The following is a 163,294-nucleotide window of genomic DNA, read 5'->3' as shown; positions in this document are numbered from 1 at the left end:
CCGCGTTGACACCCCCCTGAGGTGGCGCCCCGGGGCCGCCCCGGGCCGCCGAGAGCTCACCGCCCGCGCGCCGCCCCCGCGGCACGACTGCCCGCGGCTGAGATCACCCCCTCGCGCGCCTGCCCGCGGCCGAGATCGCCCCCTCGTGCCGCCCCGGTGGCGCGTCTGTCCGCGGATTGGTGGCTGACGTGACTGTGGCGCCCCGTAAGGGGCGCGGGGAACTGCGCGAGCGGCCCCCACCGGTCCGCAGCCGACCCGCGGCCGCTGTGAACCACCCCACAGCGCCTGTGAGTTGAGCGAACCACCTGTGGATCGTCGTACCACTCCCCGACAGGCCGGTGCCGGATGCAAGGATGATGCGCCATGACGGCAGGATGGTGCGCGCGCACGATACGGTCCGCGGTGTTCGCGGCCGTCTGCGTGCTGCTCGCCGCCCTCGGTCACGTCCTGATGTCCGGCAGCAGCATCCCCGCCTGGACCCTGTCCGCCGCCCTCGCACTCACCGGCGCCCTCGGCTGGGCCCTGTCCGCCCGCGAGCGCGGCCTGCCGCTGGTGGTGTCCGCCGCGGTCGGCGCCCAGACGGCCCTGCACTCCGGCTTCTCCGCGGCCCAGGTGTGGACCACCCCCACCACGCCCATGGGGTCCATGCCCATGGACATCCCCATGGACATGGCCGGGGACATGGCCGCCATGAACATGGGGCCGATGCCCATGGCCCCCGCCCACACCGACCCCGTCGCATACCTCGGCTTCGGCACCGGCGGCACCGCCTCCACCGGCATGTTCGCCGCCCACCTCCTCGCCGCGCTGCTGTGCGGCCTCTGGCTCGGCCACGGCGAACGCGCGGCGTTCCGGATCGTCCGGGCCGTCGCCGGCCGGCTCGTCGCGCCGCTCCGGCTGCTGCTGGCGGTGCCGGCCACCCCCGAGCGCCCGCGGCCCCGGCCGCGCCGCCGCCGTTCGGACCGCGCGCCGCGGCTGCTTCTCCTCGTCCACGCGATCACCACCCGGGGTCCACCCGTGCGGACGGCTGTCGCCTGACGACAGCTGGTGTTCCGGGGCCGCCCAGGCGCGCCCCGGGCGAACACGGCGGCCGCCCGCCCGCACCGACGGGCACCCCAGGGCCGCCTCCCCCCGCTCACCTTTCGCACAAGGACATCCCAGTGATCACTTCCGTCCTGCCCGCACGCCCTGCGCCGGACGAGAAACGCGACGCGTCGATCACGGCCTGGGCGCTGGCCGCCCGGTCCGGGGACCCGGCCGCCGTGGACGCGTTCGTACGGGCTCTGCACCGCGACGTCCTCCGGTACGTCGCCCATCTCTGCGCCGACCCGCAGGCGGTCGACGATCTCGCGCAGGACACGTTCCTGCGCGCGCTGGGCAGCCTGCACCGCTTCGAGGGCCGTTCGTCGGCCCGGTCGTGGCTGCTGTCGATCGCCCGCCGGGCCGTCGTGGACAGCCACCGGCACGCCGCCGCCCGGCCCCGCCCGGCGAACGTCCCCGACTGGCAGCTCGCCGTCGAGCGGGCCCAGCCGTACGGGCTGCCCGGCTTCGACGACGGGGTCGCGCTGCTCGACCTGCTGGCCGCGCTGCCCGACGAGCGGCGCGAGGCGTTCGTCCTCACGCAGCTCGTCGGACTGCCGTACGCACAGGCCGCCGAGGTCAGCGACTGCCCCGTCGGCACGGTCCGCTCCCGGGTGGCCCGCGCCCGCGAGGCGCTGAAGGATCAGCTGGCCTGAGGGCCCTCGGCCGGCTCCCCGAACGCCCGCAGAATGCGCTCGGCGGCCAGTGTCGCCGTCAACGTGCCGTCCCTGACCTGCTGTTCGAGGCCGGGGGCGGTCGCGCGCACCGCCGGGTGGGCGGCGAGCCGGCCGAGCAGTTCGTCCTTGACCATCGACCAGGTCCAGCCCACCTGCTGCTCGCGGCGTTTGCCGGCGAGCCGCCCCGTCGAGTCGAGCAGCGCCCGGTGCTGCTCCAGGCGTTCCCAGACGGCGTCCAGCCCCGTGGACTCCCGGGCGCTGCAACTGAGCACCGGGGGAGTCCAGAAGGCGTCCCTGCCGTGCATCAGGCGCAGCGCGCCCGCCAGTTCCCGGGCCGCCGCGCGGGCGTCGCGTTCGTGCGGGCCGTCCGCCTTGTTGACGGCGATCACGTCGGCCAGCTCCAGGACGCCCTTCTTGATGCCCTGGAGCTGGTCGCCGGTGCGGGCCAGGCTGAGCAGCAGGAAGGAGTCGACCATGTCGGCGACCGCGATCTCGGACTGGCCGACGCCGACCGTCTCGACCAGGATCACGTCGTACCCGGCCGCCTCCATGACCACCATCGACTCGCGGGTCGCCTTGGCCACCCCGCCGAGCGTGCCCGCGCTGGGGGAGGGGCGGACGAAGGCGTTCGGGTCGACCGCCAGCCGCTCCATGCGCGTCTTGTCGCCGAGGATGGAGCCGCCGGTGCGGGTGGACGACGGGTCCACGGCCAGCACGGCCACCCGGTGCCCCAGCCCGGTCAGCAGGGTGCCGAACGCGTCGATGAACGTCGACTTGCCCACGCCCGGCACCCCGCTGACGCCGATCCGCCGGGCCCGGCCGCTGTGCGGAAGCAGCTCGGTGAGCAACTCCTGCGCCAGCGCCCGGTGCTGTGGTCGGGTGGACTCGACGAGCGTGATCGCGCGGGCGATGACCGCGCGCTTCTGGTCGAGCACACCCTTCACATAGGCGTCGACATCGATCACAGGTCGTGCCCGAGTTCCGCCGACAGCCGCTTCACCAGGTCGTAGGCCGCGTCCGGGATCACCGTCCCGGGCGGGAACACGGCCGTGGCGCCCATCTCCAGGAGGGTCGGCACGTCCTGCGGCGGGATGACACCGCCGACCACGATCATGATGTCCGCGCGGCCCTCCGCGGCGAGCTGCTCGCGCAGCGCCGGTACGAGGGTGAGGTGGCCGGCCGCCAGCGAGGAGACGCCGACCACGTGGACGTCCGCCTCCACCGCCTGGCGGGCGACCTCCTCGGGGGTCTGGAACAGCGGGCCGACGTCGACGTCGAAACCGAGGTCGGCGAAGGCGGTCGCGATCACCTTCTGGCCGCGGTCGTGACCGTCCTGGCCCATCTTGGCGACCAGGATGCGCGGGCGGCGCCCCTCGGCCTCGTCGAACGCGTCGACCAGGGCCCGGGTGCGGTCCACGTCCGGGGACTCGCCTGCTTCGTTGCGGTACACACCGGAGATCGTACGGATCTGGCTCGCGTGCCGGCCGTACACCTTCTCCAGGGCGTCGGAGATCTCGCCGACGGTGGCCTTGGCGCGGGCCGCGTGCACGGCCAGCTCCAGCAGGTTGCCGTCACCGTCCGCGGCCCGGGTCAGCGCGTCGAGGGCGTCCCGGCACGCCGTCTCGTCCCGCTCCGCGCGCAGCCGCCGCAGCTTCTCGATCTGCTGGGCGCGCACCGAGGAGTTGTCGACCTTGAGGACCTCGATCTGCTCGTCGCTGTCCACCCGGTACTTGTTGACGCCGATCACCGGCTGCCGGCCGGAGTCGATGCGGGCCTGGGTGCGGGCCGCCGCCTCCTCGATGCGCAGCTTCGGGATGCCGGCGTCGATCGCCTTGGCCATGCCGCCCGCGGCCTCGACCTCCTGGATGTGCGCCCAGGCCTTGCGGGCGAGGTCGTAGGTCAGCCGCTCCACGTAGGCGCTGCCGCCCCACGGGTCGATGACCCTGGTGGTGCCCGACTCCTGCTGGATGAGCAGCTGGGTGTTGCGGGCGATGCGCGCCGAGAAGTCCGTCGGGAGCGCGAGGGCCTCGTCCAGGGCGTTGGTGTGCAGCGACTGGGTGTGTCCCTGGGTCGCCGCCATCGCCTCCACGGCCGTGCGTGTGACGTTGTTGAAGACGTCCTGCGCGGTCAGCGACCAGCCCGAGGTCTGCGAATGGGTGCGCAGAGAGAGGGACTTGGTGTTCTGCGGCTCGAACTGCGCGACCAGCTTGGCCCACAGCAGCCGGGCCGCGCGCAACTTGGCGATCTCCATGAAGAAGTTCATGCCGATCGCCCAGAAGAAGGAGAGCCGGGGCGCGAACGCGTCCACGTCCAGGCCCGCCTCCCGGCCCGCCCGGATGTACTCGACGCCGTCCGCGAGCGTGTACGCCAGCTCCAGGTCGGCCGTCGCACCGGCCTCCTGGATGTGGTAGCCGGAGATGGAGATCGAGTTGTAGCGGGGCATCCGCCGCGAGGTGTAGGCGAAGATGTCGGAGATGATCCGCATCGACGGCTTCGGCGGATAGATGTAGGTGTTGCGGACCATGAACTCCTTGAGGATGTCGTTCTGGATGGTCCCGGCCAGCTTCTCGGGCGGTACGCCCTGCTCCTCCGCCGCCACGATGTAGAGCGCGAGGACGGGGAGCACCGCGCCGTTCATCGTCATCGACACGGTCATCCTGTCGAGGGGGATCCCGTCGAACAGCTGGCGCATGTCGAGGATCGAGTCGATGGCCACGCCCGCCATGCCGACGTCACCGGTCACCCGCGGGTGGTCGCTGTCGTACCCCCGGTGCGTGGGCAGGTCGAAGGCGACCGACAGGCCCTTCTGACCGGCCGCCAGGTTGCGCCGGTAGAACGCGTTGGACTCCTCGGCGGTGGAGAAGCCCGCGTACTGGCGGATGGTCCAGGGCTGGTTGACGTACATCGTCGGGTACGGGCCGCGCAGGTACGGCGCGATGCCCGGGTAGGTGCCGAGGAAGTCGAGGCCCTCCAGGTCACGGCCGGTGTAGAGCGGCTTGACCCCGATGCCCTCGGGGGTCTCCCACACCGGCAGGTCACCGCCGGCCGCGCGCCACTGATCGGCGCTGCCCTCGGTGACGGGGGTGCCCAGCTCGATGCCGGAGAAGTCGGGGATTCCCATCAGGACACTCCCATGCGGTCGAGGGTCTCGGACAGCACGGCCACGGCGTCGCAGCCCGCGAAGACGTAGGCGTCGACGCCGGCGAACTCGCCCCGGCCCGCGAGGAACACGTGCCGGGCGCCGGCCGCCTTCAGCGACGCGGCGGCCTGTTCGGCCTGTTCGGCGTAGAGCGCGTCGCTGGAGCAGAGCACCGCCTCGGCGGCGCCGCTCTCCTCGAAGCCGCCCTCGGTGACCGGTTCGATGCCGCCGGCCTGGAAGAGGTTGGCGGCGAAGCCGGCGCGGGCGGTGTACGCGGCGGCCGGGCCGAGCGTCGCCAGGTAGATCCGGGGGCGGCTGCCCGTCGCCGCGAGGTGGGCGTCCGAGCGGGCCCGCAGCTCCTCGTACGCCTCGTCCCGGCGGACCCGGGGCAGGCCCCCCGACGGCGGTTCGGGCGCGGGCTCGCGCACGACCGGCTTCTCGGCGAGCAGCGGGAACTCGCTGACGCCGGTGATGGGTTCGCGGCGCCTGGCGAGCTTCTTGGACCGCTCGGCCCAGGTGGTCGCGAGGTCGGTGCGCAGCCGGCCGGAGCGGAGCACGGCCGCCTGGCCGCCGTCCCGCTCGACGGTCCGGAAGAACTCCCAGGCGGCGTGGGCGAGTTCGTCGGTCAGCCGCTCCACGTACCAGGAGCCGCCGGCCGGGTCGATGACCCGGGCCAGGTGGGACTCCTCGATCAGGATCGTCGAGGTGTTGCGGGCGATCCGGCGGGCGAAGGCGTCCGGCAGACCGATCGCGTGGTCGAACGGCAGCACGGTGACCGAGTCGGCGCCGCCCACCCCGGCGGCCAGCGTCGCGACCGTCGTGCGCAGCATGTTCACCCATGGGTCGCGGCGGCTCATCATCACCGGCGAGGTGACGGCGTGCTGCAGCTGGGCGCCCGCGCCGGCCGCCCCGCTCACCTCCGCGACCCGCGCCCACAGCCGGCGGGCCGCGCGCAGCTTGGCGATGGTCAGGAACTGGTCGGCCGTGGCCGCGTACCGGAACTCCAGCTGGCCGAGGGCCTGTTCGACACCCAGGCCCGCCTCGGTCAGCTCGCGCAGGTAGGCCACTCCGGTGGCCAGCGAGGCGCCCAGCTCCTGAGCGGCCGAGCCGCCCGCCTCGTGGTACGGCAGCGCGTCCACGGTCAGCGTGCGCAACCCCGGGAACTCTGCGGCCACGCGCCGGGTGAGCGCGGCGACGGGGGCGAAGTCCACGGACTCGCCCGTGCGCGCCTGGTACCCGAGCGGATCGGCGCCCAGGTTGCCGCGTACGGCCGCGGGGCCGACGCCCTTCGCGTCGTACAGCCGGAACAGTTCGGCCGCCGCCGCCTCGGTGTCCCGGCCCGCGTCCAGGACCACCGGGGCCAGGTCGAGGTAGACGCCGTCGAGGGCGCGGGCGAGCTCGGTGACCGGGATGCCGCCGCGGCCCACGAGCAGCCAGAGCGAGGTGACGCCGTTCTCCAGGTCGGTCAGGACCGCGCCGTCGGGTGCCGCCGCGTGCCGCTGCCGTACGTCCCAGCCGCCGGTGACGGCGCCCTCCGGACGGCCGCCGCGCACATACGGCGCGAAGCCCGGCAGGCCGGGGTCGGGCGCGGCGTCGCGCGCGGTGTACAGGGGACGGGTGCGCAGCCCGTCCTCCAGCGTCGTGGACAGAGCGTCCTCGGCGGCCGCGCCCGAAACTTCCTTGCCCGACTTGCGCAGCACGCCCTCGACCAGGCGTTGCCACTGCTCGTGCGTCGCGTCAGGGAACTCGGCGGCCAGTGAGAGCCCGTCGTCAGGCAGGACCGTCATGCTCGGATGCTAGGGCAGAGCGCTCGAACCGCACCGTCGGCAGGGCTGTGACCTTGCCCTCCCCGTGGCTGTGACCTGGGCCTCCCGGGGGACGGAGTGGCCGGATTCGTACGGTCAGGGCGTGTCGTCGGCGAGCTGGGGGATCAGCGCGCACAGCGCCTCGCGCTGCTCCGGTCCGATGACATGGCCGACCGCCTGCGCGACCGTCCCGGCGAGGGCGGCGGAGGCCTCCTGGAGCTGCCGGCGCGCCTTCTCGGTGAGGGCGACCTCGATGCCCCGCTTGTCGCCGCAGGCGGCCTTGCGGGTGACCAGACCGGCGTGCTGGAGGCAGGCGATCTGGTAGGTGAGCCGGGTCTTGGGGCGGCCCAGGAGCTCGGCGATCCTGGTCATGCGCAGGCCCTCGCGCGGCTGTTCGGCCAGCAGGCACAGGGTCAGGAACTCGTCGTGCGAGACGTCCAGCGTCTCCTTGACCACCGACCGCAGCCGCTGCTCCACCGCACCGGTCGCGGCAAGCAGCAGCATCCAGGCGCGCAGTTCGGGCGGAAGCAGGCCGCCGCCTTTGATGGAGGGGCATTCGGGCAGCTCGGCGGGGTGTTCCTGGGAGGCGGCCATGATGTCGAGTCTACCTGTTGTCCAAATTTGGATAGTGGGCTAGCGTGCTCCCGTACCGCAGTCATCCAAATTTGAAGCATTGATTGATCGGAGCACGGCCATGACCGTCACCGTGGAAACCGGCCTCTGGCAGCTGGACCCGACCGCCTCCACCGTCGCCGTCCGGCACAAGACCTTCTGGGGCCTGGTCACCGTCAAGGGCACCTTCGCGGGCGTGACCGGCCGGGGCGAGGTGTCCGCCGACGGCACCGCCACCGGCACCCTGGTGATCGACGCGGCCTCGCTGGACACCGGGAACAAGAAGCGCGACGACCACCTGCGCTCGGCCGACTTCTTCGACGCCGCGAACCACCCGGAGATCACCTTCGCGGTGCGCAGGGCCACGCGGGGCGCGGGCGACGCCGTGCAGGTCGACGGCCAGCTGACCGTCCGGGGCATCAGCAGGCCGCAGCAGGTGGCCGCGAAGCTGGTCTCCGCGGACGCCGACGGGCTGACGCTGGAGGCGGAGTTCACGGTGGTGCGCGAGGAGTTCGGTGTCACGTTCAACCAGATGCGGATGATGGGCGGCCCGACCACCGTGACCGGCACCCTGCGCTTCACCCGCGCGACGTCCTGACGGAACGACCGCGCGGCCGTGGCGGCGGCCTGCGCGGCGGCCCGTGTGGGCGGTGGTCGCACGGCCTGTCCGGTGGTCTGCACGGCCTGCCCGGTCTGTGTGGCGGCCGCACGGTCTGCGTCCGGCGGCCGAATGGCCGGCACAGCCGGCTGACTGGTGACGGCTGACGGCTAACGGGCCGTTCGGCTGATCTTGACGTCCTGGCTGGACAACGTCTGCGGGTCGGCGGTGAAGGCGCGCAGCCGGATCCGAGTGCTCGGCTTGGCGGGGACGCCGAACCGGCCGTTCGCCGGCCGAAGTTCCACACTCGCGGTGCCGTGCCCGGGAATCGTCGCCGGACCCCGCACCAGCAGCCAGTACATGCTCATGCCCTGGCCGGTGGTCAGCGTGTAGTGCGGAGTGAGCGGCACGCTGCCGGTGTTGACCACCTTCAGCGTCATCTCCCGGACCACCGAGGCCTGGTGCCTGGCGCGCCGCAGCGCGGTGATCTGCATCCGCAGCGGGGGCTTGCCGGACACCGCGAGCCCCGCGCTCACCAGCGCCGGAGTGAGCAGCAGGACGACCGCCGCGATCAGGGCGGGACGGCGGCGGGGCCCGCTCAGCAGGGCCGGACGCGGCTGCCAGGCGTGCTCGAACTCCGACAGCGGCACGGTGACGGCCGCCGCCAGCCACAGCGGGGTCATCATCAGGTAGTAGCCGTCCTGGGAGCGGGTCGCCAGGAAGAAGGCGAGCCACGGCAGCACGGTCGCGGCCGGACCGAGCCGCCGCACGAACAGCACGAACAGGGCGAGCAGGGCCGCCGCGAGGAGCATGCTCGCGTGCGAGTACCAGTCGATGCGGTCGCTGCCGTTCGTGTAGTACAGCGTGACGTCCACCAGGCCCTGACCGTGCACCACGGCGCCCTGGATCAGCGGCAGCGCGATCCCGCGGAGCCAGCGGCCGGGCTCGGACACGATGAAGTACGTGTTGATCAGCAGCCAGACCGTGACGGCCACGCCGGTCACCCGCAGCACCACCAGGGCGGCGGCCCGGCCGCCGAGCTCCCCGCGCCGCACCGCGTAGATCCCGGCCAGCAGGAACGGCGCGACGAACCACGGCAGCTGCTGCGCCGCGCAGGCCGCCCCGAGACACGCGGCGCGCGCGATCCCGGCCGCGCCCAGCCGGCCGCCCTGCCCGGTCCGCGGCCAGCGCACCGCCACCGGGATCAGCAGCGCCATGGCGATGACCGCGGGGTAGCCGACCCGGGCGTACGTCGACAGGAAGCCGAAGCCCAGACAGGCCAGCGTCGCCGTCGACCGCCACGGCACCGGGAGCATCCGCCACAGCGCGACCGTGCCGATGATCAGGGCGCCCGTGCAGACCGCCGTCGCGGGGGCGCCGTGGTGGCCGAGCCACAGGAACGGGATGGTCAGCAGCGGGGCCAGCGGGGGATAGCCGTACGTGTAGTCGTACCCGCCGCTTATCGTCGGTGTGAGGGCGATGCCGGTGTTGTGGAACAGCCAGGGCCAGGCCTGGCCGTAGACGGGGTGGCCGGCGAGCAGTTCCCTGGCGGCCTGGGTGGTGAGCGCGCCCTCGTCGCCGCCGCTGTGGTTCAGGGCCCAGCCGCACAGGGCGAGCGTCACCGCCGTGACCAGGACCAGCAGGTCGAGCCGGGCCAGTGAGCGGGTGCGGCGGACCGTCAGCGTCAGCACGCCGGTCACCAGGATCGACACGTAGCAGAGGGAGATCACGGCCGCCAGCACCAGGTGGTGCGTCGCCGCCTGCGCCCACACCGACCGGGTCCCGATGAACAGGCCGACGTCGGCGAGGAGGGTCAGGACGCGGTGCCAGGGGGCGGGGGCTCCGGCGTCGCCGGGACCGGCGGACACCGCCGACTGCGTCCGCCGGCCCGGTGTCACCTGTTGTGTTTCTGCCAAGTGCACGGACCGGACGGTAATCGCGGGCGGTGAGCGAGGTGTCACGGGAGGAGAAGAGTCCGGTGTGAGGGCGGTAAGAAGCCACCAATGCGCGCCAATCGCCTGAATGGTGACAAGATCACCTCTTTCCCGCGGCGACGTCCGGAAACGCTCGCGCATCGTGTCGCTGTTGGGCCGAACGGGTGACTTGGCGTAAGAATTGGCTGGTGCAGGCATCGAGTGCGAGTCAGGTCAGGGGGAGCCGGTGAGCCGTTACGACGTCACCGATGAACAGTGGGAGGGGCTCGCCCAGGTCGTGCCGCTGCGGGGGCGCGACGCGTGGCCGTCGGCGGTGGACCACCGTGCGCTGCCGGACGCGGAGACCGAGACGCGCCGCCGTTTCGTCGTCCTGCGGGTCAACGTCTTCGCCGACGCCCGTGACGTCGCGGAGACGCTGATGGCCGGGATACCGGTCCTGCTCGATCTGACCGGCGCCGAGACGGAGGTCGCCAAGCGCGTCCTCGACTTCAGTACGGGCGTGGTCTTCGGCCTGGCCAGCGGAATGCACCGGGTCGACCGCAACGTCTTCCTCCTCACCCCGCCGGGCACGGAGGTCAGCGGGCTGATGGAGGGCGCGGGGGTGTCGGGGGGCTGAGGGGACGTGCGGCCCGGCCGTGAGTGCGGGTGCCTCCGCCGGGGCCGCGGGGTGGTGCGGCGCGCTGCCGGCCGACGGCCCGGTGGGGGCTGGTCGCGCAGTTCCCCGCGCCCCTGAAGGACCAGGGGCGGACGTCCGCGACGGCGTCGCGGCCCTGGTGCCGATCGCGGGGGATGCGGATCGTCCCCCGATCGTAGGAAGGTCGCCGCGACGGAACGGTTCGCCGGACGTCCGGAGGCCTACGGTCCGCATATGGCCGCCCCCTTCGCCTCGTCCCACCCGTCACCTGCCGCCCGTTCCGCGGCGGACGGCACGCCGTCGCCGTCGCGTCGAGACGCGGCACCGTCACCGGATGCACGAACCGGCTCCGATGCCCCGCCGCCCGCAGACCCGGTGCCGCGTGCTCGGTCGGGGAGGGGGAGGGGGAGGGGGCCGGAGCCTGACGCCGTGGTGCGTCGGGATCCTCGGCCCCGGGTCACCGAGCTTCGGCTCTCCGCGTTCGCGCGGCACCGGGGCGCGGCCTTTCCGGTCGGGCGGGTCACGTTGCTCGCCGGGCCCAGCGGCAGCGGCAAGTCCGCCGTGCTCACGGCCTACGAGGCGCTCGCGCGGCTCGGGGGCGGGGCCGCGCTCGCCGAGGTGTTCCCGGACCCGGGCGCGCTGGTGCCGGAGCGGGCCCGGCCCGACGCGCAGCGGCGGCGCGGCTTCCGCATCGGCTGTACCGCCGACGGCGCCGAGGGCCCGGTGCGGCTCGACGTCGCCGTGCAGGCCGAGCCCGACCTGCGCATCGTCGGCGAGCGGCTGACCGCGGGCGGGCTCGTGCTCCTGGAGACCGCGCTGCGCGACCCGAGCCGCCCCGCCGTACAGGCCGCCTGGCACACCGCGGGTTCCGCGCCGGTGACCCGGGCCCCGCTTCCCGACGACCGCCTCGGCACCGCCCTGCTGCCGCTGCGCGTGGCCGGGAAGACGGACGGCCAGCGGCAGGTCCTCGCCGCTGCCGAGCAGATGGTCGTCGCCCTGCGGTCGGTCTTCGCGTGCGACCCGCGGCCCGAGGGCATGCGCACCCCCGTCCTCACCGGTTCCGGAAGGCTGCTGCGCGGCTGCGACAACCTCGCTGACGTGCTGTGGCGGACCCGCTCCGAGTGCGGCCGCCGGCACGCCCAGCTCGTCGAGGCGGTGCGCAGCGGTTGTGCCGGCCCCGTGACCGACCTGCTGGCCGAACCGCTCGGCGACGGCACGGTGCGGGCGGTGCTCGACCGCGGCGACGGCCACCGCACCGGGCTGGAGCGGCTCGGCGACGGCGAACTGCGCTATCTCGCCCTCGCCCTGGTCCTGTTCACCGGGCCCGGCGTCCTGGCGGTGGACACGCCCGGCGAGGTTCCCGACGCCATGCGCGGCCTCACCGTCCTCGCCGACGGCTTCGACCGCTGCCTCGACCCGCGCCAGCGCACCGAAGTCCTGCGCACCGCCGTCCAGATGGGCGAGCGCGGTCACATCCGCTTCGTCGGCGCGGTGAGCGACGCCTCGTGGGCGGCCGGAGCGGAGGAGATCACGGTGGTACACCTGGACGCGTGACCGACGAACCCCTCGACGTGGCCGGACTCCAGCGCAGACTGGCCGACTTCGCCGCCGCGCGTGACTGGCGGCAGTACCACACCCCCAAGAACCTGGTGGCCGCCCTCAGTGTGGAGGCCTCCGAACTGGTCGAGATCTTCCAGTGGTTGACCCCGGAGGAGTCGTCCCGGGTGATGGCCGACCCCGGCACCGCTCACCGGGTCACGGACGAGGTCGCCGACGTCCTCTCCTATCTCCTCCAGCTCTGTGACGTCCTGGACATCGACCCGCTGGCCGCGCTCGACGCCAAGATCGAGCGCAACGAGAAGCGGTTCCCGCCCGCGTGACCGCCCGCCGGGTCGGCCCGAGCGGGGAGCGCCGTACTTCGAATTGACACTGCGTAGTCAAAACCCCGCCCGAATCCGAATTGTTGTCCAGAGATTTCCGTCTTCCCCTGGTCCGACGTCTCGGGAACCCTCACTCTGGGTAGTGAACTACTGAGTGCGGCAAGGCAGTTCGGACCGACGGGGACGGGGCGACGGATGGACGCGATGCGGCTCATCGTGGTGAGCAGACGGGCGCTGGCGCGTGGCGCGGGCGTCGCGGAGATGATGACCGAGGTATGGCAGGCCCAGGCCCTGGCCCAGGCGATCGGCAGCAGGCTGGCCGTCTCCGGGCCGCCCGAGCTGCGGGGCGAGGCGCTCGGCCTGACCGAGCTGGCGGGCCGGGGCTGCGGCGTGCTCGGCACCCCCGACCTGGATCCCGGCACCCTGCGCGCCGCCCAGCTCACCGAGCTGGACGACGCGCGCCGGACCCTGCTGAGCCTCGGCGGCCTCCTGGGCGAGGTGGGCATCGCCCTGGTCGGCATGGCCAGCGCCGCGGCCGACGAGGCGACGTACTGGCAGTGCATGGAGGCCATCGACGCGGCCGACGAGTCCCGGGACAGGGTCCTCGAGATGCTCCGCAAGCTGGCGGCCCGGGAGGAGGTCCACGACGGCTAGTGCCCCGGCAGGCAACGTTCGCCGGGCAGACGTTGCCTGCTGGGGCACTGGCGGATGACTCTCGGTCGAGGTCGGCCTCCTCCTTCGGCGGCCGTCGCGCGTCCGCGTCGAGCGCGGAGAGGTCCGCGTCCGACGCCGCGCATCGACGGTCACCGCGGAGGCCGGTCACCGGACCGCGCCGCTCCGCGGTCGCGCCGTCGACGACCTGCACCCGAGTGCGTGCGCCCGGGGCGGGTGGTGGCGATGCGGTCGACGGGGCGGCGGCCGTGCAGGATGGGTGTATGGACCTCCGTATCTTCACCGAGCCCCAGCAGGGCGCGAGCTACGACACCCTCCTCGCCGTCGCCAAGGCCACCGAAGACCTCGGCTTCGACGCCTTCTTCCGTTCCGACCACTATCTGAAGATGGGCGACGTGGACGGCCTGCCCGGCCCCACCGACGCCTGGATCACCCTCGCCGGACTCGCCCGCGAGACCAAGCGGATCCGCCTCGGCACCCTCATGACCGCGGGAACCTTCCGGCTGCCCGGCGTGCTCGCCATCCAGGTCGCCCAGGTCGACCAGATGTCCGGCGGCCGGGTCGAACTCGGCCTCGGCGCGGGCTGGTTCGAGGAGGAGCACAAGGCGTACGGCATCCCCTTCCCGAAGGAGAAGTTCGGCCGCCTGGAGGAGCAGCTGGCGATCGTCACCGGACTCTGGGAGACCAAGCTCGGCGACACCTTCGACTTCCACGGCACCTACTACGACCTCACCGGCTCGCCCGCCCTGCCCAAGCCCGCCCAGGCGCGGATCCCGGTGCTGATCGGCGGCCACGGCGCCACCCGCACCCCAAGGCTGACCGCCCGCTACGCCGACGAGTTCAACATGCCGTTCGCCTCGGTCGAGGACAGCGAGCGGCAGTTCGGCCGGGTCCGGGCCGCGGTCGAGGCGGCCGGCCGCGGCGCTGACGAGCTGACGTACTCCAACGCCCTCGTGGTCTGCGTCGGCAAGGACGACCAGGAGGTCGCCCGCCGTGCCGCCGCGATCGGCCGCGAGGTCGACGAGCTGAAGGCCAACGGCCTGGCCGGCACCCCCGCCGAGGTGGTCGAGAAGATCGGCCGCTACGCCGAGATCGGCGCCCGGCGCCTCTACCTCCAGATCCTGGACCTCTCCGACCTGGACCACCTGGAGCTCATCTCCGCCCAGGTCCAGTCCCAGCTGTCCTGACCGGCGCCCCGCAGGACGACCGCCCCCGAGCCGAAAAGGCCGGGGGCGGTTGTTCGCTCGGCCGTCGCGGATTCTGACGCCCGGTGTAAGAAAAAATTGCCCCCTCCCCATTCCGGGCCTTCCGGGCCGTAATGCCGAGGGGTGGCGGTTGAATTGCGGGAGGGATTCGCAGGTACCGCACTTTTCTGCTTCAACCGGTTTTTACTCGCCGCATTCCTGGGCCCTTTGACAAGCCGGTGCGCCGGTTTCTATTCTCGGCGGGTATTCGGAGCTCCGGCGCTGTGGCTCCCGGTAGTGACCTGGTCGGTGGGGGACGATGTACAGGTGCTTGCCCGATGTCCCGGAACGCTCGATTTCTGTTTCCGAGGTTCCGTCGTGATCTGTTGCAGAAGCCTCTGAGCCTGGGCGAACGTGCCTCCGGTGTGCTTTCCCGGGGCTTTTCCCTGCCCGGTTTCCCCAGCTGAACGGCATGCCGTAACCCCTGCCCGCCATGCCGTACGCCATTCGATCCGCCGTACCGCCGCGGCGCGAAGGCCGCCACCCGTGGCCCGAGCCTCCCGGCTGCCACCCGTCCCCGGCCACCACAGCTCGGCCACCGACGTGACAGGAAGAGAAGGCACCGCAATGACCACAGCCGTATCCACCACCCGCACCATCGTGGACCTGCTGCGCGACGCCGCCCGGAACCACCCCGCATCCGGGCTGCGCTACCCCCGGACCGCCACCGACCCCGACGCGCCCTTCCAGAGCTACCCCGAACTCCTCGACGCGGCCCGCTCGGTGCTCGGCGGCCTGCGCGAGCGCGGGCTCGCCGCCGGGGACAAGGCCGTCCTGCTGCTGGAGCGGCCGCGGGAGTTCCTCGCCGCGTTCTGGGCCTGCCAACTGGGCGGCATCGTGCCCTGCCCGATGGCCGCGCTCGGCGGCGACCCGGAGCGGTGGGCCGCCCAGCTCTCCCATGTCGACACCCTCCTCGACCACCCGCTGATCGTCACCAGCGAGACCCTCGCCGCCGAACTCCCGCGCGCCGAGGGCCTGTCGGTCGTCGCGCTGGAGGAGCTGTACGCCGACCGGCCCGCCGACGCCTGCCACGAGGCGGACCCGAAGGACACCGCCGTCCTGGTGCTGACCTCCGGCTCCACCGGCAACTCCAAGGCGGTCATGCTCTCGCACGCCAACCTGATCGCCTCCATGGCCGGCAAGAACGGCTACCACTGGCTGACGGCCGCCGACACCACCCTCAACTGGGTCTCCTTCGACCATGTCGCCGCCCTGCTGGAGTGCCACATGCTGCCGCTGTCCACGGGCAGCACCCAGCTGCACGTCGAGGCATCCGTCGTCCTGCAGGAGCCGCTGAACTTCCTGCGCCTCATATCCGGCTTCGGTGTCACGATGACCTTCACCCCCAACTTCCTGCTGGGGCTGATCAACACGCAGGCCGACCGCCTCGCCGGGGCGGACGGCCAGGACCTCGACCTGTCCCGGCTGCGCCACATCATCAGCGGCGGCGAGGCCGTCGTGCGCACCACCGGCGAGACCTTCCTCGACCGCTTCGCCCCGTACGGCCTGCGCCCCGACGCCCTCTGGCCGGCCTTCGGCATGTCCGAGACCTGCGCCGGCAGCATCTACTCCGTCGAGTTCCCGGCCGCCGACCGGGGCCAGGAGTTCGCCAACCTGGGCCGTCCCGTCGAGGGGCTGCGGATCCGGATCGCCGACGAGGAGGACCACCGCGAGCTGCCCGCGGGCGAGGTGGGCGAGCTCCAGCTCAACGGCCCGATGATCACCGCCGGTTACTACAACAACGAGCAGGCCACCCGGGACGCCTTCACCCCTGACGGCTGGTTCCGCAGCGGTGACCTCGGCCGCCTCGACGAGGGGCGGCTCACCCTCGTCGGGCGCAGCAAGGACAGCATCATCGTCAATGGCGTCAACTACTTCAGCCACGACATCGAGTCGGTCCTCGAAGGCCTCGACGACGTGGCCCGCTCCTACGTCGCCGCCTTCCCCACCCGCGCCCCCGGCAGCGACACCGAGCAACTGGTGATCGCCTTCCACCCGGAGTGCGCCGACGGCGACGAACTCGCCCTCTACCGGGTGCTGACCGCCGTCCGCAGCAGCGTCGTCATGCACTGGGGGTTCCGGCCCGCCCTGATCCTGCCGCTGCCCGCGGACGCCTTCCCCAAGACCAGCCTCGGCAAGATCCAGCGCTCGCTCATGCGCAAGCGCCTGGAGGCGGGCGGGTACGACGCGATCCGGGCCGCCGTGGACGACCTGGTGCTGCGCCGGCTCGGCGGCTACAACGCGCCCGAAGGCGACACCGAGACGGTCCTCGCGGGCATCTACGCCGAGATGTTCGACACCGACCCCGAGAAGCTGAGCGCCACCGCCAACTTCTTCGACCTCGGCGGCACCTCGCTGGACATCCTCCGGCTGCGCTCCCTGGTCGCCCAGCGCCTCGGCGCCGCGGACCTGCAGATCATCACCGTGCTGCGGGCCCCGACCGTCCGCGCCCTCGCCGCCCACCTCGACGGCACCGCGGGCGGCGAGCAGGAGTACGACCCGATCGTGCCCATGCAGGTGAGCGGCGACAGGACACCGCTGTTCTGCGTCCACCCCGGCGTCGGCGAGGTCCTCGTCTTCGTCAACCTCGCCAAGTACTTCGTCGGCGACCGGCCCTTCTACGCCCTGCGTGCCCGCGGCTTCAATCCCGGCGAGACCCCCTTCGAGAGCTTCGCCGAGATGGTCGACACCTATGTGAAGGCGATCCGGGCGCGGCAGCCGCACGGCCCCTACGCCGTGGCCGGTTACTCCTACGGCGGTGCCGTTGCCTTCGAGATCGCCAAGGTCCTCCAGGACCAGGGCGAACGCGTCGACTTCGTCGGCAGCTTCAACCTGCCCCCGCACATCAAGTACCGCATGGACGAGCTGGACTTCGTGGAGACCGCCGCCAACCTGGCGTTCTTCCTGGAGCTGATCGACAAGAAGCAGTCCCTCGAACTCCCGGCGCGCCTGCGCCACCTGCCGAAGGACGAGCAGCTGGCGTACTTCGTGGACCACGCGCCCGAGGGCCGGCTCGCCGAACTCGACCTGACCTTCGAGAAGTTCAAGGCCTGGGCGGAACTCGCCGACGGCCTCACCGACCTCGGCCGCAGCTACACCCCCAGTGGCAAGGTCCGCTCGATGAGCGTCTTCTACGCCGTCCCGCTGCGCGGCACCAAGCAGGACTGGCTCGACAACGAGCTGCGCCGCTGGGACGAGCACACCACCGAGCCGAACCGCTACATCGACGTACCCGGCGAGCACTACACCCTGATGGGCCCGCAGCACGTGGCCACCTTCCAGTCCATCCTCCGCAAGGAGCTCGACCGCGCCCTCGGCGACGCCTGATCACCCGGGAGAGACAACAGTGAACGGCAAGAAGATCCTGGTCACCGGCGCCACCGGTCAGGTCGCCGGGCCGGTGGCCAAGGCCCTGGCCGCGGACAACGAGGTCTGGGCGCTGGGCCGCTTCGGCACCCCCGGCGCCGAGGACGACCTCACCCGGCACGGCATCCGCACCTTCCGCTGGGACATGGACGACACCGGCGACGACTCCCTCAAGGGGCTGCCCGAGGACTTCACCCACGTCTTCCACTCGGCCGTGCGGCGCGGCGAGGACGGCGACTTCACCGCGGCCGTCGAGGTCAACTCGGTCGCCGCGGGCCGCCTGATGACCCACTGCCGCACGGCCGAGGCGTTCCTGTACGTGTCCACGGGCGCTCTCTACGCCCGGCAGACCCTGGACCACGCGTACACCGAGACCGACCCGCTGGACGGCAGGGCCGACTGGCTGCCCGCCTACCCCGTCGGCAAGATCGCCGCCGAGGGCACGGTCCGCGCCTTCGCCCACACCCTCGGCCTGCCCACCGTCATCGCCCGCCTCAACATCGCCTACGGCCCGGGTGGCTACGGCGGTGTGCCGATGCTCTACCTCAAGCGGATGCTCGCCGGCGAACCCATCCCGGTCCCCGTCCAGGGCCAGAACTGGTGCTCCCTGCTGTACACCGACGACCTCGTCGAGCAGGTCCCGCACCTGTGGCGCGCGGCCGGCGTCCCGGCGACCCTGACCAACTGGGGCGGCGACGAGCCGGTCGGCATCACCGACTGCGTCCGCCACCTGGAGGAGCTGACCGGCATCGAGGCGAACCTGGTGCCGAGCGAGGTCACCCGGGAGACCTACCAGTTCGACCCGGCCCTGCGCCGCTCCCTCACCGGACCCTGCAAGGTGCCCTGGCGCGAGGGCATCCGACGGACCGTGGCCGCGCTGTACCCCGAGCACCTCAAGGACTGAGACGGACATGACCGAGCACACCACCGATCCACTCGCCCCGATCCACGCCGCCTACGCCGCCTTCGCCGCCCGGGACGTGGGCGCGCTGCTCGACGCCTTCCACCCGGACATCGAGTGGGTGCACCCGGAGGGCATGGCGAAGTACGGCCTCGGCGGCACCAAGCACGGGCACGCCGGGGTCAAGGAGTTCCTGGCCCACGTGCCGACCGTGCTGGGCGGCATGCGGCTGCGCCCGGAGGAGTTCGTCCGGGAGGGGAACCGGGTGGTCGTCTTCGGCCACCGGGACGTCGTCTCGCTCTCCGGCCACACCGAGACCCTGCCGTTCGTGCACTCCTGGGTGCTGCGCGACGGGCGTGCGGTCCGGATGGAGGACATCTTCGACACCGTCGCCTTCCACCGCGTCATCGACAGCTGAGCGGGCCGCCGGCGTCCCGGTCCCGGGCCAGTTCGGCGGCCGCCTCCCGCACGGCCGGCAGCAGGGCCGCCACCTGCGGGCTGTGTACGGCTCCCTCGCGCACCACGAGGGTGACACGGCGGGTCAGTTCGGGACCGGCCGGGGTGATCCGGGCGACCGGCAGCCCCGGCCGGCTCGGCACCAGGTCGGGCACCAGGGCCACGCCCCAGCCCAGCGAGACCAGCCCGAACACGGCCTGCATGTCCCCGATGTCGGAGACGATGTCGGGCACGAACCCGGCGCCGGCGCAGGCGTGCAGGGCGAGCCGGCCGAGTCGCGAGGTCCGGTCGAGCAGCCAGGGCTCCTCGGCGAACTCCTCCAGTCCGCAGGGGCGCTCGGCCCGAGCCAGCGGGTGCCCGGGAGCGGTGATCAGCCGGACCCGGTCGCTGAGCACCTCCTCCTCGTACAGGCCGGGCACCCGCGGTTCGGGCACCCGCGGGTAGCCGGTGGCCAGGACGGCGTCGAGGCGGCCGAGCCGCACCGTCTGCCGCCCCTGGTCCGGGGCCACCCCGTGCAGGGTGATGCGCAGCCGCGGATGTTCCTCGCGCAGCCGGTTCAGCGCCGGCACCAGCAGCGCGGGCCCCTCGTGCAGCGGGACGCCCACCCGCAGCTCGCCGCCGATCTCCCCGTCCCCGCCGGCCAGCAACTCGGCTTCGGCCGCCTCCAGTTGGCTGACGATCCGGTCCGTGTGCGCCACCAGCAGCCGCCCGGCCGGGGTGAGCTCGGCGCGCTTGCTGCCGCGGTCCAGCAGCGCGGTACCGGTCTCCGACTCAAGGGCGGAGAGCTGCTGGGAGACCGCGGAGCGGGTGTAGTTCAGGGCCTGCGCCGCCGCGGCGATGGAACCCCGGGCGCCGACCTCACGCAGCAGAACCAGCTTCCGTACGTCCAGCACCGTCATCCTCGCTAACGCTTCCAGTCACGAACTGCCACGCCAGATTACGGGACAACGCGGCCGCGCGGACTTTCAATGGACCACGAACCGACATGAACGACCTGATCAGACAGGGGTTTTCCGCCATGCCCACACTGCTCCACCTCGACTCCAGCCCGCGCGTGGGCTCCGTCTCCCGCCAGATCTCGGGCGAGTTCGCCGAGGCCTGGCGCAAGGCCAACCCCGAAGGCAGCTACATCTACCGGGACCTGGCCGCCGCCCCGGTGCCGCACGTCGACAACGCCCAGATCGAGGTGATGCACCGCCTGGAGAAGGAGGGTGTCCGCGACCTCACCGCCGCCCGCGACGCGGCCACCACGCCCGAGGAACAGGCCAGTTGGGCGATCACCTGGCCGCTGATCGAGGAACTTCTGCGCGCCGACACCATTCTGCTCGGGGTGCCGATGTACAACTTCTCGGTGCCGTCGACCTTCAAGGCGTGGTTCGACCGGGTGCTGATCGCCCCGCTCATCGTCGACCCGGCCACCGGCGAGGGCCCGCTGTCCGGCAAGCGGGTCGTGGTGGCCTCGGCGCGCGGCGGTGCCTACGGCCCCGGCACGCCGCGGCACGACTCCGACCACCAGGAGCCGTATCTGAGGGCCGCTCTCGCGATGGTCGGTCTCGCGGCCGACCTCACCTTCCTGCACGCCGAGATGACCAAGTCGGCGCACGTGCCCCGGCTCGCCCAGTTCCAGGAGCTGGCCGGCGCGTCCTACCAGAAGGCACTGGAGGACGCCCGTACCCACGGCGCCTCCTGACGTCGGTCACTTCAGCGGGAAGTTGCGGTCGAAGACGTTCTCCGGGTCGTAGCGCTCCTTGAGGGCGCGGAGCCGGGACAGGGCCGGCTCGGGGAACGCCTGGGCCAGCACCTGCGGGGTACGGCGGGTGTCGAAGCTGAGGTACATGCCGTTCAGGTGCGGGGCGAGCCGTGCCCAGTGCGCGTCCAGGCCGCTCTCCAGCTCCGGCACGGTCGCGGACATCAGCGCGAAGTTCTGGGTGCGGTGGGCGTAGGCGGTGGCCGAGGGATCCACGTCGTTGACCGCCCCGCCCACCGAACGGAACTGCACCATCAGCACCTGCCCCGATGCCAGCCCCGCCGCGACCGCCCGTGCCGCGCCCGGGGTGAGGTGGTCCAGCAGTCCGGAGCGGGTGACGCTCAGCTGCTGCTGTCCGTGGTGCGCGACGCCGCTCACCGGGACCAGCGCCGGGTAGGGCGCCAGTACCGCCCGCTGCTGGACCGGCGGGCCGATGCCGAGCAGCGGTGTCAACGCCCTCTCGGCGGCGCCGTGTTCGGCGCTCCCCGCGTACACCGCGGCGACGTGGGCCAGCTGCGGGCGGCCCGGCCCCCCGCCCGGCATGAAGGTCAGAAAGCTGGTCAGCTCGCGCGGCGCCGCCTCCAGCGCCGCGCCCCACGCCTCGATCAGCGCCGCCGCGTCCCCCGCGTCGAAGACCAGGTTGGCGAAGACCACGTCACCGGTCTCGTACGCCTCCACTTCCACGGCGGTGACGACGCCGAAATTCCCGCCGGCCCCGCGCACCGCCCAGAACAGGTCGGGCTCCCGCTCGGCGTCCGTCCGCACGAACCTGCCGTCGGCCAGGACGAGTTCGACCGCGGTCACATGGTCGACGGTCAGGCCGCGCAGCCGCGCCAGCCAGCCCATGCCGCCCGCCGTGACCAGCCCGCCGACCCCGACGTCACCGGTGTCCCCGGAGCTGACGGCCAGCCCGTGCACGCCGAGGACCTGGGCCACCCGCCCCCAGCGGGCGCCCGCTCCGACCCGTATCCGCCGCCGGGCCCGGTCGAGCACCCGCACCTCGTCGAGCCGCGACACGTCGACGACGGCACCGCCGTCGTTGGTGGAACGGCCGCTGATGCCGTGCCCGCCGCTGCGCACGGAGACCACCGAGCCCAGCGAGCGCGCGTACCGCAGTGCCTCGGCGGTCTGCCCCGCGTCCTCGGGCAGCAGCACGGCCGCGGGCGCGCCGCGGTGCACGTAGCCGTGGCGCAGCCGCTCGTAGCGCGCGTCGTCCGGTGCGACGACCCGTCCGGCCAGCGACGCCGGGACCGGCGGCAGCGTGGACGTCATGACGGTGACTCCCCTTCCTCGGGTCCGGCCCCGGCCGGATCCCCGGTGTCCAGCGGCTCCAGGGCACAGCGCAGCGTCCGGGCCAGGTGGCGCACCAGCCGGTCCGGCGCCATCTCCGCCACCGGCCCGCTGCGCAGCACGTACCGGCTGAACGCGATCCCGATGAGATGCGCACCGAGCAGATCGATGCGCTCGTCGGCGTCGGGCCCGGTCAGCACCGTGCGGTAGGCCTCCGTGCTGCTCTGCCGCATCGCCGCGTACAGGGCGGTCGCCGCGCTCTCGTCGGAGGCGGCGCTGCGGATCACCGCGAGGAACGGATCGCCGTTGTCGGCGCGCTCCATGCGCTCGACAAAGGCCCGCGCGATCCTGTCCGGCAGCGTCCCGGGCGGTCCCGGCACCAGCTCCGGCAGGTCGCGGGTGCCGGGCACGGCGGCCAGGAACAGCCGCTCCTTCGAGCCGAAGTGCCGCATCACCAGACCGTGGGTGACTCCGGCCCGGCCGGCGATGTCCCGGATGGTGGCCCGCGCGTATCCCCGCTCGGCGAAGGCGGCGCGGGCCGCGTCGAGGATCGCCTCGCGATGCGCCTCGGGCGCCCGCACCCGCTTCCGGGCGGGCGGCTCGCTGCTGGACGTCGTGGTCACGAGCCCTAATGTACATGTGGTCATTAGTGGTCCGGTCGCCGCCCGAGCGGTCCAGGCCGCTTCTGGTCACCTCGCCGCGCCCGCAAAAACCGGTGGTCCCGAAGGGGGCAGACCGAGGAGACTCGGACAGGTGTTCCTGACGATCTCCACGAGCGGCACCGCCGCCTCCCCGGCCACCGACCTCGGGTTCCTGCTGCACAAGCACCCCGACAGCGCGCAGACCTTCACCACCTCGCACGGCATCGCGCACGTCTTCTACCCGGAGGCGGATGCCGAGCGCTGCACGGCGGCGCTGCTCCTGGAGGTTGACGCGGTCGCGCTGGTCCGGCGCGGCAAGGGCAGGGGACGCGGCGGCGCACCCGACGCGGCGCTCGCGCAGTACGTCAACGACCGCCCGTACGCGGCCTCCTCGCTGCTGGCCGTGGCGATCGGCAACGTCTTCTCCAGCGCCGTGCGCGGCGTCTGCCGGGCCCGCCCCGAAGCCCCCGCCCGGCCGATGCCGTTGCGCATCGAGGTGCCCGCGCTGCCCGCCCGCGGCGGCCCCGGCCTGGTACGGGACCTCTTCGAGCCGCTCGGCTGGAGGGTGACCGCCGAACCGGTGGCGCTGGACACCGAGTTCCCGGAGTGGGGTGACTCGCGGTACGTCGCCCTGGTCCTGGAGTCCGAGGCCCTGACCCTGTCCGAGGCGCTGCGCCACCTCTACGTCCTGCTCCCCGTCCTCGACGACGCCAAGCACTACTGGGTCTCCGCCGAGGAGGTCGACAAACTGCTGCGCGCGGGCGAGGGCTGGCTCTCCGGCCACCCCGAGCAGAAGCTCATCACCAGCCGCTACCTCTCCCGCCGCTGGTCGCTGACCCGGCAGGCGATGGAACGGCTGGAACTGGTCCGGCTCGCCGAGACCGACGACAGCGAGGTGGAGGAGATCGACAACGCGGTCGAGGAGGAGACGGAGACGGAGCAGAAGCCGACCCCGCTCGCGGTGCTGCGCCGGGAGACGATCATCGACGCGCTCAAGCGCTCCGGAGCCGCCCGCGTCCTCGACCTCGGCTGCGGTCAGGGCCAGTTGGTGCAGGAGCTGCTGAAGGACCCGTCCTTCACCGAGATCGTCGGCGTGGACGTGTCGATGCGGGCGCTCACCATCGCCTCCCGGCGGCTCAAGCTGGACCGCATGGGGGAGCGGCAGGCCGCCCGCGTCCGGCTCCTCCAGGGCTCGCTCGCCTACACCGACCAGCGGCTCAAGGGGTACGACGCGGCGGTGCTCAGCGAGGTGATCGAGCACCTGGACCTGCCGAGGCTGCCCGCGCTGGAGTACGCCGTGTTCGGCGCCGCCCGTCCGCGCAGGGTCCTCGTCACCACCCCGAACGTCGAGTACAACGTCCGCTGGGATTCTCTCCCCGCCGGTCACACCCGGCACGGCGACCACCGCTTCGAGTGGACCCGCGCGGAGTTCCGCTCCTGGGCCCGCAGAGTCGCCGAACTCCACGGCTACCAGGTCGCGTTCACCCCCGTCGGGCCGGACGACCCCGAGGTCGGGCCGCCCACCCAGATGGCGGTTTTCGAGAAGAGCACAGCCACCGCAGGCGTCGAGAAGGAGGCGAAGGCGGCATGACCGGGACACAGCGCACCGGACGGGTCCTGCCCGTCACCGACCTCTCCCTGGTGGTCCTCGTCGGCGCCTCCGGCTCCGGCAAGTCCACCTTCGCCCGGCGCCACTTCAAGCCGACCGAGGTCATCTCCTCCGACTTCTGCCGCGGTCTGGTCTCCGACGACGAGAACGACCAGAGCGCGACCAAGGACGCCTTCGACGTCCTGCACTACATCGCCGGCAAGCGGCTCGCCGCCGGACGCCGCACGGTCGTCGACGCGACCAGCGTGCAGCAGGAGTCCCGGCGGCAGCTGATCGACCTGGCCAAGCAGTACGACGTGCTGCCCATCGCCATCGTCCTGGACGTCCCCGAGGAGGTGTGCGCCGAACGCAACGCGGCCCGCACCGACCGCGCCGACATGCCCCGCCGGGTCATCCAGCGCCACATCCGCGAACTCCGCCGCTCCCTGCGCCACCTGGAGCGCGAGGGCTTCCGCAAGGTGCACGTCCTGCGCGGTACCGAGGAGATCGAGTCGGCGACCGTCGTCACCGAGAAGCGGTTCAACGACCTGACCCACCTCACCGGCCCCTTCGACATCATCGGCGACATCCACGGCTGCGCGAGCGAACTGGAGTCGCTGCTCGCCAAGTTGGGCTACCAGGACGGCGTGCACCCCGAGGGCCGTACGGCCGTCTTCGTCGGCGACCTCGTCGACCGCGGCCCGGACAGCCCGGGTGTACTGCGCCGGGTGATGTCGATGGTCGGCTCGGGCAACGCCCTGTGCGTGCCCGGCAACCACGAGAACAAGTACGGCCGGTACCTCAAGGGCCGCAAGGTCCAGCACACCCACGGCCTCGCCGAGACCATCGAGCAGATGGCCGGTGAGAACGAGGAGTTCCGGGCACAGGTACGGGAGTTCATCGACGGACTGGTCAGCCACTACGTCCTCGACGGCGGGAAGCTGGTCGTCTGCCACGCCGGGCTGCCCGAGAAGTACCACGGCCGCACCTCCGGCCGGGTCCGCTCGCACGCGCTGTACGGCGAGACCACCGGCGAGACCGACGAGTTCGGCCTGCCGGTGCGCTACCCGTGGGCCGAGGACTACCGGGGCCGCGCGGCCGTCGTCTACGGCCACACCCCCGTCCCGGAGGCCACCTGGCTGAACAACACCATCTGCCTGGACACCGGCGCCGTCTTCGGCGGCAAGCTGACCGCACTGCGCTGGCCGGAGCGGGAGCTGGTCGACGTACCGGCCGAGCGGGTCTGGTACGAACCGGCCCGGCCGCTGCGCGTCGAGGCACCCGGCGGACAGGACGGCCGGCCGCTGGACCTGGCCGACGTCCACGGACGCCGCGTCGTCGAGACGCGTCACCACGGCCGGATCGCGGTCCGCGAGGAGAACGCGGCCGCCGCCCTGGAGGTGATGAGCCGCTTCGCGGTGGATCCGCGCCTGCTGCCCTACCTCCCGCCGACCATGGCGCCGACGGCGACCTCGCACGTGGACGGCTACCTGGAGCATCCGGCCGAGGCCTTCGCCCAGTACGCCGCGGACGGGGTCGCGCGGGTGGTGTGCGAGGAGAAGCACATGGGCTCGCGGGCGGTGGCACTGGTGTGCCGGGACGCTGAGGTCGCGCACAAGCGCTTCGGCGTCGACCCCGGCCCGACCGGCTCCCTCTGCACCCGCACCGGGCGGCCGTTCTTCGACGACCCGTCGGTGACCGAGGAGGTCCTCGGCCGGATCCGCGCCTCGGTCGACGCGGCCGGCCTCTGGGAGGAACTCGCCACCGACTGGGTGCTGTTGGACGCCGAACTGCTGCCCTGGTCGCTGAAGGCCTCCGGGCTGCTGCGCACCCAGTACGCGGCCGTGGGCGCCGCCTCCGGCGCCGTCCTCCCCGGCGCGCTGGCCGCCCTGGAGCGGGCCGCGGCGCGCGGTGTGGACGTCGCCGAGCTGCTCGACCGGCAGCGCGAACGCGCCGCCGACGCGGCCGCGTTCACCGACGCCTACCGCCGCTACTGCTGGACCACCGACGGCCTGGACGGGGTGCGCCTGGCCCCCTTCCAGATCCTCGCGGTCCAGGGCCGCAGCCTCGCCGCACTCCCGCACGACGAGCAACTCGGTCTCCTGGACCGGCTGGTGGAGCACGACCCCACCGGCCTGCTGCAGACCACGCGCCGCCTGCACGTCGACACCGGCGACCCCGAGTCGGTGCGGGCCGGTGTCGACTGGTGGCTGGAGATGACGGGCCGGGGCGGCGAGGGCATGGTCGTCAAGCCGCTGGGCGCGCTGGTGCGCGGCACCGACGGCCGACTGGTCCAGCCCGGCATCAAGTGCCGGGGCCGCGAGTACCTCCGGATCATCTACGGCCCGGAGTACACGCGCCCCGACAACCTGGCCCGCCTGCGCACCCGCTTCCTCAACCACAAGCGGTCCCTGGCGATCCGCGAGTACGCCCTCGGCCTGGAGGCCCTGGACCGCCTCGCGGACGGCGAGCCGCTGTGGCGGGTGCACGAGGCGGTCTTCGGGATCCTGGCCCTGGAGTCGGAGCCGGTCGACCCGCGGCTGTGAACCGCGGCGGGCCGCGGCAGGTCAGCAGACCAGCCGCAGCCGCCGCGCGCACGCCCCCACCCGGACCGTCTGACCCCAGGTCAGTTCCAGGGCGTCGGTCTCGATGCCGTCGCCGAAGGCGATCAGACGGTCCGACTCGACCATGAGGGTCAGCGCCGCCGAGGCGGTCAGCTCGCCGGCGACCAGGGCGGTCCCGGTCGCCGGCGACGGCCACGCCTCCCGGACGAACCAGAGGAGGCGGTCCTCCGTGGGGGCGGGCAGCGGCAGCCGGGCGCCGCGCTCCTGCCACACCGAGCGCAGCCAGCCGGTGGCCCCGGTGCCGGTGCCCACCAGCACCCCGGAGGAGGCCTGGGCCTCGACGACACCCCCGTCGCCCTCCAGGCCCAGGCGGTATCGGGCGGTCTGATGACCGGCGGTACCCAGGTAGATCTCGTTGAGCGCCACGAGCCGCTGCGTGTCGTCGGCGACCGCCTCGACCATCGTCAGCTCGTCGGCCCGCGTGGCCGTGGCGGCGACCGAGGCCAGCAGGACGGCCGCCTGTGCCGGGCGGTGCCGCACCAGCACCCCCGGGTTGCGGCCGGGGTCGGTGTCGATGCCGATCACCGGCTGGCCGTCCAGGTACTTGGCCACGTTCGCCACCAGGCCGTCCTGGCCGACCACCACGACCACGTCCTCCGGTGCGAACAGGAAGCGGTCCAGGTCGGCCCGCTCGACCCGGGCCTGGCGCCAGGCCTGCGGCACCGCCGAGGAAACCTCGGCGAGCGCCCGCCGGGTGCGCCCGTGCCGTTCGGCGACCTCGGCCACGTCCCGGCCCCGGGAGGCCAGGAAGAACGCGGCCTGGCCGTGCGTGCCGTGCCGGGCCAGCAACTCCTCGTACTCCGTGGTCCGGTGGACGAGCACGGCGCGTGGCGCGAGGCTCATGGCGCCGCCCCCGCGCACCGGGCGGAGCGGTCCCCGGCGCCGGCCGGCCGCGCGGTGCGGACCTCGGCCGGGGTGGTGCGCGCCGCCTTCACGCCTGCTCCGCCGAGCCCAGCTTCGCCAGCAGCCCCGTCAGCACGTCCGGCGACACGGTCACGCTGTCGATGCGCGGCAGGTTCTCGGCGAGCCGTGTGCCGGTGAGGGCGTGCAGCGTGGCCACGTCCACGTCGGCGTGCGCGGCCAGCCAGGCGGCCTGCGCCTCCGCTCGCGCCGCACCGACCTCGCGCGCCCCCTCGGCCTCGGCCCGCGCCAGCCGTACCGTCCGCGCCGCCTCCGCCTCGCCCAGCTTCAGCGACCGAGCGGCCTCCGCCTCCGCGAGCTTCACGGACCTGGCCGCCTCCGCCTCCGCGAGCTTCACCGTCCGGGTCGCCTCCGCGGCCGCCCTGACCGAGTCCGCCGCCGCGTGCTCCTCGGCCTCGCGCCGCGCGTTGGTGCCCCGCTGCTCGACCAGCCGCTCCTCGCGGCGGGCCAGCTCGATCTGGCTCGCCAGCTCGTTCTCGGCGATCGCCCGCTCCCGCTCGACGGCCACCGCACGCCGCTCGTAGGTGGCCCGGTCGGCCTCCTGCTGGATCTGCTCGCGGGCCGGGGTGCGCAGCGCCCGCTCCACCTCGGGTTCCGGCCGCAGCGCCATCACCCGGACGGCCACCACCTCGATGCCGGTGGCGGGCAGCCGGGGTTCCGCCGCCAGGCCGGCGGCGATCCGTTCCCGGACCACCACCACCCCGTCCACCAGCGCCTGCGCCAGCGGGGTGCGGGCCAGCGCGTCCAGCGCGTGCTGCTGGGCCGTCTCGGTCAGCAGGGTGCCGAGCTGTTCGAGGGGTGTGCCGCGCCAGACACCGGTGTCCGGGTCGATGGAGAAGTCCAGGCGGGCGGCGGCGACGGCCGGGTCGCCGACGCGGTAGGTGACGGTCGCCTGGACCGCGACGTCCTGGAAGTCGGCCGTGCGGGCGTGGAAGGTCATCGCCAGCTCGCGGTCGTCCACCGGGACCTCGGAGACGGCCGCGGTGAGCGCGCGGAACCAGAAGCTGAGCCCCGGTCCGTCGTGCACCAGCTTCCCGCCCCGGTGGTGTCTGACGTGCGCCGTCGGCGCGCCGCGCAGATGCCGCCAGCCCAGGCGCCGGGTGATGTCGGCCATGGAACCCCCTCGCGATTTAGAGTCAACATGACAATAATCGCGCCCTCGTCGTTTGTCGTCAAGGGGACGAGAAGAGGAAACGGCCGGGCGGCCGGGACACGAAACGGTTCTGCGGGGGATGAAGGCGGTCCGTGGTGGTCAGGATGGAGGCATGGGATTCCATGTCGACTCCGAGGCCGGGCGGTTGCGCCGCGTCATCCTGCACCGGCCGGATCTGGAGCTCAAACGGCTCACCCCGAGCAACAAGGACGCCCTCCTCTTCGACGACGTCCTCTGGGTGCGCCGGGCCCGTGCCGAGCACGACGGGTTCGCCGACGTGCTGCGCGACCGCGGGGTCGCCGTCCACCTCTTCGGCGACCTGCTCGACGAGGTGCTGGCGATCCCGGCCGCCCGCGCCCTCGTCCTGGACCGGGTCTTCGACGAGAAGGAGTACGGCCCGCTCGCCACCGACCACCTGAGGGCCGCCTTCGCGGGACTGCCGGCCCGCGAGCTGGCCGAGGCGCTGGTCGGCGGCATGACCAAGCGCGAGTTCCTGGAAGCCCACGAGGAGCCCACCTCGGTCCGCTTCCATGTCATGGACCTCGACGACTTCCTCCTCCAGCCGCTCCCCAACCACCTCTTCACCCGCGACACCTCCGCCTGGGTCTACGACGGCGTCTCCATCAACGCCATGCGCTGGCCCGCCCGGCAGCGCGAGACCGTGCACTTCGAGGCGATCTACCGGCACCACCCGCTCTTCCGTGGCGAGACGTTCCACGTCTGGTCGGAGGGGCAGGCCGCCTATCCCTCCACCATCGAGGGCGGCGACGTCCTGGTCATCGGCAACGGCGCGGTGCTGATCGGCATGAGCGAGCGCACCACCCCGCAGGCGGTCGAGATGCTCGCGCACAAGCTGTTCGCGGCCGGCTCGGCGCGCACCATCGTCGCCCTGGACATGCCGAAGCGGCGCGCCTTCATGCACCTCGACACCGTGATGACGATGGTCGACGGCGACACCTTCACCCAGTACGCCGGGCTCGGCATGCTCCGCTCGTACACCATCGAACCGGGTACCGACGACACGGAGCTCAAGGTCACCGACCATCCGCCGGAGCACATGCACCGGGCGATCGCCGCCGCCCTCGGGCTCAGCGAGATCCGGGTCCTGACCGCCACCCAGGACGTGCACGCGGCCGAGCGGGAGCAGTGGGACGACGGCTGCAACGTGCTCGCCGTCGAACCCGGGGTTGTCGTCGCCTACGAACGCAACTCCACCACCAACACCCATCTGCGCAAACAGGGAATCGAGGTGATCGAGATCCCGGGGAGCGAACTGGGGCGGGGGAGGGGAGGGCCGCGGTGCATGAGCTGCCCGGTGCAGCGGGACGCCGTGTGACGCGTTGCATGTGACATACCACAGCACCGACACCAGGCCTCTGTATAGAAATGTGTAACATCGTATAGACTTCCAAAGTCCCTGAAGCTGACCCCGACCGCTGGAGCGCCCCCATGGCGACTGTCCCGACCGCCCTCGCCGGCCGCCACTTCCTCAAGGAGCTGGACTTCACCCAGGAGGAGTTCCGCGGGCTGGTCGAGCTGGCCGCCGAGCTGAAGGCGGCCAAGAAGGCCGGGACCGAGACGCAGTACCTGCGCGGGAAGAACATCGCGCTGGTCTTCGCGAAGACCTCCACCCGCACCCGCTGCGCCTTCGAGGTGGCCGCCGCCGACCAGGGGGCGTCCACCACCTACCTCGACCCGGCCGGCTCGCAGCTCGGGCACAAGGAGTCGGTGAAGGACACCGCCCGGGTCCTGGGCCGGATGTACGACGCGATCGAGTACCGCGGGCACGGCCAGGGGGTCGTCGAGGAGCTGGCCGCGTTCGCCGGGGTGCCCGTCTACAACGGCCTCACCGACGAGTGGCACCCCACCCAGATGCTCGCCGACGTGCTCACCATGACCGAGCACTGCGACAAGCCGCTCGCCGAGATCGCCTTCGCCTACCTCGGCGACGCCCGCTACAACATGGGCAACTCCTACCTGGTCACCGGCGCCCTGCTCGGCATGGACGTCCGGATCGTCGCGCCCCGGCTGCTGTGGCCGGACGGGACCATCGTCGAGCTGGCCCAGCAGCTGGCCGGCGTGTCCGGCGCCCGGATCACCCTCACCGAGGACGTGAAGGACGGCGTGCGCGACACCGACTTCGTCGCCACCGACGTCTGGGTGTCGATGGGCGAGCCCAAGGAGGTCTGGGACGAGCGGATCGCGCTGCTCGGGCCGTACGCCGTCACCATGGACGTGCTGCGCGCCACCGGCAACCCGGACGTCAAGTTCCTGCACTGCCTGCCGGCCTTCCACGACCTCGGCACCACCGTCGGCCGCGAGATCCACGAGCGGCACGGACTGACCGAGCTGGAGGTCACCGACGAGGTGTTCGAGTCCGAGCACTCGGTCGTCTTCGACGAGGCCGAGAACCGGATGCACACCATCAAGGCGGTCCTGGTGGCCACGCTCGCCTGACCAGCCACCTTCTCAGCCCCTATGCTGTGCGGCGGCCCGGCACCACCCCTCGCCGGAGCCGCCACCGCGACCGACCCGGGATCGCACCCGCACCACCAGAAACGAGCACCACCCGCATGCCCCGCATCAAGTCCCCGCACCTCCTGGTGGCCGAATCCGGCGCCGACCGGGAGGGCCACGGCCTCCGCCGCACGATGGGCCTCTTCCAGCTGATCTGCTTCGGCATCGGCGCGATCGTCGGCACCGGCATCTTCGTCGGCCTCTCCGACTCGGTCGCCCAGGCCGGCCCGGCCGTCGTCGTCTCCTTCGTCCTCGCCGCGGTCACCTGCGTCTTCACCGCCCTCTCCTTCGCCGAGCTGGGCGGCGCGATCCCGGTCTCCGGATCGTCGTACTCCTTCGCCTACGCCGGCCTCGGCGAGTCCACCGCGTTCCTGGTCGGCTGGTGCCTGCTCCTGGAGTACGGCGTCTCGATCTCGGCCGTCGCGGTCGGCTGGAGCCAGTACGTCGACGAGCTGCTGCACAGCCTCACCGGGCTCCAGCTCCCGCACGCCCTGTCCGCCGGCCCCGGCGACGGCGGGATCGTCAACCTCCCCGCGGTCGTCGTCATCGCCATGGCCGCCGTACTGCTGGTGCGCGGGGTGCGGGAGAGCGCCCGTGCCACCGCCGCGATGGCCGCCGTGAAGCTCGTCATCCTGCTCGCGTTCTGCGTGATCGGCTTCAGCGCCTTCAGGCACGGCAACCTCGTGCCGTTCTCGCCGGCCGGCCTCGGCGGCATCGGCGCCGGCACCACCGCCGCGTTCTTCTCCTACATCGGCTTCGACGCGATCACCACGGCCGGCGAGGAGGCCAAGAACCCGCGCCGGGACGTCCCGGTCGCCATCCTCGTCTGCATGGGCGTGGTCACGCTGCTGTACTGCGCGGTCGCGCTGGCCGCCATCGGCGCCATCGGCGGCGGCCAGGTCGCGGGGCGTCCCGCCGCCCTCTCCTACGTGGTCAACCAGGTCACCGGATCCACCATCGGCGGCGGGGTGATCGCCTTCGGCGCGGTCGTCGCCATCGCCTCGGTCGTCCTCGCGGTGATGTACGGCCAGACCCGCATCCTGATGTCCATGTCCCGGGACGGGCTGATCCCGCGGGTCTTCGAGAAGGTCTCCCCGAGGACCGCCACCCCGGTCGCGGGCACCCTCGTCGTCGCGGCCGTCTTCGCGCTCCCGGCGGCCTTCGCCTCGCTGGACGCGGTGATGAACCTGTGCACCATCGGCACCCTCGCGATCATGGCCGTGGTGAACATCGCGGTGATCGCCCTGCGCCGCCGCGAACCGGCCCTCGCCCGCACCTTCCGGGTGCCGCTCCACCCGGTCGCCCCGCTGCTGGGCGTCGGCTTCTGCCTCTATCTGATGTACGAGACCGGGTGGACGACCTGGCTCCAGTTCGCCGTCTTCCTGGCCGTGGGCCTGCTGGTCTATCTCGGCTACGGGCGCCGGAACTCCACGCTGGCCGCCGGGGACGGCGCGGTCACGCCGGACGCCACTGACGCGGCACTACAGGAAGCCTGAACCACACCGCCTTGCCGGACTCGGTGGGGCGGTGCCCGCAGGACGCGCTCAGGGCGCGGATCAGCAGCAGGCCGCGGCCGCCCTCCTGCATGAGGTCGGGCTCCTCGATCACCGGACGGGTGAGATGGCCGGGCGGCGCCGGGTCCGGGTCGTGCACCTCGACCTTGCAGCCGCCCGGCAGCAGCTCGACGACCAGCTCTATCGGTCCCTGGCCGGCGGTGTGCTCCACGGCGTTGGCGACCAGTTCCGCGGTGAGCAGTTCGGCGGTGTCGGCGTCGGCCGCGTGGTCCGTCTCCTCCATCGCCGAACGCACCAGGGCACGGGCGACCGGCACGGCCGCGACGGTGTGCGGCAGCGCGATACGCCAGGAGGCGGCTGCGGAAGGCGGTTCGTACACGGCGGTTCCGTTCATGGCGCAGGCGATCACTGATTGTCCTGCTTTCAACTGTAGGAATGGTACGGGCCCCGTCTCGGAGGCTGTCGGCGCCCCCCTGACGGGACCTTCGTCCCGGTAACGGGTGGCTTACCCCGCCAGTGGGCCCGTCCCGCACATCAGGCTCCGCTGTTACCGCCTTATTGACGCGCCGTGACCTTGTGACGCGGCACCGACGCAAGAGCCCCCGACGACCGGGGGCTCTTCCGTGCGGAGGTGACCGGCAAAATCCAGCCGAGCGCCACCCCAGCCCGGACTGTGGGCCAGGGCCCGCGACGAACACGTCACAGGCCGACGAAGGTTCCCCCGGCGTTCCGGAGCCGTTCGTGCAGCGCGTGGAAGACGGCCGCCGAGCGGGCACCCGGCCAGTCGGCGGGCAGCAGGCTCGCCGGCAGCCCGGGGTCGGTGTACGGCAGGTGGCGCCAGGAGTCGAGGGCGCGCAGATAGTCGCGGTAGGCGTCCTCGGGCGGCGTGTCGGCCCGGCGCTCCCAGCCGCGCAGCACGGGCTCGTGGGCGTCGAGGAACTGCTCGTGCGCCTTGGCGATCGCCGTCAGGTCCCACCAGCGGGCGACCGCCTCGGCGGTGGCGGCGAAGCCGAGGTGGTCGCCCCGGAAGAAGTCCACGTACGAGGCGAGGCCGAGCCGGCTCAGGGTGTGCCGGGTCTCCTCGAACAGCCGGGCCGGGGCGATCCACACGCCCGGCGCGGCGGTGCCGAAGCCGAGTCCGGCCAGCCGGGAGCGCAGCACGTGCCGTTTCTGCCGCTCCGACTCGGGCACCGAGAACACCGCGACCACCCAGCTCTCGTCCTCCGGCGGCGCCGAGGCGTACACCCGGCGGTCGCTCTCTTCGAGCGACTGCCGTGCCTCGGCGGAGAGTTCGTACCCGGCGGCGCCCTGCGCGGTACGGGCCGGGACCAGCAGCCCCCGCCGTTTCAGCCGGGACACCGACGAGCGGACGGAGGGCGCGTCCACGCCCACGGCGGCCAGCAGCCGGATCAGCTCGGCGACGGGCACCGGGCCGGGCAGGAAGCGGCCGTACGCGCCGTAGAGCGTGACGATGAGGGACCGCGGGGCGTGTTGCTCGGGCACGTTGATCATTTTAGGTCCCCGGCATCACTGCTGGTCACCTCGGGTGCCCGGCTGAATGAGAGTCAGGATTCCGGGGCCGTGCCCGGCCCCGGGTGCCGGGTCAGGCGGCGACGGCGAGGCGGTCGGCCGGGCCGCGGTGCGGCGGGACCACGCTGCCGTCGGGGTGCAGCTCGCCGGTGTCGTCGAAGACGATCGCGCCGTCGCACAGCAGGGTCCAGCCCTGCTCGGGGTGGGCGGCGACGATGTGCGCCAGGCCGCGGTCGGCCGTCGCGCTCGGAGACTGGTGGGAACACATGGCGCACCTCCACGGGGTCTGCCTCCGGCACGGACGCCGACCGGCATGACCAGACCATGCTCTCGCCGTGAACGCCGGGGAACCCCCTGCCGCGAGCTGTGACAACACGTGGACAACTTCCGGACGCCGCCACGACGGACGCCGCGGATCCGGGACGCCGCGGGCGGCCCCGGCACGGTGGGACGCGCCACCGAGAGAGTGACGATCACACTCCCGTGCCCGGTCGCCCGGTATCCAGGGCATCCCCCCACCTCGTGATCCGGGAAGGACATCATGCCCCTGCGCCCCCTGCTCGCCGCGGCCGCCGCTTCCGCCGCCCTGCTGTGCGCCGTCGTCGTCCCCGCGGCCGCCGCTCCCGGCGAGTCCGTCACCGTCGACACCACCGGCCGTCTCGCCCCCGACGGCACCGTCACCCTCTCCGGCACCTACACCTGCGCCGACGCCGGCGGACCGGTGTTCATCAGCTCCTCGGTCGGCCAGGAGTCCCCGAACCAGCGGCACGGCATCGGTGGCACCCGGGCCGTGTGCGACGGCGCCGCACACCGCTGGGAGAACACCGGCAGGGTCACCTCGGAGAAGCTGGTGACCGGCGTGGCCCACGTCGAGGCCACGATCATGGAGCTGCGCAGCTCGGGCGGTCTGCCGCTGCCGACCTTCCACGCCGTCGGCCGGCAGGACATCACCCTCGTCAGGGCCTGACAAGCGGTTCCCGGCGGTCCGGCACCGCGGGGTGCCGGACCGCGGCCCGCCGGTGACCTGTCGAGGCGGGGAGCCCGCCTTCTCTGAAGAGCCCGAACCGGTCAGTGCACGGTGTTGGTGGCCCAGACCGCGGTCGACCCGGAGTAGATCACCATGTTGCCGTCTCCCTGGAGCCGCAGCGTGGCACCGTTGTGACCGGCCGTGTTGCTGGCCCAGACGGGACGGTTGTCGGAGGTGTAGACGACGAGGTTGCCGTCCGCCTGGAACACCGCGTGGTAGTTCGAGCCGAAGGTCATGGTCGCCCAACGGGGCTTGCCGTTCTCGTCGTACAACACGAAGTTGCCGTCGGACTGCATGCGCAGCCGGGCCTTCTTCGCGTTGAGGGACTGGCCGGCGTTCAGCACCCGGGTGGCTGTGACAAGGATGTCGTGGTCTTCTTCGGTTTCGGCGGGGCGGCAGGCCTCTTCGCCTTCGTCTTCGCCGGTGTCGGCTCGCTCACCGGCTGCACCGCGGACGTCTTGGCCCGAGGGCTGCGGTGGGGAGAGGTTTCGGGGGCGGACCGGGCGGGAGCGGAGGGGCTGGACGACGCGTAGGCCCCGGCGTCCTGGGGCGCGCCGCCGCCGAGGACGGTGCCTGCCTGGTCGGCGACGACCCGGTCGTGGTTCTCCGGCGTCCGGTCCCGGCTCATCAGCAGCCCCGGTACGGCGATCAGCAGCGCGCCGAGCACCGCCGCACCGGCCAGCAACGGGCGGCCGGGACGGCCGACGGCTGCGGTGTCACCCGGGGCGGGTCCGTCCCCCTCGGGCATGCTCACGGCCAGCGCGGCGGCGGGGTCTTCGGCCCGTGCGGCAGCGGGCTCCTCCTGGGTCGGGGCACTGGTCGGTGTCCCGGCCCCGGCCTGTGCCGGCGAGGTCGCGGACGGGCTCGACTCCGCCATGACGGCTGCCTCGGAGGGCTCCTCCGCGACGGACGCGGCCGACAGGGCGCCGGGAGGACCGGCTGCCCCCCCGGCGGGCCTCGGGCGCCTCGCCCGCTGCGGGCTCCGCCGTCGTCCTCCTGCCGAGCCCGTACCTGCCCAAGTAGAGGTGGGCGAGAGCCCTGCCGTTCGTGATCGGGCGGCAGGGCTCACGCTTGGCGTGCGACCGTCAGGCCTCCCCGACGAACCCCGCCCACGCCTCACGTGACACACGGATGACGGGTCCGGTTACGGCCTTGGAGTCACGGACGTGCACAACTCCCGTACCGGCAGCGACCTCCACGCACTGACCGCCCTCGGCCCCGCTGTAGCTGCTCTTGAACCAAGCGAGACCGGGTTCGACGGCCGAGGACTCAGAGCTGTTCATAGCGATCTCAGCAACCTTTCCACGAAGTCGCGCGACTCTCGCGAGGGGAGAGCCTGCGAACGGATGATCCCATAGCGGGCGGCGGCGAGAGTCGTCTGCTCCGGCTCGGTCTGGAGGGCGCTGGTTCCCTGGGCTTCGGTATAGACGAACCGCATTCCGTCCTTGCGTGTGATTACCGTGAACGCGCCATCTACGCCAGCGTTGTACTCGCGGTCTGTCGGCATGACTTGCATCTCGACGTTCTGCTTCTCTCCAATCAGAAGCAGCTGTTCCAACTGGCCGCGGTGCACCGTCTTGCCTCCCCAGGGGTGTCGCAATGCCGCCTCTTCGAGCACGAAGCTCAGTAGCGGCGCGGGCCAGCGGCTGAAGATGTCCTGCCGGGCCAACCGGGCCGCCACACGCTGCTCGACGGTCTCCTGGTCCAGGACCGGGCGCCGCATGTCGAGTACCGCCCTCATGTACTCCTCGGTCTGCAGCAGGCCGTTGAGAACGTGGGTGTCGTACGCGAGCAGCTCCAGAGCCTCCTTCTCCAGCTTCGCCATCCCCTGGAAGAACACCGGATACTGAGCCCGCTCCACCTGCTCCTTCCACACCGTCAGCAACCCGCCCGCGTCCAGAACCTCGTCCGCCCGGTCGATGGTCCTGGGCGACGGAATCCGCCGCCCCTGCTCGTACGACGCGACCGTGGAGCCGAGTATCCGATCCGCCGGCCGAACTCCTCGCGTTCCAGGCCCGCCCGCACCCGCAGCGTCTTCATCGTCTGCCCGAACGCGATGACGACGGCCTGGCCGGACGTGTCCGCCGTCGCCTGTCCCGCGTCGTCCGCCACCACGGTCTCGGCCCTCTCGTCCACACCCTCGGTCATCGCCACCGCCTCCCTGGCTCAACGCCGTCCCGGCGGCCTCGTCACGCCGCGCACCTCGTACCCGTACCGCCTCCACGCGTACAACGGCCCGCGTCGGTGCGTCACCACTGGTCACGCTACGCGACCGGGGACACCGTTGTCCGCATGACGAACCAACTCCCCAGCCCCGTCAGCGCCTCCCAACCCACGTGTCACAGGGACGACTTGAGCCGCACCTTCGAGATGCGTTTCACCTCCACGCCACGGGGCGCCCGCCTCGCCCGCCGACTGGCCGCGCATCGGCTGGACACCTGGGGCATTCCGTACGGCACCGGCCCGCACGAAGACGTCGTGCTGGTCCTCGGCGAGCTGACCGCCAACGCCGTACGGCACGGCCACGTCCCCAGCCGGGACTTCCATCTGCTCCTGCAGGTGAGTGCACCCGCCCACACGGTCAGGATCGAGGTCACCGACACCCGTAGCGAATGCACGCCGCCCGAGCAGGAAGCGCTGCCCGCCCCCGGCTCGGAGGACACCGGCGGCCGAGGGCTGCTGCTGGTCGCGGCGCTCGCCGCCCGCTGGGGCTGGCACCTGCGACCCGAGGGCCCGGGCAAGACCGTCTGGGCGGAGTGCGTGTCCGCAACTCCCGCGTGAGCTCGCGGCCGCGGTGGAAGAATGTGCCGAGATGACCACCAGTGACTACTCCCCGTTCGCCCACCTCACCACCCCCAACGCCACCCTCTACCGACAGGTGATGCGAGCGTTCCTCGCCGCCAAGGAGCGGTTCGCGGTGCATCTGCGGCCGGAGGACGTGTACGCCGCCCTGGACGCGGGGAGCCGGCCCGTCGACCTCGAAGCGGTGACGCAGGCGCTGGACAAGCTCGTGGAGTGGGGCAACCTGCGGGCCGACCCGGACCACGCGCGGGTGACAGCGGTCGAGGACTTCTATCGCAGGCGGTTCATCTACCAGCTCACCCGGGCCGGCGAGGCGGCAGAGGCGGCGCTGGGGACGTACGACGAGGTGCTGGGGCGGCGCGGGGAACTCCAGGCGGTCGCGCTGCACGACATCGTCACGCAGCTGCGGGCGCTCCTGGTGATCTCCATGGAGGACGAGCCGGACCCGGCCAAGACGTACGTGGCCCTGTCCGTGCTGACGGCGCGGTTCACCGACCTCGCGGACAACGCCCGTGCCTTCATGGGCTCGCTGCAGCGCACCATCGACCTGCACGACATCGAGGTCGAGGCGTTCCTCGCCTACAAGGACCGGCTGATCCAGTACCTGGAGCGCTTCATCCAGGACCTCATCACCCTCGGCGGGCGGATCGCCCTGCTGATCGGGGAACTGGAGGAGCAGGAGCGGGTCGGTCCGATGCTGCGGCTCGCCGCCGCCCGCGAGGCCGCCGACGCCGCTCCCGAGGAGGCCGAGCGGGCTGAGGGGGTGGCGTACGAGCGGTGGGCCGCGCGGTGGTCCGGGCTCGCCGAGTGGTTCGTGTCGGGGGAGGGCCGGGAGTCGCAGGCCAGGTTGCTGCGCGGGCGGGCGCTGGGCTCGATCCCGCAGCTCCTGGCCGTCGTACGGCAGCTCAACGAGCGGCGGGCCGGACGCTCGGACCGTTCGGCAGACTTCCGTACTCTCGCGCGCTGGTTCGCCCAGGCGCCGGACGACGCGGCACGGCACCGGCTGTGGCGCGTGGCGTTCGGGCTGCACTCCTCCCGGCACCTCACCGTCGACGCCGACACCCTCGCCGAACGGACGGCCACCCCGGAGCCGGCCGCCACCCCGTGGAGCGAGGCGCGACCGCTGCGGATCAGCCCCCAACTGCGCCGTACGGGCAGCTATGAACGGCGCGGCAAGCCGCGCAAGGTGGCCGACCGGGGCGAGGCGAAGCGCCGGCTCGCCGAGATCGCCGCCCGGCAGACGGAGGAGACCAGACGGGCCCGGGACCGTCTCGTGACGGGCGGACCGGTGCGGCTGTCCCGGCTCGGCGAACTCGACCCGCTCGCCTTCCAGTTGTTCCTGCGGCTGCTCGGCGACGCGCTCGCCACCTGGCGGCCGGGCACGACCACCACCGCGGCCACCAGCGGGGACGGTTCGATGGAGATCCGGCTGACCGCCCTCGACGACGGATCGACAGCCGAAGTGCACACGCCCGACGGTGTGTTCAGCGGCCCCGACCACCTCATCGACATCGTCGACCTCACGGTCGGGCACGGTCACGCTGCCGTGTCGGCATCGGCCTCCGTCCCCTTCCCCGCCCCTCGACGGGACACCGCTCCCCAGCTCGCGGAGGACCGATGAGCGGTCCGCTCGCCGAGGTCCTCGACGGCCAGCGGCAGGCCGACCTCCAGAAGGCCGCACGCGCCCTGCTGAAGGAGCCGCTGCTCACCGCCGACGGGCCGTACGCCGACGAGTTCCGGCTGGTGCGCCGGCACACCGCCGAACTGCGGGAGTGGTTCGAACGCAACGTCGGCTGGGCACTGCGCACGGACGCCGACGCCGCACGGCTGCGCAAGACGCCGGGCACCCTCACCGACGCCACGCATCCCGCGCGCGAGGCCGCCCGCAGCGCTCTGCCCTTCACCCGCCGCCGCTACGTCCTGCTCTGCCTGGCCCTGGCCGCGCTGGAACGTGGCGAGTCGCAGGTGGCGCTCGGACGCCTCGCCGAGCAGGTCGTCCTGGCCGCCGCCGATCCCGAACTCGTCGCCGCCGGGATCGCGTTCACTCTGGAGCGGCGTGACGAGCGCCTCGACCTCGCGGCCGTCGTCCGCCTGCTGCTGCGGCTCGGCGTGCTGCGGCGGGTGGCCGGCGACGAGGACGCCTATGTCAGTGGATCGGGCGATGTGCTGTACGACGTGCGGCGGCGCGTGCTGGCCGGGATGCCGGCCTCCCTGCGGGGCCCCTCCATGGTCGAGGCCGAGGGCTTCGAGGAGCGCCTGGCGGAGATGACCGCGTGGACCGCGCTCGACAGCGACGAGCTCAGGTTCCGGGCGGTCCGCTGGAAGCTGACCCGCATCCTGCTGGACGACCCGGTGCTGTACTTCGACGACCTGACCGACGGCGAACTGGCTTACCTCACCCGGCAGCGCGGCTTCATCACCGCCCGCATCAACGAACTGACGGGACTCGTCCCGGAGATCCGGGCCGAGGGCATCGCCATGGTCGACCCGATGGACGACCTCACCGACGTACGCATGCCGGAGCAGGGCACCCACGGCCACATCACCCTGTTGCTGGCGGGGCACCTGGCCAGGGCGGCGGGGCCCGTGGAGCCGGCGGAGCTGGCGGCCCGCGTACGGGAACTGGCCGTGGAGCACGGCGGGTTCTGGTCCAAGACGGCGAGGGAACCGGGAGCGGAGCCCGACCTCGTCGAGCAGGCGCTGACCAAGCTGGTGGCGCTGGGACTCGCCGAGCGCACCGAACGGGGCGTCGTACCGCGGCCTGCCCTGGCCCGGTACGCGGTCGGCGAGCCCGTCGTCAGGGAACCCGGAGGGGCTCGACGGCCCCCCGACACGACCGTGCAGCCCACGCGGCCCACGCAGCCCGTGCAGGACGAAAGGTGAACCACCCAGTGACCGCGCTCCCCGCTCCCGTTCCCGGCCGGTGGCGACCCCTGCGCATCGGACTCGTCGACCTCTTCCACTACGACATCGAGGAGTTCTGGTTCCGCGACGGCCGGCTGCTGCTGCGCGGCAACAACGGCACCGGCAAATCGAAGGTGCTCGCCCTCACCCTGCCGTTCCTCCTGGACGGCGATCTGTCCGCCCGCCGCGTCGAACCCGACGGCGACCCGGGCAAACGCATGGAGTGGAACCTGCTCCTGGGCGGCGCGCACCCGCATCCCGAGCGGCTCGGCTACACCTGGATCGAGTTCGGACGGCTCGACGGCCCCACGGGCGAGGCGCACTTCCGCACGCTGGTGTGCGGACTGAAGGCGGTCGCCGGACGCGGCATCGCCCGCCACTGGTTCGCGGTCACCGACCAGCGGATCGGCGCAGACCTCGACCTGCTGGACGCGACCGGGACGGCACTGTCCCGGGACCGGCTCGCCGAGGCCGTGGGCAGCCACGGCATGGTGTACGACACGGCGAAGGCCTACCGCAGGGCCGTCGACGAAGCCCTCTTCGGGCTGGGGGAACGGCGCTACGGCGCCCTCGTCGACCTCCTGATCCAGCTGCGTCAGCCCCAGCTGTCCAAGCGCCCCAGCGAGGCCGCCCTCTCCCGGGCACTGACCGAGGCGCTGCCGCCGATGGACCAGGCGGTCGTCGCCGACGCGGCGGAGGCCTTCCGGTCGCTGGACGAGGAGAAGGAGGAACTGCGGGCGGCCCGCGAGGCCGAACAGGCGTCCTCGGCGTTCCTCGACCACTACCGCCGCTACGCCCGCCTCGCCTCCCGGCGCCGCGCCCGCCTGCCCCGCCGCGAACACGCCCGGTACGAGAACCTGCAACGGGAGCTCGCCAGGGCGCAGGCGGACCGAGACCGCGCGGTGGCGGACCGCGAGGAGGCCAGGGCGAGGGGCGCCGCCCTCGACGAGCGGGCCGCGCGGCTGGCCGCCCAGGACGCCACGCTGCGGTCCCGGCCCGAGATGCGCGACGCCCGCGCGCTCGACCGGGCGTCGGACGACGCCTCCCGCACGGCCGCGGAGCTGAAGCGGGCCGAGGCGGATCGGCGTACGGCGTCCGAGGCACACACGCGGGCACTGGGCCGGCTCGCCACCGCGGACAACCGGCTCACGGCCGCCCGGGAGACGCTGGACGGCATCCGGGACCGGGTGGCCGAGAGCGCCGCGGCAGCCAGGCTCGACCTCCCCAGGACGCAGGGAGCCCCCGACACGGTTCTGCGCCGGGAGGCGGACGAGGCGACCGCGAGCAGGCGGCGCGCCGTCGAGCACGTGGCGGAACTCGCCACACGGGCCGAGCAGGCCGAGGAGTGGCACCGGGCCGCCCGGCTGCGCGTCGACGAGGCCGACGAGGAGGCCGTGCACGCCGAGGAGCGGCTGGCCGAGGCGGAGGAGGGCGTCGCCCGGGAGGGGCGGGCGCTGGTCACGGCAGTACGGGAGCACCTCTCCGGGTGTGTGGAGCTGCGGGTGCTCGGGTTGCCCGGCGTCCTGGACGCCGTACAGGACTGGGCGAGCTCACTGCACGGTCCGCCGCCGGCCCGTACAGCGGCGGGCGAGGCGCATCGCGCCGCCGCCTCCCGCCTGGCCGACCGGGCGGCAGGACTGGCCCACCGCGAAGCGGCTACGGCGGAGGGGCAGAGGCTGGCAGCGGAAGAACTGACTGCCCTGGAAACGGGTGGGGAGCGCGGCCCTGAGGCTCCCTCGACGCGCACACCCGGCGTGCGGGACCGCGGACCCGGTGCTCCGCTGTGGCGGCTCGTCGACTTCCGCCCACACGTCACCCAAGCTGACCGCGCGGGGCTGGAAGCCGCGCTGGAGGCGTCGGGACTCCTGGACGCCTGGGTGCGGCCGGACGGTTCCGCGGTCGCGGTGGACGGCCATGACGTGCTGCTCGACCCGGTCGGGCTGTTCGGCGGAACCGGCCTCGACCGCGTGCTGTACCCGGCGGTCGACCCCGGGGACGCCGGGGCCGCCGCCGTGGGGGAGGAGACGGTCGCGCGCCTGCTCGCCTCGATCGGGCTGGCCGCAGGCGGGCACGAGCCCGGCGAGGCCCCCTGGGAGGTCGGCGGCCACGACACCTGGGTCTGCGCGGACGGACGCTTCCGCGTCGGGGCGCTCACCGGAAGCTGGGCCAAGGCCAGCGCCCAGTACGTGGGGGAAGGAGCGCGGGAGCAGGCACGTCGCGTCCGGATCGGAGAACTGCGCGCCCAGATCGACGGCTTGACGGCGGAGCGGGAACGACTGGCCGAGGAGTCCCGCGCCGTGGCCGGGCGCCGTGCCGTGCTGGACGCCGAACTCGCTGCACTGCCCGGCGACGACGGCCTGCGGCACGCCCACGCCCGCGTCACCGCCGCGGCCGAGGCGGTCCGCCGCGCCCGCGCCCGGCGGGGCGAACGGGCCGCGGAACTGGCTCCGGCGGCGCGACAGGCCGAGCGCGCGGCAGCCGAACTCGCCGACACCGCGGCAGCCTTGAACCTCCCCACCGACCACACGGCACTGGGCGCCGTGCGCCAGGCGCTCGCCGACCACACCGCCCTCCTGGCGGCCCTGTGGCCCGCACTGCGCGAACGCGCGGAGGCCGAGCGTGCGGTGACCGGCGAACAGGAGGAGACCCACCGGGCCGAACTCCTCGTGTCCGAACTCGCGGAGCGCGCCACGGAGGCGGCCCGGGTGGCCGCGGCGGCGGACGAACACCTCACGACGCTCCGCTCGACCGTCGGAGCGGCCGTCGCCGAGCTCCAGAGCCAACTGGAGGAGACGGCCGAGGCGGCCCGGGTCTGCGACCAGGAACAGCGGCAGGTCCGGGAGGAGTACGGGGACGCGGACCGGCGGGCCAGCCGCGCCGAGGGACGCATCGAGCGGCTCGCCGAGGACGTCACCGAGGCGACCGCCGCGCGTGAGGAAGCCGTCGCTGCGCTCCAGCGGTTCGCCGCGACGGGGCTGCTCGCCGTCGCGCTCCCCGACGTCGATGTACCGGACGACGGCGGAGGGACGTGGGCGGCGACCCCGGCCATCGCCCTCGCGCGGGCCGTCGAGTCCCGGCTGTCCTCGGTCGACGACACCGACGCGGCCTGGGAGCGCGTGCAGAAGCGGCTGAGCGAGGAGTTCGGCAGGCTCCAGGACGCGCTGTCGCGGCACGGCCACACCGCCACCGCCCGCCCGAGCGAGGACGGTATGCGAGTCGACATCGTCTACCAGGGCCGGGAACGGGCCGTGCCCGAACTCGCCGAGGCACTGGCCGTGGAGGTCACGGAACTGACCCGCATCCTGTCCGCACACGAGCGCGAGATCCTCCAGACCCATCTGATCACCGAGGTCGCCGGGACGCTGCAGGAACTGATCGGGGCGGCCGAACGGCGGGTGGCCGCCATGAACAGGGAGCTGGAGGAGCGCCCGACCTCCACGGGCATGAAGCTGCGGCTGGTGTGGCGAGCATCCCGCCGGGCCCCGCAGGGACTGGCCCAGGCCCGCGAACGGCTGCGTCAGTCCGCCGACGCGTGGTCGCCCGAGGACCGGGCCGCGGTCGGCGCGTTCCTCCAGGAGCAGATCGCCCGCCGGCAGGCCGACGACAGCGCCGGCAGCTGGCTGGAGGACCTCACCGCCGCCCTCGACTACCGGTCCTGGCACGAGTTCGGCGTCGAACGCCATCAGCACGGCAAGTGGGTGCCGGCCACCGGACCCGCCTCGGGCGGGGAGCGGGTACTGGCCGCGTCCGTCCCCCTGTTCGCCGCCGCGTCCTCCCACTACGCGAGCGCGGGCGGCGCGCATGCCCCGCGCCTGGTCACCCTGGACGAGGCGTTCGCCGGCGTCGACGACGACTCACGCGCCAAGTGCCTCGGTCTGCTGCGCGCCTTCGACCTCGACGTCGTCATGACCAGCGAACGCGAATGGGCCTGCTACCCGCAGGTGCCGGGCATCGCCATCGCCCAGCTCTCCCGCGTCGACGACATCGACGCCGTACTGGTGACGCGGTGGGAATGGGACGGCAGCGAACGGCGGCGCGGCACGGAGCCGGGCGCGCGGACAGGCGCAGCCCGGGCGGCTGCGGGCGCCGACGGCTCCGGCGAGGGGACCGACGGCGGGCCGGTGAGTCCTTTCGGTGAGCCAGGGCGGACAGCCGCCGTCGACAGCGCCGGTGGACAGGGGGCGTTGTGGACGTAGACGGTTCGGCGACCCCGCCTGACCGCGACGCAGGCCGGGCGGCGGCCGGACGCACGACACCGGCGGACCCCACCGCGGACGCGGTGCTGGCTGGGCCGCAGGCGGGAGAAGCCCGGACCGACGTGGACACCGAGCGCCTCGGACGTCTGCTCGGCGATCCCGGCCTTGCCTGGCTCATAGAACGCGTGCGGCAGCGCATGGCCCGCGGCCGACCGCTCACCGGCTCCATCACCTTGTCCGACCCCGACGCATCCCAGCGGCGCGCCGCCGATCGCCTGCTGGGACGGGCACCGCGATCCAGTGGCTCCCTCAGCATTCGCCTCGCCACCGTTGACGAGATCCTGCGCCGCTCCGGCGTCAGCCCCGAGGGACTGGCGGCGGCCGTCGTCGCGCTCACCGGCCCGGTCATACTCCACGCCGAGACACGGAACAGGGAGGAACGGGCCTGGGAGGAGGCGTACGCCCCGCTCGCCGTTCTCGACGCGGAGCTGGCCCGCTGGGCCGAGCGGATCCGCAGTGACGGTCTCGTACGGCGCCTCGCCCGCACACCGGAAGCAGCGGGTCCACTGGTGGAGGCCGCCGTGCGCGCGTTGCGTGTGCTGCCCGCGTCACCCCCGACATCGCGGGCGACGTTCGCGGCACAGAACCTTTCGGGCGCCCACGCCCTGGACGAGGGGACGCCGCTCGCCACTCTCGTCCTGTCCGGCATCCGTTGCCTCACCGGCTTCCCCGCCGGCTCCGGTGCGCAGTGGCGGCGGGAAGCGTGGGCCTCGGTCGGCCTGCTCAAGGACGACCTGTCGTCGACCGTCCTCACCCTCAACCTGCGCGGTACGCCACCCCTCGACTGGATGGCCGACGCGGGGGAGCCGACGGTGCTGACCCTTCGCTCCCTCACCGGTCGTGCACCGGTAGCCTCCGTCCCGACGACGGGAGCCGTTCACATCTGTGAGAACCCGGCCGTGCTGTCCGCCGCCGCCGACGCTCTCGGCCCGGACTGCCCGCCCATGGTGTGCCTCCAGGGGCAACCGTCGGCCGCCGCGCTCACCTTGCTGCGCGACCTGTCCAAGCGTGGAGCCCGCCTTCTCTACCACGGCGATTTCGACTGGGGCGGTGTGCGCATCGCCGCAGCGCTGGCGCGAAGCGTCCCGTGGCGGCCCTGGCGCTACACGGCCGCCGATTACCGAGCAGCAGTGACCGCGGCGGCCGAGACCCCGAACCTGTCGGGCTCGCCCGCCGCAACTCCCTGGGACCCTGCTCTGGCCGTCGCTCTCGCCGAGTGCGGTGTCCGGGTCGAGGAGGAAACGGTGCTGGACGACTTGCTCGCGGACCTTGGGCCGGGGTCCCGCTGAGAGGTCGTTTTCTCCCGTTGTTTTATCCCGGTATGCGTATTTGATCCGGTGATGTCACGTCGCGCCAGGAAGATGGTGTTCTCTCCGGTGAGGCGGCGGCCCATGAGGTCGGTCATGGATCCGTCGCCTCGATCGACAACCTCGCCAAGCGCATAACAGTCGAGCCGGCGCCAACCTGGCGAGGGACTTACTAGAACAGAATGGGCAATTCACCTAGATCGGATGCCCTCTGAGGGAAGGTTCAGAACCTTTCCGACCCGTTGGGTGGGCGGCGCCGGTGACGGGGTACTATGCGACGATCGGCAGGGTCCACGGAGTGCGTATCAGCGCATACCCAAGGAAGTTGCGCGGGGACGTGCGTCCTCGACCGATTCAAGATGAGTACTGGTCAGGCCGTAACCCAGGAGGCTGTTTCCCTCCCGTCCATGAGCGTCGCGATCCGGTGTGAAAGCTGCTTGCCGGCCGCTATGTCCCCTCGGCCCGCGCGTCGTATGAAGGCGCCGAGTGTGTGCAGGTCCCGCATCGCTCGCAGGACGGGCAGCCCGTCCCACTGCCGGAGGTCGTATCCATACCCGAGGCTGAATTCGTCGAGGTCCGCGACGGTGCGCCCGAACCGAACCCCTTGGAAGGTGTTGGCCAGGTCGATCTCGCGGGGGCCAAACGCAGCCTCGTCCTAGTCACCCAGCCGCACGCCGCCACCACTCCAGAGCGCGTTTCCCGGATAGGCGCCGCCGTGGATGTGGCCCTGGCCCAGAGGAAAGTCGAGCTTGCCGTGCCTGTCCAGAAGCTCCTCCCGCCGCGCGGCCAACCACTCACGCTGGGCCGAGGTCAGGTAGCAGCTCGACTCCACGGAGCTCTTGAACGAGTTGAGGGGCTGAAACCGGGGGAGCGGGATCGGTGGCGCCGGCAAGGAGTGGAGTTCACGTAGCAGGGCGCCCAGAGAGCCGGCCGGTGGCCCGCTGCCTCCTGGCTGCGGGTAGTGGCGCCAGAACGTCACCGCATGTCGGAGCGTAGACGAGCGGCTGTGGAATATCCGCGGGCTCCGTCGCCGGGAAGCCGTTCGCGACGAGCCAGCGGGTCAGCGAGCCGTATCGAGAAGTGGCCGCTGGGAGACGGGGCTGACGCGTACGACGATGCCTTCGTCGGCGAGGAGGAACACAGACGTGGCGTGCTCGTGGAGTCGGGTGAGTGACTGGTCTGCCAGGCCTGACGCCGCGAGTCGTTGGCACGGTTCAATTCGTCTCCCCGCTCGGACGAGTTCTGCTTGCGCTGCACTGACGAACTCCGCGGCGAAGCCGAACCGGTCGGCGAGCGCGTGCGCCTCGTCATCGAGGTCGGGGTCCAGGTCGACGCTGTACCGGGCGGCGCGGAGCATCTCGGCTGCGTGGGAGGCGATGGCGACGCGCTCAGCCTGCGGGGTGGTGGTCGCCAGGCGGTGGCGGCGGCCGTACCAGTCCTCGATCTGCCGGAAACCCGCGTGCTTGAGGAGAGTGGCGGACAGGTCGTCGCTGGCGCCCTTCGCCAAGACGCTGCCGCTGGGCTCTGTGCTGATGGTGATGGAGGGGCAGGCATGTGGGTCTCCTGGGCGCGGGGTGCTGGGCGTGGGGCCGTGGGCAGGTGGCCGAGTTCGGTGGCGATGCGGTGGCACTGGTCTGGAGGTGGAAGGCGTCGCGGAAGGCGTGGTGGACGCCGCCGTCCTCGCGGGCGAGGGTGGCCACGACGTGCACCAGGCGGGCCTGGTTGCGCACGGCGATCCACCGGCAGGCGTCCGGATCGCCCTCCGGGGCGATGCCGGTGGCCGCCACCAACCGGCGGGCCACCTCGGCCCACTGCGAGTCGGTCAGGTCGGGGTGTCGGGGATCGGAGCGGACCGAGCAGACCCACACCGGCCGCTCGGGCGCTCGGGCCCCGAGGCGCTCGACGGGTGCGTCGAGGGTGTGGGCCAGGTACGCCGGCGCGTCGGGCTGGGCGAGCATCTCGATCGGGGCGCCGTGGCCGTCAGCCGCGATCAGGTGGGGGGTGCCGCGCTCGCCCGGCCCGTACATATATGCGAGCAGGCTGGCGGTGTGGCTGGCGCGCTGCAGGTGGGCGATCACGGCGGCTACCTCGAAGGGGGGTGGTGAACGGGAGCCCGGGTGGCCGGGCCGTCAGGGAGAGAGGATCCGCGGAATCCGTGATTTGGCCCGGCCGGAGATGGGTGGTAGATGCCTGAGGTCACTGCGGCTCGTCGAGCCCGTGGAGAGGGTGGTGTGGTCCAGGCGGTGGGATCGTTGAGGTAGAGACCGCGGGCACAGTCGAGCGCTTGGGGCGGCGAGGATCGCGGGTATCGCGGCGGAGGCCGGCCGCGATGTTCTTCACTCCGGCCGCGCGGAGGCGCCGATGGCGAGGGTGCGCCAGCTGGCCATCACGCGGGGCGTGTTGCCGGTCGTACCTGGGAGGTGTCCCCGGCAAAGGTGGTGCCGCGGACATGATGCCAGGCCTCGATCTTCCGGCGGTCGCGGACGAGTTCAGTGAGGTGGGCCGCGGTGACTTGCTCAGCGGTCAGACTGGTGACGGCGTAGACCGTCTTGACGGTGGTCTTGGCTGTCTTGCGGTCGGTGCCCCAGCGCTTGATCTGGGCGGCCTTGCGGGCTCCGGGGAAGAGGAGGCTGTTCGGTGGCAACCTTGATCTGGAGGGTCTCCGCGGGGCCGAGGCCGATGCCCCGGGTGCGTCCCTGGAGCCGGGATGTCCTCCTGCCTCTGTCTGCCGCGCTTCGAGAGCACCGCTGAGCTGGCAGTTCGCCACACGAACCGCATCACGCACTACACCGGAGCCCTGGGCCCGGTCCTTGTGCGCCAGAACGTCGTTCGTATCGTTGGACTCCCACCACGCGACGAGGCGTCTGCTGTGCGGGGAGGGGCAGAGAATGCAGGCCGGTCACCCGGAAAGAGGACCTGGTATGGCAAGTGGGGCGGACGAAGTGCGTCGGGCATGGGGCCGCGTGACGCAATGGCTGGAGCGGAATGCTCCGAAGAACACCGCGGCATTGCAACCACCCGCGACGTCGAAGCAGATCAGCGACGCAGAGAGCAAACTGGGCCTGTCGCTCCCCGAAGAGTTGCGGGTATGGCTCCTCATCAACAACGGCGTGGGAATGAAGGAGACCCGGCAGGGATGGCTGTCTCCGGCGCCCGGCAGCAGTTTCGTACCGTACGGGTGGCACCTTCTGTCCACTGCCGAGCTGGTCAAGGTGTATGAGCGGCGGATGGATTTCCAGAGGACGGGTGACGTACCTGATGACGAGGACGACGAGGTCCTGGTATGGCGTCGCGAGTGGTTCCCGTTCATCGCCGACAGTGACGAACTGTACGGACGGTTCATTGACGGCAGGACAGGGGCGGTGGGGAAATGGAACGACGGGGACATGAACCGCCTCGGGACCCACAACTCGCTGACGGAGTTCTTCGATGAACTTGCCGATCTCATGAGCACGAACGCCCGCGTGGTGGACGGCGGTATCGAGTGGCGTTGACCGGGATCAGGCAGCGTCCCCGCGGTTGACGACGAACCACCCGAAAAGGAAAATGGCCCCTGGGTGACCAGGGGCCATTTTCCTGTGACGACGTCGATCAGCTCGGTTTGTCCGCCTGCAGCCAGTATCCGTCGCCGTCTACGACGCGGTTGTTTCTGCGGAAGGTCGGGAACAGGCTCATCGATTGCGAGTTCTGGTTCAGTGACATCGCCGCCCGGCCGCAGGATTCCGTCCAGGTGGGAAGCGGATAGTTCGGGTTCATCACCATACGCCACTTGCCGTCCGAGCCCTTGACGGCGCGGGTGTTCACGCACTGGTCGCCCGAGGTGACCGGGGAGGAGTTCTTCCCGCCCCACGTTTTGGGCATGGCCGCGCTCTCATAGCTCGCGGCGAAGGGGAACTCGTCGCAGCTGGGTTTGTCGTCGTTGCTGCTGCTCAGTTCCGGCGAGAGCGTGACCGGTTCGTTCTGTGCCCAGCCATCGGGGCAGATGACATCCCGGTTGTAGTCGCTGATCGCCTGGTTGCCGCCGGGCACGAGCACGTCGCCGCCGAGGTAGGTGAGCGGTTCTCCGACGCCCCGCAGTCCGTAGTGCCCTGGAAGCTGGTGCTGCACGAGCCATATGTGTGCCGCGGCTGCCGGGAACTTCTTCTCGTTGATTTCGTACGTCGGCTTGTACCAACTGAACACACATCCGGGGGTGGCCTTCACCTCGACGTCGCACCGGACGTTGAGGTCATCCTTCTCGACGGTGGCCGGATTTTCGATGGGGGTGTCGTTCGCAACGCCGTCGAAGGTCCAGTAGGGGAGGATGGAGTTCTTTGTCTCGCTCGATGGGGTCCATTTAATTTTTGTGGTGATGATCGCGGAGTGGGTGTCCCCGAGTGTCCATGTGTCGGATCCGGTCCATGCGGAGCTGACGACGGAGCAGTATCCTCGGCACTGGAAACCGAGGTCCAGCTTCACCTCGGCCATCACGCCACTCATGGAATCCAGTCGGATGCTCGTGCTCTGCGTGAATGTGTCGCTGTTCACGTCGGTTTCGATCGCGTTCCTGTAGTCGAAGACCGCTGTACCGTCCGGATCGCCGTCGGTAAGGTGAACGACGGTCATTTCATCGTGAATACACGCGTTCGTGCGGGTGTATGTCATCGATTTCTCTGTGACCGAACATGCCGCGGTCTCGCCAGCGGACACGGATGGCGACGCCAGTGCCTTGCTGCTCTTCGAGGTGATCACGGAAGCGGTTGACGACGCCTGTGCCTTGCTCCTCAGCGAGGTGCTCCCGGCGAAGAACGATCCCTCGATGGTGTTCGGCGTCTCGGTCGGCACGGGATCCGCGGCGTTGACGTCCGGGTCGCTGAAGGTCAGGTCGGAGGGGATACCGGAGTAATCCCCTGGTATGAACGCGACGGCGTCGTAGGCCACGTCCTTGTCGGCGGCGCCGTCCGATGTGGAGTTGGTCAGCTGCACCTCGGGGGCCTGGTCCTTGAAGTTGTAGGCGCCGAGGGAGACCCAGTTGTTGTTCTGGGAGTTCTGGTTGATGGTCTTGGTCACCGCCCCGAAGGGTGTGATGATCTTGTACGCGGCGTTGGAGACCTGGGCGCCGGTGTCGGGGATGTGTACGTAGACCTTGGCCTGGCTGCCGGAGATGGCGGAGTTCAGCTTCCAGTCGCCGAGGATGGTCATGCGTCCGCCGTCGCCGCCGAGGTGGTCGGTGTCGCGTGCGTGGGTGAACCAGAAGTGGCCGTTGTAGCCGCCGCCGATCTGGTGCAGGTCGGCTTTCGCGTCGTACTGGCCGAGGCCCGGTCCGGTCGCGGCAGGGTCAGGGTAGAAGGTGAACTGGAACGTGCCGTCGGTCGTGGTGGTGCCGCAGTCGCTCCAGGTGGCGGTTCCCGCCGGTACGGACTCGACGACCTTCGCGCCAGAGGGCGCGCCGGAGCAGACGGGTGTGCCGTACTGCAGGCGGTAACCGCGCCCGGGCTCGCTGACCAGGGTCGCGTACTTGATGTGCTCGATCCCGCAACTGGTGGCGCAGTCGGACTTCCAGGTGACGTTGGACTCATGCCACCAGTACTGGGTGTAGCAGCCGGCGGTGGGGCAGTCGGGCGGGTTGGCGGTGTCGCAGTTGTTCTTGGTGTTGCAGAACGCGTCGAGTGGCGGCGAGACGTGCGCCCGGCGGTATTTTCCGCTGGCTGGATCGATGACGGTCCCGAGGGTGCCGTTCCAGGAGGCAGGGTAGAAGCCGGCGGAGGAGAAGCCGGACTCGCCCGGCCAGTCCTGGCGGCCGGAGGTGGCGTAGGAGTGGCCGGTGTCCTGGGACCAGGCGGCCCAGCCCATCACCTTCTCCTCGTAGGGCCACTTCTGCGGCTGAGCGGCGTCCTTCGCAGCCTGAGGGTCCAGGTCGGTGTTCATGAAGGCCAGCCGGGACGCGGGATAGACCGGGTTGGCGGGGTTGTTGTACCAGCCCAGGCCCCAGTTGCCGTTGGTTCCCGCGTCGGCCTGCTTGTTGAAGCCGAGGTTGTAGTTCCACACGGCGGTGAACCAGTTCTCGGGCTTGGCCGGGTCGTCGTTGTTGACGGTGATCGTCTGGCCGCTCTGATGAACCTCGTTCCACTTGTCGGCGAGGATGTAGAGGGACGCGGCGATGTTGGTGGTGTAGTCGATGGCGATGGCGCGCTGTGTGCTGACCGGGAGGGAGGTTTCGCCCGCCTTCTCGTGTCCGGCCTTGCGCATGCCGTCGGTGACCTGGCCGACGCCGTAGCCGCAGTCGGACTTGTCCCAGTGGATGGTCCAGAAGGCGGCGAGGGAGCCTCCAGACTGGTGGCCGTAGTAGCCGTCGACGGCCGCGAGTGGGCTGCCCATCTGGCCGGGAATGGACCCGGATTCGGCCTGCCACAGGTTGGATTCCTGGGCGAGGATGCCCAGTTGGACCTGCGCGGGGATGCGTCCGCCACCGGTCAAGGAGGGCCTCGGGAACAGGCCCTGCGGGTCGATGGTGGAGAGCCCGGTCTGCGATCGCCAGCCGCCCTGGGTGATGTAGCCGGAGGTCAGTTGGCCGCGTACGGCCATGTCCACGGCCCATTCCACCTGGTTCGGGGTGGGCTGGAGGGCCTGCGTGTTGACGTCGTTGCGGGGCACGGAGCACCAGGCGTCGGTGTCGACCGGGTCGTGTGCCCTGGCGTCGTCGTCTGCCGTGGTCATCGTGCTCATCGTCGACATCTGCGGCGTGGAGGCGCCGGTCAGTGCCGGCGACGGCCTGCCGCCCGCGGTGCTGCCGGGCGCGGCGACCTTCTGGTCCGTGTGCCTGCCGGTGCCCGGAACCGAGCCGGTGATGGTCAGGGCATGGCTGGTGTTGCCCGTCTTCGCCTCGGCCGCCGGTTCCTTGGTCGCGGTGCCGGTGAAGCCCCGGCCGGCGTTCTCGATGTTGGCGACGCCCGCCTGGACGGCAGGGGAGACGACCGGGTCGACGGCCAGGCGTCCACGGGTGGAGAGATCGGCGTCGGGTGAGACGTTCACCTGCTTGATGCCGCTGGCCCTGAAGCTCTTGCCGCGGCTTGCCTTCCCTGTGAGGTAGACGGTGCCGTCCGTGCCCTGGCGCAGGTTCATCGCGGTGAGCTTGCCGCTCGCGATGGTCGTCTTCTTGCCGTGCGCGTACGTTTGTACCTTGGCGTCGGTGTCGCCCGTGCGGTCGATGTAACTGACGGTGCCGTCACTGGTCACGCGTATGCCGTATGGGGCGTGTTTCGTGGCGGCGAGCTCGGCCGTCCTGCCCTTGCGGTCGACGTGGACGAGCCGGTTTCCGGCGGCGGCGATCACCCCGTCCTTGACGGGGACGGCAGAGGTTATCTCACCCGCCGCGGTGGTGTCCGCGACCGTGGTGCCCTTGGTGTTCACCGTGACCAGACGGGTCTTGGTGTCGTGCAGCGCGGTGAAGACGGCGGTGTGCGTGGCCGGGTTGCACGTCGGGTCGAAGTAGGCCAGCGACGCGGTGAAGGGCAGCTTAGTGACGCTGCCGTTGTCCAGGTTGACGATCGCGGTGAACGCGCCGCCCATCATCAGGTCGGGCTTGTTGGTGAAGGTGCGGGGAGCGTAGACGACGGCCGCGTGGTGGTCGTCCATGACGCACTGGTTGCCGATCCAGGTGTCGGCCGGAAGCTGGGGCTCGCTGAGAACGGCAGCCGTCTTCCAGGCGTAGGCGCTCTTGCTGTCGGCGACGAGGAGGTGCAGGCCGTCGCTGTCGGCGGCGGCGGTCACGGCCCGGTCGGCGGAGGTCTTCCATCCCTTACCCAGCGTGGCGTCCGGGGACTTGACGGCGCCCTTCGAGGCTGTGGGCGCCGGTTTGGAAGCTGCAGCCGTGGGCTTGGGGCTGGGCTTCGCGGTGGCGGGCTGGGCTTGTATGAGCCCAGCCAGGGCGGCCGTGACGGCGAAGACCGTCACCGCGTTTCGTCTATGACGGGTTATCACTTATCCCCTTTTTCTCTACATCAGTGATGCGGACATCGATGTCCTGGGCCGATATGTCATAAGGGTTCAGAGTTGATCTTCGTTCTGATCGTGTTGTTGGGCAGCGGCATTCCCGTCACTGGAGACATGCGGGCATTCCGGTATCGCTCATCCCGCTGACGGGCCCCTGACAGTGGCCGGATTGCTTTCCTACTTCCGGTCGACGAGGGGCGTGAACTCATCGATGTAGATCTTCGGCACCTGCGGAGCCGGCCCCATGTCTTTGGAGCCGATGACCGCGGAATCCCGCCCGGTTTGGCCTGGAGGGACGTCCTGAAGCCAGAACCGGTTGTAAGCGGTCCAGCCCTTGCCGTCAGCGATGCTGATCTGGACCGAGTACGTCGCATTACGCGCGTAGGTATTGGCTACCTCGATCTCGGTACGCACACCGCTGCTTGCCGGTGTGGCACGCACGGTGAGGTCTCCGTACTCCAGGACACGCGTACGGCCTTCGGAGTGCACCGAAGGCACAGGCGACGGACGCACTTGCGGACTGCTCTGCACCGCGCTCGGAGTCGCCGGCCGCTTCGACGCTGGGGCCCGGTCAGCAGATCCGTCCGTACACCCGGCGGCCAGCACGCACGCCGCCATCAGACACAGTGCCCGGACCATCCACGGTCCGGGCACTACCACACTAGGCTTCACTGGGTGTAAGCCGCCATTTCCTTGCGCGCCGCGGCGATTTCCTTGCCGCGCTGCTCCTTGATGCCGGTCAACTGGGTCTTGTTGTCGGCGATCTGCTTGTCCTGGATGGCAGACTCCGCACTGAACCAGATCTTCACCAGGTCTGTCTGCTTCTTGCAGTCGATGTCGTCGACCGCCAGAGCGATGGACTCCCGCGATGGCTGCTCGTCGTTGGTGACACCCTGGTCCATTGCCTTGTACGGATCGGCAAGTCCCGAGTGCCCCTTGCCGGCCATGCATGAAGACCATGCGGCGATGGCCTTGATGACCTTGTCGTCCTTCATCGACTGCACCAGGCTGTCCCCGGCGAGCTGTGCCACGAAGGTGGGGTCGGCTTCCTGCGCGCCGAGTTGCTCCTTGGACCAGCCGATGCAGCCGCCCGTCTTCAGCTTCTTGCCGTTGTACTCGGCCCGAGCGGGCTTGGTGCCCTGGCCGGGGGCGGCGAGCGGCTCTCCTGCCTTGACTTCCTTTGGGTTTCTGGGCGGTTCGGGCTTGGTGTGGCCGGTCAGGACCTCAACTTCGACGTCGGACAGGTCAGGCATGGTCTGCTTGGTGTGCTCTTGCAATGCCGGGGGGAGTTCGTAGCCGTACTTCTCGGCCTCGACCCGGTCGGTGATGCCATAACGACGTTCGATGTTGGCGTCGTTGTCACTGGGAGGCGGGTTGGCGCCTGCTCGCGGCAGCGTCAGGTCGATGCCGTAGTCCTTCATGCAGGACTGCTGTAAATCGCTGGCGGCCTGCTCGACGGTGACCTGCTCTTCGTAGGAGGCCATGTATGCCTCCAGCGGAAGGGTCAGATCCTTGGTCAGACCGCTGGTGGGGATCTTCTTGGGCCAGTTTTCCTTGTTCACGATCGGCTTGCCGTCAGCGGCGTTCTGTGTGGTGTGTGCGCTCGTGCCGGAGGAGCAGGCGCTGACCAGGAGGGCTGAAGCGGTCAAGGCTACGGCGGTGGCGGTCCGCTTGATGTGCTTCACGGAGGTTCCTTCTTACGCGAAGTGGGAGGAGGCGTTGTTGTTCTTCAGGGCGGAGATCAGGTTGGTGATGTTGCAGTCTCCGTAGGGGCCGTTCTTCGCGAAGTACTGAGAGGTGCCGCCGTAGCCGGAGTTGAAGTACACGCGGTAGTTGTCGTCGCGGGCGCAGTTCTGCACCGACGCCGCGTTGTTCTTCATGTATTGGCCGTTGCCGTTGCCTCCGTTGCCGAAGACGTACCTGTAAGTAGACAGTGTCGATCCCTGGTACTGGCTTGTGCCCCAGTGGTCGTCCACGTTGCCGTAGAACGTTGTGAACGCCGACTTGTAGGTGCCATCCTGGATGGCGATGTCCTTCGAGTTGTAAAACAGCCACAGGTCGCCCTCCGAGCAGTTGATCCACGGAACGTCACAGTTGTCACTGACGTTGAAGGTGGCTGCATGGGCGGGTGTGGCGGTGGCGAGCAGAGCCGCCGCGGTGACGGTGAATGCTCCTGCGGCGGTCTTCGCGCGTAGCGATATGAGCTTCAAAGTGTCCCTCCCCTGTTCGGCGCACCAGAGGTCCGCCGGAGACCTGATCAGGCGGCTGGGCAGCCCAGTTGCCCGGACCATCGCCCCCCGCTGGCCGGATCCTGGGAATCCCGGTGTGGGGGGCGCGGATCACTCGGACGGTAACACGGCATGTTCATGACGTTCGATAGATTTTTTCGATTTCTGAATCGGCGTCCGTCCACGACGCCTCGTGCCGCCTGGCACGGCGTTACGGGATGGGCGACCGGCATGATGAGGCCATGATCAGCATGCCCTGCGGGTCCTCAAGTACGGATAGCCGGGCTTGCCAACTACGGCCAAGGGAACCGCTCTCGACGGGAGTTGGGTCAGCGGTTGCGGGAGAAGGGCCTTGACCCCGAGTTCTGGACACGGGTTATGCGGCTGGCGTCAGCGTAGTTGATGTTGTTCGGGACGCTGTCTCGTAGGCGATCGGGCTGCGGTGTCCGAGGCTGGAGTGGCGACGTCGGGTGTTGTAGCGGTGCAGCCAGCGAAACGCGTCGAGGCGGGCCTCTCGCGCGCTGGACCAGTGCTTGCGGCCCTGGAGCGTCTCGCGTTTGAACGTCGCGTTGAAGGACTCGGCGAGCGCGTTGTCCGCCGAGCTGCCGACGACGCTCATGCTCTGGATCACGCTGGCCCGGCGGCAGGCGTCGGCGAAGGCCCGGCTCGTGTACTGACCAGGTTCAACCAGTCGATGCAACACCGGCCTTGTCCGGCCCGCCTCAGCAGGACGCCTGGCGGACTGCCGCGCCGGGACGGCTGCACCGACGTCCGGCCGAGCCGCACGGATCGCCGCGACCAACGAGTACAGGTGCGGATTGAACATGGGCCGATACTTCGTGGGCGGCGACTGCATCAACACGAACCGCACTTGCCGGTCGCCGACGGGGACGTGGGGCACCACCGTCACCGCCGCTCCTCGGACGTTGCCAGGCCACTTCGACGACAACTCTCCGTAAAGGCTGCCGGGTACTCAGACACCTCTGACGCACCGTCAACCATTCAAGATCATCTTGCGCGTGCGTTGCACAATGAGCTGAAAAACAACAGTGATCAATGAAGGGTCGTGAAGGTGAGTACCCGCAGGTCAGCTGGCCTGTTGAGGTGTCGTGCCCCTTGCCTTCAAGGGGCACGACATTGCGCCGGTCAGATGTCCCGGAAGATCTCGATCTGTGCCCCGACCGAGTTGAGGCGTTCGGCGAGGTCCTCGTAACCGCGGTTGATGACGTACACGTTGCGCAGCACGGACGTGCCCTCGGCCGCCATCATGGCCAGCAGCACGACCACGGCGGGACGCAGCGCCGGCGGGCACATCATCTCGGCGGCGCGCCAGCGGGTCGGGCCCTCCACCAGGACCCGGTGCGGGTCGAGGAGCTGGAGGCGGCCGCCGAGGCGGTTGAGGTCGGTCAGGTAGATCGCGCGGTTGTCGTACACCCAGTCGTGGATCAGCGTCTTGCCCTGGGCGACCGCGGCGATGGCGGCGAAGAACGGGACGTTGTCGATGTTCAGGCCGGGGAACGGCATGGGGTGGATCTTGTCGATCGGCGCCTCCAGCTTGGAGGGGCGGACGGTGAGGTCGATCAGGCGGGTACGGCCGTTGTCCGCGCAGTACTCGGGGCTGCGGTCGTGGTCGAGGCCCATCTCCTCCAGGACGGCGAGCTCGATCTCCAGGAACTCGATCGGAACGCGACGGACCGTCAGCTCCGACTCGGTGACGACCGCCGCCGCCAGCAGGCTCATCGCCTCCACCGGGTCCTCGGAGGGGGAGTAGTCCACGTCGACGTCGATGTTCGGGACGCCGTGCACGGTCAGGGTCGTGGTGCCGATGCCCTCGACCCGGACGCCGAGCGCCTCCAGGAAGAAGCACAGGTCCTGGACCATGTAGTTGGAGGACGCGTTGCGGATGACCGTGACGCCGTCGTGGCGGGCCGCGGCCAGCAGCGCGTTCTCGGTCACCGTGTCGCCGCGCTCGGTCAGCACGATCGGGCGGTCGGGGCGGATCGCGCGGTCGACCCGGGCGTGGTACTGCCCCTCGGTCGCGGCGATGTCCAGGCCGAACCGGCGCAGCGCGATCATGTGCGGCTCGATGGTCCGGGTGCCCAGGTCGCAGCCGCCGGCGTAGGGCAGCTTGAACTGGTCCATGCGGTGCAGCAGCGGGCCGAAGAACATGATGATCGAGCGGGTGCGGACGGCGGCCTCGGCGTCGATGGAGTCCATGTCGAGGTCGGCCGGCGGCACCAGCTCCAGATCGACGCCGTCGTTGATCCAGCGGGTGCGCACGCCGATCGAGGTGAGCACCTCCAGCAGGCGGTACACCTCCTCGATCCGGGCCACCCGCCTCAGCACCGTGCGCCCCTTGTTGAGCAGTGAGGCGCACAGCAGGGCCACGCACGCGTTCTTGCTGGTCTTCACGTCGATCGCGCCGGACAGCCGGCGGCCGCCCACCACCCGCAGATGCATCGGGCCCGCGTAGCCCAGTGAGACGATCTCGCTGTCCAGGGCTTCACCGATTCGAGCGATCATCTCAAGGCTGATGTTTTGGTTGCCCCGCTCGATGCGGTTGACGGCGCTCTGACTGGTGCCGAGCGCCTCCGCGAGCTGACTCTGTGTCCAGCCGCGATGTTGCCGGGCGTCACGGATGAGCTTGCCGATGCGTACGAGGTAGTCGTCTGCCATGAGGCAGAGGTTATCTCAGATATGAGATGGTGCCCGGCAGGGGGTCCATTCGGGTGATGCCGTGTCAAGCGGCCCCGGCCGGACGGCCCGTCGCGCGGCGGACGTACCCGGATGCCCTCCGCGGCCGGGTCGGCCCCGTCTCGGGAAAGATCCGGCATGCCATGAGCCGGCGTATTTTCCGACACGCCGATGATTCCGCCGTACGGGTGTCCCGGTCACCGGCGCCGGGTCCTGGTGCGGCGCCAGCCGAAGGGGCCCGGCAGATCCATCGACGTCGTACGCCTTCCCGTACTGCTGCGCGTGTACCGCGGCCCGTGGTCGCCGCCGGTGGTGATGGACCACGAGTGCCGGTTGATGTTCAGGCGCACGCCCGGCAGGATCCGGAAACTCTTGCGGAACGTGAGGGCCATGGGGCTCCTTCCACATCGCTGTGAGGCTTTGCCGACTCCACCGTCGGCTACCCCGAGGTGGCGCCCTCAGTCGGCCGGAGCCCTGTGGCCGGGTCCGCCGGTGGACGCCTCGGCGGGATGACGGCGAACACAGCGGGTCCGGGCATGACCATTCGGCGCCCGTGTACTAGAGTTATCTCGACATCGAGATATCTGCCTAGGCGCACCGTCGCCGCCAGCCCGGTAAGGCATGCCTAACTTAGTCTGACCTGACTGGCTCGGCCAAGTCGGCGTGGCGGCACGATTGACGGTGGTACGCGCACATCAATGAAGGAGACTGTCGTGTCGGCGAACAGCTTCGACGCCCGCAGCACGCTGCAGGTGGGCGACGAGTCGTACGAGATCTTCCGGCTGGACAAGGTGGAAGGCTCGGCTCGCCTTCCGTACAGCCTGAAGGTGCTGCTGGAGAACCTGCTCCGCACGGAGGACGGCGCGAACATCACCGCCGACCACATCCGCGCCCTCGGCGGCTGGGACTCGCAGGCCCAGCCCAGCCAGGAGATCCAGTTCACGCCGGCCCGCGTGATCATGCAGGACTTCACCGGCGTCCCCTGTGTCGTGGACCTCGCCACCATGCGTGAGGCCGTGAAGGAGCTGGGCGGCGACCCGGCGAAGATCAACCCGCTGGCCCCGGCCGAGCTGGTCATCGACCACTCCGTCATCGCCGACAAGTTCGGCACCAACGACGCCTTCAAGCAGAACGTCGAGCTGGAGTACGGCCGCAACAAGGAGCGCTACCAGTTCCTGCGCTGGGGGCAGACCGCGTTCGACGAGTTCAAGGTCGTCCCGCCGGGCACCGGCATCGTCCACCAGGTGAACATCGAGCACCTGGCCCGCACCGTCATGGTCCGTAACGGCCAGGCCTACCCGGACACCCTGGTCGGCACCGACTCGCACACCACCATGGTCAACGGCCTCGGCGTGCTCGGCTGGGGCGTCGGCGGCATCGAGGCCGAGGCGGCCATGCTCGGCCAGCCGGTCTCCATGCTCATCCCGCGCGTCGTCGGCTTCAAGCTGACCGGTGAGCTCAAGCCCGGCACCACCGCGACCGACCTCGTCCTCACCATCACCGAGATGCTGCGCAAGCACGGCGTCGTCGGCAAGTTCGTCGAGTTCTACGGCGAGGGCGTGGCGGCCACGAGCCTCGCCAACCGCGCCACCATCGGCAACATGTCGCCGGAGTTCGGCTCCACCGCCGCGATCTTCCCGATCGACGACGAGACCCTGAACTACCTGCGCCTGACCGGCCGCAGCGACCAGCAGGTCGCGCTCGTCGAGGCGTACGCCAAGGAGCAGGGTCTCTGGCTGGACCCGAAGGCCGAGCCTGACTTCTCCGAGAAGCTGGAGCTGGACCTCTCCACGGTCGTCCCCTCCATCGCCGGCCCCAAGCGCCCGCAGGACCGCATCGTCCTCGCTAACGCCGCCCAGCAGTTCAAGTCGGACGTCCTCAACTACGTCGACTCCGTGGACGAGTCCGGCAAGGAGTCCTTCCCGGCCTCCGACGCCCCGGCCGTCGCGCCCAACGGCGTCCCGTCCAACCCGGTTCAGGTGACCGCCCCCGACGGCACCACCTACGAGCTGGACCACGGCGCCGTCACCGTCGCCGCGATCACCTCCTGCACCAACACCTCGAACCCGTACGTCATGGTCGCCGCCGCGCTGGTCGCGAAGAAGGCCGTGGAGAAGGGTCTGACCCGCAAGCCCTGGGTCAAGACCACCCTCGCCCCGGGTTCCAAGGTCGTCACCGACTACTTCGAGAAGGCGGGCCTGACCCCCTACCTCGACAAGGTCGGCTTCAACCTGGTCGGCTACGGCTGCACCACCTGCATCGGCAACTCCGGCCCGCTGCCGGAGGAGGTCTCCAAGGCCGTCAACGACCACGACCTCGCGGTCACGTCGGTCCTCTCCGGCAACCGGAACTTCGAGGGCCGGATCAACCCCGACGTCAAGATGAACTACCTGGCCTCCCCGCCGCTGGTCGTCGCGTACGCCCTCGCGGGCTCCATGAAGGTGGACATCACCAAGGACGCCCTCGGCACCGACCAGGACGGCAAGCCGGTCTACCTGTCCGACATCTGGCCCACCGAGGCCGAGGTCAACGACGTCGTCGCCAACGCGATCGGCGAGGACATGTTCAACAAGTCCTACGCCGACGTCTTCGCCGGCGACGCCCAGTGGCAGTCGCTCCCGGTCCCGACCGGCGACACCTTCGAGTGGGACCCCGAGTCGACCTACGTCCGCAAGCCCCCGTACTTCGAGGGCATGCAGCCCGAGCCGGCCCCGGTCACCGACATCACCGGCGCCCGCGTCCTCGCCAAGCTCGGCGACTCGGTCACCACCGACCACATCTCGCCCGCCGGTGCCATCAAGGCCGACACCCCGGCCGGCAAGTACCTCACCGAGCACGGTGTGGAGCGCCGTGACTTCAACAGCTACGGCTCCCGCCGCGGCAACCACGAGGTCATGATCCGCGGAACCTTCGCCAACATCCGCCTGCGCAACCAGATCGCGCCGGGCACCGAGGGCGGCTACACCCGCGACTTCACCCAGCCCGACGGTCCGGTGTCGTTCATCTACGACGCCTCCCGCAACTACATCGAGCAGGGCATCCCGCTCGTCGTCCTCGCGGGCAAGGAGTACGGCTCCGGCTCGTCCCGCGACTGGGCCGCCAAGGGCACCGCGCTGCTCGGCGTCAAGGCCGTCATCGCCGAGTCGTACGAGCGCATCCACCGCTCGAACCTCATCGGCATGGGCGTCCTGCCGCTGCAGTTCCCGGAGGGCGCCAACGCCGAGTCCCTCGGTCTGACCGGCGAGGAGACCTTCTCCTTCACCGGCGTCGAGGAGCTCAACAACGGCACCACCCCGCGCACGGTCAAGGTCACCACCGACACGGGCGTCGAGTTCGACGCGGTCGTCCGCATCGACACCCCCGGTGAGGCCGACTACTACCGCAACGGCGGCATCATGCAGTACGTGCTTCGCCAGCTCGTCGGTTCCTGAGCTGATCGGCTCGGCTACCCGAGGATCTGGTCGCTGACTCGCTGCCACCGGGCGGCACACCAGACTCTCGCACCACCGCCCCGTCAGGCTTCGGCCTGGCGGGGCGCTTGCTGTTCGGAGGGGACTGACATCAGGGGGCAGGGTGGGCGTCGGCGGCACCGAGGTCGACGGCGGCCGCCCGCGCGTCCGCGACGGCCACGGTTCCCTCCACTGGAGGGAACGGTCCGTCGCCCGCGGACAGGGACTGCTCACACCAGATCGTCTTGCCCGCCGCCGTCTGCCGGGTGCCCCAGCGCTCCGTGAGCTGCGCGACCAGCAACAGCCCTCGACCGCCCTCGTCGAACACCCGGGCCCGCCGCAGATGCGGTGCGGTGCTGCTGGAGTCGGAGACCTCGCAGATCAGCACGCGGTCGTTGATGAGCCGCAACTGGATCGGTGGGTCCCCGTACCGGATGGCATTCGTGACCAGCTCGCTGACCAGCAGTTCGGTGACGAACGCAGCCTCTTCAAGTCCCCACTGGTCAAGGGCACGGACGGCGTCCGACCGTATCCGCGCCACAGCGGAGGCGTCGGCCTCCACGTCCCACACGGCGACCCTGCGCTCGTCCAGGGTCCGGGGGCGCACCAGAAGCAGGGCCGCATCGTCGGCGGGGCCCGCGGGCAGCAGCTCGCGCACGACGTGGTCGCACAGGGAGTCCAGCGAATCCATCGGCATGGCCAGTGCCTCCCGCAGGGCCTCAAGTCCCTCCCCGAGGTCGCGATGACCGGAGTGGATCAAGCCGTCGGTGTAAAGGGCGAGCAGGCTTCCCTCCGGAAGGGCGACGTCCACCGATTCGAACGGTAGCCCGCCCAGCCCGAGCGGCGGTCCCACGGGGACGTCCAGGAACTCGGCACTGCCGTCCGAACCGAGGACGGCGGGCGGCGGGTGGCCTGCAAGCGCCATGGAGCAGCGCCTGGAGACGGGGTCGTACACCGCGTACAGGCAGGTGGCCCCGATGTCCCCAGCGGCTTGCGCCCACGCCGGCTCCGCGTCGGCCCCGGACTCCGCCGACAGCCGGAGGACCAGGTCGTCGAGGCGGGTGAGCAGCTCGTCGGGAGCGAGATCGACATCGGCGAGGGTCTGCACGGCGGCGCGCAGCCGGCCCATCGCGGCGGCCGCGTACATGCCGTGCCCGACCACGTCGCCCACCACCAGCGCCACCCTGGCTCCGGAGAGCGCGATGACGTCGAACCAGTCACCGCCCACGCCGGAGGACTGTTCGGCGGGGAGGTAGCGGAAGGCGGCTTCCACCGCCGACTGCTCCGGCATCCGCTGCGGCAGCAGGCTGCGCTGAAGAGTGAGCGCCGCGGCGCGTTCGCGGGTGAAGCGCCGGGCGTTGTCCAGGCAGACCGCCGCCCGTGCCACCAGGTCCTCGGCGAGGGAGAGGTCGTCCGCCTCGAAGCTCTCGGGAGTCTCCCGGGTGCGAGTGAACCACACCACGCCGAGGGTCGTGCCCCTGGCCTTCACCGGGACGAGGATCCACGAGTGCGTGCCGAGCCGTCGGACCTTCGCCTGCCGCTCGGGGGTCTGGTCGATGTAGCTGCGGATCGGCGGGGCCTCATTGGTCCGGTACAGCGCGGACCGGCCGGTGGCCAGGCACAGAGCGGCCGGCGAGTGGGCGAGGTACACGTCCGCCTCGCCGGCGGTCTGCTGGGCCGTGGTGACCCCCTCGGACAGCGTCAGTTCCGCGATGCGTCGCAGTTGCGCGGGGCCGGCCAGCGGTCCCGGAGCGGGTTCCTCGCCCCGCAGGATCAGTTCCAGCAGATCCACCCGGGCGACGTCGGTGAACCTGGGTACGGACACCTCGGTGAGCTCACGTGCGGTCTGTGCCATGTCGAGGGTGCTGCCGATGTGGAGGCTCGCGTCGTTCAGCAGAGAGAGCCGCTCGCGGGCACGGCGCCTCTCGGTCACATCACCCACGAGAGCACAGACCCCGAGTGTCCGGCCCTCCGCGTCTCGCAGCGGCGTCGCCGAGACGCTGAACACCCGGGATCCGAGCCCGGTCAGGACGGTGCCCTTGAGCTCGCCGACCTGCTCCTCCCCGGTGGCCATGGCGAGCCGCATCCGCTCCTCCCACTCCACCGCGTCGGGGCCGGCGAGTACCTCTGTCAGCCCGCGCCCGCGTCCCGCCTCGTCCGGCATGCCGCTGAGGCGTTGCATCGCGGCACTGTGCCACACGCTGCGCAGATCGGTGTCGTACACGGTGAGCGCCAGGGGCGAGTCCTGCAGGACCCAGCCGGACAGCGACTGCCGCAGGCGCTCCGCTTCCGGCCCTGACGGCGGACCGATGAGCAGGACGGTGCCTGACCCCCCGCCGGTGCCGTCCGCCCCCGGGGCGAGGGGGCAGCGGGTGACGGCCACGGACAGCCGGCGCCCGTCCTTGTGGCGTACGCCGTGGTCCGGGTGCAGCTCACCGTGCCCGGAAACCGCCCCACCCCGGACAGACTCCCCGCCCGCGAGCGCGGGGGCGTCCAGCAGCTCCGCCACGGACCGGCCGCGGGCCTCGGCGCTCGTGTGACCGAGCAGGCGTTCCGCTCCGGGCGTCCACCCGATGACCAGGCCCCGCCGGTCGATCACGACCACTCCGATCGGCGGATAGACGTCCATGCAGTCAAGACTCCCGCCGGACGTGTCCATAATCAACCGCAATGATCATCCGTGGCGTGACGAGCGCCCGCCGCTTCGCTCCACGCCAGATCGGCGCGGGCCAGCGCGGTGAGGGCTGCACCGACGGCACGGGCCTGTTCGGTGAGCAGCCGATCGTAGGTACGTCCCGTCACGAACCGCAGTGTCTGGTCCGGGTCCAGGGCGAACCACGCACCGACGGTGCGCAGGCCGTGCGGGGTCAGCCGCCACAGTTTGTCGGCGTCCTTCACCACCGCGTCGTCCAGGTCGAGGGCATCCCTGCGGGTGTCGTGCCCGTCGATGATGGCGACGATCCGCTCGGTGTCCCGCGCGGGGTAGCCGACATCGGCGAGGATGCGGGCGGCGATGGCGGCGCCCTCGGTCTCGTGCCTGCGGATCGTCTCGTGCCCGGCAGGTCCGGACCGTCCCGAGATGGCGGGCAGGATGTCCGCGGGGTCGACCGTCTTCCAGCCGGTGTCGTGCAGGAGGACGGCGGGCAGCACCACCTCCTCCCGTGTGCCCGGCAGGGCGTCCACCAGCGCGGCCGCCAGCGCGCAGGCGTACAGCGAATGGGCGTCGTTGTCGCGCACGTCCAGGTAGGGAAGGGCGCGGCCCCAGATCTCCCGCCGGACGCCGGTCAACGGCACGCGCGGGGGAGGCGTGTCGCTCGGGGGTATCTCCGAGGATGCGAGCGGAAGCGTCGGCAGCGGCTCGCGGTCCGCCCTGTCGGAAGTCATGACGTCTCCTGTCGTACGTGGGCGGTCGGTCAGTCGAGAAGGGTGACCGTGCCGGCCGTGCCGTCCACACGGATCCGCTGACCGGACGTGATGCGGGTGGACGCCGAGCCGGTCCCGGTGACGGCGGGCAGCGAGTACTCACGGCAGACGATGGCGGCGTGGGACATGACTCCCCCGATGTCGGTGACGGTCGCGCGGACCTTCGTGAAGGCCGGCGCCCAGCTCGGAGCCGTGACCGGCGCGACCAGGATGTCCCCCTCCTGGAGGAGGCTCAGCTCGTCGGGGCTGCGGATCACCCGGGCCGTGCCGTCGGCGACGCCCGGCGAGGCGGCCATACCGGTCAGGTCGCCCAGGTCGCCGGGGGCTGCCAGCCACGACCGGACCCGCTCGCTGGTGACGCCCCACAGCATGACGCTGAACGGCTCGCTGATGGCTCGCGGCGGCTCGTTCAGCGCCGGTTCGGGGGTTTGCCGGGCGAGCGCGGCCACGATCCGGCGTCGCCGTTCCACCTCCGGTGGCCAGAGGCCGGGGCCGGCCGGCCCGACGCCGATCGCCCAGCTGGACGCGTGGTCGAACAGCGCGGTTCGGACTTCGTCACGCGTGAGGTAGAACATGTCGTCGGCGCCGGGCCAGAACCCCGCCCGGTGCAGCAGCGCGGACAGCTCCCTGGCCTTGCGCCAGAAGACGCCCATCGTCCAGTGCTCGATGTAGAAGTTGTGGTTCTCGACGTACGGGTAGACCTGGCGGGCGAGGCGCAGTTTCGCCTCGAAGTCGGCACGTGCCGGGGAGTCGAGCAGCGCCCCGTACTCGCCGGTGACCCGCTCGCGCTCGGCGGCGAGTTCGGCCAGGCGCCGGTCGATGGCCTCGCCCCGCCGCAGGCGCAGGATGTAGTCGCGGACGTACCCCAGGGGAAGCGAGGGAGTGTCCCTCCAGTACCGGTCGTCGCTGTAGAGACCGTTGCCCGAGGTGAAGTTGAACCAGGGATCGCGGGCGGCCTGCCAGGCGTCGAGCCAGTCACGGCCGCCCGGCTCGCGGCTGAGGAGGGTCAGGGTGTGCTCCCCGGGATCGGGAACCGTCAGTGCCCTGTCGACGCCCAGCCGGACAGCGAGCTTCGCCAGTTTCCTGAGCTCGTCGTCCGGGCGGAACAGCTCCATCTCCACGCCCGTGACCATCGCCGCGATGCCCTGGTCCGGGATGTCCGGGAACTGTTGCTTGCAGAACTGGAAGAAGTCCAGGTAGGCCGCGTAGCCGAGGTTCAGGAACTCGAAGTGGTACTGCCAGGCGTGGTGGCACAGGGCGAGGAGCCGGTCGTACCCGCCGAGCAGGGCATCGCCGGCCCCCAGGCCACTGCCCGCTTCGACGTCCTCGTACGGCTGGACCTCCGGCAGTTCGCTGAAGCTGATCGACTCCAGTTCACGGATGGTGCCGAGGACCTTGCCCTTCCAGTTCTCCAGCAGCCTGTCCCAGTGCGCGTAGTAGTAGCCGGCGCGTTCCATGAACTGCGGCACGCGGGCAGGGATCCGGCTGTCCGGCGCGGCCACCGGGCTCAGGTAGACGTAGCCCTGGTGGATGCGGAACATGACGCCGTACGCGGGCGGTACGGCGAAGTACCGGGTGTTGAACTGGCCCAGGCCCTTGAGCGCGAGCTCGGTGACGACCGTCTCGAACGGCTTGACCACGGTGGGCCAGTGCTGGCTGTCGCGGAACCAGAACCGTCCCTCCTCGGCCGAGCGCCGCCAGGGCTGGAAGACCATGTAGTACGGGTACAGCTCCTCCCAGCCCTCCGCTCCTGCGGGGGTGGTCATCTCGTAGGGGCTCGGGAACGCCGTGCGCGACGCCGTCGTCATGACGCGGTCCCTCCGTCGTCGGCGGGTATTCTGCCCGGACCGAGCATGGTGCCGAGGATGCTGGAGACGCCCGCGCCCTGGCTGGTCGGGGCAAGCGTCCGCGGCCGGCTCCACACCGTCTCGGGCCGCGTCTGGAGCAGCACCGCGGTGGCGCCCGCCGAGGCGTGCCGGTGGCGGTCGATCGCCCACTCGACGTCCTGGGGGAAGCCGTAGTACCGCTCGACGGTCTTGGCCAGGCGGGCGACCTCGACGACCTCCGGCGGCTCCAGGCAGGGCACCCGCCGGCGGCCCTCCTCGACGTCTCGCCGTACGAGCCCGTGCCCGTCGGAGGCGGGGACCAGTTCCTGGTGTTTCGGCGACACGGTCGCCCGTACCGTCGTGAGCAGTACCTTGTCCACCAGGTAGGCGTCCGGGGTCACCTGGCCGGACACCATGAGCTGCCCCAGTCCCCAGACCGCCTCCACGACGATTTTCGAAGGGTCGCCGTCGGCCGGGTTGACGGTCACAGCGGCGCCGGAGGTACGGGCGTCGACCATCTGCTGCACCCCGACCGCCATGCGCTGCCTTTCTTTCCACAGCCCGTGGGTCGCGCGGTAGAAGATCGCGCGGTCCGTCCACAGGCTCGCCCAGCAGCGCCGAACGGCTTCGAGGAGGGCATCGGCGCCCCGGATCCACAAGAACGTGTCGTGCTGCCCGGCCCAGCTCGCCCTCGGCGAGTCCTCCTGCTCGGCGCTCGACCGGACGGCCACCGCGGCATCCGGGCAGTCGACGGACCGGCAGAACTCCTCGTACGCCGCCGTCACCGCCGACGCGACCTCGGAGGGCACAGGCGCCTCTGCCACGATGCGGCGGATCTCAGCGCCGCGCGCCGCCACGGCGCCCGGTTCGGCAGCGAGCCTGGCGACGGCCGCGTCGAGGGCCCGGCGCAGCCCGCCATGGTCGAGCAGTGCCTCGAAGGCGTCCGTGGTCACCACGAAACCGGGCGGCACAGGAGCACCGGCCCGGGTCATCACGGCCAACGCCTCACACTTGCCGCCCAGCCGGCCCGTCCCGGACCCGGCAGAGCTGTCGAACGCGACGGTGTACAGGTGACTCACACCTTTTCACCCCGCTGCCACGGACCGCGTACCGTCGGCATCGGTCACTCTCCCGCCATGAAGGCGCAGCTACTAGACCACCCTAGGGCGCCCGCCACCCTCCCGCACCAGGCGCCCGCGCGGGTCACGTCGAGTCTGTGATCGCCGCCGTCCTCGATGGAGGCAAGCGGGATGAATCCGGTGTGTTCCCGCACCTGGCGCGTGCGCTCTCTCCGGCGCGAACTCGACCCAGGAGACATCCCATCCCTTAGCATCTGGGTGCAGGTGCTACCACCCGACGAGGCGATGGTGCCAGGGGATGCCTCTTGAGACATGGGATGTATGGCTGTCTGCCGAGGGCAAGGGCGCAGGCGCACGGTTCGTTGTCGGTGCGTCCCGACGGCTTGTCGGCTCGACTCAGGTGGGTCGTGTCCGTGAGCGCGTCAGGGCCGTAGGCGGGATCCTCCGGCGGCCGGCCCTTGTTCAGGTGTCGTAGACGTGGAAGCCTCGGCCGCTCTTGCGACCGAGGTGGCCTGCGGCCACCATGCGGCGAAGAAGGGCGGGCGGTGCGTACAACGGCTCCTTGAACTCCTCGTACAGGGACTCGGCCACGGCCTGGGCGGTGTCGAGGCCGATGAGGTCGAGCAGGCGCAACGGCCCCATGGGATGGGCGCATCCGAGTTCCATGCCCCGGTCGATGTCCTCCGGCCGTGCCGAGCCGGACTCCACCATCCGTATCGCGCCGAGCAGGTAGGGCACGAGAAGGGCGTTGACGACGAAGCCGGAACGGTCGGGCGCCTGGATGGCCTGCTTGCCCAGTTGCTCGGCGAAACTGCGCGCGCGGCGCAGGGTGTCGGCGTCGGTGGTGAGGGAGGGAATGAGCTCGACCAGCCGCTGTACGGGTACGGGGTTGAAGAAATGCATGCCGATGACCCGGGCCGGCCGCTCGGTGACGACGGCGAGGTCGACGATGGGGATCGAGGAGGTGTTGGTGGCCAGGACCGCTGCCGGGTCTTCGACTGCCTTGTCCAGGGCGCGCAGGACATCGGTCTTGATGTCGCGGTTCTCGGCGACTGCTTCGACGACGAACTGGCGGTCGGCCATGTCCGTGAGGTCAAGGGTGAAGGAGACCCTGTTCAGGGCCTGGTCTCGCTGCTCCTCGCTGAGTCTGTGACTTCTCAGGGCTCGGTCGAGGGAAGCGGTGAGTCGCCGGCGGCCTGCCTCGACCGCGTCGGGCGTGGCCTCGGCGACACGGACGTTCAAACCGCTGCGGGCGGCGACTTCGGCGATGCCCGAGCCCATGAGGCCGCAGCCGACGACGCCGAGACGGCTGATGAGGTCCATCTGAGGTCCTGTCTGGTGAGTCGCTGTCCAACTGGAGGTGTTCGCCGTCATAGATCGAGGACGAGGCGAGGCCCGCACGAGCGGGAGACGCAGATGAGCATGGTGTCGCCGGCGGCCCGTTCGTCCTCGGACAGCAGCGTGTCGCGGTGGTCGGGCTTGCCGTCCAGCACATCGGTCTCGCAGGTGCCGCAGGTGCCTTCCCGGCAGGAGAAGTCGACCGCGACGCCGGCTTCCTCCAGCGTTTCGAGCACCGAACGGTCCGGTGCCACGGTGAGGGTGAGCCCGGATCGGGCCAGCTCCAGCTCGAAGGCATCGGCCGGGCCGGTTTCGGCCGTCCGGAACGGGGCGAAGCGTTCGACGCCCAGCGTGCCGGGCGGCCAGCTGGCGCACCGCTCCTGCACCGCGCGCAGCAGCGGTTCGGGACCACAGGCGTGGACCAGGGTGCCGTCCTCGGGCACGGCGAGGAACGTGGCGAGGTCCAGCAGGCCGTACTCGTCCTGCGGACGGACGAGCACCCGGTCCCCGTACGGGGTGAGGCGGTCCAGGAACGCCATGGATGTCCGGGTGCGGCCGCCGTACAGCAGACGCCAGTCGGCCCCCGCGGCCTCGGCTGCCTCGACCATGGGCAGGACGGGTGTGATGCCGACACCGCCGGCGATGAAGAGGTGGCGTTCGGCCGGCCGCAGCGGGAAGTTGTTCCGCGGCCCGCGCACCCGTACCTCGGTGCCTTCGTGAAGGTGGTCGTGGACGTACGCCGAACCCCCACGGCCGTCGGGCTCGCGCAGGACGGCGATCCGCCAGGCATCGCGCTCGGCCGGATGCCCGCACAGGGAGTACTGACGGACCAGTTCGCCGCCCTCGCCGTCGTGCAGGAACAGGTCGATGTGGGCGCCCGGGGTCCAGGCGGGCAGCGGGCCGCCGTCCGGGCGGCGCAGGGTGAGGGAGACGACGTCGTCCGCGGCCCGGGTGCGGGTCTCCACGGTGAGCATCGCGTCGACCGTGGTCAGTGGATCGTTCATATCGGTTCAGCTCCGGGGTCAGGCCGGTGTCGGCACGTGCAGCAGTAGTGCGTCGCCCTGGCCGCCGCCTCCGCACAAGGCAGCCGCTCCGCTGCCGCCTCCGCGCCGTCGCAGCTCGGTGGCGAGGGTCAGGACCAGTCGGGCGCCGGTCATGCCGACCGGGTGCCCGAGCGCGATCGCCCCGCCGTTGACGTTCACCTTGTCCAGGGGGATGTCCAGCTCCCGTACGGAGGCCAGGGCCACCGAGGCGAACGCCTCGTTGATCTCGAAGAGGTCCAGGTCGGCGACCTTGAGCCGGCCGTCCCGGGACAACGCGTCACGGATCGCGCCGGCCGGCTGGACGAGCAGCGAGGGGTCGGGGCCCGCGACCGTGCCGTAGGCACCGATCTCGGCGAGCGGAGCCAGGCCGTCCCGCCGGGCTCGCTCGGCGCTCATCACGACAAGGGCCGCGGCGCCGTCGGAGAGCTGCGAGGCGTTGCCCGCCGTGATGGTGCCCGTGCCGGAGAAGGCCGGGTTCAGGCGCCCCAGGCTCTCGCCGGTGGTTCCAGGCCGTACACCCTCGTCGGCGGCGACCACCGTCTCGCCCCGGCGCCCGGCCACGGTGACGGGGGTGATCTCCTCGGACAACGCCCCCGACTCCCGTGCGTGGGCGGCCCTTTGATGGGAGAGCGCGCTGTATTCGTCCTGCTCCTCGCGGGTCAGGTCGTACGGCTGCTGGTAGCGCTCGGTCGCCGCCCCCATGGAGACACCGTCGAAGGCGCAGACCAGAGCATCGCGGTCGAGCGCGTCCTCCGCCGCCCCCGAACCGTACTTCCAGCCGGTCCGGGCTCCGCGCAGCAGGTGGGGGGCGTTCGACATGGACTCCATGCCGCCCGCCACGACCACTTCGTGACGTCCCGAGGCGACCATGAGGTCGGCCAGGGCGATGGCGTGCAGTCCGGAGAGGCAGAGCTTGTTGACGGTGCTCGCGGGCACGGCGAAGGGGATGCCGGCCCGGACCGCGGCCTGCCGTGCCGGGTTGGGGCCCGCTCCGGCCTGGACGACATGGCCCATGACGACGGCTTCCACGGCTGCCGGGTCCAGGTCCACGGCGGCCAGGGCGGCGCGGATGGCGTGGGCGCCGAGGTCGACCGCGGACAGGGAGCCGAGGGCGCCCAGCAGTCTGCCGACGGGCGTCCTGGTGCCGGCGACGATGACGGATCCGGGCATGGCCGGGACCTCCTGGGGTGGGGGGACGGGGTCAGGCGGCCGTGCCGGCGTCCACGGCACGGTCGGCGATCAGATGGGCCGTCTCGTTGACCGAGTGCAGGACGATACGGCCGCCGGGCATGCGCCGCACCCGGCTGACGGACGTGTAGGCGGGGTGGAACCAGAACATGGTGGGCAGGCCCAGCACCGTGGCCAGGTAGGTGTTGGTGATGCCGCCGTGGCACACGGCCGCGACCCGCGCGCCGGGATGGGCGTCGAGAATGGTGTCCATGGCCCGGACGGCTCGCGCCCGGAAGGCATCCCGGTCCAGGTCGGGCACGAAGTCCTCGAAGCGTCCCTCGGCGAGGGCCGCCGCCCGGGGATCGTCGGCGCCGATCTGCTCGGGCGGCGTGTAGGGCTGGGACACGTCCGTGTCCCACTCGCGCAGGTCGTCGAGGACGGTGGCGGTCAGGCCGGTGAGCCGTTCCAGGGGCGCGGCGGTTTCCCGGGCCCGCCGGTACGGGCTGACATACAGGGCGTCGAGCTCCTCGTGCCCGAGCCAGGCGGCAAGATGTTCGGCCTGGGTGGTGCCCTCCGGCGCCAGCCCCGGGTCGAACACACCGGCCAGCGGGAGGCCGTGCCGGATGAGGAGGAGTTCGGTCATGGTGATCCTTCACAGGGGGGCGGGCACAGTGGTGAGCGGGCACAGTGGTGAGCGGGCTCAGCCGGCGATGGTCCGTTCGGAGGCCCAGTAGGGTCGGCGCATCGCGCGTTTGTCGAGCTTGCCCATCGCGTTGCGCAGGAGTTCGGGGACGAACTCGTACGACTTCGGGCACTTGTAGGCGGCGAGGCGCTCGCGGCAGAACCGGTCGAGTTCGTCGGCCGGGGGTCCGTCCGCCGCCACGACTAGCGCCCGCAGGGACTCGCCGAAGTCGGGGTCGGGCACGCCGATGACGGCGACCTCGGAGACCGCCGGGTGCTGTCGCAGTACGGCCTCGCTCTCGGCCGGGTAGAGGTTGACCCCGCCGGAGACCACGACGTCCGCGGCCCGGTCAGTGATGAAGATGTAGCCGTCCGCGTCGACGTAGCCGATGTCGCCGAGGGTGAAGACGCCGGGGGAGAGGTAGGCGGCCTTGGTCTTCTCCGGGTCCGCGTGGTAGCGGACGCCCTGGTCCTCGGGGGCCCGGAAGGCCAGCAGTCCTGGTTCGCCGGGCGGTAGTTGCCGGCCGTCGTCATCGGTGACCAGGACCTCGAAGGGGGGCCTCGCACGCCCGACCGAGCCCGGGTGGGCCAGCCACTCGGCGCTGCCGATGCGTGCCACGGTGCCCGCTTCGCTGGCGCCGTACGACTCGGTCAGCACGGGACCGAACCAGTCGATCATGGCGCGCTTCACGTCCGGCGGACACGCGGAGCCGGTGTGGGAGACCTGCCGCAGGCTGGAGACGTCGTAGCGGGCGCGGACCTCGTCCGGGAGGGCGAGCAGCCGTTGGAAGTGGGTGGGCACCATCACCGTCGAGGACACCCGCCACTTCTGCACCCGGCTCAGGAACGTCTCGGCGTCGTATCTGCCGAGGACGACCACCGGCCGGCCGGCCGCCAGGTGCCGCAGTGAGGTCAGCGGGGCGTTGTGCTGCAGGGGACCGCACACCAGGTGCGGTCCCGGCGGGAACCCGGGCCGGGCGGACATGGCGGCCAGGTAGGCGGAGCTGTCGGCGACCGGTTTGCCGACCCAGCGCACTTCGGTGCCGCGGGCCCGTCCGGTGGTTCCCGAGGTGTAGACGAGCGGAGGCCGGGCGGGCCGGCCCACGGGAAGGGGGTGTTCGGCGGGTGCGGCGGCCAGCCACCGGTCCCAGTCGAAGGCGTGTCCGAGCGCCGGGGTCCCGTGCACCACCACCGGCAGGCCCAGTTCCCGGGCCGCGTCGAGGGCGGCCCCCGCGCCGACGGGTCCGGCGATGATCGCGGTCGCGCCCGAGTCGATGATCTGGTCCACGAGTTCGCCCGAGGTGAGGTTCCGGGACGTGGCGACGGTCCCCACTCCGGCGCGCAGACCGGCCAGATGGGCCACCAGTGTCGGGATCGCGTTGTCACCGAGGACGGCGATCCGGTCCTCCGGGCCGGGCGCCAGCTCCAGCAGCCGGGCCGCCGTCCGCGTCACCTGGTCGGCGAGGCGGGACCAGGACAGGACGTCCAGGTCGTCCGCCAGGGCGGGCTCGTCGGGTGACTCCTGGGCGCGACGGTCGAGTGGCAGCAGCGACATGGCTCCTCCGGCGGCTCCTCGGGCCTCTCCCGATGTCAGGGGAGAGGAGATGCTGAGACTGTAGCGTTTATCAAGAAAGTGCGGAACACTCTGATCCTGGACGGAGTCATTCCCGCCTGTTTCGGCGGGTGACGGGCGTGCTGCCCGTGTTCGGTTACTGAATCCAACGTCTGGTAAGTGTCCTAGGAGGAGCCATGTCCGAGCTGGATCCGGACGCATGGCGCAGGCAGGTCAGGCAGTGGCTGGCCACCGTGCTGGAACCGGTGCGGGCGCCGGACTCCGCCACGGAGGCCGCCGACCTCGCCGTGTTCCACAACCTTCCCCAGGACGAGGAACGCCTGCTGCTGGAGCGCTGCCGCGCCTACCAGCGAGCCCGCTTCGACGCCGGCTACCAGGCGCTCACCCTCCCCGCGGACAAGGGCGGCGCGGGCCTGACCGCCGCCCATGTGGCGGTCTTCGCCGAGGAGGAGTCGGCCTTCGAGGTACCGCCGTCCACCGAGCTGATCAGCGTCACCGTGCGCCTGGTCGCGATGGCCGTCTCCCTGTTCGGGACCGCCGAGCAGCGCCGCGACCACGCGCGCGCCTTCCTGCGCACCGACCTGCTGGCCTGCCAGCTCTTCAGCGAGCCCGGCGCCGGATCCGACCTCGCGGCCCTGCGCACCCGCGCCCGGCAGGACGGCGAGGACTGGGTGATCGACGGTCAGAAGGTGTGGACCTCGGGCGCCCGGTTCGCCGACTACGGTCTGCTGCTCGCCCGCACCGACCCGGACGTCGTCAAACAGGCCGGCATCACCGCATTCCTGGTGCCGATGGACGCGCCCGGAGTGGAGGTGCGTCCCATCCGTCAGATGAGCGGCGGTGCCTCCTTCAACGAGGTCTTCCTCAGCGGTGTACGCGTCCCCGACCGACTCCGGATCGGCCGGCCGGGCCAGGGCTGGGAGGTCGCCACCGCCACCCTGGCCTTCGAGCGCACCGCCTCCGGCAGCGGCAACCGCCGCAAGGGCGGCACCTTCACGGACGTCCTCGCACTCGCCCGCTCCCTCGGGCGCACCGAGGACCCGCTGGTCCGCCAGCGTCTCGCCGACCTGTACATCCGTGCCGCCCTGCGCGCGGCGACCGTCGAACGCGTCGCCAGGACGAGCGCGGCAGGCGGCCGCCCGGGCCCGGAGGCGTCGTTGACCAAACTCATGGCATCCGAACTGCTCACCCGCACAGGGCAGATCGCCGCCGAGGTGATGGGGGCGCGGATCAGCGCCGACACCGGGGAACCGGGCACCTTCGCCTGGACCGGGCATCTCCTCGGCGCGCCCGGCTACCGGCTGGCCGGAGGCACCGATCAGATCCAGCGCAACCTGATCGGCGAACGGGTGCTCGGGCTGCCGCCCGAGCCCCGGGTGGACCGGGTGCCGTTCTCGCAGCTCCCCGGCAACTGAGGCATCACGCCTCGTCTCGCCACACACAAAGGAGTGACATCGATGGATCTGGGACTGACGGGCGCCAAGGCGCTGGTGACCGGTGCGAGCCGGGGCATAGGCCGGGCGATCGCCGCGACACTGGCGGCCGAGGGCTGCGCCCTGGCACTGTGCGCCCGGGGCGAGGAAGGACTGGCCAAGACCGCCGCCGAACTGCGCGCCGAGGGCGCCATCGTGTTCGAGGCGGCGGTCGACGTCACCGACCCGGCCGCCCTCGCCGGCTTCGTGCGGCGGGCGGTCGGCGCACTCGGCGGTCTGGACCTGCTGGTGTCCAACGTGTCGGCGGGCAATGTGAAGGGCCCCGAGTCCTGGGAAGCCAGCCTGCGCGGAGACCTGATCCCGTTCGCGGGACTCGTCGAGGCCGCCCTGCCCCATCTGGAGGCCTCCGACCGGGCCGCCGTCGTGGCCATCGGCACCACCAACGCCTCCGACACCGCGCGCCCGGCCGGGGCGAACTCCTACTCCGCGCTCAAGGCGGCCGTCCTCCAGCACGCCTCCGCCCTCGCCCACGCCCTCGCACCGAAGGGCATCCGCGTCAACACCGTCTCGCCCGGCCCGATCGACTTCCCCGGCGGCGCCTGGGAGACCATCCGCGCCAGCCGTCCGGAGGTCTACGAGGAGGTGCTCGCCAAGCTTCCGATCGGCCGCTACGGCACGGCGGAGGACGTGGCCGCGGCGGTGGCGTTCCTGCTCGGGCGGACCGGCTCCTTCTGCGTCGGGGTCAACCTCGTGGTGGACGGCGGGCTGCTCTCCCGCGTCCAGTACTGAGCCGTGGCCGGCCCGGCAGGCCGCCTGGACGCCGTACTCGTGTGCGGCGGCCGCTGGCACGACTTCGACCACGCGCGGCTGCGGCTGCTGGAACTGCTCGCCGAGCATCCGAGGGTGCGCACGACCGTCCACCAGGACTACGACTGTGTGGACGCCCTCGACCGGGCGGACCTGCTGGTCACCTACACCTGCGACGTCCGGCCCCGCCCGGCGCAGCGGGCCGCGCTCGCCCGGTTGGTCCAGCGGGGTGGCCGCTGGCTCGCCCTGCACGGCACCAACGCGGTGATCGAGGCGTCGGCGCACGGCGGGACACGGGAGTTCACCACCCCGCGGCTCTTCGGGGAACTCGCTCAGGTGCTCGGCAGCCGGTTCCTGGCCCACCCGCCGATCGAGCCGTACGAGGTGCGTGTCACCGATCCCGGCCATCCGCTGGTCGCCGGGATCGGCCCGTTCACGGTCACCGACGAGCTGTACGTCTGCGAACTGCACGGAGAGCTGGAGGTGTTGCTGCACGCCGAGTACACCGGGCCCTGCCGTGGCTTCGCCGAGGGCGACACGGCGGCCCTCGACAGCGCGCCCCGACCGGTGCTGTACCTCAAGCGGCACGGTCTCGGTGAGGTCTGCTACTTCACCCTCGGCCACTGCCGGGGCCGTTACGACATCCAGGACCTGGGCGTGGACGACACCGGGCGGGTGGACCGCGGGCCCTGGGAGACGCCGGAGTTCCTGACGGTCCTGGGGCGTTGCGTGGAGCGGGCGGTGGCCGGCCGCGACCCCGGACAGGAGCGGGCCGGAGCCTGAGTCGGACTCGGGCGCCGGCCCGGCGCGGGGGCGGCTCACGCCTGCGGCAGCACCACCGCCCGGCCGTTGACGTCACCGGCGTGCAGACGCTCGTAGGCCGCGGGCGCCTCGTCGAGTGTGAAGGTCTCGACGTGCGAGGTGACCAGACCCTGTCGGGCCAGCTCGACCACCTCCATGAGCTCCCGGCGGCTGCCCCAGTAGGGAAACGAGGCGGAGACCTCGAACGGCAGCCCGCCGCCGAAGCCGACCGCCAGGGTGCCTCCGCCGAGGCCGACGATCGTCACGTCGCCCTCCACGGCCACCGCGGCCGCGGCCACGGCCAGCGTCGCCTCGGCGCCCACGAAGTCCAGGACCACCTCGGCTCCGATCCCGCCGGTGAGCTCCCGTACCCGTGCAGCCGCAGCGCCGTCGGAGAGGAGCGCCTCGTGGGCGCCGACGGCACGGGCCAGCTCCAGCTTCTCCTTGCTCACGTCGAGGGCCACCACCGTGGCCGGTGTCAGGGCGCGGAGCAGCTGCACGGCCAGGTGCCCCAGGCCGCCGACTCCGATGACCACCGCCGTACTGCCCGGGACCAGCTTGGGCAGCGACTTCCTGATGGCGTGACAGGGCGTCAGCCCCGCATCGGTGAGCGGGGCGGCCTGCACCGGGTCCAGTCCGTTCAGGGGCACGAGATGGCGGGGCGAGTCCACCAGCATGTACTCGGCGAGCGCACCCGGAGAGCCGAGCCCAGGCGGCAGGATGCCGAGTCCGGCGGCATGTGGGCAGCAGTTCTCCTTGCCCACCGCGCACTTGGGGCACCGCCCGCAGCCCCAGGGGCCGTACACCGCCACCTCGTCGCCTTCCGCGACCGCGGTGACACCGCTGCCCACCGCCGCGACGGTGCCGACGCCCTCGTGGCCGAGCGTCATCGGCAGAGCGTAGGGGAACTGTTCCTCGGGCCACCCCATGACCGCCAGGTCGGAGTGGCACAGCCCTGCCGCCGTCACCTGCAACAGCACCTGCCCCGGCCCCGGTCGGGGCTCGGGAACCTCGACGACCTCGGGGGCCTGCCCGACTCTCCGGTACTGGACAGCCTTCATTCTTCGGTCTCCTTGTCGACAGCGGGCAGGGCGTCGCCCTTCGGGGGAGCCTCGAAGCCGACACGCGAGTGGCTTCCCCTCCGGCGGCGCAGAACGGCGGGGAGGGTGAGCCGCCCACCCGTCAGGACCAGGGCCACGATGAGGACGGAGCCGGTGAACAGGCTGGCGGCCCACTGGGCGCTGGTGGCGAGCCCCAGTCCCGTGATACCTGTCCCGAGCAGGAGGACCGCGAGGACGGTGCCCCAGGCGTTGAAGCGGCCCGCGCGCAACTGGGTCGCCCCGACGAAGGCGGCGGCATAGGCCGACAGCAGATACGGAGTGCCCGCGGTGGGTGATCCGGAACCGACCGAGGACGCGAAGACCACGCCGGCGAAACCGGAGAGCAGCGCGGAGGCCACCAGGGTCAGAAAACGCAGCCGGTCGGTACGCACGCCCTGCAGCCGCGCCGCGTCGGCGTTGAAGCCGGTCGCGTACAACCGCCGTCCCGTGGCGGTGTGTTCCAGCAGGAACCAGATGGTCAGCGCGGCGAGCAGCAGATACAGCACCGGCAGTGTGATGCCGCCGGCGTCGAGCTGGGCGATGCTCGCGAACGGCTTGGCGAGCAACTGCACACCGGTGATGGAGCTGTCGTCGGTGACCATGGTGATCAGTGACTGGATCAGCGCCCCGGTGGCCAGGGTGGCGATGAACGAGTCGACGCGCAGGAACACGACCACGATCCCGTTGACGACTCCCACCAGCAGCGCGGCCGTCATCGCCAGGGTGACGGCCACGCCGGGGCCGAGTCCGGCGGAGACCAGGAAGCGGGCGGTCAGCACGCTGGTGAGCGACATGGTGTAGGCGACCGACAGGTCGAAGACGCGTGCGGCCAAAGGCGGTACGACGCTCAGTGCCACCAGGCCGGCCACCGCGTTGCCGTTCAGTACCTGCTTGACCGTGATGACGGTCGGGAACGTGTCCGGCGCCCAGACGGAGAAGATCACGACGATGACCAGCCACACGTACACGGCGCCGACGTTCCGGAACGACACGGCGGCCGCGGCCCGTCGGACCGGTGTCCCCCGGAGGAACGGCGCGGACCTCCGCGCTGCGGCGGGCGGGCGTTCCACCGCTCGGGTCGGGGTCGATGTCATGTCACTCGGTTCCTTCCATCGCGTGCACGAGCGCGCGCTCGGTGATGTCCCGGCCGCTGATCTCCCGTGCGATCCGGCCGTCCCGTACCACCAGGACACGGGTGCACAGCGCGAGCAGGTCCTGGGTGTCGGAGGAGCAGACGATGACGCCCATGCCCTCCTCGGCCTGCCGCTCTATCAGGTCGTACAACTGCAGGCGGGTGGCGATGTCCACGCCTGCCGTGGGTTCGCACAGCGCCAGCACGGGCGGGCGCTGGGCCAGGCAGCGGGCCATGACGACCTTCTGCTGGTTGCCGCCGCTCAGGGTGGTGATCCGGGCGCCGGGGCCGGCCGTGCGCACCCCGACCCGCCGGATCCACTCCTCGACCAGGGCGGATTCGCGGCGCCGGGGCAGCCGCCCGGTCCTCGCGCGCAGGCGTCGCAGGAGCGGGAGGGTGAGGTTCTCGCCGACCGAGAAGTCGCCGATGACTCCCTCGGTCGCCCGGTCCGCCGGGACCATGGGCAGGCCCAGCATGTCGGCGTCACGCGCCTCGGTCCATCGGTCGGAGCGTTGCGGCAGCCGCAGCCGGCCGCTCACCGGTCCGGTATGGGCGCCGCACACCGCGTAGGGCACGATCTCGTGTCCGGAGCCGACCAGACCGGTGATGCCCAGGAGTTCGCCCCGGGCCAGGTCGAGGTCGACTCCTCGCAGCGGCCCGGCCCGCAGGCCGCGTACCTCCAGTACGGCGGGGGTGGGACGGGAGGAGCGTGCCGGACGGTGGTCCGTGCCGGCCGCGGTTCCCGTGGCCTCGCCCGCCATGAGCTCGGTGAGGGAGCGGGGGGTGAGTTCGGCGACCGGCCGGGTGGCGATGCGGCGTCCGCCGCGGATGACGGTGACCCGGTCGGCGAGCGCGAAGATCTCGTCCATGCGGTGCGAGACGTACAGGACGCCGGCGCCGGCGTCACGGATCTCCCGCACGATGTCGAAGAGACGGGCCACTTCGCCGGGCGGAAGCACGGCGGTGGGCTCGTCGAGGACCAGGACACCGTGGCCGCCCTCCCAGCCCTGGAGGGCGGCGGCGATGGCCACCACCGTGCGCTGGACGGGGGTCGCCTTCGCCAGGGGACGGTGTACGTCGATGTCGACGCCGAACCGTTCGACGAGGGCGCTCGTCCGCCTCGACATCTGCGGCCAGTCGACGTTGCCCAGGGCCGTGCGGGCGAAGCCGTGGCTGAGGGCCAGGTTGTCGATGGCGCTCAACTCGCCCACCAGGCCCAGTTCCTGGTGGACGAAGCGGAGCCGGTCGTGGCGGGAGGTGGTGGCGTGGCCGAGGTCGAAGGGCTCGCCGTCGAGTTCCGCCACCGCACCGGGCTCCGCGTGGTGGTAGCCGGCGAGGATCTTGATGAGGGTGGACTTGCCGGAGCCGTTGGGTCCGATGAGGGCGTGGATCTCGCCGGGGGCGACCTCGAGATCCACGTCGGTGAGCGCCTGGGTGGCGCCGAAGCTCTTCGACAGAGCGGCCACCCGCAGGATCGGCCGGTCGGTCCGCCGGGCCGTGTCATCCGTGTCGCAGCGCATTGTTGACGGTGTGTCAGTCACGACCGGACCTCCGTCTGCGGGTGGGAGGGGTGCCGCCGGCTCGGGCCGGCGGCGGTCGTCGGCCGGGTCAACTCAGGCCCCAGAGCGCCTTGAACTGCTGCCGGTAGCTCTCGACGATCGGGAAGTCGCCGTCGGCGGAGGGCAGGTTGTCCTTGGTGACGAGCATGTTGGGCAGGGCCGCCTTCTGGTCGACGGCCATGGACTGGCCGGTGAAGTGCCGGGCCAGGGCGTCGACCTGGAGCCAGGCGGTCTCGTGGGAGTTGAGTGCCATCGCGCCGTCGGTGAGACCGCTCTGGATGTACTGGTAGTTCTGCGCGTCACCGACGTTGACGACGATGTGCTTGCCGGTGATGCCGGCGGTCTTCAGCGCGGCGGGCACGCCCACGTTGAGCAGGCCGAGAGAGAAGACGACATGGGTCACCTTCGGGTGTGACCGGAGATAGGACACCACGCGGTCCGGCATGTCCTTGCCCACCGCGGTGATGGGCACGTCGACGTTGTCGAGCGCGCAACCGGCGCACCACTGCCTGTAGGTGGCGGCGAAGGAGTCCTTGACGGGCTTGAGGATGGTGTAGGCCGGCAGATCGAAGTACACGGTGTCCGCCTTGGCGCCGCTGTTCGACACCACCCAGGAGGCGAGCATCCGGCCCTGGACGCCGACGTCCTTGGGCCCGTTCTTCAGCAGGGAGATGCCGTCGCCGACGACGTCGTCGGCGTTCGACTGGACGACCGGAATGCCGGCCGCCTTCAGCTGTGCCAGCTGCTTGCTGTAGACCGCGCGCGGGAAACCGGAGGCGACCACGGCGTCCGGCTTGTCGCGCACGGCCTGCTCGTAGGCCGCCTGGACGGATTCCGGTGTGCCCTGGGTGGCGATCTGCTTCACCTTCCAGCCGAGTTGCCCCGCGGCCTGGGTGAAGAAGTCGGCGAGGTCCTTGCAGGACTGGACGCCGCAGAGGATGAAGTCGATCTTCTTGCCCTTGGGGACGGGTCTGCCGACGGGCCGGGTGACGGAGATCGCGGTCGGGCGCTCCGCGTACGTCTTCAGAGCGGTGCGGGCCGCCGTCAGGCCGGGGGAGGCGGGTGCGGCCGCCTGTGAGGAGCCGGCGGCCGGAGTGGTGCCGCTCCCGCACGCCGTCACAGTGAGCAGCGCAGCGGCGGGGACGATCGCGGCGAGGGCGCGGCGGACCGCGCGACCGGGTCTGGAACTCATCGTTGAGAACTCCCGTGGTGTGGCGCCTGGGCTGCCGCGACCCGCGGCGCGGGGCGGAACGGCACGCGACAGGTAGAGGGTGCGTCGATCGCCGGCGTGGGGTACGGCGCGGGCCGCCTGGGTGAGGTACCCGCGGCGCTGGCACCGGGCCGGCCCAAAGCCGTCCCGGATCGGAGAAACTTATGAGGTGCTACAGCCTCAAGTGGGTCGGAGTGTGACACGCCGCAGCGCCCTTGGGGAGGGGAAGCGTCGAGAAATTTCCGCACCCCTTGTCGCATTCCGTGCTGACCTCGGCTGATGCCGTCCTGATGCGCGGTCGAGGGTGTTGCTCCGCACCGCAAGCCGTAACTACACTCGCTCTAAAGTTTCTGCCGGAGGAGAGATGATGGACGAAACGTCGGAGCTGGGTACCGCGCGGTGCCCCGGGCCCAGCGTCCAGGACTACCTCGACCAGGACAGCCGCCCGGTCCCGCCCGCCCTGAGGTTCGAGCGGAACGATCCCCTCGGCAGCGAGGACATCGACACCGCGCGCTTCACCTCCCGTGAGTGGGCCGAACGCGAGATGCGGCAGGTCTGGCGGCGCGTCTGGCAGTTCGCCTGCCTGGAGAGCGAGATCCCCGAGGTCGGCGACCACGAGGTCTACGAGATCGGCGACGACTCGCTCATCGTCGTGCGTACGGCCCCCGACGAGATCCGGGCCTTCGTCAACGTGTGCCTGCACCGCGGCCGCAAGCTGCGCACCGGCGGCGGCAACGTGAGCGAGTTCCGCTGCTCGTTCCACGGCTTCGCCTGGAACCTCGACGGCACCATGCAGACCCCGCCCTGCGCCTGGGACTTCCCGCACGTCACCCCGGAGAAGTTCGCCCTTCCCGAGGCCCGGGTCGCCACCTGGCGCGGCTTCGTCTTCATCAACATGGACCCGTGCGCGGAGTCCTTCGACAGCTACCGCGGCACCTTCGACGACTACTACATCTGGCCGCTGGAGAACCGCTACAAGTCGCTGCACATCGCCAAGGTGCTGCCCTGCAACTGGAAGGTCGCCCAGGACGCGTTCATCGAGTCCTTCCACGTCATCGCCACACACCCGCAGATGCTGCCGTGGCTCGCCGACGCCAACTCCCAGTACGACGTGATGGCGGACCAGCCGAACTGGAACCGGATGATCAACATCCAGGGCGCGCCCAGCCCGCACGTGGCGGACTCCGTCACGGAGGAGGAGGTCCTGGAGACCTTCTACGACTCGCGCGCCTTCTACTCCGCCGCCCAGGGTCGTGACCTGGTACGGCAGGAGGGCGACCAACTCCCCGCGATCCCGCCCGGCGGCACCGCCCGCCAGGTCCTCGCGGAGCGGATGCGCGAGCAGCTCGCGGCCACCTCGACGCAGGACTTCTCGCAGACCCCGGACACCGAACTGCTCGACGCCATCAACTACTTGCTGTTCCCCAACTTCAACCCCTGGGGCGGCGCCAAGTCCAACATCATCTACCGGTTCCGGCCCAACGGCCTGGACCCCGACTCCTGCACCGCCGAGATCATCTTCATGTCCTCCCCGAAGCAGCCCGGGGAGATGCCGCCCCCGGCGAAGATCCGCTGGGTGCCGCAGGACATGCTCTTCGCCGACATTCCCGAACTCGGTGTGCTGGGGCCCGTCTTCGACCAGGACTGCGAGAACCTGCCCTACGTCCAGCAGGGGCTGAAGGCGATGCGCAAGCCGGGCATCACGCTCGCCAACTACCAGGAGAGCCGCATCCGCCACTTCAACCGGACGCTCGACCAGTGGATGGAGAGGTGACCCACCGGGTGTCCGTCAGACCCCTGGGCGCCGAACTCGACGTACTCGACGGCGAGGACGTGTTCACCGCCGCCGGGCGCCTCGGCTACCGCTGGCCCACCGTCTGCGGCGGCAAGGGAACCTGCCGCACCTGCTTCGTCCAGGTGGAGGAGGGCGTCGAGAACTGTTCCCCCGTGGGCCCGCTGGAGCGCGAGGGCATCGAGGCCCTGCGCAGACCGGTGGACGGCCTGACCCGGCTCGCCTGCCGGCTCCGGGTCGAGGGCCCGGTGACCGTGACCAAGCGCGGCGTGCGCCGCCGAGTGCAGGAGTGAGGGGCCGATGTCCAAGCAAGTGATCCACCCGCTGACCGGGCATGTGTACCGGCTCACCGAGGACGGACTGGTCGAGGTGACCGACCCCAGGACCGGGGCGAAGGGCGTCTTCGACTTCCAGGCGCGCTGGCAGTCGGGCGAGCTGCGCCACGCCGACCTGCAGATGGCCGGCTGGGTCGGCCGGCTCGCCCAGCGGCGCACGGCGCCCCCGCAGGAGGGGTGACGCCGTGCCCTCGCGCACCACGCGGGTCGTCTGCCTGAAGCGCCGGCCCGTGAGAGAACCGGTCGCCGGTGACTTCGCCGTGGAGGAACGCCCCCTGCCACCCCTCGGTGAAGGGCAGGTCCTCGTCCGGAACCTCTACATGAGCGTCGACCCGTCCACGCGCGGACGGCTGGAGACCACCGAGAAGCACTACACGCACAACTTCACCCCCGGATCACCGCTGGACGGGCGGGCCCTCGGTGTCGTGGAGGAGAGCCGCTGTCCCTCCGTACCGCCCGGCGCCTTCGTACGGCACCAGCTTGGCTGGCGGGAGCGGGTGGTACTGAACGGGGCGGACACCGACGGCGCGGCGCGTATCGACCCGCGACTCGCCCCGCTGCCCACCTGGCTGGGGCTGCTCGGCCAGACCGGATTCACCGCATACGTCGGCCTGACCCGGATCGCGCAGCTGCGTCCCGGCGACACCGTCTTCGTGTCGGCGGCGGCCGGCGCCGTCGGCACCGCCGCCGGCCAGTTCGCTCGGCTGCTGGGCGCGGATCGTGTCGTCGGGACCGCCGGCGGACCGGACAAGTGCGCGCTGCTGGTGGGGGAGTTCGGGTACGACGACGCCGCGGACTACCGTGCCGAGCCGGTGCGCGACGCGCTGGCGCGGATGGCACCCGACGGCATCGACGTGTACTTCGACAACGTCGGCGGCGAGCAGCTCGCCGCTGCCCTGCACGCGCTGCGGACCGGCGGCAGGGTCGCCCTGTGCGGCATGATGTCGCAGTTCGGGGGCGAGCGGCGGACCGTGGACATCAACCAGTTGATCCAGGTGGTCCTCAAGCGGCTGACGCTGTCCGGGTTCATCGTCCGCGACCACGACGACCTGCGGCCGGAGTTCGAGCGGCGGGTCGCGGGCTGGCTCGCCGAAGGCCGTGTCACCGCACGTGAGACGGTCGTGGACGGTCTGGAGAACGCCGCGGGGGCGCTGCTGTCCCTGCTCGGCGGCGGCAACGTCGGCAAGATGCTGGTGCGGCTGGACGACTGACGACTGACGGATCGAACGCCTGAAGCGGCGCCCCTGGACACGGGGCGCCGCTTCAGGCGTTTCAACGCATGGGGCGTGACTCGGCGACCGTGTGGGCTGTCAGGGAGACCCCGACCCGGGTCAGCCCCGCCACGGCCGCCCGGAAGTCCTTCATGTGCCCGGTGGCGAAATGCTCGTCCAGGGCCTGTGGGGAGGCCCAGTGCTCGAACACCCGGATGCGCCGCTCGTCGTCGGCATCGGCGGTCATGGCGTAGTCCAGGCAGCCGGGTTCCGCCTCACGGGTCCGCCGGCCCAGCAAGGCGAGGGCCTTCAGCATGGTCGCGCGGTCACCGGGTTCGTAGTCCATCCAGCCGGCGACGACGACTTCCCCTGCCATGGTGTGTTCCCTTCGTGGTCATGGGCGCGGACCCGCCGTTCCCTCAGGGGAGCGGCGGGCCCACGCGTTCCTCAGAGGCCGAGTGCGGCCGGCACGCTGTCCACGGTGACCGTGCCCTTGTCGCCGTCCACGGTGATCACCATGCCGTCCCGCAGCCGTCGTGTCCCGTTCTCGACGGAGATCACGGCCGGGATGCCCAGCTCGCGGCAGACCACCACGGCGTGGCTGTTGAGGGCGCCCACGTCCACGACGGCCGCCCCGGCGACCAGGAACAGCGGGGTCCAGGCCGCGTCCGTGATCGGCGCGACCAGCACCTCACCGGGCTCCAGCGCCTCGCACGAGGCCGGGTCGGTGACCACCCGCACCCTGCCGGTGTACGTGCCGTGACTGCCGCCCACGCCGGCGAGGACATCGCCCTCGACGGCCGCCGGGGTCCGCTCCTCCGTGCGCCGCGGCCAGGTGTCGACCTCGGTCCGGGCGTCGTCGGCGACGAAGAACGGCGGCTCCAGGTCGTGCAGTCCCGCGTACTCCGCGAGCCGCTGGGCGATCACCGGGCCGAAGGACTCCGGGGCGGCGACATAGTCGTCCAGTTCGGTGTCCAGCAGCATCATCACGTCCTCGGGCCGGGCGAACAGCCCCGCCTCGACGCCGCGGCGACCGAGTTCCCGTACCGCCATGCGGATCTCGTTGACGACGGTGACGCAGTTGGCCTTGGTGCGCTCGCGGGCCGGGATCCACACCTGGGAGGCGTGCATGCCGGCGTCGAACAGGGGCTGCGTCTCCTCGGGCAGCGCGGCCCGGATCTCCCCGGCCGTGCGCTCGCGCCCCTCCGTCAGCCGCTTCTGGCGGGCGGCGGGGGAGGCGTCGTCGGGACTGTGCCGGATCCGGTCGACCAGGGCCAGCGCCTGCACGGGTGCCGCCTCCCAGGACAGTGCGTGGATGTCCCACTCGTTGGGGCCGCGGTCGCCGGACTCCGCCAGGAACTCCTCGAAGGAGTCACGGAACGCCTTCACATCGCCGGTCGCGGTGCCGAGCGCCTGCTCCACGGCGGCCGGACCCCGGTCGAACAGGGCGCTGAGCTCGGCCGAGGCCGCCACCTGGCGGGACAGCGTCCACAGCCCGGTCGAGGGGGAGGCCGAGTCGACGTCGCCGAGACCGCCGATCAGGTCGAGCAGGGCGCCGGGGCGGTCCACGCTCGCGCACAGCGGGCCGAGGATCGCCGGTCCGACGGAGGCGGGCAGGGACGACTCGACGTGTCGCTGGAAGGTCGTCTCCACCTCGTCCAGCAACGACCGTGCGTGGGCGACCAGTTCGGCGTCGGACAGCGTCGTCAGGTCGGGGCGTGAGCGGCGCAGGGCGCGCAGCCGGTCCCGGTCGGCATCCGCCGCGGGGAAGCCGGCCTGGCCGAGCATCCGCTGGAGTGTCGCGCCCGCCTTGCCGGTCAGCTCCTCGTCCTGGTCGTCCGGGTGCGCCACGTACACCGGTGTGTCGGAGCGCTGGCCGACGAAGGCCGCGTCGATCTGGTCCGCGGACTGACCCATCCGGATGCCGAACAGCCGCATGTGGGACAGGTTGAGGTAGAAGTGGCCGCCGAACATGCCGACGAACGGCGGCCGGGGGCCGGCCACCTCCTCCTCGCGGTAGATGCCGAACCCGACGAAGCCGCGTCGCCAGCCCTGCAGACCGCGCCCCCAGACCAGGGTCCAGCCCAGCGGGCTGGCGGGGTCCGGCAGGGTCTCGCCCGCGTTGGCCCGGGTGTAGTGCGGCAGCCGCTCACTGCGCTGCCAGTCCGTGATCCAGCTCTTCATGACGGAGATCTCCCGCTGTCCGTACCCGTGCCTGCCCCGGTCCGTCCCGCGCCTACCACTGCGCCGTGCCGCCGTCGACGCTGATCAGCGCGCCGGTGATGCCCGCTCCGGCGTCGCTCGCGAGAAGCGAGGCGACGGCCGCGATCTGCCCCACCGTGGTGATCTTCTTCGTCGCGGCGTGCTCGGCGAAACGGCTGAGCCATTCCTCGTAGCTGATGCCCTCGGCCTCGGCGGCGGCCGGGCCTGCGGCGCGCATCAGATCGGTGTCGACGGCGCCGGGGCAGATGGCGTTGCAGGTGATTCCCTGGGTGCCGTACTCGAAGGCGGTGGCCTTCGTCAGTCCGTGGATGGCGTGCTTGTTGGTGATGTAGTGGCTGATCGCCGGCTTGTTGGCCTGCTTGCCCTCCACCGAGGAGATGTTGATGATCCGGCCCCAGCCGCCGGCGAGCATCTTCGGCAGTGCCCGGCGGGTGCCGTAGAAGTAGGCGTTGAGGTTGAAGGCCAGGGCGTGGTTCCAGGCCTCGTCGCTGAGCTCGTGCACCGGGGCGAAGCCCTGGGTGCCGCCCGCGTTGTTGACCCAGATGTCGAGCCGGCCGAACCGCTCGGCGGTGAAGTCGGCGAGGGACTCGATGTCCTCCTGGCTGCTCGCGTCACAGGAGTGGAAGACGGCCCGGTCCCCGGCGTCCAGCTCCTCCAGGGCCTGCTTGCCCTTGATCTCGCTGCGTCCGCTGATGACGACCGTGGCGCCGTCGGCCAGGAAGGCCTCGGCGATGGCGCGTCCGATGCTGCGCGTGCTGCCCGTGATCACCGCGACACGTCCGTCGAGGCTGCCCGTAGCCACCATGGTGTTCTCCCGCGAGTGTGGTTGGTTGCTCACCTGGCGGCTCGGGGGGCTGCTGAGGCGCCTCTGTCCAGGTGCTGGTGAATGGTGCGGTGGAAGTGCTGGAGTCCGGGCTCGTTGCGTCCGAAGACGAAGTCGGTCCCGGCGAGGGCTTCAAGGCCCTGCTGGACTCCGTAGGTGGTCGCGTAGTCCTCGTCGCGGACCACTTCGTGGAACCAGGCGCCGAACCTGTCGGCGGCCTGGCGTTCCTCCTCGGTGACCGCCGGTTCCCGCAGCAGGATGATCTGCTGGGTCACCGACTCGGTCGCCGTCCGGGGAAGCACCAGGGAGACCGCGATCTTCTGGCGCCAGCCGCCGGCGATCGCGAGTCCCGGGAAGAGCCAGTAGATGGGCCCGACACAGTCCCCGGGGTCACGCCTGTCCGGCGGCAGCTCGCTCGCCTGCGCGATGGGGCGCAGGGCGGGTGCGATGCGCTGGTGGGGGCCCCAGGTGTCGTGGGCCATCATGTTCGAGAGGTTCGTCTCGAAGACGGTCTTGGGGTGCAGCGAGGCGAAGTGGTACGTCTCCAGATACCCGTCGAGGGTGACCTTCCAGTTGGGACTGGTCAGCTCGCTGGTGGCGTAGTGATGGCACTCCGCGAGCCGCAGGCCCTCCAGCAGCGGCTGCAGATCGCCCAGCCACTCGTCCAGGTCCGGCTCGGCGGCCGGGTCCAGCGACACGAAGACGATCCCCGCGCGCTCCCCGGCCGGCAGCCTCACCAGACCGCGTCCCTCGCGCGCAACCTCGCCGAAGGTCTTCTCCGCGTACACGCCCCGCAGCTCCCCGGCCAGGTCGTACGCCCAGGAGTGGTACGGGCAGGTGAGCCGCTTGGACACACCGCACCCGGCTTCCAGGAGCCGGGCGCCGCGGTGCCGGCAGGCGTTGATCATCGCGTGCACGGCACCCTGCCGGTCGCGTGTGATCAGCACCGGAACGCCGAGCACGTCGATCGCCTTGTAGGTGTGCGGCCCGGGCAGCTCGCACGACATCGCGAGCGGCAGCGGGACGCTCCGGTGGACGGCGTCCGTCTCACGCCGCCAGCGGTCGGCGTCGAGGTAGTTGGCCACGGGTTCCGTCCACTGGCCGGCCGCCTGGTGCGTCGTGTTGTCGCGATGATGCGCCATCACCCGCTCGACGAGTTCGGCCGCCTCCCGCCGCATCGCCACGGACGCGGGGTCGGTGGACCGGTCCTGGCTGATCCACGACGAGTACTCGGGAGTGGACGGGGCGGAGGCCGGTGACCTGCGCTCGGTCGCTGTCTCCCGAATCTCCGGTGAACTGGTCTGGACCACGATGTCCTCACAATCCTCCCAGCCGCGAGCCGGTGACCGGCTTCGGAACGCGACAGCTGGGCTGTGTCCGAAACTGCAACAGGACTTAGTGTGGTCTGTCAATAGAAAGTGGGGAAGTCGCCGCTCGGGGTCCCGTGGGGGTGGTTGTGTTGGTCGTGACGCGGCCGTTCGAGGTGGGTGTGGTGGTGCGGGACCTCGCCCTGATGGAGCGCTTCTACTGCGCGTGATCGGCTGTCGCGCCGAGCGCCGCTCCCGTGTGCCGGAGTCCGTCGCGGGTCCGGCCGGGCTGGGCGGCGAGCTGGCCGTCGCCTGGCTGCGGGTGCCCTCCGGGGGGCGCGTCAAGTTGATCCTGCCCCGGTCGGCGCCCGTGTCGGCAGGTGCGGCGCCCTGGTCCGCCGGGCGGCCGGGACTGTCGTATCTCACCTTTCATGTCGACGACATGGAGCCGATCGTGGCGGCCCTCCCGGGCGCGGGTGCCCGGCCCCTGTCGGACCCGGTCGTCGTCCGTGCGGGCGGTCGGCGGATCAGCTTCTGGCGGGATCCGGAGGGCAATGTCGTGGAGCTGGTGGACGGGCGCGGCGGCGAGCCTGCGTCGAGGCGTAGTAATTAGAGGCGCTGTTCAGTAAGGTTCCTGCATGCCGGTTACTGTAGACCGACACAAGTAACTCCGATTGCTTGGCAACCTCCCTCGGGCGAAGGGGCGGACGATGGCTCAACGAGCGTCCACGGCGTCGAAGAAATCCCCGCAGGTCAGTACCGCGGTCATCAGGGATCTGCACGAACGCATGGTGCGTATCCGGCTGTTCGAGACCGAGGCGGGCAAACTCATGGAGGCGGGCAAACTCCCCGGCTTCCTGCATCTGTATGTCGGCCAGGAGGCCGTCGCCGCCGGCGTGATGGCAGCCCTGCGCGACGACGACCAGATCACCTCCACCCACCGCGGCCACGGCCACGCCGTGGCCAAGGGTGTCGGCTTCCGCGCGATGTACGCGGAACTGTACGGCCGGGTCACCGGCGCCTGCCTCGGCCGCGGCGGCAGCATGCACATCAACGACCTCACCCGCGGCATGCTCGGCGCCAACGGCATCGTCGGGGCCGGCGTCCCGATCGCCGTGGGCGCCGCCTTCGCCGCCCGTTACAAGGGCGAGGACAGCGTGGCCGTGACCTTCTTCGGCGACGGCTCCACCAACATCGGCGCCTTCCACGAGGGCGCCAACATGGCCGCCATCCTCGGCCTTCCCGTGGTGTTCGTCTGCGAGAACAACGGCTACGCCGAGTTCACCCCGCAGTCCGCGCACATGCTGCTCACCGACGTCGCCGACCGGGCCGCCGCCTACGGCATGCCCAGCGTGATCGTCGACGGCATGGACGCGGTCGCCGTCCACCGCGCCGCGACCGACGCCGTCGCACGGGCCCGCTCCGGCGCCGGCCCGATGATGATCGAGGCCAAGACCTACCGCTACTTCGACCACCAGGGCGTCAAGGGCCTGCGCCACCCCTACCGCTCGGACGAGGAGGTCGCCGAGTGGAAGGCCCGCGACCCGATCGACCTGATCGAGACCCGGGCCCTCGCCGACGGCACCGCCACCCGCGCGGAACTGGACGACGTATGGCAGCGCACGCGCGAGGAGATCGCCGAAGCCATCGCCCACGCCGAGGCAAGCCCGCTGCCCGACCCCGCCGACCTGCTGCTCAACGTCTACTCGGGATGACCGCCATGACCACCACCACCGAGGCACCCGTCGTCGCCACGCGCAGACTCACCTACGTCAAGGCCTTCAACGAGGGGCTCGCCCAGGCCATGCGCGAGGACGAGAACGTCTTCGTCGCCGGCGAGGACGTGGCCGGATACGGCGGCGTGTTCCGCATGTTCGACAACCTGCTCGACGAGTTCGGGCCCCGCCGCATGATCGACACCCCGATCTCCGAAGCCGCCCTCGTCGGCCTCGGCGTGGGCGCCGCCGCCCGTGGCCTGCGCCCCGTCGTCGACCTGATGTTCATGGACTTCATCGGCGTCTGCCTCGACCAGATCGTCAACCAGGCGGCCAAGATGAAGTACATGTTCGGCGGCGCGCTGTCCGTGCCGCTCACCATCACCACCGCCTCCGGGGCGGGCCTCGGCGCGGCGGCCCAGCACAGCCAGAGCCTGGAGGCGTGGCTGGCCCATGTGCCCGGCCTCAAGGTCGTGATGCCGTGTGACGCGTACACCGCCAAGGGCCTGACGGTCTCGGCCATCAGGGACGACAACCCCACCGTCGTCATGCTCAACAAGGTGCTGCTCGGCAGCTCCGGCGAAGTGCCCGAGGAGATCTACGGCATCCCGCTGGGCCGGGCGCACACCGCGCGGCAGGGCTCCGACGTCACCGTGATCGCGTTGGGCCGCATGGTGGGAGAGGCCCTCGCGGCGGCCGACGAGCTCGCCGCCGAGGGCGTGGAGATCGAGGTGATCGACCCCCGTACCGTGCAGCCGCTGGACACGGAGACGATGTTCGCCTCCGTCCGCCGTACCAACCGGGTCCTCGTGGTGCACGAGGCCGTCACCTTCGGCGGACTCGGGGCGGAGATCGCCGCCCAGATCCAGGACGTGGTCTTCGACTACCTGGACGCGCCGGTCCTGCGCATCGGCGCCCCCTTCTCCCCGGTGCCCTTCTCACCGGTCCTGGAGAAGGCGTACGTGCCCGATCGCGCCCGCATCGCCCAGGGGTGCCGGCGCCTCCTCGAAAGGTCGTGACCGACGTGGCGGTCGAGGTTCTGCTGCCGAAGATCGGCCTGACCATGCAGGAAGGCACGATCGACGAATGGCTGGTGCCCGTCGGCGCGGCCGTCGCCGAGGGCGACTCACTGCTGAGGCTGGCCACCGACAAGGTCGACGTGGATGTCGAGGCGGAGGCCGGAGGGCTGTTCCATCCCGTGGTCCCGGCCGGTTCCACCGTGCCGGCCGGGACCCTCATCGGCTGGCTGCTGGCCGAGGGCGAACAGCCACCGGAGGCGCCGGGCGCGCCGACGCCCGCCGGATCCGGGACTGACCGGGACACGGCCGCCACGGCTGCGGCGGGCGGTGGCGGTGCGGGTGCGGCCGCCGTGTCCGGCGGCGGTGGTCGTGAGGGTGCGGCCGTGGCTGCCCCGGGTGGCGGTGCGGGCGCGGGCGCCCCGGCCGCCCTCGGCGGCACCGGTGCGGCACCCGACCCCGCCGGCACCGGTGGCCGGCTCCTGTCCTCGCCGTACGCCCGCCGGGTCGCCACGGCCGTCGGCGTCGACCTCACCGCCGTGCGCGGCACGGGACCGGGCGGCCGGATCGTCTCCGAGGACGTGGAGGAGTTCTTCGCGGCCCTCCCTGCCGACCACGGCGTCCCCGTCGACCACGGCGTCCCCGCCCCACCGGCCCCGCAGGACGGCACCCCCTCCTCGCCCCTCGTCCGCAAGCTGGCGAAGGAACGCGGCATCGACCTGTCCGGGGTGAACGGCACGGGCCCGGGAGGCCGGATCCGCCGCTCCGACCTCGACGCAGCCCCTACCGTTCCTTCCGCTCCTTCCGCCCCGCCTACCCCCGTTCGCCGGAACGCGGCTCCTCAGCCCGGCGACGTCCTCCCCCTCACGGGGATGCGCGGCACCATCGCACGCAGGATGCATGCCAGCCTCCAGGAGATGGCACAGCTGACGCACGGCTACGAGGTGCGGATGGACGCGGTGGTCTCCCTGCGGGAGCGGCTCAAAGAGGAGTGGGCCGACGGCGAACTGCCGGTCCCCAGCCTGGGCGACTTCGTGCTGAAGGCCGCGGTCCTGGCCCTGCGCGAGCACCCGCTGCTCAACGCGACCGTCCTGGACGACGGCATCCATCTGCTCGACGCCGTCCACCTGGGCTTCGCGGTGGCCGTACCGGGCGGCCTCATGGTCCCCGTGATCGAGGACGCGGCGGCGCTGCCCCTGCATGAGATCGCCCGCCGGTCGAAGGAGCTGGCGCAGGCCGCGCGCGAGGGGCGGATCTCCCCCGCGCAGTTGGAGGGGGCGACCTTCACCGTCACCTCGCTCGGCGGATACGGCGTCGACTTCTTCACCCCTGTGATCAACCCCGGCAATGTCGGAATCCTCGGCGTGGGCAGGCTCAGGGACGGCGTCGAGTGGGTGGACGACCGGCCGCTGCGGACCCGGGTGCTCACCCTGAGCCTCACCTTCGACCACCGTGCCGTCGACGGCGCACCCGCCGCCGAGTATCTGCGCACGGTCGGCGAGTTGCTCAGCAAGCCCCTGCGTCTGCTGGTGTGATCCGGGGTCTACCAGGCCGGGTCGGCGATCCGCTCCGCGAGATCGCCGACCTCGCGGACGAACGAGCGGTGCCCCAGCGACCGGTAGACGTCGTCGCCCCGGACCTGCGAGGTGGCCGCGGTCTCCAGCAGCGCCAGCAGGCCCAGGCCGTTCACCGCGGCCTCGGCGTCGGAGACGGACGCGCGGGACTTGCGCACCAGCCGCACCAGTTCCTCCAGCAACTGCGTACGGCTCTCCTGGCGGAGCGCCTCCGCCTCCTGGCTCATACCGGTCGACGACACGAAGAACACGGTGGCGGCGGACCGGTTCTCGGCCATCCACGCCAGCAGGGCGGTGATCGCCGCTCCGGTGTGCGAGCCGGGCTCCTGGGCCTCCGTGATCGACTGCAGCTGCTCGCGCAGCGCCGCGGCGAACGCACGCATGGCCTCGGCCAGGACCTGGTCCTTGGAGGAGAAGTGGTAGTACACCGCGGCCGAGGTCATCTCCGCGCGAGAGGCGATGTCGGCCACCGTCACCTCGTCCGGCGGCTGGGTGGCGAACAACTCGGTGGCCGCCTCGATCACCCACTGCTTGCGCGAGGGGCGATGAGCGGGACGGGTTCCGGATGTCGTCATGGTGTCAAGTATGCCGGGACCTGAGCCCGCCGGAGGCCCGTGGGCAGCAGGAGTTTTGCCGTCGGTGGGTCGGAGTTACTGGATACAATGGTCAGTACCGGAGAACACGGGCGCGGACTGACGGCAGCGGGCAGGGAGCAGGATGGCCACCACGAAGAACGGCAAACAGCCCGCCCACCGGCCCTCGCGGCGGCAGCACATCATCGCCGCCGCCGTACGGGTCTTCGGCCGCAACGGATTCGCCGAGACGAGCATCCAGGACATCGCGGACGAGGCCGAGGTGGTCCCCACGGCCGTCTACTACCACTTCGACGGCAAGGAGGAACTGCTCGAACTCGCCATGCGCCGGGTTTTCGACCAGCTGAACGCGGTCGTGGAGGCGGCCCGGCCGGAGTCCGAGCCGGGTGACGCGGAGGGCCTGGTCCGCGTCATCGACGCCGTATGGGAGTGGGTGGAGCGCAACCCCGACGAGGCCCGGCTGTACCAGGTCCAGGTCGCCTCCGCCAACGGCAGCGTGAAGGTGCTGCGGGACGAGTTCGAGCAGCGGCACATCCAGCGTGGCTACGACTACCTGCCCGAGGGCAGCACGCGCAGCCCCCGCGCGGCGAAGGCCCGGCACGCGGGACAGGCGCTCGCCGTCCGCACGCTGATCAGTACGACGATGCTGGTCACCGCGTTGCGGGCGGAGGGAGGACCGCTGTCACGACTGCCCTCAGCGGCCGTGCTGCAGGCGGTCAGGGAGCTGGCGCTGCGCATCGTCGCCGCCGAGGAGACACCGGCGGGGCAGGAGAAGCCGGAGAAGAAGGCGACGTCACGGACCTGAGAGGGCTCCGTCCCGGACCTGAGAGGTTCACCGGGGCAGGGGCCTGCGGCCGGCGAACAGCCCGGCCGTCGTCGCGTCGCCGTCGGGAAGGGCCGCCGGCCGGACCGGGGTGTCCGCACCCTCCTCCGGCCCGCGCGGGGCGGACGGGCCGCCCATGCCGCTGCGGGTCCAGCCAAGATCGGCGGCGCCGACCAGGACGCCCGTGCCGGCGAGGCTGGTGTCCAGGGGCGCGCGCAGGATGTCCTCGTCGAGCTGCCGGCCGATCTCCAGCCCGAGTCCGCGTGCCCCGCCGGTCACCAGCGCGGTTCGGCCGGCGCGCCGCTTGGCATGCTCGCCGCCTCTCACACCGTCAGGACCGAGCAGGCGCTGATCCCGGGCGCCCCGTACACATGGGTGAAGCCCACCCGGGGAGCGCCCGGTACCTGCGGGCCGGGCGCCCGGCCCTGCAGCTGTCGTACGACCTCGTGGAACTGCCGCAGCCCGGAGGCGCCGACGGGCTCCCCGCCGGCCAGACAGCCGCCGTCGGTGTTGACCGGTATCCGGCCCGTGGGATCGGTGGCTCCGGCGGCCAGCAGTTCCTCCTGCTCGCCGTGGCCGCACAGTCCGGTCTCCGCCAGATGGATCAACTCCGAGCCGCTGTCAGTGTCCTGAAGCTGCGCGACCTGTACGTCCGCGGGCCGTACGTCCGCCGTGCGGAAGGCCGCCTCCGCGGCGTCTACGCTGGGGCTGCGGTGGGGTCCTGGCGGCAGCCACGGAGAGAACACCTCGAACGATCCGAACCGCCGGGTGCGGAAGGCCAACGACGCGAGTCTGACCGGGCGTTCGCACAGGTCGAACGCCCGGTCGCCGAGTGCCAGGACCAGGGCTGCCGCTCCCTGTCCGGGCGAACAGAACATGTACTGGGTGAGCGGCGGGCTGACCTCGGCGGAGTCCAGGATCTCCCGCTCGGTCAGCGGTTTGCGCCGCCACGCCAGGGGATGCCGGGCGCCGTTGCGGAAGGCTCGCTCGGCCACCAACGCCAGCGCCCGCTCGGACATGTGGTGTTCGTACAGATACCGCTGGGTCTTCAGGGCGAAGAACTGGGTGGTCAGCATCATGCCGGTCTCGGCGTACCAGTCGCCGAGGCCGTAGCGGGCCGCGGAGACGTGGAACGCGCCCCGTTCGTGCTTGTCGAAGCCCACCGCCAGACCCAGGGAGGCCTCGCCCGCGCGCAGCGCGTTGGCCACCGCGAGCACCGTGGAGGCACCGGTCGCGCAGCCGTTCTGCACGTTGACGAAGGGCACTCCGGTCAGACCCAGACGGCCCACCAGTGTGTCCGGCTTGCCGGACACGTCGGAGCCGCCGGCCGCGTAGCCGATGTCCTCCCAGGCGACACCCGCGTCGGCCAGCGCCGCTCGCACGGCCCGCTCGGCCATGCCCAGGCCGGTGACACTCTCGTCGCGGCCGAAGGGGTGCATCCCGCATCCGACCACGTACACCTCGTCGACCCGGCTCATCGCTCCTCGTCCCGCTCAGGGCGGAACGCGAAGGTCAACACCTTGGTCCCGTCCTCGCTGTCGTAGGCGGGCACCAGGGTGAGCCGGACGGGCAGACCGATCCGGATCTCCTCGCGGGGCACCGCCAGCCGCGCTTCGACCAGTACCTCGCCGAGATCCACGTAGCCCACGTGGTAAGGCCGGTAGCCGCCGGCCGGCGGCCGGTACGGCGGTTTCGGCGGGAACGCCTGGAGCGTCCACGACCACACCCGCCCCTTGACCGGCAGTACCTGCTCGGACATCACCCCGTCCGCACACCTGGGGCACGAGTCGTGCCGGGGGAAGACGACGGTGCGGCACGCGGAGCAGCGGGCGCCCACGAGACGCGGTGCGCCCCCGTCGCCGTACGCACGGTCGTCGCGCTCACGGTCGTCCGGGTTCTCGAACAGCGACTCGTCGATGAGCCTGGTGGTCATGTCCCCGCCCTCCTTCCACGTCACCAGCCCAGCAGGACGGCCAGCCGTTCCCGGTGATGCGCGGCGCCGCCCAGCAGCACCGCGTCGGACTGCGCGCGCCGGAAGTACAGGTGCGCGTCGTGCTCCCAGGTGAAGCCCATTCCGCCGTGGAGTTGCACGCACTCGGCGGCGACGGAGACGAATGCCTCGCCGCACCACGCCTGTGCCACCGCCGCCGCCTCGGCCAGCGCTCGGGGTGAGCCGTCCGCCCGGACCGCACGCACCACGGCCGACCGTGCCGACTCGACCTGGAGCAGCATGTCGGCGCAGGCGTGCTTGACCGCCTGGAAGCCGCCGATCGCCCTGCCGAACTGCGTGCGGTGGCGCACATGGGCCACGGTCATGTCCAAGGCGGCCTGGGCTCCGCCGAGTTGTTCGGCAGCCAGGGCCACGAGGGCCACGTCCAGTGCGCGGGAGACGACGTCCGCCCCCTCGCCGCCGGCGGTCAGTGCCCGGGCCCGTGCGCCGTCGAAGGTGACCATCGCCTGGCCTCGGCTGAGGTCGAGGGTGGGCACCCGGCGCACCGTGACGCCCGGCTCTCGCGGGTCGGCCAGGAAGAGGTCCACGCCGTCGGTGCCGGCCGCGGCCACCACGAGTGTCTCGGCATCGGCGCCGTCGAGGACGAACGGCGCGGTGCCGTCCAGACGCGGGGCGCTCCCCTGCCAGGAGACGCCCACGGGCACGGCGTCGGCCCGCCACGTCCCATCGGGTGCGACCACCGCCAGGGCGTGTACGGCGCCCTCCGCCAGTTTGCCCAGCGCCTCGTCGGTCGTGCCGCAGCCTGCCAGCACCTGCCCGGCCAGCACGGTGGAGGACAGCAGCGGCACCGGTGCCAGAGCCCGGCCCAGCTCCTCGCAGACGGCGGCGATCCCGGCGAGTCCGCCGATGCCTCCCGCCGACCCGGGCAGGCCGAGAGCCGCGAGGCCGACCTGTCGGCCCAGGGTCTCCCACAGCCCGGCGTCGATGCCGGGGGCCTCCTCGGACATCCGGCGTACCGCGGCGGTGCCGCCGGCGTCCGCGCACACCGCGCGGACGGTCTCGCGGAGGTCTTCCAGTTCGGTGTCCGACAGTGCTGTGCCGTCGGTCTCGGTCACGGTGCTCGTCATCGTGTGCTCCCGCTGGAGTCGTCGCGTGCGCGCAGCGCGCTGTGCGCGGCAGCCATCCGGGCCACCGGCACGCGGTGCGCGGAACACGAGACGTAGTCGAGGCCGAGGCCGTCGCAGAACGCGATCGACTCGGGGTCACCGCCGTGCTCACCGCACACGCCCAGCTTGATGCCGGGCCGTACGCTCCGGGCCCGCTCGGCCGCCAGGGCGACCAGTGCACCCACCCCGTGCGGGTCGAGCCGGGCGAAGGGGCTGGCGGTCAGGAACCCGCGTTCCTGGTACGAGGCGAGCACCTGGCGTTCGACGTCGTCCCGGGAGAACCCGTAGGTGAGCTGGGTGAGGTCGTTGGTGCCGAAGGAGAAGAACTCGGCGTGCTCGGCGAGTTCCCCGGCCAGCAGCGCGGCGCGCGGGGTCTCGATCATCGTGCCGAGCCGGTAGGGGACCGTCACCCCGGTGCGGGCGGCGACCGCGTCGGCGGCACCGCGTACGTATGCGGCCGCGGCGGCCAGTTCCTCCGGCAGGCTGACGAGCGGGATCATCACCTCCAGCTCCGGCCGGACCCCGCCGGCGGCGACATCGGCCCAGGCGGTGAAGAGCGCCTCGGCCTGCGCCGGGTAGAGCCGCTCGTGCAGCAGCGCCAGCCGCACCCCGCGCAGGCCGAGCATCGGGTTCGCCTCGCGCAGCGCGGCGGCCCGCTGTTCCTCGGCCGTGTCCAGGGCCTCCCCGGGGGCGGGCAGGAACTCGTGCAGCGGGGCGTCCAGCAGGCGCACGGTCACCGGGCGATTCCCCACGGCGGCCAGCAGCGCGGTGAAGTCCTCGTGCTGGGCGCGTTCCAGCGCCACCAGGGCGTCGTCACGGCCGGCCGGGTCGGCGGCCAGGAGGACCCGGCGGATCAGCGGCAGCCGCTCGCCGAGGAACTGGTGCTCCGTACGGCACAGCCCGACGCCCTCCGCGCCCAGCGCCAGTGCCGTCTCCACCTCGGCGGCCGTGTCGGCGTTGACCCGCACGCCCAGCCGGCGTGTGTCGTCCGCCCACGTCAGCAACGTGGACAGTTCGGGCGGCGGTCCGGCGACACTGACGCTCAGCGTGCCCGCGTAGACGGCGCCGGTACGGCCGTCCAACGAGATCGGGTCGCCCTCGCGCACCACGCGCTCCCCGAAGCGGACCGTTCCGGCCGCCCGGTCCACGCGCAGCCCCTCGGCGCCGCACACGGCGGGCTTGCCGGCGCCCCGCGCGACCACGGCGGCGTGCGAGGCGATTCCGCCGCTGCCGGTCAGCACGGCGACGGAGGCCAGCATGCCGGGCACGTCCGCCGGTGTCGTCTCGGCGGCCACCAGCACGGCCCGGGTGCCTTCCGAGGCCAGTTCCAGGGCCCGCTCGCTGGAGAGCGCCACCGTCCCGGTCGCCGCTCCCGGCGACGCGGGCAGGCCCCTGACGAGGAGTTCCTCCCCGCCGGTGAGCCGCAGTTGCGGGTGGAGCAGTTCCTGTACCTGTGCGGGGGTGATGCGACGGACGGCCTCCTCATGGCCGAGCGCCCCGTCCCGGCCGAGGTCCGTGGCCAGACACACCGACGCCCGCAGTGGCGGGCGGAGTTGGGCGGAGGCGGCGAGCAGGGAGATCTCGTCGTCGCGCACCTCGAAGTCGACCGACACCGGCGCGCGCAGGTACCGCTCCAGAGTGAGCAGGGAGTGCTCCAGCAGCGCGGTGCCGCTCGCGAGCCGGTCCAGCGGTTCACCGGAGTGCGGCGGCGGGGCGCTGCGGCGCACCCCGCGGAAGAAGGAGCCCTGCGGGGACAGACGCCCGGTCTCGGGATCGCGGCTGACCGCCGTGCCGTAGCCCGAGTGGTCCGCCGGGCCGATGCGCAGGGCCTGCACATGCAGGGAGAGGGCCAGGTCGGCGGGGAGCCGCTGGACACGGCGGGACCTTCGCGCACGCGGCGAGTCCCACCGAGCGAGCAGGGCACGGGCGGCAAGCGCCAGCTGTTGTGCCGGGTCGTCGGGGAAGGGCCGGGAGCCCTCCTCCGCCGCCAGGGACAGCAGCACCTCCACCCGGGCCCGCGGCTCCGGCGTGTCCAGGAGGGCGTCGTCGAGCAGCGCACCGGGAACGTCCAGGGCGTGTTCGGCGATCACGCGTACGGTGGCGGCCCACACCTCGTGCAAGGCGTCCGCCCGCCCGATGACGGCGCACAGGTCGTCGGCCGTGCCCGGGGCCGCGCCGAGGCAGGCCAGGTCCGGCGGCAGCCCGGCGATCTCGGTCGGCGCACTCGCCGACAGGCGCAGCAGCAGCGGCCGGGCCGGGTCCCCGATCCGCCGTCCCGAGAGCTGTTCGACGAGGTCCACGGCGGCTTCGGCGGTGGCGGTTTCGCACAGCGACGCGGCGGAGGAGGCGGGCACGGTGAGCCCCGGAACGACCGGCAGACCGAGGGCCACCAGCCCGTCCATCGCCGCGCCGTGCGCGCCCAGCTCGTCGGCGTCCAGGCCCCGGATGCGTCCCTGGCCGTACGGCACCAGGATCCGTCCGGGAGGCCCGGGGCTGTCGGACGGAGCGGGGGATGCCTCGGACGGTGCGGGGAGGCCCGCCTCGCGCTCGGTGACGCTCACCCCCGCCCCCTTGCCACCAAGTCCTCTTCACGGGCCTCGTCCTCGGCCCGGCTGATGCCCAGCACGAGCAGCAGCTCCTGGTGCAGCCGCATCCATACGGTGTGGTAGGAGTCGCACAGCGGCGAGGCCAGCCACTCCGGCGCGCCGTCGTCGAAGCGGTCGAGGGCGTCCTCCAGGGCCGCCAGGTACTGCCCACTGCCCGCGAGCACCCGGTCCAGCCTGCGGAGCACGGGCTGGATGGCCTCGTGCACGTCCTCCAGTGCCTCGCGCACCCCGGCGTCGTAGACGTCGTCGGAATGGTCGTTGGCGGTGCCGTCGGGGCGGCACTGCCATGCCGTGCACACGTCTCGGATCTTCCGGTTGACCGGCAGGAACGCCTCGTACACCGCGGTGATCCGCGCCTCCTGCTCGGAGCCGGCGGGAACCCGCAGCGACCGCGCGACCAAGGCCTTGGCCCGCTCGGTCGGCAGCACCACCGGCCCCTTCACCGTCGCCAGCCCGGCCTTGACCAGCGGCCGGTGGTCGGAGTCCGGACGGCCGCGCCACATGCCACGCAGAACAAGGTCGACGACGGCTTCGGTGAGGGGCTCGTCGGATGCGTCCGGAAGGTCCACGGCAGCAGATTGCATCGCCACACCTTTGGCTCGGTTCTGTGTTGCCCGGAGGTTACGCCCCTGCGGGCTTGTTAGTGAAGAGGGACTCAAGAAACACTTTTCGTCGCGAGAAACGACGTCATGCGGTCCTGTGCGTCCCGGCCGTCCGCGAGGGCGGCGATCGACCGCGCCTCCTCGGCGAGGTGGCGACGCAGATCGTCACCGGTGCCCAGGCGCAGCAGTGTCTTCGCGGCGCGCTGCGCTGCGCCGGCGCCGGCGGCCAGACCGGCCGCGGTCCGGTGGGCGGTGCCGTCCAGCTCCGCGTCGGGCACGGACCGGGAGACCAGGCCCCACCGTTCGGCGTCGTCGCCGGTCAGGACCCGGTTGGTGAGGATCAGGTCCGCCGCCCTGCGGGGGCCCACCAGACGGGGCAGGAGCCACGACGCCCCGCAGTCCGGTGTGAGTCCGACCGCCGTGTACGCGAGCCGGAACCGCGCGGACCGGGCCGCCAGGACGATGTCGCCCACGAGAGCGAGACCGATCCCGCCGCCCGCGGCCGCTCCGCGCACAGCGGTCACCAACGGGACCGGCAGCTCGTACAGGACCTGTATTGCGGCGTGTGCGGCGCTCGCCACGGCGTGCACGTAGGCGCCGGTCTCCGGGCCGCGGCCGGCGAACGCGCGCAGGTCGCCGCCCACGCAGAAACTGCCGTCCGTCGCCCGCAGCAGGACCGCGCCGCCCGGGTCGGCGGCCACCTCCGACGCGGTGTCCCGCAGTGCCTCGGCCGTTTCGAGATCCAGGGCGTTCCCGCGGCCGGGATCGTCCAGCCTCAGCTCGACGACGCCGTCGGGATGGCGGACCGTACGGACCGGGCCGGTGCTCTCGGTCGGGTTCATGGGCGTCTCTCCCGTCGTCTTCCCGTCGCCGGGGCTTCCGGGCAAGATACTAGACACGCTATACAGTTTCTAGGAGGCGTCGGCTGACGATGCCCCGTACGCCCGTCGGCGGGAGGTCCCGTGCCCATCCAGTTCGATGTCGATCCTGCTGTCGCTCAACTTGCGGAAGCCACTGCGGAGTTCGTGCGCGAGGTGGTCGTCCCGGCCGAGCGCGAATGCGGCGGGTCCGTGCACGACGCCCCCGAGGCGGTGCGGGAGAGGCTGCAGAAAGCCGCCCGTGACGCGGGTGTGTTCGCTCCGCACGTGCCGAAGCGCTGGGGCGGCCACGGGCTCGATCTGCGCGGCCAGGCGGTGGTGTTCGAAGCGGCGGGTTACTCGCTGCTCGGGCCGCTGGCGCTGAACTGCGCGGCCCCGGACGAAGGCAACATGCACCTGCTGGAGAAGGCGGCCACGGAAGAGCAGAGGCAGAAGTATCTGCGTCCGCTCGCCGCGGGTGAGACACGGTCCTGCTTCGCCATGACCGAACCGGCTCCGGGAGCGGGTGCCGATCCCCGCCTGCTGCGGACCACCGCGACCCGGGTGCCGGGTGGCTGGCGTATCGACGGGCGCAAGTGGTTCATCACCGGTGCCCAGGGAGCCGGGTTCACCATCGTCATGGCCCGCACCTCCGGCAGCCCGGGGGACCCGGGCGGCGCCACCATGTTCCTGCTGGACGCCGACACCCCCGGCATGCGCCTCGTCCGGACGATCGAGACCCTCGACGAGTCGCTCTTCGCCGGGCACAGCGAGATCGTCTTCGACGGGTGCGTGGTGGGGGACGAGCAGGTGCTGGGCGCGGTGGACCACGGCTTCGAGGGGGCCCAGACACGGCTCGGTCCCGCCCGGCTGACCCACTGCATGCGCTGGTTGGGAGCGGCCCGCCGCGCCCAGGACATCGCGCTGGAGCGGGCCGGGAGCCGGAGGGCGTTCGGCTCGGCACTGGGAGACCTCGGCATGGTCCAGCAGATGCTGGCCGACTCCGAGATCGACATCGAGGCGAGCCGCGCCCTGATCCTGCGTACGGCCTGGGAGTTGGACACCGGCTCCGCCGCGGCCTCCCAACTCTCCTCGGTGTCCAAGATCTTCGTGGCGGAGGCGGTGAACCGAGTGGTCGACCGGGCGGTGCAGATCTGCGGAGCCCTCGGCGTGTCGGCCGCCGACGCCCCGCTCGCCCGTCTGTTCCGGGAGGTGCGGCCCTTCCGGATCTACGACGGCCCGTCGGAGACGCACCGTTTCGCCATAGCGCGCCGCGCGGTACGGCCCTACCGACAGCCGCGCACGGGTGCCGCCGACGGCTGATGCGGGCTGACGGCCTGGTCGACGTGCGAGGCGTTCCGGCAGCTCGGGTGCGAAGGGCGCGTAGCCGGTCCGGTCCCGGTCGGAAGGCTGCGAGGTGATCGCCCCCGAGACCGCCGTCACCCACCTCCGTGGCCAGAACACGTTCCGCGGCGGCCCTTCGCGCGTCGCCCGCACGTGACATCGTCAAAGCCCAGCCGGAACACAGGGTTTCCTCAGCGAACCGGCACAGACTTGCTACATGTCCGCTTCCGCAGGGTCCCGAACCGGCCCAGTCCGCGTCCTGATCGTCGACGACGAGCCGGCTCTCACCGAGCTGCCCGCCGCCGTCGCGGACGCGGGCCGGCGGCCCTGCCCCGCGCTCGACGGACAGACCGGTCTGCGACCGGCCCGCGGCAGCGCCCCGCACGCGGCGGTGCTCGACGGCATGCCCCCGGGCCTGAACGGCCTCCAGGTAGCGCGCAGACTCCGCTACGAGATGCCGAGGCTGCCCGTCCTGATGCTCACCCTCCGCGACGCCGTCGAACACCGCCTCGACGCCCCGGAGGCCGGCGCCGACCACACCGTGCACGGCACGGGCCACGTCGTACGGCCCGGGGAGGACGGCAGATGACCGCCGCCCGGCCGCGGAGCCGGCCGCTGCGCTCCCGGCTGCTCGTCCTCATCACCGCCGTCCTGGTCTGCGTGTGCGCCGCGATGGCCCTGACCACGGTGTTCGCCCAACGCGCCTATCTGCTGGGCAACCTGGACAACCGGGTGAACGACGCGGTGGAGCGCAACGCGGGCGGCGCCGCCCTGCACCCGGAGCTGACCCGGGACCTGACCTTCCTCGACGAGGGGGGCCAGCCGGCCGGCCTGCTCGCCGCCCGCATCGACGCCGAGGGCGACATCCTCAGCGCGGCCGTGGTCGGCCACGACGCGCCCCCGCGCGCCCTCACCAGCGCCCAGACCGCCGCCCTCGGGGGCATCACGCCGGACGGCTCGACCCACACCCGCGTGGTCCCCGGCCTCGGCACCTACCGGGTCGCCGCCCTCGACGCCGGCGGCATCCGCGTCCTGACCGGCCTGCCCATGGACGACGTCCTGGACACCATCCGCAAACTGGTGGCGATCGAGACCGCCGTCGCCGTCGCCGGCCTGACCGCCGCCGGCTGCGTCTGCGCTGTGGTGATACGACGGCAGCTGCGCCCCCTCGGCCGGGTCGCCGCCACCGCCGTCGAGGTCTCCCACGCCCCCCTCGGCCTGGACCAGCTGACCGGCCTGACCCGGGTGCCCGAGCGGGACACCGACCCGGGCAGCGAGGCCGGACAGGTCGGCGCGGCCCTCAACCGCATGATCGACCACGTCGAGGCGTCGCTGGCCGAACGCCGGCGCGGCGAGGAACAGGTGCGCCGCAGCGAGGAGCGGATGCGCCGGTTCCTGGCCGACGCGAGCCATGAACTGCGCACCCCGCTCGCCTCGATCGCCGGGTACGCGGAGCTGATGAACCGGGGCACGGACCGCATCGAGCCCGGCCTGGCGTGGCGCCGGGTCAACGCCGAGTCGGTGCGCATGCGCAGCCTGGTGGAGGATCTCCTGCTGCTGGCCCGCCTCGACGAGGGCCGCCCGCTGCAGTCGGCCGAGGTGGACATGGCCGCGCTGCTCGCGGAGGCGGTGTGGGACGCGCGGGCGGCGGGCACCGGCCATGTCTGGCAGCTCGAACTCGCCCTGGACGACGGCCCGGCGCTGGTGCGGGGCGACGAGGCCCGGCTGCACCAGGTGGTGGCCAACCTGCTGGCCAACGCGCGGGTGCACACCCCGGCGGGCACCACCGTGACCGCCACGGTGGAGACCACCCCGACCACCGCGGTGATCCGGGTCCGCGACGACGGCCCCGGCATCCCGCCCGACCTGCTCCCGGCCGTCTTCGAACGCTTCACCCGGGCCGACACCTCCCGCACCCGCGCCGGTGTCCTGGAAGGCGGTTCGGGCCTTGGCCTGGCGATCGCCGCCGCGATCACCGCGGCCCACGGGGGCCGTGTCGACGTACGGAGCGCACCGGGACGCACCGAGTTCACCGTCGAACTCCCCACCACCGGCTCCCCGCCCGCCGAGTCGCCGCTACGGGCCCGGACCGCGCCGGTCTAGGGGCGGGTCGAGGACCGCGGAGGACACGGGGACGCGGAAAAACCGGTGGTCCGGACGACGTCCGGACCACCGGGACAGGTCGCGGGCGGCCTGCGCCGCCGGGGAGTCAGTCGCCGGGGACTCAGTCGCAGGGAATCAGTCGTAGGGGTTGATCGACACGCCGGACGAGCTGCAGTTGTCGAAGGTCGTGTCGCGGCAGACCGTCACCCCGAGGCTGTGGATGCCCCCGTCCAGGCTGCCCGACAGGCTGCTCCAGGTGCTGGTGGTGCCGCAGCCGCTGGAGTTCCAGTGGTTCGGGAACTGGAAGCCCGGCGCGGTGACGTAGAAGTACACCGGGTGGGCGTCACAGGAGGTGTCACTCAGCTTCACGTTGCGCAGGGTGAACGACTCCGAACCGGTCCAGTCGACGGTCAGCGAGACCGAGGCGCCCGTGGTGCTGGCGCTGAGCGGCTGGTTGTCGGCGGCGTTGGCGGTGCCCGGCGTGAACCCCAGGGCTACGGCGGCGAGTCCGGCGGCTACGGCGGTGATCCCGCGCTTGTTCATGGTTCCTCCCGTGTGTTCGGGCGAGGCGGTCTCCCTCGCCGTGGTGGGGTGCGGCGTCCTCGGTGCCGCGCCGCCGGCTCCGTCGAAGCCGGCGGCGCGTTCTTCGTGACGTCGCGGGTGAGGGCCACCTCGCCGATGACCCCCGCTGGTCCGGCGGTGATCTCGGCCTCGGGCATCGGCCCGGTTCCGGGGGCTCGGTGGCCCGGCGGCAGAAGGCTGTCGGTGCGTGCCGCGGGCCGCCAAGGGGATCCGGGCGCCCTGGGAGGGTGGGACGACGACTGCCCCCCTGACCTGCGGCATCGTGAAGCCGCCGGGAGGCCGCTGGGACAGCCGCCGGTGCCGGTGGCCGCGTCACCCTGGAAGCAGTGCGTCCCTTCCACACCGTTTACAGCAGCCCCAGTCCGCGCTAGCTTCACATGAAGGTGGGATGGGAGCGCTCCCATACGCCCGGCGGACCGGAACCCGCCGGGTGTGCGGGGCCCGCTCCCGTCCCGCCGTCCGTCCCGCCGTCCGCCCCCGGCACGCGCAGGACCGTCGAAGAAAAGGTTCAGAAGACAGGGTTCAGAAGACAAGGTTCAAAGAGAAGAGGGGGGCCGAGTTCGCCCCCCCTCCTGCCCTGCCGCCGGTTCAGGCCAGCAACTCCACCTCCGCCAGCGCCGACGCACCGTCCAGGACCAGCCGGTAGTGCGCGTACGTCCCGGGCCGCTGGACGGTGAACGCCCTGGTCTGCAGGTCCCAGTCGAAGCTCTGCGCCGAACGCCGGTCCACCGTCCGCCAGTCGGTGCCGTCCGCCGAGGCCTGGAGGGTCCAGCCGGTCGGAGCCTTGGCGTGGTCCGACGGTGAGGTGAGCGTGTACTGGATCCCCTTGACCGACCCGGTCACCGGCAGGTCCACCGACGTCACCGCCTCCTGCGTCGCCGACGTGTTGTCGAACAGGGCGCCCTGGGGCCTCAGGACGTCCGCGCGCGGGGTCGGGACCTTGTCGCCCCGGGTGATCGAGACCGGGCCGGCGTTCCTGCCCGTACCCCAGGCCGACGGCTTCGGGCCCATCGCGAAGTCGACGGTCCCGCCCCGGGAGATGAGGGTGTGCGGGAGCGAGGTCGACGTCCAGCTGCGGCCGTTGACGCGGACACTCTGGACGTAGACGTTCCGCGCGCTGTTCCGTGGGGCCCTGATCACCAGGTCGTGGCCGTTCTCCAGGTGGACCGTCGCCTTCCTGAACAGCGGGGAGCCGATCGTGTAGTCGCCGCTGCCCATCACCAGCGGGTAGAAGCCGAGGGCCGAGAAGAGGTACCAGGCCGACTGCTCGCCGTTGTCCTCGTCGCCGTGGTAGCCCTGGCCGATCTCGCTGCCGAGGTAGAGCCGGGAGAGCGCCTCACGGACGTAGGCCTGCGCCTTCCAGGGCTCGCCGGCCGCGTCGTACATGTAGATGACGTGGTGGGCGACCTGGTTGGAGTGGCCGTACATGCCCATCCGGACGTCCCGGGCCTCGGTCATCTCGTGGATGACCCCGCCGTAGGAGCCGACGAAGTCGGGGGAGGCCGTCTCGGGCGTCGCGAAGAACTCGTCGAGCTTGTCGGCGAGGCCGGACCGTCCGCCGTACAGGTTGGCGAGGCCCCGGCTGTCCTGCGGCGCGGTGAAGGCGTAGCCCCAGCCGTTGGTCTCGGTGTAGTCGTAGCCCCACACGCGCGGGTCGTACGACGCCGAGTCCACCCGCCGGCCGCCCTGGGCGTCCCTGCCCTGGAAGAAGCCGGCCCTGGAGTCGAAGAGGTTCACGTAGTCCTGGGCGCGGTTGAGGAAATAGTCCGACTCCTCCTGGTAGCGCTTCTCGCCCGTCTTCGCGTACAGCGCCTTGCCCATCTCGGCGATGCCGTAGTCGTTGACGTAGCCCTCCATCGCCCAGGACAGGCCCTCGCGGGTGTCGTCGCTGGTGTAGCCGAGGAAGGGCGAGGTGGACATGCCCTTGCGGCCGACGCCCGAGGAGGGCGGCACGACGGTCGCGTTCTTCAGGGCGGCCTGGTACGCCGCCTTCGCGTCGAACTGCACGCCCTTCACGTAGGCGTCCGCGAACGCCACGTCCGAGGAGGTGCCGGTCATCAGGTCGGCGTACCCGGGGGAGGACCAGCGCGAGGTCCAGCCGCCGTCCTTGTACTGCTGCACGAACCCGTCGACCATCTCGCCCGCCTGAGCAGGCGTCAGCAGGCTGTAGGCCGGCCATGTCGTGCGGTAGGTGTCCCAGAAGCCGTTGTTGACGTACACCTTGCCGGCCACGATCTTCGCGCCGGTGTGCGTCGGGGTGTCCTGGCTGATCATCGGCGAGAAGGGGGAGGCGTACTGGTACGTCGAACCCACCTTCTCGAAGCCGGAGTCGGGGTACAGGTACAGCCGGTACATGCTGGAGTAGAGGGTGGTGAGCTGGTCGGCCGTGGCGCCCTCCACCTCCACCTTGCCGAGCAGCCGGTCCCAGACCTTCCGGGCCTGCGCCCTGACCGCGTCGAAGGAGGTGCCGTCCGGGATCTCCTGGCGCAGGTTGTCCTTGGCCTGGTCGACGCTGATCAGGGAGGTGGCCAGGCGGAGCGTGACGGTGTGGTCGGAGCCCGCGTCGAAGCGGAGGTAGCCCTTGACCCCGCCGGATTCACCGCCCGTCACGGGCTTGTCGAAGACGCCGTAGACGAAGAGGCGGGTGGAGCCCGTCGACAGCCCGGACTTCACGTCCGAGTAACCGGTGACGATCCCGTGTTCCTTGTCGAGGGTCAGACCCGCCTGCTCGGTCACGTTGTCGAAGATCACGCTCGCGTCGTCGCCCGGGTAGGTGAAGCGCAGCGCGGCCGCGTGGTCGGTCGGGGTCATCTCGGCCTTGAGGCCGTTCTCGAACCGGACTCCGTAGTAGTACGGCCGCGCGGTCTCGTTCTCGTGCCGGAAGGCCAGCGCACGGGCCTCCCGGCCGGTGTCCGGCGTGCCGGCGGCGGCCGACGGCATCAGCTGGAAGGTCTGCCGGTCGCCCATCCAGGGGCTCGGCTCGTGGCTGGCGCTGAACGCCTGGATCGTCGGCAGGTTGTCGTCGTCGTTCGCCCGTGCGTACTCGTACAGCCAGCTCTCCGAGGACGCGTTGGTCACCGGCGTCCAGAAGTTGAAGCCGTGCGGCAGGGCGGTCGCCGGGAAGTTGTTGCCGCGGGAGAAGCTGCCGCTGGAGTTGGTGCCGCGTGTGGTCAGCGCGTAGTCGGACAGGTGGGCCTTGGGCTTCTCGGGGGCCACCGGCCTCAGGGACACGTCGTCGAGCCAGCCGCGGAACCTGGCCGGCCCGGCGGGGGATTCGTAACCCACCAGGATCCGGTCGACCGTCCTGCCGGCCGCGACCGAACCGATCGCCGAGGAGATGTCGTTCCACTGGTTGACGTACAGCGCCTTCGAGGCGCCCTGTGCGCGCGGCGACAGTCCGAACCCGTGCTGGTCGACGGCCCCGAGGTCGCTCAGATACGTGCCGTCGGTGAAGGCCAGGTCCACCGCGACGTAGGTGGCGTCGTAGTCGAGGTCGCCGTCGGCCATCGACGGGAAGATCCGGTACGCCAGCCGCGTGTCCCGGCCGACCCTCACGTTCACGTCGAAGACCTTGTTGTACGAGTACGCCCGGCCGGTCGCCGTGTGCCGTCCCGCGTAGCGCAGGGCGTGCGTCCCGGTGAACCCGGCCCGTGCCTTCGCGGTCGGTGAGCCGCTCGGGCCCCTGTCGACCAGCGAGAGCATGTCCTGGGGCACCGGTCCGCCGCTGCCGCCCGTGGAGAACTGCACGTCGGCGATCTGCAGGATGTCCGGGGCGCCGTTGTTCCGCGTGACGTCGAGCCGGAAGTGCTGGTACTCGGCCGGTGCGGACAGGTCGTACGACTTGGTCTGGAACCGCTCCGTGAAGGCCTCGCCGCTGCGGGTGTCGACGGTCTTCCAGTCCTTGCCGTCCGTCGAGCCCTGCAGCGTCCAGTCCTGGGGGTCGCGCTCGTCGTAGTCGTTCGCGGAGGTGAGGGCGTAGGTCACCAGCTTGACGGGCTTGTCGAAGTCGAACTCCACCCAGCCGGTGGGCTCGAAGGTGAGCCACTTGGTGCCGGACTCCCCGTCGACGAGGTTCTCCTTGACCTCACCCGCGCCGGTGTTCTCGCCGCTCGCCCGCACGTCGGTCACGTGGTCGGTGACGTTGCCGGGGACGCCGGTGCTGTAGCCGCCGTCCACGCCCGAGGCGCGCGGAGCGCCGCTCGGGCCGGTGTCGACGGTGTCGGTCCAGTCCGGTGACGGGTCGCCGGGCTCGAACGACGAGGCGAACTGCGTCGCGGCGGCCGGTGCCTCGGCCGGCAGGGCGACCGCGGCTCCCCGGGAGCCCAGGGTCATGACGACGGCGGCCGCGATCACGACCGCCGTGCCAGGTCCGTGCCCTGTTCTTCGCTGCGTTCTCCGCTGCATCACAACGGGTACCCTCCCTGCCCACATGAGACAACGTTGTCAGCTGCGTGGCGCAGGAACCAGTAGGTGGTCAAGTGCCCCGTGATGTCAAGGGTGTTGAGTGCGGCATTCGGGCGGCTATGTCGGCTCTTTTTCCGGCAAGGCGTACCGCGTTCGCTCATATTTCCGACAGGTCTCAACTAGGAAAAGACCCATGGCGAACCTTGCATTCGATCTTGCCCCGCCGACCGGAAGTGGACTATACCTGTCGGCGTTTCCCGCATGACTTCCTGCACGTCCCAGCACGACCCGACCGCGGTGCCGGGAGGATCCGGTTCACCGCCTGAGTCCTGGAGAAGGCGAGCACTTGAGCATGGGATCCACTTCCGCTGCCCACCACGGTTCCGATTCCGCCGCCGGCCACCGCTCGGAAGGTGTCGGCCGCCGCGATCTGATCAAGCGGTCCGCCGCCCTCGGCCTGATGTCGGTCCCCGCCGCCGGATTCCTCTCCGCCTGCGCCAGCAGTGGCGGCGGCGGCCAGTCCAAGGACAAGGCCGGCAAGAAAACGGCCAAGAACCCGCTGGGTGTCAACGAGACCGCGCAGCTGGAATTCGTCCTCTTCGACGGCGGATTCGGCAAGGAGTACGCCGAGGACGCGGTGAAGATCTACGAGAAGGACTTCCCGAAGGCAAAGGTCAAGTTCTCCGCCACCCAGAAGATCCAGTCCACCCTGCAGCCGCGCTTCAACCAGGGCACCCCGCCGGACCTCATCGACAACTCCGGCGCCGAGCAGATGGACATGGGCGTGCTCGTCGGCAAGAAGCAGCTGGCCGACCTCACCCCGCTCCTCGACGCGCCGTCGTACGACGACCCGAACAAGAAGGTCCGCGACACGCTGCGGCCCGGCATCGTCGAGATGGGCCAGTTCGACGGCGACCCGGTCTGGATCATGTACTACGCCTACACGGTCTACGGCGTCTGGTACTCCCAGAAGGCCCTGGACTCGCTGGACGCCGAGTACCCGCAGACCTGGGACCAGATGATCGCCGTCTGCGAGAAGGCCAAGAAGAAGGGCATGGCCGGCTGGACCTACGCCGGCAAGTACCCGTACTACATCCCCTTCTCGCTCTACCCGATGATCGGCAAGGTCGGCGGCGTCGAGGTGCTGAACGCGATCGACAACCTGGAGCCGAACGCCTGGAAACACCCGGCCGTCAAGGCGTGTTTCGAGGCGTACTACGAGCTCTACAAGAAGGGCTACATCCTCAAGGGCACCCCGGGTCTCGACCACATCCAGTCGCAGACCGCCTGGGCGCAGGGCAAGGCGCTGTTCATCCCGAACGGCTCCTGGGTGGAGAACGAGTCGGCGAACGTCATCCCCTCCGACTTCGACCTCGCCGTCTCCGCGCCCACCGGCATCGACAAGAACGACAAGATGCCGTTCGGCACCATCTGGGCCTCCGGCGGCGAGCCGTTCATCGTCCCGGCCAAGGCCGCGAACGCCCCGGGCGGCATGGAGCAGTTGCGCATCATGCTCAGCGAGGCCTCGTCGAAGAACTTCACGACCAAGGTGAAGTCGCTGACCGCGTACAACGGCGGCACCGACGGCATCACCCTCACCCCCGGCCTCACCTCGGGGGTGGCCGCGCTGAAGCTGGCCGGGTCGAACGTCGTCAACCCCCGGCTGCAGGACTGGTACGTGCAGCTCCAGAAGGAGAAGATCGGAGTCGCCGGACTCGGCGAGATGATGGCCGGCCGGCTCACCCCGGCGGAGGCCGTCAAGAAGATCCAGGGTTTCGCCGACGAGGCCGCCAAGGACACCACGATCAAGCACTACAAGCACCAGTAACCAGCGACCCTCTCGGCACCGGAGCGGCGATGCAGCACGGCAAGTACCGGTTCATCGTGGGGTTTCTGGCGTTGCCCCTCGGACTGTACGCGCTTTTCGTGGTGTGGCCTTTCGTCCAGTCCATCTACTACTCGTTCACGGACTGGACGGGCCTGAGCCCCGAATTCAAGATGGTCGGCCTGGACAATTACCGGAGGATGCTGCACGACGACGTCTTCTGGAAGTCCTTGCAGCACAGCTTGATGTTCGCGGTCGTGCTGCCGCTGGTGACGATCAGTCTGGCGCTGTTCTTCGCCTTCATGATCAATGTGGGCGGCCGGAGAAGAAGGGGCGGTCCGGTCGTCTCCGGGGTCCGGGGCTCCTCCTTCTACAAGATCGTCTATTTCTTCCCTCAGGTGCTGTCGATCGCGATCGTCTCGCTGCTTTTCGCCTTCGCCTACAACCCGGACAGCGGCGCGATCAACTCACTGCTGCGAGGCATCGGCCTGGACAGCGTCCAGCCGCTCTGGCTGGGCGACCCGAGCCTCGCCCTGTGGTGCGTCATGGCGGTACTCGTCTGGTCCACGGTCGGCTTCTTCGTGGTCCTCTTCTCGGCGGGCATGGCGTCCATCCCCACCGACCTCTACGAGGCCGCGCTGCTCGACGGCGCCGGCCGCGCCACCACCTTCTTCCGCCTCACCCTGCCGCTGCTGTGGGACACCGTGCAGTCCGGCTGGGTCTACATGGGCATCCTCGCGCTCGGCGCCGAGTCGTTCGCGGTCGTACAGATCATGACGACCGGACCGGGCGGCCCCGACTACTCGACGACCGTGTTGGTCCTGTACGTGTACCAGAAGGCGTTCCGGGACGGTCAGGCCGCCTACGCCACCACCATCGGCGTCGCCCTGCTCGTCGTCACGCTCGCCTTCGCGGCGGTCGTGATGCGGCTGGGCCGTCGCGAGCGGCTGGAGTACTGAAGCCATGACGACGACCGAGCCCGATGTCACCGTCAGCAGCGCAGAGCCCCCCGCGCCCGCGCCGGCCCGGCCGAAGCGCGAGGGCGGGGTCCTCAACGTCTTCTCCCACGGCATCCTCGTCATCTGGGCCTTCATGGTGGTCACGCCGCTGCTGTGGGCGGTGATGACGTCCTTCAAGGACGACCGGTCCATCTTCGGCTCGCCCTGGGCGCTGCCGGACAGGCTCCACTTCGACAACTGGTCGCGGGCGTGGACCCAGGCCAACATGAGCGACTACTTCCTGAACACCGTCCTGGTGGTGGGCGGCTCGCTCATCGGCACGCTGGTCCTCGGCTCGATGGCCGCCTACGTCCTGGCCCGCTTCGACTTCCCGGGCAACCGCTTCATCTACTACCTGTTCATCGGCGGCATGAGCTTCCCGATCATGCTGGCCCTGGTCCCGCTGTTCTACGTCGTGAACAACCTGGGCCTGCTGAACACGATCCACGGCCTCATCCTGGTCTACATCGCCTACTCGCTGCCGTTCACGGTGTTCTTCCTCACGGCGTTCTTCCGCACGCTGCCCACCTCGGTGGCCGAGGCCGCCTTCGTCGACGGCGCCTCGCACACCCGCACGTTCTTCCAGATCATGCTGCCGATGGCGAAGCCGGGCCTGATCAGCGTGGGGATCTTCAACTTCCTCGGCCAGTGGAACCAGTACATGCTCCCCACGGTCCTCAACACCGACCCCGACAAGCACGTCCTCACCCAGGGCCTGGTCCAGCTCGCGGTCAGTCAGGGCTACAAGGGTGACTGGTCCGGCCTCTTCGCCGGCCTGGTGATGGCGATGCTCCCGGTGCTCGCGGCCTACATCGTCTTCCAGCGCCAGGTGGTGGCCGGTCTTACGGCGGGAGCCTTGAAGTAACGCAGGTGAAGGCGCCCCGTCAGGGGCGCGGAGAACTGCGCGACCAGCCACGACGCCGCCGTACCCGGCCATGGACCGTCCCGCCCCCTGCCCTGCGACCTGCTCTGCAGTGGCCTGGACGTGTCCGTCGCATGTCCGCCGGGCAACCCCCGAACCGCCAACGATTTCTGTCAAGGACTTGACGGCGGTAACCGGTTCAGCAGAGCTTGGAGTTCATAACTTGTAAGTGGCCCGGTCTCAGTGAGGTGATCTGGGTCACGTTGGCGGCGCCGTGGCCGCCTCCGATGGCAGGAGTGGATGGGTCGATGGAGACTCCGGGGTCGCAGTCGTCGCTGCACCGAGCCAATCTGGAACGTGTCGTACGGGCCGTACGCCTGGCCGGATCGCTCACGCAGGCGGAGATCGCGCGCACGACCGGTCTGTCCGCCGCGACGGTCTCCAACATCGTGCGCGAGCTCAAGGACGGCGGAACGGTCGAGGTCACCCCCACGTCCGCGGGCGGCCGCAGGGCCCGCAGCGTGAGCCTGAGCGGTGACGCCGGCATCGTCATCGGGATCGACTTCGGCCACACCCACCTGCGCGTCGCGATCGGGAACCTCGCCCACCAGGTGCTCGCCGAGGAGTCCGAGCCGCTCGACGTGGACGCGTCGTCCAGCCAGGGCTTCGACCGGGCCGAAGAGCTGGTCAACCGCCTGATCGAGGCGACCGGCGTGGACCGTTCGAAGATCGCCGGCGTGGGTGTCGGCGTCCCCGGCCCGATCGACGTGGAGTCCGGCACCCTCGGCTCCAGCGCCATCCTGCCGGGCTGGATCGGCGCGAGACCCGCGGAGGAGCTCCGGCTGCGCCTCGGCGTCCCCGTGCACGTGGACAACGACGCCAACCTGGGCGCCCTCGGCGAGCTGGTCTGGGGCAGCGGCAAGGGCGTGCGTGATCTTGCCTACATCAAGGTCGCCAGCGGTGTCGGCGCCGGCCTGGTGATCAACGGGAAGATCTACCGGGGCCCCGGCGGCACGGCCGGCGAGATCGGGCACATCACGCTCGACGAGTCCGGCCCGGTCTGCCGCTGCGGCAACCGCGGCTGCCTGGAGACCTTCGCGTCGGCCCGCTACGTGCTGCCGCTGCTCCAGCCCAGTCACGGCACCGCGCTGACCATGGAGGGCGTCGTGCGGCTGGCCAGGGACGGCGACCCGGGCTGCCGTCGGGTGATCGGCGACGTCGGCCGGCACATCGGCAGCGGGGTGGCCAATCTCTGCAACCTGCTCAACCCGAGCCGGGTGGTCCTCGGCGGTGACCTGGCCGAAGCCGGGGAGCTGGTCCTGGGGCCCATCAGGGAGTCCGTGAGCCGCTATGCGATCCCCAGTGCGGCCCGGCAGCTCTCGGTGCTTCCGGGGGCGCTGGGCGGCCGTGCGGAGGTGCTCGGAGCGCTCGCTCTCGCGCTCAGTGAGATGGGCGATTCGACCCTTTTGGATGGGTCGATGCCTGCCGTGGCACCTGTCTTCACTTAGAGAACGCATGGCGCCGTTGCCATCTCGTTAAGTATTTACTTCTTGACGTCGAACTTGCGGCCGAGTTGACTTCGAGCCACCTCGGCCGCAGCGTTGCGGCCCTGTCAGGGAGGCACCCCCAAATGAACGCAACGATGCGTAGAGTCGTGATCGGCACCGCCGCTGTTTCCATGGCGCTGTCCCTCGCCGCCTGTGGCAAGGCCGGCGACGACAAGAAGAGCGACTCGTCGAGCAGCAGCTCCTCCGGTGGCAGCAAGACCATCGGCCTGCTGCTCCCCGACAGCGTGACCGCTCGCTACGAGAAGTTCGACAAGCCGTACTTCGAGCAGCAGGTCAGCTCGCTGTGTGCCGACTGCAAGGTCGAGTACGCGAACGCTGCCGGTGACGCCGCCAAGCAGGCCCAGCAGGTCAGCAGCATGGTCACCAAGGGCGTGAAGGTCATCGTGATCTCCGCCCAGGACTCCGCGGCCATCAAGTCCTCCATCGACGCCGCCGTGGCCAAGGGCATCAAGGTCGTCGCGTACGACCGCCTCGCCCAGGGCAACGTCTCGGCCTACGTCTCCTTCGACAACGTCAAGGTCGGCCAGCTGCAGGGCCAGGCCCTGCTGGACGCCCTCGGCTCCAAGGCGACCACCAAGTCCAAGATCGTCATGATCAACGGTGACGACGCCGACCCGAACGCCGCCCAGTTCAAGAAGGGCGCGCACCAGGCCCTGGACGGCAAGGTCGACATCGCCTACGAGCAGTCCGGTCTGTGGAAGGACACGGTCGCCGCGCAGAAGGTGAAGGCGGCCATCACCCAGCTCGGTGCCAAGAACATCGCGGGCGTCTACTCCGCCAACGACGGCATGGCCGGTGGTATCGCCAACACCCTCAAGGGCGCGGGCATCAGCGGCATCCCGCTGACGGGCCAGGACGCGGAGCTCGCGGGCATCCAGCGCATCGTCGCCGGCACCCAGTCCTCCACCGTCTACAAGGCGTTCAAGCCGGAGGCCGACGCCGCCGCCACCATCGCGGTGGACCTGCTGGAGGGCAAGAGCATCTCCTCGCTCGCCACCACCACCCTGACCAGCGGCTCCGGCAACAAGGTGCCCTCGCAGCTGCTGACCCCGGTGTCGGTCACCAAGGCCAACATCAAGGAAACGGTGATCAAGGACGGTCTGTACACCGTCTCCGACATCTGCACCGGCGAGTTCGCCAAGGCCTGCAAGGCCGCCGGCCTGCAGTAGCCGAGCCCCCGGAGCCACCTGGCTCCGGCCGCCAGCGCCCGGGTGATCGCAGTACGACACCCGGGCCCCGGCCGCCCGGCGTGCACCCCGCCCTTCCGCAAGGGCCCGGTGGTCCGCCCGGCGGTCTCGCGAAACTCCTCCGACGCCCGCTCCGGCCTTCATACCCCGCTGCCGGAGCGGGCGTCGGACGGACCCGTTGCCAAGCGCGGCGGATTCGCGCATGTTCATCTTGTAAACCGCGTGCGGACACCGAGGCACCCCGAGGTACCGCACGCCCCTCCGCGCCTGATCACCAAGCGCGGCATCCCCGCCGGTCAGGCGGCGAAGGAGATGGTTCACGTGTCCGCTACGCCCGTGCTGGCGTTGCGCGGAGTCTCCAAGCGATTCGGTGCGGTCCAGGCCCTCACCGACGTCGAACTGGAGGTCCACGCCGGAGAAGTGGTCGCCCTGGTGGGCGACAACGGCGCAGGAAAGTCGACCCTGGTCAAGACGATCGCGGGTGTGCACCCCATCGATGAGGGCGTCATCGAGTGGGAGGGCAACCCGGTCAGCATCAACAAGCCGCACGACGCCCAAGGTCTCGGCGTCGCGACGGTCTACCAGGACCTCGCCCTCTGCGACAACCTCGACGTGGTCGGCAACCTCTTCCTCGGCCGTGAGCTGCTGCACCGCGGCGTGATCGACGAGGTGACGATGGAGAAGCAGGCCCGCGAGCTGCTGAGCACGCTCTCCATCCGGATCCCGAGCGTGCGCATCCCGATCGCCAGCCTCTCCGGCGGTCAGCGTCAGGTCGTGGCCATCGCCCGCGCCCTGATCGGCGACCCGAAGGTCGTCATCCTCGACGAGCCCACCGCCGCCCTCGGTGTCGAGCAGACCGCGCAGGTCCTCGACCTCGTCGAGCGGCTGCGCGAGCGGAACCTCGCCGTCATCCTCATCAGCCACAACATGGCCGACGTGAAGGCGGTCGCGGACACCGTCGCCGTGCTGCGTCTGGGCAGGAACAACGGTTTCTTCCCCGTGAAGAGCACCAGCCAGGAAGAGATCATCGCGGCGATCACGGGTGCCACGGACAACGCCGTGACCCGTCGTTCGGAGCGTCGCACCCCGGAGGCGGCAAAGTGAGCGAGACGTCGAACAAGACCGTGCAGGGCGACGAGTCGCCCCAGGTCGAGAAGACCGAGGCGGCCGAGGCCGCGACCACGGTCGCGCCCGCCGACGACCCCACGGCCGCGCCGGTCACGGTCGTCGACCCGCGCCTGCTGGTCCGTGAGGAGGGCTTCAAGGGCTACCTCACGGAGTTCAAGCGCCGGGTGAAGGGCGGCGAGCTGGGCTCGCTGCCGGTGGTGATCGGCCTGATCATCATCTGGACCATCTTCCAGCTGAAGAACAGCCTGTTCCTCAGCGCGGACAACCTCTCCAACATCAGCTACTTCCTCTCGGCCACCGGCATGCTCGCCATCGGCCTGGTGTTCGTGCTGCTGCTCGGCGAGATCGACCTCTCCGTCGGCTCGGTGAGCGGTCTGGCCTCCACGGTGTTCGCCGTCTTCGTGGTCAACCACGGCATGAACCAGTGGCTGGCGCTGGTCCTGACGATCGTCACGGGCATCGGTATCGGCGCGCTGCACGGCTGGTTCTTCGCCAAGATCGGCGTACCCGCGTTCGTGGTCACCCTGGCCGGCTTCCTCGGCTGGAACGGTCTGATGCTGTGGCTGCTGGGCGACAGCGGCACGATCAACATCCCGGCCGACAGCGGCCCGGTGCACCTCCTCGGCCAGAGTTCCTTCTTCATGGACCAGGCCATCATCGGCGCCTACCTGCTGGCCGGCCTCGGCGTCGTGCTCTCCGCCCTGGGCCAGTTCAACGAGCAGCGCCGGCGTCGCGCGGTGGGCGTGCCGTTCCGGCCCACCAGCGAGATCCTGGTCCGTGTCGGCCTGCTCGCGATCGCGTCCTTCGCCGCGGCCGCCGTGCTCAACAACGCGGCCGGTGTCTCCAACGCGCTGGTGATCTTCCTCGCGTCGCTGGTGATCGTCGACTTCGTGCTGCGTCGTACCACGTACGGCCGCAAGGTCTTCGCGGTCGGCGGCGGCATCGAGGCGGCCCGCCGTGCGGGTATCAGCGTGCCGATGGTCCGGATCACCGTGTTCGCCATCTCCGGTGGCTTCGCGGCGATCGGCGGCATGTTCTTCGCCGGTCAGACGGCGAGCGCGACGCTCAACGCCGGTGGCGGCAACACCCTGATGCTGGCCATCGCGGCGGCGGTCATCGGCGGTACGTCGCTGTTCGGCGGTCGCGGTACCGTCTGGTCCGCGCTGCTGGGCATGCTGGTCATCCAGTCGATCCAGACCGGTCTCGACCTGCTGAACATGAACACGTCGATCCAGTACATGATCACCGGTGGTGTTCTGCTGGGTGCGGTCGTCATCGACTCCGTCTCCCGCAAGAGCCAGAAGGCGGCCGGCCGCGGCTAGCGGCGTGGGGGCGCGGGGCGCGCTGCCGGGTGCCGGTCCGTCGTGGCTGGTAGCGCAGTTCCTCCCCCAGCCTTCGGCCGGGGGTACCCCCAGCGCCCCTGGGTAGGACTTGTGCCCGGTGCCTGAAAAGGTGCCGGGCACAGTCGTGTCATAGGTGGGGGGCATGATGGGTACAGCCGATCGCGTGACCCATGACTCAAGGGCCGGAGTCGTTCCGCGCGGGCGGAACACTAGACTCGACGAGCCCGGCAACAGCTCGATCAGCTCTACTGCAAGGAGGCACGGGTGCCGCTGCTGACCCGTATCAGGGGACCGCGCGATCTGGACCGGCTCAGCACCGAGGAGCTGGTCCAGCTGGCGGAGGAGATCCGGAGCTTCCTCGTGGACGCCGTCTCCAAGACCGGCGGACACCTCGGTCCCAACCTGGGCGTGGTCGAGCTCACCATCGCCCTGCACCGTGTCTTCGAGTCGCCGAAGGACAAGGTGCTCTGGGACACCGGCCACCAGTCCTACGTGCACAAGCTGCTCACCGGCCGTCAGGACTTCTCCCGGCTCAAGCAGAAGGGCGGCCTGTCCGGTTACCCCTCGCAGGCCGAGTCCGAGCACGACGTGATCGAGAACAGCCACGCCTCCACCGTGCTCGGCTGGGCCGACGGCATCGCCAAGGCCAACCAGCTGCTCGAACGCGACAGCCACGTCGTCGCCGTGATCGGTGACGGCGCGCTCACCGGCGGCATGGCATGGGAGGCGCTGAACAACATCGCCGACGCCAAGGACCGCCCGCTGGTCATCGTCGTCAACGACAACGAGCGCTCGTACGCCCCGACCATCGGCGGCCTCGCCAACCACCTGGCGACCCTGCGCACGACGGACGGCTACGAGCGCTTCCTGGCCCGGGGCAAGGACCTGCTGGAGCGCACGCCGGTCGTCGGCAGGCCGCTCTACGACACCCTGCACGGCGCCAAGAAGGGGCTGAAGGACTTCATCGCCCCGCAGGGCATGTTCGAGGACCTCGGCCTGAAGTACGTCGGCCCGATCGACGGCCACGACATCGAGGCCCTGGAGTCGGCCCTCGCACGGGCCAAACGGTTCGGCGGACCGGTGATCGTGCACTGCCTGACCGAGAAGGGCCGCGGCTACCAGCCCGCCCTCCAGGACGAGGCCGACCGCTTCCACGGCATCGGCCCCATCCACCCCGACACCGGCCTGCCGGTCAAGGTCTCCGGCGCCGACTGGACCTCCGTCTTCGGCGACGAGATGGTCGAGCTCGGCAGGGAGCGCGAGGACATCGTCGCCATCACGGCGGCCATGCTCCAGCCGGTCGGCCTGAAGAAGTTCGCGGACACCTTCCCGGACCGGATCTACGACGTCGGCATCGCCGAGCAGCACGGCGCCGTCTCCGCGGCGGGCCTCGCCACGGCCGGTCTGCACCCCGTCTTCGCCGTGTACGCCACCTTCCTCAACCGCGCCTTCGACCAGGTGCTGATGGACGTGGCCCTGCACCGGTGCGGGGTGACGTTCGTCCTGGACCGGGCCGGCGTCACCGGCACCGACGGCGCCTCCCACAACGGCATGTGGGACATGTCGATCCTCCAGGTCGTGCCCGGCCTCCGGCTCGCCGCCCCGCGCGACGCCGACCAGGTCCGCGCCCAGCTCCGCGAGGCCGTGGAGGTCGACGACGCCCCGACGGTCGTCCGCTTCTCCAAGGGCGCGGTCGGCCCCGCCGTGGCCGCCGTCGGCAGGGTCGGCGGCATGGACGTGCTGCGCGAGCCCGGCACCGACACCCCCGACGTGCTCCTGGTCTCCGTGGGCGCCCTCGCCCCCATGTGCCTGGAGATCGCCGGCCTCCTCGACAAGCAGGGCATCTCCACCACCGTCGTCGACCCGCGCTGGGTCAAGCCGGTGGACGAGGCCATGGCGCCGCTGGCCGAGCGGCACCGGGTGGTCGTCACCGTGGAGGACAACATCCGTGTCGGCGGCGTCGGTTCCGCCGTCGCCCAGGCGCTGCGGGACGCCGGCGTCGACGTCCCCCTCCGTGACTTCGGCATCCCGCCCCGCTTCCTCGACCACGCGTCGCGCGCCGAGGTCATGGCCGAGATCGGCCTGACGGCCCCGGACATCGCCCGCCAGGTCACCGGCCTGGTGGCGAAACTGGAGGGCACGACGACGGAAGTCGACTCGGTGGAGCCTGCCAGAGACTGAACTGACACGCACCCCCACCCACCCGCAGCCTCAACCCCGTCCGGACCACCCCGTGGGTCGGTCTCCTCACCCTCCGGTGGCGAGACCGACCCATCTGCGTGAACCTGCCTTTGCCGGGCATACGAACCTCCGGCTCTCTCGGGAGGTAGGCACGTGGGCAGCACGCTCTTCAGGACCAAGAACGTCGAACAGTCCATCAAGGACACCGAGGAACCGGAGCACGCGCTCAAGAAGTCGCTGTCGGCCCTGGACCTCACGGTATTCGGCGTGGGTGTCATCATCGGCACCGGCATCTTCGTCCTGACCGGCACGGCCGCCAAGAACAACGCGGGACCCGCCGTGGCGCTGTCCTTCGTCGTGGCCGGCGTCGTCTGCGGCCTCGCCGCGCTCTGCTACGCGGAGTTCGCCTCCACCGTCCCGGTCGCCGGTTCGGCCTACACCTTCTCGTACGCCTCACTCGGCGAGTTCCCCGCCTGGATCATCGGCTGGGACCTGGTGCTGGAGCTGGCGCTGGGCACGGCGGTGGTCGCCGTCGGCTGGTCGGGTTACATCCACTCGCTGCTCGACAACGCCGGCTGGCACCTGCCCGAGTACCTCAGCGGCCGAGACGGCGCCCACGGGTTCGGCTTCGACATCCTCGCCGCCCTCCTGGTCCTCGTCCTCACCTCGATCCTCGTCGTCGGCATGAAGCTCTCCGCCCGGGTCACCTCCGTCGTCGTCGCCATCAAGGTGGCCGTCGTCCTGGTCGTCATCATCGCCGGCGCCTTCTTCGTCCACAGCGGCAACTACAGCCCCTTCATCCCGGCCAAGGAACCCGTGCCGGCCGGCGGCAACCTCAAGGCCCCGCTGATCCAGCTGATGATCGGCTGGGCGCCCTCGAACTTCGGCGTGATGGGCATCTTCACCGCAGCCTCGGTCGTCTTCTTCGCCTTCATCGGCTTCGACGTCGTGGCCACCGCCGCCGAGGAGACCCGCAACCCGCAGCGGGACGTGCCGCGCGGCATCCTCGGCTCGCTCGTCATCTGTACGGCGCTCTACGTGGCCGTGGCCGTCGTGGTGACCGGCATGCAGAAGTACAGCGAGCTGTCCGTGGACGCCCCGCTGGCCGACGCGTTCAAGGCCACCGGGCACCCCTGGTTCGCCGGCCTGATCAGCTTCGGCGCCGCCGTCGGCCTGACCACCGTCTGCATGATCCTGCTGCTCGGCCAGTCCCGGGTGTTCTTCGCGATGAGCCGGGACGGCCTGCTGCCCCGCTTCTTCTCGCACACCCACCCGAGGTTCCGCACCCCGTACCGGCCGACCATCCTGCTGGGCGTCGTCATCGCGATCGTGGCCGGCTTCACCAGTCTCAGCGAACTCGCCGAACTCGTGAACATCGGTACCCTCTTCGCGTTCATCGTCGTCGCGATCAGCGTGATCATCCTGCGCAACACCCGGCCGGACCTGGAGCGGTCTTTCCGCACCCCCTGGGTGCCGGTGCTGCCGATCCTCTCCGTGCTGGCCTCGCTGTGGCTGATGCTCAACCTGCCCGCCGAGACCTGGCTGCGGTTCGCCGTCTGGATGGTCATCGGCTTCGCCGTCTACTTCCTCTACGGCCGCTCGCACAGCCGCCTCGCCCAGCCCGAGCGGAGCCCCGCCGACACTCCGTGATCGGCCAGATCGCCACGGCCGGCCCCGTATGTCCCGTCCGGGTGGGACTGCGGGGCCGGATAGCGTGCTCTCCATGCTTCTCGCGCCCCTCGCCCCCACACGGTCCGTAGTCGCAGGGAAGGGGTACTGGACGCGACTGCTGCCCCTGCTCGCCGCCCTGGCCTGCGTCACCCGGGTGCCGTCCTTCCGCAGGCCGCTGTGGAACCCGGACGAGGGCTTCCTCGCCGTCCAGGCCCGCCTGCTCGCCCGCGGCGGGCAGCTGTACGAGACGGTCGTGGACCGCAAGCCGCCGCTGCTGCCGTGGCTGTACGAGGGGGCGTTCGCGGTCTTCGGGTCCGGCTCGCTCACGCCGCTCCGGGTCCTCGCCGTACTGGCCCAGCTGGCCACCGCCGTCCTGCTCGCGTCGATCGCCCGGCGCCGCTGGGGCGACCGCGCGGGCCGTACCGCCGGGGCGCTGTACCTGCTGGTCTCGGTCGGGCTCAACCCCGAGGACGCGCAGGCGGCCACCTTCGAGGTGTTCATGCTGCCCTGCACGGCCGCCGCGATGTGGTGCGCCGACCGCCGCCGCTGGGGCGCGGCCGGGGCCGCCGTCGCCTGCGCCTTCCTCACCAAGCAGACCGGCGGGGCGGTCCTGCTCCCGGTGCTCTGCCTGCTGCGCCGTGACGGCGGCCCGCACGCGGGCCTGCTCCGGCTGGCGGCCGGCGCCGCCCTGCCCGTCCTCGGTGCGGCGCTGGCCACCGACCCGGGCGGCTTCGCCTTCTGGACGGTCACCGGCTCCGGCGCCTACGCCTCCTTCACCGGCTCGGAACTCCATGTCCTGGCACGGGCGTTGACCAACACGGCGATCCTCGCCGGGGCTTCGGCCGGTCTGCTGCCGCCCATCGTGCGGGCACTGCGCGTCGCCCGCACCGGAGCCGTCGACCTGTGGCTGTGGCTGGCCGCGTCGGCGGCCGCCGTCACCCTCGGCTTCCACTTCTTCGGCCACTACTTCCTGCAACTCACCCCGCCGCTCGCCCTGTTGGCCACCGCCGCGCTGCAGGTCCTGCCGTGGGACCGGACCCCGTCCGCCGTGCTCGCCTCGGCCTGTGCCTGCGTCCTGTTCCTGATCTGGGGCGTCCTGGCCCCGCGGCCCGAACTGGCGCACGCCCAGCGGCTGGCGCTCGCCCTGGACCGCCGTACCGCGCCCGGCGACCGGGTCCTGGTCTGGGGCATACACCCGGAGACGTACTGGCTCGCCGACCGCACCCCGGCCACCCGCTACCTCACCGCCGGCCTCCTCACCAACTTCAGCGGCGGCCGGGACGGCCCGCAGGTCGGCGAGAAGTACGCCGTCGCCGGCGCCTGGCCGGTCTTCCGCGCGGAGCTGGCCGACCGGGCGCCCGCCCTGGTGGTCGACGACTCCCGGGGCAAGCCGTACGGCCCCGACCGCGTCCCCAGCCTGCGCAGGCTGCTCGCGTCCGGCTACGAGCAGGCGGGCGAGGTCGACGGTGCGGTGCTGTACGTGAGGGCGCCGAACGCCCCGTAGGGGCGCTGGGGGTACCCCCGGCCGAAGGCTGGGGGAGGAACCGCGCGACCAGCCCCCACCGGCCCGCACCGGACGAACCGCCCGACCGGCGGCACGTGCGCTCACGAGGCGCCTTGGTCTCCTCCGACCTGGTCCGCCGGACAGGCCCTAGCGCAGCAGGGCGCTCGGCCCCATCACCTCGGCGCCCAACTCGGCCACCCTGCCGCGCAGTTCACGGTCGGCGGTGACGACGAGCCGGGGCCGTCCGGGGTCCTCGGCGGCCAGTTCCACGATCCGGTCGTCGCCGCTGCCCGGTGCCGACTCCACCCGTACCCCGGGCACCGACGCCACCCCGCGGGCCGAGCCCTCGACGACGAGCACCAGCTCCACCGGTGTCGGCCGGCCGGGCAGCCCCTGCTCGGCGAGCCGGTCGCGGAGCCGCTCGGCGGCCCCCCTGCGGTCCCGCCACCAGCCGTCCGGCCGCGACCCGACGACGTTCGCGCCGTCGATGATCACCAGCAGGGGAGCTTCGTCTTCCATGTCCCAAGCCTCGCATGCCCGGGGCCGCTCCACCGCCGTGACCGGCCCCGCTTAGAGTGAAGCGGTGAACGGCGACTGGCTTCTCCGCGGCCGTGACGGCCGGCTCAGTGTCTATCTGCCGTCGGGCGACGCCGTGCTGTGCCGGGCGGAACGCGGACTCGGCGCGCCCTGGGGCGCACCCCGGAAGATGGGCGGCGACCAACGGCTGCACCCCGGCTTCTCGGTGGGACAGGGGGCCGACGGATACGCCCACCTGGTCGCCTGGCGGCCCACCGTGCAGGGTGAGTCGGGTCTCGTCCACTCCACGCACTACCGGCCTCATCTGGCGGCCCTGGACTGGCACTCGATCGGCCACCCGAGCAAGAAGGGTGATGTCACCGGCACACCGGCCGTCGCCGTGGACGCGCAGGGCCGGGCCCATGTCTTCGTCCGCAACCGGGGACGCGGGGTCAGCATGGTCGCGCAGAAGGAGAAGGGCGGCTGGGATCCCTGGCGGGACCTGAAGGGGCGGCTGGTCGAGGACGGGCTCGCGGCGGTGACCGGCGAGTCGGGACGCGTCGAGGTGTACGCGGCCGTGCCCGGCGGGATCCTGTACTGGCGTCAGGAGGAGGCCGGCAAGCCGCCCGTGCTGCTCGAGTCACTGGAGACCCCGGTCCGGCCCGGGACCCTCACCGCCCTCGCCACCTCGGCGGAGAGCACCACCCTCTACTACACCGACGACGCCGGAGACCTCTGCGCCTGGCGTCCGGGCGCCAAGCCGGGCACCCTGCTCTCCTCCGCGGGGCCCGGCCCGGTCGCCGCGGTCCGCTGCGAACTCGACGGCCACGACTGCACGTTGCTCGCCCAGCGCTCGGCGAGCGGCCGGGTGGCCTTCGCCGCGTATCCGACCCAGGACGAGCGGGCGGGCGCCTGGTGGACCGAGTCCGGACCGCAGCTCCCCGCCGACGCCCAGGTCGCCCTGGCCACGGACGCGGAGGGCCGGGTGACCGCGGCCAGCCTGTCGCCGTCCACCGGTCAGTTCCTGCTGACCCGCCGCAAGGACGAGCCGGGGCTGGCACTTGAGGCCTGGCGCGAGCTCTGACGTCCGTCCCGGAACGGAGAAGGGGCCCGCCGCGTGGTGCGGCGGGCCCCCTTCACTGCGCTGTGGCCGTCACGCGGGGACCGAAGCCACGCCCGGGGCCAGGAACTTCCTTCCGTTCACGCGCTCCGAGACGCCCTCGCGGTCCAGGTACGGCGTGATGCCGCCCAGGTGGAAGGGCCAGCCGGCGCCCGTGATCAGGCAGAGGTCGATGTCCTGCGCCTCGGCGACGACACCCTCGTCGAGCATGAGCCCGATCTCCTGGGCGACGGCGTCCAGGACACGGTCACGGACCTGCTCCTCGGTGAGGACGGAGTCGCCCTGCTTGAGCAGCGCGGCGACCTCGGGGTCCAGCTCGGGCTTCCCGCTGTCGTAGACGTAGAAGCCGCGCTTGCCCGCCTCGACGACCGCCTTGAGGTTGGGGGAGACCGTGAAGCGGTCCGGGAAGGCCCGGTTGAGGGTCTCCGAGACGTGCAGGCCGATCGCGGGGCCGACCAGCTCCAGGAGTACCAGCGGGGACATCGGCAGGCCCAGCGGCTCGACCGCCTTCTCCGCGACCTCGACCGGCGTGCCCTCGTCGATGACGTTCTGGATCTCGCCCATGAAGCGGGTGAGGATGCGGTTCACGACGAACGCCGGGGCGTCCTTGACCAGGACCGCGGTCTTCTTCAGCTTCTTGGCGACGGCGAACGCGGTGGCGAGGGACGCGTCGTCGGTCTGCTCGCCGCGCACGATCTCCAGGAGCGGCAGGATCGCGACCGGGTTGAAGAAGTGGAAGCCCACGACCCGCTCGGGGTTCTTGAGCTTCGACGCCATCTCGGTCACCGAGAGGGACGAGGTGTTGGTGGCGAGGATCGCGTGCGCCGGGGCGACCGCCTCGACCTCCGCGAACACCTGCTGCTTGACGCCGATCTCCTCGAACACGGCCTCGATGACGAAGTCCGCGTCGGAGAAGCCCTCGGCCTTGTCCAGCACACCGGTGACCAGGGCCTTGAGGCGGTTGGCCTTGTCCTGGTTGATGCGCCCCTTGCCGAGCAGCTTGTCGATCTCGGCGTGGACGTAGCCCACACCCTTGTCGACGCGCTCCTGGTCGATGTCGGTCAGCACGACCGGCACCTCCAGGCGGCGCAGGAAGAGCAGCGCGAGCTGGGAGGCCATCAGACCGGCGCCGACGACACCGACCTTGGTGACGGGGCGCGCCAGGTTCTTGTCCGGGGCACCGGCGGGCCGCTTGCCGCGCTTCTGCACCAGGTTGAACGCGTAGATGCCGGCGCGCAGTTCACCGCCCATGATCAGGTCGGCGAGGGCCTGGTCCTCGGCGTCGTAGCCCTGCTGGAGGTCGCCGTTCTTGGCGGCGGCGATGATGTCCAGGGCCCGGTAGGCGGCCGGAGCGGCGCCGTGCACCTTGGAGTCCGCGATGAACCGGCCGCGGGCGACGGCCTGGTCCCAGGCCTCGCCGCGGTCGATCACCGGGCGCTCGACCTCGACGTCGCCCTTCAGCACCTGGGCGGTCCAGATCAGCGACTGCTCCAGGAAGTCGGCGCCCTCGAAGAGGGCGTCGGCGATGCCCAGCTCGAAGACCTGCTCCCCCTTGAGCTGCTTGTTCTGGTTGAGGCTGTTCTCGATGATGACCGAGACGGCCTTGTCGGCGCCGATCAGGTTCGGCAGCAGCGCGCAGCCGCCCCAGCCCGGGACCAGACCGAGGAAGACCTCGGGCAGCGAGAACGCCGGGATGGCCTTCGACACGGTCCGGTACGTGCAGTGCAGACCGACCTCGACGCCACCGCCCATGGCCGCGCCGTTGTAGTAGGCGAAGGTCGGCACGGCCAGGCCCGCGAGGCGCTTGAAGACCTCGTGGCCGCCCTTGCCGATGGCCAGCGCGTGCTCGTGCTCCTTGAGGAGCTCGACGCCCTTGAGGTCGGCGCCGACCGCGAAGATGAACGGCTTGCCGGTGATGCCCACACCGACGATCGCGCCCTCGGCGGCCTCCTTCTCCACCTGGTCGATCGCGGTGTTGAGGTTCGCCAGCGAGGCCGGGCCGAAGGTGGTCGGCTTGGTGTGGTCCAGGCCGTTGTCCAGGGTGATCAGCGCGAAGCGGCCGGCCCCGGCCGGCAGGTCGAAGTGACGTACGTGCGCCGACGTCACGACCTCGTCGGGGAACAGGTCCGAGGCCTGCTTCAGAAGCTCGGCGGTGGTGCTCACTTGTCCCCCTCGAAGTGCGGGTTCTCCCAGATGACCGTCGCGCCCATGCCGAAGCCGACGCACATGGTGGTCAGGCCGTAGCGGACGTTCGGCTGCTCCTCGAACTGGCGGGCGAGCTGCGTCATCAGACGCACGCCCGAGGAGGCGAGCGGGTGACCGAAGGCGATGGCGCCGCCGTACTGGTTGACGCGCTCGTCGTCGTCCGCGATGCCGTAGTGGTCGAGGAAGGCCAGCACCTGCACGGCGAAGGCCTCGTTGATCTCGAACAGGCCGATGTCGGAGATGGACAGCCCCGCCTGCGCGAGCGCCTTCTCGGTGGCCGGGATCGGGCCGTAGCCCATGACCTCGGGCTCCACACCCGCGAAGGCGTACGACACGAGCCGCATCTTCACCGGCAGGTTGTTCTCGCGGGCGAAGTCCTCGGAGGCGATGATCGCGGCGGTCGCGCCGTCGTTCAGACCGGCCGCGTTACCGGCGGTGACCCGGCCGTGCACCCGGAACGGCGTCTTCAGGCCCGACAGGTTCTCCAGCGTGGTCCCCGGGCGCATCGGCTCGTCGGCGGTGACCAGACCCCAGCCGGTCTCGCCGCCCTCGGGGTTCGTCCGGCGCACCGAGATCGGCACCAGGTCCTGCTGGATCTTGCCGTTGGCGTACGCCTTGGCGGCCTTCTCCTGCGAGCGCACCGCGTACTCGTCCGCGCGCAGCTTGGTGATCTGCGGGTAGCGGTCGTGCAGGTTCTCCGCGGTCATGCCCATGAACAGGGCCGACTCGTCGACCAGCTTCTCGCTGACGAACCGGGGGTTCGGGTCCACGCCCTCACCCATCGGGTGCCGGCCCATGTGCTCGACACCGCCGGCGATGGCCACGTCGTACGCGCCGAAGGCGACGGAACCGGCGACCGTGGTGACGGCGGTCAGGGCGCCGGCGCACATGCGGTCGATGGAGTAGCCGGGCACGGAGGTCGGCAGGCCCGCGAGGATGCCCGCGGTACGGCCGATGGTCAGGCCCTGGTCACCGATCTGCGTGGTCGCGGCGACGGCGACCTCGTCGATCTTCTTGGTGTCCAGCCCGGGGTTGCGGCGCAGCAGCTCCCGGATCGCCTTCACGACGAGGTCGTCGGCGCGGGTCTCGTGGTAGATGCCCTTCGGGCCCGCCTTGCCGAACGGGGTACGGACGCCGTCGACGAAGACGACATCCCTGACGGTACGAGGCACGATTGGCTCTCCTCCAGGGTGCGGGATGGCACTGCTGCGATGCGCTGAGCGCGCGCTCAGTGCCCATGCTACTTATGAGTAACGTGACTGCCCAGTCCTGGCGGGGGGAGCGGCGAACGTCACACAGGGAAGAGCCGCGTCGGACCCGCGGACTCGTACGGCGGGCAGCACCGGCGCGGTGGACGGACGCCGCGCGCACGGCTCCGCCCGCGCTGTCCGCAGCTCGAAGATGCGGGCGTTGCCCGTCAGCAGCAGCAGCTGCCGCCGGGCGGGGGCGGGGTGGCACCGGGGCGCGGGTGACGTGAGCACAGGGGCTCCTCTCGGGTGGTGGGGTGCGGGCGCGACGGCCGCCGGGTCATGGGTGGTCCTGGACGGCGGAGACGGAGGGCGGGGGCCGGCGGGCGCGCACGCCGGCGGCCCGGTGGCGTCCGGTCGGCGGATGCGGTGCCTCGTCGGCGTGCGCCATGACCGGGGCCGCGAGCGCGCAGATCAGCCGCGGTCCGCGGTCCGCAGCGCCGTCGTCGCCGTACGCGAGCCGGAGGGAGGCCGGGCCGCACACCACGCCGAGCGCGTCCAGCACCCGGGCCGTGTAGCGCGCGAGGGCCGGGTCCGGCGGGCCGTCCGGCGGGCGCGGACCGGTGGGCGCGTCCGGCCGCAGGCCGGTGACGACGTGCTCGGGCCGTCCGTCCGGCCCCGGGCGGGTGACGGTGTGAAGCGTGTACCGGCGGCGGCCGGGCAGCTCGGACAGCACCAGGTGCGGGCTGCCGGAGTGCCGGGCTGCCGCGTGCCACAGCTCCGGCCAGGCCGCGCCGATCCGGTGTTCGTCCGCGCACTCCACCGCGTCGACCGGGGTGCCTGCGGCCGCCGGGGCGAGCAGGTAGCCGGTCGCGGGGGACGACCGGGCCCAGGCCACCGCGTCGGCCAGCCGCGCGGTACGGATGCCCCGCAGCGCCGGTATCCCCAGCCGGGCCAGCCGGGCCGCCTGGGCCCCGCGGTCGTACCGCAGCGCCGACGACACCGGATCGGCGCCGGGAAGGCCGAGCTGCCAGGCGATCCGCTCGGCCAGCTCGATCCCGCCGGTGCCGCCCGCCACGACGGCCGTCACCCCCAGTGCCCGCAGCGCCTTGACCGTCTGGCGCAGGCCCCCGTGCACGACCGTGTCGCCGTAGCCGACCGGCGGCGCCGCGTTCCGGTACGCGGGCGGGCGCAGCCGGCGCTCCGGGAGGACGGCCACGGTCCGCCAGCCGTGCCGCGCGAAGGCCCGCGGATGCGGACCCCCGCCGTCGTACGGGGCGACCACCGCCGCGGCACCCGCCGCGGGACCGGCCCGCAGCACGGCCGTGACGGCGGAGGGCGGGACGCTGGTCATGGCGCGGGACTCCTGGGCGGGATCGGCGGGTGCGGTCGGTGGTGGGGGCACGACCGCGGTCCGGCTCGCCGCGCGGCCGGCGAAAGTGTCCGAAAGGGCGCTGTCCCGCCGGGCCCCCGTGCCGCCGGATGAGGTCCGGGCCAGAAGGGACCGCTCGGTCTCTTCTGGCGACGACCAGTCTGAAACGCGGGCCGAAGGACGTCAAGCATGCCTTGCACAAAGGCGGTTTACGTCGTTCGGGATGGCTGGACTTGTCAGTACCAGAGTCGGTCACTGTCCCTTACATGTCCGTGGTGTCACGGAGTGGCCCTGTCCGCTCCCGAGAGCCCCCTCACGGCCCCTCACCCGGGCCGTCCTCGCGGTAGGATCGGCGGGCTGATCAACGCGTACTGGAATTCGGTCAGGGACACGGACGGGCCTCGAAGGCGAGATCGCATGAGCAACCCGCGCAGGCCGCGACGTCAGCAGCAGCGGGCCATCGACACCAGGCAGCGCATCCTCGACACCGCGGGCGCGCTCTTCGTGCGGGACGGCTACGAGGGGACGTCGGTCGGTGACCTCATCGCCGCCGCACGGACCAGCAAAGGGGCCTTCTACCGGCATTTCCCGGGTGGGAAGGCCGACGTGGCGACGGCCATCATGCGGGACACCCTGACCATGGAGGGGCTGCGCGAACAGCGTTTCATGCTCCAGGAAGTGGTCGACATAGGGATGATCCTGGCCTACCGGATCTCCCACGAGAACGCGCTCCAGGCCGCTCTGAAACTCTCGTTCCACAGCAACGCGCCGGAAACCTACGGCACGCCCTGGCCGGACTGGATCGTCTTCAACAGGGGACAGCTCGCCGAAGCACGGCGGCGCGGGGAGTTGAAGCCCTTCGTCGACGTGGCGGAGCAGGCCCACCAGATCGCGGGGAACTGGGCCGGAACGGTGCTCATCTCGAACACCGTCGACCGGCACCTGGGACATGTCGAGGCGCGGATCTCCCGCATGTACCGCAATCTGGTGACCGCGATCGCGGTCCCGGACCTCCTGCCCGAGCTCGACCTCTCCGTGGACCGCGGCAGACACCTCTACACCGCGTTCCTCGAAGGCCCGGCCGAACCGGCCGACCAGGGGGAGCCGGCCGACCAGGGGGAACCGGCCGACGCGGAAGAGGGAGACCCGGAGTGAGCGGGCGCCTGTCCGCCTAGGAGGCGGACAGCGCCGTCACCAGCTCCGGGGTCACCTGCTCCACCTGCCAGGGCCGCGCCCCGTACCCCGTCAGCGCCGCGGCCACGGTCTCCGCGTCGACCACCTTCGGCGGCTCCCAGCAGATCCTGCGCACCGTGTCCGGGGCGATCAGGTTCTCCTGCGGCATGGTGAGCCGCTCGGCCAGCGCCGACACCGCGGCCCGTGCCGCCGACAGGCGAGCCGCCGCGGCGGGATCCTTGTCGGCCCACGCCCGGGGCGGCGGCGGCCCGGTCACCGGCTGCCCCGGCTGCGGCAGCGCGGCGTCCGGCAACGCCCTGGCGCGGTCCACCGCGGCCTGCCACTGCTCCAGCTGCCGGCGGCCCATCCGGTGGCCGTAGCCGTTCAGCCCCGCCAGGGCGTGCACCGTGGCCGGCAGCGCCAGCGCCGCCTCCACGATCGCAGCGTCACCGAGCACCTTGCCCGGCGACACGTCCCGCTTCTGCGCGATCCGGTCCCGGGTCTGCCACAGCTCCCGCACCACCGCCAGCTGCCGGCGCCGGCGCACCTTGTGCATCCCCGACGTCCGGCGCCAGGGGTCCTTGCGCGGTTCGGCCGGCGGCGCGGCCGCGATCGCGTCGAACTCCTGCCGCGCCCACTCCAGCTTCCCCTGCCGGTCCAGCTCCTTCTCCAGGGCGTCCCGCAGGTCCACGAGCAGTTCCACGTCGAGCGCGGCGTACCGCAGCCAGGGCTCGGGCAGCGGGCGGGTCGACCAGTCGACGGCGGAGTGGCCCTTCTCCAGCACGAAGCCCAGGACGCCCTCGACCATCGCGCCCAGCCCGACCCGGGGGAACCCGGCGAGCCGCCCGGCCAGCTCGGTGTCGAAGAGGCTGCTGGGCGTCATGCCTATCTCGCGCAGGCAGGGCAGGTCCTGGGTGGCCGCGTGCAGCACCCACTCGGCGCCGGCCAGCGCCTCGCCGAGGCCGGACAGGTCGGGGCAGGCGACGGGGTCGATCAGCGCGGTGCCGGCGCCCTCCCGGCGCAGCTGGACCAGGTAGGCGCGCTGGCCGTATCGGTAACCGGAGGCCCGCTCGGCGTCGACGGCGACGGGGCCGGAGCCGGCCGCGAAGGCGGCGATCACGCGGGCCAGCGCGGCCTCGTCCACGACCACCGGCGGAATGCCCTCACGGGGCTCGAGCAACGGGATCGGCGCCTCCGTCACAGAAGATCCGGCGTCGTCCGGAGGAGTGCCCCCGGTGGTGCGCAGTGAACTGTCTGCTGCGGTGTCTTGGGCGTCGGTCACATGTCAAGGGTATCTGTGTGTGGACGGCGTCCGTCGACGGAACGTTCCGTCGACGGACGCCGGAGGGTCGTAAACCAGTCAGGCCGGTGAAAGATCAGGTCCACGAACGGGGGACAGTGGGCTGCGGCGGGGCGCCGGACCGGCGGCCGGTCCGGTCACACCGGTGAACACCTGACCAGTCGGTGATCGGCGAGTGGTGATCGGGGAGCGGGTGATCGGGGAGCGGGTGATCGGTGAGGTTCAGTGGATGATGCCGGTGCGCAGGGCCACGGCGACCATCCCGGCGCGGTCGCCCGTGCCCAGCTTGCGGGCGATGCGGGCGAGGTGGCTCTTGACGGTGAGGGCGGACAGTCCCATCGAGACGCCGATCGCCTTGTTCGACTGGCCCTCCGCGACCAGCCGGAGCACCTCGACCTCACGGCCGGAGAGCTCGCGGTAGCCGCCCGGGTGGCTCGGGGCACCCGGGGGGCGGCGGTGCATGCGGGCGGCGGCGCCGATGGGGGCGGCACCGGGTCGGGTGGGGAGCCCGATGTTGGTGCGGGTGCCGGTGACGACGTAGCCCTTGACGCCGCCGGCCAGGGCGTTGCGGACGGCGCCGATGTCGTCGGCGGCGGACAGGGCCAGGCCGTTGGGCCAGCCCGCCGCGCGGGTCTCGGACAGCAGGGTCAGGCCGGAGCCGTCGGGCAGGTGGACGTCGGCGACGCAGATGTCGCGGGGGTTGCCGATGCGGGGACGAGCCTCCGCGATGGACGAGGCCTCGATGACATCGCGCACGCCGAGCGCCCACAGGTGGCGGGTGACGGTGGAGCGGACGCGCGGGTCGGCCACGACCACCATGGCGGTGGGCTTGTTCGGGCGGTAGGCGACCAGGCTTGCGGGCTGCTCTAGGAGAACGGACACCAGGCCTCCTGGGTGGGGGACGGGGCCGGCTTGGGGGGAAGAAGCCGGGACGAACCGTGCTTTCAAGGTCACAGTCGTCTTCGGCATCAAACCCGTCCGCCTTTAGAGAATGATCACGATCTGGTGAGTAACAATACGTGCAATTCGGACACGCGATCGATCATCCGAAGATCGAGTCGGTTCGGGCTGTAGCGGTACGGGACAGAAAGTGGCCGTATCGACAAAGAGATGGTCAATGAAGGGTGAGTCGGCGGGACCCGGGTGGACGGGCCCCGATCCGTGACGTGCGGGTTCAGCGGGCCTGCGGGTCGCGGCGCTGCGGCAGCGTGACCACCGAGGCGTCACCGGGGGCGGCCGGCGGCAGCCCCGCCACCTGCGCCAGCAGGTCGCACCAGGAGGCCAGGTGGGCGGCGGTGTCCGGGGCGCCGGAGCGGCCCTCCCGGGGCGTCCAGGAGGCCCGGATCTCGATCTGCGAGGCGGCGGGGCGCGCCGACAGCCCGCCGAAGTAGTGCGAACTGGCGCGGGTCACGGTCCCGCTCGGCTCCCCGTAGGACAGGCCGCGCGCCTGGAGCGCGCCGGTCAGCCACGCCCAGCAGACGTCCGGCAGCAGCGGATCGGCCGCCATCTCCGGCTCCAGCTCCGCGCGTACCAGGGTGACCAGCCGGAACGTGCCGTGCCAGGCGTCGTGCCCGGCCGGGTCGTGCAGCAGGACGAGACGCCCGTCGGCGAGATCCTGCTCGCCGTCGACCACCGCCGCCTCCAGGGCGTACGCGAACGGGGCGAGGCGCTGCGGGGCGGGGGTCGGCTCCACCTCGACCTGCGGCCGCAGCCGGGCGCCGCGCAGCGCGTCGACCGCGGCCCGGAAGGCCGGCGGTACCGGTGGCGCCGTACTCCCGGTATGTCCTTCGCCCTCCCCGGTGTCCTTCCCTTCGCCCGTCCCGCCAGCGCCGTCCGACAGTCGTCCCTGAGCCGCAGCCATGCGGGGAAGAGTAAGGGGAACGACGCCTTCGCGCAGGGAGAGACACCACCTAAGGACCATGTAAGGGCGCTGCGGGACCGGCTCCCGGGGCGTGCGAGACTTGCCGTCGTGAGTGCGAACGGAAGCCCTGCGGGCCAGCAGCCGACAGCGACGTACGACAGTGCCTTCCTGAAGGCGTGCAGGCGCGAACCCGTGCCGCACACCCCCGTGTGGTTCATGCGCCAGGCCGGCCGCTCACTGCCCGAGTACCGCAAGGTGCGCGAGGGCGTCCCGATGCTGGAGTCCTGCACCAGGCCCGAGCTGGTCGCGGAGATCACCCTCCAGCCCGTCCGCCGGCATCACGTGGACGCGGCGATCTACTACAGCGACATCGTCGTCCCGCTCAAGGCCATCGGCGTCGACCTCGACATCAAGCCCGGCGTCGGCCCGGTCGTCGCGGACCCGATCCGCACCCGCGCCGACCTCGCCCAGCTCCGTGACCTCACCCCCGAGGACGTCTCCTACGTCACCGAGGCGATCGGCCTGCTCACCGCCGAGCTCGGCCCGACCCCGCTGATCGGCTTCGCCGGCGCCCCCTTCACCCTCGCGAGCTACCTCGTCGAGGGCGGCCCCTCGCGCACCTACGAGAACGCCAAGGCGATGATGTACGGCGACCCGGAGCTCTGGGCCGACCTGCTCGACCGTCTCGCCGACATCACGGCCGCGTTCCTGAAGGTGCAGATCGAGGCCGGCGCCTCCGCCGTCCAGCTCTTCGACTCCTGGGCCGGGGCGCTGGCCCCCGCCGACTACCGGCGCTCGGTGCTGCCCGCCTCCGCGAAGGTCTTCGACACCGTCGCCGGGTACGGCGTCCCGCGCATCCACTTCGGGGTCGGCACCGGCGAACTGCTGAAGCTCATGGGCGAGGCCGGCGCGGACGTCGTCGGCGTCGACTACCGGGTCCCGCTCGACGAGGCCGCCCGCCGCGTCGGCCCCGGCAAGGCGCTCCAGGGCAACCTCGACCCGACCGTCCTGTTCGCCGGCAAGGACGCGGTGGAGACCAAGGCGCGCGAGGTGCTCGACGCCGCCGCCGGTCTCGAAGGCCACGTCTTCAACCTGGGCCACGGCGTGATGCCGTCCACCGACCCCGACGCGCTGACCCGGCTCGTCGAGTTCGTCCACACCGAGACCGCCCGCTGACGCGACCTCACCACGAGTGCCGGGGCCGGGCCCGCCTGCCGAAGAGCAGGCCGCGCGGCTCCGGCGGCGGGGGAGTGCCCGGCTTGAGCGGCCAGGCGAGCACCATGCCGACCAGGAAGCCGACGATGTGCGCCGCGTACGCCACGGTCCCGGCGTCGGAGACACCCTCGCCGGACGAGTACACGGCCTGCAGCACGAACCAGAAGCCCAGCACCAGCCAGGCGGGCAGCCGCAGCGGCAGGAAGATCAGGAAGGGCACCAGGACCCAGACCCTGGCCCTCGGGTAGAGGACCAGGTACGCGCCCAGGACCCCGGCGATCGCGCCGGACGCGCCGATCAGCGGGTCGCCCGAGGACGCGTTCAGGAGCGCGAAGCCGTAGCCGGCCGCGTAGCCGCAGAAGACGTAGAAGAGGAAGAAGCGGATGTGGCCCATCCGGTCCTCGACGTTGTTGCCGAAGATCAGCAGGAACAGCATGTTGCCCAGCAGGTGCAGCCAGCTGCCGTGCAGGAACATCGCCGTGAACACCGACAGCGCCGGTGACTTGTCGTAGTGCGGCGGGCCGACGACACAGCCGGCGCCGTGGCGGCCGACGCCCACCTGGCCGGTCGGGACCAGCTGCGGCATCTGATGGTGGATCAGCTCTCGGGGGACCGCCGCGTAGTGGTCCATGAAGGCCTGCAGATGACACAGCTGCGCCAGATCGCTGCCGCCGGCCACGGAACCGGCTATGCCGGGCGTGAACAGGAAGACGAGCACGTTCGCGGCGATCAGCGCGTACGTCACGTACGGCGTGCGACGCACTGGGTTCACGTCATGAACGGGGATGACCACAGCTGACTAGTGCCCAGGCGGGGGGCGCTCGATGCGCGGGGATTCGCGGTGAACGTCGGCACGCGCGCGTGCGTATGTCCTTGCGACCGAGTGAGGTTCAGGCGACGTGAGGAACAGGCGATGAACGAGCAAGTTACTCCTCAGGCATTCCCTCCCATGCAGGCGCTGCCCGACGGCGAGGCGGAGCTCTCCCTTGTCGTGCGGATTCCCTGGGAGGACGTGGCACGGCTCGGTCAGGAGGCGGGACGGCTCGCCGCGCAGATGCAGCGGCCGGTGACGCTGGACGAGGCGGTGAGCAACCGGCTGCGGTCGACGCGACCCGCGGCCGCGCATGCGCGGCCGGGGACCGAGCAGCCTGCTGCTGCGGCTGCGCCGGGTGGTGCGGGGGTGACTTCGTTGCCGCGGATCAGCGGGACGGCTTGATCGCCGTTGCGGGGTGCGGGTGGGCTGTGGCTGGTCGCGCAGTTCCCCGCGCCCCTGACGGGGCGCTTCAGTGACCGTTGCGCACCTTGGTCGCCGCCTTCCTGGCCGCTACGAGTACCGGGTCCCACACCGGGGAGAACGGTGGGGCGTAGCCCAAATCCAGGGCTGTCATCTGTTCCACCGTCATGTTCGCCGTGAGGGCCACCGCGGCGATGTCGACCCGCTTGCCCGCGCCCTCGCGGCCCACGATCTGCACGCCGAGCAGGCGGCCCGTGCGGCGTTCGGCGAGCATCTTGACGGTCATGGGGCTCGCGCCGGGGTAGTAGCCGGCCCGGCTCGTGGACTCGACGGTGACCGTCTCGAACCGGAGGCCCACCCGGAGGGCGTCCTTCTCGCGCAGGCCGGTGCGGGCGATCTCCAGGTCGCAGACCTTGCTCACCGCCGTGCCGACGACCCCCGGGAAGGTGGCGTAACCGCCGCCCACGTTGGTGCCGATGACCTGGCCGTGCTTGTTGGCGTGGGTGCCCAGCGGGATGTACTGCTCCTGGCCCGAGACCAGGTTCAGGACCTCCACGCAGTCGCCGCCCGCCCAGATGTCCTCGTGCCCGCGCACCCGCATCGCGAGGTCGGTGAGCAGTCCGCCGTGACGGCCGACGGGCAGGCCCGCCGCCTGGGCGAGGCCGGTCTCCGGACGGACGCCGATGCCCAGGATCACCACGTCCGCCGGGTACTCGGCGTCCTCCGTGGCCACCGCGCGCACCCTGCCGTCCTCGCCGGTGAGCAGCTTCGTGACCTCGGTGCCGTTCACCATGGTGATGCCGAGGCCCTCCATGGCCGTGTGCACCAGGCGGCCCATGTCGGGGTCGAGCGTGGACATCGGCTCGCTGCCGCGGTTGACGACCGTCACCTCGTAGCCCCGGTTGATCAGCGCCTCGGCCATCTCGACCCCGATGTAACCGGCGCCGACCACCACGGCCCGGCGGCCACCCGTGCGGGCCAGCGTGTCGAGGAGGGCCTGGCCGTCGTCCAGGGTCTGCACCCCGTGCACCCCCGGCGCGTCCCCGCCGGGCATGTCCGGCCGGATCGGGCGGGCGCCGGTGCCGATGACGAGTTTGTCGTACGACGTCCAGGACTCGGCGCCGGAATCGACGTCACGCGCGCGGACCCGCTTCCCGGCCACGTCGATCTCCATGACCTCGGTACGCATCCGCAGGTCGATCGCGCGGGCGCGGTGCTCCTCCGGGGAGCGGGCGATCAGGTCCTCCCGCTCCTCGACGTCGCCGCCGACCCAGTACGGGATCCCGCACGCCGAGTAGGAGGAGAAGTGGCCGCGCTCGAAGGCCACGATCTCCAGTTCGTCCGGTCCCCGCAGCCGGCGTGCCTGGGACGCCGCGGACATGCCCGCGGCGTCACCGCCGATCACCACCAGTCGTTCCCGCCCACTGTTCATGGTCATGCGAACACGCTACGGGGCGCGCTCACTTCGGACTCGCTCAGGGCTCACCGCCGGGCCGGGCGGCGGTGCGGCGCCGGCGGTTGCGCCACCACCACAGCAGCGCCGGTACGGCCGCCAGGGCCGCGAACGGCAGCGCCGCGCCCACGGCCAGGGCGATCCAGCGCAGCAGGGTGACGAAGACGTGCCAGCCGCCGGACACGGCGTCCGTGAACCCCGGGCTGTCGTCCTTCGCGGCCTTCCGCACCGGCGTCTGGGTGAGGGACAGCGTGATCGTGGCCATGCTGGTGCGGTCCTTCAGGGAGGCCTGCTGGGCCAGCAGCGCCTCCAGGTCGGCCTCCCGGCTGCTCAACTCCCCTTCCAGGGTGACCACGTCACTGATCTTGGCCGCCCGGTCCATCAGCGCGCGGACCCGGGCCACGCTGGCTCGCTGCGACCTGATCCGGCTCTCCACGTCGACCACCTGGCCGGTGACGTCCCGCGCCTTCGCGGTGCGGCCGATCAGCCTGCCCGCGCCCTGGAGGCCGGTGAGCACCTCGTCGTACCTGTCGGTGGGGACCCGGAGTACCAGGCGGGTGCGTTCGTGGCCCGCCGCGTCCCGGCTGGTGGTCTCGTCGCCGACGTAGCCGCCGGCCTCCCCGGCCGTGGTGCGAGCCGCGTCCAGGGCCTTGGGGACGTCCTTGACCTGCACGGTCAGGGAGGCGGTGCGGATGATCCTGGCCGCGGTGAGGTCGGGTGCCGTCCTGGCGGTCCCGCCGCCGGCGTCCTGGGCACCCGCGGAGCCCGCCGCCTCCCCCACGGCGCTGCGCACGTCGGCCTTGGCATCGCTCGCGGGGCCGCCGTCGGAGCTGTCGTTCGCACTGCAGCCGGTGAGGACGAGGGCGGCGGCCAGCAGGAGACCGGCGAGAGCGGGGCGTACGGGTCGTGCGGGGCGTACGGGACGGCGCATGGTTCCCCCCGAGGGCGGTGACGAATGACGCGACTTCGACGCCGGGGCGGGGCGGGACGTTCGGGGGCGACGGTCCCGGTCCGGTCACGGTCCGGGCGCGTACGGGTCACCGGGCCGGGGCGGGCTTGTCAGTGGGGGTCTGAGAGAGTGGGGGACATGAGCGCAACGGGTACGGGCACGGGGCATGTCGTCGTCATCGGAGCCGGGATCGCGGGGCTGGCCGCGGCGCACCGGCTGGTGGAGCGCGGCGCGCGCGTGACCGTGCTGGAGGCCTCCGGGAGAGTCGGCGGCAAGCTGCTCCCCGGCGAGATCGCGGGCCTGCGGGTCGACCTGGGCGCCGAGTCGATGCTGGCCCGCCGGCCCGAGGCGGTCGCCCTCGCGCGCGAGGCGGGTCTCGCCGACCGGTTGCAGCCGCCGGCCACCGCCACCGCCTCGATCTGGACCCGGGGTGCCCTGCGTCCCATGCCCAAGGGCCATGTCATGGGCGTTCCCGGCACCGCCGCCGCGCTGTCCGGCGTGCTGTCCCCGGAGGGCCTCGCCCGCATCGGGCGCGACGCCGACCTGCCCCGCACCGAGATCGGCGACGACGTGGCGGTGGGCGAGTACGTGGCGGCCCGGCTCGGCCGGGAGGTCGTCGACCGGCTGGTCGAGCCCCTGCTCGGCGGCGTCTACGCGGGCGACGCGTACCGCATCTCGCTGCGCTCGGCGGTCCCGCAGCTCTACCAGGCGGCCAGGACCCACACCTCGCTCACCGAGGCCGTCCGCGAGATCCAGGCCAAGGCCGCGGCCGGCCCGCAGGCCGGGCCGGTCTTCATGGGCATCGAGGGCGGCGTCGGCACCCTCCCCCTCGCGGTGGCCGCGTCGGTCCGCGCCCGCGGCGGCGAGATCGTCACCGGCGCACCCGTGACGCAGCTGCGCAGGGTGCCGGCCGACCACGCGGCCGCGGCCGCCGGTGGGGACTCCCGGGCCGGTGCGCCCGCCCCCTCGCCGGCCACCGCCTGGCGGGTGGTCGCCGGCGACCGGGTGCTCCACGCGGACGCCGTGATCGTGGCCGTCCCGGCCCCCGTCGCCGCCGGCCTGCTGCGTGCCGAGGCGCCCGCCGCCGCGGCCGAGCTGGCCGCCGTCGAGTACGCCTCGATGGCCCTGGTCACCCTCGCCTACCGCCGGGCCGGCCTGGACCTGCCCGAGGGCAGCGGTTTCCTCGTCCCGCCCGTCGACGGCCGCACCATCAAGGCCTCCACCTTCGCCTCCCAGAAGTGGGGCTGGATCGCCGAGGAGGACCCGGACGTCGTCGTGCTGCGCACCTCGGTCGGCCGGTACGGCGAGACCGAGATCCTCGGCCGCGCGGACGCCGAGCTGGTGGAGCTGTCCCGGCGCGACCTGCGGGAGGCCGCCGGCCTGGACGCGGTCCCCGTGGCCACCCGGGTCACCCGTTGGACCGACGGCCTGCCCCAGTACCCGGTCGGCCACCACGCGCGCGTGGCCCGCGTCCGCGAGCACGTCGCCAAGCTCCCCGGCCTCGCGGTGTGCGGTGCGCAGTACGACGGTGTGGGCATCCCGGCCTGCATCGCGAGCGCGAACGCGGCGGTGGACCAGCTGGCGGGCGACCTCAGCGGTGTGGCGGAGCTGACGGCCAACCCGGTGCAGAGCCTGCACGGCGGAGCGGGAGAATAGGGCCATGAGTGACGACGCCCCCACCACCGAGTCCGGCAGGATCCCGAACAAGGGCAAGCTGGCCAAGGACCTCAACGAGGTCATCCGCTACACCCTGTGGTCGGTCTTCCAGCTGAAGGACGTGCTGCCCGAGGACCGCGCGGGCTATGCCGACGAGGTCCAGGAGCTGTTCGACCAGCTCGCCGCGAAGGACGTGACCGTCCGCGGCACCTACGACGTGTCCGGCCTGCGCGCCGACGCCGACCTGATGATCTGGTGGCACGCCGAGACCAGCGACCAGCTGCAGGAGGCGTACAACCTCTTCCGCCGCACCAGGCTCGGCCGCGCGCTCACGCCGGTCTGGTCGAACATGGCGCTGCACCGCCCCGCCGAGTTCAACCGCTCGCACATCCCGGCGTTCCTCGCCGACGAGACGCCGCGCAACTACGTCAGCGTGTACCCGTTCGTGCGGTCCTACGAGTGGTACCTGCTGCCCGACGAGGACCGCCGCCGGATGCTCGCCGACCACGGCAAGATGGCCCGCGGCTTCCCGGACGTGCGCGCCAACACGGTCGCCTCGTTCTCGCTCGGCGACTACGAGTGGGTGCTGGCCTTCGAGGCCGACGAGCTCCACCGCATCGTCGACCTCATGCGCCACCTGCGCGGCTCCGAGGCCCGCCGCCACGTCCGCGAGGAGATCCCCTTCTTCACCGGGCGCCGCAAGGACATCGCGGAGCTGGTCGCGGGGCTTGCCTGACGGTGGTCAGTGCTGGTCGGCCTTGCCCTTCAGGGAGTCCCGCAGGTTCTTCCGCCGGGTGTGGTCGGCCGGCGCCGACGGCTTCGGTTCCGGGTGCCCCGCGCAGGAGGCGCGCCGCTGCGGGAGCCGGCCCTCCAGCAGGTAGGCCTCCAGATAGCCGTTCACGCACTTGTTGGGGCCGCCGCCGATGCCGTGCGTGCCCGCGTCCCGCTCGGTCACCAGCACCGAGTCGGACAGGCGCCGGTTCATCTCCAGCGCGCCCGCGTACGGCGTGGCCGCGTCCCGCTCGGCCTGCAGGATGAGCGTCGGCGGCAGCTCGCCGGGGCCCGTCCGCACGTCGAGTGCCTTCTGCCGGGGCACCGGCCAGTAGGCGCACGGCAGGTTCATGAAGGCGTTGTCCCAGGTCTCGAAGGGGGCCACGCGCGCCAGCCGGGTGTTGTCCCGGTCCCAGGTCCGCCACTTCGTCGGCCAGGGCGCGTCGTTGCACTCGACGGCCGTGTACACCGCGTTGCCGTTCTCCGCCTCGGCGGCCGTCTCCGGCGCCGGCGCCGCCAGCCGGACCAACGGCTTGGCGTCCCCCTTCAGGAACCTCGACAGCGCGTCCGCGCGGCTCGGCCAGAAGTCGTCGTAGTACCCGGCGGACAGGAACGCCCCCTGCAACTGCCCCGGCCCGACCTTCCCGCCGGCCGCCTTCGTGGTCAGCCGCCTGACCGCCTCGTCGTAACTCGCCTGCACCTTCGCGGCCGTGTCCCCGAGCCCGTACACGTCGTCGTGCCTGGCGATCCAGTCCCGGAAGTCCGCCCAGCGGCCCTCGAACGCGGCCGACTGCTCCAGGTTGTCCCGGTACCAGATCCGCTCCGGGTCCGGGTTCACCGCCGAGTCCAGCACCATCCGCCGTACGTGCGAGGGGAAGAGGGTCGCGTACAGCGCGCCGAAGTAGGTGCCGTACGAGGCGCCCATGAAGGTCAGCCGGTCCTCGCCGAGCGCCGCGCGCAGCACGTCCAGGTCACGGGCGTTGTTGAGCGAGGTGTAGTGGCGCAGCCTGCTCCCGGACCGCTTCAGGCAGCCCCGCGCGTACGCCCTGGCCTCCTTGATCCGGGCCTTCTTGTACGCCTCGGAGGGGTGCGTCGGCGCCTGCGACGGCGCCTTGTAGAAGTGCCTGGGGTCGACGCAGGACAGCGGGGCGGAGCGGTCGACGCCGCGCGGCGCGTAGCCGACCAGGTCGTAGGCGGCGGCGATGCGCTTCCACTCGGGCAGCACGCCGATCATCGGGAAGAGCATCCCGGAGGCGCCGGGACCGCCCGGGTTGTAGACCAGGACGCCCTGCCGGGGCACCTTGCGCTTGCTGTTGTGCGGGTCCTTGTGGGTGGCGGCCACCCGGCTGACGGTCAGTTTGATCTGCTTGCCGTCCGGGTGCGCGTAGTCGAGCGGGACGCTCACCGTGCCGCACCGGAAGGTGTCCGGCGCCTCCAGGTCGGTGGCGCACCGGCCGAAGTCGACACCCGCCGCCCGCGCCCGTGCGGCGGCCACGGCGGTGCCGCGCAGTTCGGCCGCCGCGGTGTCCGGGACGCGGGGGACGCTCCCGGCCGGGGCGGCGGCCAGGGTGGTCAGGATCAGGGACCCGGCTGCCGAGTACAGGGCGGGGGCTCTCATGGCGTATCCCTTCGGTGCGACGGCTGCGGTGGCGTGGCGGCAACGGCGCCGCAGCGACTGCACGGCAGCAATAAAAGGGATATTTCGACCGGCTGTCGGTGAAGGCAAGCACCACCGGGCCGGTGTCGGCGCAATGCCCCCGATGCGCCCCCCTTCACTCCCGCGGGAGTTGGTCCCGGTGTGCGAAGGCCGCACGCAGCTCCGGCTCGCCGATCGCGCGGATGCCGCGGACGGCGACGGAGGCCAGCAGCGACTGGTCGTCGGCCGCCAGGTCCGCCCGCCGGTGCAGCACGCCGAGGAGTCGCTGCCCGGCCGGCGAGGCCCAGCGCGAGTACGGGTGCGCCTCGACCCGGGCGATGGCCAGACAGCTCAGCGTGAGGGTGAGGGGGAGCGCGAACCAGACGGCGACCAGCTCGCGCGGCATCCCGGTCGGCGCGGGCAGGGCGAGCGCGGCGGCACCGAGCGCGAGGACCGCCAGCGCGGCGGCCCGGACCTGCCGGACACCGGAGGCGACCGTCGTCCGCGCCGCCGCGTCGGGCACCGCGAGCCCCGCACGGACCAGCCTCTCGCCGAGACTGCGCACGGCCTCGGCGCCGGCCGCCGCCGAGCGCACCGGTGCTATCCGCGACTGCCCCTCGGGACCGATGGCCCCTATCACCGACCGCTCCATCTCGTCCCGCCCGCGCGGGTCCACGACGGTCGCCCAGCCGGTGTGGGCGAGCAGCAGCCGCCGTTGCCGCGCCATCGACACCAGGGTCAGATCGGCGACCCGCGCGGGCCCGCCGGACAGGAACGCGGCCTCGTACAGCGTCAGAGCGTGCCCGTGGCCCGCATCCGTGTCGGCGGCCGCCGTCCGTACGGCGGCCAGGCACAGCCGGGTGCAGGCGGTGCCGGCGACGGCCCAGGCCAGGAGCAGGAGAAGGACCCAGAACATGACATGTTTCTATGCCCGCGGCCTGCCCACCGCCATGCCCTTTTCACATGCCGGACCGAGTGTTGTGGGTCTGTGACGTTCCGTTTCCCGCGCAGGTCACGGGGTCGGAGAGACCGGTGCCGGGTCGGCGGTCGCGGGCGGCAGGGCGTACGTCTCGGACGGCGACGGGGTCGGCGCCGGCTCCGGAGCGACCGGGGTGGCGTCCGCCGGGGCGACGACGGGCGGCGAGGCCACGGGTGCGGGCGTGGTCGCCAACTGCCGCGCCAGCGTGGCGAAGTCGACGTAGCCCGTCGCCTCCAGGACCTTGATGTGGTCGAGGACGGTGGCGTTGGCGTCGTCGGCGAGGGCGCGCACGAGGGTGTTCTGGGTGGCGGCGCGGACCTGGGCGACCTGGGAGAAGACCCGGCCGTGAGCCAGTCGCACGATGTTCGCGAACTCCCGGTCGAAGTCCTGCCCCTGCGCGGTGCTCAGCGTGGCGAGCCACTGCTGCTGCTGGGCGTTCGGCACGTTCGGGACGGGCACGCCGAGCCGGGTGGCGACGGTGCGGACGCGGGAGTCCAGGGCGATGTGCCCGTCGACGAGGTGCCGCCCGGCCGTCTGCACGGCCGCCGTGGTGCCCTTCTGCTCCGCCATCTCCCCGGCCGGCAGCTCCCAGAGCCCGGCGAGGCGGACCTTGACGATGAAGTCCCGGTCCTGCGCGGACAGCGGGCCGTACGCCGTCGACACGCTCTGGGCGCTGAGCACGTTCACCGAGCCGGTGGGGTCGGCGCGGTCGGCGTACGACCAGATCGGGAACACCAGGGCGGCGAGGGTCGCCGCCAGACAGACGATGATCAGCCCGGTACCGCTGAATATGCCTCGTCCCTGGACGGGGGGTCGGGGTCGCATAGTGCCTCCAGCACCGCACGCCGGTTGGGTGCGGGGTTGGCATATTACCGACGGGTGTGGAAAGTGGGCGCCGTGTGTGACGGACGTGGCAGGGCGGTGCAGGGCGGTGCGGGGCGGTGTGCCGGCCGTGGGCCGGTGGGGGCTGGTCGCGCAGCTCCCCCCGCCTTCTTGGTTTCTGCAGCCGCGGGCAGTCGTGCCGCTGGGGCGGCACGGGTGGGCGCGGCCGGCGCCCGGCAAGCGCCGGTGAGCGTCCCCCCTCCGGCCACTAGCCCCGCCGCAGCAGTACCTTCCGCGCAAGCGACCGCCGCGGTGCCGCCCCTGCCCGCTCCGACCACCACCGCTCCAGCCGCCGACGAGCGGCCCCTTCTCCCGGCCGCCCCGCCCGCAGCAGCGCCCCCGCGAACTCCAGCGCGTCCCTCCGGTAGCCCCCCGACATCGGCCGCTCCTGTGCATACGCCAGGAACGCCGCCCGGTACCCCGCCCCCAGGATCTCCGGCAGCTCGGGCGCCACCTTCGCGACCACGTCCGCCCGCTTCGCGGCCAGCGCCCGCGCCTGCACCCCCATCCGCACCCGGTCGAACCCCTCCGGCACCGGCGTCCCGGCGACGAGCGACGACAGCACCGCGGTCTGCGCGAGCCCGACCCGCCGGCGGGTGGCCTCCGGGACCTCCGGGACCTCCGGGGCTTGCGTGACCTCGGGCCCGGTCGCCGCCGGCGAGTGCTCCCACCGGCCGCCGGCCCCCGCACCCGCCGCGCCCCCCGCCGCGACCGCCGCCCGGATCGCCGCCACCTCCCGCTCCAGCTCGGCCGGTGCCGGGAAGTCCTCGTCCCGCTCCAGCAGCACACCGGGCGGCGCGACCCGGGACGCCAGGCCGGTCAGGATGTCCAGGACCGCCGGGGGCACCGGATGGGCGTGGCTGTCGTGCCAGACGCCGTCCCGCTCGACGCCGCCCGCGACGTGCACGTACGCGATCGCCTCGACGGGCAGCTCGGCGAGCGCCCTGGCCGGATCCTCACTGCGGTTGACGTGGTTGGTGTGCAGGTTCGCCACGTCGATCAGCAGCCGTACCCCGGTCCGGTCCACCAGGTCGTACAGGAACTGCCCCTCGGTCATCTCCTCGCCCGGCCACGAGATGAGCGCGGCGATGTTCTCGACGGCGAGCGGCACGGGCAGCGCGGCCTGGGCGACGCGGATGTTCTCGCAGAGCACGTCGAGGGCGTCCCGGGTGCGGGGGACCGGGAGCAGGTGGCCCGCTTCCAGGACTGGCGACGCCGTGCGCGGGCCGCCCGCGCGGACGAAGGCGATGTGCTCGGTGACCAGCGGAGAGCCCAGCGCCGTCGCCCGCTCGGCGAGCGCGGCGAGCCGGTCCTCGTCCGGGCGGTCGGCGCCGCCCAGGCCCAGTGAGACGCCGTGCGGCACGACGGTGACCCCGCGCTCGCGCAGCCGCCGCAGCGACTCGGGGAGGTGGCCCGGACAGGTGTTCTCGGCCACGACCTCGACCCATTCGATGCCCGGCATGCGCTCCACGGCGTCCGCGATCTCCGGCCGCCAGCCGATGCCCGTCCCCAGCCGCTGCGCGGTCATGGCCGTCCCCCTCCTGCTCCGAATGACGGGGGTATGGCCCCGGAGCGCGGCCGCGAACCGCGTTGCCTGCCGCTTCAGAGCAACATTTGAGGTTCGCGACCGCGCTCCGGGGAGCTGTGGGGCCGGCTGTCCGCCGAGCACGCCCAGGGAGTCCACCGGGTCCGGGCGCCCGGTGTTCACCGTGCCCGGCTCGCCGGGGGAGGGCCGGGAGGTGGTGCGCACGTCGCCGCTGGCCCGCGCGGCCGGTGCGGAGGACACCACCACACCCGGTGCCGGGACCGCGGGACCGGTCGGGCCGGCCGTGGTCGAGCCCGCGACCTCGTCGGCGATGGCCTCGAAGTCGACCTTGCCGGTCTTCTCCAGGATCGTGATGCGAGGGCCGCCACCATCAGCGCCGTACCGTGGAAACGCCGCAAGGGAAGCCTCCCCGTGTCGCTGGTTCAGTGCCAGGACGTACGGGCGGGACGGCGATGGTGTTCAAACAAACGGCAAAGTTCGTCAGGGTTGTCAAAAAATTCCAGTTCAGCGCAGTGCGGGATGATCCGCGACCACCGTGCAGCTGCCCGGCGCGATCTCGGTGAACCCGGCGTCCCGGACCAACGGCAGCCGACCGGACGTCAGTTCACGCCACTCGCCCGGATCGGCGGTGCGCACGGCGAGCGGGAACCCGGCCTCGCGCCACGCCTGGCGCTCCTCCTCCGGCAGCGCCCACCAGGCGAGTTGGGCACCGTGGCCGGCCTGGGCCATCGCCTTCCCCGCCGACATCCGCAACTCCGGGTTCAGCCACAGCACCGGTCCGGACCGGTCGGCGCCCGCCGGCGGTTCCGGATCGTCCAACTCGGTCCCGGACACCTGCAACTTGGCCAGCTCCTTGGGCCACCCGTCCAGGGGAACCGGCGGAAACACCCGTACCTCGGCCGACTTCCCCGTGAGAGTGATCCCGGGCAACTCCCCGGCCCGCCGCCACTCGGCGCCCCGCGCCCGCCGTACGACCTTCCGGATCCGGGCGTCCTCCCAGTCCCGCACGGCCTGCGCCCACGCACCGTCGCCGAGGGCCCGCTCGTCACTGAGCATGGTCAGGACAGCCCGAGCGGCCGTTTCGAGGGCGTCGGTGCGGGCCGGGGGAGCCGCCTTCTCCACCCGCACGACGAGAGGCAGCACGAATTGAGGTGCCTCGTCGCGCTGGGTGGGCTCCGTCCGGAAGGGACTGTCGTCGGGACGCGCGGAAACTTCGCTCACACCGGCCAACCTATAAGGGGCGCGGGGAACTGCGCGAACGGCCCCCACCCGCCCGTGGACCGCACACGACCGTAACCTGCCGCCCCGATCCCGCAGGACAATGTCCCCATGCAGCGTGATCTTGAACTGGCCCGCGTAGGCCGCCGCTACGGCATACGCGGCCCCTGGGTGTTAAGAGGCATCGACCTCACCCTGGCCCCCGGCTCCCTCACCCGCCTGGAAGGAGCGAACGGCACCGGCAAGTCCACCCTGCTCCGCATCGTCGCCGGCATAGACGTACCCACGGAGGGCCGTGTCACCGGCCGCCCCCGCACCGCGTACGTACCCGAGCGCTTCCCCTCGGCCCTCCCCTTCACCCCCGTCGGCTACCTCACCCATCTCGGTACCGTCCACGGCCTCTCCCGCGGGTCGGCCGCCGCCCGCGCAGCGGACTGGCTGGAGCGCTTCGGCGCCGCCGCCCACGCGGCCACCCCCATGGCCCAACTCTCCAAGGGCACCAGCCAGAAGGTCGCCGTCGCCCAGGCGCTGCTCGCCGACCCCGAACTCCTCGTCCTCGACGAGGCCTGGACCGGCCTGGACGCCGAGGCCCGCGCCGAACTGGAGCGGGCCGTCGCCGAGCGGACCGCCGCCGGGGGCGCCGTCGTGTTCGTCGATCACGATCCCCGGCGCCTCGCGGGCGTGCCCGACGCCATCCACCAAATCGTCGACGGCACCCTCAAACCCCGTACCGACCAGGCGACTTCACCCGTAGGCGCGCTCACCGAGGTCACCGTCCGGGGACCCGCAGGCGGCCGGCTGCCGGCCGACGCGACCCGTACGGCGGCCGCGGCCGAGGAACCGACCCCCGGCACCTACCGTCTTACGGTTCCCGCGTCCCACTCGGACGTGGTCCTGCGCGCCCTCCTGACGGCCCGTCCGTCCTGGCACGTGCTCTCCGTCAGCCCCTCCAAGACCGACCCCTCCGAGCCTTCCAAGACCACCGAGCCTTCCAAGACCACCGAGCCTTCCAAGACCACCGAGCCTTCCAAGACCACCGAGCCTTCCAAACCCTCCGAGCCCTCCGATCCCGCCGGGCCATCGGACGTCCCGCCGGACGAGAAAGACCGCCCATGACCGCACTCCTGCGCTACCAGGCCGCCCTGCTCCTGCGCTCCCAGCGCTGGCTGCCACCGGTGATCCTCTACGCCGTGTTCCTGGGCGTCGGTGTGCAGAGCGGTCAGCCGGTGCTGGACTCGCTCGGCTACACGGCCGCCGCGCTGCTGCCGGTGGCCGCCTGGCTGGTACGGATCTGTGTCACCGGCGAACCGGCGGCCGCCCGCGCCTGTGTCACCGCGGCGCGCGGCCCGGCCAGGGCGCACCTGGCCGCCCTGCTCACCGCCCTCGCCGTCGCGGCCCTGCTCGGCACGGCGGCCACCCTGGTCGTGACGGTGATCAGCCGGCACGCCACCAACGACCACCGGTTCCCGGTGTCACCCGTCCAGGCCGGAGCCGCCGGCCTCCTCGCGACCCTCGCCTGCGCGCTGCTCGGCAGCGCCGTCGGCGCGCTCACCAACCGGCCGCTGCTGCGCTCACCGGGCCGGGCGGTGCCCATGATGCTGCTGGCCGCGCTGCTCGCCATGGTGGTCGGGGGCTCCCCGGCACACGCCGCGGTCAGCGGCCTGGTCACCGGATCGGAGTCCGGCCGGGTCCCGGTGTCGCCGCTGCCCCTGGCCGCGGCGGCCCTGCTCACCGCCGCGGCCTTCACCGTGGCCTGCGCCCTCGACGGCCGCCGCTCATCCTGAACAGGCGGCCCGCTGAGCTTCCTCCCACTCGCACCGCGGGCACATCGTGATGCCCCGGTACGACTCCGGGTACTCCGTCGGCTCCCGGCACAGCACACACTCCGCGTACGGCGGACCCGCCGCCGTCGGCGGCTTCGCGGCCTCGCTGACGGTGCAGCAGCCCTCGTCGCTCATGTCTCCAGCGTAGGACGGTCACCGGTGACCCGAGGTCTCCCCGATCAGCTCGGAGACCTTCACGAACCGGAAGCCCCGCTTGCGCAGCTCCGGTACGACGGTCCGGACCACCTGCTCGGTGGTCGGGGCGGCGCTGCGGGTGCAGTGCATGACGACCACGGACCCGGGCTTCACCCCGTCCAGCACCTGCTTGGCCACCGCGTCGGCGTCCGTCGCGAAGGCGTCCCCGCTCACCACGTCCCACTGCACCGCGGTGACCCCGAGCGCGCCGACCGCGCGCAGCGCCTGCCGGTCGTAGCAGCCGCCGGGGAAGCGGAAGTACGGCATCGGGTGCGGCACCCCCGCGCGGAGCAGGGCGGCGTAGGCGCGCTCCACGTCCGACTTCATGTTCGCGGCGGCGACGGTGGGCAGGCCGTAGCAGTCGCCGGTGAACGCGTAGTGGCTGTAGGAGTGGTTGGCGACCTCGAACTGCGGGTCGCGGCCCAGGGAGCGGGCCTGGTCCGGGTACTGGTCGGCCCAGCGGCCGGTCATGAAGATCGTGGCCGGCACCTTCAGCCTGCGCAGGGTCGCGATCAGCGCCGGGTTGTCGAAGTGCTCGCCGGCGGCCGCGCGCGGGCCCTGGTCCGCGGTCATGTCGGCGTCGAAGGTGAAGGCGACGGTCTTGCCCAGGGTGCGCGGACCGTTCATGAAGACGGGTGCCGCACCGCCGGGGCCCGGGGGGAGCGTGGGCGGCGCGGTCACGGAGGGGGAGGAAGTGGGCTTGGTGGGCGCCGGAGACCCCGGGTGGGGGGCCTCGGTGGTACCGCAGGCGGCGAGCGCGGCGCCCAGGGCGACGCATACGGCGGTCGTACCGGTCAGACGGCGTGCTAGTCGGATCACCGTATGAACGTAGGTCGGTATGTCCGATTTTCCAGGGTGGCGCGGCGGACGGCGCGGCACCGGGTCACCCGGGCGGCGGCCCTCCCCGCACAGTGCTCCCGGTGATCCCGGCCGGGGTGTCACGGGCCGGCATCCCCTCGTCCGGCGTCTCACCGGCCGGCGTCTCGCCGTCCGGCACCGGTGGCCGGCCGGCCCGCTCCAGGAACCGCAGCAGCTCCACCGGGAACGGCAGGACCAGGGTGGAGTTCTTCTCGGCGGCCACCGCGACGATCGTCTGCAGCAGCCGCAGCTGCAGGGCCGACGGGGTGTCCGCCATCTGCTGGGCCGCCTCGGCGAGCTTCTTCGACGCCTGCAGTTCGGCGTCCGCGTTGATGATCCGGGCCCGGCGCTCCCGGTCGGCCTCGGCCTGCCGGGCCATCGAGCGCTTCATCGTGTCCGGCAGGGACACGTCCTTGATCTCGACCCGGTCCACCTGCACACCCCAGCCCACGGCCGGGCTGTCGATCATCAGCTCCAGCCCCTGGTTGAGCTTCTCGCGGTTGGAGAGCAGGTCGTCCAGGTCGCTCTTGCCGATGATGGACCGCAGCGAGGTCTGGGCCATCTGCGAGACGGCGAACTTGTAGTCCTCGACCTTGACCAGCGCGCTCACCGCGTCGACCACCCGGAAGTAGACGACCGCGTCCACGCGCACGGTGACGTTGTCGCGGGTGATGCCCTCCTGGGCGGGGATCGGCAGCGTGACGATCTGCAAGTTGACCTTGTACAGCCGGTCCACGAACGGGATCACCAGGTTGAAGCCGGGTGTCCGTACGTCACCGGTGACCCGCCCGAGCCGGAACAGCACGCCGTGTTCGTACTGCTTGACGACCCGCGCGCCGGCGGCCAGGTACAGCGCGCCGAAGCACAGCGCCGCGACCACCGCGACCAGCAGCTCCTGAACCATCACGACCCCCAGGCAGAGAGGACCGATATGTATATATCTGCAACGATATGCCCGGTGGCTGGGCCGGGGCCACGGCCCCCGGGAAACAGGTCCGGGCCGGTGCGCCGAGCGGCGTCGGCACCCCGGCCCGGGACGGCCGCCGGGTCAGGCGGCCGTGACCTTCACCGGCTCGGTGCCCGCGTCGCTGTGCCGTTCGGCCCAGCTCTCCAGCGCGGTCCGGCAGGCGTGGTCGAGGTGGTGCAGCCCGGAGAGGTCCACCCGGATCGGGCGGTCCTGGGGCAGCGCCTCCAGGCTGTCGAGTATCTTCGGCAGCCGCAGGAAGGTGGCGTTGCCCGACAGGTACGCGTCGATCGGTCCCGCCCCCTTGTCGACGACCTCCAGCTTGAGGTGCGACGCCTCCCAGGCCGTCTTGACGACCGACAGCGCGAGCCCGATCAGCACGCCCTCGAACATGCTGACCGCGACGATCGACACCGCCGTGGCGACCAGGATGACCGCCTCGCCCCGGTGCTCACGCCAGAGCACGGCCAGCGCGCGCACCGGGATGAGCTTGGCGCCCGAGTAGACCAGGATCCCGGCGAGCGCCGGAATCGGGATGTAGCCCAGCACCCCCGGCAGCAGCGCCGCGAACAGCAGCAGCCAGACGCCGTGCAGCACCCGGGACGCCTTGGTGCGGGCGCCCGCCTGCACGTTGGCCGCGCTGCGCACGATCACCGCGGTCATCGGCAGCGCCCCCAGCACGCCGCAGAGCGCGTTGCCCGCGCCCTGGGCGACCAGCTCGCGGTCGTACTCGGTGCGCGGACCGCTGTGCAGCCGGTCCACCGCCGCCGCGCTGAACAGCGACTCGGCGGACGCGATCAGCGTGAACGCGACGATCGTGCCGATCAGCCCGACGCTCGCCAGCTCGCCGAAGGCGGACAGCGGCGGCGGCTGGACGGACTCCAGCAGCCCGTGCACCTCGACGGTCGCCACCGGCAGGCTCAGCGCGAACGCGGCCAGGGTGGCGAGGCCGACGGCGGCGAGCGGTCCGGGGACCGTCCGGACCGTCGCCGGGGCGTGCTTCCAGAGCACCAGGACCGCGACCGTGCCCGCGCACAGGGCGAACGAGGCCAGTGCTCCGCCGTCCCCGAGGGTGTCCAGAAAGGCTCCGGGCAGGCCGGCGATCTTGCCCAGGCCCGACTCGGGGGCCTTGGCGGCGAGCGCCGGGTACAGCTGGCCGGCGATCAGCACCAGACCGATTCCGGCCAGCATGCCCTCGACGACCGAGACCGAGATCGCCCGGAAGTAGCGGCCCAGCCTCAGCAGGCCCATGGCGATCTGCAGGACGCCGGTGGCCAGCACGATCACCCCGAGCAGCGGCAGCCCGAACTCCCGCACCGCCTCGAAGACGAGCACGGTCAGGCCGGCGGCCGGCCCCGACACCTGGAGGCTGCTGCCCCGCAGCATCCCGGTGACGACACCGCCCACGATGCCGGTGACCAGGCCGAGTTCGGCCGGGACACCGGAGGCCACGGCCACCCCCACGCAGAGCGGGAGCGCGACCAGGAAGACGACGAGAGAGGCGGCGAAGTCCTGCCGTATGGAGGGGAACCTCGTCATCGCGGCGCTCACAGGGCCTCGAAGGTGTCGGTGTCGGCCCGGTGTTCGCGCACGGCACCGGTGTGGACCTCGTAGTACCAGCCGCGCAGGGTCAGTTCGCCCGCCGCCAGCTTCCGGTCGATGAAGGGGTACGAGCGCAGCCGCAGCAGCTGGGCGAGCACGTGGTCCTGCACGCCCTCGGTGACGGCAGGGTCCTCGGCCGCCCCGCTCGGGCGCGGCTCGGCGCTGGCCAGCCAGTCCCGTACGGCGGGTACGGCGGTCAGGTCGTCGCCGCGCACGAGGGCGCCGACGGCACCGCAGTGCGAGTGCCCGCAGACGACGATGTCGCGGACGCCGAGCACCTCCACGGCGTACTCGATGGTGGCCGCCTCGCTGGTGGGGTGGACCGAGGCGTACGGCGGGACGATGTTGCCCGCGGTGCGCAGCTCGAAGAGCTCGCCCGGGCGGGCGCCGGTGATCAGGGCCGGGACGACCCGGGAGTCGGAGCAGGTGATGAAGAGCACCTGCGGGGACTGGCCTTCGGCGAGCCTGGCGAACTCCTCAGGGCGTTGTCCGAACGTACGGGCGTTGTCGATGAGGGGCTGCATGGTGTGTGGACTCCTCCTGGCGCGCTACAGCGGCGCGTCGGGCTTGCACGACGGTGGTGGGGGGAAATGCGTCAGACGTGTGGCGGTGGGAGCCGGGGGCCGAGCCCGGCCGGTCAGCAGCGGAAGACCTGCAGCGTGGCCTGTGTGTGGGCTCTGGACGCTCTCGACGTGCCGTGGTGTCCGGCGGCGGCAGGTGCCGGGGTGCGTATCGACTCGGTGTGCCGCGCGGTGGCCGGACGGGCGTCGGCCCAGCCGGCGGTGGCGCTGCGATGGCGGTCCACGCTCCGGGGCGGGGCCGGTGGCTCACCGCAGCGGCCGTGGTCGCGCAGGACGGCCGAGGCGACGCTCACGGTCTTCGCCGAGACCTGCGGCCCGGCCTGGGCCTTGGCCTCGACGTGACTGAGGGTGTGCGCGGCTGCGAAGGTTGCCGCGGGGGCGAAGAACTGGACGGCGAGCAGGGCGGCGGCGAGGAGCGAGAGCACGGTCCGGGCCGTCGTACCTCGAAACATGAGCCCCCCTCGCGGCAGTTCACGCCTCTCGTGTGCACCAAGCACAGGTCAATGGTTGGTCAAGAAACACAGTAACCCTGCAAAGATGTTTGCAGGGTTAACTTGGCGTTGCGAGCCGAAGAGAGCGTGAAAAGCGGCGATGGGATGGCCTGATCGGGCTCTTGACCTGAAGAGCTTGATCACATAATGGGTCGTCGACCGGCCTATCCGGCGGCCACGAGCCCCTTGGCGTCCCGGGCCAGCGCGGTGAGCCGGGATATCGCGCGGAAGTACTTCTTCCGGTAGCCGCCGTTCAGCATCTCCTCGCTGAACAGCCTGTCGAAGGGCAGCCCGGAGGCCAGGACCGGGACCTCGCGGTCGTAGAGCCGGTCCGCGAGGACCACGAGCCGCAGCGCGGTCGACTGGTCGGGCACCGGCTGCACGTCCGTCAGGCAGACGGCCCGCAGACCGTCGGTCAGCGCGCCGTACCGGCTGGGGTGCACCTTGGCCAGGTGGTCGAGCAGCTGCGGGAAGGCGTCGAGGGAGGCGCCGGGGGTGGCATGGGCCGCCCTGGTGACCTGCTCCTCGGAGAACGGCGCGGGCGCCTCGGGCAGGCCGCGGTGGCGGTAGTCCTCGCCGTCGATGCGCAGGGTGCGGAAGTGGGCCGACAGGCCCTGGATCTCCCGCAGGAAGTCGGCGGCGGCGAACCGGCCCTCGCCCAGCTTGCCCGGCAGGGTGTTGGACGTGGCGGCGAGCGCGACCCCGGCCTCGACCAGGCGGCCCAGCAGCGTCGACACCAGGACGGTGTCGCCGGGGTCGTCCAGTTCGAACTCGTCGATGCACAGCAGGCGGTGGCCGGAGAGCGTCTGCACGGTCTGCTGGAAGCCGAGGGCGCCGACCAGGTTGGTCAGCTCCACGAAGGTGCCGAACGCCTTCAGCGCGGGCTCGGCCGGGGTGGCGTGCCAGAGCGAGGCCAGCAGGTGGGTCTTGCCGACGCCGTACCCGCCGTCGAGGTAGACCCCGCGGGGGCCGGCCGGTGCCTTGGGCGCCTTCGCCCTGCCGAGGCCGAAGAAGCCGCGCTTGCCGCCGGCCACCGCGTGCGCACCGCCGAGACCCCCGGCGAACCCTTCCAGCACCCGCACGGCCTCAATCTGGCTCGGCTGGTTCGGGTCCGGGAGGTAGGTGGCGAAGCGGACCGAGTCGAACCGGGGCGGTGGCACCATCTCGGCGACCAGCCGGTCCGCGGGGACGTGCGGCGAGCGTGCGCACAGCGACAGCGGGGCCGCGTCGGCTATGGGGCTGACCTCGGATGCGGCGGGAGAAGACGACACGGTCACCCATGCTAGTTGCCGTGCCACACTGCACGGCATGCGACGCCTGTTCCCTGTGACCGAACGAACAACAGCCCGGCCCTCCAGCGGTCCGGCCGGGGAGGTGCGGCCCGGGGGCGGGGCCGGGGACTCCGGTTCCGCCGACCGGGAGTGGAGCCTCGCCGAGCTGGCCCTCGCCTACGCCTACCCCGAGTCCGCGGGGCACGAGGCCTGGCTGCGGGCCAACATGGTGTCCACGCTCGACGGGGCCGGTCAGCACGACGGGCGGTCGCAGCCCATCTCCGGCGCGGCCGACATGCGGATCTTCGGCACCCTGCGAGGGCTCGCGGACGTCGTCGTCGTCGGCGCGGAAACGGTACGGCAGGAGGGTTACCGGCCGGTCCGTGAGCGGGCGGAGTTCGCCGGGGCGCGGGCGGCCGCGGGGCAGGCCGCGGTCGCCGCCGTCGCCGTCGTCACCGCGAGCCTCGACCTCGACTTCTCGCTCCCGCTGTTCACCTCGCCCCTCGTGCCCACGCTGATCCTCACCGGCGCGGCCGCCGCGCCGGACCGGATCGCCGCGGCGGAGAAGGCCGGCGCCCGCGTGGTGGTCGCCGGTGACGGCGTCGGCGTCGACCCCGCCCGCGCGGTCCGTGCCCTCGCCGGCCTCGGCCACACCCGGCTGCTCACCGAGGGCGGTCCCCGGCTGCTGGGGCAGCTGATCGCGGCCGGCGTCCTCGACGAGCTGTGCCTGACGCTCTCTCCGACCCTCACGGCGGGGGGCGCGCAGCGGATCGCCGGGGGGCCCGGTGTCGCCGTACCCCGACGCTTCGAACTAGTGTCCCTCCTGGAAGAGGCCGGATTCCTGTTCGGCCGCTACCGCCGGTCCTGACATCAGCGGAATGTGTCGTTCCGCTTGGCTTCCGGCGGGCAGACTGAATCCGGCAGTACCCGTGCGATCACGGGGCAGGATGGTTTCCGCAGGGGGGCCGGCCCCACGGAGGACAGAGGGTCGAGCGACCCTCTAGGGAGAAGAGGCGCCTGGTGTTCACAAGCGTTCTGATGATCGAGAAGGCCCTGACGTCCGCCGACGTGGAGTTCGTCACCACCTTGCACGGGGACGAGCAGGTCGCTTTCCACGTGCTGCTCCAGCCGCGCGGCGACCAGGCGGACCGGCTGCTGCGCGCCATCGACGACATCGCGCTCGGCGAGCTCGACGAGGCCGCGCGCGAGCGGGAGACCCCGGAGGGGGAGGCGGCGAAGGGGCCGGCCGAGCAGGCGCTGGACGTGTCCCTGACGGCCCTGCGGGCGGCGGGGAGCACGGCGGAGGGGCGGATGGTCGAGGACCACCCGCTGGACGCGCTGCGGAAGCTGGTGGAAGAGGTGGGCGCGGACGAGGTGATCGTGCTGACCGACCCCCACTATGTGGAGGAGTTCTTCCACCGGGACTGGGCGTCGCGGGCGCGGCACAAGGTGGGCGTGCCGGTGCTGAAGCTGTTCTCGCACAGCAAGGCGTAGCGGCCGGTCTCGGGGGCGGTCCTGTCCGGTCCCGTGCGTGGCCGGGTGCGGGCCCGCGGGGGCTGGTCGCGCAGTTCCCCGTGTCCCTGGGCAGGCATGCCGTGCGTCCCTTGCACAGTGACCTGTGGTCCAGCACATAGGCTAGGGGCGCTTTCGCATGTCACCGTCTCTGGGAGAAATACATGGCACCCGGCCTTCCTTCCGCCATGGAGCGTCCGCACTTCATCGGGATCGGCGGCGCCGGGATGTCGGGGATCGCCAAGATCCTCGCCCAGCGCGGGGCCCGGGTGGCGGGGAGTGACGCCAAGGAGTCGGAGACCGCAGAGGCGCTGCGGGCGCTCGGCGTCACCGTGCACATCGGACACGCGGCCGGGCACCTCGCCGACGACGCCAGCTGCGTGGTCGTGTCGTCGGCGATCCGCAAGGACAACCCCGAGCTGGCCCGCGCGGCCGAGCTCGGCATCCCCGTGGTGCACCGCTCGGACGCCCTCGCCGCCCTGATGGACGGCCTGCGTCCGATCGCGGTGGCCGGCACGCACGGCAAGACCACCACCACGTCCATGCTCGCGGTGTCCCTGACCGCGCTGGGCCGCGACCCCTCGTACGCCATCGGCGGCGACCTGGACGCCCCCGGCTCCAACGCCCGGCACGGTGAGGGCGAGATCTTCGTCGCCGAGGCGGACGAATCCGACCGCAGTTTCCACAAGTACGCGCCCGAGGTCGCCATCGTCCTCAACGTGGAGCTGGACCACCACGCCAACTACGCCTCGATGGACGAGATCCACGAGTCCTTCGAGACCTTCGCCGGCCGGATCGTGCCCGGCGGCACGCTGGTGGTCAACGCCGACCACGAGGGCGCGCGCGAACTGACCCGCCGGGTGGCGGGGAAGGTCCGCACGGTGACGTACGGCGAGGCCGCGGACGCCGACGTCCGGGTGCTGTCCGTCGTACCGCAGGGCCTGAAGAGCGAGGTCACCGTCGCGCTGGACGGGGTCGAGCTGACGTTCACCGTGTCCGTGCCCGGCCGGCACTACGCGCACAACGCGGTCGCCGCGCTCGCCGCGGGCGTGGCCCTCGGGGTCCCGGCCGCCGAGCTCGCGCCCGCCCTGGCCGCGTACACCGGGGTCAAGCGGCGCCTGCAGCTCAAGGGCGAGGCGGGCGGCGTCCAGGTGATCGACTCCTACGCCCACCACCCGACCGAGATGACCGCCGACCTGGAGGCGATGCGCGCCGCTGCCGGGGACGCCCGGATCCTGGTCGTCTTCCAGCCGCACCTCTTCTCCCGGACCCAGGAGCTGGGCAAGGAGATGGGCGACGCGCTGGCCCTCGCGGACGCGTCGGTGGTCCTCGACATCTACCCGGCCCGCGAGGACCCGATCCCCGGGGTCACCAGCGAGCTGATCATCGAGGCGGCGCGGGCCGCGGGTGCCGACGTCACCGCCGTGCACGACAAGGGCGAGGTCCCCGCCGTGGTCGCGGGAATGACGAGGCCCGGTGATCTGGTTCTCACCATGGGCGCGGGCGACGTGACGGACCTGGGCCCGAGGATCCTGGAACGCCTGGCGAAGTGAGGGGCTGAGAGTCATGTCGTACGACGTCGAGAAGCCGGAAGAGCAGTGGCGCGCGGAGCTGACCCCGGCCGAGTACGCCGTGCTGCGTCAGGCGGCGACCGAGCCGGCCTTCCGGGGCGAGTACACCGACACCAAGACCAAGGGCGTCTACTCCTGTCGCGCCTGCGGTGCCGAGCTGTTCACCTCCGAGACGAAGTTCGAGTCCCACTGCGGGTGGCCGAGCTTCTACGACCCGAAGGACACCGACGCGGTCGAGCTGGTCGAGGACCGCACGCACGGCATGGTGCGTACGGAGGTGCGCTGCGCGCGCTGCGGCTCGCACCTCGGGCACGTGTTCGAGGGTGAGGGGTATGCGACCCCCACCGACCAGCGGTACTGCATCAACTCGATCTCGCTCCGCCTGACCGCCGACGAGAGCTGAGGCGCTCGGGCGCCGCCGAGCCGACACCCCGCCGCCCTTCCGGGCGGCGGGGTGTTCTCGTGCGGAAGCGGGCGGCCACCTGTCATGGCGACGGGCATGTCGTACGTGCGGCCGGTGTTCCTGGCCACGCGCGTGAACCGCCCCAGCACGACCGCGTGGTCGCCGTCGACCGGAACGGGACCGCCACCGCTGACCAGCTGCCCCAGGCGGCCCGAGGGCGGTACGGGCCGGCCCGCGGCGGTACTGGCTGGCCTGCGTCGGCGGCCGGGTCTAGGGTGAAGTCGAACACCCACGCCAGTGATCAGAGAAGTTGCACGTCGGATGCAGCATTTCTCCCTGGTGTCGCGTCCACCCCGAGGCGGGTCCCGCGTCATCTCCGAGAGCGGCGACGCCGGTCATTGCGCATCGAAGCGCACCTGGACGCCACAAGCGATGACATCCACGGATCCCGGGCCGCACGACCGGCTGAGGGCGGACGAGGAGGGCGAGCGGTGGCCACCTTGATCGCAGTCAACGTGGGGATGCCGAAAGACGTCCCGTGGCACGGCCGGACCGTCCGCACCGGGGTGTACAAGCAACCCGTGTCCGGGCCGCGGATGGTGCGGCGGCTGAACATCGACGGAGACGGTCAGGGCGACCTGGGCGGACACGGCGGGGAGATGCGGGCCGTACTGGTCTACCAACTCGACTCCTACCGCTTCTGGTCCGCGGAACTGGGCCGGGACGACCTGACGCCGGGCAGCTTCGGGGAGAACTTCACGGTCGACGGGCTCCCCGACGACGAAGTGTGCATCGGCGACCGGTACCGGGTCGGCGGAGCCCTCCTGGAGGTCTCCCAGCCGCGAGTGACGTGCTACCGGGTGGGCCTGCGCCTGAACGAACCGCGCATGGCGGCCTTGCTGGTGGCCCACCACCGGCCGGGCTTCTACCTGCGCGTCATCGAAGAGGGCGAGGTGGAGGCCGGACAGCAGATCGTCAAGGTCTCCACCGGACCGGAAGCCATGACGGTCGAGGAGATCGACTCGGTCCTCTACCTCCCCGGTCACACGCGCGACCAGGTGCGGCGCGCCCTGCGCATTCCGGCTCTCAGTCCCGGCTGGCAGGGCTCGATGCGTGACCT

At 71.6% G+C, this 163,294-nt stretch carries 137 protein-coding genes and 3 pseudogenes (1 of these 140 running past the window's edge); 64 read left to right on the top strand and 76 right to left on the bottom strand.

All coding sequences use genetic code 11. From position 1 onward, the window contains the following. Positions 1 to 363: 363 nt before the first annotated feature. Together AB0M11_RS01985 and AB0M11_RS01980 are read left to right on the top strand one after the other, a co-directional pair. Positions 364 to 1,038, top strand: a complete 675-nt coding sequence (locus tag AB0M11_RS01985; protein WP_365700318.1) for a hypothetical protein — start codon at positions 364 to 366, stop codon at positions 1,036 to 1,038. 122 nt (positions 1,039 to 1,160) lie between these two features. Continuing rightward, positions 1,161 to 1,736, top strand: a complete 576-nt coding sequence (locus tag AB0M11_RS01980) for a sigma-70 family RNA polymerase sigma factor (protein WP_365700316.1) — start codon at positions 1,161 to 1,163, stop codon at positions 1,734 to 1,736. On the opposite strand, the gene meaB is transcribed toward AB0M11_RS01980, so the two are convergent. From meaB to AB0M11_RS01960, 4 genes are all read right to left on the bottom strand, one after another. After that, positions 1,724 to 2,722 carry a methylmalonyl Co-A mutase-associated GTPase MeaB gene (gene meaB, locus AB0M11_RS01975; protein ID WP_365700314.1) on the bottom strand — a complete coding sequence of 333 codons (999 nt, stop codon included), beginning with the start codon at positions 2,720 to 2,722 and terminating at the stop codon, positions 1,724 to 1,726. The genes AB0M11_RS01980 and meaB overlap by 13 nt on opposite strands. Further along, entirely contained in the window at positions 2,719 to 4,878 is a 2,160-nt protein-coding gene (gene scpA / locus AB0M11_RS01970) for a methylmalonyl-CoA mutase (RefSeq protein WP_365700312.1), read from the bottom strand. Before scpA ends, meaB begins: the two co-directional genes overlap by 4 nt. Beyond that, on the bottom strand, positions 4,878 to 6,683 hold the full coding sequence (locus AB0M11_RS01965; RefSeq protein ID WP_365700303.1) for a methylmalonyl-CoA mutase subunit beta: 1,806 nt from the start codon (positions 6,681 to 6,683) through the stop codon (positions 4,878 to 4,880). The genes scpA and AB0M11_RS01965 overlap by 1 nt, the downstream gene beginning before the upstream one ends. 114 nt (positions 6,684 to 6,797) lie before the next feature. Continuing rightward, on the bottom strand, positions 6,798 to 7,295 hold the full coding sequence (locus tag AB0M11_RS01960) for a MarR family transcriptional regulator (RefSeq protein ID WP_365700301.1): 498 nt from the start codon (positions 7,293 to 7,295) through the stop codon (positions 6,798 to 6,800). A gap of 100 nt (positions 7,296 to 7,395) precedes the next feature. Between AB0M11_RS01960 and AB0M11_RS01955 the strand changes: the two genes are divergently transcribed. Next, positions 7,396 to 7,911, top strand: a complete 516-nt coding sequence (locus AB0M11_RS01955; RefSeq protein WP_365700299.1) for a YceI family protein — start codon at positions 7,396 to 7,398, stop codon at positions 7,909 to 7,911. Between the two features lie 170 nt (positions 7,912 to 8,081). On the opposite strand, the gene AB0M11_RS01950 is transcribed toward AB0M11_RS01955, so the two are convergent. Continuing rightward, positions 8,082 to 9,779: a hypothetical protein gene (locus AB0M11_RS01950; protein ID WP_365700330.1), complete on the bottom strand. Its 1,698-nt coding sequence runs from the start codon at positions 9,777 to 9,779 to the stop codon at positions 8,082 to 8,084. A 292-nt stretch (positions 9,780 to 10,071) separates the two neighbouring features. On the opposite strand from AB0M11_RS01950, the gene AB0M11_RS01945 reads away from it, so the two are divergent. The 8 genes from AB0M11_RS01945 to AB0M11_RS01910 all read left to right on the top strand — a co-directional run bounded on the left by AB0M11_RS01945 (position 10,072) and on the right by AB0M11_RS01910 (position 18,960). Then, positions 10,072 to 10,461 (top strand): cell division protein SepF, encoded by a 390-nt coding sequence (locus tag AB0M11_RS01945; protein WP_294005825.1) that lies wholly within the window; start codon positions 10,072 to 10,074, stop codon positions 10,459 to 10,461. A 252-nt stretch (positions 10,462 to 10,713) separates the two neighbouring features. Next, a complete protein-coding gene (locus AB0M11_RS01940) occupies positions 10,714 to 12,033 on the top strand; it encodes an ATP-binding protein (protein WP_365700297.1) in 1,320 nt (439 codons plus the stop codon). Then, positions 12,030 to 12,359: a nucleotide pyrophosphohydrolase gene (locus AB0M11_RS01935; RefSeq protein WP_365700296.1), complete on the top strand. Its 330-nt coding sequence runs from the start codon at positions 12,030 to 12,032 to the stop codon at positions 12,357 to 12,359. Before AB0M11_RS01940 ends, AB0M11_RS01935 begins: the two co-directional genes overlap by 4 nt. Positions 12,360 to 12,554: 195 nt before the next feature. Next, positions 12,555 to 13,013: a DUF6099 family protein gene (locus AB0M11_RS01930; RefSeq protein WP_365700294.1), complete on the top strand. Its 459-nt coding sequence runs from the start codon at positions 12,555 to 12,557 to the stop codon at positions 13,011 to 13,013. Between the two features lie 281 nt (positions 13,014 to 13,294). After that, entirely contained in the window at positions 13,295 to 14,218 is a 924-nt protein-coding gene (locus AB0M11_RS01925) for an LLM class F420-dependent oxidoreductase (protein WP_365700293.1), read from the top strand. A 624-nt stretch (positions 14,219 to 14,842) separates the two neighbouring features. Next, positions 14,843 to 17,602, top strand: coding sequence for a non-ribosomal peptide synthetase (locus tag AB0M11_RS01920; RefSeq protein WP_365700291.1), 2,760 nt, complete (start codon positions 14,843 to 14,845; stop codon positions 17,600 to 17,602). 19 nt (positions 17,603 to 17,621) lie between these two features. Further along, complete coding sequence (locus tag AB0M11_RS01915) at positions 17,622 to 18,545, top strand: NAD(P)-dependent oxidoreductase (protein WP_365700289.1); 924 nt, start codon at positions 17,622 to 17,624, stop codon at positions 18,543 to 18,545. Between the two features lie 7 nt (positions 18,546 to 18,552). After that, positions 18,553 to 18,960, top strand: a complete 408-nt coding sequence (locus AB0M11_RS01910; RefSeq protein WP_365700287.1) for a nuclear transport factor 2 family protein — start codon at positions 18,553 to 18,555, stop codon at positions 18,958 to 18,960. On the opposite strand, the gene AB0M11_RS01905 is transcribed toward AB0M11_RS01910, so the two are convergent. Continuing rightward, positions 18,947 to 19,897: a LysR family transcriptional regulator gene (locus AB0M11_RS01905; RefSeq protein ID WP_365700285.1), complete on the bottom strand. Its 951-nt coding sequence runs from the start codon at positions 19,895 to 19,897 to the stop codon at positions 18,947 to 18,949. The genes AB0M11_RS01910 and AB0M11_RS01905 overlap by 14 nt on opposite strands. A 119-nt stretch (positions 19,898 to 20,016) precedes the next feature. Here AB0M11_RS01905 and AB0M11_RS01900 point away from each other — a divergent pair, with 119 nt between their 5' ends. Continuing rightward, positions 20,017 to 20,688 (top strand): NAD(P)H-dependent oxidoreductase, encoded by a 672-nt coding sequence (locus AB0M11_RS01900; RefSeq protein WP_365700283.1) that lies wholly within the window; start codon positions 20,017 to 20,019, stop codon positions 20,686 to 20,688. A gap of 6 nt (positions 20,689 to 20,694) precedes the next feature. Here AB0M11_RS01900 and AB0M11_RS01895 read toward each other — a convergent pair whose 3' ends face one another. Together AB0M11_RS01895 and AB0M11_RS01890 are read right to left on the bottom strand one after the other, a co-directional pair. Continuing rightward, complete coding sequence (locus tag AB0M11_RS01895; RefSeq protein WP_365700281.1) at positions 20,695 to 22,017, bottom strand: FAD-binding oxidoreductase; 1,323 nt, start codon at positions 22,015 to 22,017, stop codon at positions 20,695 to 20,697. After that, on the bottom strand, positions 22,014 to 22,658 hold the full coding sequence (locus tag AB0M11_RS01890; RefSeq protein ID WP_365700279.1) for a TetR family transcriptional regulator: 645 nt from the start codon (positions 22,656 to 22,658) through the stop codon (positions 22,014 to 22,016). The genes AB0M11_RS01895 and AB0M11_RS01890 overlap by 4 nt, the downstream gene beginning before the upstream one ends. 130 nt (positions 22,659 to 22,788) lie before the next feature. On the opposite strand from AB0M11_RS01890, the gene AB0M11_RS01885 reads away from it, so the two are divergent. Both AB0M11_RS01885 and AB0M11_RS01880 read left to right on the top strand, forming a co-directional pair. Then, on the top strand, positions 22,789 to 24,267 hold the full coding sequence (locus AB0M11_RS01885; protein WP_365700277.1) for a 3' terminal RNA ribose 2'-O-methyltransferase Hen1: 1,479 nt from the start codon (positions 22,789 to 22,791) through the stop codon (positions 24,265 to 24,267). After that, complete coding sequence (locus AB0M11_RS01880) at positions 24,264 to 26,810, top strand: polynucleotide kinase-phosphatase (RefSeq protein WP_365700275.1); 2,547 nt, start codon at positions 24,264 to 24,266, stop codon at positions 26,808 to 26,810. The genes AB0M11_RS01885 and AB0M11_RS01880 overlap by 4 nt, the downstream gene beginning before the upstream one ends. Before the next feature lie 21 nt (positions 26,811 to 26,831). Here AB0M11_RS01880 and AB0M11_RS01875 read toward each other — a convergent pair whose 3' ends face one another. Continuing rightward, positions 26,832 to 27,731, bottom strand: a complete 900-nt coding sequence (locus AB0M11_RS01875; protein ID WP_365700273.1) for a hypothetical protein — start codon at positions 27,729 to 27,731, stop codon at positions 26,832 to 26,834. Positions 27,732 to 27,819: 88 nt separating this feature from the next. Continuing rightward, positions 27,820 to 28,923, bottom strand: coding sequence for an SPFH domain-containing protein (locus AB0M11_RS01870; protein ID WP_365700271.1), 1,104 nt, complete (start codon positions 28,921 to 28,923; stop codon positions 27,820 to 27,822). Positions 28,924 to 29,074: 151 nt separating this feature from the next. On the opposite strand from AB0M11_RS01870, the gene AB0M11_RS01865 reads away from it, so the two are divergent. The 3 genes from AB0M11_RS01865 (at position 29,075) to AB0M11_RS01855 (ending at position 32,975) form a co-directional block, all read left to right on the top strand. Next, positions 29,075 to 30,298: an arginine deiminase gene (locus tag AB0M11_RS01865; RefSeq protein ID WP_365700269.1), complete on the top strand. Its 1,224-nt coding sequence runs from the start codon at positions 29,075 to 29,077 to the stop codon at positions 30,296 to 30,298. 113 nt (positions 30,299 to 30,411) lie between these two features. Continuing rightward, on the top strand, positions 30,412 to 31,419 hold the full coding sequence (argF, locus tag AB0M11_RS01860) for an ornithine carbamoyltransferase (RefSeq protein ID WP_365700267.1): 1,008 nt from the start codon (positions 30,412 to 30,414) through the stop codon (positions 31,417 to 31,419). Between the two features lie 116 nt (positions 31,420 to 31,535). Then, positions 31,536 to 32,975, top strand: coding sequence for an amino acid permease (locus AB0M11_RS01855; protein WP_365700265.1), 1,440 nt, complete (start codon positions 31,536 to 31,538; stop codon positions 32,973 to 32,975). On the opposite strand, the gene AB0M11_RS01850 is transcribed toward AB0M11_RS01855, so the two are convergent. The 3 genes from AB0M11_RS01850 to AB0M11_RS01840 all read right to left on the bottom strand — a co-directional run bounded on the left by AB0M11_RS01850 (position 32,935) and on the right by AB0M11_RS01840 (position 34,791). Continuing rightward, the gene (locus AB0M11_RS01850; RefSeq protein ID WP_365700263.1) at positions 32,935 to 33,387 is read right to left on the bottom strand and encodes an ATP-binding protein; all 453 of its coding nucleotides are present in this window, start codon (positions 33,385 to 33,387) and stop codon (positions 32,935 to 32,937) included. The two genes, AB0M11_RS01855 and AB0M11_RS01850, sit on opposite strands and share 41 nt — an antisense overlap. Positions 33,388 to 33,692: 305 nt before the next feature. Continuing rightward, positions 33,693 to 34,505, bottom strand: coding sequence for a PaaX family transcriptional regulator C-terminal domain-containing protein (locus AB0M11_RS01845; protein WP_365700261.1), 813 nt, complete (start codon positions 34,503 to 34,505; stop codon positions 33,693 to 33,695). Positions 34,506 to 34,596: 91 nt separating this feature from the next. Next, the gene (locus AB0M11_RS01840) at positions 34,597 to 34,791 is read right to left on the bottom strand and encodes a DUF5999 family protein (RefSeq protein WP_365700259.1); all 195 of its coding nucleotides are present in this window, start codon (positions 34,789 to 34,791) and stop codon (positions 34,597 to 34,599) included. A 273-nt stretch (positions 34,792 to 35,064) separates the two neighbouring features. Here AB0M11_RS01840 and AB0M11_RS01835 point away from each other — a divergent pair, with 273 nt between their 5' ends. Then, positions 35,065 to 35,490: a DUF6299 family protein gene (locus AB0M11_RS01835; RefSeq protein ID WP_365700257.1), complete on the top strand. Its 426-nt coding sequence runs from the start codon at positions 35,065 to 35,067 to the stop codon at positions 35,488 to 35,490. 101 nt (positions 35,491 to 35,591) lie between these two features. Here AB0M11_RS01835 and AB0M11_RS01830 read toward each other — a convergent pair whose 3' ends face one another. The 4 genes and pseudogenes from AB0M11_RS01830 to AB0M11_RS01815 form a co-directional block, all read right to left on the bottom strand. After that, entirely contained in the window at positions 35,592 to 35,894 is a 303-nt protein-coding gene (locus AB0M11_RS01830) for a hypothetical protein (RefSeq protein ID WP_365700255.1), read from the bottom strand. Then, on the bottom strand, positions 35,888 to 36,427 hold the full coding sequence (locus tag AB0M11_RS01825) for a hypothetical protein (protein ID WP_365700253.1): 540 nt from the start codon (positions 36,425 to 36,427) through the stop codon (positions 35,888 to 35,890). The genes AB0M11_RS01830 and AB0M11_RS01825 overlap by 7 nt, the downstream gene beginning before the upstream one ends. A gap of 208 nt (positions 36,428 to 36,635) precedes the next feature. Further along, positions 36,636 to 36,833 (bottom strand): DUF397 domain-containing protein, encoded by a 198-nt coding sequence (locus AB0M11_RS01820; RefSeq protein WP_365700251.1) that lies wholly within the window; start codon positions 36,831 to 36,833, stop codon positions 36,636 to 36,638. Beyond that, positions 36,830 to 37,590 (bottom strand): annotated as a pseudogene (locus AB0M11_RS01815) (helix-turn-helix transcriptional regulator). Before AB0M11_RS01815 ends, AB0M11_RS01820 begins: the two are co-directional and overlap by 4 nt. Before the next feature lie 252 nt (positions 37,591 to 37,842). Here AB0M11_RS01815 and AB0M11_RS01810 point away from each other — a divergent pair. From AB0M11_RS01810 to AB0M11_RS01790, 5 genes are all read left to right on the top strand, one after another. Continuing rightward, positions 37,843 to 38,331, top strand: coding sequence for an ATP-binding protein (locus AB0M11_RS01810; protein ID WP_365700249.1), 489 nt, complete (start codon positions 37,843 to 37,845; stop codon positions 38,329 to 38,331). Positions 38,332 to 38,362: 31 nt separating this feature from the next. After that, positions 38,363 to 39,973 (top strand): TIGR02677 family protein, encoded by a 1,611-nt coding sequence (locus AB0M11_RS01805; protein ID WP_365700247.1) that lies wholly within the window; start codon positions 38,363 to 38,365, stop codon positions 39,971 to 39,973. Beyond that, the gene (locus AB0M11_RS01800; protein WP_365700245.1) at positions 39,970 to 41,235 is read left to right on the top strand and encodes a TIGR02678 family protein; all 1,266 of its coding nucleotides are present in this window, start codon (positions 39,970 to 39,972) and stop codon (positions 41,233 to 41,235) included. The genes AB0M11_RS01805 and AB0M11_RS01800 overlap by 4 nt, the downstream gene beginning before the upstream one ends. Before the next feature lie 8 nt (positions 41,236 to 41,243). Beyond that, positions 41,244 to 45,452, top strand: a complete 4,209-nt coding sequence (locus tag AB0M11_RS01795) for a TIGR02680 family protein (RefSeq protein WP_365700243.1) — start codon at positions 41,244 to 41,246, stop codon at positions 45,450 to 45,452. Positions 45,453 to 45,574: 122 nt separating this feature from the next. Continuing rightward, positions 45,575 to 46,801, top strand: coding sequence for a TIGR02679 family protein (locus AB0M11_RS01790; protein ID WP_365700242.1), 1,227 nt, complete (start codon positions 45,575 to 45,577; stop codon positions 46,799 to 46,801). Positions 46,802 to 47,474: 673 nt separating this feature from the next. On the opposite strand, the gene AB0M11_RS01785 is transcribed toward AB0M11_RS01790, so the two are convergent. Then, positions 47,475 to 47,798, bottom strand: coding sequence for a phosphotransferase (locus tag AB0M11_RS01785; RefSeq protein WP_365700240.1), 324 nt, complete (start codon positions 47,796 to 47,798; stop codon positions 47,475 to 47,477). An 81-nt stretch (positions 47,799 to 47,879) separates the two neighbouring features. Next, positions 47,880 to 48,326, bottom strand: coding sequence for a hypothetical protein (locus AB0M11_RS01780; protein ID WP_365700238.1), 447 nt, complete (start codon positions 48,324 to 48,326; stop codon positions 47,880 to 47,882). Between the two features lie 133 nt (positions 48,327 to 48,459). Here AB0M11_RS01780 and AB0M11_RS01775 point away from each other — a divergent pair, with 133 nt between their 5' ends. Continuing rightward, the gene (locus AB0M11_RS01775; protein WP_365700236.1) at positions 48,460 to 48,924 is read left to right on the top strand and encodes a hypothetical protein; all 465 of its coding nucleotides are present in this window, start codon (positions 48,460 to 48,462) and stop codon (positions 48,922 to 48,924) included. A 281-nt stretch (positions 48,925 to 49,205) separates the two neighbouring features. Here the strand turns inward: AB0M11_RS01775 and AB0M11_RS01770 are convergent, their stop codons facing one another. Next, positions 49,206 to 49,463: a hypothetical protein gene (locus AB0M11_RS01770; protein WP_365700234.1), complete on the bottom strand. Its 258-nt coding sequence runs from the start codon at positions 49,461 to 49,463 to the stop codon at positions 49,206 to 49,208. 319 nt (positions 49,464 to 49,782) lie between these two features. Between AB0M11_RS01770 and AB0M11_RS01765 the strand changes: the two genes are divergently transcribed. After that, complete coding sequence (locus tag AB0M11_RS01765; RefSeq protein ID WP_365700232.1) at positions 49,783 to 50,313, top strand: SMI1/KNR4 family protein; 531 nt, start codon at positions 49,783 to 49,785, stop codon at positions 50,311 to 50,313. Between the two features lie 97 nt (positions 50,314 to 50,410). On the opposite strand, the gene AB0M11_RS01760 is transcribed toward AB0M11_RS01765, so the two are convergent. From AB0M11_RS01760 to AB0M11_RS01730, 7 genes and pseudogenes are all read right to left on the bottom strand, one after another. Continuing rightward, on the bottom strand, positions 50,411 to 54,751 hold the full coding sequence (locus tag AB0M11_RS01760; RefSeq protein ID WP_365700230.1) for a Tat pathway signal protein: 4,341 nt from the start codon (positions 54,749 to 54,751) through the stop codon (positions 50,411 to 50,413). Between the two features lie 216 nt (positions 54,752 to 54,967). Further along, the gene (locus AB0M11_RS01755) at positions 54,968 to 55,231 is read right to left on the bottom strand and encodes a hypothetical protein (RefSeq protein ID WP_365700228.1); all 264 of its coding nucleotides are present in this window, start codon (positions 55,229 to 55,231) and stop codon (positions 54,968 to 54,970) included. 227 nt (positions 55,232 to 55,458) lie between these two features. Continuing rightward, positions 55,459 to 56,475, bottom strand: coding sequence for a hypothetical protein (locus tag AB0M11_RS01750; RefSeq protein WP_365700226.1), 1,017 nt, complete (start codon positions 56,473 to 56,475; stop codon positions 55,459 to 55,461). A gap of 12 nt (positions 56,476 to 56,487) precedes the next feature. Beyond that, entirely contained in the window at positions 56,488 to 57,000 is a 513-nt protein-coding gene (locus tag AB0M11_RS01745; protein WP_365700224.1) for a hypothetical protein, read from the bottom strand. 394 nt (positions 57,001 to 57,394) lie between these two features. Next, positions 57,395 to 57,694 (bottom strand): annotated as a pseudogene (locus tag AB0M11_RS01740) (integrase core domain-containing protein); the annotation flags it as partial. Between the two features lie 470 nt (positions 57,695 to 58,164). Next, the gene (locus AB0M11_RS01735) at positions 58,165 to 59,694 is read right to left on the bottom strand and encodes a UDP-N-acetylglucosamine 1-carboxyvinyltransferase (protein WP_365700222.1); all 1,530 of its coding nucleotides are present in this window, start codon (positions 59,692 to 59,694) and stop codon (positions 58,165 to 58,167) included. A 215-nt stretch (positions 59,695 to 59,909) separates the two neighbouring features. Next, positions 59,910 to 60,104, bottom strand: a complete 195-nt coding sequence (locus AB0M11_RS01730; protein ID WP_365700220.1) for a DUF4236 domain-containing protein — start codon at positions 60,102 to 60,104, stop codon at positions 59,910 to 59,912. Positions 60,105 to 60,425: 321 nt separating this feature from the next. Here AB0M11_RS01730 and acnA point away from each other — a divergent pair, with 321 nt between their 5' ends. Beyond that, a complete protein-coding gene (gene acnA / locus AB0M11_RS01725) occupies positions 60,426 to 63,143 on the top strand; it encodes an aconitate hydratase AcnA (RefSeq protein WP_365700218.1) in 2,718 nt (905 codons plus the stop codon). A 130-nt stretch (positions 63,144 to 63,273) separates the two neighbouring features. Here the strand turns inward: acnA and AB0M11_RS01720 are convergent, their stop codons facing one another. The 9 genes from AB0M11_RS01720 to AB0M11_RS01680 form a co-directional block, all read right to left on the bottom strand. After that, positions 63,274 to 65,790, bottom strand: a complete 2,517-nt coding sequence (locus AB0M11_RS01720; protein WP_365700216.1) for a SpoIIE family protein phosphatase — start codon at positions 65,788 to 65,790, stop codon at positions 63,274 to 63,276. Positions 65,791 to 65,822: 32 nt separating this feature from the next. Further along, a complete protein-coding gene (locus tag AB0M11_RS01715; protein ID WP_365700214.1) occupies positions 65,823 to 66,545 on the bottom strand; it encodes an HD domain-containing protein in 723 nt (240 codons plus the stop codon). A gap of 29 nt (positions 66,546 to 66,574) precedes the next feature. After that, entirely contained in the window at positions 66,575 to 68,392 is a 1,818-nt protein-coding gene (locus AB0M11_RS01710; RefSeq protein WP_365700212.1) for a PEP-utilizing enzyme, read from the bottom strand. Beyond that, positions 68,389 to 69,489 (bottom strand): PEP/pyruvate-binding domain-containing protein, encoded by a 1,101-nt coding sequence (locus tag AB0M11_RS01705; protein WP_365700210.1) that lies wholly within the window; start codon positions 69,487 to 69,489, stop codon positions 68,389 to 68,391. Before AB0M11_RS01705 ends, AB0M11_RS01710 begins: the two co-directional genes overlap by 4 nt. A gap of 462 nt (positions 69,490 to 69,951) precedes the next feature. Beyond that, positions 69,952 to 70,812: a 3-hydroxybutyryl-CoA dehydrogenase gene (locus AB0M11_RS01700; protein WP_365700208.1), complete on the bottom strand. Its 861-nt coding sequence runs from the start codon at positions 70,810 to 70,812 to the stop codon at positions 69,952 to 69,954. Between the two features lie 47 nt (positions 70,813 to 70,859). Then, the gene (locus tag AB0M11_RS01695) at positions 70,860 to 71,831 is read right to left on the bottom strand and encodes a PDR/VanB family oxidoreductase (protein ID WP_365700206.1); all 972 of its coding nucleotides are present in this window, start codon (positions 71,829 to 71,831) and stop codon (positions 70,860 to 70,862) included. Positions 71,832 to 71,849: 18 nt separating this feature from the next. Further along, on the bottom strand, positions 71,850 to 73,040 hold the full coding sequence (locus AB0M11_RS01690) for an acetyl-CoA C-acyltransferase (RefSeq protein ID WP_365700204.1): 1,191 nt from the start codon (positions 73,038 to 73,040) through the stop codon (positions 71,850 to 71,852). A gap of 31 nt (positions 73,041 to 73,071) precedes the next feature. Next, the gene (locus AB0M11_RS01685) at positions 73,072 to 73,683 is read right to left on the bottom strand and encodes a histidine phosphatase family protein (protein ID WP_365700202.1); all 612 of its coding nucleotides are present in this window, start codon (positions 73,681 to 73,683) and stop codon (positions 73,072 to 73,074) included. A 57-nt stretch (positions 73,684 to 73,740) separates the two neighbouring features. Beyond that, positions 73,741 to 75,276, bottom strand: coding sequence for an AMP-binding protein (locus AB0M11_RS01680; protein ID WP_365700200.1), 1,536 nt, complete (start codon positions 75,274 to 75,276; stop codon positions 73,741 to 73,743). A gap of 194 nt (positions 75,277 to 75,470) precedes the next feature. Between AB0M11_RS01680 and AB0M11_RS01675 the strand changes: the two genes are divergently transcribed. From AB0M11_RS01675 to AB0M11_RS01665, 3 genes are read left to right on the top strand one after another with little or no spacing between them, the layout of a single operon-like run. Next, positions 75,471 to 76,709, top strand: a complete 1,239-nt coding sequence (locus tag AB0M11_RS01675; RefSeq protein ID WP_365700198.1) for an acyl-CoA dehydrogenase family protein — start codon at positions 75,471 to 75,473, stop codon at positions 76,707 to 76,709. 42 nt (positions 76,710 to 76,751) lie between these two features. Then, positions 76,752 to 77,516 carry an SDR family oxidoreductase gene (locus AB0M11_RS01670; RefSeq protein WP_365700196.1) on the top strand — a complete coding sequence of 255 codons (765 nt, stop codon included), beginning with the start codon at positions 76,752 to 76,754 and terminating at the stop codon, positions 77,514 to 77,516. A 3-nt stretch (positions 77,517 to 77,519) separates the two neighbouring features. Next, positions 77,520 to 78,317, top strand: a complete 798-nt coding sequence (locus AB0M11_RS01665; protein WP_365700194.1) for a ThuA domain-containing protein — start codon at positions 77,520 to 77,522, stop codon at positions 78,315 to 78,317. Between the two features lie 35 nt (positions 78,318 to 78,352). Here AB0M11_RS01665 and AB0M11_RS01660 read toward each other — a convergent pair whose 3' ends face one another. From AB0M11_RS01660 to AB0M11_RS01645, 4 genes are all read right to left on the bottom strand, one after another. Next, positions 78,353 to 79,396, bottom strand: coding sequence for an NAD(P)-dependent alcohol dehydrogenase (locus AB0M11_RS01660; RefSeq protein ID WP_365700192.1), 1,044 nt, complete (start codon positions 79,394 to 79,396; stop codon positions 78,353 to 78,355). Beyond that, on the bottom strand, positions 79,393 to 80,529 hold the full coding sequence (locus tag AB0M11_RS01655) for an ABC transporter permease (RefSeq protein WP_365700190.1): 1,137 nt from the start codon (positions 80,527 to 80,529) through the stop codon (positions 79,393 to 79,395). Before AB0M11_RS01655 ends, AB0M11_RS01660 begins: the two co-directional genes overlap by 4 nt. 1 nt (position 80,530) lies before the next feature. Further along, a complete protein-coding gene (locus AB0M11_RS01650; protein ID WP_365700188.1) occupies positions 80,531 to 82,108 on the bottom strand; it encodes a sugar ABC transporter ATP-binding protein in 1,578 nt (525 codons plus the stop codon). Between the two features lie 67 nt (positions 82,109 to 82,175). Beyond that, positions 82,176 to 83,318: a substrate-binding domain-containing protein gene (locus AB0M11_RS01645; protein WP_365700186.1), complete on the bottom strand. Its 1,143-nt coding sequence runs from the start codon at positions 83,316 to 83,318 to the stop codon at positions 82,176 to 82,178. A 382-nt stretch (positions 83,319 to 83,700) separates the two neighbouring features. Between AB0M11_RS01645 and AB0M11_RS01640 the strand changes: the two genes are divergently transcribed. From AB0M11_RS01640 to AB0M11_RS01625, 4 genes are read left to right on the top strand one after another with little or no spacing between them, the layout of a single operon-like run. Next, a complete protein-coding gene (locus AB0M11_RS01640) occupies positions 83,701 to 85,110 on the top strand; it encodes an aromatic ring-hydroxylating dioxygenase subunit alpha (RefSeq protein WP_365700185.1) in 1,410 nt (469 codons plus the stop codon). A gap of 8 nt (positions 85,111 to 85,118) precedes the next feature. Next, positions 85,119 to 85,421: a 2Fe-2S iron-sulfur cluster-binding protein gene (locus tag AB0M11_RS01635; RefSeq protein WP_365700183.1), complete on the top strand. Its 303-nt coding sequence runs from the start codon at positions 85,119 to 85,121 to the stop codon at positions 85,419 to 85,421. A 7-nt stretch (positions 85,422 to 85,428) separates the two neighbouring features. Continuing rightward, entirely contained in the window at positions 85,429 to 85,644 is a 216-nt protein-coding gene (locus AB0M11_RS01630) for a transposase (protein WP_365700181.1), read from the top strand. A gap of 4 nt (positions 85,645 to 85,648) precedes the next feature. Further along, on the top strand, positions 85,649 to 86,674 hold the full coding sequence (locus AB0M11_RS01625; protein ID WP_365700179.1) for an NADP-dependent oxidoreductase: 1,026 nt from the start codon (positions 85,649 to 85,651) through the stop codon (positions 86,672 to 86,674). Positions 86,675 to 86,735: 61 nt separating this feature from the next. Here the strand turns inward: AB0M11_RS01625 and AB0M11_RS01620 are convergent, their stop codons facing one another. The 4 genes from AB0M11_RS01620 to AB0M11_RS01605 all read right to left on the bottom strand — a co-directional run bounded on the left by AB0M11_RS01620 (position 86,736) and on the right by AB0M11_RS01605 (position 91,030). Beyond that, positions 86,736 to 87,050, bottom strand: a complete 315-nt coding sequence (locus tag AB0M11_RS01620; protein ID WP_365700177.1) for a putative quinol monooxygenase — start codon at positions 87,048 to 87,050, stop codon at positions 86,736 to 86,738. A gap of 71 nt (positions 87,051 to 87,121) precedes the next feature. Next, the gene (locus tag AB0M11_RS01615; RefSeq protein WP_365700175.1) at positions 87,122 to 88,858 is read right to left on the bottom strand and encodes a PEP-utilizing enzyme; all 1,737 of its coding nucleotides are present in this window, start codon (positions 88,856 to 88,858) and stop codon (positions 87,122 to 87,124) included. Positions 88,859 to 88,910: 52 nt separating this feature from the next. Continuing rightward, a complete protein-coding gene (locus AB0M11_RS01610; RefSeq protein ID WP_365700173.1) occupies positions 88,911 to 89,702 on the bottom strand; it encodes an SDR family oxidoreductase in 792 nt (263 codons plus the stop codon). Between the two features lie 29 nt (positions 89,703 to 89,731). Next, the gene (locus AB0M11_RS01605; RefSeq protein ID WP_365700171.1) at positions 89,732 to 91,030 is read right to left on the bottom strand and encodes an aromatic ring-hydroxylating dioxygenase subunit alpha; all 1,299 of its coding nucleotides are present in this window, start codon (positions 91,028 to 91,030) and stop codon (positions 89,732 to 89,734) included. 223 nt (positions 91,031 to 91,253) lie between these two features. On the opposite strand from AB0M11_RS01605, the gene AB0M11_RS01600 reads away from it, so the two are divergent. From AB0M11_RS01600 to AB0M11_RS01585, 4 genes are all read left to right on the top strand, one after another. Continuing rightward, positions 91,254 to 91,640 (top strand): VOC family protein, encoded by a 387-nt coding sequence (locus AB0M11_RS01600; RefSeq protein WP_365700169.1) that lies wholly within the window; start codon positions 91,254 to 91,256, stop codon positions 91,638 to 91,640. 97 nt (positions 91,641 to 91,737) lie between these two features. Continuing rightward, positions 91,738 to 92,742 (top strand): thiamine pyrophosphate-dependent dehydrogenase E1 component subunit alpha, encoded by a 1,005-nt coding sequence (locus AB0M11_RS01595; RefSeq protein ID WP_365700167.1) that lies wholly within the window; start codon positions 91,738 to 91,740, stop codon positions 92,740 to 92,742. Between the two features lie 5 nt (positions 92,743 to 92,747). Further along, positions 92,748 to 93,761, top strand: a complete 1,014-nt coding sequence (locus tag AB0M11_RS01590; RefSeq protein ID WP_365700165.1) for an alpha-ketoacid dehydrogenase subunit beta — start codon at positions 92,748 to 92,750, stop codon at positions 93,759 to 93,761. Positions 93,762 to 93,766: 5 nt separating this feature from the next. Beyond that, positions 93,767 to 95,293, top strand: coding sequence for a 2-oxo acid dehydrogenase subunit E2 (locus AB0M11_RS01585; protein ID WP_365700163.1), 1,527 nt, complete (start codon positions 93,767 to 93,769; stop codon positions 95,291 to 95,293). Between the two features lie 8 nt (positions 95,294 to 95,301). Here the strand turns inward: AB0M11_RS01585 and AB0M11_RS01580 are convergent, their stop codons facing one another. Continuing rightward, positions 95,302 to 95,907 carry a helix-turn-helix domain-containing protein gene (locus AB0M11_RS01580; protein WP_365700161.1) on the bottom strand — a complete coding sequence of 202 codons (606 nt, stop codon included), beginning with the start codon at positions 95,905 to 95,907 and terminating at the stop codon, positions 95,302 to 95,304. A gap of 142 nt (positions 95,908 to 96,049) precedes the next feature. On the opposite strand from AB0M11_RS01580, the gene AB0M11_RS01575 reads away from it, so the two are divergent. Then, positions 96,050 to 96,730, top strand: a complete 681-nt coding sequence (locus AB0M11_RS01575) for a TetR/AcrR family transcriptional regulator (protein WP_365700159.1) — start codon at positions 96,050 to 96,052, stop codon at positions 96,728 to 96,730. 27 nt (positions 96,731 to 96,757) lie between these two features. On the opposite strand, the gene AB0M11_RS01570 is transcribed toward AB0M11_RS01575, so the two are convergent. From AB0M11_RS01570 to AB0M11_RS01540, 7 genes are all read right to left on the bottom strand, one after another. Then, entirely contained in the window at positions 96,758 to 97,075 is a 318-nt protein-coding gene (locus AB0M11_RS01570) for a hypothetical protein (protein ID WP_365700157.1), read from the bottom strand. Continuing rightward, a complete protein-coding gene (locus tag AB0M11_RS01565) occupies positions 97,072 to 98,226 on the bottom strand; it encodes a thiolase family protein (protein WP_365700155.1) in 1,155 nt (384 codons plus the stop codon). The genes AB0M11_RS01570 and AB0M11_RS01565 overlap by 4 nt, the downstream gene beginning before the upstream one ends. Beyond that, positions 98,223 to 98,681, bottom strand: coding sequence for an OB-fold domain-containing protein (locus AB0M11_RS01560; RefSeq protein ID WP_365700153.1), 459 nt, complete (start codon positions 98,679 to 98,681; stop codon positions 98,223 to 98,225). Before AB0M11_RS01560 ends, AB0M11_RS01565 begins: the two co-directional genes overlap by 4 nt. Positions 98,682 to 98,701: 20 nt before the next feature. Next, positions 98,702 to 99,826 carry an acyl-CoA dehydrogenase gene (locus AB0M11_RS01555; protein WP_365700151.1) on the bottom strand — a complete coding sequence of 375 codons (1,125 nt, stop codon included), beginning with the start codon at positions 99,824 to 99,826 and terminating at the stop codon, positions 98,702 to 98,704. Continuing rightward, complete coding sequence (locus AB0M11_RS01550; protein WP_365700149.1) at positions 99,823 to 102,426, bottom strand: putative PEP-binding protein; 2,604 nt, start codon at positions 102,424 to 102,426, stop codon at positions 99,823 to 99,825. The genes AB0M11_RS01555 and AB0M11_RS01550 overlap by 4 nt, the downstream gene beginning before the upstream one ends. Continuing rightward, entirely contained in the window at positions 102,423 to 103,055 is a 633-nt protein-coding gene (locus tag AB0M11_RS01545) for a hypothetical protein (RefSeq protein WP_365700147.1), read from the bottom strand. Before AB0M11_RS01545 ends, AB0M11_RS01550 begins: the two co-directional genes overlap by 4 nt. Before the next feature lie 71 nt (positions 103,056 to 103,126). Continuing rightward, a complete protein-coding gene (locus AB0M11_RS01540; RefSeq protein WP_365700145.1) occupies positions 103,127 to 103,915 on the bottom strand; it encodes an enoyl-CoA hydratase/isomerase family protein in 789 nt (262 codons plus the stop codon). 120 nt (positions 103,916 to 104,035) lie between these two features. Between AB0M11_RS01540 and AB0M11_RS01535 the strand changes: the two genes are divergently transcribed. From AB0M11_RS01535 to AB0M11_RS01525, 3 genes are all read left to right on the top strand, one after another. After that, positions 104,036 to 105,253, top strand: coding sequence for an acyl-CoA dehydrogenase family protein (locus AB0M11_RS01535; RefSeq protein ID WP_365700143.1), 1,218 nt, complete (start codon positions 104,036 to 104,038; stop codon positions 105,251 to 105,253). A 238-nt stretch (positions 105,254 to 105,491) separates the two neighbouring features. After that, on the top strand, positions 105,492 to 105,863 hold the full coding sequence (locus tag AB0M11_RS01530; protein WP_365700141.1) for a response regulator: 372 nt from the start codon (positions 105,492 to 105,494) through the stop codon (positions 105,861 to 105,863). Beyond that, complete coding sequence (locus AB0M11_RS01525; RefSeq protein ID WP_365700139.1) at positions 105,860 to 107,377, top strand: ATP-binding protein; 1,518 nt, start codon at positions 105,860 to 105,862, stop codon at positions 107,375 to 107,377. Before AB0M11_RS01530 ends, AB0M11_RS01525 begins: the two co-directional genes overlap by 4 nt. Positions 107,378 to 107,512: 135 nt before the next feature. Here AB0M11_RS01525 and AB0M11_RS01520 read toward each other — a convergent pair whose 3' ends face one another. Both AB0M11_RS01520 and AB0M11_RS01515 read right to left on the bottom strand, forming a co-directional pair. Further along, positions 107,513 to 107,920: a hypothetical protein gene (locus AB0M11_RS01520; RefSeq protein ID WP_365700137.1), complete on the bottom strand. Its 408-nt coding sequence runs from the start codon at positions 107,918 to 107,920 to the stop codon at positions 107,513 to 107,515. A 627-nt stretch (positions 107,921 to 108,547) separates the two neighbouring features. Beyond that, positions 108,548 to 112,291, bottom strand: a complete 3,744-nt coding sequence (locus tag AB0M11_RS01515) for a GH92 family glycosyl hydrolase (RefSeq protein WP_365700328.1) — start codon at positions 112,289 to 112,291, stop codon at positions 108,548 to 108,550. A gap of 424 nt (positions 112,292 to 112,715) precedes the next feature. Here AB0M11_RS01515 and ngcE point away from each other — a divergent pair, with 424 nt between their 5' ends. From ngcE to AB0M11_RS01465, 10 genes are all read left to right on the top strand, one after another. Next, positions 112,716 to 114,191, top strand: coding sequence for an N-acetylglucosamine/diacetylchitobiose ABC transporter substrate-binding protein (gene ngcE, locus AB0M11_RS01510; protein ID WP_365700135.1), 1,476 nt, complete (start codon positions 112,716 to 112,718; stop codon positions 114,189 to 114,191). Positions 114,192 to 114,220: 29 nt separating this feature from the next. Beyond that, positions 114,221 to 115,147: a sugar ABC transporter permease gene (locus AB0M11_RS01505; RefSeq protein WP_365700133.1), complete on the top strand. Its 927-nt coding sequence runs from the start codon at positions 114,221 to 114,223 to the stop codon at positions 115,145 to 115,147. 4 nt (positions 115,148 to 115,151) lie between these two features. Continuing rightward, on the top strand, positions 115,152 to 116,051 hold the full coding sequence (locus AB0M11_RS01500) for a carbohydrate ABC transporter permease (RefSeq protein WP_365700131.1): 900 nt from the start codon (positions 115,152 to 115,154) through the stop codon (positions 116,049 to 116,051). A gap of 305 nt (positions 116,052 to 116,356) precedes the next feature. Next, positions 116,357 to 117,556, top strand: coding sequence for an ROK family transcriptional regulator (locus tag AB0M11_RS01495; RefSeq protein ID WP_365700129.1), 1,200 nt, complete (start codon positions 116,357 to 116,359; stop codon positions 117,554 to 117,556). A gap of 134 nt (positions 117,557 to 117,690) precedes the next feature. Beyond that, complete coding sequence (locus tag AB0M11_RS01490) at positions 117,691 to 118,785, top strand: substrate-binding domain-containing protein (RefSeq protein ID WP_365700127.1); 1,095 nt, start codon at positions 117,691 to 117,693, stop codon at positions 118,783 to 118,785. A 330-nt stretch (positions 118,786 to 119,115) separates the two neighbouring features. Continuing rightward, positions 119,116 to 119,907, top strand: a complete 792-nt coding sequence (locus AB0M11_RS01485) for an ATP-binding cassette domain-containing protein (RefSeq protein ID WP_365700326.1) — start codon at positions 119,116 to 119,118, stop codon at positions 119,905 to 119,907. Further along, positions 119,904 to 121,253, top strand: coding sequence for a sugar ABC transporter permease (locus tag AB0M11_RS01480; protein WP_365700125.1), 1,350 nt, complete (start codon positions 119,904 to 119,906; stop codon positions 121,251 to 121,253). Before AB0M11_RS01485 ends, AB0M11_RS01480 begins: the two co-directional genes overlap by 4 nt. Before the next feature lie 285 nt (positions 121,254 to 121,538). After that, positions 121,539 to 123,455, top strand: coding sequence for a 1-deoxy-D-xylulose-5-phosphate synthase (dxs, locus tag AB0M11_RS01475; RefSeq protein WP_365700123.1), 1,917 nt, complete (start codon positions 121,539 to 121,541; stop codon positions 123,453 to 123,455). Positions 123,456 to 123,608: 153 nt separating this feature from the next. Beyond that, the gene (locus AB0M11_RS01470) at positions 123,609 to 125,105 is read left to right on the top strand and encodes an amino acid permease (protein ID WP_365700121.1); all 1,497 of its coding nucleotides are present in this window, start codon (positions 123,609 to 123,611) and stop codon (positions 125,103 to 125,105) included. A 73-nt stretch (positions 125,106 to 125,178) separates the two neighbouring features. Then, the gene (locus AB0M11_RS01465) at positions 125,179 to 126,630 is read left to right on the top strand and encodes a glycosyltransferase family 39 protein (protein WP_365700119.1); all 1,452 of its coding nucleotides are present in this window, start codon (positions 125,179 to 125,181) and stop codon (positions 126,628 to 126,630) included. Positions 126,631 to 126,777: 147 nt separating this feature from the next. Here the strand turns inward: AB0M11_RS01465 and AB0M11_RS01460 are convergent, their stop codons facing one another. Further along, complete coding sequence (locus tag AB0M11_RS01460; RefSeq protein ID WP_365700117.1) at positions 126,778 to 127,149, bottom strand: NTP pyrophosphohydrolase; 372 nt, start codon at positions 127,147 to 127,149, stop codon at positions 126,778 to 126,780. 64 nt (positions 127,150 to 127,213) lie between these two features. On the opposite strand from AB0M11_RS01460, the gene AB0M11_RS01455 reads away from it, so the two are divergent. Further along, positions 127,214 to 128,230 (top strand): hypothetical protein, encoded by a 1,017-nt coding sequence (locus AB0M11_RS01455; RefSeq protein ID WP_365700115.1) that lies wholly within the window; start codon positions 127,214 to 127,216, stop codon positions 128,228 to 128,230. Positions 128,231 to 128,299: 69 nt separating this feature from the next. Here the strand turns inward: AB0M11_RS01455 and AB0M11_RS01450 are convergent, their stop codons facing one another. From AB0M11_RS01450 to AB0M11_RS01440, 3 genes are all read right to left on the bottom strand, one after another. Continuing rightward, entirely contained in the window at positions 128,300 to 130,429 is a 2,130-nt protein-coding gene (locus tag AB0M11_RS01450; protein ID WP_365700113.1) for a 3-hydroxyacyl-CoA dehydrogenase NAD-binding domain-containing protein, read from the bottom strand. Continuing rightward, positions 130,426 to 131,643, bottom strand: coding sequence for an acetyl-CoA C-acyltransferase (locus AB0M11_RS01445; protein ID WP_365700111.1), 1,218 nt, complete (start codon positions 131,641 to 131,643; stop codon positions 130,426 to 130,428). The genes AB0M11_RS01450 and AB0M11_RS01445 overlap by 4 nt, the downstream gene beginning before the upstream one ends. Before the next feature lie 355 nt (positions 131,644 to 131,998). Beyond that, on the bottom strand, positions 131,999 to 133,012 hold the full coding sequence (locus tag AB0M11_RS01440) for a hypothetical protein (RefSeq protein WP_365700109.1): 1,014 nt from the start codon (positions 133,010 to 133,012) through the stop codon (positions 131,999 to 132,001). Between the two features lie 435 nt (positions 133,013 to 133,447). Between AB0M11_RS01440 and AB0M11_RS01435 the strand changes: the two genes are divergently transcribed. Next, positions 133,448 to 134,185, top strand: a complete 738-nt coding sequence (locus tag AB0M11_RS01435) for a TetR/AcrR family transcriptional regulator (protein WP_365700107.1) — start codon at positions 133,448 to 133,450, stop codon at positions 134,183 to 134,185. A 16-nt stretch (positions 134,186 to 134,201) separates the two neighbouring features. Here AB0M11_RS01435 and AB0M11_RS01430 read toward each other — a convergent pair whose 3' ends face one another. The 3 genes from AB0M11_RS01430 to AB0M11_RS01420 all read right to left on the bottom strand — a co-directional run bounded on the left by AB0M11_RS01430 (position 134,202) and on the right by AB0M11_RS01420 (position 137,364). Next, on the bottom strand, positions 134,202 to 135,485 hold the full coding sequence (locus AB0M11_RS01430) for a ribonuclease D (protein WP_365700105.1): 1,284 nt from the start codon (positions 135,483 to 135,485) through the stop codon (positions 134,202 to 134,204). 240 nt (positions 135,486 to 135,725) lie between these two features. After that, positions 135,726 to 136,385, bottom strand: coding sequence for a response regulator transcription factor (locus AB0M11_RS01425; protein WP_181808392.1), 660 nt, complete (start codon positions 136,383 to 136,385; stop codon positions 135,726 to 135,728). Positions 136,386 to 136,677: 292 nt separating this feature from the next. After that, positions 136,678 to 137,364 (bottom strand): DUF3000 domain-containing protein, encoded by a 687-nt coding sequence (locus AB0M11_RS01420; protein ID WP_365700102.1) that lies wholly within the window; start codon positions 137,362 to 137,364, stop codon positions 136,678 to 136,680. 108 nt (positions 137,365 to 137,472) lie between these two features. On the opposite strand from AB0M11_RS01420, the gene hemE reads away from it, so the two are divergent. Then, the gene (gene hemE, locus AB0M11_RS01415; protein ID WP_365700100.1) at positions 137,473 to 138,540 is read left to right on the top strand and encodes a uroporphyrinogen decarboxylase; all 1,068 of its coding nucleotides are present in this window, start codon (positions 137,473 to 137,475) and stop codon (positions 138,538 to 138,540) included. Between the two features lie 7 nt (positions 138,541 to 138,547). Here the strand turns inward: hemE and AB0M11_RS01410 are convergent, their stop codons facing one another. Next, entirely contained in the window at positions 138,548 to 139,372 is an 825-nt protein-coding gene (locus AB0M11_RS01410; protein WP_365700098.1) for a rhomboid family intramembrane serine protease, read from the bottom strand. Positions 139,373 to 139,492: 120 nt separating this feature from the next. Here AB0M11_RS01410 and AB0M11_RS01405 point away from each other — a divergent pair, with 120 nt between their 5' ends. Beyond that, entirely contained in the window at positions 139,493 to 139,795 is a 303-nt protein-coding gene (locus AB0M11_RS01405) for a hypothetical protein (RefSeq protein WP_365700096.1), read from the top strand. A 67-nt stretch (positions 139,796 to 139,862) separates the two neighbouring features. Here the strand turns inward: AB0M11_RS01405 and AB0M11_RS01400 are convergent, their stop codons facing one another. Both AB0M11_RS01400 and AB0M11_RS01395 read right to left on the bottom strand, forming a co-directional pair. Next, the gene (locus AB0M11_RS01400) at positions 139,863 to 141,251 is read right to left on the bottom strand and encodes an FAD-dependent oxidoreductase (protein WP_365700094.1); all 1,389 of its coding nucleotides are present in this window, start codon (positions 141,249 to 141,251) and stop codon (positions 139,863 to 139,865) included. Between the two features lie 37 nt (positions 141,252 to 141,288). Next, on the bottom strand, positions 141,289 to 142,197 hold the full coding sequence (locus tag AB0M11_RS01395) for a DUF4349 domain-containing protein (RefSeq protein WP_365700090.1): 909 nt from the start codon (positions 142,195 to 142,197) through the stop codon (positions 141,289 to 141,291). Positions 142,198 to 142,353: 156 nt separating this feature from the next. On the opposite strand from AB0M11_RS01395, the gene hemG reads away from it, so the two are divergent. Both hemG and hemQ read left to right on the top strand, forming a co-directional pair. Further along, positions 142,354 to 143,871 (top strand): protoporphyrinogen oxidase, encoded by a 1,518-nt coding sequence (gene hemG, locus AB0M11_RS01390; protein WP_365700088.1) that lies wholly within the window; start codon positions 142,354 to 142,356, stop codon positions 143,869 to 143,871. 4 nt (positions 143,872 to 143,875) lie between these two features. Next, positions 143,876 to 144,607 carry a hydrogen peroxide-dependent heme synthase gene (gene hemQ, locus AB0M11_RS01385; RefSeq protein ID WP_365700086.1) on the top strand — a complete coding sequence of 244 codons (732 nt, stop codon included), beginning with the start codon at positions 143,876 to 143,878 and terminating at the stop codon, positions 144,605 to 144,607. 6 nt (positions 144,608 to 144,613) lie between these two features. Here hemQ and AB0M11_RS01380 read toward each other — a convergent pair whose 3' ends face one another. The 5 genes from AB0M11_RS01380 to AB0M11_RS01360 all read right to left on the bottom strand — a co-directional run bounded on the left by AB0M11_RS01380 (position 144,614) and on the right by AB0M11_RS01360 (position 150,906). Continuing rightward, positions 144,614 to 146,260, bottom strand: a complete 1,647-nt coding sequence (locus AB0M11_RS01380) for an alpha/beta hydrolase (RefSeq protein WP_365700084.1) — start codon at positions 146,258 to 146,260, stop codon at positions 144,614 to 144,616. A 154-nt stretch (positions 146,261 to 146,414) separates the two neighbouring features. Beyond that, positions 146,415 to 147,194, bottom strand: coding sequence for a TIGR04222 domain-containing membrane protein (locus AB0M11_RS01375; RefSeq protein ID WP_365700082.1), 780 nt, complete (start codon positions 147,192 to 147,194; stop codon positions 146,415 to 146,417). Between the two features lie 96 nt (positions 147,195 to 147,290). Further along, complete coding sequence (locus tag AB0M11_RS01370; RefSeq protein WP_365700080.1) at positions 147,291 to 148,082, bottom strand: DUF4142 domain-containing protein; 792 nt, start codon at positions 148,080 to 148,082, stop codon at positions 147,291 to 147,293. A gap of 265 nt (positions 148,083 to 148,347) precedes the next feature. Further along, positions 148,348 to 149,667, bottom strand: coding sequence for a DUF692 domain-containing protein (locus AB0M11_RS01365; protein ID WP_365700078.1), 1,320 nt, complete (start codon positions 149,665 to 149,667; stop codon positions 148,348 to 148,350). Positions 149,668 to 150,189: 522 nt separating this feature from the next. Beyond that, positions 150,190 to 150,906 carry a peptidyl-tRNA hydrolase gene (locus AB0M11_RS01360; protein WP_365700076.1) on the bottom strand — a complete coding sequence of 239 codons (717 nt, stop codon included), beginning with the start codon at positions 150,904 to 150,906 and terminating at the stop codon, positions 150,190 to 150,192. 108 nt (positions 150,907 to 151,014) lie between these two features. On the opposite strand from AB0M11_RS01360, the pseudogene AB0M11_RS01355 reads away from it, so the two are divergent. Next, a pseudogene (locus AB0M11_RS01355) lies at positions 151,015 to 151,845 on the top strand (ATP-binding cassette domain-containing protein); the annotation flags it as partial. Between the two features lie 170 nt (positions 151,846 to 152,015). After that, positions 152,016 to 152,687, top strand: a complete 672-nt coding sequence (locus tag AB0M11_RS01350; protein WP_365700074.1) for an ABC transporter — start codon at positions 152,016 to 152,018, stop codon at positions 152,685 to 152,687. Here AB0M11_RS01350 and AB0M11_RS01345 read toward each other — a convergent pair. The 7 genes from AB0M11_RS01345 to zapE all read right to left on the bottom strand — a co-directional run bounded on the left by AB0M11_RS01345 (position 152,679) and on the right by zapE (position 158,688). Then, positions 152,679 to 152,861, bottom strand: a complete 183-nt coding sequence (locus AB0M11_RS01345) for a hypothetical protein (RefSeq protein ID WP_365700072.1) — start codon at positions 152,859 to 152,861, stop codon at positions 152,679 to 152,681. The genes AB0M11_RS01350 and AB0M11_RS01345 overlap by 9 nt on opposite strands. An 18-nt stretch (positions 152,862 to 152,879) precedes the next feature. Next, positions 152,880 to 153,740 (bottom strand): polysaccharide deacetylase family protein, encoded by an 861-nt coding sequence (locus tag AB0M11_RS01340; RefSeq protein ID WP_365700070.1) that lies wholly within the window; start codon positions 153,738 to 153,740, stop codon positions 152,880 to 152,882. Between the two features lie 64 nt (positions 153,741 to 153,804). After that, on the bottom strand, positions 153,805 to 154,683 hold the full coding sequence (locus AB0M11_RS01335; protein WP_365700324.1) for a slipin family protein: 879 nt from the start codon (positions 154,681 to 154,683) through the stop codon (positions 153,805 to 153,807). 144 nt (positions 154,684 to 154,827) lie between these two features. Further along, positions 154,828 to 156,282: a SulP family inorganic anion transporter gene (locus AB0M11_RS01330; RefSeq protein WP_365700067.1), complete on the bottom strand. Its 1,455-nt coding sequence runs from the start codon at positions 156,280 to 156,282 to the stop codon at positions 154,828 to 154,830. An 8-nt stretch (positions 156,283 to 156,290) separates the two neighbouring features. After that, entirely contained in the window at positions 156,291 to 156,869 is a 579-nt protein-coding gene (locus AB0M11_RS01325; protein ID WP_365700065.1) for a carbonic anhydrase, read from the bottom strand. 113 nt (positions 156,870 to 156,982) lie between these two features. Next, positions 156,983 to 157,378 carry a hypothetical protein gene (locus AB0M11_RS01320; protein WP_365700063.1) on the bottom strand — a complete coding sequence of 132 codons (396 nt, stop codon included), beginning with the start codon at positions 157,376 to 157,378 and terminating at the stop codon, positions 156,983 to 156,985. Between the two features lie 203 nt (positions 157,379 to 157,581). Then, entirely contained in the window at positions 157,582 to 158,688 is a 1,107-nt protein-coding gene (gene zapE, locus AB0M11_RS01315; RefSeq protein ID WP_365700061.1) for a cell division protein ZapE, read from the bottom strand. 37 nt (positions 158,689 to 158,725) lie between these two features. Between zapE and AB0M11_RS01310 the strand changes: the two genes are divergently transcribed. The 5 genes from AB0M11_RS01310 to AB0M11_RS01290 form a co-directional block, all read left to right on the top strand. Then, positions 158,726 to 159,556, top strand: a complete 831-nt coding sequence (locus AB0M11_RS01310) for a pyrimidine reductase family protein (protein ID WP_365700059.1) — start codon at positions 158,726 to 158,728, stop codon at positions 159,554 to 159,556. 152 nt (positions 159,557 to 159,708) lie between these two features. Beyond that, positions 159,709 to 160,182, top strand: coding sequence for an indole-3-glycerol phosphate synthase (locus tag AB0M11_RS01305; protein ID WP_365700057.1), 474 nt, complete (start codon positions 159,709 to 159,711; stop codon positions 160,180 to 160,182). A 182-nt stretch (positions 160,183 to 160,364) separates the two neighbouring features. Then, positions 160,365 to 161,753 carry a UDP-N-acetylmuramate--L-alanine ligase gene (gene murC, locus AB0M11_RS01300; protein ID WP_365700055.1) on the top strand — a complete coding sequence of 463 codons (1,389 nt, stop codon included), beginning with the start codon at positions 160,365 to 160,367 and terminating at the stop codon, positions 161,751 to 161,753. 13 nt (positions 161,754 to 161,766) lie between these two features. Beyond that, positions 161,767 to 162,174, top strand: a complete 408-nt coding sequence (gene msrB, locus AB0M11_RS01295; protein ID WP_365700053.1) for a peptide-methionine (R)-S-oxide reductase MsrB — start codon at positions 161,767 to 161,769, stop codon at positions 162,172 to 162,174. Positions 162,175 to 162,665: 491 nt separating this feature from the next. Next, positions 162,666 to 163,294 carry the 5' end (the start) of an MOSC and FAD-binding oxidoreductase domain-containing protein gene (locus AB0M11_RS01290; RefSeq protein ID WP_365700051.1) on the top strand. The gene runs 1,141 nt beyond the window's last position, so 629 of the gene's 1,770 nt are visible here — the first part of the coding sequence; the start codon lies at positions 162,666 to 162,668; its stop codon lies beyond the right edge, outside the window.

The organism is Streptomyces sp. NPDC051987, assembly GCF_040680735.1.
Taxonomy (GTDB): domain Bacteria; phylum Actinomycetota; class Actinomycetes; order Streptomycetales; family Streptomycetaceae; genus Streptomyces.
This window is presented reverse-complemented; position numbering and strand designations above follow the sequence as displayed.

What these genes read in the sequence shown, in the direction of transcription:
- AB0M11_RS01440 (WP_365700109.1), bottom strand. Translation starts at nt 133,012, where the DNA reads ATGACCAGCGTCCCGCCCTCCGCCGTCACGGCCGTGCTGCGGGCCGGT.
- AB0M11_RS01865 (WP_365700269.1), top strand. Translation starts at nt 29,075, where the DNA reads ATGGGATTCCATGTCGACTCCGAGGCCGGGCGGTTGCGCCGCGTCATC.
- AB0M11_RS01530 (WP_365700141.1), top strand. Translation starts at nt 105,492, where the DNA reads ATGTCCGCTTCCGCAGGGTCCCGAACCGGCCCAGTCCGCGTCCTGATC.
- AB0M11_RS01735 (WP_365700222.1), bottom strand. Translation starts at nt 59,694, where the DNA reads ATGGCAGACGACTACCTCGTACGCATCGGCAAGCTCATCCGTGACGCC.
- AB0M11_RS01400 (WP_365700094.1), bottom strand. Translation starts at nt 141,251, where the DNA reads ATGACCATGAACAGTGGGCGGGAACGACTGGTGGTGATCGGCGGTGAC.
- AB0M11_RS01565 (WP_365700155.1), bottom strand. Translation starts at nt 98,226, where the DNA reads ATGAGCCGGGTCGACGAGGTGTACGTGGTCGGATGCGGGATGCACCCC.
- AB0M11_RS01685 (WP_365700202.1), bottom strand. Translation starts at nt 73,683, where the DNA reads ATGACCGAACTCCTCCTCATCCGGCACGGCCTCCCGCTGGCCGGTGTG.
- hemQ (WP_365700086.1), top strand. Translation starts at nt 143,876, where the DNA reads ATGAGTGACGACGCCCCCACCACCGAGTCCGGCAGGATCCCGAACAAG.
- AB0M11_RS01910 (WP_365700287.1), top strand. Translation starts at nt 18,553, where the DNA reads ATGACCGAGCACACCACCGATCCACTCGCCCCGATCCACGCCGCCTAC.
- AB0M11_RS01365 (WP_365700078.1), bottom strand. Translation starts at nt 149,667, where the DNA reads ATGACCGCGCAGCGGCTGGGGACGGGCATCGGCTGGCGGCCGGAGATC.
- AB0M11_RS01940 (WP_365700297.1), top strand. Translation starts at nt 10,714, where the DNA reads ATGGCCGCCCCCTTCGCCTCGTCCCACCCGTCACCTGCCGCCCGTTCC.
- AB0M11_RS01930 (WP_365700294.1), top strand. Translation starts at nt 12,555, where the DNA reads ATGGACGCGATGCGGCTCATCGTGGTGAGCAGACGGGCGCTGGCGCGT.
- AB0M11_RS01320 (WP_365700063.1), bottom strand. Translation starts at nt 157,378, where the DNA reads ATGTTTCGAGGTACGACGGCCCGGACCGTGCTCTCGCTCCTCGCCGCC.
- AB0M11_RS01645 (WP_365700186.1), bottom strand. Translation starts at nt 83,318, where the DNA reads ATGAGTTCCAGACCCGGTCGCGCGGTCCGCCGCGCCCTCGCCGCGATC.
- AB0M11_RS01825 (WP_365700253.1), bottom strand. Translation starts at nt 36,427, where the DNA reads ATGGCGGAGTCGAGCCCGTCCGCGACCTCGCCGGCACAGGCCGGGGCC.
- AB0M11_RS01505 (WP_365700133.1), top strand. Translation starts at nt 114,221, where the DNA reads ATGCAGCACGGCAAGTACCGGTTCATCGTGGGGTTTCTGGCGTTGCCC.
- AB0M11_RS01540 (WP_365700145.1), bottom strand. Translation starts at nt 103,915, where the DNA reads ATGAACCCGACCGAGAGCACCGGCCCGGTCCGTACGGTCCGCCATCCC.
- murC (WP_365700055.1), top strand. Translation starts at nt 160,365, where the DNA reads ATGGCACCCGGCCTTCCTTCCGCCATGGAGCGTCCGCACTTCATCGGG.
- AB0M11_RS01405 (WP_365700096.1), top strand. Translation starts at nt 139,493, where the DNA reads ATGAACGAGCAAGTTACTCCTCAGGCATTCCCTCCCATGCAGGCGCTG.
- AB0M11_RS01545 (WP_365700147.1), bottom strand. Translation starts at nt 103,055, where the DNA reads ATGCAATCTGCTGCCGTGGACCTTCCGGACGCATCCGACGAGCCCCTC.
- AB0M11_RS01905 (WP_365700285.1), bottom strand. Translation starts at nt 19,897, where the DNA reads ATGACGGTGCTGGACGTACGGAAGCTGGTTCTGCTGCGTGAGGTCGGC.
- AB0M11_RS01395 (WP_365700090.1), bottom strand. Translation starts at nt 142,197, where the DNA reads ATGCGCCGTCCCGTACGCCCCGCACGACCCGTACGCCCCGCTCTCGCC.
- AB0M11_RS01920 (WP_365700291.1), top strand. Translation starts at nt 14,843, where the DNA reads ATGACCACAGCCGTATCCACCACCCGCACCATCGTGGACCTGCTGCGC.
- AB0M11_RS01330 (WP_365700067.1), bottom strand. Translation starts at nt 156,282, where the DNA reads ATGACGAGGTTCCCCTCCATACGGCAGGACTTCGCCGCCTCTCTCGTC.
- scpA (WP_365700312.1), bottom strand. Translation starts at nt 4,878, where the DNA reads ATGGGAATCCCCGACTTCTCCGGCATCGAGCTGGGCACCCCCGTCACC.
- AB0M11_RS01465 (WP_365700119.1), top strand. Translation starts at nt 125,179, where the DNA reads ATGCTTCTCGCGCCCCTCGCCCCCACACGGTCCGTAGTCGCAGGGAAG.
- AB0M11_RS01335 (WP_365700324.1), bottom strand. Translation starts at nt 154,683, where the DNA reads ATGGTTCAGGAGCTGCTGGTCGCGGTGGTCGCGGCGCTGTGCTTCGGC.
- AB0M11_RS01965 (WP_365700303.1), bottom strand. Translation starts at nt 6,683, where the DNA reads ATGACGGTCCTGCCTGACGACGGGCTCTCACTGGCCGCCGAGTTCCCT.
- AB0M11_RS01850 (WP_365700263.1), bottom strand. Translation starts at nt 33,387, where the DNA reads ATGAACGGAACCGCCGTGTACGAACCGCCTTCCGCAGCCGCCTCCTGG.
- AB0M11_RS01495 (WP_365700129.1), top strand. Translation starts at nt 116,357, where the DNA reads ATGGAGACTCCGGGGTCGCAGTCGTCGCTGCACCGAGCCAATCTGGAA.
- AB0M11_RS01515 (WP_365700328.1), bottom strand. Translation starts at nt 112,291, where the DNA reads ATGACCCTGGGCTCCCGGGGAGCCGCGGTCGCCCTGCCGGCCGAGGCA.
- AB0M11_RS01690 (WP_365700204.1), bottom strand. Translation starts at nt 73,040, where the DNA reads ATGCCCGGATCCGTCATCGTCGCCGGCACCAGGACGCCCGTCGGCAGA.
- AB0M11_RS01700 (WP_365700208.1), bottom strand. Translation starts at nt 70,812, where the DNA reads ATGGACCTCATCAGCCGTCTCGGCGTCGTCGGCTGCGGCCTCATGGGC.
- hemG (WP_365700088.1), top strand. Translation starts at nt 142,354, where the DNA reads ATGAGCGCAACGGGTACGGGCACGGGGCATGTCGTCGTCATCGGAGCC.
- AB0M11_RS01420 (WP_365700102.1), bottom strand. Translation starts at nt 137,364, where the DNA reads ATGGCTGCGGCTCAGGGACGACTGTCGGACGGCGCTGGCGGGACGGGC.
- AB0M11_RS01350 (WP_365700074.1), top strand. Translation starts at nt 152,016, where the DNA reads ATGACCGCACTCCTGCGCTACCAGGCCGCCCTGCTCCTGCGCTCCCAG.
- msrB (WP_365700053.1), top strand. Translation starts at nt 161,767, where the DNA reads ATGTCGTACGACGTCGAGAAGCCGGAAGAGCAGTGGCGCGCGGAGCTG.
- AB0M11_RS01680 (WP_365700200.1), bottom strand. Translation starts at nt 75,276, where the DNA reads ATGTCGCTGCTGCCACTCGACCGTCGCGCCCAGGAGTCACCCGACGAG.
- AB0M11_RS01880 (WP_365700275.1), top strand. Translation starts at nt 24,264, where the DNA reads ATGACCGGGACACAGCGCACCGGACGGGTCCTGCCCGTCACCGACCTC.
- AB0M11_RS01580 (WP_365700161.1), bottom strand. Translation starts at nt 95,907, where the DNA reads ATGACGACATCCGGAACCCGTCCCGCTCATCGCCCCTCGCGCAAGCAG.
- AB0M11_RS01955 (WP_365700299.1), top strand. Translation starts at nt 7,396, where the DNA reads ATGACCGTCACCGTGGAAACCGGCCTCTGGCAGCTGGACCCGACCGCC.
- AB0M11_RS01805 (WP_365700247.1), top strand. Translation starts at nt 38,363, where the DNA reads ATGACCACCAGTGACTACTCCCCGTTCGCCCACCTCACCACCCCCAAC.
- AB0M11_RS01630 (WP_365700181.1), top strand. Translation starts at nt 85,429, where the DNA reads ATGTCCAAGCAAGTGATCCACCCGCTGACCGGGCATGTGTACCGGCTC.
- AB0M11_RS01730 (WP_365700220.1), bottom strand. Translation starts at nt 60,104, where the DNA reads ATGGCCCTCACGTTCCGCAAGAGTTTCCGGATCCTGCCGGGCGTGCGC.
- AB0M11_RS01675 (WP_365700198.1), top strand. Translation starts at nt 75,471, where the DNA reads ATGTCCGAGCTGGATCCGGACGCATGGCGCAGGCAGGTCAGGCAGTGG.
- AB0M11_RS01660 (WP_365700192.1), bottom strand. Translation starts at nt 79,396, where the DNA reads ATGAAGGCTGTCCAGTACCGGAGAGTCGGGCAGGCCCCCGAGGTCGTC.
- AB0M11_RS01615 (WP_365700175.1), bottom strand. Translation starts at nt 88,858, where the DNA reads ATGAAGAGCTGGATCACGGACTGGCAGCGCAGTGAGCGGCTGCCGCAC.
- AB0M11_RS01810 (WP_365700249.1), top strand. Translation starts at nt 37,843, where the DNA reads ATGACGAACCAACTCCCCAGCCCCGTCAGCGCCTCCCAACCCACGTGT.
- AB0M11_RS01610 (WP_365700173.1), bottom strand. Translation starts at nt 89,702, where the DNA reads ATGGTGGCTACGGGCAGCCTCGACGGACGTGTCGCGGTGATCACGGGC.
- AB0M11_RS01715 (WP_365700214.1), bottom strand. Translation starts at nt 66,545, where the DNA reads ATGACTTCCGACAGGGCGGACCGCGAGCCGCTGCCGACGCTTCCGCTC.
- AB0M11_RS01595 (WP_365700167.1), top strand. Translation starts at nt 91,738, where the DNA reads ATGGCTCAACGAGCGTCCACGGCGTCGAAGAAATCCCCGCAGGTCAGT.
- AB0M11_RS01520 (WP_365700137.1), bottom strand. Translation starts at nt 107,920, where the DNA reads ATGAACAAGCGCGGGATCACCGCCGTAGCCGCCGGACTCGCCGCCGTA.
- AB0M11_RS01800 (WP_365700245.1), top strand. Translation starts at nt 39,970, where the DNA reads ATGAGCGGTCCGCTCGCCGAGGTCCTCGACGGCCAGCGGCAGGCCGAC.
- AB0M11_RS01640 (WP_365700185.1), top strand. Translation starts at nt 83,701, where the DNA reads ATGATGGACGAAACGTCGGAGCTGGGTACCGCGCGGTGCCCCGGGCCC.
- AB0M11_RS01370 (WP_365700080.1), bottom strand. Translation starts at nt 148,082, where the DNA reads ATGCGACCCCGACCCCCCGTCCAGGGACGAGGCATATTCAGCGGTACC.
- argF (WP_365700267.1), top strand. Translation starts at nt 30,412, where the DNA reads ATGGCGACTGTCCCGACCGCCCTCGCCGGCCGCCACTTCCTCAAGGAG.
- AB0M11_RS01435 (WP_365700107.1), top strand. Translation starts at nt 133,448, where the DNA reads ATGAGCAACCCGCGCAGGCCGCGACGTCAGCAGCAGCGGGCCATCGAC.
- AB0M11_RS01870 (WP_365700271.1), bottom strand. Translation starts at nt 28,923, where the DNA reads ATGGCCGACATCACCCGGCGCCTGGGCTGGCGGCATCTGCGCGGCGCG.
- AB0M11_RS01485 (WP_365700326.1), top strand. Translation starts at nt 119,116, where the DNA reads ATGGTTCACGTGTCCGCTACGCCCGTGCTGGCGTTGCGCGGAGTCTCC.
- AB0M11_RS01900 (WP_365700283.1), top strand. Translation starts at nt 20,017, where the DNA reads ATGCCCACACTGCTCCACCTCGACTCCAGCCCGCGCGTGGGCTCCGTC.
- AB0M11_RS01575 (WP_365700159.1), top strand. Translation starts at nt 96,050, where the DNA reads ATGGCCACCACGAAGAACGGCAAACAGCCCGCCCACCGGCCCTCGCGG.
- AB0M11_RS01375 (WP_365700082.1), bottom strand. Translation starts at nt 147,194, where the DNA reads ATGTTCTGGGTCCTTCTCCTGCTCCTGGCCTGGGCCGTCGCCGGCACC.
- AB0M11_RS01710 (WP_365700212.1), bottom strand. Translation starts at nt 68,392, where the DNA reads ATGACGACGGCGTCGCGCACGGCGTTCCCGAGCCCCTACGAGATGACC.
- AB0M11_RS01380 (WP_365700084.1), bottom strand. Translation starts at nt 146,260, where the DNA reads ATGAGAGCCCCCGCCCTGTACTCGGCAGCCGGGTCCCTGATCCTGACC.
- AB0M11_RS01960 (WP_365700301.1), bottom strand. Translation starts at nt 7,295, where the DNA reads ATGGCCGCCTCCCAGGAACACCCCGCCGAGCTGCCCGAATGCCCCTCC.
- AB0M11_RS01490 (WP_365700127.1), top strand. Translation starts at nt 117,691, where the DNA reads ATGCGTAGAGTCGTGATCGGCACCGCCGCTGTTTCCATGGCGCTGTCC.
- AB0M11_RS01310 (WP_365700059.1), top strand. Translation starts at nt 158,726, where the DNA reads ATGCGACGCCTGTTCCCTGTGACCGAACGAACAACAGCCCGGCCCTCC.
- AB0M11_RS01695 (WP_365700206.1), bottom strand. Translation starts at nt 71,831, where the DNA reads ATGAACGATCCACTGACCACGGTCGACGCGATGCTCACCGTGGAGACC.
- AB0M11_RS01840 (WP_365700259.1), bottom strand. Translation starts at nt 34,791, where the DNA reads ATGTGTTCCCACCAGTCTCCGAGCGCGACGGCCGACCGCGGCCTGGCG.
- AB0M11_RS01925 (WP_365700293.1), top strand. Translation starts at nt 13,295, where the DNA reads ATGGACCTCCGTATCTTCACCGAGCCCCAGCAGGGCGCGAGCTACGAC.
- AB0M11_RS01835 (WP_365700257.1), top strand. Translation starts at nt 35,065, where the DNA reads ATGCCCCTGCGCCCCCTGCTCGCCGCGGCCGCCGCTTCCGCCGCCCTG.
- AB0M11_RS01875 (WP_365700273.1), bottom strand. Translation starts at nt 27,731, where the DNA reads ATGAGCCTCGCGCCACGCGCCGTGCTCGTCCACCGGACCACGGAGTAC.
- AB0M11_RS01845 (WP_365700261.1), bottom strand. Translation starts at nt 34,505, where the DNA reads ATGATCAACGTGCCCGAGCAACACGCCCCGCGGTCCCTCATCGTCACG.
- AB0M11_RS01655 (WP_365700190.1), bottom strand. Translation starts at nt 80,529, where the DNA reads ATGACATCGACCCCGACCCGAGCGGTGGAACGCCCGCCCGCCGCAGCG.
- AB0M11_RS01720 (WP_365700216.1), bottom strand. Translation starts at nt 65,790, where the DNA reads ATGGACGTCTATCCGCCGATCGGAGTGGTCGTGATCGACCGGCGGGGC.
- AB0M11_RS01525 (WP_365700139.1), top strand. Translation starts at nt 105,860, where the DNA reads ATGACCGCCGCCCGGCCGCGGAGCCGGCCGCTGCGCTCCCGGCTGCTC.
- AB0M11_RS01670 (WP_365700196.1), top strand. Translation starts at nt 76,752, where the DNA reads ATGGATCTGGGACTGACGGGCGCCAAGGCGCTGGTGACCGGTGCGAGC.
- AB0M11_RS01985 (WP_365700318.1), top strand. Translation starts at nt 364, where the DNA reads ATGACGGCAGGATGGTGCGCGCGCACGATACGGTCCGCGGTGTTCGCG.
- AB0M11_RS01555 (WP_365700151.1), bottom strand. Translation starts at nt 99,826, where the DNA reads ATGACGAGCACCGTGACCGAGACCGACGGCACAGCACTGTCGGACACC.
- AB0M11_RS01500 (WP_365700131.1), top strand. Translation starts at nt 115,152, where the DNA reads ATGACGACGACCGAGCCCGATGTCACCGTCAGCAGCGCAGAGCCCCCC.
- AB0M11_RS01895 (WP_365700281.1), bottom strand. Translation starts at nt 22,017, where the DNA reads ATGACGTCCACGCTGCCGCCGGTCCCGGCGTCGCTGGCCGGACGGGTC.
- AB0M11_RS01560 (WP_365700153.1), bottom strand. Translation starts at nt 98,681, where the DNA reads ATGACCACCAGGCTCATCGACGAGTCGCTGTTCGAGAACCCGGACGAC.
- AB0M11_RS01820 (WP_365700251.1), bottom strand. Translation starts at nt 36,833, where the DNA reads ATGAACAGCTCTGAGTCCTCGGCCGTCGAACCCGGTCTCGCTTGGTTC.
- AB0M11_RS01620 (WP_365700177.1), bottom strand. Translation starts at nt 87,050, where the DNA reads ATGGCAGGGGAAGTCGTCGTCGCCGGCTGGATGGACTACGAACCCGGT.
- ngcE (WP_365700135.1), top strand. Translation starts at nt 112,716, where the DNA reads ATGGGATCCACTTCCGCTGCCCACCACGGTTCCGATTCCGCCGCCGGC.
- AB0M11_RS01855 (WP_365700265.1), top strand. Translation starts at nt 31,536, where the DNA reads ATGCCCCGCATCAAGTCCCCGCACCTCCTGGTGGCCGAATCCGGCGCC.
- AB0M11_RS01590 (WP_365700165.1), top strand. Translation starts at nt 92,748, where the DNA reads ATGACCACCACCACCGAGGCACCCGTCGTCGCCACGCGCAGACTCACC.
- AB0M11_RS01325 (WP_365700065.1), bottom strand. Translation starts at nt 156,869, where the DNA reads ATGCAGCCCCTCATCGACAACGCCCGTACGTTCGGACAACGCCCTGAG.
- AB0M11_RS01460 (WP_365700117.1), bottom strand. Translation starts at nt 127,149, where the DNA reads ATGGAAGACGAAGCTCCCCTGCTGGTGATCATCGACGGCGCGAACGTC.
- AB0M11_RS01345 (WP_365700072.1), bottom strand. Translation starts at nt 152,861, where the DNA reads ATGAGCGACGAGGGCTGCTGCACCGTCAGCGAGGCCGCGAAGCCGCCG.